We start from the raw sequence: 230,686 nt of genomic DNA on the forward strand, positions 1-230,686 counted from the left end.
AATTTTGGAGAGCGGCTCTGGTAACAGCTCATTAGCAGCAGAACCAAATTACAACTTGTTTGGTATTAAAGGAAAATATCAAAATACGAGTGTGGCTTTCCGCACTTTAGAGCAGGATGCAATCGGCAGCAGCTTCCAGATCACTGCTGAATTCCGTAAATACCCTTCTTACAAAGAGTCATTGGAAGATTATGCTGAACTGCTTAAAGAAGGTATTTCTGGCAACAAGGATTTCTACAAACCAGTATGGAAATCTGAAACGAAGACATATAAAGATGCTACTGAATACTTGCAAGGTCGTTATGCTACCGACAAGCGCTATGCTGAAAAGCTGAATGCTATTATCGATGCCTATAACTTAACCGAGTATGATCATGCGAAGAGTAAAGAAAAACAACGTCCTGAGCTTACTGATTTGAAGACAGGATTTACTCTAAGTGATACATTACGAACGAAACTGGTCACTACTTTAGGCTTTACCAACGAAATACCTGAAGTGATGTCGACTAAAACCTTCGTAAACTTATTCAGAGGAGACAGCCTGATTGCATTGGCTGCCAGCACAGTTCGTTCAAAAGAAAAAATTGAACAAACAACCTCACAGTCCTCACCTTTATATGTAGCTTTAAGTAAAAGTTTAGTGGCTGTACTGCCGCCAATCCAATAAAAGAACTATTCACAGCATGACTTGACGGTTATGCTGTGTTTTTTTGTCATGAAATCAGCTCATTCAGCAAGAGTTGCAAAATGATTATGAGCGATTTTATGGAAAAGACTATTTACATTTATTATAGGAACAAAGATAATAGAATTATAGAAAGCGCTTTACACGGTTGCTTTTTTAATATGTAACAGCTTTAGGTATATGAATTACCACTAAGACGTTTAATAAAAGGATCATTTCTGTGAAGTTGAGCGGGAGCAGGGCTAGAGACTTTCGACTTAATGGTGTGGAAGCATCAAAATAGTTCTGATGAATTTCCTAAATGATTATCAACTTACTTTGTAGTTAGAAAGAGGGATGAAGATGAGCGAAAAGTATCAAAAATTATTGGAACCACTGACCTTAACCAATGGTGCCAAGATTAATTATCGAATTGCTATGGCGCCGATGGTCGCACAGGGATCAAATCCGGATGGTACTGTTTCTGAGAATGATCTGGATTTCTATAGCGAACGTTCAAATGTAGCGGGGATAATTATTACTGGTGCAGCGACCGTTTCTGAACGAGGCAAGGGGTTTGATAAGCAATTATCGATTTCAGATGATACGTATATAGCAGGGCTAAAAAAACTGGCTGCCGTTTTGAAGAAGGATGGAAATAAAGCGATCATTCAATTGTATCATGGAGGAAGAGAAGCAAAGTCGAGCTATGATAAGTTTGGTGAAGTCGTTGCACCAAGTGCAGTGGAATTTCCATTCTTATCCTATACTCCACGGGCGTTAACTGAAGAGGAAATTCAAGATAGTATTGCAGCGTTTGGCGCAGCAACCAAGCGAGCAATAGAAGCTGGATTTGACGGTGTAGAAATTCATGGAGCGAATCATTACTTATTGCAGCAGTTCTTTTCGGCATATTCTAACCAACGAGATGATTTTTGGGGGAGCGCTTTAGAATGCCGGATGAATTTTCCTTTGGCGGTTGTAAAAGAGGTTAAACGAATGGCAAACGAATTTGCAAAACCTGATTTTATTGTGGGGTATCGTTACTCGCCTGAGGAAATCCATGGAGATACGATAGGATATACAGCTGAGGAATCACTGCAATTGATTGATAAAATTGTTGAGCACAAACTGGATTATATCCATGTTTCTATTTTTACTAAGTACAATGATAAGCCCTCAGGAAATGACAAAACCTTCGCTGAACTAACCAAGGAAGTTGTGGGAGATCGGGCTGCTGTTATCATCGTTTCAAATATTTTCTCAGCTGATGACGCGCTGAAGGCCTTAGAAAACGCAGATATTGCTGCAATAGGTCGTGAATCTTTGCTGGAGCCCAAATTTGCTGAAAAAATTGCTGCTGGCGAGGCGGATAGTATCCTTTCCAGGTTAACAGCTGATCGAGTGGACAGCCTTCAATTTCCTGAAAAATTAAAGGACTGGTTTTTGGAAGAGGGCAGTGCCCTGCCGCCACTTCCTGGAGATGAATACCTTAAAGCATAAACAAAAATGCTCTCGAAGCTGACGAGAGCATTTTTTTAACTGTTTCGACCAAGTAAGAAGATAAAAAGGATCATGTAAAGGATAGCTATTTCCAAAATAGAAAAAAGTAGAATAAAGAATAGTTGAATCATCCGCTTTTCCTTAAACGATTTGATCGCACCAATCAGGATAAGTACTGGTGCTATTGCTAATAGAATAAATGGAAAGATAAAAATGCTGTCTCCAAGTGATTTAAACATCAGGGCCCCCTTTAGGATTGGCTTCAGCGACTGTTGACTGCGTGATCATGTGGTTGAATGGAAGGAAAGATTCGTTTCCATTTCAGGTGGATTGACTAGTGTATCCTTAACTGGGCAAGTTTTTTCAATAAAGGCGATGAAGGCTTCGATTTCAGCATGCGTATTTGCTGCTTCAATGGTGTAATTGGTTATAATTTTTGAGAAACCAATTTTAACGTCGGGTTTTCCTTTTAATCGGTCGGAGTCGATTTCTCCTAAGACTTCTACCTTCATTGATTTCAATTCAATCTCCTGAGCTTGATAGAAAAAACGAGCGACCATCATTTTGCAGGCGCCTAGAGAGCAAAGTAATGCTTCTAAGGGATTCATCGCAATATTTGAGCCACCAGCACTTTCGGGTTCATCAATTAGAAATTCAAAACCTCTTGCAGAGCATTTAAGCTGCAAACCACCTAGGGATTCTACTTCAGCTTTTAATACTTGTTTTGCCATCATATGTCCTCCTAAACTCTTTTCTTTATCATACCGTGTTTATTAGCAGGTTAAAAGATCCTCATGGCAAAATATTAATGAAAAAGAAGTTGAAAACGTGCTGAAAATAATGTATGATAGGTGCAATTGTGGTCCTATTTTAGGAGAAGGAAGGAAACAAATGAAGTCAAATTTAACAATGGAAATAGATGAGGATACGATGGAAAAATCAAAATCAACGGAAGTATCACAGGCAACTGTAAAATACTTCCCATTAATGAGCCAATTAGATAAATCAATTAAAAAGAAAAAGGAATTATTGGATAACAGTTTTGCGCGTTATGCTGTCCGATCCATGTTTGCTTGTTTATTTTTAGCATTAGGAACAGCGATTGCCTTTTATATCGCAATCCGCACACAAGAGGCCATACCTGGTTTAGAAAAAATGAGTTACGCTTTTATGTTTAGTTGGTCATTAGTAATGATTCTATTCATGAATGCTGAACTTGGAACCTCTAATATGCTTTATATGACGGTTGGCGTTTATCGTAAAAAGATTAAACTTGGTTTTGCAGCGAAATTATTATTCACTTGTATCTTATTCAATTTAATCGGCGGTGTGCTTTGCGGATATTTGCTTTCCCTAACTGCACCTTTTGGTCATTTAGAACCTGGCAATTATATGTTTACTGGTATTGCTGGTAAATTGGCTAAGCCAACCGGTCAAATTCTGGTTGAAGGTATGTTTGCCAACATCGTAGTAAATACGGCTGTTTTAGTCAGCATGCGTATGAAGGACGATGCGGGTAAAGTTATGGCGATTATCTTCATCATCTTTATCTTTGCTTTCTTAGGTTATGAGCACGTTATTGCTAATTTCCCTGCTTTCTCATTGGCTTACTTTGCTTCTCACGGAACCATTGAAGGCATGACGACAGCAAGTGTCCTGCACAACCTTTTCTTCACGTTGATTGGCAATTTTGTCGGCGGCGGATTGGTTATGGGATTAGGCTATGCTTGGTTAAATAAAACAGACACTTCATATGTGGATTAAACACTGCTTTGGCAGTGTTTTTTTCTTGTGTTATTCTCCATTTGTGGCAAACGGTAAATATTTTTCAGGCGGCAATAAATTCTTGCGGTTGCTTTGGGATTGTGGTTAACTGGTAAATGGAGCAATTTTCTATTTTAAGCGGGAATAATAGGAGGAAATTATGGCAGTAAAATTAGTTGCTATTGATATGGATGGCACATTATTAAATGAACGAGGCGAGCTTTCGCCAGCTGTAATCGAAAGTGTAAAAAAAGCACGAAAGACAGGTGCGTACATTGTAATTTGTACGGGTCGACCATTATCAGGTGCTTTGGAGCAATTAGCAGATCTGGATTTGTTGTCGGTGGATGATTACGTTATTTCTTACAACGGAAGTCTAGTCTTAAACACAAATACATGGGATGTAGTCTCACAGCATGGGTTAACTCGGGACGATTTCTTGTACTTTGATATGCTGGCACGTAAGATCGGTGTTCACATTCATACAGTGAGCCGTGATTCGATTTACACGTCTAATCGCGATATTAGCCGTTACTCTGTTAATGAAGCCCATATGGTGAATTTGCCATTGAAGTATCGGACACCTGAAGAAATAGCGGATGAGGTATCACCAGTCAAGCTAATGATGATTGATGAACCTGAGATTTTAGAAGCAGCAATTAAGAAGATTCCTAAGCAGTTATTTGAAGAATACACCCTAGTAACCAGCTCACCTTATTATTTGGAAATCTTAAATAAAGAAGCCAGCAAAGGCTCTGCAGTTAAGGAATTGGCTGCTCATTTAGGGATTGAGCAAGCAGAGGTTATGGCAATTGGTGATGCGGAGAATGATTTGTCCATGTTGAAATTTGCCGGGATATCGGTAGCGATGGGAAATGCTACACCAGAGGTCAAAGCTGTTGCTAAATACGAAGTGGCTTCTAACCAAGAAGATGGTGTAAAAGAAGCTTTGGAACGCTGGGTCCTACAATAGAACGGTGAGCAGATTTGTTTCGTCTCCTTTTCCTCCGCGTTATAATTCAAAGAGAAGGAGGAGATAGTTATGAAGTTAGACATTCGCAAACAAGCAGTAGAAGCACTAACTGACAAACTTGGTTCAAATGAAGGCTTTATTTTAGCCTTGAACGACGGTTCTAACCAATTTTCAACCGTGGGCGGGTCTTGTGCTGTGGGCGATAAATTTCAAATCATTCCAACAGAAGGACCAACCGAGCAGTTTCAAGAAGTATTAGAAAATGACCGCTTTAAAGTGTATATCTCTGACGAAGAAAAAGTTTTCTTAGGCAATGAAGTGGTGATTGATTACAATGATCGCTTGAGCACCTTCTCTTTGAAGAATGAGAGTGGCACCTTAGATTCCAATATTTTATTGAAGAAATAGATCGTAGAAGCAATCCTGTGAATGTATCATGGGATTGCTTTTTTTATGCAAAGCTTTAGCCAACTTCTGCCTAGCTGTGCTATGCTTAAAAGAAAAAGGAGTGGATTAAATGGCTAAATTAACTGAACCACTAACTTTCAACCGGGGCTTAACCTTGAAGAATCGAGTTCTGATGGCTCCAATGACCACCAAAATGAGTTTTTTCGACGGCGTAGTGACACAAGACGAGGTTGATTATTATAGTATGCGTGCTGGTGAAATTGGCGCAGTCATTACCGGGGCAGCCAATGTACAGGAGGACGGCAAAGGCTGGGAAGGTGAGCTGGGTGTTTACGACGATAAATTTATTCCCGGGTTATCTAATCTGGCAGCGGGTATCAAACGCAATGGCACCAAGGCGATTCTGCAAATCTTTCATGGTGGCCGTATGACCAGCAGTCAGATTTTACGGGGGGTTCAGCCAGTTTCTGCTAGTGCGGTAGCAGCAGAGCGACCAGCGGCTGAAACTCCGCGTGAGATGGAAAGCGAAGAGGTTGCAGCTTTAATTAACAATTTTACAGCAGCCGCTAAACGGGCGATTTCAGCTGGCTTTGATGGAGTGGAATTGCACGGGGCAAATACCTATTTAATTCAACAGTTCTTTTCTCCTCATTCGAATCGACGAGAAGATGAATGGGGTGGGAGCTTGGACAAGCGGTATCATTTCATTGAGGAACTAGTAAAAGCTGTAACTACAGCAGTAGATGAGTCGGGTGCCGATAACTTTATTGTCGGATATCGTTTTTCACCAGAAGAATATGAAACACCAGGAATTCGATTTGAGGATACGTTGTATTTAGTTGATCATTTAGCAGACCTGTCATTGGATTATTTACATGTTTCTTTAAATCAAGCAGATAAAGTTTCAGCCAGTCAAGACTATCAGGAAAAATCAATGATGGCATATATTAAGGATAAGATCGCAGGTCGTGTACCACTTATTGGGGTCGGGGATGTTCGTACTGGTCAGGATGCAGAAGAAATTTTGTCTATGGCGGACGGAGTAGCTATAGGAAAAGCATTGTTGATGGATCCAAATTGGCTGCCTAAAGTAGTGAATGGTCAGGAAAAATTGATTCGTCACGAGCTTTCCCACTTTGATTGTGAGGAGCTGCGGATTAGTAATGGTGTCTGGGCATTTTTAGAGCAGATGATGCCAGAGCGTCTCTATTAAAAAGATCTAAACATTTTTTCATAAAAAGTGTTGACTCTTTTAATAAATAGGCGTATTATTTTAAAAAAATACAGGTTAAACAAAAGAGTAGTAACATGATTTTCTCTTTTCAGAGAGCTGATGGTGCTGTGAATCAGTAAGGAAAATGATGCGAATGGACTTTTGAACCGAGATTTTGAAGTAAGTAGGAATCTCCGGGAACTCCCGTTACAGAGAAAGGCTGTTGTTAGACAGCTGACAGAGATGCTTTTTAAGCATATATTGAGGTGGCACCGTGGATTAACCGCCCTCAAATTGGATAGTTGTCCGATTTGAGGGCTTTTTTTATTAATAAAAATCAGAAACAAGAGAAGTAGTTTGGAAAACGAGAAGGTACAGAAAGCTTCCAGTGATGAGAATGAAGCACTTTTCACCAAATGAATGGACTTGTTGGAGCATCCTTGAACACGGAGTAGGGGATGACGGGAACTCCCGTTATAGAGAAAGATTGTTGTTAGACAATCGAGAGAGACATGCTTTTTTAAGCATATGTTGAGGTGGTACCGTGCAAAATGCGCCCTCAAGCTAGACCATTGTGTCTAGCTTGAGGGCTTTTTTCTTTGAAAGGGATGAAAAAATGAAGATTGTAAAAAAATTGAGTGCTGATTGTTTAACCCCCGTTTCCTTATATTTCCGTTTAGGTGGGGAGTCTAAGTGTTTGTTAGAAAGTATTCCTAGGGATTCAGAAAGTAACCGTTATTCGCTCTTAGCTTTCAATCCGGTACATCATATCCAGTTTCAATCTGGGGAGTTTCAAATTGATAAAAAACATTATGCCTGCAGCGATCCTCTAAAAGAACTGGAAAAATATGTTTTGAAGGAAGAAACAATTGAAGGGCTGCCTTTTGAAGGCGGAGCGATTGGCTATGTTGGGTATGACATCGCTGCTCTCTATGAGGATTTAGGCGAGGTTCCCGAAGACGTTTTGGAGCTGCCGGATATGCAATTTTACTTGTTTGAAACGTTCGTGATTTATGATCACCAAAAGCAGACGCTGAATATCGTAGCCAGTGATTTGTACAGCAAATGTGGTGAAGCAGCCTTGCAGCAGCGAATTACTGAAATTGAGAAAGAGATTTTTACGCTCCAGAGAACGGAGAATGATCCCTTAGAGCCTATTCAGTTAAGCTTTACCAGTAACTTTACTCAATCAGAGTACGAAGCCGTGGTGGAAAAAGCTAAGCAGCATATTCGTGAAGGTGACTTATTTCAAGTTGTTCCGTCGCAACGTTTATCAGCTGATTTTCCAGTAGATCCTTTTCATTATTATCGTCAGTTGCGGGTAACAAATCCTTCAGCTTATCTTTACTACTTGCCATTTCCAGATGTGACAGTAATAGGAAGTTCGCCGGAAAGTTTGGTAAGAGTAAAGGGGGATATCGTCACCACCAATCCAATTGCTGGAACGCGGCGACGGGGATTAAATGAAACGGAAGACGATCATTTAGCGGAAGAATTAATTAATGATGAAAAAGAGATTGCTGAACATCAGATGCTGATTGATCTAGGACGTAATGATATCGGTAAGATAGCCGAAATTGGGAGTGTTCATGTTCCATTGTTTATGACGATCGAGCGCTATCGCTTTGTCATGCATATTGTATCCCTAGTCGAAGGAAAATTAAGACCGGATAAAACAACGATGGATGCGTTGAAGTCTACTTTGCCAGCTGGAACAGTTAGCGGTGCGCCGAAGATTCGAGCGATGACTCGGATCTACGAGTGGGAGCCAGTTAAACGCTCTATCTACGCAGGAGCGGTGGGTTACCTATCCTGCGATAATCAAGCCGATTTTGCCATCGCGATTCGTACGATGGTTGTCAAAGATAAAAAAGCTCATGTACAAGCTGGTGGTGGCGTTGTCTATGATTCCGATCCTACCAGTGAATACCTGGAGACGTTGCAAAAAGCCAAAGCCTTATTGGAGGTAGGAAAATGATTTTATTAATCGACAATTATGATTCGTTCACCTATAACCTGGTTCATCAATTTAACCATGATGAATTGGTTGTTGCTAGAAATGATGCACCTGATCTATTCGAGCTGGCTGAAGAAGCTGACGGTATTGTACTTTCACCAGGTCCAGGCAGGCCCGAGGAAGCAGGGTTGATGGAAGAAGTGATTCGCCGATTTTATCGGGACAAACCGATTCTAGGCATTTGTTTAGGGCATCAGGCAATTGGCGAAGTCTTCGGTGGGAAGGTAGTGGCAGCTCCGCAGATTATGCATGGCAAACGCTCAACCATTTTCTTTAAATCAAAAGGCTGCTTTAGAGAAATTCAAACACCGCTGGAAGTGATGCGGTACCATTCATTAATGGTTGCCAAAGAAAAATTTCCAGATGCACTAGAAATCGTTGCGGAATGTGACGATTGCATCATGGCACTACAGCATAAAAAATATCCCGTTTACGGGCTGCAATTTCATCCGGAATCGATCGGTACTGAGAAAGGTCAACAGCTGATTGATCAATTTGTAAAGGAAGTAGGAGAAAGACATGCAAACACTATTTGAAAAAGTTTATCAAGGGCAACATTTAACAACGGACGAAATGATTATTATTTCTACTAATATTTTTGAAGGACAATTAAGTGATATTCAAATCAGTGCGTTATTGGTTGCCTTGAAGCTAAAAGGAGTCACCTCTGAGGAATTGACAGGTTTAGCTACCATCATGCAAGGCGAGGCTGAAAAAATGTTAACTCCGCCTAAGGGTGTCATGGACAACTGCGGTACAGGAGGAGACCACTGCAATAGTTTCAATATCAGTACAACCGCAGCTTTTGTTTTGGCCGGTGGGGGTATTCCCATGGCTAAACATGGCAATCGCAGTATTTCCAGTCGTTCAGGCAGTGCAGATGTGTTAGAGACTTTAGGCATCAATTTAACGGTTTCGCCAGAAAAAATCGATTATTTATTACGAGAAGTAGGTATCGCCTTCTTGTTCTCTCCAGCTATGCATCCAGCAATGAAATATGTAATGGGTATCCGGCGGGACTTAGCTACACCAACCATTTTCAATTTAATTGGACCAATTATTAATCCATACCATTTAGATAATCAATTGATGGGTACTTTTGCTGGGGATTCATTGGTGGAAACGGCGGAAACATTAGGAAAAATGGGGCGGAAGAAAGCGATTGTCGTTCATGGCGCTCATGGGATGGATGAAGCAAATCTAGCCGGAACAACTAACTGTGCGATTTATCAGGAGGGAAAAGTCTCTAGCTTCTCGTTTACACCAGAAGAGTATGGTTTTAAGCAGGCACCAATAGAAGCAATCGTTGGTGGTGAAGCGCAACAAAATCGGGACATTTTATTATCGGTCTTACGTAATGAAGCTTCGGTTTATTACGACACAATTTTACTAAATGCTGGTTTAGGCTTTTTGGCCAGCGGCAAGGTAACAACGCTGGAAGCTGGGATAGTTGAAGCAAAGCATTCTTTATCTTCTGGTGCTGCCATGGATTGTTTACAAAAATTAGCACAAGAACAGAAGGCGGTGGCTTAATGGATTTCTTAGCAACGATTTTAGCAAAAAAAGCTGAAGAGGTCGCTCAATTGCCAGAGTCAGAAGTACAAATAGAGACTAAACGCCCGTCATTTTACCAAACTGTTAAGGACGCACCGGCAACGGTTCATTTAATCGGAGAAATCAAACGAGCTTCTCCTTCTAAAGGAGATATACGAACAGATGTAGATATTTTGGCTCAAGCGAGGGCTTACGAAACTGGTGGTGTTAGTGCCATTTCGGTGTTGACTGATGAAGTATTTTTCAAAGGAACAATCGATGATTTAGAAGCGGTGGCACAGGTCGTTGAGCTGCCAATTTTATGCAAGGATTTCATTATTGACGAACGACAATTGGTTCGAGCAAAAAATGCTGGCGCAAGTATTGTTTTATTGATTGTCGCTGCTTTGACAGAAAAACGATTGGCTGAGCTTTTCCAGGCAGCAAAAACGATCGGATTAGAGGTGCTGGTGGAGACCCATAACCAACAGGAATTGGAGGTGGCCCATCGTATCGGCGCTAAAATCATTGGTGTGAATAATCGGGATTTAACTACCTTTGAAGTAACGATTGCTACAAGTGAAGCATTGGCTCAGCCGTCTAACGACCGAGTGTACATTAGTGAATCAGGCTTTAAAAACGGCGAAGATGTCCAACGGATTGCAAAAGATTACCAAGCTGTTTTAGTAGGTGAGACCTTAATGCGCTCAGATAATATTTCAGAAAAAATCAAGGAATTGCGAGTGAAGCGGACATGACCCAAATAAAAATTTGCGGGTTATCAACACGAAAAGCGGTAGAAACTGCAGTCAACAGCGGTGCCGATTATTTAGGCTTCGTCTTTGCCAAAAGCCCAAGGCAAGTAACACCAGCGCAAGTTAAAGAAATTACCTTAGATCTGCCGACGAACATTAAAAAGGTAGGAGTGTTCGTTTCTCCTAGTCAAACAGAGGTGGAGGCAACTATTCAAGCAGCAGGCTTAGATCTGGTACAAATTCATGGTGAGCAACTATCAGAAGTGCTGAGTGTTCCAATCATTCGGGCAGTCAGCATCCGCAAATCGTACCCATTGTTTGAATCAGGAAGTGAAGACTACTTATTATTAGATGCACCTCCGACAAAATACATGGGGGGAAATGGGGAAGTCTTTGATTGGCAAGCAGTCAATCCAGCCGAGCTGCAACAAGAAAGACTGTTCATTGCCGGAGGCTTAACCCCAGAAAATGTCGCAGCCGCTATACACTATTTTCAGCCATTGGTAGTAGATGTTTCCAGTGGAGTCGAAACGGATGGAGAAAAAGATCATAAGAAGATAACTGCCTTTTGCCAAGCAGTGAAGGAGGAAACCGATGTATCAGCAACCAACGAATAAAGGATTTTACGGTGAATTTGGTGGACAATTCGTTCCAGAAACCTTAATGTATGCCGTCCAAGAATTAACTGAAACCTATGAAAGCTCCAAAACCGATCCCGAGTTTCAAAAGGAATTGGCGTATTATTTAACGCAGTATGTGGGAAGAGAAAATCCTTTGTATTTTGCAGAACGCTTGACCGAGCAATTAGGCGGTGCCAAGATTTATCTCAAACGTGAAGATTTAAACCATACGGGTGCTCACAAAATTAATAATGCCATCGGTCAAGTATTATTAGCCAAACGGATGGGCAAAAATAAAATTGTAGCTGAAACGGGAGCTGGACAACATGGGGTTGCCACAGCGACTGCCGCTGCTTTGTTCGGTATGGAATGCACCATTTTTATGGGCGAGATTGATGTGAAGCGTCAGGAATTAAATGTTTTTCGTATGGAGTTGTTAGGAGCTACTGTTGAAAGTGTTACTTCAGGTAGTAAGACGTTGAAAGATGCTGTAAATGAAGCACTGAGATATTGGGTAGCAAATGTAGAAGATACCCATTATGTTATGGGATCAGTTTTAGGCCCGCACCCTTTTCCAGAAATTGTACGGGATTATCAAAGTGTGATCGGTCAAGAAGCACGCCGTCAAATTTTAATTGCAGAAGAAAGACTGCCGGATGTAGCACTGGCTTGCGTTGGTGGCGGTAGTAATGCAATGGGATTGTTCTATCCTTTTGTTGAAGACGAAACTGTTCGATTGATTGGGGTAGAAGCGGCTGGAAAAGGTGTCCACACGGATGAACATGCCGCACCGATTACCCAGGGAGATATTGGTGTATTGCACGGAGCACGGATGCATTTGCTGCAGGATGATGATGGGCAAGTTATTGAAGCCTATTCCATCTCAGCTGGTTTGGATTATCCTGGTGTTGGGCCTGAGCATTCTTACCTGTCCAGTATTGAGAGAGCGGAATATGTCACTATTGATGACGAAGAAGCTGTGGAAGCTTTTCATCTGCTGTCTCAAGTGGAAGGTATTATTCCCGCTCTAGAAAGTTCTCATGCGATTGCTCATGTGATGAAACTAGCACCGCAAATGGAAAAAGATCAAATTATTGTTCTGTGCCTATCCGGTCGGGGCGACAAAGATGTTCAACAAATTAAGGATCGAATGGAGGCAGAAAAATGAAAACCTTGACCACCTATTTAAGTAAAAAAGCGGAAAAGCAAAAATTATTTGTTCCTTACATTATGGCGGGAGCACAGGGATTAGATGCCTTGCCGGATGAAATTAATATGTTAGCTAAAAATGGTGCTACTGCCATCGAAATTGGCGTTCCTTTTTCTGATCCAGTAGCAGATGGCCCGATCATTCAAGAAGCAGGTCTGCGGGCTTTGGCTAGGAAAGTTACTTTGAAAAAGATTATTCAGCTGCTTCAGCAATTTGATTCGCCAGTCCCTCTGATTTTTATGGGCTACAGCAATTCCTTTTTCCATTATGGATTAAAAAATCTGGCAGAGGATTTAGCCAATACCGATGTAAAAGGATTTATTATTCCCGATTTACCTTATGAGCACCGCGATTTAGTTTTGCCCACCTTTGATGAAGCAGATTTGGCTTTACTTCCGCTAATTTCATTGACTAGTCCGCTGGAACGTATTCGGACGCTGTTAGCTGAAGCGGAAGGATTTGTCTATGCGGTAACGATTAACGGAACAACCGGAACAGGTAAGAATTATCGTGAAAATCTGGATGAGCATCTGGCATTAATTACTAAGGAAAGTAAAATTCCTGTTTTAGCAGGCTTTGGTGTTTCGAAACGGACACATGTTGAGCGTTTCAACGATTGCTGCGATGGTGTAGTTGTAGGCTCAAAGATTGTCCAAACTTTGCAGGATAAAGGAGTAAAAGAAACAGGAAAATTAGTCAATTCTTTAACCAAACCCTTAAAGCAGGCTAGTGCCATCTAGAGAAAAAACTTAGGATATTCGTACCGATGCCCAAAGGTTAGATCAACGATCTAGCTTCTGAGCATCGTTTTTTATTGGAAAGCAAAAATCTTAAAAATGTATCTTCTAAGCAGGATATTTCTATTTCTAAAAAATTCGTGTTACCTTGATTTTATCAAGTGATAAGTGGAGGTCTTTTTTATGTTTTTGGCAATTAATGAAATTCGCCATTCAAAATTACGATATACCTTAGTAATGGGCGTGATGTTTTTGATCGCTTACTTAGTTTTTTTCCTAACTGGTTTGGCCTACGGGCTTGCTCAGGACAATCGTACAGCTGTAGATAAGTGGGATGCAGACAACATTTTATTAAACGAAGAGGCAAACAATAATTTGAACATGTCAATGATTCCATTAAGCACCTTCGATGATGTTAAGTCAGATGAAAAAGCCTATCTGGCTCAAACAGCAGGAGTCATAAAAGGGGACAGCGGAGAAAAGATTGATGTCAGCTTTTTTGGAATTGACAAGAACCAGTTTATTGCTCCCAAGTTGATAGATGGTGAAATGTTTTCGTCCGATGATGAAGCAGTTGCAGACAGCTCATTGCGAGATCAGTACGATATCAAATTAGGCGAAACGGTGAAAATGGCTGGCAACGAGAAAAAATTGAAAATTGTTGGCTTCACCGACAATGCCAAATTTAATGTTGCGCCAGTGTTGTATACGACCATTGGTGCCTATCAGGAAATTCGGTTTGAAACAACAGGTACTGTTGAAAATACGCGAATTAATGCCATCATTACTCGTGGAAATGTTCAAACCATTCCAGATGATTTAGAAGAAACCAGTATCAGCTCTTTTATTAATGAGCTTCCTGGCTATAGCGCACAGGTCTTGACCTTTGGCTTTATGATTGGGTTCTTGATTGTAATTGCAGCAATTGTCATCGGTATTTTTATCTACGTCCTAACGATGCAAAAATCGGAGATCTTTGGTGTCATGAAAGCGCAGGGGATTTCCAGTCGGTACATCTCGTTTTCCGTGATTGCTCAGACCTTTTTACTGGCAACAGTCGGTGTAGCAATAGGATTGTTGGCGACACTAGGTACTAGTCTTGTCCTGCCAGAAGCTGTACCATTTCAGGTCAATATCTTGTTCTTTGGAGGCATCAGCGGGTTGATGATTCTAATCGCAATGGTGGGTGCTTTCTTCTCGGTACGTACTATTGTTAAAATCGACCCACTAAAAGCAATTGGATAGGAGGAATAAAAATGAGTGCAATTGAATTCAAACAAGTAACTAAATCTTTTAAGGATGGCGATTCAACAATTGAAGCCTTGAAGGAAACGAATTTTTCGGTTGAAAAGGGTGAATTTGTGGCAATTATTGGTCCCTCCGGTTCTGGGAAAAGTACCTTTTTAACCCTTGCTGGTGGCTTACAATCCCCTTCCTCTGGTGAAGTTTTAATTAACGACGAACCGTTTAGCGACAAAAAGGAAAAAGAACGGGCAAAATTACGCTTTAAAGAAATTGGCTTCATTTTGCAAGCTTCTAATCTTGTTCCTTTCTTAACCGTGCAGAAACAGTTGAAATTAGTGGACAAAGTCAGTAAAAAGGCCAACACTAAAGTAGCAGAAAACCTTTTTGAACAATTAGGCATAGAAAAGCTGCAAACAAAATATCCTGAAGAACTTTCTGGTGGCGAACGCCAACGTGTGGCGATTGCTCGGGCATTATATCATGATCCAACAATTATTTTGGCCGATGAACCAACTGCCAGCCTGGATTCCGAGAAAGCTTATGAAGTAGTAGAGATACTCGCTAAGGAAACCAAAGATAAAAACAAAGCAACAATTATGGTGACCCACGATACTCGGTTAGTAGATTATTGTGATCGAATTCTAGTCATGAAGGATGGGAAGCTGACCGAACAGTCGAAAGATGAAATAAACGCTGAATAAAGATAAAAATAAAGCCTCGTAATGAACAGAGAAATACTGCTCATTACGAGGTTTTTAATGATGAAAGAAAGTACTGAGTCAGTACCGATTTTGGAAAAAGTTTCTTTAGTGTTGATATCAGTCAACGCTGTAATACAGTCAACTATTCTGAGACCATTGATTTGTCTTTATGACATCGACTTACGATTGTTCATAACAACTATTCACTATAAACCAGTGCTTTATCACAGAAAGCTTCTGAAAGGATGATTATGAATAAATCGACAGATCAAGTGAAAACTATTACTCACGGTCTGATATTTATCGTACATTCGGTGTAATGTGGTTTGTATATCACTTTTTCCTTCTTTTTTATTTTCGGTTAAAAAATTTGTTGTTATTGCCAGAGTTTTTGGTCTATACTTGTGAAAAGACGTAAAGTTTTTGGGAGGTGGAAAAAATGCGTAAATTTCAACGGTGAGTTTGAAACAGCTTAGGTCTTAGAGTTTCTAAGCCGGCGAAAACCAATTTTTCCTCCAACCATTCGACTATAAATGTGATCGTTGTCACATAATCGACGGTTTGCGAGGAGGGCATGCTTATTTAAGTATGTTTATTTTTGTGACTAAAAAAAGAAACGGAGATTATGGGATGAAAAAAAGTACAATAATTTTAGGATTAGCAGCTTTATTATTATTAGCGGGGTGTGGATCACAAACCAAGGAAGCAACAGAAACAGAAAAAAAAGATATTAAAATTGCTTGTAATCAAGTATCAATCAACTCATTGGAAGCAGCCAAGGCAGCGATGGAAGAAAAAGGCTACAAACCTGAATTTGTGACTTTTTCTAACAATATCGAAGCGTTGCAAGCGGTTAATGATGGCAATGTTGATGCTTCATTTGCGCAGCATGAACCATTTATGAAGTCTTTCAACAAACAAAAAGAGGGCAAGCTAGCGATGATGACACCACATGTCTACTATACCGGGATTGGATTGTATTCTACAAAGTATGATGCAATTGACCAATTGCCAGAGGGAGCACAAATTGCGATAATGAACGATGCAATGAATCGCGATAATTCACTGTTGATGATGCAAGATGCTGGATTGATCAAGCTGACTGATGAGAAGGATTCTGGTTTTACCGCATTAGATATTGTAGACAACCCTAAGAAGTTCGAATTTGTAGAAATTGAACAGGCTCAAACAGTTCGTAGTTTAGAAGATTTAGATGCAGCAACATGCTTCTTTACCTTCATGTTCAATTCTGGCGAGGATTACAAAGACTATTTGATCCGGGATCAACATGCAGAAGATTTTCCGATCAGTTTGATTGTTCGCGATGAGGACAAAGACAGCGACTGGGCTAAAGACATCAACGCCTCATTCACTACGAAGGAAAGTAAGAAAGGCATAAATGATCATTTCAAAGGAGTCTTCACTTTTTATGAGTAATTTTAATGAACTCAATAAGCGTTTAAACTATTTGCTGAACTTGGAACGCCAGGCTGTAGGTATTACCTTTTTGCACTCTAAAGAAGATTTTCAGCAGCACCCGGCACCAAAGTACCCCAAGATGATTCCTTATTGCGGTGCTGTCCAAAAAGCAACCATGGGCGAACAAATGAAGTTGGATTTAAGCAACTTTGCTTGTCCAGCTTCAGCAGTGGCCATGGGACTGGTGGATAATGATGAATATAGTGCGAGCGGTGAAAAACACGCCAACATGAAAGTCTACAAGGATATTGAAGTCAGTAAGCAGGTAGCAGATGATATGGTCTATTGTCGTGAAGCTTCCTATGGGATTGCGATTGAACCGATTGAGACTTGGACGAAAGCGCCGGATGTAGTTTTGCTGATCACTGTTCCTTTTAACGCGATGCGAATCCTCCAAGGAAATGCCTATCACTATGGACAGGTCAAACAGATCAAAATGACTGGTATGCAGGCACTGTGTCAGGAGGGAACTTCTTATCCCTTTGAAACAAATGAAATCAATGTTTCTATGATGTGTTCAGGAACCCGTTATGTGGCCCGCTGGAAAGACGAAGAGTTATGCATTGGCATTCCTTACAATAAATTTGAAAAGGTAATTGTCGGACTGGAGCAAACCTTAAATCCAATGGAACTATTGGAGAAAAAACGACAGATTATTAAGAAAACACAAGAAAATGACGAAGCTGAATTCTATGATGTTCGTAAAAGGGATAATTATTTTCGCGGAGCATACCAAGGCGTGAAGCGGGCGGGTCGAGTACATGATCAGAATTGAGAATTTAACCAAAACCTTTGATCAGCAGCCGATTTTAAAAAATGTTTCCTTAACTATCGAAAAAGGCGATGTTTACGCGATTCTAGGAGTGAGTGGTGCTGGGAAATCTACTCTGCTTCGGTGCATTAATGGTTTGGAACGATTTGATCAAGGAAAACTGTTTATTAATCAGCAGGAAAGTGCGAAGCTTTCAGAAAAAGAGTGGCGTATTTTACGAAAGAAAATTGGGATGATTTTCCAGGGGAACTCGTTAATGGAGCAGTTAACAGTCTTTCAAAATGTAGCGTTACCTATGACATGCAGTGGTTATTCAAAGGAAGCTATTGCTGATAAGGTCAATCAGCTGCTGAAGGAAGTTGGTATTTTAGACAAAGCCGACATGAAGCCTAAACAATTATCAGGAGGACAAAAGCAGCGGGCAGCAATTGCCCGGGCCCTAACCTTGGATCCTGAAATTCTGCTGTGTGATGAGGCCACTTCCGCACTGGATCCCAGTATCACTAATGAAATTGTTGATTTGTTGCGGCGTTTGAATCAAAAATACCAATTGACGATTGTAATTGTTACTCATCAGGTGGAGGTAGTTAAACGAATTTGCAATAAAGTGGCTGTTTTAAGCAACGGAGAGATTGCTGATCAAGGCGAAGTAAAACAAATTTTCTTGGATCATTCGCCCATTTTGGCGACGATTGTAGGAGAAAATCACCAGCCAATAACAGTGAAGAGTGGCCATTTTATGCTGAAAATAGTGGCGGATTTGCAAAAGATCGATGTTCTGCAAGCTCTTCATCAGCAAGGTATCCAAAACTATCAAATACTTCATACGCAAACAGAGCGCTTTCGTGATGAAGAAATAGCAGTATTAACACTTATTTTACCGGCAAGTGAACAGAGTAACGTGCAAAAACTAAATGATACCTCCATGATTCAGTATCAGATAGGAGGAGTACATGAGTAATGACGTATTGATGACCCAAGTATTATGGCCGAATTTTATCAGTACCTTGATCATGGTCGGCTGTTCGGCTTTACTGTCAACAGTGTTGGGTTTTTTACTGGCTACTGTTTTGATAGTAACCAATAAACAAGGTTTGAAGCCAAATCCTTCTGTGTATCGGGTATTGGATTTTATAATCAATGTGGTCCGTTCTTTTCCGTTCATCATTTTGATGGTAGCTTTGATGCCGGTAACTCGTTCCTTAGTAGGGACTACGATTGGGACCACTGCCGCGATAGTTCCCTTAACCTTTGCTATGGCTCCTTATGTGGCGCGGCTATTTGAGAACAATATGCTGGAAGTAAATCCGTATACAGTAGATGCAGCGAAATCTTTTGGAGCCAGCAATACTCAAATTATTTTTAAGGTCCTTTTAGTGGAAGCTTTTCCTAGTTTAATTTCTAGTTTAACCTTAGCAATTATCTCCGTATTGGGTTATACCGCTATGGCTGGAACCGTCGGAGCCGGTGGTTTAGGTGCAGTTGCCATAACCTATGGCTATCAGAATTTTGATGATCGAGTGATGTACAGTACGGTTCTTATTTTAGTTGTTTTTGTTCAATTGATTCAGGTAATTGGGAGTCGTTTGTATAAAAAATTGAAGGCTTAGTGTTATCTGGTTATTGGTTTGTACTTTAGCATCAAAGTGCTATAGTAGAAATAGATGAACAAGAGGAGAGTGTTTCATTATGCAAAGAAGAACAGGTTCTTGTACGACTATTTTGGTGGGAAAGGACGCCTCGATTAATGGCTCCACGATTATCGCCCGTAACGACGATGGTCATGAAGCACTTGATCCCCAACGCTTTGTGGTAGTAACTCCTGACAAGCAGCCGAGACGCTATCAATCGATTATCAGTAAAGTGACGATTGATTTGCCAGACAATCCATTACGCTACACCTCGACTCCTAATGCCATTTTAACTGATGGAATTTGGCCCGCTGCCGGTATAAATAGTGAAAATGTTGCGATGTCTGCTACTGAAACAATTACTACAAACCCACGTATTCAAAGCATTGATCCCTATGTAGAAAACGGAATCGGCGAAGAAGATATCGTGACCTTAGTTCTACCTTATATTCGCAGTGCTCGTGAAGGGGTTATGCGCCTGGGGGAATTACTGGAAGAATATGGTACCTATGAGCCAAATGGAATTGCTTTTTCAGATCAACAGGAAGTTTGGTGGCTGGAAACAATCGGTGGACACCATTGGGCTGCGATTCGAATTCCTGATGATGCCTATGTAGTAGCACCTAATCGAATGAATATTGATGAGTACGATTTTAATTCAGAAGATACCTTATACTCCTCTCATTTACCTGACGTGATTGAGGAATACCAATTGAATCCTGATTTTGTGGGAGTTAATCTGCGCCACATTTTCGGCAGTGCGAGCATTAAGGACACCGTTTATAATAATCCGAGAGCCTGGTATGGTCAAAAATACTTTACTCCAGCTATTGAACAGGATCCTATGGACCATGATCTGCCATTTATTTGCCGGGCAAACCGCAAAATTACGGTAGAGGATGTCAAGTTTGTTTTAAGTTCTCACTTTGAGAACACCATATATGATCCTTACGGAAGTGGAACTGAAGCAGAAAAAACGTTGTTCCGCCCAATCGGAATCAACCGTAACCATAGCGTACACATTTTAGAACTACGCAATCATGTGCCTGATCAAATTGCTGGAATCCACTGGTTGGCTTATGGTGCAAATACTTTTAATGCAGTCGTACCGTTTTATGCCAATGTTAATGACACTCCTGCTAGCTTCCGTGATGCCGATGGAACCTTCGATATGACGAAAATGTACTGGTTAAGCTGTACAACGGCTTTGCTTGGAGACAATGACTACGATATGTATGCAGACTTCCGTAATACGTTTGAATTACAAGCCATGAGTGCTTATCATGCGATTCAATTAAAAGCTGAGAATGGGATTTCTGAAATTGAAGGATCGGAAGAACAGCAGGCTTATTTGGAAAAAGTTAATGAAGAGCTGGCAGAAGCTGCCATGGAACGTGCTACCAAACTTTTAGGAGACATGGTAATTTTTGGTTCAAATCATATGAAGCTGCGCTATAACCTAAATGACTAAATTCAATCAAAAAACGGTGAGGAGTAGATCCTCACCGTTTTCTTGCGTTATTAATGATAAATGATCCCATCAGGTGATGCCAGATATTGTGGGATAAACTGCTCGGCAGTTGCAGCAAATTCCTTATTTTGAAATCTTTCTAAAAAATAAGCTAAAACAAGCTGGTAATCCTTGGTATGCTTTTCTATCTCAGGTTGATTATCAAAAGCTAAAACCTTCATGAAAAATAATTTCTCCAAAGAGATCACTTTACAGTGTTCATACTCAATGGCACCCGTTGCCAGAAAAGCATAATCAAACCGGAAGATGCTTCGCAAAAACTCATAAGATGCTACTGATAAAAACCTGTCACCCCACTTATCTTGCTGATTTTCAGGGTGCTTAGCTGCTAATGCCTGATAGTCTTTCTCTGCAACTATAAAATCAATGTCATTTCCGTGTTTACGAATACCATAATATTCCATAGATAAACCGCCAATCAAGAGTGGTTTTTCCCTAAAAGTGACTCCGGCAATCGATAAATCAATTTCTTTAATAAGCTGTTCATTTTCAATTTTTTTAAACATAGTACTTTCTCCTTTATTTTGTAGTTAATAAAAGACAAAGTCCAGCCGGGTAGTTTGATTTAATAGCTTCATACAAATGTTACCCGCAGACTTTGTATGAAGCTATTACAATTACGAGCCTCATGAGATCACTCCTATTTTTAATTAGTCATTATAATCAGCTTATCACAGGCAAATTATTCTATCAAACAAAAAAATATTTATGAAATCGCTTGCTTTTTATAGTATGATTTTATTAGAGTTATTTAAGAAAGATGAAGGAGGCGGACAGGTGAAAGAGTATGAAAGCAAAGAGGCGTTAATTGCTGAGATCGAGAAAACTTCGAGTAAGTATATCGAGGAATTTACAGACATCAATGAAACGGATGCTAATAAGCGGATTGAGGGAGTTGATCGTACTCCTTACGAGAACTTAACTTATCAATTAGGTTGGCTAGCTTTGATTGATCAGTGGGAACAAACCGAATTAGCAGGGAAACCCTTAGAATTGCCAGCACCGGGAATTAAATGGAACAAGATGGGACCGCTGCATGAGCAGTTTTATGAAGTTCATCGAGGCCAATCTTTAGCTGAACTAACGGGATTATTTAATCAAGCAGTGAAGGATTTAATTACGTGGATCAATTCATTATCGGACGAAGAATTGTTCCAGTCCGGTGGTCGTAAATGGGCACAATCCACTGCTTCCAACTGGTCGGTTTGGAAATGGGTGCACATAAATACTGTAGCACCATTCAAATCTTTTCGAACAAAAATAAGAAAATGGAAGAAAGAACTGTAAGGAGGAGAAGCAATGGCGAAGGATAAAAGATTTGTAAAGGTATATAGTCAAGGTACTGCAGACGTAGTAACTATTCTTGTTGACAGAGAAACAGGTGTGAACTATGTCGCTACGAAAATGGGTTATGCTGGTGGGTTAACAGTCCTCTTGGATCAAGAAGGCAAACCGGTAATTACACCTAAAAACGAAATACCTGAGAAGTAATTCTTTATAAAAGCAGCATTTTAAAAATATGTAAAAATCCTTTTGATTAAAAAAACTATCCGAACCTTACTGCTAAAACGTCAAAGTGTTTCATTCAGGTTCGGATAGTTTGATATCCTATTTAGTCTCTTTGTTTAGGCCATACGTCTTTTTTAAAGGGACTATTAGCTGGATTTCCAGCAGCACGATAAACTTGGGATGAGTCGAGATCGTAAACACAAGACCATACCGTATCCTTACCAGTGCTGCGGTCATAATCGCACATAAATCCGTAATCTCCAGCCAATAGTTGCTGGGCTTTTTTTATGTCAACTTCGGCAGCATATTCTTTGAGATATTTACGCATCGTTTCGTATCTTTCTTCTGCTCTCCAAGTATCCTCAGGTAATCGATTGTGTTTAATCATTCCCGGAGTATTAAACATATTAGTAGCAATCAAATAGCTTTCAGCTTCATCCAAGGAATAAATCGCTGTTTGATTAGGACTCAGTTCAACTAAAATCCCCTCAGCATATGCATCTCCGATTACTAAAGTGCCAGAGCCTGCGTGAGGAATTTCGCTGATCAATTTTGCAGCCTCATGGACGGTTCTGCATTTCTCTAAAACCAAACGCAGTAACATCCCCACATTTAACCCAGCCTGAACCTTGTAAGGAGCAACTGAGGTTAAGGCAATAGACAATCCATGCTGGTTAATGCCATCCTCCATTTCTACAAATGCTGTGGTATTACCTAAAAAATTAAAGCCTTCATTAGCGGTAAATGTGTAAGAGGTGTTTAGGCACTGTTCTTCTGTGAAAGTTAAAAAGTCGCTATTTCGTCCTAAGAAACATCCTTGTCGGTTTTTCACAATAAAGCTGGAGCAGTGGGAGCCTGGCATCAGGCAATACATTCCAAACAAAGCAGCCTGCAATGGTTGTACAGAAATTTCCTGACCATCGGCAATGCCTTGAATTTCAGCAAGTATTTCTGGAAAATATTGTTGGTAAACAGGTAAGCAGGTTTTGATAAATTGACTTCGCTGTTCGTCTAACTCAAACGGAATCATGTCTAGCAAGCATAGACTATTTCGTTTTAATTCGGTACCGAAAGTACGACCGATAGAGTAATGATCACCTTGAAAATTCAGTTGTTGCATGTTTGTTGCCTCCTAATTTGTATTAGGATGTCGACGTCCTTATATTCAGTCTAATAGAATAAAAATTTATAAGCAATTGAATAATATGAGAATCGTTTTCAATTTTTTATTGACAAGCTAATAATCATTAGCCATACTAAAGCTAACGATCATTAGCTTAGGAGGTTGATAGGGTGAAAACGGCAGATAAGATTTTAGAAGAAGCCTTAATATTGTTCTCTATTCATGGTTATCAAGGTGTTTCTGTTGAAATGATAGCTAAAGCAGTAGGAATCAAAGCAAGCTCTTTGTACAAGCATTACAGAAATAAGCAAAGTATTTTTGAGGGAATTTTTACTATGATGAAAGACCGTTATCAAGGACAAGAGAAACTATTAAATATTCCTCAGGGAGCTGAAGAGGTACAACATTTTTACCAGCAGCTTCAACCTGATCAACTGGAAAAAATTAGTGAAGACCTGTTTCTCTATTTTATCAAGGATGAAAAAGAGGCGAGATTTCGTCATTTATTGATTATTGAGCAATTCCAAAATCCACATATTGGTGAGATTCTCCACCAGCGCTATTACGAAGAGCCTCTACTTTTTCAAAAAGAGCTGTTTCAGAGCATGATGGATGTTGGTGTTTTCAAAGAAGGCGATGCCAAAATAGCTGCACTGCAATTCTTTTCACCAATTATGATGTTATTAAACTGTTGTGAACAAGGGGGGATATCTGTCGAAGAAGCTCTAGCTGAACTACGCAAGCATGTTCAAAAGTTCCGTCAATTATATAGCAAAGAATAAAGGAGAGACCCATGATTAATTTGTATGTTGGCAGTATTAGTCGCATTTTATCTAGTAGTCTTATTTTAAGTGCACTTGTATTTATTCTCTATACGCTAGGTCAAAAAGAAGTACAATGGAGCCGAACGTTTGCTGTGTTGTTTGTTTTAGGATTATTAATGTCGATTATGTCAGGCACTAGGGATGGCATTGGAACAGTCGGAGGTTTTCCTACGCAAGGGAAATTATTTGTTGTGCTATGTGGTTTGGGGATTTTAAGTTTTGTGGTAGGAATAGCCGCGTTGCTATCCAATTTTTTCGACACTACATTTGTTTTTAAATATGGCTCTTACTTATTGATGGTAGTGATTGTAATGAAAACATTTTTAGTCGAGGGCCATCGTCTTATGCAATATTTTTCGTGAAGAAATACCAAAACAAAAAATCTAAGAGAAACTATCAAAATCATTTTTTATTCGAGATAAGAGAACTTCTTAGGGTAGGTTAATTAATCAATAATCGATTGGATGGTTTATGGTTTGTTGGAAAAATCACTAAACCGGTCACAAAAAAACTCAGAGCTGCTTTTGAAATCTAGAAAAGCAACCCTGAGTTTTTCGTATTCATTTTTATTCTACTTCCTGCCACTGACTATCAAACTTTTTAGTTTCGTTGACAAATTCATAATAAGCAGGCTTGCGATCGTAAAAAACCTGTAGACCAAAAGTTGCATCAGCGATAATATCTGGAAATAATTCAGCATTCAAGCAATAATGATCTCGCTCCAAATGATGCCAGAAAAGATAGGTGCCGCAGGTAGAACAAAAAGCGCGCTCTACCTCTTCACTTGAGTGATAATAAGTGACTGATTCGGAATCAAGTTGCAGCTCCACATTGTCACTTTTCTCAGGATCTACTGCCATAACTGGACCCGCATTCATTTTTCGACACATATCACAATGACAACTGTAGACGAAATTTCCATACCGTTTAATTGTTATCTGATTCTTCTCACACAGACACGTTCCTTGAATATTTTCCATAAGCTACCTCCAACCATTTTCCTTTATTGTAGCATGAAAAGGCTCTTAATTTATTGAAACATTTATACATATATTTCATTATTATTGAATTATGCGATCTGATAGTGTATTGTTGGAAGTTAAGAGGGAGGTGTCAGGGTGTGAATAACAAACGAGGGATGATTATTGAAGCGGCTTTAAAGCTGTTTGGCCAAAGAGGTTTTTCAAAAGTAAGTATCAAACAAATTGCCCAGCAGGCTAATGTATCCCAAGTAACAATATACAATCATTTTGAAAATAAGGAGATATTGGTTGAGGAGATTGTCAATGGTTTGATGGGGAAAGTGATGAAGGCTGCTGATGAGGTTTACTCTTCTGAGCAGTCTTATGAAGGAAAGTTGACAGAGGTTTTTGAGCTATGTAACAGTGAAACAATGAAAGTAATCGAGCATTATTTTAGCTCGGAATCCTTAACTGACTACAAGCTAAGGGAATTGATTTTTCAAGCTGTTAACACACAAAAAGAGGAAATCTACAATAAGTTTATTGATTTAGGGTATGCGCTTAAGGTTATTCCCAGCAAGATTAATAAACAATCCATATTATTTATGCTGCGGGCATTAAATTTCAGCGGCAAGACATTAGACATCGGCGAAGATGCAACGAAGTTGAGTCAGGATTTAGTTTACTTATTTCTTTACGGGATTATCGGTAAAGAAAAAGGGGGAATTCAAGATTTGTCTGGTGAAGAGGTTCTACAATTGCTAACGCAACAAGTAAAGTATGAATTAGAAAAAGGTGCCGAATGAAATATATCCTCTGGACTTTACTAGCTATCGTAGGAATAATCGTTTTTTTTAAGCATCTAATTAATCAATCAAAGCATCCGGCAGGGCTGATTGGCAAACTGATGATGAAAACGTGGAATCGCACATATTTTCCGATGATAAAGTGGGCTGTAAATAGTATCGAAAAAACCTCAGTTCTTCAAATTTTAGATGTGGGCATTGGAAATGGTCTTTCGTCAGAATACTTGTTTCAACAGTTTCCTAACAGTGAATTGCATGGCATTGATATCTCGGAAGAAGCGATTAGACAGGCTCGCAAAAGACTAGATCAAGGACAAGCAAATTTTCAGGTTTCGGGGATTGAGGACACTAATTTTGCCAGTGAACAGTTTGAACTGATTTGTGCCTTCCAAACTCATTTTCATTGGGAAAAGTTGACAGAGTCCTTTGACGAAATTGCACGCATTTTAAAACCGAAGGGTCACTTGTTATTGGCCTGTGAAACAAGTAAGATCAAAATCTATTTACCTGAACTAGTGGAGAAAGAAAGCTTTCAACAGTTTTTAGTAAAATCTAATTTGATGATTGCTGAAACTTCATCGTCTGGTGGTTTTGTCAGGTATGTGATTCACAAAAAATAACTCAAAATGAGTCAAGCACCTGCAACCAACTAAAAAAAGATTGTAGGTGCTCTTAATCTAGGAAAAATCAATATAGTATTTATACTGATTGCCAATATAGAAGCATTCGCTGTATTCTCTAAAATCATTTTCTTTTTGCTTGGTCATCCGAACTCGCTTCAAAATTGGCTGCGATTTATCCACCTTTAAAATGCTTTGAACTTCCCTTGAGGGTACAACAGCTTCAATATATTCCTTTTCCTGATTGATGATTACCCCGAAGTCTTTCAATAGTGCATAAAGAGAGCCATAATAGGCCTCATTCTGAGTAGGGTAATCATGATTGTAAGTAAAATAAGTAACAAAATAGGCAAATGGATCTCCAACTGTTCCTCGTACTCTTCGCAAAACCATAATTTTTTCATTTAGATCGACATTAAGGAATTTAGAAGTTTTTTTGTCAGCTTTTTCAATACTAATCGCTGCTTTTAACGTGACTGCGCTCTTTCCTAGTTCTTTCATCTCATTCGTGAAGCTCCGAACTAAAGTGAAATGTTCATCTTCCTCTTCAATCCAATCAAGAACAAAGGTACCTTTTGCTCGCTTACGATAAACTAGTTTTTCCCTGACCAATTCATCAATACTTTTTCTAATAGTAATTCTGCTTACGTGGTATAAATCACATAATTCAAGCTCGGGAGGGATTTTGTCCCCAGCCTTCCATTCTTCAGATAGTATTTTCATTCGTAAATCTTCAGCTATTTGAGAATAAAGCGGAATGGTATCAATGAATTTCTTTCCAGGTTCCAAGACGTTACCCTCCTAACGTTTTATTGTCATAACAATCCTATCATGATCTAGTTAAATTATCAAATCCAATGGAGTGTTGATTTGAAGGGGTTATTGTATTGTATTAAGAAAAATAGACATAAAACACTAATGACTTCTTAAGAAATACATTCTATACTCATATTGTAATGACAATGAGCTATGGAGGAAAATAATATGGTTGATTATCAATTGAAACCCGAAATAAAGGTATCGAACGGAAAAAAGGGCTTTAAAGGATATCCTGCAATTTCAGAAGAGCTAATGCGAGTCGTCAAAGCAAAAGGATTGGAAAAAACAATAGTAGCAGTAGAGTGTTACCCAGGTGTCAATTATCATGAGTTGACAACAGAATTCTTTCCTCATTTATTTCCGGCAAAAACGATTTTTGTAGATGATTATAGTTTTTCAGTAGAAGAGGTTCAAGCGAAAATTAAGGACTGTATTACTGATGATCGCGTATTCGGTGTTCTTTCTCATTATACGATCGATCAATTTTTCAAAGCAGAAAAAATTGTTGAAGCACAGAAGAAATTAGCAAGTTCTACAGGAGTGACCATTGTTTATGGAACAGGCACAACGATTGTCTGTCAACCGGATATTCTAATTTATGCGGATCTAACTCGTTGGGAAATTCAGAGTCGTTACCGTTACAATCAGTTGCCGAATTGGAAGAGTGCGAACGAAACTGAAGATGCGTTGCGAAAATTCAAGAGAGGATACTTCTTTGAGTGGCGAATGGCTGATCGACAGAAAAAGCAATTATTCGATCAGGTAGACTTCCTGTTAGATACCAATGAACAAAACCAGCCCAAAATGATTGATGGAACCTCTTACCGGCAAGCGATTGAGGAAACTGCTCATCGGCCCTTTCGTCTAGTTCCTTATTTTGATGCAAGTGTTTGGGGTGGTCAGTGGATGAAGGAACGTTTTGGTTTAGATTCGAATGAGGATAATTTTGGTTGGGCTTTTGATGGAGTACCAGAAGAAAATAGTATTTTATTAAACTTTAAAGGAATAAAAATTGAAGTTCCGGCGACTAACGTGGTATTTCGACATCCCAATGAACTATTAGGGGAAAAAGTTCACTGGCGATTTGGAACGGAATTCCCCATTCGTTTTGATTATTTAGATACGATGGGTGGCGGAAATTTAAGTTTGCAAGTTCATCCACTGGTTGAGTATGCGCAAGATAAATTTGGTATTCACTATACACAGGATGAAAGCTATTATATTTTAGAGTCAACGGAGCGATCCACTGTTTATTTAGGAGTGAAAACAGGAATCAAAAAGGCGGAGTTGATTGCTGATCTGAAAGAAGCAGCCAAAGGGAAAAAACGATTTTCAGATGAAAAATATATCAACGTCTTTCCAGTAAAGAAACACGACCATGTTTCAATTCCAGCTGGTACGATTCACTGCGGCGGTCCAGATACAATCGTTTTGGAAATCAGTGCTACACCTTATATTTTTACCTTCAAGCTTTGGGACTGGGGAAGAACTGGCCTAGATGGGGTGCCTCGACCAGTGCATATTGAACATGGTGAGCCAAACATTTTGTTGGAAAGAGATACTGAATTTGCGAACCAAGAGCTTATTGACCGTAATGAAGAGGTTCATGGGAATATTTCAACTCAATCAGGAGTGATTACTGAACAAACTGGTCTGCACGGTTTAGAATTCATTGAAACACACCGACACTGGTTCAACGACTCCGCGGTTTTTACGACTCATGAAAGTGTAAATATGCTGAACTTAGTGGAGGGGAAAACTGCGGTAGTGGAAAGTATAGATCAAACCTTTGAAGCTTTTCCTGTCAGTTATGGTGAAACCTTTATTGTTCCTGAAAGTGTTAAAAATTATCGAATCACCAATATGGGAGACCAAAAGGAAAAAATTGCAGTGATTCAAGCGTTTGTCAGAAATCTATAATAATGGAGGTAAATAAACATTGGACAAATTTTATCCGGGATTTGATATTACAGTTAATGAAAAGAATTTGACTTTCAGCTATGGAGACACCGTATTTGGTCCAGCTGTTGAGCGTCGGAAATTAGAAGATATCCGGCAAAGCCTCCGGGATCCTGAAACAGATGGCCCGATAATTCCTTACGTCGTAGCCATGGATGTTGGTAAAAAGAAAGATCAGACAGACTTAAAGAACCGTTCTCTTCTATATGGGGCCATGATTTATTCAAAGGGGCGGTTTGGGGAAGAACCGGTGCGCAGCCAAGGACACATTCATGCTATTTCTCGATCCTGCAACTCTTCTACAGCAGAAGTATACGAGATATGGCAAGGGCAGGCAATTATCTATATGCAAGAAACGGCTCATGATAATCCGGGCAACTGTTATGCTGTCAAAGCTAAAGCAGGCGAAGTTATCATTGTACCTCCTGGCTGGGCCCATTATACGGTGAATGCAAATCCAGATCGTCTTATGGCTTTTGGTGCGTGGTGTATTCGTGATTATGCTTTTGACTACGAAGAGGTTCGCGCTCACGGGGGGCTGGCTTATTTTCCTATCTTGGACCGAGAAAACCATATCTCGTGGGAGGCTAATTCAAGCTACCAGGCGGCGCCCATCATTGAAAGAGCAGCTAGAGAATATTGTGAATTTGGTTTAGTAGCGGGTATTCCCATTTATACTCAATACGAACAGAATCCCGAATGCTTAAATTTTGTGACGCAACCTGAAATGGCTAAAAAACAATGGGAACAATTTGAACCCTAAAAGGAGAGATAGACGATGGCAAAGAATCAGACAAATACCTATTGGCCTTTTGGTGGAAAAGGATTGGCTTCTTTTGGTGTAAATGATCAGCTTTTAATTGAAGAGCTCCCTGTTCCTAAAGAGAATGAAGTTCTTGCGAGGGTTGATGCGTATACAATTTGTGCTTCTGATGTAAAAATGATTCATATGGGCAATGATTATCCTCTGTTTAAGGATCGGGATTTTACCAGTCAACCCGCTCGTTTAGGTCATGAATTAGCTTTGACAGTAGTGACAGCGGGGAAAAATAGGAGAAAGGAATGGTCGGTGGGGAAACGATTTGGGGTTCAGCCTGATGTCTACCTAAATGGAGATCGGTATTGCATCGGTGTGAATGTAAACGGTGGAATGGCTGAATATATTTTATTAGGGGCAGAAGTGTTTTCTTCTGACATGGGAAGCTGTGCTTTTCCAATAACCGGTGAATTTTCTGCCGCAGCGATTGCTCAAACTGAGCCTGTCGCCTGTGTTGAGGCAGCTTTTATTAATCACACAAGAAGCCATTATTTTGAAAATGACCGTATTTTTCTTTGGATTGATCCCAAAGCGGATAAAGTCTTTATGCTGGATTCTCTATATTCAGTCTCAACTATCCAAGTTTATGATCCAGCAGATCGCTTGCATCAAACTGTGATGTTACCAGAGTTGGTTTCCAGCGAGAAACTTTCAGAGATTCCGGAAGGATCGTTTGATGGAGTAATCGTAGTTGGTAATCCAACTAATAAAGAATTGACAGGGTTAACAGAGTTGCTGAACCCGAAAGGAATTTTTGCTTGGTTACCTGAGTATAAACCTGACCGCTATGCAGAGTTAGATATTGCCAAGGTTCATTACAACAAGCTCAATCTAGCCGCTAGTATGTCTGGCAAGCTTTCTGAGGCATTAAATCCACAAAAGTACCGCTACGATTATTCACCGGGTGGTACCTTGATTATTTCTGGTGGTGGTGGGGCAATGGGGAGAATTCATGTGATGCGAGCATTACAGCATGAGAATCCACCAAGTAAAATTATTGTGACTACCCGTAGCTCAGAACGACATGCTGCCTTGCATAGAACTTTTGACAGGCTGGCTAAAGAAAAAGATATTGAGCTGATTACTTTAGTAGTCGAGAAAGATTCATATAAAGAAAAAATGTGGGCAATCGTCGGAAATTCGGGGGCGTCGGATATCATTGTTTGCGCTCCAGGTGTTTCACCAATTGATAATGTAGTGGAATTTCTTGCTGAAAATGGATTAATTGTCTTATTTGCTGGTACTAGTTATGGTCATTTTGCCAAGCTGCCTTTAGGTATGGTTGCAACACAGGGGGTATCAATTACTGCCAGCAGTGGGTCTAGTGTAGCGGATCAAACTCGAGTCATCGAAAAGATGAGAAAAAAGCAGCTTGATCCTGATGTGAACATTGCAGCGATAGGAGGACTGAGTGCGGGAAAAGATGGAATCCTGGCGGTGAAAAATGGGATGTATTCTGGAAAAGTAATTATTTTCCCTCATCTTTTTCATCTTCCGTTAACTGCATTAGAAGATTTGGATAAAATTAGCCCCAGGTTAGCTGCTAAGGTTCAACATGAAGGCTGGTCTAAATCAGCCGAAGATTTATTAGCTGAGATTTGGCAGAAAGGAGAGAAATAGTTTGAAGAAACGAGTGGTTCATTTCGGGGGAGGAGCTCTTGGTAGAGGATTGGTTGTGCCTCTATTGGTTCAAAGTGGCTGCGAAGTTGTATTAGTAGATGTGGATGAAAAACTTTTATATGAAATAAAGGATCAGCATGGTTATTCGTTGCTGGTAACGGATGAAGAGACAAACCGGCAGCAGCAGTTTATTCCGGTAAAGGACGTAGTTTCCTCTCTGCTGGAACAAAAAAAACTGGCCACATATTTAAAGGAAGCTTCAGTTATTACAACGGCAGTACGTCGCGAGAACTTAATTCACGTAGTAAATACCTTAATCGGTTCCTTGGATGGTCAGCAGGAAAAACTAGTTATTTGTGCGGAAAATATTGAGAATGTGAATCATTATTTTAATGAATTACTTCATCAGGCTGCTAAGACTGAAGCTCAAAGAAAGGTTGCCAATAGCTTAGTCGTTCCCGATACGATTGTTGATCGTATCTGTTCATCGGACTGGCCGAGCAGCTTACAAATTAATACGGAAACTTTCCATGAGTTAGCAGTGGATCAATCCTTGGTACCAGAAACTCACCTTTCTTTGATTCCTGCGGTTGAAAATATTGATGCAGCATTTGCCCGCAAACGGCTGATGGTCAATACGTATGCAGATGCAGCTTCTTTTTTTGCTTTGGCAGCAGGCAAAAGCTATTTGCATGAGGCGGTAACGGATGAAACTATTCAGCAGCACTTGGCTCCCTATTTTGTCGGTTTTCGTAAATTGCTTGAGGAAAAGTATCAATATACGGCGGAAGAATTAGCTGATTGGCACCAGATTTATACTAAAAGGTTATCCAATCCTAAAATTAAACGGGAGCTTAACTCAGTAGCACGCAATCTTTGGGAAAAGATGACCTTAAAGGAACGGTTTATCTGGCCTTTGCTGGAATTACTAGATTTAAAAGTAGATGTTGCCGATAGCGTGAGAGTATTAATTGATTTAATAAAATGTAGTTCAAACGAAAGTGACCAGGTAATTCAGACAAAACTGAAGAAGTTATGGAGTACGGATGCCCGAGGAAGCGTACTTTATAAAATCGCTGAAGATTATTTAGCCGTCCCATCTTCAGAAGAAAACGAATAATCTTTTTTGAAGCCAAAAGGTCAGGAGGAACTTTTATGAGAATTTCTGAAATCCTTCCCCATTCAAACATTATTCTTTCCCAAACAGTTAAAAACAAACAGCAATTATTCGATGTTCTTACCGAAAAAATGGTAGAGATCGGAAAAATCAATGCCGATGACCAACTTGAATTTAAACGAACCTTGGAGGAAAGAGAAAAATTATCTACTACTGGGATAGGTGATGGGATTGCAATTCCCCATTCGCAAAACGATATAACCCAAGAACCTACAGTGCTGTTTTTACGGTCTTCTGAGCCGATTGAGTATGAAACCCTTGATGATCAACCAGTTCATTTAGTTTTTATGATTTCAGTTCCCCGGCAGTCAAATCAGCAGCATTTAAAGATTTTAGCTGAGTTATCCCGCTGGTTAATGGATACAACTTTTCAAAACGAACTAATGAAAGCGGAAACAGTCGATCAAGTGTTGTCAGTTATTCGAAAGAAAGAGAAACAAGGGGAGAGTGCCATGCAGGAAGAACAGAAAAAGGGTTATATTATTGGTGTAACAGCATGTCCTACTGGAATTGCCCATACTTATATGTCAGCAGAAAAATTAGAGAAGGCGGCTGTTGAGTTAGGATATGAAGTAAAGATCGAAACTAATGGATCAGTAGGTGTTGAAAATCAGTTGACGCTTGAGGATATTCAGCAAGCGGATGCAGTGGTCGTGGCTGCCGATACAAAAGTCGATACTGCTAGATTCTCTGGGAAAAAACTTTATAAAACCAGTGTTTCTAAAGGAATCAAAGAGCCAAAAGAAACAATTGAGAAGGCATTACATTCAGAGGTGTTCATCACGGATGCTCCAGCTAACAATGAAGCCAATAAGCAGAAATCAATTGGTTTTTATGGAGCATTAATGAATGGTGTATCTAACATGTTGCCGCTGGTCGTGGCTGGCGGTATACTTATTGCCATTTCTTTCTTCTGGGGAATTAATTCGGCTAGTCCGGACGATGCTTCTTATAATGTTGTTGCCGCATTGTTTAAACAGGTTGGGGATGGAGCGTTTGCTCTTTTTGTTCCAGTAATGGCAGGATATATTGCTTATGCTATCGCAGATCGTCCAGGGTTTGCACCTGGGATTGTAGGTGGATATCTTGCTAACAATGGCGGTAGTGGTTTTCTTGGTGCAATTCTAGCTGGATTTTTAGCTGGTTACACCATTCTATTGTTAAAGAAAGCCTTTAGTGGTTTGCCAAAGTCATTAGATGGTATCAAACCAGTATTACTGTATCCTTTGCTATCAGTATTTATCGTGGGAGTTATTACTGCTGCGGCTGTGAATCCGGTGATGGGGGAACTGAACACGTGGATTGTAACTGTGTTGGATAGTATTGGCACAGCTAACAAGATTGTTCTTGGTTTTGTTATCGGTGCGATGTTGGCAGCTGATTTAGGAGGTCCCATTAATAAAGCGGCTTATTTATTTAGTGTGGGGGCTTTAGCTACCGGAAATTATGAAGTAATGGCAGCAGCTATGTGCAGTGGAATGGTGCCTTCATTAGCTACTGCGCTTGCAGCAACTATTTCTAAGAAGAAATTTACTAAATCGCAGCATGAAGCGGCAAAGGCTAATTATGTATTAGGTCTGTCATTTATTGCTGAAGGTGCAATTCCTTTTGCAGCCAGCGATCCAGTACGTGTGTTGCCCGCTTTAATGATTGGTTCAGGAATAGCCGGGTCACTATCAATGATTTTTAATGTAACTTGTCCCGCTCCTCATGGTGGTATCTTCGTTTTACCCGTTGTTGGTAATCCCATTATGTTTATTGTAAGTTTGTTGATTGGAACTGTGGTTTCAGCTGGTTTGTTGTTGTTTTTGAAAAAAGAGCTAACTGAGGAAGAGTTAAGCATATAGATCGGATAAAGAGTAGGCGATGTCGCTTCCTCTTTATTTATCCCATAGAATCTAACTGCTTCTTAGAATCACAAAATATCTGCCAAACTTCAATTTGCTGCCCGCTAATCACTACTTTCCAGGCAGCTGGAAATTCCCAATAGCGTTCAGGATTGCCAAGGTAGGACCCGCTGGCTTTACCAAGAATAACTGCGAATTGATCATTGGCAAGGTAATCATCAATGGTGATCTGATAATCAGGAAACCATTGAAAATAACCGGGCCAACCAGCTTCCATGGCTTCCTTATTTTCACAACCGCCATAAGTGTCGATAAATTGAAAGTTTTCAGCCATCAGCTCATTTATTCGTGGAATGTTTTGTTGATTAATGGCTTGCACAAAAGCGTCTACAATTTTTTTGTTCATGGCCAGTTCTCCAGTCTTTTTCTTTTAGTATATACACAAATGTTGTGAAGGTAAACGTCTTACGCATGGTTGATTTATCGCTGTTCATACGTGAAAACTTTTTTATCTGCTAATCAAGAACGATTTATTCAAAATCAACAAGGGGGACGATACATTAATATCTCTATCCAAAATCTATCTTTTAAGAAAGCGTTGACATGTTTCGGGATATCGCTTACAATACGAGTGAGAAAACTGAAATCAGAGCAACGGTGGTAGTTGCTGTTTTGAGTATGTTACTGGTTACGCAGGCAGAACTCAAATTACCCAAGGATAAATACACTATCCTTAGGTAATTTGGGTTTTTTTGTTTGAAAGGAGGGAAAGCATGATTATCAGTCAAATTTTGAACAATAATGTAGCCATTGTAAAAAAAGGGAGCAATGACCAAACACGCGGAAATGAGGTCATTGTCTATTCAAAGGGGATTGCTTTTAGGCGCAAGGTCGGGGATATAATCGAGGAAAAGGAAATTCAAAAAACCTATGTTTTGGATTCCCATGATAAATTGGAACATTTCAGTTATTTACTTTCAAATACCCAGGAGGATTATCTTCAGATTGTGACGAAAACAATTGAATATGGTGAGAAAGTCATTCAAAAGAATATTTCCGATTACCTATATCTTGCATTGTTGGATCATATTGATTTTGCTATTAAACGTTTGAGAAAGAGCCAGATCATCAAGAGTCCACTTGATTGGGAAGTTCGAAAATTTTATCCAGATCACTATAAAATTGGACTTTATGCCGTTGATTTAATTGAAAAGGCCACTGGAATGGAATGTCCAAATGAAGAGGCTGTTTCCGTTGCTTTGCACTTTATCAACCTGCAAAGTCAAGGGGAAGAAGCAGATAGTATGATGAAAATGATGGAAGCAGTGCGGAATATTTTATCCATTATTAAGTATCATTATCGGCTAGATTTTGAAGAAGACAGCATTAATTATATTCGTTTAGTCACCCATTTACAGTACTTCATCGTTCGCATGTTTAAAGGAGAAGCACATTCGTCAAATGAAAGTGAGCTTAATCGGCAAATTCGCAAACTTTATCCTGAAGCGTATAATTGCGTGAATAAAATCCGGATTTATGTCAAGGATAGTTTTGAGAAAGATTTGTCTGAGGATGAAGAAGCCTATTTAATGCTTCATATTCAACGCGTCACTAAACGAGAAGAAGATAATTAATCAAGTAGTGTGAAAATCAGAAAAGAGGAATTCAGATGGAATATAAAGAATTTTGTGAGCAGCTGATTGAATTAGTCGGCGGTAAAGAAAATATTCAAAGTGTAACTAACTGTATGACTCGTTTGCGCTTCAAATTAAAGGATCGCGATGCGGCAAAAACAGAAGAGATTAAGGAATTGACTGATGTCATTGATGTAGTATCCAACGAGGTAGCCTATCAAGTCATTATCGGCACACAAGTTCAAGAGATTCGTCCTGAAATGAATCAGATTTTAGGACTGACTGGAGAAAATAAGCAGTCAGAAACTGGAGAAAAAGAAAAATTCGTTACCATGGCTTTACGAGTTTTATCAGAATCGATGGGACCGATCTTAATCCCGATTATGGCAGCCGGATTGTTAGCCGGTATTTTATCACTAATTTCTTTGACCGGTCTGGTTTCAGCAGAAGATTCAACTTATATGATTTTAGATAGTATTCGTCAAGCGGTATTCTTTTTCTTACCGGTATTAATTGCAATTTCCTTTGCTCGCAATTTGGATGTGAATGAGTATTTAGCGGTAACAATTGCATTGACTTTACTGTCTGAAACAATCAATGGTGTAAAAGGATTGGATTTTCTTGGTTTAAAATTACCAGAGACCACCTACTCTAATTCATTCTTCCCAATCATTTTGAGTATTATCTTTATGAAATACGTCGGCAAAGCATTGGAAAAAGTCATGCCGAAAGCACTGCAATATTTCTTTAATCCGGTACTTATTCTAATTATTACGTTGCCAATTACTTTGATCTTGTTTGGCCCTTTAGGAACCTATATTGGTGAGGGCTTGAACTTTGTCTTTGATTTTGTCGGAAATACGTTTGGCAGTTGGAGTGTTGTCATGTTATATGCTGCGTTACAGCCATTCTTGATTACGATTGGTGCGGGAAACTTTATTATCCCAATCTTCATGAACTCTTATGCGACGTTAGGGTATGACCCAGTCTTTACCGTAGCTTGGATTATCTCTGATATCGCTGTATGTGGAGCGGTTCTGGGGTATTTCTTCCGGTCAAAAGACCAAAAACAAAAACAATTATTTGCGATAACTGCTTTCAGTGCTTTGATGGGTGTTACTGAACCGGCAATTTATGGAGTCTTCGTAAAATATCGTCGGCCTTATCTTGCTGTAATCATTGGTGGTGGACTTGGTGGACTATTTGCTGGGTTGATGAAAGTTATTGGTTATGCACCAGTTAGTCTGTTTGGTCTGGCATCATTTATCGGACAAAATAATTACCAAAATTTTTATATGATGATTGTTGCGGTCATCATCGGGTTTGTCGGAGCAAGTATTGCAGCATTTATTCTGGGCATCCCAAATGAGGAAAAAGTCAAAGAAAAATCAGCTGTCTCTGTTGAAACAAATGAAGAAGCCGTCACTAAATTGTTGGTCAAAGCACCAATAAAAGGAAAAAATGTCGTCTTAAGCAATGTAAATGACAAGGCATTTGCTTCCTCAGCACTAGGTAAAGGTTTAGGAATTGAACCAGAGGAAGATCTGATTTATGCACCAGTGAACGGGGAGGTCGTGAGTTTGTTTCCGACCAAACATGCCATTGGAATCAAAACCGAATATGGTGTAGAAATCTTGATTCATATTGGGATCAATACCGTAGAACTAGAGGGTAAGTATTTTGAATCCTTTGTAAAACAAGGAGATCAGGTCGCTGTTGGAGATCCGATCTTGCGAGCAGATATGGCAGGTATTAGAAGTGAGGGTTACGATCCAGTTGTTATCACCGTAATCACAAATACAGCAGATTATTTGGATGTTTTACCATCAAATGATAGTAGCTTGAGCAGCCAAGAAGATTGTCTGACTGTTGTCGTTTAGTAAACGAACATTGGAGGGGAAAGTAGTGACAAAATTAGCAAAAGATTTTTTATGGGGCGGCAGTATTGCTGCCCATCAATTAGAGGGTGCTTGGCAAGAAGGTGGAAAGGGTCCAGCAATTATGGACTATGCAACTTCGGGTTCAGCTGATACACCACGAGAATATACGAAGGAAATTGAAGAGGGTCGGCGCTATCCTTCTCACGAAGGGATTGATTTCTATCATCGCTACAAAGAGGATATCGCTTTGTTTGGGGAGATGGGTTTTAAGAGCTTGCGTATTTCTATCGACTGGTCACGAATTTATCCCAATGGCGATGATGATAAGCCGAATGCGGCAGGTATTGCATTTTATCAAAGTGTTGTTGACGAATTGCTAAAGCATAACATCGAACCAATCATAACCTTGTATCATTTTGAATTACCAATGAATTTGGTCACTAAATATGACTCATGGAAAAACAGACAGTTAATCGAGTTTTATTTGAACTTTGTAGAAACAATGGTCCAGACATTAAAAGGTAAAGTTAAATACTGGGTAACCTTCAATGAAATGAATCATATTGATCCACAAACAGAAGCTTCTGACATGTTTACTTATATTTTAGCAGGACTGAAATATAGCGAATTAGAAGGTAATAAGAAAGAAGTACTAGCAGTAATTGGCTATAATATGACTCTGGCTGGGGTCAAGGCGACGAGATTGATTCATCAGCTTGATCCAGCAAGCAAAGTCGGCTGCGTCTTCGGAATTACACCAACTTATCCAGTCAATTGTGATCCGGTCAATGTTTTGAATGCTTTTAAAGAAATGGATCGTGATTTCTATCAAATTGATGCGATGTGCAATGGGGAATTCCCAGAGTACAAATTAAGAGAATACCAAGATCTGAAGATCGAAGTTGGTTTGACTAAGGAAGATAAACAGGATTTTGCGGAAGGTCAGCTTGATTTTATCGGTATGAACTATTATATGACAGATGTTGCTCGTTATAAAGGCAGTGAGGAGGAGGAGGGTTCGCTATTTGGCGGCGTACAGAATTCGTTCCTTGAAAAAAGTGTTTGGGGCTGGGGGGTTGATCCTATTGGATTGAGGTATTTATTAAATTATACTTACCGCAGATATGGCTTGCCAATTATTATTTGTGAAAACGGATTAGGTGCTGTGGATAAAGTTGGCCTAGATGGTGTCGTGCATGATGATTACCGAATTGATTTTTTACAAAAGCACTTGAGTGAGTTGAAAAAAGCAGTAGAGGAGGACAAAGTAGATTGTTTTGGTTATTTAATGTGGGGACCGATTGATTTAGTGAGTACAACTACTGGAGAAATGAAGAAACGATACGGCTTTATCTATGTTGATAAACACGATGATGGAACAGGGAATTTGTCTAGAAGTCGTAAAGATTCATTTTATTGGTACAAAAATCTGATTGAAACCAATGGAGAAGACTTGTAAAAATGAAAAAAATGTTCGGAACACTGCTGATTTTCTCGTTGGGTTAATTTTTGTTAGCAGTTTGACCGCAGGATCTGAGTCAGACGCTGCTAAAGGGAGGCCTCAATAAAAATTTCATGAATAGTACTTACTTGAAACACCTCATAAATGAATTTAACGGTCTCGACTACATGAATTGGAAAAGCACTAGTTAGACAGTAATGTGTGCCAGCAACTCTGTTTTGATAACTTACGAAGGCGATTAGAAAACACAGTTATTCATGATACAAGTTGAAGAAGCACGAAAGTTTTTTCTTTCGTGCTTTCCGGTGTGGGTTAGGATTAAGCGTGGTACTTATTCTTTTAGTCCAGATTGATACAAATCGTAAAAATGATTGGTGGGTCCGTGTCCATTGCCTAACGGTAATGAATAGCGAATTGCTGTAGTTACGTAGCTTTTGGCTTTGGCAACAGCTTCATCCAGTTCTATTCCAAGAGCTAATTGTGACGCAATAGCAGAAGAGAAGGTACAGCCAGTGCCGTGAGTATTTTTGGTATCAATCCGTTCGCTAGTGTATTGAGAAAATCCTTGACCAGCATATAAAACATCGGTGGCTTTGCCGACTTTGTGTCCACCTTTAACCAGAGTTGCGGCACCACATAAGTCATAGATTTTTTTTGCAGCAATTTCCATATCTTCTAAAGACTGGATGGAAAGACCGCTGATTTTTTCTGCTTCTGGAATATTTGGTGTTATTAAGTTAGCCAAAGGCAGAACTGCTTCAATCAAAGTATCAATTGAAGTAGGGTCCATTAGAGCACAGCCGTTTTTTGCATACATAACTGGATCTAAGACGACTTTTTCCGGTTGCCACTTTTTTAAACTAGCTGCGACAGCTTGCATTGTTTCTACAGTAGAGAGCATACCGATTTTGACTGCATCAGGTTTGATATCTTCAAAAACGGCATCAACTTGTTCTTGAATAATTTGTGGTGTGATATCCTGATAGGAAATCACCCGAACGGTATTTTCAGCAACCACGGAGGTGACCACTGACATGCCAAATACTCCATGGGCCGAAAAGGTTTTCAAATCGGCTTGAATCCCAGCACCGCCGCTGCAATCTGAGCCGGCGATAGTTAATGCTTTTTTCATCTAAAAACTTCCTCCTTTACGCGTAAAAAGGGCGTCACCTTAAAAAAGGGGACGCCCATCAATTTTATCTTAGACTTGCTTCCCTCCGACGGTGTTAACCAACAGGTTCTAAGGGTCAGGTTTTACCTTCTCAACGCTAAGCGTCCCCCCGCAAAAAAATATTCAGTTAATCGTCACAGCTGCACAATTCTAATACAACTTATCTAATGGTATAACAAAAGGAGCAGTAGAACAAGCTCTTATTTGCCGATTTCTTCAGAAGTAGAAATGATTTTTCCGACGATACCGTAGTCTTTTGCTTCATCAACAGACATCCAGAAGTTGCGATCCGTGTCTTGCTGAACCTTCTCGACCGTTTGTCCAGTTGCTTCCGCGATTAAGCGGTTAATCCGTTCTCTCGTACGGATAATTTCCTTGGCCTCGATTTGAATTTCAGTTGTTTGTCCACTAACGCCACCAGCGGGCTGGTGAATCATGTAACGAGTGTTTGGCAAACTGTAGCGATTTTCTTTTTCAGCTGCTAAGAAAATCGTAATGCCGGCACTTGCTACCCATCCAGTTCCAATCATATTAACGGTTGGTTCAATAAATTTGATGACATCATGAATCGTGTCCCCAGATTCTACATGGCCACCAGGGCTGTTAACGTAAATCGTAATCGGATCATCATTCAATGCTGACAGCAGCAACAATTGTGAAGTAATATCTTTTGCTAATTCTTGCGTAATTTCACCATAGATTAAAACAGTCCGCTGATCAAGTAATTTTTTACGGTACACATCTGGAATTTCATTGGTTTTATTTTCATTATCTTCATTTTCATCTAAGTAGAACATTCAGACACCTGCTTTCATTTAGTTAACCTCAATTATAACACATGTAATAAAAAAGAGTGAAACAGACCTCCTAAATGCAAGAAAAATCAGTCTTTGAGCGTATTTATCGCTTGATAAAATGAATCGTGGTAGAGTGGGTTTATGGAAGGAGGGAAGATCTATGATGAACATTTTGAAGGACTTTCGCTTTTGGGTGTGTACGATTGGTGTAACCTTGTTAGGCTTACTTTCTGGTCTTTTTACAACGAACGCACAAAGTTATTACCAACAATTGGAATTGCCATCATTTGCTCCTCCAGGTTGGTTGTTTGGTCCAGTCTGGACTATTTTATACATTTTGATGGGGATTACATTTTACCTAATTTGGACACATCCCGTAAAAGAAGAGCGCCGTACCATGATTCCATTGTTCGTGGTTCAGTTTATCCTAAACTTTTTATGGTCGCCACTATTTTTCGCAGTACAAAACAATCTGCTTTCTGTAATTGACATTACAGCATTATGGATTTTATTAATTATTCAGCAACTGTTTTATTTGCGTCACCGACCAGTTGCCATGTGGTTAATGGGACCCTATTTCCTTTGGGTAACATTTGCGATGTTTTTAAACTACGGAATTCTTATTTTGAATTAATTTTCACAAAAGCTTAAACCCTGACAATTATTGTCAGGGTTTTTTGATACAATAAAATAGGTGATCACTTATGAAAACAAATCGGATGATTCATTTATTGTTTTATCTTTTGCGTCAGCGCAAAACAACAGCTGTGCATCTAGCTGGAAAATTTGGTGTTTCCTTACGGACAATTTATCGCGATCTGGATCAGCTAAGTCAAGCAGGTGTTCCTTTGTATACGACTACTGGTCGAAACGGTGGAGTTGCTTTGATGGAAGATTTTGTGTTGGATCGAACATTTTTTACTCAGACAGAGCAGAGTGAATTGATTGTGGCCCTCAGTAGTTTGGCTGCAACAGGTTTTGTGGAAATTGACAGCTTACAAGAAAAACTGACCAGCTTGCGAAAAGAAGCAGCCGAGCCTTTACTAGTAAATTTTTCTCGCTGGGGAGTCGATCCTGCTCAGGAAGCAGAGCTCTTCAATCAAATTAAAAAGGCCATATTGGAACATCAGGTTTTAGCAATTAATTACCTTAATAGTCAAGGGGAAGAAGGGTGACGGCGGATCGAACCCCAAAAATTAGTGTTTCAGGAAAATCAATGGTATGTGTTGGGATTTTGCCGCTGCAAGGCTGACGTCAGGCTATTTCGTCTGTCTCGTATTTTGGAGTTGGAGCAATCAAAAGAAACTTTTAAGTCAAATGCTTCTATTGAAAAGCATTTTAATCAGATTCAACGAAGTTTCAGCGAGCGAATTTTAGTAAAACTAACAACATCTCAAGCAGTCAAGCATCGCTTGGTAGACATTTTTGGCAGAGAAGCTGTTCAAACGATCGGATATGCGGTACAGGTAGAGACAAAATTGCCGATTGATGAATGGTTAATTTCATTTTGCCTGTCTTTAGGTTCAGAATTGCAAGAAATCCACCCAGTTGAATTGAAAGAAGCAGTCACAGCCGAACACCAAAAGGCTTATAAGCAATTAAGGAGGAATAAATGAAGATGGAGACATTAATTACTTTTGTAAAGAAGCATTATCCTAAAGATGCCGAAGAAATATTAACGTATTTGCCTAAACAGACCATTGATCCGCAAAAAATTCGGGTGATTATGATTAACGAGGTAGTAGCAAGCAGCCCAATGGAGGACTTTTATAGTCTGGAAGACAAACCAGAATATTTACAGACGACTTTAGCGATCTTTGAGCAGGCCGATGTCTCAATCCAAACTATGGATGATATTTTGGACTTAGGTATTTACATCACTAACACTGTTAAGATGCCTAAAGGCTCTACTGTTATTCCAAATGAAACCATTGATTACTTTTTACCAATTTTAAAAACTGAGCTTGAGTTGTTTCCGAATTTAGAGGTAGTTATGCTAATGGGAGATGTGGCTCGAAAAGCATTCAATAAAATTGCTAAAGCAGCCACTAAGAAAAATGCATTACCTAGTGGTTCAACATATAAGCTGCGCCACAGTGAATGGTATTATCAAAACCTGCGTATTCTAGCGGCCTATATTTTAACTGGCAAGAATTTGAAGATTGAAAAGTCCAAGAGCAGGATGTCAGCAGAAGAGATTAGAAAAATGTTGAGAATCATCAGACTATAAGTAAAAGGATTAATTGACGTGTCAAACGAATCAATTACGCATTGTCTGTCTTAAAAGCAAAATAGTGTTATTTTTCACAATATTTTAAAAATTGTTCCTGTAATCCGTTAATTTAAAAAAACGCAAGAAAATTGACTTGCACTTCACAATTTTTATAAAAAAACAAATTGTTGGTAATTAAAAAACTTTCTATAATGCTCAATCACTTTTTTCTTTTTTACAATAAATTATGCAAAAATATAATAAACGCTTTTAAATCAATCTTTTTTAATGATTTGTTGTTTTGGGGGCGTTATCTAAGAAACAGCTCTTTTTCAATTTTAGGCTTTACCCCTTATGATTAAAGCACAAGGAGAGATACCTTAGACTTTAAAAGGAGGGGCATAAAATGACTATACAAAAAACAGTAGCTGTAATTGCAGCAGTCACGTCATTAACTTTGTTCGGAAATTTGGTTATATTTCAGAGCCCGGTAGCAGAAATTTCGGCCCAAACCAGTACCTCTTCAACTACTGTGAAAGCTGAAAATGACAATAAATCAGAACAATCATCAGAAAAAGAAGCAGGAGAAGAAAAAAGCTCCACGTCAGAAGAAACGAAAGCAACTGAGAAGACTCAAGCAAGCTCTGAAAGTACAGTAGCTTCAGAAATAGCTGAACCAAGTGAGGAACTTGCAATAACTGAAACACCAATCGTTGAAGCACCAACACCAGCTCCATCATCTGTAGAGGCAGCCGCTGTTGAACAATCAGATGTAATGGAGGACACTTCTGAACCAGTATCACAATTACAGCCTAATATGCTGCAAATTGCCGGTTCGTATATTTCTTACAGCAATGCAGGACAAGGCTCAGGCCAAGCAGTAATCGATGCCGATCACAGCACAGCCGCTACTTGGGGTGGTTCGCCTGTACAATCAGGAAACGACGGAATGAATACTCATATTATCGGTCATAACCCAGGTGCATTCAATGCCTTGTTTTCATTAGGTGTTGGTTCAACCATCGAAGTATCTGATGCATCTGGCCAAATCAGTACTTATACAGTCCAAAATATTGTAACAGTCGATGATAGTGCCTACGGGGTAGATGGCAATGACTATTGGGATCAAATTACTGGAACAGGTGGGGGCGAACGACTAACCTTACAAACCTGTATCAATGATTTCCAGAACTTAATCGTCTTTGCTGCATAAAAATAAATGACGCAATGATCAATCCCATGATAGATGGAACGGTCATCGCGTCTTTTTTTAGTTTAATTGCTTTTGAGAGGGAATATATGGATAAGAGTAAATTTGTTTTGCCCTTCTTAAGTAGGAGTAACCAATGTCGCGAATGAAATCCAATGAAGCTCTTTGTTGAATATCCAAAATACTATTTTCAATAGTATCGCGGTCTGAGGCCGAAATGAAATTATTGACGATCAGGCAATTGTTCTTTTGATAATTTTCAATTGGATTGTTGCTAATAACTAAATCATAATCGTTCAGCGACTCGAAATCCTCAGGAGTGGAGAAAAGAACCGTGAATTCAAAAATATTTAACCCCAGTTTTTCTCCGTACTGTGCGTGCAAGAAATTCCGCATCATCTCTGCATGTTTTCTTCCGAGATTGCTGACGATAATCACAGAAACCTGCTTGCGCATTTTTTCTAATTGAATTGGCAGCTGGCTCCATTCTCGCATCAAAAGAGCTACTACATCATGCAAGCGAACATTGATCCAAAGTGTCGGGTTGCGCTTATCAATGTCTTCCAAATAGAGTGTCACCAATGTGGAAAAGACTGGATACATGTGATGAACTCCGTGAGCGAAACGTCGTTGTTTATCGTATAAAATGATTCTTTTAAAGGGATAAAAATTGTATTGAACGTACCAAATCATCATTTGCTGGATAATTTTATTCCGATCCTCTTCCAATAGAGGAAAATCAACGGCTTTAACCATTTTGTCTAAAAAGGTATTAAGTTTTTTATGAATGCGAATAATTTGCTCTTCGTTATCCCAACTGTAAAATTCATGGAAAACTGTCCGGGCAACTTCCTTGTACCAGCTGTCAGTCAATGAGTAGGGCGTACCTTCCACTAAATGGGCTACTATCTCTTCGCTGTATTCAATGACTTTATCAATTGTATCATCAGGTTCACTGTATACCTCATCAGATAAAGCAAAGCCTTGGCTCATACGAATTAAGGTAACCATTAAGAGAAACGAGGCATCCTGAACTTCTTGATCATCTAAAGAGACATCAAAGTCTGTTGACGCCCGCATAACATAGCAAAATGTATCTTGTTGGTTGATCTCAAAAGGCCATTCATTAATACCATATGCCTCAGTATAATATTGTTGATAAAAAACACGCACCCAGCGTTCATCTGGCGCGGTCACACGAAAGGGTCCACGTTCCAAAATTAATCCACGCTTTTCGAGAAAAATCTCCACCGCATTCACCATTCTATAGAATGAAGCTTCACTCATAAATAGTTCATTAATCCAGTATTCTGCATCTTCATCAGGTGCGTATAGCAATTTTTCAATAAATTGAAATTCATCGCACTCTTGAAAGATAGTGCTGTAAACATTGGCCATCTTGTTGGATGCGAGGTTATTTAGACGGATTCCTTGAAATTTTGAATACTCAACATATACATATTCACCCCAAAATTCATTAATGTAATCAATATCACTCAGCAGGGTTTTTGCCGAACAGTCTAAAAAATTTGTTACGTCTTTCGTAGGGCACCAAGTAGAAAAATTATCCAAAAATTCCAGCAAGGTTATCTTACGATAGATTGCGGTGCTTAACAAAGCTTTCATAGGATTTTTCCTTTCTTAACGGTGTTAGTGTTCATTAGTATTTTACCCTTTTTTAATCTTTAATTCATCTAAATCACAAAAAAATTATGAGAAAATTCCAATGATAAAAAAACGTATAGATATAAATAAGTACTAATGCTTTAAAAAGAATAGTTTAAAACTAGACTTATAATCATATGACAATGATTTGTTACTTAATTTTAGCCATAAAATAGTTATGTGACAAGTGATTTGAACAGAAATTATGAATGTAGATCATTTAATTAAATAAATAACCACAAGATAATCAGAAGTTGGCTAATACAATAGAGGTAAAAGATTAGAAAGGATGTTTTAGATGAGGTATTTATCTCTTCGATTACGAATCTCGCGCGGTAGGTTAACAGTAGTGTGTGTTAAAGCAGGCAGAAAAAGCAAAACTTACTGAAGTTACAAACTTCAGTTAAGCTTTGCTCTTAATTGTTCTAAATAGATGAGTGGCTGATACATTTCATCGTAAATTGCTTCTAAATTGTCAGTCGTATCGACAATCAGGCTGGCATTTGCATCTCGTTTATCCGGCGAGGTGTTGTAAAATTTGGTACCGATTGACTCCTGGGTTGAGAAAATATCCAACGCTTCAATAATATAGGGACTGCGGGAGGTAATTAGTACCTTAACCGAATAAACGGTCGTTATGCGAACCAATAATTCTGCTAGTTTTACCTGCCATTGAGGATGAAGATGAGTTTCTGGTTCAACAAAAATCAGACAACTACTATCAGCTGCGATCCCGTTTAACACAATCAACTGCAAGAGCGCAAAAATTTTCGTTCCAGAGGATAACGAATTGAACGGAACGCCTTTTAACGAATTTTTTTGAAAAAAATAGTAGCCGTCTCGTTTGCGTACTAGTTGCCCATTTAATACTTCAGAAAAAATAGCTATAATTTTTTTATCTCGCAGATAGTTTTCTTTAGGCTGGCGTTGCATAATTTGTTTAATCAGCCGTTTTCGATGAGAAGCTTCGTTAGCCTGCTGGAGCTTCTCGGAAGGTGCCTTGCCAAAAAATTGTTCATCCGTTGCAAGTGCTAAATTATCCAACAAATCGGGATCATCCAGACAAATGGCTTCTTTATAGGTATGTGTTAGTTGAAATTGACACTGAAAATTGTCCAGTCGATTGCTTTTATAAGGTAGAATCAGATGATCATCTTCCTCTTGAAGAGAGAGAAGCGCTGATTTGTTTAAAGAAGAATCACTAATGATGTAATTGGAAAATTCTTGACGCAGCAATCGATCAAATAAAGCAGCCACAGTCTTTTCATCCAAATAATCACGGTTTTGTTGCTGAAAAATAGTTTTTATAATAGCCGCAATCTGTTGTCGGTTAGGCCAACGAACTTTTGTCGACATTTTTCGTTGAATATTGCTTAAAAGATCAGTAATTTGCTCAGTTAATTTAGTATCTTCAGCAAAAATCTCTTTGTGATCTACTCCGTGTTGATTGTGCTCAACCTGGTAAAGGACAGTCTGGACCTCCCGCCGAAGTGCGTTTACTGAGGGAAAGGTATCTTTTTCTACCCAACGCTCCAAATTCTCCAATTCTTCCATGATTACTGTGTATTTTAAAGCAAACAAATAGTTTCCTTGATAGAGGTTAATTCCAGTTAAAAGAGCGTACAGTATCTTACTTACCGTACCTTTTCCCGAGTTGTTGACACCGGTTATTACCGTAAGGTCTGTCAGTTCAATCGTGGCCTGTTTTATTTTGGCAATATTTTCAAATTCAAGTAACATCGGCTCACTCCAAACTTTTCTATTATTAATTCAAGTATACACTAAAATGTTCTATAATCGGCAGCTATCTTAGTAAAACTGGTTTTGTAAATTTTTCAATAAAAAGACCATTTATAGTAAGAGTTAACTGCTCTTTGACATCTGGTAATCCTTATATTATTGTTAAGAAAAGAAGACCAAAGTTACGCACAAAAAGAATAACATTTTGCCAAAAGAGAGAGTAAAGTTGTAACCAAGTCGAACGTTTGACTGCAAATTTGGTTGTAAACTTGAATTATTAGCTAAATGTTGAGTCCTGCTGCTTTTAGCAAGTCATTGTTTTTAATTTTTTGCACGAACAAATTAGTCGAATGGGGGAGTCTCCTATGGAAAAACAAGATAACGGTACTGAACAATTTATTCCTGAATTATATTCTGAACTTAGACAAAGTATTATTAAAATGCCTAAGGTGATAAAAAAAGCCTCGGGTATCCAAATCTATGGCAAGCTTATCAAAAGTATCATTTATTCTATGGATGTTGCGGTTATTGCCAACAATGATGCAGATGCTATATTGGCTGTATACCCTTGGACACCCAATACCCGAATCTTGTCAGCCATCTCTACTGTTTCTCAAGTTCCGATTTTAGCTGGTATTGGTGGTGGACTAACTTCAGGCAATCGCTCTTCACGTTTAGGATCATTCGCAGAGGAACATGGAGCTTTTGGCGTAGTTCTGAATGGTCCCTGTGACTTGGATACAATTGGCATTGTAAATGAAACAGTGGATATTCCCATTATTTATACAGTGGTCAACGACAAACGCAACCTGCAGGAGCTGATTGACAACGGAGTTGATATCTTTAATGTGGCTGGTGGAAAAGAAACGACCAATCTTGTTCGCTGGGTTCGTGAACAATTTCCTGAATTTCCTATTATTGCTTCGGGTGGTCAAAACGATGAGCAAATTTTATCCACTATTGAAGCAGGGGCGAATGCAATTACTTATACAACTTATGGCAAAACTGAAAAATATTTCCAAGAAAAAATGGAACAATATCGAAAGTTATAAAGCAGCTGTTTACAAAAAGACGCCTTGAGTCTAGGTGTCTTTTTTGTTTTATTTTTAAGAGTAAATGCTTTTTATCCGAAGTGTTTTAAAAGTCTTTAAAAAGTTTCTTGCTTATTTAGTGGTGTTTCTTGTGTGTTATTTTTCTCATTTTTCGTTTATTTTTCCAGTTTTAAACTTTCTGTTTTTTAGATTACACATTTTTTAGTTATTTTAAATTCGTTGATAAAGTACCTATTAAACTCGTGGTGTGAAAAGTTCTTTAAAAGTTTTTAAATAGTCGCTCGCTTTTTCTGCTTTTTTATCGTTCAATAAATTTTGGATGAATTGTATGGATTGAGAGCTTTGGAAGATCAGTTTTAGCTTCCAAGCGATTTCCAAGAGTCATTGCCCATAGAATAAGTTTCTTAAATGATAGTACTTTTAATAACCGTTTCATAGTTATTTGAAAAATAGCATAGTTAAACTGGGTATCAATTCCAAAGGTAGCAGATTGAAATGAGGGAGTATCCGTTCTTTTACTGTTTCTCGTTAGCGGAAGTATCTCGTTTTGGCATACATTTTCTAATTTTTTTACTAGGTACTTATCCGTAATAGTGATGGCTGTTTTTCATTTAGAAGTTATTTTTCTAAGATGTTTCATCTATTCAAGTATTATTAGACGAAAAACTCTTCTTTCGACTGAGGTATTTACCATACATGAATCAACTTTGGATTATAAATGATAGGTACAAATTAGCGAAAATTTTTTTGACCGGTAAATGATTTCTTGTTATAGTGAAAGTACAGAAAGTGAGGGATCCCGATGCGTAATTTCACCAAATAAAGTAGAAGCTGCATTCAGACTGTACCGTGGATTGACCAAGGGAGCAGTGTGCAGATTTTCGAACAATTGGTGAATGTAGTAAAGAGGGAATCCTTTTAAGACGATCTTTGTAGCAAATGTTTGCTGCGAATTTTCGGTTCTATTTATTGTGGATCAGCTCAACCGCCAGTTGTCGAAAAGAACTGACGGTTTTTTTTGACTTCTGGGAAGAAGTCGCTGCGAGGTGTTATCCATATGAGTAATATAATAATGAATCACGTTACATTCGGTTACGATCAGTTAGGTACTCTTTTATTTGATGATGTACAGCTGATTGTTGATGAGCAATGGAAGCTAGGATTAGTCGGCCGTAATGGACGTGGCAAGACCACTTTATTGAAATTGTTGCAAAATCAATTACCCTACCGAGGTACGATTAATCACACAATGAATTTTGTTTATTTTCCTTTGAGTATCGCTGATCCGAGCCAGCTGACTTATTATGCACTGTTGGAGCAGAGGGATTTTGAAATTTGGCAATTGGAACGAGAGTTGAACTTATTGGCCTGTGATCCAGCAGTATTGTGGCGGCCGTTTCAATCTTTATCTGGTGGGGAGCAAACCAAAGTTCTGCTAGCGATGCTGTTCGCCGAGGAACATTGCTTTCCACTTATTGATGAGCCGACCAATCATTTAGATATTTTAGGGCGTCAACAGGTAGCAAAGTATTTACGGAAAAAGAAGCAGGGCTATATTTTGGTTAGTCATGATCGGCAGTTTTTGGATGAAACGGTTGATCATATTTTAGCAATTGAGAAAAGCCAACTGATACTATATCAGGGGAATTTTTCCATTTATGAAGAACAAAAGGCGCAAAAAGATGCTTTTGAGCAGGCACAAAATATTAAGCTGAAAAAAGAAATTGCTCGTCTGCAGCAAACCGCTAGGGAAAAAGCAGCTTGGTCTGCTTCGCGTGAAACCGATAAACTGAACAAATCTAAAGGGTTCATTGATACAGAATATCGTCGGGTAAGTCCTGGAGCAATCGGCGCGGATGCTGCCCGAATGATGAAAAGGTCCAAGGCAATTTTACAACGTGTAGAAACTCAAATCAGTGAAAAGGAGCAGTTGCTGAAGAATATTGAAACAGTAGACGGTCTTGCGATGAATTGGCAACCTAGTCATCGTCGTCGGTTGATTCAAGTAGAAAATCTACGGCTAGCTTATGATGAGCATCTTCTTTTTGAGAATGTTTGTTTTGAGTTGAATCATGGCGATTGTTTGGCAGTCACTGGCACGAATGGTAGTGGAAAAAGTGCTTTAGTACAAGCTTTATTGGGGACATTTACCGGTGAGTGTTTTGGCAAAGTTTTTATACCTAAGGGCTTGACTATTAGTTACGTGCGACAAAAATACGAAGACAATCAAGGCACTTTAACAGATTTTGCATTACAAGAAGGGCTAGATTATCCAATGTTTTTAAATAATCTCCATAAGTTGGGAATGGAACGTAATGTCTTTGAAAATCGAATTGAGCAGATGAGCATGGGGCAGCGAAAAAAGGTTGAGTTGGCCAAATCGCTTTCTCAGCCATCAGATATTTATCTTTGGGATGAACCTCTGAATTATTTAGATGTCTTTAATCAACAGCAGATTATTCAATTGCTGCAGCGGATTCACCCAACTATACTGGTGATTGAACATGACCAGCATTTTATTGAGGCAGTTAGTACTAAAAGGTTAGAATTGTGACCGGTAAAATTATTATGAAAAAGAAAGTCGTTTCTTCAATGAAGCGGCTTTTTTAGTTTGCAGTTAATCATAGGGATGTAATCAATAGTCACATCTTGTGTTCGGAAAAACGATGTTCCTTCCATTTTATGAGAGATACATTCTGTAAAAGATCAGTGGCGATCGTTGTTTTAAAAGTGTATGTCAGAAAACGTCACATTACATCTTGGCGGATACTAGATTAAATGAGAATTTAATGATAAACTCATTTTAAATTTACAGAATATTTCCAAAATTGTAATCAAGGAGGAACTAGATGAATTTAGTAGCGCGAGAACAAGAAAAATTGATGATTGTGGTTGCTGCCGACGTAGCTCGCCGCAGAAAAAGTCGAGGGTTGAAGTTGAATCACCCGGAATCGATCGCTTTGATTACTTATGAAGTAATGGAGGGGGCTCGTGATGGGAAAAGTGTTGCAGAATTAATGACTTATGGTGCCACGATTTTATCAGTAGAGGACGTCATGGAAGGAATTCCTGAGATGATTCATGATATCCAGGTAGAGGCTACCTTTCCAGATGGGACAAAGTTGGTTACAGTCCATAATCCAATTCGCTAGCTCCTTTTTCTGTATTAAGAGAAACAAGGCTAGGACGTCGAAGTTTCAGATAAACAAATGATTAATTTTAGTAAGTTCAGTTAAAAATCGAGGAGGATGTTCATGAAACCCGGAGAAATTATTGTTGGTACTGAACCGATTCAATGCAATATTGGCCGTGAAACCAAGCAGATTGCCGTAACAAATACTGGGGATCGTCCAGTACAAATTGGTTCCCATTATCATTTTTTTGAAGTGAATAGTGCACTGCGATTTGATCGCGAAGCGGCCTATAGTTTTCGCTTAAACATTCCGGCAGGAGTCGCAGTTCGTTTTGAACCTCAGGATGAGAAGACTGTCGAGTTAGTGGCGCTAGCAGGTAAGCGGGAAGTTTACGGCTTGAATGCAAAGACGAATGGTCCATTGGATAAGGAGGGAATTAAATGAGTTTAGAAATATCGCGTAAACAATATGCAGAATTATATGGACCAACGGTCGGCGATAAAGTGCGTTTAGCAGACACAGATTTATTTATTGAAATTGAAAAGGACTACACTACATACGGTGAAGAAGTAGTCTTTGGCGGTGGCAAGGTCATTCGTGAAGGCATGGGGATGGATCCGTTAATCACTCGTGATGGTGGAGCGCCTGATCTGGTAATTACTAATGCAACGATTGTTGATTACAGTGGCGTTATTAAAGCTGACGTTGCTATTAAGGATGGAAAAATTTCAGCGATTGGCAAAGCTGGTAATTCATTCATCATGGATAATGTTGCTATTCCAATTGGCGCAGCAACCGAAATAATAGCCGGAGAAAATAAAATTTTAACAGCTGGTGGAATAGATACTCATATTCATTTTATTTCTCCTCAGCAAGTTGATTCGGCTTTGCATAGTGGTGTAACTACCATGATTGGTGGTGGAACCGGACCAGCAGAAGGAACCAATGCCACGACGGTTACTCCGGGTGCCTGGAATTTGGAGCGGATGCTGCAGGCAGCCGATGGTTTGCCAGTCAATCTAGGTTTTTTAGGTAAAGGTCAGGCAGCGATTGAAGCACCACTAGCTGAACAAATTGAAGCTGGCGCGATCGGATTGAAGATTCACGAAGACTGGGGGACGACTTTCTCAGCGATTCAACATTCTTTGGAAGTAGCTGACAAATATGATGTCCAAGTAGCAATTCACACGGATACTTTAAACGAAACAGGTTTTGTGGAACGGACGATTGAAGCTTTCGGTAATCGGGTAATTCACACCTATCATACGGAAGGGGCCGGTGGGGGACATGCACCGGACATCATCAAGATTGCCAGTCAGCCAAATGTATTGCCCTCTTCTACCAATCCAACTATGCCTTATACTGTCAACACGGTTGATGAACATCTGGACATGCTGATGGTGTGCCATCATCTGAATCCCGATATTCCTGAAGATTTAGCCTTTGCTGATTCGCGGATACGTAAAGAAACAATTGCTGCTGAAGACGTGCTGCATGATATGGGAATTTTCAGCATGATGAGTTCTGATTCTCAGGCGATGGGTCGGGTCGGTGAAGTGGTGACCCGTACTTGGCAAACCGCCGATAAAATGAAAAAGCAACGAGGACCAATGACAGAAGATGCTGAAGGCAACGATAATTTTAGAGTAAAACGCTATATTGCCAAATATACGATTAATCCAGCAATTACTCATGGGATTGCTGATTATGTCGGCTCAGTAGAAGTCGGAAAAATTGCTGATCTAGTCTTGTGGGATCCGGCCTTTTTTGGAGTAAAACCTAGCAAAATTTTGAAAAACGGGATGATTGCAGTAGCACAAATGGGCGATCCTAATGCCTCAATTCCAACGCCGCAACCTGTTTTTTACCGGGAAATGTTTGGCAGTTTGGGTACGGCTTTAGAGAAAAGCTCTTTTACCTTTGTCTCCCAAGCCGCCCAAGAGAAGAATATTAAAGAAAAATATCAGCTAAAAAAAGAAACCTTACCTGTTAAGGGGATACGAAAGCTGACAAAAAAAGATATGAAATTTAATGGTGAAACGCCTGAAATTACTGTTGATCCACAAACCTATGAAGTGACCGTAAATGGTCAAGTGGTGACTAGCGAAGCAGCCGAAGTCTTGCCGTTAGCACAAAAATATTTCCTATTCTAAGGAGTGATTCTATGATCGTAAAAGAAATCATCGGTAACATCAACAGCTATCCAGCAGCTGAAAGTAAAACCAAAGACTGGATAGCAATAGAAAATGAAGCACTAGCTAAGCGGGTACATCATTTGAATACAGCAAAAAATGGTGAAGTAAGTGTACGTTTGGCACCTGGAAAGCACCTGCATGTGGGTGATATTTTGGCCGAAACGGAGGATACCTTAGTGGTAGTGGATGTCTTACCAGAGGATGTTTTAGTGATCAAACCGAACGCCATCCATGAGATGGGTGTCATTGCCCATGAATTAGGCAATCGGCACTTGCCTGCTCAGTTTATCGACGACACAATGGTGGTGCAATACGATTATCTAATCGAGCACCTGCTGGGACACAAAAGTATGAGCTTTGAGCGCAAACACGTAAAAATGCCACATCCATTCCGACACATCGGACATAGCCATGATCACTAACCTGTTTCTCTTCCAAATGAACGATTCCAATTTTCCGATTGGTTCGTTTAGTCATTCTTATGGCTTTGAAACCTATTTACAGCAGAATCGAATTAAAAATGCGGAAGCCTTTGAGTTATGGCTGAAGCAGTTTCTCAACAACCAAATTTTATCCACTGATGGGTTAGCTATTCGTATTGTTTTTGAAGCTTTGGAGAAGAAAAGTTTGACAGAGGTTTTAGCGGTTAATGTTGAATTGAATGCACTGCTTTTACCCAGTGAAATGCGACAGGCTAACAAAAAGATGGGTCAGCAGTTTTTAAATATTGGTAATAGTCTGATGGATGACTCCTTGCTGAAGCATTACCAGCTGCGATTAAGGGAGCAGCAGCTAGCACCTCATCCAGCAATTGTTTTTGGATTACTAGCTTATTGTTCGAAGGCTGTGGTTACAGAAACTTTGTCTGTGTATCTACTAAATACTACGATTACCTTGGTACAAAATGCTGTACGGGGAGTACCGATTGGCCAAGTAGCTGGACAAAAAATTATTTATGCAGTGTCACAGGAGATTCCTCAACTGACTGAAGCAATCCTTACTATGCCGCTGGATCATTTTGGTGCTACTGCACCGGGAATTGAAATTTCCCAAATGCAGCATGAGTTTTTGTTTGCCCGCAATTTCATGTCTTAGAAAAATTTAGGAGGACTATAATGGACACAATCAAAATAGGAGTTGGTGGACCAGTGGGTGCTGGAAAAACCTTTCTCATTGAACAAATTGTACGCAAGCTGCAAGATAAGGTGGAAATTGCCGTTGTTACCAATGATATTTACACCAAAGAAGATGCGAAATACCTGATCAATACTGGAATTCTTGATCCGGCTCGGATTATCGGGGTAGAAACAGGCGGCTGTCCTCATACCGCGATTCGCGAGGATACATCTATGAATACAGCGGCAATTGAAGAGCTAGAGGAGCATTTCCCAAATTTAGAAATCATTTTTGTGGAGAGTGGTGGCGATAATTTAGCAGCCACCTTCAGTCCAGAGTTGGTAGATTTGTCGATTTACATTATTGACGTAGCCCAAGGGGAGAAAATTCCTCGTAAAGGCGGACAAGGGATGATCAAATCAGATCTTTTTTTGATTAATAAAATTGACTTAGCACCATTTGTGCATGCGGATTTATCAATTATGGCTAGCGATGCCAAGCAATACCGTTTGGAAAAGCCGACTGTCTTTACTAATTTGCAGAATGGTACCGGCTTAAATGAAGTCGTTGACTGGGTGAAAAAGCACGCTTTTATTGGAGTGTAGCTATGAAAACAATGACCGGTACATTGGAACTAGCCGTAAAACAACGTGATAATCGGACAGTACCAGGACATATTTTTTATCAAGGAGCGTTGAAGGTGATGCGTCCACAGTATTTAGATGACAGTGGGCAAGTGACTTATTTTGTTCTGAATCCTGGAGGCGGTTATTTAGATGGCGATCGATATTCCTTAACTATAGACGTGGGACCTGAGGCAAGCCTATATTTAACCACTCAATCGGCTACAAAAGTTTATCAAACGCCTAAGGATCACGTGTATCAGCTTAATCAAATTGCTGTTAAGGCTAAAGGAGAGTTAATCAATCTGCCTGACCCCATCATTCCCTACGAAAAAAGTATCTATCAGCAGGAACAATTGGTTTATTTAGCTAATGATGCCCGTTATTTTGCTTCAGAGATTGTAACACCTGGCTGGGATTCTGCCGAACGGGGTTTTACTTATCGAAAAGTCAATTTGCTAACAAAAATTTATTTGGACAATCATTTGGCAGTAATGGATCGGGTGTTGCTGCAGCCGGACTGCCAAAATTTAGCAGGCGCAGGGATGCTGGAGGGGTTAAAAAAAATAGCTTCCTTACTAGTAGTTCATCCCGAGATTGATCAGGAATATATTACTCAGCTTCATCAGGAGTTAACAATTGTCTATCCTGCTTTACATTTTGGTTTGTCGCTGTTTCCGATTAACGGATACAGTTTGCGTGTTTTGGGAAATGATACACAAGAAATGGAATCGGTTATCCAAGCTTGTTATCAACACTATAATCAAACATTTTGTAAAAAAAAGCTGCCGCAAACTAGGAAGTATTAGGAGGGATTTAATGGTGGAAATGACTGAAGAGACAAAAGTTTCATGGTTGAAAGGAATATGGACCAGTTTTTCCCAAGTAGTACTAATTGAACATCCAGTTAGTGGGGCGATGATTTTCTTAGCAGTAGTAATAGCAGATTTTCAGTTGGCAGCCTTGGCTTTAAGCAGCTGTCTATTCGCTAATCTGACTGCTCATTTATTACAAGTAGAAAACGATCAAATTAAAAAGGGATTGATAGGTTTTAGTCCGGTTTTGGTTGGAATTGCAGCGGGAACTTTTGTTGAGGGATGGGTTGCTTGTCCAATTGCTCTAGTTGGAAGTGTTCTGTGTGTCTTGATGACTTTGGTCATCAATCATTTGTTCAGGCAGCAAGGGCTGCCTGGTTTAACTTTCCCATTTATCTTGATCACCTGGTTATTCCTGCTAATCAGTTTTAATAGTCGCTGGATAACTACTAGTCGAACCGCCCGCTTGCCACAGACACTTTCAAGTACAGGAATGTTGACTCTTCCCGATATCTTTATCAAAGGGGTTGGGGAAATTTTCCTATTGGACAATGTCATCAGCTCTCTTTTGATCCTAGCAGCGATTTTTATTGCGAATGTTCGCTGGGGAGCATTGACAATTGGAGCAATTGGTTTTAGCTTGATGGGTGCGTATATCCTAGGTGGCAATTTGGAGACTGTGTCTTTAGGCTTGTACAGCTATAATTGTATTCTAACCTTTTTAGCCTTGGACTTATTTTTAGAAAAAAAGGATTCCCACTGGATCTTGCTAATGATTTTAACAGGTGGAATACTCACCATTTGTTTTGATTTTGCTCTACCGACATTATTAGGAATCGCTGGGCTGCCAGTCTTGACATTTTCTTTTGTATTGGCCACCTGGTTTGTCTTAACTGTCGAAAAATTGTTGGTAAGGAAGTGAGTGCAGATGCTCCACCGTTTTGATATTCCTCAATCAGTAGCCTGGTTCAAAGCAGGCGTTCGCCGCCGTCCGCGGCTAAGGCCGCTTTTGGTTCTATTAATTATACTTGCGATCATTTCCATCGTGGCAGCTACGGGATTAGGAGCGGTTAATATACCAGCAAATGTTACGTCAGATATCGTACTTAATCATATTACACAAGGATTTTATCCATCTAGTGGTACTTTGCTGCAACAAAATATTGTTTGGAATTTACGGCTTCCTAGAGTTCTGTTGGGTTTTGTTGTTGGAGCAGCTTTAGCAATTGCTGGGGTCGCTATGCAGGCTTTAGTACGTAATCAGTTGGCCGATCCATTTTTACTGGGTGTATCCTCAGGAGCAGAAATGTTTGGGACATTAGGTATGTTGTTTGGAGTTTTTAGCTTTTTAGGGACGTATGCTTTGTCCTTATCGGCTTTTTTAGGCGCAGCATTCTCTTTGTTACTGGTTTATGCACTCAGTCGCGTAAAAAATAAAATTGTGATTACTCAGCTTTTGCTATCGGGTGTGGTTGTAGCAATGATCTTTCAAGGAATTACAAAAGTGATTGTGTTAAGCGCTCCTAATGCATTAGGATTGCACAATGCTGAATTTTGGATGTCGGGTAGTCTAGCTAATACGAAATGGAGTTTTTTAGGTTTGCCAACTATTGTGATGCTAACCTGTGGGATTTTTTTAACCTTAAATTATCGTGTATTAAACCTATTGATAATGGGGGAGGAAACAGCTGCAACTCTAGGAATTTCGGTTCGTACCTTTCAAAAAATCCTGCTAATTGTCACGTCACTTTTAGCAGGAACGACGATTGCTGTTAGTGGAACAATTGGTTTTATTGGGTTAATTTGCCCACATTTTGCAAGGCTTTTAGTAGGTGGTGATCACCGAAAGGTTTTACCAGTAGCTAGTTTAATCGGTGGTATTCTAGTGGTCTGGACAGATGTACTGGCTCGAACCATATTAGCGCCGGAAGAATTACCATTGGGAATTTTAACCTCTATTCTAGGTGGTCCATTTTTCATCTTATTACTGAAGAAAAATCGAAAACATTAGGAGACTGTGATGGAATTACATGTGGAGAATTTATGCTGCAGTTACGAAAATCAATCTGTTTTAAGCAATTTAAATTTAAAAGCTCATCACCAGCAATTCGTCGGCATAATTGGACCAAATGGCAGTGGCAAATCGACATTGTTAAAAGCTGTGTATCGAGCATTAAAGCCGAAAAGCGGTGAAATTCGTTTAGACGAAACACCGTTAAGAGTGATGTCTTATAAAGAAAGTGCTCAAAAGATGGCAGCGGTTGGGCAGGAAAATGAATTACCTTTTGATTTCCGGGTGGAGGAAATTGTTCAAATGGGTCGCTACCCTGCTAAAAGATTCTTTGATAACGATACTGTTGAAGATTATCAGTTAGTAGCGGAAGCTTTGGAGCAGTTGGGAATTACTCATTTAGCACAACGAAATTTTCAGCACTTATCTGGTGGGGAAAAGCAGAGGGTATTGATTGCACGGGCTTTGGCACAGAACACCGATTTGTTGCTATTGGACGAACCGACCAATCATTTGGATATTCATTATCAGCTGGAAATTTTTGAGCTGTTAAGTCGTTTGCCGCTGACAGTTGTTTCGGCGATTCATGATTTGAATATTGCTTCCATGTATTGTGATTATTTGTATGTCATGGAATCTGGGGAGATTTTAACTAGCGGGAATCCAGGGGATGTCCTAACTAAAGAGACGCTGCAACAAGTCTTTCAGGTTCATGCTGAGATTAAAATTCATCCACTATTGCAGCGGCCGACCATTACTTATTTACCTAAAAATGGTCGGTCGCCAGGTCAGATATAAAGAGGGGGCTTTTATGAAGAAATTTATGCTAAGTATTTTGCTGCTATTAACTATTTCTGGGTGCAGTGATTCGAAAGCTAACCAAACAGCTGTTGATGAAAATCAGCTGGTGATCACTAATTATGGCCGCACTATCACGATTAACGAAGTTCCTGAAAAGGTGCTTACCATGGGGCCAAATACCACTGAACTTTTTTGTCAGCTGGGATTAGCTGATAAAATTATCGGCAATACCTTAAACAATCACAGCCGCGGTTCTTTGTCAGAATACAAAGAGGACTATGAAAAAATCCCGGAACTGACACATGGCTCGGCCACGCGAGAAGCTGTTTTATCAAGTGGTGCTGATTTTATTTATGGTATTGACTGGGAGTTTGGCTCAGAAGGCCTTTCATTAGACGAACTGGAAGAAAATGATATCACTGTTTACCAAAATAGTGCTAAAACTATTGATGAGGTCTATCAAGAAATTACAGATATCGGTACTATTTTTGATGTAGAAGATCAAGCTGCTACATTTATCCAGCAGCAAAAAGACCGTTTGCAAGCTGTTGCCAATACAGCGGCAAAGGAGCCCACCAAAGTCCTTGTTTATGATAGTGGAGACAGTGGGATATTCACCGCCAGCGGTAGCAATTATGAATCTCGTCTCATTGAAGCAGCAGGTGGTGTCAATTTGTTTGAAGATCAAACTGAGAAAGATTGGATCACTGTTAGTAGTGAAGAGGTTTTAGAACGACAGCCAGATATTATTCTAGTTCATGACTATGATCAGCCGACTCTCAATGAAAAAATTGCAGCTATCAAGTCTGATCCAGCACTCTCACAGTTAGATGCGGTCAGAAATAATCGTATTGTTTCCATGAGTCTTGAAAATGCTTTGCCAGGACCACGTTTGGCAGAAACTGTTGAAACATTAGCAGCTGGATTTCAAAAGAAATAAGGTCACTAAATGATCGAAGAAGGCATTTAAGCTTCTTCGATCATTTTTTAGCTGTAAGTCAATCTAGGTATTGCTATCCAAAACAGATGCGCTGCGCGCTTAGCGCCTCTGTTTTAGGATAGTCTTGTTTGCGACTATTCGTTGAGTCTGGGGCAAAACGACAGGACTTAGCGCTTTTTCTTTTTACCCTTTTTTTCTTTTAGCTCCCTGATAAGCACGAACTCGTTCTACTTGAGCCTTTCTTTGGCTTATAGATTTCTGAATCCTTATTGGATCCTCTGAAGTCTCCAGCTCATTTAATTAGGAAATGCTGCTTCTTAACGTTTTTTGCATGAGATAATCCTAAAAAACCGAACCAAGCAAGCGACCAGGTTCGTGGCATAAAAACATGAAATGATCATTTTCTTACTCTTGATCAGCTAACAGACCAGTTTGCATCAGCTGCTGGTTTTCTTTTAGCTTACGCAGATTAGCCTCATAGTTCTTAGTATACATTACCGAATAAATAGTATTCAGAATATATTCAAAGGCGGTTTGAGAAGAAAATGTTGCAATTTTAGCAAAATCATATTCCTCCTGCTTGGTTAAAAGCAAATGAGTCGCAAAGGGTACCATTGGCGACTCAGGATTACCCGTCAGCAATAGTATAGGGATCCCTTTTTTATGAAGATATTGCATAATTTTGTTATAAGGGGGCACGATACCGCTATAAGAGAGAAAAAAAGCACAGTCCTGCTGGGTAATTCCCACAGCTGTCCAGTCAGTATCTACATGTTCTTCCACTTGAATCGCAAATTTATTAATTTTGATTAACTTATTTTGGAAGCCGCGGGCTCGTATTTGAGTATCGCCACGGGCAAAGAGAAAGATTCGGTCCGCCTCCATCAGGGTATTCACCGAAGACTTTAAAACTTCGTTGTCTAATTGAACTAAGGAACGTTGAATAGTACCAATGGTTAGATCAGCCATTTTTTTAGCAATTTCAGTTGGTGTATCTAACGGATGGAAGGGAAAGTTGACATTGACCTCTTCTGTTGAGAGCAACTGTGCGTATACCACTTCGGCAATTGCATCCTTAAACTGTCGAAAATCGGAATATCCTAGTTTTTGTGCTAAACGAACAATCGTAGAATGAGAAGAAAAAGTTTTCTCAGCCAAGTCCTGAATAAAAATTTTAGGAATATCCGGCAGGTGCTCCAGTATATATTCAGCAATACGCTTCTCAGCAATACTAAAATCAGTTTGTTGTTTCAAACGTTCGATTATAAGCATTCGATAGTTTCCCTTCTTAGTGTATTTTCAATGAACATGATGTTCATTATTTAACTTTCAATGAGTGAAAGACTGGACATGAGTTGCTAATTAGCTATTTGATATGTAATTAATCAGTAAAATAGTTATAATTTAATCATTGATAGGAAAGAGAGCTGATTGTTCATGTTAACCATCGCATACTTAGGCAACGGGAAAAGTACCAACCGTTATCATTTACCATTTTCCACCAAATTAGGAGATAAAATCAAGGTAAAGACTATTTATTCTCCATCAGGGCGTCAAGCATGGACACCACTTGCTGGCACTCATTATACCACTGATTTAGATGATATTTTGACAGATCAAGAAATTCAGCTGGTGGTGGTCACCACTCCTGTAAAATTTCACTATAGCTATGCAAAAAAAGCACTAATGGCTGGTAAAAATGTTTTACTGGAAAAACCCTTTACGGAAACGTCTGATGAAGCCAAAGAATTATTTGCTTTAGCTAAAGAAAAAGGTTTGTTTTTACAATGCTATCAAAATCGTCGGTTTGATTCTGACTTTTTGACTGTTCAAAAAGTGATCGAAAGCGGCAAGCTGGGAGATTTGTTGGAAGTGGAAATGCATTATGATTATTTTCGTCCCGAAGTCCCAGAAAGTGCGGAACATTTTTCTCAGAATGATAGCTATTTATATGGACATGGTTGTCACACGATTGACCAAGTGCTGAGTTATTTTGGCGAGCCAGACCATATTCACTACGATGTCCGCCAATTATTAGGTCAAGATCGTATGAATGATTACTTTGATCTAGATTTTTACTATGGCAAGTTGAAGGTTTCGGTTAAGTCCAGCTATTTCCGTTTAAAGGAACGTCCAAGCTTTGTAGTTTATGGGAAAAAAGGATCTTTTGTTAAACAAACCAAGGATCGTCAGGAAGAACATTTAAAGCTGTTCTATTTGCCTAATCATGAAGATTTTGGTATTGATCGTCCAGAGCATTACGGGGTATTAACTTATTTAGACGATGAAAAAGTTTATCATGAGGAAAAGGTTGTCTCCGAAGTAGGGGATTACAGTCGGATTTATGAAGGAGTTTACGAAGCAATCATTAATGAGAAAGAAAAAATCGTAAAAGATGAGGAAACCATCCTGCAGATGGAAATTTTGGAAGCAGGCATTACTGAGATGTTGACGAATCAATAGGGGGAAAAGTGATGAAATTAGGAATTGTTGGGGCAGGAATGATCGTAAAGGACTTTTTGACAGTAACACCTGATTTGCCGCAAATTGAGCTTTCAGCGATTTTGTCTTCGGAACGTAGCTTGGAGAAAAATAAGGAACTGCAGACAGCTCATGGGATCAAAGCGATTTTTACTGACTACTCAGACTTTTTAAGGGAAGGTAATTTTGATACAGTATATATAGCTCTTCCCAATCATTTACATTATCAATATGCTTTAGAAGCTTTGATTGCTGGGAAGCATGTAATCTGCGAAAAACCTTTCACAATGCATTTGCAAGAGTTGCAAGACTTACAAGAAAAAGCGAGAGAAAAAGATTTGCTGCTGTTTGAAGCGATTACTAATCAATATTTAGGTAATTTCCGAAGAATTAAGGAACACTTAGACAAGATCGCACCAATTCATTTGATTTCCTGCAACTATTCTCAGTATTCTTCTCGTTATGACGCTTTTAAAAAGGGTGAAGTTCCCTTGGCCTTTGATCCAGCTGCTGGCGGAGGGGCGTTGATGGATATTAATATCTACAATCTGCACATTGTAGTAGGTTTGTTAGGTGAACCCCGAATTGCTAGGTATTTCCCTAATTACCAGCGAGGAGTGGATACTTCAGGAGTGGTAATGATGGATTATGGACAAGCCAAGGCGGTATGCGTTGGATCTAAGGACACTGACGCTGAAAGTTATGTACGTATCCAAGGAGAAGCAGGAGAAATAATCGTCAAGGGTCCGACCAATTCTTTGAAATCTGGTTATGTGAAATTACGCAGTGGGGTGCAACACGTATTGAATAATAATGTTCATACTCACCGGATGTATGAAGAGTTCCACCGTTTCGCTAAAGCGATCGACCAGCATGATATTGTGTTTGCTAATGAGAAGATGCGTCATAGCTTGGAAGTAATGAGTGTATTAGAAAAAACTAGATCGTAAACCATAATGAGCAAACAGATTGATGATTTTCTATCAAACTGTTTGCTTTTTTTGTGACAAGAGTATATAAGAATGGGTTTTCAGGGATATCTCAATGTTGCCAAAACATTCATTGAGTAGTGTGAGTATCCTCAAAGAGTACTTTGCTTGTACAAATGGTTTGAACATTATTAATTTCAGTGGAATTTTTATGAATCTTAAAAAGCAGCAAATAAAAACTTATGCTGATGATAAGATAACCAGAAGTCTGATTGGAATAGAACAAAAGTCATTTGAAAATGATAAATTCGTAGTAATAAGCTGACAGATTTTGCTCTTTTAAACTAAATCTTCTTGTTGAATAGGATGAGCCAAACTTAGAAAGAATGGTTGGTAAAAATTGCTAGCTTTATCATCATTTCGTAGTTGTGTTACTCGATTCAAAGATAAGTTGCTGACTAGATGACAGTCCATCACTGCTACGATTATTATATAGACACAAATTTTTGTATAGTATAGTTCAAAATAAAAATGAGACCGACTTGGTATAAGCCGACCCCACATTTCTATTCATTATATACACTAACGACGTTGTACCAGCGACGTTCATGTTGAGCGTAACGATTGAGCGAAAAGCCAGATAGAGCGAAGCCTAACATAGAGATAATCAATCCAAAGATAATCAACCAGCTGGCAATTTTGGGGATTAAATACTTCGATTTCATACGCTTACCACCTTTCTTTGAAAGACTGATTGACGAATCTTGCGTGTCATCCAACGGTGACTGTTAATGAAGACAGCACTGCATTTATAGGTTGCCCATAGGAAGAACATTCCTAGACCAAACAATAACATACCAACACCGAGTTGAGTTACGCCAATAAAGAAAACATTCATAATTGCCAGTGGACTAGTCAATGTAGCAATTAATCCGCCTAACAAAAGTCCGCCACCTAAACAAGCAAAGGTGAATGGAATACACCAAATAACAATATAAAAACTAACCACGACACAAAAGGCGGCTAAAGCCAAGCTGCCCCAAATTGGGAAACCTAGAATCAGTAATAGTATAATAAGTGGACTAAAACGTCTAGGAACCTTGATTTCCTGTGGAATACCTGCTGCTTCGTAGGCCAAAGCTTGTGGATCGCCCATTTTTGCTACGGCTTCTTCTTCTGTATAACCGTCTTCGATTAAATCCATAATCATTTCATCGTAATACTCAATCAATCGTTGCACTTCACTGGGGCGTACTTCATACGCTAAATAATTACTCAATTCTTTAATAAACTCAACTCGCTGCATTTTCGACACTTCCTTTAATGTATTGTTGGATGGCTTCTACCTGTTTCCAATCGTTTAAAAACTGTTGGATGCTTTCTTGGCCTTCATCGGTCAGCTGGTAATATTTTCGCAAACGGCCATTATGAATTTTTGAGTAGGTAGACACTCGTTTACTGGTTTCTAAACGCTTCAAAATTGGATAGAGGGTGGATTCAGTAATCTCAATTTGGTGATTGATCTGTTTAACGATTTCATAGCCGTAAGAATCTTGATGGGCTAGTGCAGCTAGAACACAATATTCAATCAGCCCTTTTTTCAATTGGCTATTCATACGCATCACCTTTCTATACCTTATACTATACATGACATAGTATAGAACGACTATAGGACTAAAGCCCTATTATTAGAGAATGCTGAAAATGCAATTGGATCGAAGAATTTATTATTCATAGTAGATGCTTAATGATTTATTTTTGCGCTGAAGAAAAAGAGATGATTGAAAATTTATCTAAACAAAAAAGCTGCAACCAAAAGTCACAGCTTGATAATCTATTAAATTTCTGTCACATGAACTTGATTGCCATGCTGCTTAATAATAGCAATTAAGTCCTCAGTTTTTACCCAAACGGTTGCCGTATTATCATTCGGATGAATACCAATCAAACCAGGATCTTTCAAAAAATCTTCATCAATAAAGAACTGCACGATACATTCAGTGTCATTTAGTATACCAAAGGGTGATACGGCTCCAGGAATTAATCCCATAACAGTCATCAAGTCAGTTTCTGAAGCAAAAGATAGTCGACGGGTTTCATGCTTCGCTTTAAATTCTTTGAGATCAACTCGCTTATCTCCTTGAACGCTAATTAAATAATAATTTCTTTTTTTATCGTCACGGACAAAAAGATTTTTAGCATCTGCTTCTGGGTAGGGAAGATCTACCTCACTCAGTTCTTCCATGTTGTATACAGCTTTGTGCTCAGTAATCTCGTACCAAAAATTTCCTTCATTTAAAAACTTAAAAATTTCTTCCTTATTCATACTCAATTCCCCCTTACAACCATTATTAACTGTAAATTATATCACAAGGATTAGCGTAAATGAAAGATGTTTAGTCCGAGATTTTTTAAGTCCCCAGTCAGTTTACAAAAAGAACTATTCACTCAAAAGTGAGTGAATAGTCAGTCAACAGGCTAATTTTCTTTCACAAGCTATTTTTGCCTCTCTGGACTCTTCCAAGTTCCAGAACCAAAACCTAGAATGGATTTAATTGCTGGGATAAAGGTAGTAAGAATTGTCAGAGCATTCATCATCCAATAGAAAAGCATATACAAAGGGGCAAAAAATAAGTATTTCAACTTCCTGCCGTGATCGTCGGCAATTAATGAAGCCAGCAGCTGAAAGACACCGGAAATCATTTCGAAGCAGACGAAGACAAAAGCCATGGTAAACATATGGTAAATTCGCTCAGTATTGCCTTCAAATAAAAAGTGGAAAAAGAGTAGAATGAAGAGAATGGTTGAAATCCAAAAAAAGAAAGACCAAATAATACTAAGGGATTGATCAACGAACATCACGGTTCGGCCGATATTTTTTAAGGGGTGAAAGCAGACTTTTTTGAAATTGGTTAACCAAACTTCAGTCCCGCCCTTGGCCCAGCGTTTTCGTTGACGATACAACATCCGAATATTTTCGGGAACCTCCATGAAAAACATGATCTCTGGAGAAAACAGAGATAACCAGCCGTCCATTTGGTGATCCCAAGCGATACTAATGTCTTCAGTTGCTCGGTCTTGCCTGAATAACCCAACATCAATTAAAGCATCTTTTCGGTACATCGTATTCGCTCCACTATAAGCATAGATACCACCTAGCACACCAATTTGAGTTCGTTTAATAATCCCAACGATACTAGAGAATTCAACAGTTTGAGATTTAGCAATTAGACGAGAACGGTTTTGAACATCCATATTCGCAGTCACTGCAGCAATATTAGTGGAATCTGGTCTTAAGAAATAATTGACATAAAGATTTAAGGCATCAGGTTCAGGAACAGTATCAGCATCATTACTCAAAATAAGTTTTCCTTTTGCAAAACCGAGTCCAATATTAAAAGCATGAGCTTTGCCCCTATTCTTTTCAATCCGGATCACGCGCAGGGTGGGGTATTTTTTCTGAAGCTTCTCCAAAATTTCTGGTGTTTGGTCAGTTGAACCGTCATCGGTTACTAAAACCTCATAATTCTGGTAGTTTAGGTTTGTCATCAGATAATGGATGGTTTTCTCAATAACAATCTCTTCATTATGAGCCGGAACCATGATTGTTACAAAAGGTTCAATCTCTGTTGGTATGTCATCCCATTCCTTTTGGCGATACTTGAAAAGAAATCCGTAACAGAAAACACCAATAAACCAGTTAAAGCCACCGAGAATCGGATAGGTAATCAGCACAAGAAAAAGAATAGTCAATAAAGCATCTAGCACAGGTCTGCCTGTTTGAACAAGCGTGATCATAAATCAACATCGCCTTTCTTGTATAAATCACGAACATAATGAGCATCCAAATTCTGCTCTTCTTTTACCAAGTAGTAACAAGTGCTTTCTCGTTCTTCTTTAGGACCAAAACGTTTTTCAAAATCATCACTTAATAGCTGGTTACGCTTTTTAACTCGTTCAACGTCATACATTTCTTTTCTTTGAAGCAGGTGACTGAAGCGATAGTTGTTCCAAATTGTTAAGATAACGGATAATACAAGGATCACAAAGAAAGCAATTGTTAGAAAAATCAATAAGAACTTAAGTGTTTGAAGCTCCTCCACGTAAGTAAACAGATTGAATCTGCGAGCTAAATTACCGAAAAGAAGTGGAGATAATACCCAAATAAACGGAAGAATAACTAAGATCCAACCAATAATGGCAACTATGAATTGAACTATTTTTAAACCTAAGTGTCCTTTTTCGTAATAGGAGTCTGTAACTAATAATTTAGTGACCTCATCCCTGCTTATATATTTTTTCATTATTCATAATCCCTTTCGTAAATGTTAAAGTATGCACATTATAAGATATTTTTCTAGTAAATGCTTTTAAGACGGCTTGGATTTTGTCAACATAACAAGAACATAAACGCAAGAGAGTAACAAGAAATAAAGAGTAATAGGTATTTATACTTCAGTATCGAGAACAAGTGTTCTTCTTATGGTATAATTAGGAAAAACAGGAGGATTGGAATGGAAAGACCAACGCTGTCATCACAACTATCAACAGAACAATTTCGTCAGTATTATTATTTAAAAGAGGAATTAATCAGTTTTTGTCAGCAAGAACAGTTGCAAGCCACTGGCAGTAAGCAAGAACTAAATGATCGAATTGCTCATTATTTAACGACTGGTCAAAAGCAAACAATTCATCGAAAACGTAAAAAGAGTCTGCGTACCAACGTAATTACTTTAGAAGAACCAATAGAAGAAGACTTTGTTTGTTCGGAGATTCATAGAGCTTTTTTTAAAGAGCATCTGGGTCAGCAATTTTCCTTTAATGTTGCTTTTCAAAAATGGTTAAAAGAAAGTGCTGGTAAAACTTATCAAGAGGCTTTAATTGCTTATCAAGAGATTTTATTACTAAAGAAGAAACAGCCAACAATTATTGGTCAGCAATTTGAGTACAATACGTATATTCGAGCCTTTTTTACAGATAATCCGGGAAGTAAACTACCGGAAGCTATCGCTTGTTGGAAGTGCAAGAAGTCGCTGCCGGGATCGAATAGCTACCAACCACAAGATTTGGAGGCTTTAAAAGAGAGGAGAGAATAGGGTGGCTATTTGGAATCCATGGCGGGGGTGTCATCGAGTAAGTGATGGTTGCCGTTTTTGTTTTATTCATGAAGGAGACAAAAAACGTAAACAAAATACTAGTATCATTGAGCAAACGACTCAGTTTTCAGCACCGATTAAGAAAACAAAACAAGGTATTTACAAAATGAAGGGTCCTCAACAGGTATTTGTTTGTTTTTCCAGCGACTTTTTTTGTAGAAGCAGCGGATGCTTGGCGTCCAGAATGCTGGAAAATGATTAAGGAACGCTCCGATCTGAATTTTTTCTTTTTGACTAAGCGAATTCACCGCTTTGAAGAAGTGATACCGCCCGATTGGGGTGACGGTTATGAAAATGTCAGTATCGGCGTTTCAGTGGAGAATCAACAAATGGTCGATCAGCGCCTCGCCTATTTTCAAAGCTTGCCAATTAAACACAAAAGCATCGCGTGTCAACCGTTGTTAGGTCCTGTAAAGTTGGCAGAATATTTGACGGGTATTGAGCTAGTTGTGGCAGGTGGTGAATACCACAAAAAGGCTAGACCATTGGATTATCAATGGATTTTGGACGTACGAGAAGAATGCATAGCTAGTCAAATCGCTTTTGAATTTCGCCAATGCGGGACGCATTTTGTTAAGGATGGCCAAAACTATCAGCTCAATTATCGTCAGCTATTTAGTCAGGCCAAAAAAGCAGCAATCAATTGGTATCCTGAAAATAAAGAATTATAAATATCGCAAAGGAAATAATTAGTAAAAATAAAAAAACTAGAATCCGCTATTGAATTAACAAAGATAGACGGATTCTAGTTTTTTAGACTTTAATAATTTCTTTCAAGCCATTACTTCGCAATTGGTCTTCCAGGGCTGTTTCTAGCCCTTGATCGGTCACCAGCGCATCCATCTGGTTGATCGGCAAGAAAGTGTACAGCGCTCGATGTCCTATTTTGGTGTGATCAGTCACAACAATGCGGATTTTAGCAGCTTTAATCATATTAGTTTTAGCAGGAACCAGCAGTTCATTGAAGTGGGTAAGGCCTTTTTCAATGTTCAATGCAGGTGTGGCTACGAACACTTTATCAACATCCAATTTTTCTAAAGTTTCATTTGTAATTTGCCCATTTAACATAAAACTGTCATGAAATAAGGTTCCACCAGTAACGATTGTTGTAATTCGACGGTTTTGACGCAGCACAGAGGCAATATTTACATCATTTGTAACAACAGTTAGTGCTTGATAGTGAGTACTTTCATTTAGTGCTTTAGCAATTTGCAGCGTAGTAGTTCCTGAATCTAAAATAATACACTCGCAATCATTAACCATTGTAGCAGCATAGGCGCCGATGCGCATTTTCTCATTAATACACTCGGTTGCCCGATCCTCAAAATCTGGTTCATCTCGCTTAATACTTACAGGCACTACACCACCATGAATACGAGATACCAGCCCTTGTTCCTCTAACTCATCTAAGTCGCGTCGAATAGTTGTCTCATGAACGGCAAACATTTTTGCCAACTCATTGACTGAGATAAACTGATTTTCTTCGATCTTATCGAGTATTTTGGCTCTGCGTTCTTCTGTTAGCATATTCGTAACCTCACTTTCGCTCGTTTTCGCTCTTTTTCTATTGTAACCTAAAACGGGCAAGTATGCCTAAACGACCTACAGACTTTAAATTTATTTAAGTTAATTATACCTAAAAAAGAAGTAAGCCACAACTAATGTTGCAGGTTGTTCTTGTCAGGTAGCAGATTTTTTGACAGCTGACAATTAGGTTTCTTTGATCTAGTCAGTTGTTGGAATAAAACCATTAAGATATTAAGAGGTTAGGCCATCGCTATATGCCACTAAGACAACGCTTATTGAATCCTCGAGAACAATAATATTTTCTTTTAGCTGGGTTAAAACGATGGTAGCTAGTCGTAGAGCGTTGGGAGGAAGTTTGCTCTATGGTAATTCATTAATCGAATGTAGTGGAAAAAAGTCTAATGTTTCTAACTATTCGAGTATTTTTACTGGAGAGATGAAGCAGATAATATCCATATTTTACTAAGCTCGTGAGAAGTACGAGTTTTCTCGATTCAAGTCGAAACGAGCGTTCATTCAGCATAAAGTTATATCTCCATGCAAAACATTTCTTTTCGGAGTGACTAAGTAGTTCAATCATAAAAAATACACCTTATCAGAATTACTTTCTATTTTCTGTTGAATTCATCATAAAAAAAGTCGTAAAATCAAGGATTTTACGACTTGGGGTTGATTGGCTGGTTATGAAAGATGGTTTGCATGGCCCGTCGTAAAGGGAAATAAACTAGACTGACTATTATAATAGTAGAAAAAATATTAATCACGGTGGCAGGCATAGTTGCTAGAGCTGCAAAGAAAGCGGGTTTAATTTGTGCACCAGCAATCATGCTCATGATGGTCGCTTTGATGACTGACATGATGAATTTAGCAATACCTGCCATGATTCCTATAATAACTATTTGCCAAACCTTTTTTGGATTTTTCTTAAACAATAGAAAACCAGCATAGGCTGCCGCGCCTACTACAAAGCTTTCAATCAGAAAGTAGGGGGCTTCATTGGCATAACCGTTGAATAAATCAAAAATGAAAAAACCTAATCCGCCTGCTAGAGAACCTTGCCAATAGCCGGTTAATAATACCGCCAACAAGACTACGGCATTTCCGAAGTGAATGAAAGCACCTGTAGGCAAGGGGATTTTGATCATTGTTCCGGCAATCGTTAGAGCAGTAAATAAGGCAATTAAAACCAAGGTTTGTACTTTTTTGTCACTGTTCATAGTTTTTAAACTCCAATCGTTTTTCTGCATGAGTGTATGCGCCGTGCCAGACATGTCCGACAAAAGGGTTAATGGCAAAACCGGATCGAATAGCTGCTTCCACAAAACGAATCGCTAAGTCAATAGCCTCAACTACCGGGTAATTCTTAGCTAAGGCTGCCGTAATTGCTGCAGCAAAAGTACATCCGGCACCATGATTATAATCGGTGTCAATCAGTGGGTGAGGATAGAAGGTAAAATTAACTCCATCGTAATGCAGATCGTAAGCTTGGTCCAAGCTTAGACGTGTACCACCCTTAATGACTACATGTTTTACACCCAAAGAATGGATAATTTCTGCAGCTTTTTTCATTTCATTTTTGCTGGTCAGTTCGCCTAATTGGGAAAGAATGCCTGCTTCCCGCAAATTTGGTGTAGTAATGAAAGCCTGAGGCAATAATAAGTGCCGGATAGCCTTTACAGATTCCGCATGAATGAAATCATCAGTACCTTTACCACCAATTACCGGATCTATCACAATCTTTTTCTGATAGTGTTGCAGACTGCAACTAACTAGTTCAATAATGTCTTTTGTTGGCAGCAGACCAGTTTTGATGGCATCAATCGGGCCAGCGAAGGCGGAGTCAATTTGCTGTTGAATCAGGGCTGGTTCTAAAAAGCTCACGTTATGCTTGCCAGTTTTAGGCGCCATCGTTACAATCGAAGTGACCGTTGCTAGACCAAAAATGCCGAATTCTTGAAAAGTTTTTAAATCGGCTTCTAATCCGCCCCCGCCGGTTGCATCTGAGCCAGCAATAGTTAATACTTTTTCCATAAAATGACTCCTTTCAACTTTCTTTCAAGGATAGAGGAAAACACCGAGAAAAGAAACATCCAATTGGCTTTGTTTTTCCTCAGCCAATTTTATTGAATAAAGTAACTAAAAAAGCAGCCATAAAAAATGACTGCTTATACTATTTATTTGGTTTCTTTTAGCCATTCATCGCGAATGGATTCGGTCAAATGAATGATCCGTTTGCCGACCTCGGCGTACTGGCTTGTAGAAAGGTTTGCTAACGAGACTCGGACAGCCCATTCACCACTGCCAAAAGCATTGGCTTTTAAAAGCATCAATTGTTCTTTCTCGGCCAAAATTGTCAATATTTTGGTGACTGTCCAAGATTTCTTCAAATAGTTAGTAAAAGCTTGCCCATACCGTTTACGTACCCAGTCTTCAAAATTAATTTCACAATAGTAAGCAGTATCTAACGAAGCTAAAGGTTCCTCTAGTCCCAGAGTACGAAACAATAATTTTTCTCGCTCATGACAGATAGACATGACTTCATCTTTGTATGCTTGTCCTTCGTCCATCAAAGAATAAAGACTAAATAGAGTCATCATAACCTGTTGCGGGGAAGAAAGGCCGGCTGCATGGTTCAGAGCTACATCACGACTGTCAGCAACAATTCGATCAATGAAAGAAATTGAGCTTGGATCGCTGGAAACAGAAGCATAACGTGCGGCTAATTTTGCTTGATATTCACTGGGTAGCTCAGAGATCAATTGATCAAAAAGTGATTCTTTTGCAACTGCGATTGTTCCTACTCGCCATCCAGTAGCGCCAAAATATTTGGAGTAGGAATAAATACACGCTGTATTATATGGCAATTCAGCAAATAAGGAAGCAAAAGCTGGCACAAAGGTACCATAAACATCATCGGTTAAAATCATTAGATCTTTGTGATCTGTTGCAACAATTTCCTTGATTAATTCAATTGTAGGCTGACAAATCGCATTTGCTGTTGGGTTGCTTGGATTTACTACGAACACAGCCTTAATACTGTTGTCTCGCAACTTATTAATTTCGTTGTCAGGAAACTGATAACTGGTTTTGCCATTTAAGACAGTTTGCTGCGCTTGGATTTTTATCACATCAAAATTATACTGTGGCAATTCGGGAATTTCTAAATAGGGTGCAAAGGTTGGCAGCATTAGAGCGATTTTATCACCTTGATGCAACAAAAAATTATTCATTAGGGTATCAAACATATAGCAGATACCCGCGGTGCCGCCCTCGACTGCAAAAATATCGAAAGGAATCGCAGAATCTGCAAACAGCTCTTGATTTAGATAAGCTTTAATTGGTCCTTCACAGGCTGTCAAGCAGCGCACGGGATTAGGATAGTTATCACCAATAATGTGATCCAAAATTTCCGTCAGCCATTCTTCTTTGGGTAAGCCTAAATAGTTATTATCGGAATACCAGACTTTTTTCAAAAAATCGCTTCCCTTACCAGGGTGCTGACGCAAAAACTCGATAAAACGCTGGCAGCGTCCGTCTTTAGCAACAATCATACCGGCGGTTAACTCACCATTATCATGAAGTGTTTCCAATGTAGCAAATTGACCTAACAGGAAGAAGGCTTCACGGGGTGTAGGAGCGGTCCAGTTGGGATTACCACGACCAGCATTTAAAAGGTTCTTTCCATTATTGTTCTCATGGATTTTTTTCTCCAAAAATAGACTTAATTCAAAGGGACTTAATTCTTCTAGGTTTTTCTCGGTAGCGATGGGCATAAGTTCTCCTCACTTTACGATTTATACCTCTATCATATACCCTTAGTTTTGAAAAATACCGTTAAACCACTAAGAGCTTCCGAAGAATCTAGGTGAAGAAACTCTCATATTCTTTTTGATTTTCTTTGTTTATTTTTACCTATTCTTTAAGGATAGGTGGGTAAGAGGGTAAGCGCGTCCTTGTCCGTCTATTGGACTTTCTCCAGTTATCGTGAAACCTTGCTTAAGATAAAAATGTAACCCAGATTCGTTTTGTGAGTTAACATCTACTGAGTAAACACCATCTTTTTGAATTAATTGTTTTATAATTTGGCTCCCTAAGCCTTTTTGCCGATGCTGAGGAGCTAGAAACAACATTTCTAAACTATAGTCTGATGTTCCACTAAAACCAATTAGTTGATCGTAGTCATACCAAAGCTTTAGAGTGACCTGAGGAAAATAATCCGGAAGTTCTTTTTTGATTTCCAATAAATCTTGTTCGCTTAAAAAAGCGTGGGAAGCTCGAACAGAATTTTCCCATAGTTCAACTAAAACTGGGTAATCTTTTCTTTCAGCTAAGCGATAATACATATATATCATCCTTTCCATCTCTCATTTTCTCACAAAGCCTGCTATCAAACCAGCCGGAAACATCCTAAAGAAAAACCAAGCTGAAGTTCTAGAAAAATTCACTTTTTTATCGTAATCTGAAATGGCTGAAGAAAGTCTGAGAATAAATCGGGCGCAGGACCCATGAGTAAAAATAAGAAAAGAGCGATAATAGTTCTTGTAGGAGGGATCGTCATGGATCAGATCATTGCTTTAGTATTTATTGTTTTATTAGTATATTTTGTTGTAAAAGTTGGCTCGTTTTTATGGCGTATTGCAGGAGTCTTATTTTTACTATTTCTTTTGTACACTTACAAAGATCAAATGATTAGTAGCATTCAATCCTTTTGGGTATCCCCTAACCTAGGTGGATTATGGCAGCAGGCAACGGATTTTGTGGGAAGCTTATGGCAAAAGGTTGTTGGATTTATTTCTATCTAGACAGCAAGCTAAAAAAATTAGCTATAGTTAAAGTTGAATATTTTATGTAGCCAGGCAGGAAATCTGCTTGGCTATTTGCATGCTTTTAACTTTTTATCGTAACCTTTTTAGATTTTTATATAAAGCCTGTTGCTGAAATAAGTAATTGATGAGAACTAAATAAAGAAGAATGGTATCGATAATAAAACAAATTGCGTTTTCTTATAACTGTTTTTCATGCTATAAAATAATACAGATGAAAAACAGGTGGTTTATTCGCCAAAAAAATAAAAGACTTGAATTTTTTCTCGTTTTAAGGGATTATAGGTATAGTTATAAACCGATATCAGGAATTCGATTATTTTCCGAGGTATATCGAGATTCCGTTTTTCAGATATATTGATACAGATATTTATATTGTTATATTCTGTTACTTTATCTTAGGGGGCAACTATGTTAGAGATGATAAATGTTTCGAAGAGCTATGGGGAAATTAAGGCACTTAGAGAGACAACCTTTTCAGTTCAACCAGGTGAAATTGTCGGAATTGTCGGAAAAAGTGGTTCTGGTAAGACAACTCTGCTGCGTCTGTTGAATTTGATGGAACAACCAAGCTCTGGAAAAGTTTTGATTGATGGAGTGGATGTTCAAACTCTATCAAAAAAAAATATTCGTCAACGGCAGCAGCAAATGGGCATGATTTTCCAGAACTACAATTTATTGGAAAACTTGAAAGTATACGACAATGTGGCTCTCCCGCTAAAGTTGCTCAAGAAACAACAACCAGAGAAAATTCAAAGTCTATTAGAATTTGTAGGTATGGAACATAAAGCTAAATCTTACCCTAGCCAACTTTCGGGAGGTGAGAAGCAGCGAGTGTCGATTGCTCGAGCATTAAGCAGAGATCCTAAATTTCTGCTTTGTGATGAAGCAACTAGTTCACTCGATGAGGAAAATACTGAAGCTGTGGTTCGATTGTTGCACAAAACGCATCAGGAACTAAAGCCAATCATTTTTTTTGTTAGTCATGAATTGGAAACGGTAAAAAGTTTGTGTGAACGAATTCTAGTAATGGAAAATGGTCAGTTAGTCGGAGAGTTCAAAAACAATCCCCGTAAATTTTCAGATGAAAAACTTTCCTACTTAGAAAAAGTGGAAAGGAGTTTAAGTTTATGATCTTCTCAGAAACTTTAATAGAATATTGGCCTTCATTATTGATGGGATTGAAAGAAACCGGTATTATGATGGTCATTTCTATGTTTTTTTGTTTGGTAATTGGTTTGCCATTAGGGTTAGGATTGTTTTTGGCTAATCCCAAGGTAAAAGGTAATCACTTAGGTTTGTATTGGTTGTTGAACTTTCTCGTGACAGTAGTACGATCGTTTCCGTATTTATTATTTGTGATTGCTTTGATTCCAGTGACCCGATCACTATTGGGGAAGGCTTTTGGTCCAATACCTTCATCAGTCCCATTAAGTATTGTTGCGGTAGCCATTTTTGCCCGATTGGTGGAACAAGTTCTTTTAGACGTGCCGGAGGAAATTTACTTTTTATCTAATTCATTAGGAACCTCTCGATTACAGTATATTTGGAATTTTTTACTGGTAGAAGCACGAAGTGGATTGGTTTTAGCTTACACCACTACCACAGTCAGCATGGTTTCTTATTCAACAGTAATGGGCGTAGTTGGTGGCGGCGGGATTGGCGATTTCGCAGTTCGAGTGGGCTACCAGCGCTATGAATATGGAATTATGTACATTGCTATTATCATTATGATTGCGTTAGTCTTTATTTTACAAATGATAGGGAATTTGATTGCCCAAAAAATCGATAAACGAAAATAGGAGGAGAAAGAATGAAAAAAATTTATTTTGCTGGGTTAGCCTTGGCTGCGACAGTGGTTTTTGCTGCATGTGGAGGAAAAGATACTGCGACTACTAAGGATACTAAAGAAATTACCGTGGCGGTTCAATTGGAATCTTCAAAAGATATTTTAGAAATTGCCAAAAAGGAAGCTGAAAAAAAGGGCTACACTATTAATATTATGGAAGTTAGTGACAATGTAGCTTACAATGATGCCGTGCAACATGAAGAGGCTGATGCAAACTTTGCGCAACACGAACCATTTATGAAAATGTTTAATCAAGAGAAAAAAGCTGATTTGGTAGCAGTTCAACCAATTTATTATTTTGCCGGAGGTTTTTATTCTAAAGAATACAACGCTGCAAACGAACTTCCCGACAATGGGAAAGTTGGCATTCCTAGTGATCCGACCAATGAAGGCAGGGCTTTAGCAATTCTGAATGCCAAAGGTGTGATTCAATTAAAAGAGGGAGTAGGTTTTGACGGCACAATTGATGATGTTGTAGAAAACCCTAAAAACCTAAAATTTGAAAGAGTTGACTTGTTAAATTTGGCAAAAGCCTATGATGAGAGTGACATTGCAATGGTATTCTGTTATCCAGCATATTTAAAACCCATTAAACTGACTACAGACGACGCTATTTTGTTAGAGGCTGAAGACGCAAGTAAACACTATGCTTTGCAAGTAGTGACTCGTGATGGAGAAAAAGATAGTGAGAAAATTAAAGTTTTAAAAGAAGCGATGACCACCAAAGAAGTAGCTGATTATATTAAAAACAGTTCAGATGGGGCGAATATTCCAGCCTTCTAATTTAAAGCTTGAAAAACCCCTGAGTATTGTTTCAGGGGTTTTATTTTTAGACTTCACGAACATCTTTTTTTAGAAGCAACTGACAACGTTGGTAACTATCAACAATATTTTTTGGCACATCCACATGAGGGATGAAGTTGGCACCTTTAGGACCATAACCCTCTGAAGTATCCTGCAGACGACGAACCTCACCAATTACTAAGGAAAGAAAATATTCGTTACTCCACCAATTATCCATTGCTAAGTTAGCAAAATGCGGGCCTTGATGATAGCCGATTAAAACTGGCTGTTCTAAAGGAACCGGCTGAATAGACGGTTGAGGCAAATGCCATTCTTTAGCTAGGGTAACATGACTGCGCAATTGCAAAAGTGGATCTTGAACTAACCAGAAACTTTTAGGTCTTTGGTTTTCTGTAAAGAGATCACGAGAGAAACGGGCATTTTCCCCTGTATTGGAAGATTTCATATCAAGATAGAAAGTTAGTTTATGGTTAGGATAATAACTGTCAAACAAGGCAGCTGTTATCTCGGCCTCTGATTTTTTTTGCCAATCAGCTAGGGTCATTTTTGGACCACGTTTCTTGATACTATCAATAAGACGCTGCGTTCCATGACCAATACCACCAGCAAAAATTATTTGTTTAATACTGCTCTGCTGCTGACAAAAATCAGCGGCTGCTTCTGTCAACTCAGGAATGCTGTTACCGGCTATCAGCAAGGTATCCGATTCGAAGCTCTCGTTTTTGGGGAAATCAGTCAGATAATCAACTAGCAGAGTTAGATCCTTTAACATAATAGAAAAATCCTCCTTGACGTTTCGAGTAAAACCGTTAGTATGTATTGTAACATTTTTATAGGCAGTAATAGTGAAATGAAGCAACTTTCAACAAAAATTTGGCTGATTTTCTGGGAAAGAAAATCACTAATTTAATGGATGTTCATGATGCAGTAGAGTTGGAAAAAGGACAAATTCCTGCAGCAAAAAATAGTTTTGTTTCCTATACTTGAAGCATATAATGACTATAAGGAAGAGCAGATCTATTTGATTGGCACTCTTGACAACAGTAACTTGCGTTAGTTGCCTGTTTGGTAGTATGAATATCTGGATTGACAAAAAAGTCTAATTAGTAGGAGGTTGATTTGATGCAGGATAAACAAGCCGAAAAAGAAATCAGAAAAATTATTGATGAATGTGATCATCTGATCCAAGTCGAAAAATTTGATGAGCTGGTTAATTATTACACTGAGGACGCAACATTGGTGGTCAAGCCAGGGCTAGAAGCCCATGGACGAGAACAAATTAAGTCAGCATTTATCAAGATTGCTGCATATTTTGATAATTCTATGAAACCCGTGGAAGGAAAGATGGTGTATCTTTCGGGCGGAAATGTCGTTTTAGTCTTGTCACAAACCTTTTTAGAGGCTAGTGAAGCGGCAGTTAAAAATTCTGAATTCGGGATGGAACGAAGAGCTACTTACATCTTTCAAAAAGTTGGAGACCACTGGCTGTGTGCAATCGACAATTCCTACGGCACCTCTCTCTTAGAAACTTAAACCTCTTTAGAAGAAGACCAAAAAGCGAAGAACTTGCCTGGTAAAGACAAGCTCTTCGCTTCTATTTGTTTTTACTACAAAATGTACTTCATGAAAAAGAATACACAGCCTAAGAAGAAAATACCCGATACAATTAACCAGCTTTTATGTTTAATCATAATAAATTTACCATAACAAAATGCTCCGACTGCTCCAGTGATCAGACTTAAAATATCCATCACTTCATGATCGGTTATGATGCGAGCAATCAGCAGAATGCTCATTAAAATCAGACTAAAGGCTGCAGCTGTGCCCATTGCGAATTCATTGCTGCTCATTTTTTGCTGTCGTTTTTCCATCTTTTTCGCTCCTCACCAAGCCCTGTGTTTAACTATTATACGTGATTCCGCTTACAAAGTCACTGGTTTTTGTGGCTTAAAAAAAACGTTAGATTAACTAAAAATTAAGCTGGTTTTAGTCAATTCACTCAAAAAATTCTACTTCTGAGTGAATCGACTAAGACCAAGCTCAACTAATGTATAACTGTCACACAAGTGATTTGGGTGGCGAGAGAATTAACAGGATAAAAGCCAGTATTAACCAAAAGCCGGAGACTAGAATGGTTTGATTCTGCAAATGTGGAACCAGTAAGCTAGTTACTGCAGCTCCAAAAACAAAGCTAAGAATAATCGTCCCAATGTCCGCGGCTTTTTGAAAAGACTTTTTATTCTTCGAAAAGAAGCCATCCGCTAGATCAGCTGCTAAAGTGCGCAAATTACCGGTCATCATTAAAGAAGTGAAAGGAGCACCTTTAAGTTTACGAAATTCTTGTAATTGGGCAGCAGCTGCAAGTGACAGCAAAGCACTAGCCCAATAATCAGCGATTCGATTTGAAAATAATGCAACAATTATGATACAAAAAATTTCCCAAGCCAACACGATCAGTTGTCTTCTAGGTTTACGCTCTTCTGGGTAATGTTGCTGCAGGAATCGAACAATAATGGTTCCCACCATAAATGCCCCGATTGCGATTAAATAGCGGCTAATGCCCATACTAGTTCTTAAAAAAAGATGAATACCCAATAGAATTAAGTTTCCTGTCTGCAACCCAGCAAAGACTTCACCATGAACTAAATAGGTATAAGCATCCAAGCCACCAGCAGACATCGCCAATAGAATCCCAATAATCAATGTCTCATGTACAGGTATTTTTGTTTCCATAATTTCCACTTCCATTCGTGTTCATTATGCTTTCATGAGACAAAGAAGGCAACGATTTTGTCTGGCTACTCTTTATAGAGTTTAGCCTTGCTATTTGGGAAGGTTGGAAAGTTGTTCATGGGAATATCCCAGTCCTGTTCAGGAATTGAAAAAGTATATTTATTAACTAGTTGATCGGAGAATACACGCATTGTGTGTAAGGTGATCCATTCTCCAGCGCAGCGATGCATCTCAACAAATTGTCCTCCACCTTGAGCGATCATTTCATATTCTTCCTCATAAGAAATGTGCTTTTCGTTGCCTAAATAACGGTTTAAACGAAAAACATCGGGCGTTTCAATTGTTCGTTCGTCATGATTCGTACAATAAATATCTAAAACTACCCAGCTATCTTTTGGAATCAAATATCCATCAACCTCAACATCCTTGATAGCAAAAGCTGGGAGCATCGGGAAGAAAGGATAGTAACGGCGCATCTCTTGAATGAAGGAATCCTGCAGTTCAGAAAAATCTGCTTTCAACCGTTGGTAAATATCGGGTCGGCTGTATAAGGCATGGCCCATTAACGTAATCCAAACAGTTAAGGCTACAGTTGGGCGAATAATGTTAAGCAATTCCACTGCTGCGGTATCAATGGGTAAAAGCTCCCCATTACTATCAGTTGTCTGAGCAAAAGCATACAAAGCAACATCTTCTTTACCAGGAACGGGATTAATTCGAGCATTTTCAATCAGGCTCTGAGCCCACTTTTCGGATTTTTTACGGTTTTCAACACCTTTAAGATGAGCAGTCGGACTGGTGATAGCTGAGCTGATCATAGAAATTTGATAGTTAGTTAATTCCTCAATTTCTTTTTCGCTGTAGTTGGCTAAGTTGATGCCGGACCATTCACAAATCGAACGAAATAATACATCTTTTGCTATATCAAATAATGTAAATTCACCATGCTGCTGATCCAACTTTTCCGTTAAGCGATGATCTAAAATGCGATGATATTCTTCCATCCGCTTAGGATTCATTAACTCCATGAAAATGCTTTTGCGATGGGTATGGTCCTGTCCATCAAGTGTTTGGACACCTTCTTCACCAAATAAAGTTTTTAAAACCAGTTTAGGCATCGCACCTTCACGTTTAAAGTTGTGGGGATTATAGAAAATTTTTGCAGCATTTTCTCCGTAGATAGCGATGATTTCCTTATTTAACAGATGGGCCTTTACAACCGGAGCGTCGGCCTCATTACGCAATTCGCTTAACAGCAAATATCCCTCGTCTAGCCGTTCAGTCACATCGGTCACTTTAATTTTAATTTCTGGTACTTGTTTCATTTTTGCTCACCTTTCTTTTTTGTTCTCTTATTTAAGAGTAGCTTTTTTCGTCGCAAATCACAAAAAATATACCTTGAAGGAGCTAAGAAAGGGAAGCTAAACTTTTTGTGCCTCGATGAAAAAGAGTAGCACAATTCAGCTCAGTAATTGTTTAGAGGTTTTCCATGGATTCTTTTTTTTTTAGGTTGCCGGTTAAAAGGTAGATCATACGAGAATTACTATTTGGATTATTTTAAGTTAGGTTGTCAGTTGATGACATGGGTAAACAGCCTGGTTACTCGATTATCTGTTAATATTATTAGCCTTTTACGTTTAAACAAAGACTATTGGCAGCTGGTCTTTGGTTTGCTCAGATGCTATTATGGCTCATTTCATTTATCCGCGATTCTGCAAGTTTAGCCATATTCATTTTGATTTTCCCTGTTTATCCCGGGTATAACAAAAATAAATGAGAATAAATCCATCGCTAGGAACATGAATATTTTCGTCAAGACAACTAAGAAAATTTTTTTTCATTTGAGAATTCAGTCAGTTCTCGCGATTTTGTAAGGATTGGTCATTCAATTATGAGATAGGTTATTGTATACTTATCATGAAAACAACTGACACGAATTACTGTAATCACATACAGGCAGAAACGCTTAGGCTGCTAAAGGAGAGAATCAATTGTCTATATTCTATTTTGTTCGACATGGAGAAACGGAAATTAACCGTCAAAGGCGCTTTAACGGAGCAACTGTGGATTCGCCTCTAACAAGAGAAGGCATAGAAGCGACCAATCGTCTGGCAGAAAACTTAAAGGATGTTCCGTTTGATTTAGTGGTATCTTCTACCCAAGTTAGAGCCCAGACTACAGCTGAAATTCTATTAGATCATCACAGCCACCTGGATCTCAATGCACTGACCACGGACAGCCGCTTAATTGAGCTGAATTTAGGTGAGTGGGAAGGGGTAGAAATTGATAGTGTATCTGACCATCCCGAGATTGCTCACTATATGCAGCGCCCGGATCTTTTTGATGCTGAATCAATTGGGGCAGAAACCTATGATAGTTTATTGGCACGCACAAATGAAGTTTTAGAAGAATTAAAGCAGCAATATCCTAATGGGACGATTTTAATTGTTAGTCACGGGATTGTTCTGCGAACTCTGCTGAAGACTTTGCAAGGTATTCCTTTAGCAAAGACCAGAGAAGGTGCACCTTTTGCCAATGCGAGTGTAACAATTGCTCATACTGAATGTAATCAGCTAGTATTTGATCAATGGGGCCAAACATTCTAATAAGAAAAGGAGAGATCATTTGAATATTGCTTTAATTGCCCACGACCGCAAGAAGGATTTGATGGTAAAACTAGTAACTGCTTATGAGATTATTCTAAAAGATCATCAATTGTATGCTACAGGAACAACTGGAACTAGAATTATGTCAGCTACTGATTTACAGGTTCATCGTTTCAAATCAGGACCACTAGGCGGTGACCAGCAAATTGGTGCGTTAATATCTGAAGATAAAATGGACATGGTAATTTTTTTGCGCGATCCTTTGGCTGCCCAGCCTCATGAACCAGATGTGAATGCCTTGATCCGTTTGAGTGATGTGTACGAAATTCCTTTGGCAACAAATATTGGTACGGCGGAAATCTTAATTCGGGGCCTGCAGGAGGGCTTAGCAGATTTTCGTGAGATTGTTCATGAAGGTGACAATCGACCATTATCTTTGTAAACTAAAAACAGCTAAGTCCGTTTTTTTAATCGGACTTAGCTGTTTTTTTATTTGAAACTTTCGGCCCGTTCCTTCGGGAGATAAGCCAATTCAATCATCGTTTCCTGTTGTTCTAGAGGTATGTTTGAATCAGTTAAGAAATACTCATAGCTGCGTTGAGCAAAAATACCATTCAATTCTTTGATAGCTAGCAGTAACTCCTGATAAGGCGCAGTCAAAACCTCATAGTCCCCAATAAAGACCGTACGCACTGCATAGTAAGCAGTTTGCTGATAGGCTTGAAACCTTGCTGTCGAAGGCAATAGACGTTCCACTGGGAAGCCGATTTCTACATACTGCAACTCATCTTTCGCCTGGCCATTTTCGTCAAGGTTCAAGTAGGAAATATAGGGAGTTCCCATTAACTGGGCTTCATTTTTTTGAATGTAGGCGGATAGCTCCGCGAACGCAGTGCCGATATATCTTGGCAAATGCTCGTAGGAAATATGGGTCGACATTGATACGACCCATTGCTCAGGCTTTAGGATCTGTTCAATCTGCATACGATGGCTCCATTCTATGGTGTTGTAATTTTATTGTAACAATCTTTGAAATCGAATACAAATTCTTTTATAGCTCCGGCCATGAAAAACGGATGATTTGTCCATTGCGGTTCAGGTAATTAAAAAAGATCGGAAAAAGATCAACATCTTGTTTACACAAATATTTTTTTTCTTGCAAACTGCGCCAATTCTTAGCAGAAACTTGTTTAATCAAACGCCGATAAACCTGGTCAGGCTGAGGTTTTCTTTGATAAACAGCGCGACTAATCAACTGGCCTTTAACATAGAGGTAGCAATAATATTTTTTGTTCTCTGATAATATACCTACAAAAACTGAATTATTTGTGGCCTGCAGCAGTTGCCGGTTACGGCGTAAAAAGCGCTCAATCAACAAATAATTACTCCACCATCTTTGGGCGGCTTCAAAATCTTTACGGGCACTGGCTGCTTCCACCCGTTCTTCAATCCGAGTCAAAACATTGGTGGATCTTCCTAGCAGCGTTTGTTTAATCTCTTCCAGACGCAAGAGAAATTCCTTTTCAGGTGGAATATTTTGATAATCTGCAACGACTCCTTTGGCATAACGCAAAGGTCCTTCCAAGTGATAGACACTGTTCATTGTATTCTTGAATTCCAGCATTTTACTTTTCCGATAGAAAGGACCAATAACAAAACCTTGGTCAGACCAATCATCCAAAACTTTAAAAAAAGGAGACTCATTAAGAAATTGGAAATAACCATACTCCTCATAATGATTCATTAACCGATTAAAGGGCGGACGCAATCGATGAATGGTCTCGCACTCCAAAATTAAGGCGTCAAATTCAGTGTTTACTAATTGAAAGTCAAAATGATCAATCAAGCGGATCATTTGCTTTGTTTTATTGGCATGTGCTTTACTGTTTACGAAGTAGGAACTGACGCGTCGGTTCAAATTTTTGGCTTTTCCTACGTAGATTACTTGGTTTTTCACGTTTTTCATGTAGTAAATTCCTGGTGTTTCAGGAAGCTGTTTCACTTTTTCTTTAAGTGTTAACATAGTGACCTCCTAACTGATTCTATTGTAATCGTTTGGAGGCGAAAATTCGACAGAGAAGACTCAAAAAGAAATGAGTTCATTAACTTTATTTTTTGTTAATTTAATGCAAGAAACATGTGCTTACCAAAAGAATTAATTTGTGCAAGCGTCAGCAAACATCAATTTTGATCCAAAAAGTTGAAAAAAATCTAAGCTTTTGGTAACTGGATTTTCTCAAATGTGCTATAATCGAAAGTGAAGTAATAATTTTATTGAATGGAGAGGTGTTAATGGAGAAGAAAGTACTCACACGCAGAGAACTACGCCAACAAAAGCGTCGTTTTACTAATAATTATCAATATCTAAAGAAGGGATCGGCTGTTGTCGGAACCGCATTAGTAACCTGTTCTGTAGCGGCACCGCTATTTGGTGTGAACAAAGTAGAAGCTGTAGAGAACGACAATACTGTCTCTGCATCAAATGTTGATAAAGCCGCATTCATCAGCGAAGTCGCTAAGGTTGTGGAACCTTTAGCAGAAAAAAATGACTTATATGCCTCAGTAATGATGGCTCAAGCAATAATAGAAAGTAACTGGGGACAAAACAGTTTTGCTAAAGCTCCTTATTACAATTTATTCGGATTTGAAGGCCAATATAAAGGTCAATCAGCGATGCTAGACAAAGAAGATTTCACAGACGGAGCTTCTGTAACTTCGAAAAAAGAACTGAAAGCATATGGTTCCTTTAAGGAAGCCGCTCAAGACTATGTAGAAATCATGAAAACTACTGAAAAAGACGGTCAGGATTTGTACTTTGCAAGTAGCTGGAAAACAAATGCTGGCGATTATCAAGCGGCGGTAAAAGCTTTAGAAGGTCGTTTTAACCAACAACCTGGCTATTCAGATGCTTTGATATCAACGATTGAAGAAAATGATTTAACTAAATATGATACTGCAGCAGTGCCTCAGCCAGTCGTTGCAACGCCAGCACCTGTTGCATCAACTCCTGCAGCAGAACCTGCAACTCAATATGTGGTTCAATCTGGCGATACGGTAGCTTCTATTACATCCAATTTTGGAATTACTACGCAAGATTTTTCTGCATGGAATAACTTACAGGATAATGTGATTTATTCTGGTCAAACTGTTATCGTGGGCCAAGGAGCTGTGACAACTGAGCCAGCACCTGCTGTGGACTACACTGCCAATGTCACTCCAACACCAGTTGTTGAAAATGTGGCCGTAGCGGAGACGCCTGCAGTAACGGAAACACCTGCTTTACCAGAAAATCAAGTAGTTCCAGAGACTCCTGTCCAGGTGGATACTACACCAGCTGTGGATAATGTTGTGACACCGGAGGAAGCTCCTGCTCCAGATTCTACAAATCAAGTTGAGACACCTGTTGTAGATAATACTGAAACGACGAATGGTGCAGAACAAGCAACACCAGATGCAAATCAGTCAAATAACACAACCAATGATCAACAGCAACCAGCACCTGAACAGCCTGCTGTCGACCAAACACAGCCAAACCAGGTAAATTCGACTGGCGAAGCGATTGTTCAAGAAGCTGAAAAGTATGTGGGAACTCCTTATGAATGGGGAGGCAGAACCCCAGACGGTTTTGACTGTTCTGGCTTCACGCAATATGTTTATAAGCAAGTAACCGGACAAGACATTGGTGCATGGACAGTACCACAAGAATCATCAGGTACTCAAATTGCAGTTGATCAAGCACAACAAGGTGATTTGTTATTTTGGGGTGACCAGGGTGCCACCTACCACGTAGCTATTTCAACCGGTGGTGATGGTTACATCCACGCTTCTCAACCAGGGGAAGATGTAAAACATGGTTCTACTCAATATTTCACACCCGATTTTGGAGTACGTGTAGACTACTAATTTTTTAAAAGATACAAGCAAGCGATGTATACAAAGTATGCACTGCTTGCTTGTTTTTTATTGTGTAGAAATGCAAAAAAAGAGCTAAATTCAAACTAAAAAATTTATTGTGTGAAAGATAGTTACTATTCATTCTTTTGAGTAATTAATACTTTTTAAAACTACTAAGAGCTTATTTAGAGATGGTCTTAGCAGCCTTGCTTTTTTGCTTGTTGACAAATAAGTTTCCACAAGTTATATTTATCTTGCGAATAGTGCCGACGGTTCTTTTTTAAGTCCAAAGGATTTTTTTGTAGAGAAATTGAAATAAAAAAATCTTAGAAGTAGACATTCATTGAAAAAGATTTTGCTAGTGAGTAAACCTATCAAGTACGTATACCATAAATTTAGTTGCAACTTCCTTGACAACTATTATCTAAGTTGTCAGAGTTTAGCTGAAATAAGGAGAATTTTAGGAAAATTTTTTAAAGCATCTTATATTCTAGAAAGTACATTACTAGCTTTATATCTATTGAAAATAGAATGTTAAAATCCATCACGGTTATTCTAATTCTTGTGGTAATAAGCGTAATCTTTAGTACGCTAAATATATTTTAAGGGATGGTTAAATGAAAACAGCAGTTTTTTACGGAGTAAAGGACCTACAAATTGAGGAGTGTACGAAACCCAAAGCATCCTCCAATAAGATTTTGATTCGGATTGATGCGTGTGCTATTTGTACATGGGAGCAGCGAGTATACACTGGTGTAAAAAAGGTTGAGTATCCATTTATTGGCGGCCATGAAATTGCAGCCGAGATTGTTGATTTAGGCAGTGAGATTGATACGAAGAATTGGAAGATTGGTGATAAGGTTGTTTTTGGTACGAATTTAGCCTGTGGCAATTGTGAATTTTGCAAAAGCGGTGAAGAGCAAAACTGTTTAGATTTTGATCACAGTAAGCATTTGGAAGGACTCCCTCACAAAGGAATGGGTGGTTTGTCGGAGTATATGCTGGTAGAGCCAAAGCATTTGTTCCATTATTACAATGTGTCCGCAGAAGAAGCAGCGTTAACAGAACCGTTATCTTGTGTAGTTCACAGCTGCGAGACTGCTGATATTCAATATGGAGATTTAGTAGTCGTAATTGGCTGTGGCATTATGGGGCAATTGCACATCGCTTTATCAGTAAAAAGTGGTGCTACTGTTGTAGCCTGTGATCTGAATGAGGAACGTTTGATTTTAGCTAAGGAAAACGGTGCACGTTATACAGTAAATTCGGGTACACAAAATTTAGCCAAGGAGGTAGCTAAAATTTCTCATGGTTTAGGCGCTAATGTTGTTTTTGATACAACACCAATTGCTGATTTGGTTCAGGATTCAGTCGGAGTTGTAGCCAATACTGGACGAGTGATTCTTTATTCTTCCTTCTATCCGGATGAACCAATTGGCTTCAGTCCAGATCAACTGCATAAAGGCGGTTACAGTATTCGTGGAACTGCTAACTCCAATAGTCGAGATTTTATTCGAGCAGCTAAAATGATTAGTGAACGAACAATTGATGTACGACCATTTATTAGTGAAATTGTTACCTTTGATGAAGTAGGGAAGGGCTTTGAGTCAGCAATAAAGGGGGATAAATATCGGGTAGTGGTGAAGTTTTAACTAACTGGATAGTCTGGCTTTTTCCTTAAACTTATGTCGACTTTAAAAAATAAGATATAATCAGATTGACAATAAATCAAGCAAGGCTGTCTGCTTAGAGAATTCTTTAATGGGAGATTTTCTTGTAGGAACAGACAAATAAGGAGGTTTCTTAATGGAAGAATTCATTCCAAAATATAAAAAAATTAGTGACGATATTCAAAATTTGGCCAAGGTTCTGAACGGACAAGGCAAACCATTGCCTAGTGAAAGAAAATTGTCAGATACCTTTAAGGTTAGCCGGACTACTATTAAGAGGGCGCTGGAATCTTTGGAAAAACAAGGAATTGTGACTTATATCGAAGGAAAAGGGTTCATCATTCCAGATCGCGATGTAAAAATCAATTCAAGTATGCATATTTCTGGTTTCTATGAAGATATTGTTTCCAAAAAGAAGAAGATAAGTTCAAAGGTATTAAAGAAAAACATATTGGAAGCCGATAATCAACTTAGTGAAAAGCTTGGGATTAAGGAAAACGACTACGTATTTTATCTTTTACGACTGCGGAGCGTTGACGGCATGGTCTATTCCTTAACTGAAAGTTTTATTCCTTTAGCTCGCTGTCCGGAAATTGTGACTTCTGATTTAACGGACAAATCTTTATGGAAAACCCTAAATGAATTTGGAATTTATCCCGAAATCATCAGTCAAAAAATTAATGCCCGAATGGCGAACTATACAGAAATTCAACATCTGAATATCTCCAATCCGGCGGTGGTTATGGTGGTCAATAATGTGGCCTATTTTGAGGACAAACCGATTGAAATTTCTTATGTATATACGGACGTTTTTTCAACCAATTTAGAATATCGCTTTAACCGGGAATAGAACAGCCTCTCTACTTCTTCGCAGAAAAAGTATCAAGTAACAAGCTAGCTGCGATCCAGATAGTGGAAGAGGCGTTGTAGTGAGAATTAGAATCTTTTTTCTCTAAAAGAATTCTTCAAATACCAAGGAGGAGTACTATGTTAGTAACCTTAAAAGAACTTTTAGCTGATGCAAAAAAGAATAAATACGCCGTAGGAGCATTTAATGTTCCAAATTTGGAAGCCATCAGAGCAGTAATTGAAGCAGCTGAAGAATTGAACTCACCAGTTATTCTACAACATGCTGAAGTCCATGAAGGCTTAGTATCAATAGAAGAAATTGGTCCGTTAATGTTGGATTATGCCCATAAAGCAAAAGTTCCAGTTGCTGTTCATCTAGATCATGGAGCAACTTTTGAAATGTGTGTTAAAGCTATACAAATTGGTTTTACCTCAGTTATGTACGATGCTTCCAGCAAAGAATACGAGGTTAATCGGGATGAAACCAAAGAAATTGTAAAAATTGCTCATGCAGTAGGTGTTTCAGTAGAAGCTGAATTGGGACACATATTCACTTCGGCTGTCGGTGGCGGGGAAGGACGCGGATCAGATTCTAGTGAAGACTATGAAGATTTGGATGATGTGTATACCGATCCTGATTTGGCGAAACATTTTGTAGAGGAAACGGATGTAGATTGTTTAGCGATCGGTTTTGGAACTGTTCATGGGGTATACTTGAAAGAGCCAAAATTGGATCTGGATAGGATTACACTGATCAAAGATAAAGTTGATGTACCTTTCGTAATGCACGGCGGGTCTGGTGTTTCAGAAGAAAATTATAAAATCGCTATCAATAACGGTATTTGTAAAATTAACTACTACACTTACATGAATAAAGCTGCGGGCAACGCGGTAAAGGATTTTCTTGAGAGTAGGGATGCTGAAGCTCCTATTTTCTTTGACGAGATTTCGCTAGCTGCCACAGAGGCAATGAAAAAAAATGCTAAAGACGCCATGGCAATTTTTATGAATCCATAAAAAGGGGATAAATTCATGAGTAAAGTGGTAGCTTCAATCATGTGTGCCGATCAATTGAATTTAGCTAAAGAGTTGAGGTCGTTAAATGAAGCTGGAATTGACTGGCTTCATTGTGATGTTATGGATGGTCAATTTGTGAATAATCTTGCAATGGGGCCTTATGTTCTGGAACCAATTATACAGACCCAACAATTTACGACCGATATTCACTTAGCATGTGTTACTCCAGAAAAATATGTGTCAATGTTTGTGCAAACAAAACCGGATTATATTACTTTTCATATTGAAACGGTGAAGGATCCTAGTAAAATCATTGATCAAATACATGCATCAAATTGTGGAGTAGGAATTGCAGTAAGTCCTGAGACGCCAATTGAATCAATTTTTCCTTTTCTTGATGACCTGGAGTTGGTCTTGATAATGACTGTTAATCCTGGCTTTGCTGGTCAGCCTTTTCAACATCATGTGTTGGATAAAATAGCTAGGTTAAACCAAGAACTTTCTAGTAAAACTACTAGGCCACTAATTGAGGTTGATGGGAACATATATGCTGAAACGGCAAAAGCGATTAGCCAATTTGGGGTAGATCTATATGTAGTGGGAACCTCAGCATTATTTAATAAAAAAACTGGCTCTTACAGGGACAAAGTTCAAGCAATGGAACAATCAATAAATTAGACTGGAGGATTGAGTGTAATTAGACTTGATCCTTTTTTGTCGCAATAAAAGACTAATTATTATTTACAAAATCTTTATATTCCAGTATAATGACCATATTGAATAAAGTGGTCATTACGGTTTTTGAGAAAGCAGGGGTTTTATGCCAAGAGAATTAACACCAGAAGAAAAAGAACTACAAAAGCACCAGTTGTTGCTTGAGGGAAAAGAATTAATCTTTCGATATGGAATAAAAAAAATAAGTGTAGATGATATTGCCAAGGCTGCCGGAATCGCTAAAGGATCATTTTATCACTCGTTCCGTTCAAAGGACGATTTCTTGTACGAGCTGCTTTATCAAATTCATGAGGAAGCTTTCAACCAGGTAAAAATCGGAGTAACCCATTTAAAAGATGCTCCTTCTTCAGAAAAACGATTGCAAATCAAGCAGTTGATTCTAAAGATTTTTCATGACCCGCAAATTGCTTTTTTCATCGAAGCTCATGACGATATTCAAAGTTTTTTAGAACGCCATGACAGAACAACACTAAAAAAAATGGAGGAAATGGAACAGAAGAACTATCGTGAACTATTCAAGCAACTGGGTTTAGAGAATAAACAGCCAGAAATATTACAGAATTATGTGCACATAATTTATTTTGGTGTCAGCCATAAAAAAATTATGATTGAGGATTATCTAGATGCCACAGTTGAGGTTATGTTGGACGGTTTATTAAATTACTTGGAGGTGTGAAAATGAGTATTTTTCAAATCAAAAGTCTCTCTAAAAATTATGGAGAAGGTGAGTCGACAGTTCAGGCACTCAAAAATATTTCAATTGATTTACCTAAGAATAAGTTTATCGTAGTTTTAGGGGAGAGCGGTTCGGGAAAATCGACCTTTTTGAACATGATTGGCTGTATGGATAAGCCCACAACCGGAGAAATTATTTTTGAAGGAACTGATATTACGAAGTTAAACAAAGTTCAAATGACTGATTTTCGTAAAGAAAAGATTGGTTTTGTTTTTCAAAGCTATAATCTTCTGCCGGATCTAAGTGCATTGGAAAATGTTGAATTCTCCACTGAGATTGTTAATCATTCAAGTGAGGAGGCTGAAAAGGCAGTAGCTTCAGTAGGATTAAAAGGACGAATGCATCATTTTCCTGGACAATTATCAGGAGGCGAGCAACAGCGGATTTCCATTGCACGGGCGATCGCTAAAGCTCCTGAAATTCTTTTATGTGATGAGCCAACAGGTGCTCTAGATTTTGAGACGGGTATTCGGATTTTGGAAGTATTAAAGCAGGTCAAGGAGGCTCACAACAGTACGGTCATTTTTATTACCCACAGTAAAGAAATTGCTAAAATTGCTGATGTTGTTTTACGCATGCGCAGCGGAGAAATCATTGAATATATTGAGAATGAAACACCGTTAGCACCGAGTGAGGTGGAATGGTAATGAGAACCTCAATGAAATATATGTTCCGTAAAATGAAAAATCACTTCGGTCAGCAGTTAGGGATGGGGCTGCTGATACTAATTGCTTCACTTTTTTTCTCCACTCTTTTCTCTTTCAAGGACACCTATGAACAGACGACCAAAAATTACTTCGCCAGCTATCACTACGCAGATGTCACGTTACAAGGTAAATTTAAAGACAGTGATATTGCTGCGCTGAAAAATGATCTGAATGCAAGCAATGTTGAAGGTCGTTGGGTTCACGATGTAAAGAAGGATGACCTGACAACTCGTCTAATTTCCCAAACCCGAACTACCAATCAGTTAAAACTAGAAAAAGGCCGCCTTGCCAAAGCAAAAGATGAATGCGCAGTGATTAGTCAATACGCTAGAATGAATAAGACGCAGCTGGGAGATACTCTCATTGCCGGTGATCAAATTTTGAAAGTTGTTGGAATTGTCTCATCGCCTGAATATGTCTACTATGTTCAAAACGCTCGAACAATGATTGCTGACAAGGAAAACTTTGCTATAGCATTTGTTTCTGAAGATTTTTCGCCAGTGTACAATCAAATATTGCTGCGAAATGATCAGCGAATTAGTGAAAAACAGGTAAAAAAAATTGTAGCTTATGAAGCATTTACACGACAGACGGACCAGATCAACTATCAAATGTTTGAGGGAGATTTGGATCAGTTTATTTCCTTTGCGTACATTTTCCCAACTATTTTCTGGCTGCTTTCTTTTGGTATCATTTTTATTCTGCTGCGACGAACTATTTTAAAAGAGCATAAGCAAATTGGTGTTATGAAAGCGTTGGGACGAAACAATTGGGGTATTATCAAAATTTATACTTTCCAGTTTGTTTTAATGGGACTACTTAGTTCAATAGCAGGCTGCTTATTAAGCTTGCCAGTGTCTAAATGGTTGTTGACGATTTTTGCTAGCATGATTGAGGTACCTGATCTGACAGTTGCCTTCAATCCTTTGTATTGGCTAATCACCATCGGAGTTTCAACTATTGGTTGTTGGATATTTAGTATTCTCTCCATGCTCGATATTTTGCGAGAATACCCGTATACATCTATGAGCCCGCGGGTTCCAAAAATCTCAGCCAAACGGCGAAACACAAAAGTGTGGAAATATGTTTCCTTTAATACTCGCTATGCTTTTAAGACAAGCTTACGTAATAAGGGACGCTTTTTTCTGATGATCTTAGGAATAGCGGCTTCGGCAGCATTACTGGTGTTTTCATTCGGCTTTAATGATTCGCTAAAAGAGGTAACAAATCAATATTTTCGTACCTTTGCAAGTTATGACTTAATTATTGAAAGTCAACCTCAGCAGTTAACAGATGACTTGGTGGAGGACACCTTGATTCAAAAAGAGGACAAAGCTTTGCAAATGGTTACCAAAGTAAATGGTGAGGAGTATTCCTTGATTATTCTAGATGGGCAGGTTGATACGCTTGAATTAGCAGATGAAATGCTGCGTGAGGGAATAATTATTCCAGAATACTATGCTGAGAAATGGCAGGTAACGGTAGGAGACACCATAAAAATTGATGACCGATCTGTTAAGGTATCGTGTATCTTACCACTAGGTATGGGATTAAGTATCTTTACTTCCTATGATTATGCTGAGTCAATATTTGATGATCTGCCAAGAGTTTACAATACGTTATACGTACAATCAGACCACCCTGAAAAGCTAGAACAGCATTTGAAAAACCAAAATATGGTATTCACCACAGCTAATAACGATCGCGAAATGTTCCGTTCTCTACTAGACAATATGGGAATTCTAATTATTTTTCTGATTATATGTTCAGTCATTTTAGGGATTACGGTCATTATGTGCATGAACTTGATGAACCTAACAGTACGAGAATTTGAATATATGTTTATGAATATTATGGGATACTCCAAACGACGTATTTTGTCGGCAATTGGAAAAGAGACCCTTTTACAGTTGATTTTAGCTATTCCTCTTGGATTTTTTCTGGGCTATCAGTTGTTGCAGGCCATCAAGGGGGAATTTTCACAAAACACCTTTGCATTGTATCCGATTGTTTCCTTAAAAAGCTACCTGATTTCAGCGACCATTGTTTTTCTAATGGGTAGTACTCGTATCTTGTTGTCTAATCGCTACATTGAGAAGCTGGATATTGTAGAAGGTTTAAAGGTACAAGAAGACTAAATTAGTAAAAGGGGATTCTTTATTTTTGCTTGGTGACAATTTTCATTAGGATAAGCGAATGTTGACAATTATTTATTTGATCATCAGCACGAGAGATTTTTCTTTTTTAATACTATGGGGTGTGTTAACCAAAGTTTTAAATTTGGACAACCCTGATGAAATTGTCTCCAAACCGATTACTTATAAAGAATTGGCAGATGCAATTGTTACAGTCGATACGACTGGATGGGCTGAGTTGTATACTGAAATTGAAAAGCGTATTTGGGATGGCTTTGAATCAATTGCCAAAAGCTGTGAGAACAAGCAGGGAGGGAATGATTTAGTTATGACATATGGGTATACTATTGCCTTTTTCCTTTCCTTAATCGTTTCATCACGACCGATTCGTTTTGATTTGAAAAATGGCAGTATTACCACCGTTTCTTATGACGATGGAAAATTTACTATCCATTCGGTCAATGATGTACATTATATAGAAAATGGCAAAAAAGAGTTAAAAACTAGCTAACGGATAAATACAAAACAGCGAGTACAGTTTAATGTGCTCACTGTTTTTTTATAATTATGTTGACCAAAAATCAAATCAGAAATTCATTAAAAAAAGTTTAAGAAAGTATTTTCCCTCGTTTTTCTACTTCTTCATAATACCACAAAATGAGCTATAATTCAAGATTGTCTTCCCTACCAAACTATGGTATTTAGTCTGTGGAAGGGTAGGGGAAGCAGATGGAGAATTATGAGTTGTCGTTATTTAATCAACAAACTAAGCTTCAGATAGTCCAACAGGTGAATCAGCTATTACAGTTAAACAATCAATCATTTTCGTTAACGACTGTAGATGTTGAAGAAGTATTGGATAATCGTGACCAGGCATTAAAAGATTATCAATTAATCGATTTTAGTTTATCCAACACACTTCATTTTATGGAACAGGCTGCTCAAGAGCGTCGTATGGTAAAAAATGAATATTTGACTATGGTGGAGGTGCTGCAGGAAAGTTTTTATTATTTGCATAGTCTGCAGCCAGCAGAAGATGAAACCCTCTGGGAAAAAATCCAAGAAATCTATGAAAAGTTTGATGGCAACTTAGAATACGTTCAAGGATATATTGAGGATTTTCCAACGCTAAAGGAGGATGACTGAATTGTTTGAGTTAAGCTATTCCAACGATGAGGAATTTCGTCGATTTTTGATTCACAAGGTCCAACAGCGGTTAAGCGGAACAAGAGTGATGCCTGTAGATGAGATCCAAGAAATCCGTGCATCTATTCTATTTGTCATGGATCATGCTGAAAAAGGAAATTCTGTTGTAGAACGCTTTAACAATGGAAAAGAGCTTCTGACAGCAAAGCTGCAGTATACATTTGTCTTGTATCAGCAGCTTGCGAGTGATTATAAAAATTTTGAAATTGAATCAATCAAGGATACTTTGGACGAAATAGGAGGATTTTTCAAATCTTACAATTTAGACTATAGCGCAACTGTTTCGGGGGCAGGACTAATTGATTACCAACTAGCGAACCCAGTTAACGACCTTCAGTATCAAGGCATTGATTTTATTCAGCAGTACTTGACTCGTTTATCATCAGAAAATAAGTTTATAGATTTCATTCCTCCCAGTCAGGTTCGCGAAATCCTGCAGGTCTATACGCAAAGGTTAGGGTTTGATTATCGAAAGGATATTAATAATTTGTATCAATTGATTTTTGATCAATGGATCGCTAAAAAAATAGCAAGATCTTCAACACTTTCCCTTTTGTTAACAGAACCAGAGGCCCAATTTGTTTATAGCATTATTCAGCAAAGGAGCATTCCAGCTGAATTAACGCAATTTTTAGTAGAGCATCCATATCACCAGAAAACCTTTCAGCGCTTTGTTCAACGTGTTCTTTCATTGGATGAACCGGCGTCAATAAAAAATGTTTTGCTGCTGGAGGAGTCTTTGCAATATGAGCTGACATTAATTTCTGCAATGCCAGCAAATGACTTTACTCGAATGCTAGAAACCGTTGAAACGTTAAAAAACCAACAGGATCAGGTACATTTTCTATTGGAGAAAATCACTTCACCTTATGACTTGTTGGATTTTTTAGAACAGGAGTTAGTTTCTCGCGAATGTTGCCTTCAATTATTGAAAGAAGTTTCATTCGAATTAGGTTTGGGATTGTTGCTGCTTGTGAATCAGTATCAGTAGGGGATGCTTAAATCTTGGGATGATGTGCTTTTACTGGAGGGGGATGAGGAGTTAACGATTGAAGGTGTAAAATCATTTGTTCAGCGATTGGAACCACAACAAAGAGTAGAGGTAACTAAAGCTCTACAGCAATTTACAATTGGTGAAAGAGATTTTTCGTAGTATTTTTCAGATTTGAGTATTCGGTTAACATAATAATTTTACTTGAATGCAAGTGGTGTGCGCCACCTTAATTTTTTAATGATTAAGGTAAATCGGAGAATATGTTAAGGATCAAAGCTATCTCAAAGGGTCTGCGGGTGGTAGTTCAAATAGATTGTAATATACAGCATTTTTAGTTTACCATAATAATATTATGGAATTTATCTTAGTATTGCTGTATTGCTAAGATTTTCCGAATTAATCTAAAAAGGGAAAAGTACGAAAAACTAGGAATATAAGGCACAGCTTCGATTCTTTGTTTCAGTCGCTGATAAAATGTCTTTATTTAGAAAAGACAGCTAACTAAATAATCACTGAGCGTTGGATATTTTCGTTCGTTCGCTGCAATAAAGAAGATCCTCTCAGAAAAATGGACAAATCTGGAAATTATCCTTATACTGCACACATGAACAAATTAAATTTACTAAAAATGATTAAAATAAGTGGGACGTCTTTTTTCTTACTGTTGTTCTTAACTTTTGGAGATAGGATGGCATTTGGGGCCGAAGATACATTTGAGCTTTTAAATGATTCGCCCTTCTCACAAGCTAATTTTCCAGTGAATGCTTACGAGAAAAAAATGAAGCGAATGAATTCGGACGATGTCTGGCTAAACAGTCAGTTCTCTGAAACTTTGGACAATCGCTTTTATCAAAAGAGTTTGCAAAATAACAGCATAGTAAATACTCGTCCAGTTTTTCGTCTGGTTAATCAAGATAAGAAACAGACAGTGTATCATATGCTGGCTGATTTTACCTATACAAGGGATATTGAGAAGGTTGAATTTGTCGTTTGGGGTGATCAGAAAAATTTTACTGATCGTCAAAAATATACCGCTGCATTGGACTCAACCTATCAAGTGTGGAAAGCCGATGTTCCCATAAAGAATCACAAATTTGCTGGCTGCTATCAAGTTCTAGTCTTAGCAACTAATAAAAATGGCCGCTGTGACAAGATCGAGTTTGGGGAATTCGAGGTTAAACAACCAACTATTTCAGCAAAACTTGATCCTGCAAGAGTGGACAAAGGACAATTTGACTTATTGATGGAGATAAACAGTGCGGCTGATGTAGAAACAATAGACGTCCCTGTATGGTCCAAAGAGGATAAAAGTGATCTAAAAGTTTATCGGGGGCAGCAAAAATCTTCCACAACTTATAACATACGGATGGATTATGAAGATTTTGATTTTCAAAACGGAATTTATTCTTCTGAAGCTTTTTTCACTAGTCAGAATGGGTTATCTGCTCAAAGTGAGATGAATCAGGTGGAGATTAATTTGATTTTACCAAAGCGTGTACGTGTGCTGCAAGATACGACAATTTATCAAGATCGAGCATTAAATGAGGGAGGCAATAGTCTAGAACGTAACTCGATGCTAAAGGTTGAAGGGATCGTCTATAATGAAGAGCAAAAGATCTTCAAGACTCCAAATGGCTATATTTCTGCAGATAATTTGGAGGTTAGTGAAAAAAGTGAAGATGTTCGTTTTGTCAGCCACAGGGGAAATAGCCGAGTAGCTCCCGAAAATTCTTTACCCGCGTTTCAGCAGGCCACTACATGGGGCGTTGAGACAGATGTTAGGCTGACTAAAGATCGGCAGTGGGTTATCATGCATGATGATAGTGTGGACCGAATGACCAATGGCAGTGGACTGATTAGTGAGCTAACTTTAGCGGATATTAATCAGCTGAGAATTGATAACGGCAGAAATGTCGAAAGCTATGATCAAGGCCAACTAATCGTTCCCACATTAGAAGACTATCTGGCTACAATACAGTATTACCAGAGAGTTCCTTTGATTGATTTGAAGCCAACTGATTTAACAGCCGAAGACTATGATAGTCTAGCTTACCTAATTGATACTTATGGTTTCGGGGAAAATGGCATGGTGATTTCTTTTGATTACCGTCATTTGCAGGAAATAAAGCAGCGGTTGCCAAATATCCATGTACAGTTATTAAGTGACGAACTAAATGAACAATTGATTGCTGATGTTTATCATTTAGGAAACAATGCTGGATTAGATATTAGATACGATAGTATTATTTCTCAGGTTGATTTAGTAACACAGGCCCAATCTCTCGGTTTAAAAATAAACGCCTGGACAATTCCCAAAAAAGAATGGAAGCAAGCTGAAAAAATCGGTGTGGATTTTATTACTGCCAAAACTGGACCAAAAAACTCTGGATAGTGAACGATCGTTTTGAGAATCGGAACTCAAAACGGTTTTTTTTTGCGCAAAGATTTAGCTATTTCGAAATGATTTATCGTTAATTAACGTATCTTATAGTGAGAATGAAAAAGAAAATGTATATTCTCAAGGTAATTTATAAATCGTAATTACGAAAGGAGATACATGGGAAAAAGAATACAACCTTTATCTGATAATGAAAAAAAGAGATTCATGAGACGTTATTCGGAAATAAGGAACTCTATTAAAAATAGAGGAATTCGCAGATTCATACTGGTGATAGCGAGTACAATTATTTACTTAACGTTACGAGATCGGCTAATATTTTTGGAAACTTCTCTTAAGTTTATTGTCTTGTTATTCTTGGTTGGCACTTTAAAGTCTTTTGGGCACATGATGTTATTAGACAGAATATACGCTTGGTTTAAAAAATATAGTATTTAAAAACTATTAGGATCGATTGCTGGCTAGATAGTGAGGTCCAAAAAAATTAAAATTTTTTCGAATTACAAGCTGACAATTTTGTTAAAGGTCCTATATTTTTTTATAGTGAATGAAAGTCTGATAAAAAAAGAAGTTCTACTTTAGCACAAGGTCAAACCGCTAAAAAATTATCGAGCTGGAAGAACTGGTTGGATAATCTGAGCGGAGGAACTGGTAGTGTCATCTGATTTACAAAAAAAGCCTAGTCATAAAATACGCCATGAATTAGTCTAGAAGACCTGATTTAAACAGCGTATTTTATTACTAGGTTCTTCATTTAAAGTATTTCCTCAAAAAGTAATTGTAACAAAAACGAAATATATATCCACCATTACACGTGATTCTGGATAAACGTTAATGACAACTATCTTTTCATTATTGCTTTAATATAAGGGATCAATTAAATCTATTTTAGTAGTCAAATGATTATTTTATAAGTCGCATTATTTATAACGGTTATAATCTATACGCTAAACTTATTAAAAAAGTAAAAAGATTAGTTGGTAATAGTTTACATAAGTAACTAGCATTTTTAAACTTAAGGTAAAGTGGGAAATTTATATTATAATGGGGAGCGTGGACAAAAAGATATATTATATCTTTTATATTCTCATTGTATAGTTAGAGAGGATAAAATCATACGTATTGAATATGATTTATAAAAAAATGATATATTAGTTACACAAAAAAGAAATAAATTGTTGAAAGTGTTGTGAATTTAATCCAAAGAAAATTTATTATGCTTTAAGAAAAGCTACTCAGAATTGACTAGAAGAGATGAAAGAACTTAGCTGCTTACTAGTATTGGAGCTATTCCTCCGTTCGAAGTCATCAGAAAAAAAGACACCCAATTGTCTTTTATATTTAGTCTGGAGATCTATCATCTGACTATTACAACTATTTTTACAGGTCTAAAAAAATCTCAGATCAAAGAACGATAAGAATTTTAAGGAGTCAACACATGAGGAAGCACCGTACAATCGTTATACTGATACTACTTTTAGCACTTATTATTACAGGATACATTATGAACAATGCTTATTTGTTTAGCGCTGCATTATTGTCATTTTATATATTTGGTTTTGGTACGTGGTCATATGTGAATTTCAAAAAACAACTATCTAAAAGGTCTCAAATTGGTTTATATCTCATCATTGGAGCCTCTATTTTTTTGGGTCTATTTTTTCTACACTGGTATAGCTTAAATGATACAAATATCAAAATATATGATGACATTAATTCATACTTAAAAGTATTGGAACGCTATGAATCCTATCGTATCAACGTTCAGGATTATCTCCATTTTGTAAGGGATACTTTGGCGAATGATTATACGCACATTGACACATTATTATTGGCATCCGTTGCTTGGGTTGTCCCTTACAGCTACAGCGTCCATTGTACGGCCGTTTATATTCTATACTATATTCCGGCTACAATGGCTTTATTAATGATAGCATTAAAAATATACAATGGGATACAGAAATCGAAACCGTTAAGCAGTCTGCAGGTGAGCATTAGTTTCTTATTAATTCTTTTAAGCGCTAATATGTTTTATCCACTGCTCAATGGCTTCGATGATGTATGGGGATTAATGTTTGTAGGCCTGTTAATTTGTCAAACCTTTGATATAGACTACACTAAGTATTCATTTAAACAAGTAGTGTCGTTGAGCATACTTAGCTTTTTAGTTATTTTAGTACGACGCTGGTACGCCTATTTTATTATAGGGTTCTATTTATCATTTTTCTTAGATTTGCTCATTATCCAATGGAAGCAGTGGAAATTCGACAGGAAGCAGTGGGGTGTATTAATTGCTACAGAGGGGACGATAGCCGCTTTAAGTATTGTGGCCTTGTCATTCTTGAATTCGAATATAATTCCAAAATTTCTTTCGAACTACTCCGATCAGTATGAAGCCTATGCATCCAGCGAAATATCAACAAGACTCATGTATTTGGTGAACAATTTTGGCTATTTGCTTATTGGAATGGCTTTTTTAGGTGCTTACGTTGCACTAAAAAGACCCGCTACATTTTCTATTACAAATCGCTTAATAACTACGGTTGTTATTGCCATGGGGATTTTTGCGACAGTACAAGAAATGGATTTTCATCATCAATATCTGATCGTGTGGTTCTTAGTTGTTTTTGCTGCCTTTATATATATGTATACGATCAACAATTTATACTTGCATCATAAACGATTTACGCTGCTCGTAGCATCTATAATCTTATTTAACGCAGTATTTCCTATTTCTACAAAGACAAACAGTGTTCAAGCATACACCAATCCATTAACCACAGGATTGGAGGCTAAACCTGAAGCTGTAACTTCTGAAACAAAGAGTTTATACCAACTTGATTCATATTTGAAAACAACAATGAATGATCAAAATGAGTTTGCTTATGCTGTTGGAGACATGAAACAGCTATCTTCTGAATCATTTAAAAGATTGTATTTACCTGAAACTGTCGATAATTTTCCTAACATGCTAGAAACAGCAAATGCGGATAAACGAGATGGGTTTCCGAGTTATTTTTTTCAGGCGGAATATGTAGTTTTATCTGATCCATTGGCCTCTTGGTATCCTGAAAAGCAAATTGAAATGCTTGGATTAATTGAATTGATTAAAGAGACAACAATTGGAAAGGAATTTTATCAGCCGATCCAAAAAATAGAATCAAATAAATACACCTACACAGTTTATCATCGTATCAAAGAACCAACAAAGGATCTTGTTGATTCCTTATATGGGGCATTTCAAGAAAAATATCCTGATGATAAATTCTTTCAACCAAATTATGCCTTAGCATTAAGTACTATTGCTAGTGAATCAAAATCATATGATTTATGGCAAAATTATTTTGATATACATGGAAGGGATCGCATTGCTGTCACTGTACCAACAAAAGGGTTTAAAACGTATTCTTTTATGGTCGAAACATATGAGGCGAATATGTCCGTCACAATCAACCTTGACGGTGAACAAATAGAACAACAAATAGTAACGATAGGAAAGCATGACTTCGAAATACCCGTCGATAATAGTCGAATTTTGACGGTTGAGATATCAAATCCAAACAATGTTGCCGTCCACTTTACGCCAACTGTTTTAGAATGAGAGGGAAACTATGCAAAAGCGAATCAAACTATTGATGATAGTGGCGATTGTGTCTCAAGTGATCTATTTGAGTTATCGTCTATTTTTCACCTTAGCAGTTCAGTATAATCTTATCTCTCTATTAATTAGCTTACTATTGTTTGTTGCTGAATTAACCTCCAATATGCAAGGAGTTTCAGATTTTTTTGGTCAGCTGTTTTATAAAGATCCAATGAATATAGAAGAATTGCCAGCTGAATTTTTTCCAGAGGTAGATGTATTTATTATCACTCATGATGAAGATATTGAATTATTACAAAAGACAATTAATGGTTGTAAAACAATGGACTATCCAGATCAATCAAAAGTGCATATCTATTTGTGTGATGATGGTTTACGTCCAGCTGTAAAAAATATTTGTGAAAAATGGGATATTGGCTATATTGGTCTCGATCCACAAAAAAACAAACATAAAAAAGCAGGAAACATAAATCATGCACTGCAACAGACTTCGTCGCCATTAGTTGCATTTTTAGATTGTGATATGATTCCTAAGTCCAATTATTTAAAAGGTATCGTGCCACATTTCTATCAGTTAGGTGAAACGGATTATGATACTTATGAAGAATATCAGCAGGGATTAATTGATCAAGACTATAATTATCCCTCGGCATATGTTCAATCCGCGCAAGATTTCTATACCTTTGATTTATTTCAATACAATCTCTATGCTCAAGAAGAGCTGCCAAAGGAACAAACATATTTCTTCCAAACAGTAAATCCTTCTCGTAATGAAAGTAATGCGCCTATTTTCTGTGGTTCGAATGCGATTGTCTCTCGAAAGGCGTTAGAAAATGTGGATGGAATGGCTACTGACAGCATTACGGAAGACTTATCAACGAGTTTGGTCTTATTAAAGGCTGGATACAAAACCAAAGCAATACCTGAGAGTTATGCGTATGGGATGAATCCTACAGCAATTGAGGGCTTAAAAATACAACGGGAACGGTGGGCACGCGGATTTATCAAGAGCATTAGAAGTCATAACTTTTTTACCTCCAGTGTTGCTCTTCGAACTAAACTAGCCTATCTACACTCATATAATTACTGGTTTTTCCCTATAAGACGTTTGGTCTTCATGTTCATTCCAGCATTTACGGTTATCTTTCAGCTTAAAATCGTTATAGCCAATCCATTAGTGTTTCTAATTATATGGGGGACATCTTATATGATTTATAATTTGGCCTTGAAGCAGAGTTCTAGTAAAAAAGTCTCTGCAACCTATGCTAATATTACCGACCATATATTGACACCATTGATCATAAAAGGGTTATTGGAAGAATTGATAGGTATTTCTCAAACAGATTTTCTTATCACACCTAAAACATATGAAAAGCAATTCTCAAAGTATTACGGGATCGTATTATTCTACTTGATCAACTTAGGCTTGAATGTTTTTGCAATATGGTTATTGTTCAGTAAGTACTGGACTGTCATGAACATTTTTTCAATAGGAATACTTGCCTATTGGTCACTTAAGAACATCATTTACGATATTTTTGCGATGAGTTTTATGCGACAACGAGACAATATCTCAAAAGAATTCACGATGTGGAAACTGTCATTAAACCTTAAGATTGGAAATAGTTCAATCCAAACCATTAAAGTAAACGAACAATTTATTTACTTAGACAAGCTGCCAAATGAAATCAAACCAGATGAGACATTTACTTTTGAAGTTGGAACAGATAAATACACTAATGTTCAGTTGCTTGGAAGAACCAATTTAAAAAAGAAAAATGGTGTTTATGAATTAACTATCTTAAATAAATCGGATGAAGACTATTATCGGTATTTAAATATTTTACATGACCAGGATACCACCTACATCAACAGTGAAAAAAACGCTCGTTTTTGGGTGCGTGTTTTCCTTTTAAATTTGACGAACTTACTCACACTAAGAAAGGAAGATAAAAGCAGTGAAGACTCTTTATCTGATAATTCCGTGTTACAACGAAGAAGCGATGATACCAATTCTTCTGCACCAATTAATTGATTATCTAAATAAGTTAATTTCGCAACAGTTAATCACACAAGATAGTCGAATTGTTTTAGTAGATGATGGAAGTACTGATCGCACTTGGAAATTGATTGATGAATCTATAGATAGGTTGCCGGTTATCGGATTGAAATTTAGTCGTAATTTTGGGCATCAATATGCTTTGTTAGCAGGTTTGATGGAGACAAGAGGTCAAGCAGATATTTATGTATCGATAGACGCTGATCTGCAAGACGATATTCACGCAATCGAAGAAATGATTATCGAATTTAATAAGGGCTACGAGATAGTTGCCGGTGTACGAAGAGAACGAAAAAATGATACTTGGTTTAAGCGAAATACTGCATTGTTCTTTTACAAATTTTCAAGTTTTTTAGGAATTGATATGATACCTAACCATGCTGATTTCCGACTATTGAGTCAACGAGCAGTGGATACACTGGCTGATTATACAGAAACAAATCTTTTTTTAAGAGGAACGATTCCATTGATGGGCTATCCAACTTCTAAGGTGTATTATGACAGGAAAGTTCGGTTAAAAGGTTCCACAAAATATAGTCTTAAAAAGATGGTAGCGTTAGCGTTCAACGGCATTACCAGCTTATCGATCGCTCCGATGAAATGGATACGTAATTTAGGTTTTCTTTGTACAGCATTCGGAATCTTATACATGGTCTACGTTTTAATTTTGAAATTGCTAGGGAATACAGTTCAAGGATGGGCATCGCTTATGATAACGCAATGGATATTGTCCGGTTTTATCATGACGGCGGTTGGTTTACACGGTGAATATACAGGGAAAATTTATTTGGAAACAAAAAAAAGGCCACGATATATCATTGAAGAAAGACGAGAATGAGCGATTGATAAACTCTTGATTGCTGCTTAGATTTGCTGTCAGCGAAGTGAGGGGTTACTTTATCAATGGCCCTGCAACTAAGATAAACAGCTATTAAAGCTACTCCTGCATAAGTTGCGTGTACTTTAAAACTTGATTTGCGTTCTATCTTTTTCTCGCGTGTCAAAAATTTCTAGAAAGAACAGCAGCGAATGGACGACTTAAAATAGAAAAATCCTGTAGGCTATGATTTATAAACTACAGCTAATAAACCAACCATAAAAATTCTAGTTTTTATGATTGGTTTATTTTTTACAATTGATTTAATGCATCTGTTGTCGTATCGCTCTCAATATGTGTATACAATGTTGTAGTCGTAGTTGAACTGTGCCCTAACTGCTGGGCAGTAAGTACCAGGTTATTGGTTTGCTGATAGAGTCTGGTAGCCAAAGTATGACGCAATTTATGAGGAGTTACGCGGATTTTGAATTGTGCTGAGTATTTTTCGACCATTTTCTCTATTGCCGATCCTGTAATTCGCTTGGCTTTTCCTTTACTAATTGAGAGGAAGAAAGCTAGCTCATATTTGTCTGGATGATACCGTTCTTCGCGAATAGCAAGATAGGAAGCTAAATATTCCATAGCAAAGGCTGCAATTCGTACTGAATCAGTTTTATTTCCCTTACGAACAACCGTCACACGATTTTGTTCAAAGTTGATATCGTCAAGATCTATATTCACTACCTCTGATAAACGAAGACCAGAAGCAAGCATCAAAGCGTTAATGGATAAGTCGCGTTCGCAATCACGACGATAAAATTTCATTGCTTGCGGGGAAAGATTTTTAGGATAAATATCGCGAATGTACTCCAGATAATTTTCCGTTTCATCACCTAAGAAGAGCTTATCTTCAATCATATCTGCTCGTGATTGCAGTGTTCGACGATCGGATACATTAGCAATTTCTCGCATAATATCATGAGTCAAATAGGGCTTGTTTTGACTATTGTTGGAACTCTCAGCTAAATATTTGAATAGTACCTTTAATGCGGTGATATTCCGTTGAATAGTTACTTTTGATAGGGTATCGCTAGATTGCTTTTTTGAGCCGTCTTGGTTTATTTGACGAGTATTTTGTTTTTTACGTCTTAGTAGATAGGACTTGTATTGAGTAGCCGTTCGCAGCTGCAGATTGTCTAAAGAAGCAGGAGAGATGGCGCTCATTTCAATTTCTGGTACATGTTTTTGTTGGATCAGCCACTGAAAGAACTGCTGATAATTTTTTAAGTATTCAAGAATTGTATTAGGCGAGTATTCATCCGCGCTTTTTATTTCGACAAATTCCTGAATGAATGAGGGCATGCGATCAAGAAGTTGATCAATTTTTTCATTGGCTTTTTCTTTGGACATAAAATCACCTTCCTGTATAGACCAAATTTGTGATAATGAGAAGAGAGGCTCTTACTATAATAATAGTCGGTATATACCAATTTGTCAAACATTTTTATTTTATTTTTTTTAAATGCCTTAATGGTGATAATAGTAGGGGATAAGAAGTATTAGTATTGTTATTTTATTTTTCTGAAAAAACACATCTTTTCAGAATGATGGGGAATTTGTTTACATAATATATTTATGAATCACTATTTGAAATCGCCAGAAAGTCTAAACCCGAAAAATGCTTTAAAATAGCTAAAAAATGATTTCAACAATGCTTTATCTCAAATTTTTTCTTCGGTTAGTTTTCAGCTTAGCAACGACCCAAGTAAATTGATTGTTGCTAATAATGAGCATGTTTTTACAAAAAAATTTGAGGTAGAAAATTAGTGAAGCAAAGTGGCAACTAAACCTTTTAGAAAAATGACTGTTTTGACCCAATTAGACCTATATATGACTATAATTGTCTATTCAATAAAATCTATTATACCCATCTTTCCGAAAAACGTACATTTTTTAGAAAGATGAAAAGGAATCTTTAAATAAAAGCCAGTTATTCAGGCCTTCTTATCTTGTTTGATGATCTAAAAAAATCGTTGATTAGGTATTAACTAATTCTTTTTAGAAGATTTACCGATTGTAGCTGTAATTTACTGAGAGATAGAATTCTTTCATTAAATTATTCGATTTACGGGAACGTATATTCTCAATGAGAATAAAAAAGAATCAGCACGCAGATTTATGCTGATTCTATTACAGTATTATTAGTTTCCAAATCAAACAATGATTGTGTTGCATCATAAACAGTTCGGGCAATCTTTGCTTTATTCATTGTATACAAATGAATGCCCGATACACCTTGTGTTACCAGATCAACAATTTGATCAATTGCATAAGCCATTCCCGCATCTCGCAAAGCCACAGGATTGTCAGCATATTTATCTAAAATTGCTAGAAATTTTTTAGGCAGTTGAACATCTGCTGTTCGAAGGATTCGTTCGGCTTGCCGTTTATTGATAATTGGCATAATACCTGCTAGTATAGGGACTTCAATTCCTGCTAACCAGCAATTTTCCTGAAATTGATAAAAATTCTGATTGTCGAAAAACATTTGAGTAATCAGTTGATCTGCGCCTGCCTCGACTTTTTGCTTTAAATGATGGATGTCCTCTACCGTGTTGGCTGATTCTGGATGACCTTGCGGATAACAAGCAGCTGAAATTGAAAAGCTTGGATTCCACTTCTTAATGTAGTCTATCAAATCGCTGGCATGAGGAAAATCAGTGCTTCGTGGAATACTAGGATAAAGATCGCCGCGTAAAGCCAGGATATGTTGAAGATTTTTTTGCTGCAGGGAGGTCAAAATTGTATCAACCTCCCCTTTATTCAAATAGGCAGCTGTTAAATGAACAATGCTGTTTACTTGATGCTGTTGTTGAATATGCTCAGCAATTTTTACTGTACTATCTTCCAATGAAGCTTGCCGATTGCTGCAGGTAACACTAATAAAATTGGGTGCTAAACCTTCCATCTGCTCCAAAGAAGCAAACAAGCTGTCATCGGTGGCTTTCGAAGTTGAAGGAAATACTTCAAAGGATAAACTAGTTTTAGATGGTTTCATTGACCAACCTCTCCCTTATTTCTTTGGCTGCACGCGTTAAATTAGCCAAGCTTTCAAATGTTTCCTTTTCGCCCCTTGTTTTCAATCCGCAATCAGGATTAATCCATAATTTTTCAGTCGGGATTTTTTCTAATAAAGTTTCTATAGTTGTTTCTAATTCCTTCACAGCTGGAATCCTTGGTGAATGAATATCATAAACTCCTGGTCCTACAGCTGTTTGGAAATTCTGAGCTTTTAAATCATCTAATAAGGCTAAATTAGAACGAGAAGCTTCAAATGAAATTACGTCGGCATCCATATGGTCAATTGCCGGCAATATATCAGCAAACTCGCTGTAGCACATATGGGTATGAATTTGGGTTTGAGGAGCTACTTTGCTATGAACTAACCGAAAAGCTGGAATAGCCCAATCTAAATATTCTCCATACCAGTCGCTTTTTCGTAATGGCAGCTTTTCCCTCAAGGCAGCTTCATCAATTTGGATAATCTTGATACCGTTAGCTTCCAAATCTAAAACTTCTTCTTGAATAGCTAAAGCAATTTGTAATGTTGACTCTTTAATTGAAATATCCTCTCTCGGAAATGACCAATTTAAAATAGTTACTGGTCCTGTTAACATACCCTTCACTGGCTTATCAGTTAAGCTTTGGGCATAAGTGGACCACTTCACAGTAATTGATTGTTTCCGAGAAACATCACTCCAAATAATTGGCGGCTTTACACACCGTGTCCCATAAGACTGTACCCAGGCCTTTTTAGAAAACAAGAAGCCATCCAGATTTTCACCAAAGTACTCTACCATATCATTTCTTTCAAATTCACCGTGGACGAATACATCCAAATCAATTTCTTCTTGAAAAGCTACGCAATCAGCAATTTTTTCTTTCAAAAAAGCTGTATAATCCTCGTAATTGATTTGCTGCTTTTTAAATCGTGCTCGTGTCGACTTAACCTCCCGGGTTTGGGGAAATGAACCAATGGTGGTGGTCGGTAATAGTGGTAAATCTAAGGTCTGTTTTTGAAGCCTGTTTCTCGTTCTGAATTCAGGCTGTCGTTGAAAATCTTTTTCGGTTAAGGCAGCTAGCTGCTTACTCAACGCTTTTTTTTCAACAATTCTGTTCTCTCGGAATAATCTTTGGTTAAAGCCCCAACCTTCTGTTTCTTGATCCAAGTTTTCAGCTACTTCCTTCAACTCAGTCAATTTTTCCTTAGCAAAAGAAAAGTGCTTAGTAATTTCGGCTGGAAATGACTCTTGTTCGACGGAATAAGGAACATGAAGTAAGGAACAAGAGGTTGAGAGAACAAATTGCTTAGGTGGTAGTTTATCCAACAAAATCAACGACTTTTGGTAGTCATTGCGCCAAATATTTTTTCCATTAATCACTCCAGCAAACAATAATTTATCTTCAGGAAAATCAGAAGCAGTCACTAGCTCTAGGCTGTGTTTGCCCTCTACAAAATCTAAACCAATACCATCAATGTTCAGTTCTAAGAGATCTTCGTAAATGTCTCGAACATCACCAAAATAAGTTTGCAGCAAAAGCTTGATGTTTCGTGGTGAATTGGTCAAATTTTGATAAATTTTCAGAAATAAAGAACGATCCTCTTCTGATAAATCTTTCACTAGATAGGGTTCATCCAGCTGCAGCCACTGCGTTCCCTGCTGACTCAGACGATGGATAATTTCCTGATAGGCAGCAACTAATTGAGGTAAGTGTTCCTGATAAGTTGTATCCTTGAAAGCAGCCAACTTAATTAAAGTGAAGGGTCCTAAAATAACTGGTTTTGTTTCAACTCCATTTGTTTTTGCTTCCAAATATTCCTCAAATATCTTTGTGCCGACTACCTTCACCTGCGTATCTGTTTCAAATTCAGGGACTAAATAATGATAGTTGGTATTAAACCATTTCTTCATGGGCAAGGCAGTTACATCCCCCGCATCTCCTTGGTATCCCCTTGCTAATGCAAAATAAGTATCTAAGGTGGATAGTTTTAAGTCAGCATAACGTTTCGGAATAATATTTAACAAGACAGCTGTATCCAGAGTTGTATCATAGAAAGAAAAATCATTGCTGGGAATCAAATCAATTCCAGCGTTCCTCATCAGTTGCCAATGAGCTTTTCTTAAACGTCTTCCCTCTTGTATCAGTTCTTCGGCAGTACTTTCTTGGTGTAAATAGCTTTCAGTAATTCTTTTTAATTCTCGATCTGCCCCAATTCTAGGAAATCCTACAACCGTAGTTTTCATTGAATCGCCTCCTCAGTAGTTATGAGAAGAACTGTAACACGGCTAAGTTTTACTGACTAACTGTAAATTTTTATAACCTGTTACAAAATTATTCTATAACTAAAAATGAGAAAAAAATGAGGAAGATGATTGACATATGAGAAAAAGTTGCTTATAGTATAAAACAATAAACAACGCGTCGAAAAGAAGAGTACAAATAGAAAACCATTTTGAAAGAGAGCTTCGGTTGGTGAAAAGAAGTAATGGGGATCGTTTGGAAGATGGTCTTTGAGCATTCAGCAGTGAGTGAAACCACAAGCAGCTGACGGAGGTGCCCGTTATCGCAACGCAGTATCAGTGAACAACTCGTACTGGCTAAGGTCCCATCTGCAAAGATGCGACAAATGAAGGTGGTAACGCGAATTCTTTCGCCCTTTTTCTTGTAATGAGAAGAAGGGCGTTTTTTGTGTTTATTTATGAAAGGAGACTACGTATATGCGAATTCAACAATTGGAGTATCTGGAAAAAATTGTCGAAATTGGTTCTATCAATGAAGCAGCAAAATGTTTGTTCTTATCACAGCCGACACTATCTAATGCTATCAAGGAGTTGGAAAACGAAATGGGTATTTGTCTGCTGCACCGGAGCAAGTTGGGAGTGTCCTTAACTGAAGAAGGTCGAGAGTTTCTGACCTATGCCAAACAAGTTACCGATCAGGTAGACTTACTGCAGAAGCGTTACAAACATTTCGATAGACGAGAGTCTCGCTTGTCGATCTCTTCCCAGCACTACGCGTTCTCAGTACACGCATTTGTAGAATTTATTCAAGCTTATGAAGACGATTGTTATCAATTTACTTTAAGAGAAACCGAGACTCAAAATATTCTGGAAGATGTAGCCAGCTTCCGAAGTGAAATTGGTATTCTGTTTTTGAATGATTTTAATCGTAAGGTTCTGGAGAAATTATTTGAAGAAAAGAATCTCGTGTTCTCTTCCCTCTTTGTTTCTGAACCGCATATTTTTATCAGCAAAGACAATCCTTTAGCAGATAAAAATTCTGTTTCATTGGAAGAACTAGAGAATTTACCTTATTTGTCCTTTGAACAAGGCAACAGCAACTCGTTCTACTTTTCCGAGGAAATTCTCAGCACTAGATCTTACAAAAAGCATATTAAAGTCAGCGATCGAGCGACAATTTTTAACCTGATGGTCGGTTTGAATGGATACACCTTCAGTACTGGAATTATCAGTCGTGAATTGAACGATGACAGTATCGTGGCAATACCACTAACTATTCCTGATCGGATGGAAATTGGCTGGATTAAAAGCAAGCGGAGTCATTTGTCTGTACTAGGCCAGCATTATCTAAATACATTGAAGAAACATATTCGCGATTATGGCTTTGCGACTATTGAGGAGGAAACCCATGTCTAACAAAAATAATTGGCAAGCTGCAACACAACTAGCTCAAATCGGTAATCATGCCAATGATCAAACAGGAGCAGTCAATACCCCGATTTATCTTTCGACTACCTATGCACATCCCAAATTGGGACAAAGCACTGGTTTCGATTACACTCGTACGGCTAATCCGACTCGTCAAGTGCTTGAAAATGCTTTAGCTGAATTAGAAAACGGAACGCATGGCTTTGCAACTAGTTCAGGAATGAGTGCAATCCAATTAGTTTTCGAGTTATTTCCCGTTGGCAGCTGTTTCTTGGTTTCCCGAGATCTTTATGGAGGCAGTTATCGTTACTTTAATGCACTTGCAAACAAAGGCAGCTATCAATTTGAATATTTTGATACGATTGAGGATTACAAAGCTAAGATTCGTTCAGAATTTGCTGGAGTATTTATCGAGACACCAACTAACCCTTTAATGAATGAAGTAGATATTTCTTATGTTGTAAAACTTGCTAAGGATCAGAACTGTTTGGTAATTGTTGATAACACCTTTTTGACCCCTATTATTCAAAAACCGCTAAATTTAGGAGCCGATATTGTAATTCATTCAGCAACTAAGTTTTTAGGTGGACATAATGATTTACTGGCTGGAGCAGTAGTCACAAATTCAGCTGAAATCGGAGAAAGGTTGGCGTATATTTTGAATACGACCGGTGCAGTTTTGGCACCATTTGATTGTTGGCTATTAATTCGAGGATTAAAAACATTAAAACTGCGTGTCAATCAACAAGAGAAAAATGCACAAGTAATCTCAGGTTTCTTACAAGAACACACAGCAATCCAGCAAATATTTTATCCTGGAAAAGGCAGCATGATTAGCTTCAAATTAAAAACCGCGGAGCAAATTTCTACTTTTCTGTCAGCATTGAAATTATTTACCTTTGCAGAAAGTCTTGGCAGTGTGGAGAGTTTGGTAACTTATCCAACAACTCAAACCCATGCGGAAATCCCACAGGAATTACGAGAGTCATACGGATTAACCGATAATTTATTACGGTTGTCGATTGGGATTGAGGACTCTGATGATTTAATTGAAGATTTGAAGCAAGCTTTGGAACGAATTAAATAAATAAACCGCCCGTAGCGAATACTCATTATTCACTACGGGCGGTTAAAAATATAATTGCTGGATTATTTGGTGCTGTATTTTTTCAATAAATAAATGTTTGTAAAACCTGCCGCAATGCCGGCCGCAACCATGATAGGCCCCACCACACTGTCAGCAAAAGCATCAACATTGAAACCAGTTAAAACGGCGGCCATAGAAGTGACAACAGAAATTTTTGCTTGTTTGCAACGTACTCGATTAGAAGCTTGAATTAATTTGTCCTCTGTATGGCTGTATTCCAAATGGCCTTCCATATTTTCCACTTCTCTTCCCTCCTTATCATTTCCCTTAAACCAAGGTGTTCTATCTATAAGAAGTGTAGCATGTTCCTCTAGCCCCTCACCTCAGTCTAAAGCCGCAAATTTCTATGAGACTATTTGCCAACTTAGAATTTGATGAGTAAGGGAACCGCCTACCGACAATAATGATTTTACCATAAGTTTTCAGTCTATGAAAAGTGTATTTCTGAAAGAAATCTTTTCATTTTCAAAAAAACAGAGGCCCCGTCATTAGTCAGAAAATACTGCAGCTGATTTCAAAGAAATGTTAGAATCGTTAATATTGTTTACATAATAAAATTACGAACGACAATCAGCCCATTCAGCAAAAAAACTTCCTACTGAATGGACTGTGGCTGATATTGTTATTCAATTTTAAAGGCTAACACATAAGATCTTTCAAGCCTTCATAAATTGCCAAGTATTTTTGATAGCCTGCTTGATAAACATCGGCTAATTCAGGATTTGGATAATGTGTTCGACCATAGGTTACGGTTTTAGCTACGGCTTCCTCAAAATCAGTGTAAACACCTGTCCCTACTCCTGCCAACAGGGCCGCACCTAAAGTCGTTGTAGTATCTGTATTAACCACACGAATTTCTTTGCCTGTTACATCACTTTTGATTTGTGTCCATACTTCACTGTTGGCAGCTCCCCCCATTGCTCGAAGCAATGAAACCTCTGCACCAGCCTGCTGAGCAGTTTCCAGATTATGTTTAAGGGAATAAGCTACGCCTTCCATTCCTGATCGGATCAAATGACCTTTTGTTTTACTAAAATCAAGTCCATAATAAACGCCCTTGGCTTTAGGATTCCAAATCGGGGAACGTTCTCCCGCCATATAGGGCAGGAAGATCAATCCATCTGAACCAGGAGAGACTTTTTCAGCTAAAGAGCTTAATTCAATAAAACTGTTGGTATTATTTTTGGCTGCTGTTAGTTTTTCTGCATCGCTTAACTGTTTTTCCAGCCAATTCAGCACACCGCCTCCACCAACGGTACCACCTTGAAGCAGCCACTTATTTGGTACTACATGATTACTAAGGATTAATCGTTTGTCCGCTTGGTAGGTGTCTAAACAAATGCCCATCCCTCCAGCTTGGCCACCTTGCTCTTGCGTTTCGCCAGCTTGAATTGCTCCAGTACCTAAAGCGCCGCAAGCAGAATCTAATCCGCCAGCCACAACTGGTATGCCCGCAGTTAGTCCAGTTTGAAGAGCAGCTTCATCTGTTACTTTGCCCACAACCTCATGGCAGGCGAAAATATCTGGCAATATTTCCAGCGGAATGCCTAATTCCTGACAGATTGTTTGGTCATAGGTACCTTTTCGCATATCAAATGATTGATACCCGTAGCCTTGGGAAACATCCTGAGAGAAACAGCCGGTCAGCTGATAAACAATGTAGCTGTTGGACTGCAAAATTTTATCGATTTTTTGATACATCTCTGGTTGATGCTTTTTGTACCATAGAATTTTTGGCAATGTGTAGGCCGGTTGAAGCGGATTTCCGCAAAGCTGAAACAACCGTTCTTCGCCAATTTGTTCCTCCAGCTCCTGACAACTATCCACCGCTCGGGTATCCATCCAGATCGGCGTATTGGCTAGAACTTGTCCGTCAGCTGACATAGGAATTGCTGACCAGCTTTGTCCTGCTACTCCAATTCCAACAATCTCACTCGGATCAATTTTTGACTGTTCAATTAGTTTCTTGGTTGCTTTACAAACCGCCTGCCACCAGTCAGCTGGATTCTGTTCGGCCCAGCCCTCCTGAGGATAAAAAACGGGGTAACTTTCACTTGCTTGGGCAATGGCTTCTCCAGCAGGATTAAACAAGGCTGCTTTACAGGAAGACGTGCCGATATCAATACCTAATAAATACATACGATCTCCATCCTTCTTTTAATATGCTGCACTCTTTATAAGCTTAGCATGTTCCTTTACTAAGGGAAACAGCAAGTCTGTCATTATAGATAGACTTACTGTTAAGGTTTTTATATATCAGCTGGCAGTTTTTCCAGCATTTCCAGATTTTCCTCTGACAGTAGATCTTCTTTAAAGTAGCTGGACTCTGTACAGCATTAGGTACATAACCGGTTAAATCTAAAGCAAATCCAGTCAAGAGAGCGCCAATTGCGGAAGAAAACTTAATCATCAAGGTTTGAATCGAGAAGGTCACAGATTCGTTACGGGTACCAAATTTGTATTCCCCGTAGTCCACAACATCGGCTAAGATAACCGTTGCTGTTCCCAATTGCAAACCAGAACCTAATTTAACTAAAATTCCAGCTGCAGCAGTTAAGAACACATTTTCTGGTGCAGCATAACCGGTGATTAGTAATAAAACAAATCCAACGATCGGTGATAGACAAGCCAACAGATAAACCTTTGCCCGTGAAATCTTGCCAACCAGCTTAGGAAATAGGAACAAGCCGCCGATTTCGGCAAAACCAGCAAACATAGTAAAGACAGAGAACATCATTTTACTACCGGTTACATAAATGAAGTAATACGTCGACACCCCATTAACAAATTGGATCGCCAAATTGAAGGTTAAAATAATACCAATGGCAACTACTAGCTGGTCATTTTGAAAAATGATCTTCATTAAGTGCTTAACAGATACTTTTTCAGCAGTTTTACTAACCGCTTTATCAGCGGATTTCACATTTAGCACTGTGATGCCAATGGTCACAATAAAGACAATGGCAATTACCCAAGCAAAACGGGTAAATCCGCTTTGCATATCTCCAGAGCCCAGGAAGTCAATAATCTGCAAGCCGAAACCAGCGACAATTAATGAGCCGCCAATCGAAGCAAAAATACGAGGGATGACGGATAACTTTTCACGTTCCCTTTTGTCACTAGTCAAGTTGGGAAGCATCGACCAATAAGGAATATCCATTACTGTATAGGTCATTCCCCATAAAATGTACATCACCGCAGCGAAGACATAAAGAGCCGTTCCTGATAAGCCCCAGTTGGTAAACAAACAAACGAATACAATAGCATTTAGCAACGTACCGATGACCAGCCAAGGCCGGAATTTCCCAAACTTGGTCCGAGTATTATCAACGATGACTCCCATAGCCAAATCATTGATCGCATCCCAGAAATTAGCCAGAAAAAATAAACTTCCGACAAATGAAGCGGATATTTTTAATACGTCAGTAAAATACAACATCGCGAAAACGAAAATCAGAGCAACAATCATATCTTTTCCTAATGCACCTAAACCGTAGGAATACTTTTCTTTTGCGGATACTTTTATGGTATTTTCTCCTTTTCTCTTGCTTAAGCTTTTTCGATGATCCAAAGTCTTGAATCATAGTCGTGGGTCGGCGGCAGTGGCGTTTGATCAATTAAAAATCCGCTGGAAGCATCGGAAGAAACTAATCCTGCGTGTATTAACTCAGCCCCATTATGGACGTTTCCATCAATTACATAATCCCAATCATCCTTTAGTCCCTGAAGCTTCATACGATGGAAGGAGCGATTGACTTCATTTAACATTTTGTAGTATCCAGCAATTGCAATGGTCTGATCCTCACTTACCACCATCCAGCTAGTTTCGGTCCTGTTTTTCTTGAAGGGTGACTGAATCCGGTAAAAGGTCCCATTATGGAAAACTGACTGGTACTTTTTGAAAAAGGCCACTTGCCCTTTAACTTCAGCGATCTCGGCTTCACTTAACTTGCTTAAATCCAATTCATATCCAAAAGTGCCAAAGTAAGCAACATTTGCCCGGGTATTTAAAGGTACTAAACGATTGGTCTGATGATTAGGAATCACTGATACATGAGACCCCATCGAGGACAATGGATATAAAAAGCTGGTTCCATATTGGATCTTCAGCTGTTCCACAGCATCCGTGTCATCACTGGTCCAAGCCTGAGGCGCATAATACAGCATTCCCGCATCAAAGCATCCCCCGCCGGAGGAACAAGATTCAAACAAAATATTAGGATATTTCGTTGTTAAACGTTCATACAAATCGTAAACACCTAATACATAGCGATGAAAAGCTTCTCCTTGGCGATCAGCAGGAAGATTGACAGCATAAACCTCAGACAACACCCGATTCATATCCCATTTGATGTACTCCAGCTTGGATTCATCAATTACCAAACACATTTGCTGAAAGATATTGTCAACGACATCGGGATTGGCATAGTTCAACACGTATTGATGCCGGCCGTGACTAGCCTTACGATTCGGAGTATGAAGCATCCAGTCAGAATGATTGCGATAAAGATCGCTATCCAAATTAACCATCTCCGGCTCAAACCACAGGCCGAATTTCAAACCTAAGGCGCGAATCTTATCAGCCAAAGTCCCAATCCCATCAGGTAACCGATCGTGATTGACATACCAATCACCCAACCCAGCCTTTTCATGAGTCCGCCGACCAAACCAGCCATCATCTAAGACAAAAAGCTCAACACCCATCTGCTTGGCTTTTTTAGCAATTGTCAGTAATTTTTCCTCAGTGAAGTCAAAATAAGTCGCTTCCCAATTATTAATTAAAACGGGACGTTCCTGATCCCGCCAGTTCCCGCGAACTAAGCGCTTTCTAAAAAGACTGTGGAAGGTCTGACTCATGCCGTTCAATCCTTGATCAGAATAAACCAGCACCGCTTCAGGAGAAACAAAGCTTTCCTCGGGAGCCAGCTTCCATTCAAAATTGAAAGGGTTAATGCCTAATTGTAGTCTCGTCACATCAAAGGTATCCACTTCTACCTGCACCAGGAAATTTCCTGAATAAACCAGTGTCGCCCCAATTAATTCTCCGGAAAATTCAGTGGTCTCCGGTCGTGCCAAGGCTACAAAAGGATTTTGCTGTGGACTCGATATCCCACGGGTAGATTCAATCGATTGAATTCCCTGCTGCAAGGTACGCTTTTTTACGTGACGTTCTCGCCCCCAGGCACCTGAAAGCTGAAGCCATTCATAATCACTGTCGGGCAAATCCAAATTCAAACTCATGAGATGGGTTAAGAAAAGATTCTCTGTCCCGTGATTTAGAACGTTTACATTTTGAGTAATCACTGACAGCTCTGAGAAAATAGTATAAACAACTTCAACAACTGCGCCTGTGAGTTCATCTTTTAACTGTACCTTTAAAGTTGTTGCTTCCAACGAATCTTCAGTATAGGTTGCAGGTAAACCTGGCAACGGCTCTTTACCAGCTCTTATTTCATAAGAATCATAAACCAGCTCGCTGATGGCTGAGCCATTGGACTGACGTAAGCGAATCGCTGGGTGACGATAATCGGACGTTCCGTATTCAGGCAGCTCCTGTTTTAAACTATCCAATGAATACAATAAATCATCCTTCGTTCGGCAAGTGGCTTGCTGCCGATAGTGTCGTTCAATCAAATGAGCATAATCTTTTTCTTGAGGTACTTTTTTACCATAGTATAATTGCAGTAGCTTACCATCCTCAGCTATACAAAACACATAACTGATTTGTTTGTTAGACAAATGGAACTGTTTGCAAATCGCTAGATATTCAATTGATGCTTTTGCTTGCTTTGTCATATTGGTGACACCTCCGTTTAACTTAGCTCCATTATAAAAAGCGCTTACCTTAAAAGTAAGCGCTCTTTGATACGGAAAGTTGTCAATTTCTGACTTTATGAAATTTCGCGGTTTGAGCCGATTCGTTCCTTGCGGTAAGCGAAGGGTGACAACCCCATACCTTTGTTGAAAGCCTTGGAGAAAGCTTGTGTCGTAGGGAACCCTACCATCTCAGCAATTTTAGAAATTGGTAGATTAGTCGTTGCAATAATATCTCGGCTAGTTGAAATCCGCATTTCATTAATATAAGATTTTATGGAAATTCCAATGTCCTTTTTGAATAAACGGGACAAATAGCTGGCGTCAATCATCAGCTGTTCGGCTATTTCCTTAACCGTAATGTTCCGCCAGAAATGTTCCCCAATGATCTCTAACGCCTCTAAAACATAGCCGTTCATTTTGGTACTGTGACTGTCCTTCAAGGTATGGACCATTGATTTAGACAGCAGCTCCATAAAGCTGTAAGCAATTTTTTGCAAAATCAGTTCATTCAATTGGGTATCCTGTTCATAGGCCAAGCATTGCAAGATTAAGGCATGAAAGTCGGCTGAGTTTGTTACCTCAAAAGATAAATGAGCCGGAGTAATGCCTAAGTTGGCTAAATAGGATTCGATTAACTCGCCGCCGATTGCTAACCAAACGTACTCCCAGGGCTGTTCCTCACTGGCTTGATAAAAGGTCGACTCCCCAGGGTAAATGACAAAGCCCTGTCCTTTGGAAAGATGATATTTGGTTTTCTTAATAGAATAGTAGCCGCTGCCTTCCAAAATAATGTGAATCAGGAAAACATCCCTCACGGCTGGTCCAAAGCTGTGCTCAGGAAATGTTTTTGAATGTCCGCAAAAGGAAAAATAGAAATCCTTAAAATCCGATCGCTGCCGTTTGACTAAGAAAATGGCTTCTTCCATTGTGCTCTCCTTTATCCGCTGAGGTGAGATATCAGCTTTTGATAACTTTCTCGTCCTTTTTTACTTTTTGGCTAAAGGTCCAGGCCAATTAACTGGTTTTTCATTGGCTTTTTTCGTGTTTCTTCTATTATATAAGACAATTAATGGTTCTTTTGTTAAGTTCATTTTACTAAGGATGCTTTGTTGATACAACTATTTTTGAGGGATTAATCAGCTAGTTTGTGGAAGCCTGTTGATCACTTAATTTTTTAAATTGTTCATAGGCTTTCTGATAGTCACTCGCCTGGTCAGAGTTTGGTTGATAAACCACTTTCACACGATTAGCTGCCTGCCAGGTTGTGAAAAGCTGAGAATCATTTTTACCAGCCACTGCACACAGCATCGCACCATAAGCCGGACCTTCATCAAAGCTCAGCACCTCCATTTTCGTTTGAAAAACATCCGCAAACAGCTGCAGCCAGAAAGGATTCTTGACTACTCCTCCAGTAATTCGAAAAACTTCTATAGCAGCTGCTGATTGAATCCCCATATTTTCATAAACATTGCGCAATGAAAAGGCGATGCCCTCCATGACCCCGCGGATAATATCACTGCGTGTATGGTGTGCACGTAAGCCCAGCAATGCCCCGCTTAAGCTCGGATCAAAATATGGACTGCGCTCGCCAAATAGATAGGGCAGAAAAGTCACCCCTTGACTGCCGATGGGACTATCTGCTGCTGATTGGGTAAAGGCAGTAAAGGATTCTTCAGGTGCCAAAAGCTTTTTGAGCCAGTCGAGAGAATATCCTGCCGCAAGCGTTACTCCCATTTTATAATTTTGATCTGCCATCACTGAAGTGAAATAATGGTATTTTCCCAAATCCTGCTGGGTCTTTTCCTTTTCATAAGTTAAAACTACCCCAGAGGTTCCCACTGAAATAAGGCCTTGAGCTTGTGGGTCTGTCAGATTGCCAAAAGCGCCGCAAGCGTTATCCGCCCCACCCATTACTAGTTCGACTGATCCTTTAAAACCGAAATGCTGTTTTAAATCAGACTTCATTTCACCAATTATTTTAGTAGAAGGCCGAATCTTAGGACACTGTTCTAAAGAAATGTTCAATTGTTTTAATAGCTCTTCGTCCCAACACTGTTTTTCGACATCTAACATAATGGTCCCTGCAGCATCGGAAGGATCTGTAAAGACCTGCCCGGTTAAATAATAGACCAGATAATCCTTCGGCAGCATGAATTTCCAGGTTTGGGTCCAGATTTCTGGCTGATGCTTTTGCACCCACATAATTTTAGGCAAAGTAAAGCCTTCTAAGGGAATATTTTTTTCAACTGATAATAGATGTTCCCCCAAGGTTTCTCGCAGCTGTTGTACTTCTGCTGAGGTACGGCCATCGTTCCATAAAATTGCTGGTCGTAAAACTTTACCCGTCTGGTCAATTAGAACCAGCGAATGCATTTGACCCGAGAAGCCTAGAATTAAGGAAGCCTCAACAATTTCAGGGAATTGAGTAATCAAATCGGTCATTGCTTGATCAAAAGCTCGTTGCCAGTCGACAGGATTTTCCTCACTGTAGCCGGCTTTTGGAGAAGATATAGCAAAGGTGCTGCTGGTACTGCCTAATAACTCCCCGGTGTCATTTCCTAAAATAATTTTTAATGAGCTCGTGCCTAAATCAACACCTAAAAAGTATGTCATGGGTTTCCCCCTCCTATTCAATTTCATAAATTGTATACGCCTGATAATCTGTCACTAAATAATCGGCAGTCGTGTGAACATAATTGGGTTTGTGCTGCATTTCAAAAGTAATGCCGCTATATTTCTCGACCAGCCCGCCATTTTCTAGTTTTACTTTGTCAGAAAGCTTGTTCAAGGTATAGATAATGCAAGCCTCCTGGTCGAAATAAATAGTTAACTTGTTTTGTCGTTGACGATCAGTTAAACGAATTTTAGGCTCTTTGTCATCATTATTGGTGAAACAATATGCCAAATCAATTCCGTCCGCACAAATTTTTGACAGAGGAGTTTCTAAGTTCAAAGCTTTTTGAACGGCCTTTTCTTCAGAAAAGTTAAACGGAGCATATTCTGAAGACAGCATTGCCGAATATTTTTCTGTTGGTATAAACTGCTCATCAATCAGCTGAAGTGTTGCCGATGCTGTTTGCAGACGATGAAAGGCAACAGTCGTCTCTTCTCCTAAGTTGAAATAACTGTGATTGGTAAGATTACAGATAGTTGGCTTATCTGCACAACCTTGCATTCTAATTGTAAAACGATTGTTCTCTAGCTGATAAATCAGCTCCAGCTTCATTGGTTCATAAAGAGATTGAGTATCTTCAAAAGTTAGACGATAGGTAGTATCCGACAGCTTTTCAACCTTCCATTCCACTTGGTGCAGGCCCTCGCTCCCACCATGCAGGTGGACCTGTCCTTCGTTCGTATCCAATACTCTTTTAGCTCCTTGATAATTTTGATAAAAGGGTGGATACGTTCTTCCAGCATTCCGACCAATTGTCGCACCAAAGAAATAAGGGTTCCTTTTATAATCCTCCTGATTTTTATAGGCTAGGAGATAATTTTGTTGGGTCTTTTTGTTAATCATTTTGGTCAGGATTCCACCATAGTTCAAAAATTCGATACGAACAAACTCATTTTCTAATTGGTAAGTTTTCATCAGTTGTTCCTTTCAAAAAGAGACTAGGAACATTAGAGCTCCTAGTCTGTCTATAATTATTTAGTCACCCGTTGGATATTGGGATTGGTAAAGATGTCACTGGCATCGTCACTGGGTGAAGAAAATTCAGAGATGATGGCTCCCTCATTACCAGCTTGGAACCAATGCTTGATATCAGGCTCGATTGTATATTGCTCCCCAGCTTTTAACTCCACTTCGTGCATCACAGTGTAATAAGCTTCCTGATCTGTTGGGATTTTACTATGAATAGTATCAGTTGCTTCCCCTTCTACATATAAATACACGTTACCTTTGCGGCAGCGAAAGGTTTCTCGTTTGCCTGCTTCACCATTGCGGGGAGGATGGCGATGCTCCGGACAAGTTTGGCCTGGTAGCAGCACCATCTCCTTAGCACAATACCGATCATTGTTTTCATAGACAATTAAGTTCAAACCCTCTGATTCCAAGCGCTTTAACCCAAAGTCAGCATAGTCAATTGAGGCCAATTCTTTTTCCGTAAAAACAATCCCCGAGTCTAAAAAACGTTGCTTTACTTCTTCTTGATACGTCATGTCTCGCTCCTCTTTTCCTTAAGAAATGGTCAAATCATCCCAAGAAACTTCCTCTTCTTCTTTTTCCTCCATAATGACTTCTGCATTTGGATCAACCCGTTTTTTTAATACAAGAATTGTTACAGCAGTAGCCAGTGAACCAATTCCTAAAGCGGCTAAGAAAGCCCAAGGACGGGTCATTGTCGGAATAGCAAACATGCCAGAAGCAGGAATGTGGCTATCTGCTCCCCAAAGCATACTTAACCCACCACCGATTGCACCGCCAACTCCGGTAGCGATAACATTGCGGACCAAATCATTTAACACGATCGGGAAACAACCTTCAGTAATCTGACAAATCCCCATTGGAAAGGCCGTCTTCAGGGTTTCGATTTCCTGACGATTGAAGATGTTCTTGTTAATTATTTTGCCGATAAAGTAAGCAATCGTTAAACCAAATGGCGTAACCATCGAAGCTAAAATTAAAACCGTAATCGGCTCATAAATTCCTTCTGAGAATAAAGCGAAGACAAAGGCAAAGACCACTTTATTAAGGGCGCCGCCATAATCAATCGAAGCTAAAATCCCAATAATTGCACCATAAACAAATAACGAAGAAGTATTCAAATTACCTAAGTAACCGGTGATCAAATCTGTAAACCAAGTAATCGGTGTGCCGACAACATAATACAGCACCATACCCGCAACAAAGGTGCTAAGGAATGGCAATACCAACGTTGGCAAAAGACCTTCCATCCATTTTGGCACTTTAATGACCATCATCATGATCACTACGATGTACCCTGAAACATAGCCGCTGACTACACCACCCAAAAAGCCCGTTCCAATTCCATGAGCCACAAAGCCTACCACCAAACCAGGAGCAATGCCCGGCTTGTCAGCAATCGAATAAGCAATTGCTGTAGAGACAATCATTGGCAGAAAACCTAAGCCGTATCCTCCCATTGTGGTCATCGTATCCGCAAAACTAAAGCCTTCTCTAAAATTCTCAATACTGACGCCGCCCATCATATTTCCGATCGCCAGTAAGAAACCTGAAGCAACAATAATTGGCAAGAAAAATGAAATTGCTGTCATCAAATGTTTTTTTAAACCAATCGCTTTGATCTTTTCCATGATCTTCCTCCTCGTAATTTACGCTTCATTGTCGGGATTCCCAGTTTACTCAGATAGCTGAGAACCCCGACAAGAAGAATCAGACTTTGACTTCCTCTAATTTTTCCACTAATTTATTGGGGGATTTTACGACTAAACCTGTAGGGACTTCCACCACTTTTTTATTTTTAAATCGTTCACGACCGTTTACTTTGATGTCGGCAGCGATAATTACGACATCTGCCTCATCAATATCCTTTTGCGTTAATGCATCCTGCGTGCCTGCCAAGCCTTGTGTTTCGATATGAATTTCATGCCCGCGACTGGTACTAGCTTGAATCAGCTTTTCTCTGGCAATGTACGTATGGGCAATCCCCGCTGTACATGCGGCTATTCCGACAATTTTCATAACTGCGCCTCCTCTCTTTAGTAGAATTTGACTTTATCGTTTGATTTAAACAACTTGATTTTTTCTAAAGCAACTTTCTTCGTTTCGGCCATGCAGCTAGGGAATAATACATTTGGTTCTCTAGCTTCCAAGTTGCCATTGTTTAAGACCTCACGCAATTCATTAGCAAAAACAATTTTGATGTCACTAGAAATATTTATTTTGTTTACCCCCATTGTTACAGCCTTGCTGATTTCTTCATCCGGATTACTAGAGCCACCATGCAATACTAAAGGAATATCGGTTAAGGCTTCAATTTCTTCTAAAATATCCAAACGTAATTTCGGATCAACGTCTTTTGGATAAATACCGTGAGCTGTTCCGATTGCAACGGCCAAGCTGTCTACACCTGTTTGGTCAATAAAATTCTGTGCAACCTTAGGATCAGTGTAAACAATTTCACTAACGCCGCCTTCAACAGTATTTCCCGTATCGCCGATCGTGCCTAATTCAGCTTCCACGGATACATTAGCTGCATGAGCTGCTTCTACCACTTTTTTCGAAATCGTTACATTGTCTTCAAAAGACAAATGAGAAGCATCAATCATGACTGAGGTGAAACCTATGCTGATGGCATGCATGACTTGTTCAAAGCTGGCACCATGATCCAAGTGGATACATACTGGAATTTTTGTGTGATTGGCTAAATAAATGGCTTGAGCCACAAAGCTGTCTGTTAAGAAGCTCAACTCATCAGGGTGAATGGCAATCATAACTGGTGATTGAGCTTCCTCACAAGCCTCCATTACCGCATTTAAAAGTTGTCCTGACCCAGCATTAAAAGCCGGCACTGCGAATCCTTGTTCCTTTGCGACACTCAAAATTTCTTTACCTGATACTAACATGTGATCTTCTCCTTTATCATTTCCAAATTTTATTGAAATTCCGTAATTAATTGATACAACGCATCAACAGATTCCACATTTTTAGCTGCTTCGATAAATGTGTCATTTGCTAATAAAATCGCGACTTGCTGCAAGAGCAGAACGTGGGTTGTGTTTGCATCTGAATCCTTGACAGCAAACATGATAATCAGTTTGACCCCCTTACCATCCAATGTTTCCCATTCTATCTCTTGATCTAAAACCGCAATTGCGACGGTTGTCTCTTTTACAGCGCTGGATTTCCCATGAGGGATTGCCACGCCTTGACCGATACCGGTCTCGCCTTCTTCTTCCCGCAGATAAACGTCTTTAATATACTCTTCAGCGGAGGTAACGTAGCCTTTTTCTTGTAATAGCCGGCCAAGCTGCTCGATAATTTCTGCTTTGCTTTTCGCTTTCGTGCCAACAACCATTAGTTCCTGGTGAATCACTTTGCTTAATTCAATCTTTTCCATCGTATTCTCTCCTTCATTTTTATGTTGCAGTGAGTTCTTTTAGTGTGTAGTTAATGTTTTGAATATCTTTGTCGGTTAACAAAGGGCTTATATTCAGCACGGGAATGTCCCCAATGGTCAAGGGAATCCGAATAGTTGAAAATATCAGATCAACATTCTCATGAATAAAGCTTTGATTCTTTTTCATCTGCCGCTGGCTCATCGTAGCGACGATGTTCAGGTTGGGAAAATTTTGCTGTACGCGAACCTTTAACAGCTCAGAGGTTCCCACACCTGTAGAGCAAACCAGCAAAACATTTTTATTTTTGTGCCGATCAATTTTGTATTTTTCAAAATATAGCGTCATATATCCGATTTCAGAATCATTCATTTTTGTTTCAAACATCAATTCCTGATTGATTTCTCCAGCAATCCTTTTTACCTTAAGGAAGGTACTGCGATATTCCAGCATTAGTTCGCCTATTAAATTGTTTTCAACCTTGATCCCTAAGCGTAAGCGGCTTAACATTGGCAAAACGTGCTGGTACAGATCCTCGTATAAGGAACGACTGGCTGGCAGTAAAGAGACATCTGAAATGGAAAAGTAATCAACGATAAATTTTTTAGTAATCTCTTCAGCCAGCTTCTTATCAACATTGCTGCTTTCGCGTTTTTGACTGTTGATGGAATAAATATTCTGAAAAACAAAATAGCTTTCTAGCGGATTCATCTGAATTGTCAAATAACTTTCAATATTGCAAATAATTTGCTGGGCCACCTGAGTAATTTGCGGATTGGCGGCCATCAGCTGCTGCTCCTCTTTCTCCAAAGGCTCCTGGCTCCCTAAGTACTGAACCTCGCCCTCACGGTAGCGTTTGATGATCATATAAATATGGGTATAAATCGTAATATCATAAGGATAATTAATGTACTCTCCCAGTATCTCTTCAATCTGACTAATCTGCTGATCAATGAAATGCTTTTCAATCGCATTAATTTCGATACCGATTTCATTTAGGCTGTTTAGCTTGTTCATTTCCAAAAAGATATTGTTAATCGCTTTACGTAAATCAATTTCTTCACCAATCAGCCATAAATACTCTCGATCAGCCTTCAACTGGATGGTGTATTTCTTTAAAATGTCAGCTGCCTTTTTGAGTCTTCGTTCAATCGAGCTTTCACTTAGAAACTGAGTATCTAATACCGTACGTTTTACTTTTCGGGGATGTTTAAACAGTAAAGCTAGAACCAATTCGTTTAAGCTGTTTTCTTCAGTGAATTCAATCATGGAATAAAGGTCCTGATTGCGAAAGGCCGTATTCAGCTTATAGCCTTTTCCCGGCTCAGAGATAATCAGCAGCTCATTATTTTCTTCAAAGGACAGCTCATTGATTTTTTTGATCATGCGATAGATCGTTTTGGTCGAGACATATAAGGTTTTCGAGAGATATTTTGCTGAGACATAGTCTTCGAAATTCAAAATGTTAATTAGCATGTTTTCATTTGAACTAAAAATCATTTCCCTCACCTCTTGAGTCATATTGTATAGCTTCTGTATCCGTTTTCTTCGTCAACCTCTGTCTAGATATGTGGACAAGGCTTTTTTTCTCCGTAATAAAACAAGAGAACATAGCATTTCTCCTTTCCTTAAGCATAGCTATCAGCTTAAACAATTTCGGGGATTCCTTCAACGGAAAAAAATCTTTAGATTCAGGTTCAAATACCACAAAAAAAGGGTTTAACTTTAATTCCGTGAAGATAAAAAGTTATTTTCCCTTATTTTTGTTTAATTTTATATTTATTGTATAGTGATTCATTCGTCATTATGCGATTATTAAGCTACGATATTGGGGAAGATTGGGTGATAGATGTGAGGCGTAAATTAGAAGATTGGTTCGATTCAATGCCAGCTTATTTAGTTTGGCGTGGAATCATTGTGTTTTGTCTAACCTTTTGGACCATCGTTGGTTTGCTCCTCTATTTTATTTTTAAAGGCAGCAGGTAAAAAAATAAGTCGATAAAAAGAGCCGGTCTCCTTTTATCGACTTATCGTCATTTCTGCAACGAAGCTTGAAAATCTTGGACCTGTTGATAGTACGAAAAGTTGTATTGCTGCCTGAAGCTCTGGGTAGGCTCAGTTTCTGGAATAAATACGGCTTGAAAACCGCCCTGATTAGCAGCGATGATCCCTGATTCAGAATCTTCGATTACAACTGCTTCCTCAGGTCTAACAGCTAAACTGTCTGCTGCTTTAAGAAAAAGCTCCGGATGAGGCTTTGCTTCCTTTACCTGTGAACCAAAGGTAAAGGTATCAAAATGCTGGATTAAACCAGCCTGCTCCAGTAAAGGTACTGCAATGGATTCTTTCGCTGAAGTCGCCACCGCTGTTTTCAGCCGGCGATTTTTAATAAAAGCTAAAAAATCAAAGATACCGCTCTTTACCTCTACTGGATGAGTTTGGTAATACTTGGCAAACTCAATTTCCCGCTGTTGAATAATTTGGCGGGCAATGCTGGGATGTTGGAAAGTCTCTTCAAGAAACACTTCAATATCCTTTAAACTCCGACCTAGAATTTGCTGATACAGCTCCTCAGTAAAATTCAAACCAACAGATTCAAAAGCCTCGGTAAAAGCTTGCTTCGAAACCTTCTCTGTATCTATTAAGACACCATCCATATCAAAAATCACTGCCTGCATTTATTTACCTCCAGTTAGGAAGGTAGTGCAATATTCAGTTGTGAATACTGCCTGTGGTTCTAACTGATTAATTCCCTTTTTCTCTTCCAGCAAACCACTGGCATCAAAGGTATCAGCCAGACCATTCCAAGGCTCAATACAAATAAAAGGTGCCTCGACCGGATAAGTTGACCAAATACCTAAGTGAGGCAAGGTTTGATATTCCATAATAATCTGCTTTTGGCTTTTCGCTGATTTTAGAGCAACCTGCGTCTTTTCCGGGGTTTCAAAAATCAATACTCCTTTTTTAAACAAGTCACGACTTAACGTGAAGTTGGATTCTTCCCTTTGAGTAGTTTGATCCGTTTGCAGCAAGACCTCTGAGGTAACTGGAATAAATGTTCGCGGCGTTGCTGGTGATAGTTCCAAGGTGTAGTCTTCAAAAGTCGCATCCCCGTCCAGCGGAACATTAAATCCTGGATGCGCACCTACAGAGAACAACATTTCAGTTTCTTCTGACAAATTCGTAACAAAGTAACGTGTTATCAAGCTATCCGCCTGTAAGCTGTATTCCACCTCCAATAAAAATCGGAAAGGATATTTTTCTAAGGTTTCTTTGGTGTCCTGTAATGCTAAACGGATTTTATCGGTCTCCTGCGTCACCACCGAAAATTCCATATCCCGCGCAAAGCCGTGCTGGGACATTGCATAAGTTTTCCCCTGATACTGGTATTGATCATTTTTCAGCTTTCCAACAATCGGGAACAGGATTGGCGCATGGCGACTCCAGTATTCTGGGTTAGCCTGCCATAAAAATTCAGTGCTGTCTGTTTTGGACTGAATGCTGCTTAATTCGGCTCCTTTAGTCAAAATTTGAACCTGTAATTTGTCGTTTTCAATCATTAATTTACTCATTTTCCGACCTGCTTTCTATTTGTTCAAAAAAGAAGGTGGCTCAAAATGCTTAACACATTTTGGGTCACCTTCATGATTTTATGAGAATCGTTGGCCTTTTGACGGGCCTTGGATTTTATCCTGCCAAGATGACGCTGTTTCTTTTAAGACAGCATTCAATTCTTCAATATTTTTGCGTCCAACCGTGCGCAACCATTCACGGGCAGCTTCTTCACCTTTAGTAATGAAAGGTTCAACACCATTTGCCCAAGTTGCTCTTCCGCAAAGTACGCCGTTAAAGATAGAGCCGGCATCTTTTGCAAAATGCAAGGTTTCCTGAAATAATTGGGCGCTGACACCCGCACTCAAGAAGATGAACGGAAGCTCGGTTGCTGCACTTTGCTCAGCAAATAATTTAGCCGCTTCTTCTTTTGTGTAAACCACTTCTTCACCGTAGCCTTCAACAAAGTTCATGTTAATCGGTACTTCAACCTTCAGCACATCAACATTGTAACGAGGATCAGAAAATTCTTTCATCATATCGTTCACTTTGTGAGGTTTTACTTTGGCATACTCTTTTGAGGCAGCATCACTAATATTGGCATCGTAAGAAACCAATTCTAAGAAGAAAGGCAAACCCTCCGCTACACATTCAGAGCCGATTCTTTCCATGTAAGCTTTCTTTTGATCATTAATTGCATCTGCTTCGTCAATGTCATAGTATAGCAAGAACTTACAAGCATCGGCTCCAGCCTCTTTCAAACGCTTCACTGACCAAACGTTCAATGAATCTGGTAAACGACCTGGAGTTGAAGCATCATAACCAGTTTTTTCATAGGCTAATAATAAGCCAGCGTTAGCTGCCCGAGCATCAGCTGCCGGCAAACCATATTCAGGATCTAAAAGAATCGAAGTTGCATAGGGAGTTAGCTCTTCAGAAACAATTTTTTTGAAATCTTCAATGTCTTGATCGGTTGCCTCTTCCTTATATTTCGCGATCATTTTTTTCAACGCTCCCCGCTGATCAATCGCTAATGCTCCAATTACTCCATCTTGATTACTCGTGTTTTTTAACGCTTCAAATTGACTCTCAGTGATTGTTTTCATTGATTAAATCTCCTTATTCATACTGTAGTAATAATTTTCTTAGAAAAATTAATTTGATTTTCATCACGTATACCATCCAACTAAACTGTTCTGTTTAAGATTCCTAGTTATTGTTTTTTTGAGCTGAAATAAACTGCAAAAAGTTGGACTGGTCTCCTAATTAATAGCGTATAGTAGCTTAATTGCTGTTGAGTTTGCTTCAACCATTTTGTCGAATGGGACAGCTACGTCTTCTAATTGATACAAGCCGGTGATTAATGGTTTGACATCCACTTGCCCAGTCGACATATAGCGTAAGCCGGTTTCCCATTCGTAGCCTGGGAATGGTGCGGAGTAGGACATCCAAGAACCGGTTACTTCCAGCTCACCACGCAGGATTTTTTCAAAGGTTTCAGGATCAAGAACAACATCTTTAGTGCTTGTTCCTACATAAACCACTTTTCCACGTTTGCTGACAAATTCAATCGCTTGTTTTTGTGTAATAGAGCTGCCGGCAGTTTCAATTACCGCTTCAGGTGAACTATTTTCTTTATAATAGTCCTCCAAGGTTTGAACCATTGGATTGACCACCTCATCGGCCCCAATTTCTTTAGCAACTTCTAGTTTCTTATCATTTAAGTCAACGACTGTAATTTTGCCAACACCGATCGCTCGTAGGGAAAGCACAGTTAATAAGCCGATCGTTCCCGCACCTAAAACTAAAACATCTGCTCCAGCTGAAATGTTAATCCGTTCGATACCATGGATCGCAACCGTTAAGGGCTCAACCAAAGCCGCTTCCTTTAAAGAAAGGCTGTCAGGTACTTTTACGCAATTCTTTGCTGGTACAGCCACATATTCAGCCATTGCACCTTGTTCGCGAGAACCAATAAAACTGTAATTGGTACACATTGCTGGTTCACCCTTTTGGCAATTTTCACAAGTCCCGCAAGGAACCAGCGGCGCTACTGCTACGCGATCACCAACTTTTATGTGGGTAACTTTCTCGCCAATTTCTTCAACTACACCAGAAAACTCATGACCTAATACTTGAGGAAAGGCATGAACGCCTCCCTCAAAATATCTTGGCAAGTCTGATCCGCAAATTCCGCAATAAGCTACTTTGATCAGGACCTTTTCTGGAGCAGCAGTTGGTTTATCAATTTCTTGTAATTCTAGTTTATGCTTATTAGTTACTACTAATGCTTTCACCAGCTTCATCTCCTTCAAACTCTTCCACTTCTACATATAAGGTATTCTTTTTGTATTTGATAAATGTGTAAACAAAAGCGGCAACATATAAAACTAGAATAATGAAGAAGCCTGCTCCCATTTTGAAAGTCAATCCATTTGCCAGTAAATAAGTGATTGGACTGCCGGCTTGATCAAGAGAAGAAACACGTTCGCCTGCTCCAACTAACCCAACATTTTGTCCCAGCAATGTTTGCAAATTAATCATTTGGTTAGAAATCCAAATGGTCATGAACATAATGAACGAACCAGAAATCAACGTACGGAACAAATTACCTTTGTGTACCCCAACGGCCATTGCAATAAAGAATCCGATTGTTGCCAAGTCACCAAATGGTAATACCTGGTTGCCTGGTACGATAACTGCAATCAAAATAGTTAAAGGAACAAAGATTAAACTAGCTGCGATAACTTGTGCATCGCCTAAAAGTAATGCTGGGTCTAAACCAATCCGCAATTCACTACCTTTGAAATGTTTGTCTAAAAGATTACGAGCAGCTTCTGAAATTGGAATTAAACCTTCCATGATCAACTTAACGACCATTGGCATCAAGACCATAACAGCAGCCATTTGAATTGCTAGCTGCATAGAATCGCCAAAGTTGTAACCTGCTAATAGACCGATCACTAATCCTAGAAATGCCCCGACAATTGTTGGCTGTCCTAAGACACCTAAGCGAGACTCGATTTTTTCTGAAGTAATGTTGATCTTATTAAGTCCTGGAATTTTTTCAATCAAATCATCAATTGGCACTGAGAAAATGCCCATATAAGCAGAAGAACCGTGTGGAATTGAAATTCCTTCTAAACCAAAGTACTCATCGGTTACTGCACCAAACATATCTCCCAGTTTATAAGCAATAATCGCATGAATGACAACACCCAAAATACCTAGATAGAAGCTGCCAGTCGCCGTTTGTACGATCGCTCCAGTGAAAGCCATATGCCAAATGTTCCAAATATCTACATTGACTACACGAGTCATTTTTAGTAATAACATCAAAACGTTCACACCAATAGCGACTGGAATAGCAATAAGTCCTAAATCTGAAGCCCAAGCCATCGGTGACGTTCCTGGCCAACCTAAATCAACTACGTTTAATCCAAGATTGAAGTTCTCCGCCATTGATTCAGCGGCAGCACCCAAGTTTTCTGTCAGCAGGCTGATGACTAAGTTAATACCAACAAAACCAATTCCGATCGTAATCCCTGCTCTTAACGATTTACCAATTCCTTGCCCTAGAAGTAGACCTAAAATTAAGATAACGATTGGCAGCATTACGCTTGCACCTAGATCAACAATATATTGAATAACTCCCATGATATTTTCCTCCAATAATTATTTTTTTAGTACATCCAAAATCTTTTGTTCAGTTGCTTCCATGTTGACCCCTGAGATAAAAGCAACGCCATGAACAACTGGAACACCATAATCCTTTTTTACTTTTGCAGTTGTTACAATTAAATCAATGCCATCTTTTTTTGAATCCAATTCATTCACTCGACACTGTGAAACCTCTGCTGAAATGCCTTCCCGTTTAGCCAGTTCGCGAATCTTATTCGCCGCTACTGTTGAAGTTGCTACTGCTCCGCCACATGCTACAATTACTTTTTTCATCTGTTTATCTTTCCCTTCTTTTATAAGAACGCATTCACAGCTGCTAAAATTTGTTCCTCATCGGTTGAGTCAACCAATTGATTGACGAAGCCTTCTTTTTGAATCGCTTCGATTAAATTTTGCAAAACAGTTAAATGCTTTTTGCCATCTTTCACTGCCAACATCACAACAACATTTACTTCAATCGTATCTTCATCATCGCCGCCCATTTCATTAAAGACGATCGGCTCAGTTAAAGTTACGAAGAGCAGCTGATCGGAATTAACTAATGATCCATCCGTATGAGGAATAGCCACACCATGTTTGACTGGTAAACCAGTTGGAAATTCTGCCTCCCGATCCTTCAATGCCTGTGAGAACCCTTCTCGTACAATATCTTTTGCCATTAAATCAGCGGTTAAGCGGTCAAATAATTCCTCTTTATCCTTTACCGTATACTGGCAATACAAGAAATCCTTTGTAATCATGTTTTTCCTCCTTAAGATGTTTCTGACAGTTTGCATTTGATTTGCATAATCATGATAACAACCTGCCAAGTGTTTGTTTTGTTGGCTTCTGTTGTAATCGTTATCATCATAATAGCATATTATTTTGCTTTTGCAATACTTTTGTTTGCATTTTGTTCAAAAAGATCTTTTTTTAAGTCAAAAAGCCAATAAAAACAGTCGGCATCCTACTTCGTATTGCTTTCTTTTTGCAAAAGTGCTACTATTGACAAAAAAGAGAAGGAGTTGCAAACAATGATACATTTAATTTGCCCTAATCCTGCTATCGATCGTACACTGTTAATTGACGGCTTTATTGAAGGAAAACCTAATCGCCCCTATAAGGTAAAGGAATTTGCTGGAGGTAAAAGCTTCAATGTAGCTTATGCACTGGGATTCGAACCATCACACGTTGATTTTTGTGTTCACACCATCGCAGGTGGACGAAATGGGGATTTATTAGAAGAATTGGCAAATGCAAACAATACCTCTCTACAACTAACAGAAGTCGATAAAAACACTCGGGTATGCAACATTGTAATGGATACGAAAAACAATCAGACCTATCCTATTTATGAGAACAGCTTTGATTTGAATCCAGAGCTGCTCTCTGCTTTTACCAACAAACTAAAACATGCTATTGCTCCTGGTGATTATGTTGTCTTCAGCGGCTCATTAATGAAAGGGATGCCCGGTGACTACATCGCTAGCTTCATTAAAGAATTTCAAGAGAAAGATGTAAAAGTTTTTGTGGACACTAGTGGTGAAGCCTTGGTTCAGGCCTACAAAGCACAACCTTATGCTATAAAAATTAATGATGAAGAAATTTTGGATCTATTCCCGAATTTAAAATTAGATACAGTGGATGCTTACGCTGATTTATTGAAATCAGATGCTGCAGCAGAGACTCCTATCTTTATCATCACTTTAGGTGCTAAAGGGATTATCGCTAAAATTAATGATCAAATCATTCATGTACAGGCGCAAGAGGTCGCTGCCAAAAATCCAATTGCCTGTGGTGATTTCTTTCTAGGCGGATTAGTCAAAAATATACGTTTGCAAAATGATGCCGTAACTACGCTAAAGAAAGCTATCAGCTATTCAACGGCCAATGTCCTAAGCTGGTATCCAGAATTAAAGCAAACAGATATCGATGCAATTTATGATTCGCTGGAAGTAACTAATTATTAATCGAAGGCGCACAAAAAGAAGCAACTAGTCGAATCAATTTGACTAGTTGCTTCTTTATTCGGCGGAAATTAGTTCAATCCCATGTTCATTTAAGGCATCATAATCCTTGTTATTGTCTCCTAAAGAATCGGTGATAACAATATCAATTTCTTCGAGTGAGGCCGTGCGGTTAAAAGCCATATTGCCAAATTTGCTTTGATCTCCCAAAATAATTACACTTTGACTCTGTTCAACCATTTGCTTAGAGACTTGGACTTCTCCCATATGATGACTAGTAACTCCCGCTTTGCTTTCGATGCCGCTGCAGCCAAAAAAGCCAATATTCACGAAAATCTCACACATATTGTTTAACGCAAATTGTCCAAATAGCGAGGACTCGTTGCTTCTCAGTAAACCTCCAGGAATAATAATGTCAATCTCGTCATTTTTCAACAGCGTATTAATGATCGGAATGGTATTGGTTACGACCGTAATATTCTTCATTTTGCAAATTTCTTTTGCTAAAGCCAAAGTAGTCGTACCATAGTCCAAATAAACACTATCACCCTCTTCAATATAGCTAGCGGCTAGTTTGGCAATTTTTTCTTTGGCATGCCAACGTTCGATTTTTCGTTTTTCATAATCCGTTTCCCCCGTTTGATTATCTAGAATTGCTCCCCCATGAACCTTTTTGATCATCCCTTCTTTTTCCAGGGTGTTTAAATCACGGCGAATCGTTTCTCTAGTTACTTTTAAATTTTGACTTAGTTCATTGATTCTTACAGAGTGCTTAGTATCCAAAGAATCCAGAATATACTCTTTTCGTTCAGTCGAATTCATTATTTCACTCCTTACTATGATAAAAAAAGAGGCAGTAATGCTGCCCATTGCCAGTTATAAATTGAGGAATCAAATTCTGTTAATCTTTTCACTAATAAAGTGATTAAAACCGGTACTAGCAAATCCACTGTAGTTCAGTAATTTGTCAGTACCGTCTTTCCATGTTTAATCTTTTAAAACATCAAGAATCTTTTCTTCAGTGGCTGCAATATTCACACCTGAAATGAAGGCTACACCGTGAACAACAGGAACACCATAGTCTTTCTTCACTTTCGCGGTTGTTACGATCAGATCAACATTGTCTTTTTTTGATTCTAACTCGTTTACGCGACATTGCGAAACTTCTACCGGAATCCCTTCTCTTTTAGCTAACTCTCTAATCTTGTTAGCGGCAACCGTCGACGTTGCTACGGCTCCACCACATGCTACAATAACTTTTTTCATCATTACGACCCTCTTTCTCTTTAATCCAGCCTTCAAATATTTTGTAATCGTTACCATTATAATAGCACATATTTTTGCTTTTGCAACATTACATTTTGCTGTTTGCAACAAAAGGCAAAATTAAAGCGAAAAAGACTCGCGTTATAACGTAAAAAGGCAAAAAAAGCAGCTACAACACAAAGTATCACAGCCACTTTAAATCTTATAATCAGTGTGAATCAAATAAACCTCATATCATCCTATTCTTCTTCTGAGCCATCAATCAATTCCACTCCCTGTTGTGTTAATTGCTGTTGCTCTTCTTTGTTTCTTGACTGGTCGGTAATAACAATATCAACCTGATCAAATGTAGCGGTTCTATTGAAGGCCACCGCGCCAAATTTACTGTGATCAGCTAGAATAACGGTCGTTTGGCTGTGCTGGATCATTTCCTTGGAAACCAAATTTTCTCCAGTATGGTGAGAAGTAATTCCTCGTTCCATATCAATTCCGCTGCATCCAAAAAAACCAATTGAAACATATATTTCCTTAATATTGTTAGAGGCAAAAGGCCCGTACAAGGAAGATTCATTGTTTCGAACAATTCCTCCAGGCATAATTAAATGAATCGTTTTATTCTTTAGCAATAAATTGACGATAGGAATCGTGTTTGTCACAACCGTCAGATTTTTCATTTTGACAATCTCTTTGGCTAAAGCCAAGGTTGTTGTTCCATAATCCAAATAAACAGTATCCCCTTCTTCAATATAAGAGGCAGCCTTTTTGGCAATGATCGCTTTTTCGTCATGAAATTCATTTTTCCGTTTTTCATAATCCGTTTCCTGATTAGAAATTTCTAAGACAGCACCACCATGAACCTTCTTAATAATCCCTTTTTTTTCAAGGAAGTAAAGATCTTTACGAATGGTTTCACGAGTGACTTTTAACTGTCGACTAAGCTCTAAGATTTTAACTGTATGATTTTCCTCTAATTCTTTAATAATAAAATCTCTGCGGGCTGCTGAATTCATTGGCTTCTCCTTTGCAAATCGAATTTTCTCTTCTTCATCTTAACACAAATAATTTGGCATTTTAAGCTGTTGAAACGCCTTTTGCAAAAATTATTAAAAACAAATAGCAAATATTCTTCGCAAGTAATTAATCACCTATTGCTTCTCTTATTCTCGCAACAGTTTTTTTCATGCCATGAAGTTTCAAATAGCTCAAATTCTCAACAAAACAGTCATAAAAAAGTTACCCACTAATTAAAAATCAGCGGGTAACTCCTCTTATTTAGATTGCTTCGATCGTTTTATTAATATGCTACCGGAAAGAATTAGTAAACATACACCAAACACTATAAACAGTGTCCCACTTAGGTCATTTGTCTTAGGCAATAGTGAACGCTTGGAATTCGTAACTGGTAAATCTTTTCTGTTTATTTGACTTCCAGGAGGAATGTTCTTTCCTCCTATGCCACCTACACCACTTTTTTCTGTCTCAGATGATTCAGAAGTAGACGAATCTTTGCCCGATGAATTACTCGTAGTACTACTGTTGGAATCATCAGTAGTACTTGGAGCAGGCCCTGGCGGCTTACTCGGTTCTGGTGGATCTAATGGATCTGGCGGTTTTGGTGGTGGAACATTTACAGTATAGACACCTAAGTGCAGATTAATTTGTTCATAACAATTGTCTGCCATATCCTTCAATAGAGGAAAATCTTCACTTAATACAGTGTTCCAACCAGTAATTCCCGACAGCTGATTATCTTTATCAACTTTCGAGCTGGTAGCTTTGTCACCTGTATCAAACGTGGTAATTTTCTTATTCTTCAAAACAGAAGCCTTCTGGTCAAAGGAGACAATATATTCACCAGTTGCTAAATACTCAAACGCATAATTGCCAGCAGCATCCGTTTTTATTCCCTTCAATGACTCATCTCTCAAGTTTTTTAGCACCAAAACATAATTAGACCCATCTTTTCGGTACAAGGAAACAGGTACGTTTTTCAGTTTGGGTTCAGCACTTTGCAACTGCCCATCCCTATTTTCATCTAACCAAACTTTTCCACTAATTCTTCGGCCCTTAACTGAATGTTCAACAATATTTGATGAAATAGGTACTTTGTAATCCGAAAGTGAGTTGCCAAAAGCTTGATGACGATAAGAGTTGCCATAGCTGTTTTGCTTGTTTTTCAGGTCAAGATGAATCGCTGTTAATTCTTTCGGTTGAAGCTTTTGTTGATATTCGTATAAGACAGTCTGTACATTGGATAAATCTTGACTGCTTCCAGTATATAGATACCAGCCATTTTGCGTTGTATCGATCAAATTAGGGTTTTTTTCAGTAACCAAACTATCATTCAGATAAATAGCGATAGATTTACCGGGATCAATGTCAGTTTGAATGCCAGTGAGTTCATTCTGTCCTTCGAAATTATTGCCTGAATAGCTGCCATCCTTTGGCAATGGAATAATACCTCGCACTTTTTCTTCTTCACGCATTGTTGAATAAGGAACAATACTTAGAGTATACGCTTGATTAACTTCCTCTACAGGAGGGGTAATCGTTTGATAAATTCCTAATCGGCCGATATTCATGACATTGATAGTGGCAGTTGCCGTTCGTAATTCATCTTGACTAGTATCCTTTTCAGTACTAATGATTGATTGAACAGTTAACTCAGCAACATTATTTGTATAGTTAATATTGATATCATCAAAATTCGTTTCAAATTCAATATTTTTCAACAGAGCAGTTTCTTCTGGTGTCGAAACTGCTTTTATGGTCCAGATTAAAGTTTGAGATTTATCAGGATTAGTTATCACAGTAGGCTCTAAGCCTGCTTGATCATATTTTCCAGAGCCGTATTGATAAGACAATCCCGGCGGCAATGTTACAGTCCAGAAAATTTCATCTTCTTCATTGTAATTCTTACTGGCAATCAATCCGTTGTCATGAATCGTCCATTTGGCATTTTCTGTACTGTGATAGGTACTCCTTTCTGCCTCGATCGCATTACTGACCTTAACTGGTACAATTCCTAACGTGTCAAATTTAGTGTGCCCTTGCGCTGGTTCTTGTAAAGAAACCAACTTATTGTCCTCATCATATTTAGTTTCCTTATGGATAGCATAGCCATTTGAAATACTATACCTACTTGGCTCATTGTAGCTGGCTGACGGATTATCAGGATTAAACAGTGGTCGATTTTCATCGCGAAAGACATCCATTTCAGCTACATAAATATTGGGTGTATCTTTTGTCGTGCTAGATCCCAGCTTCTCAGTAATGATGGTCAGCTGAACGCCCTTTTTGTTGTTGCTGGCATTATACTTCCATGTGCGAGCAATTGGTAACCGACAGTCTATTAAAACAGCCCCCACCTTATCATAGGTCTGGTTACTGGCAATTGTAGCACCATCGTACCAATCATAATCCGTTACATTTGCTGTTTTTAGATTTCCCAGTGAGTTAGGGTTTGTCTTTTTACTAATACCATACCAGTAACCTTTTCCTGTATGCGGATAGCCGATACTGCCAAAAACGGGGACAGACTGCAGCAAGAGCTCATTTGAGTTAAAATCTTCATTGGTCATTCGGAAAGCATCTGTATTCCATTTTTGTAAATATTGATAGCCGCCTTCCACAGTAGTATCACCAAATGTTCCACCACTAGAAAGAGCAACCTTAGCACCACTTACTGTCTGACCGTCACCATAAGGATCAATATCGTTAGCTATTGTGTATTTACCAAACGGGAGCCCAGTATCTGGATTTTTAAAATTGGCTGACAGCGTTCCTTTGAGTCCAGGAACTTCATTACGAATAGCAAATTCGGTAAAACTCTCCTTAGTCTCCCCTTCGTCGTCGATGAACGAAAGGGTGGCATTGTAATAAAGCGTATTATCCAATTTTTCAGGATTTAAGCTCCCCTGATAGGTATAATCATTAGAAAGAAGCAAATCTAGATTCTGGTTTGTAAAAACCTTTTCGTTCGGACCATAAACAGTCCTGCCGGTATAACCATCCGCTCTTCGAACTGGATAAGATGCGCCGATTTGATAATTTTTTACATCAATTGTGACCTCGTTTTTTAGATCGTATTGATCAATTTCATATTTGCCGCTATCCCATATACTATTTAGTTCATCATAGGATGCTTTATCAGACCTTTTTGAACCTGCCCAATAACTCCTTGAATCATTAAACTCTCTCAGTTTATACTCAACATTGGCTGTATTGCTCCAAGTGTTAGGGTTACTGCTGATTAAATTTGATCCTGTATTAACAATATAATTATGATGATCGATAATAAAAGGAGACTGGTCAATACTGTTAAAATCTAAATCATGAACTGGCTTAACATGATTATCCCAAACAACCCGTCCCTTCAAGTTTAACTCCATTTGTAAATCATCTCTTGGGAAAGCAGCACCCTTAATATCCGTTTTTCCTGGTAGTGGTACGGCCATCAGCTCTACCCCAAGCGGAATCGTTCGATGGTTTTTATTGAACGTATCTGCGGTAACTAACGTCTGAGATGCAAATTTTACAGTCCCATGTGAAATTTTAGGAGCAATACTGACTTTACTGCTAACCGTTCGAGGAATTACTTGCGTGAAATCTGCCTTAATGTCTTCACTAGTCACATCAACACCGTCAATACTTATCACTTGAACATGAAATTCTGGTTGCAATACTGTCCCATTATCTGCCCCCAAGACATTTACTACTACTGGAAATGTAACTGCATTACCAGTTGCACCAACAACGTATTCATCTTCGAAGGTCACAGTATTATGAGTGTAGTCATTAATGGAATTGTCAGCAAATACGGCATTTGTTCGACCTGCAACAATTCCGTTATGCAGAGTACCAGTGACTTTGATTCGAATATTATTTAATGTTCCACCACTTGAATCATTCAGCGTCATTTTTATCGGATAAGTAATCGTATCAAACGAACGAACAATCTGATTATTTGGGGAGGCATCATTACCTGGATTACTATTTACATCGAAATTTTCTGTGCCATCAACAATTTCAGCTTCATTCAAGTCTGCGTGAAGGGTAAGTGAACTGCTTAGAGGAAGAAAGGAGGTACTTGGTTCCAAGCCTTGAACGTTTGCCTTTTTTTTAACTGAGTCCGAACTATCATTGATTTTAGAATCTGATTGCTGCAGTTGATCCTGCTGGATAATTAATCGTTGATTAGTAGCTGAGTGTTCAACATAAAGGTCATTTTCATCACTTAAGTAATCTCCTTTTAGTTGAATTTCAACTGTAGTATCCTTTGTCATAGGATTAAAATCTAAATTTATTTGCCGATTCTGGTACGTACAGTTGCCTATGGTTTCCTTCGTTTCTTGATCGATTACTGGTAGGTTTTCAGAATCGATTAAATAATTATCAGAAATGTCCAACGTAATTTGTTGTTCATCCTGCGATTCAGGAACCGATAGTGATAGTTCAGCTGTCAGCTGTTGATCTTGGTGTTCAATTAGCTTAAACGATATTAATTCTATTGGAGTATCTGTTGCTTCAGCTAACGAACGTGTTGCAAAAAAAACAGGAGCTATAACAGATACCAGTAGAAGAAAAACAGTTAACCCGTTGACTCGTTTATTTATCATTAGTTTATCCCTCCTTTTGTAATAAAAATTGAATATATTGTTATGAACGAATGAATCCAAATTATTAAACGCCTTGTTTAATTATATAAGAAATGTACGATTCAATCAATAACGGATAAAGGTTAGAAAGTAACTGCAATAAACTGTAAGTATTTATAAGTGTTATATTTAAATAACAAATGATGATGAAAGATGTTTAGAACTAATTAATGCTTCATGTATGAGCAAATAGTATGAATGATCTACCTTAATAGCATCGATTCGCATTCTTATTTTTATGTAAATAAATAATTAAAAAAATATTCACTTTTTTTTATTATCTTCGTATTACTTTGTGGTTTGCAGTAACTCTTTGCTTTGTTTACACTAAGAGGAATTTTTCGTAACGCTAAATTAGTCAAAAACGCCAAAAGGACAAATCGAAAGCTCGACTTGTCCTTTTGGCGCTATTCAACAGAATAGTTAATTTGAAATAGAACATTCTAATTCAAAACTATTTTTTTAAGGGACGGATAATATCTAATGAAAAGATATCTATCGTAAAATTATCCAAGATTCTCAGCTTGATGATGATTCGTAGAGCATCAATAGCTTAACCGCTCGGGTTGGACAATAATATATACGCCTCGTGTGCTGATCCGTGCTAGCAGTGCTACTACAGTTTGCATCAAAAATCACTCGGTTTTCTTTAACCTATCTGATCCTGTTTCATTTAGTCAACCTGTAGAAGAACCGATTTTTGATGGTTTCTGCTTTGAAAGCTTTGCTAGTATCTGGAACTTCCACCCGTAATAATAGATTTAAACTTTTGACAGCAGCCTCATGTTTCTTGTGTTGCAAAAATCAATGCCTCATAAGGAGCTAAAGAATTTTGCATAGTTTGTCGATCCGAATAATTCTTGATGATAAACGTTCCTTCTAATTTTTGCAACTCTTCAGGAACAATCTGCTCTTGATCGGAAAAGTTTGCTAAAACATACCAGACCGTATCTCTATAAGTTCGTTTATAGATAAATTTTGTTGGATCGTCCTCATACAAAAGCTCGAATTCACCTTCTGTTAAAAGCTCCTCCGTATGACGAAGCTCAATCAGCTTTTGATAATAATTGAAGACTGATTTCTTACTGAGTTGATCAGCAGCCACATTAATAGTCGAATAATTTGGATTCAATTTGAACCAGGGGGTTACTTCACTAAATCCAGCATTTTGACTATCATCCCATTGCATTGGCGTACGAGCATTGTCACGGGTAATTTTATGAACCGCCGCCAGAAATTCTTTTTCTGAAATAGTCTGCTGCTGTTTTACATAAAACTCATAATTGCCTCGCAACTCTACATCCTCATATTCATCAATTGCAAACTTTGGATTGGTCATACCAATTTCTTCCCCTTGATAAACAAATGGCGTTCCCTGGAGTCCATGCAAAACTGTTGCAAAAGCTGTTGCACATTCGAAACGATATTCCTCATCATTCCCCCACCGGGAAATGATTCGGGCACGGTCATGATTCTCAAAATACAAGGCATTCCATCCCCGACCTCGTAATTCTTTTTGCCATGAAGCTAAAATCTTTTTCAAAGCAGGTAAATCCATCGGTTTTAATGCCCAACGACCATTGACATCCCCCTTTACCCGATCCACATGCATGTGTTCAAAGGTAAAGATCATATCTAACTCTTCTCGTTGTGGATCTACTAGTAAGTATCCATCCGTTGATTTAGCTGCTGGTGATTCACCAACACTCATCATAGAAAAGGGCTTTAAAACCTCTTGGTTCATTTCATGAATAAACTCATGCATTCGCGGCCCATTTTGCTGATTCTCGGTAGTGAATGGTCTGGGATTATCTGGGAAATCTAAATCTTTAGAAATAGAGGTAACTACATCCATCCGCCAGCCGTCAACACCTTTAGATTTCCAAAAACGCATCATATCATAAATATAGGAACGCACATTCGGATTCTCCCAGTTTAGATCTGGCTGCTCTTTAGCATAATAATGCAAATAGTATTGTTGACGAGAGTCATCCCAGGTCCAAGCAGAACCGCCAAAACTGGAGCCCCAGTTATTTGGCTCAGACCCATCCGACTTGGCATCCTTCCATATATAAAAATCGCTAAAGTAATTTTCCTTGGATTTGCGACTTTCTTGGAACCAGATACATTGATCTGAAGTATGATTTGCCACAAAATCCATCACTATTTTCAATTTTTTTTGATGTGCTTCCTCGATCAGTTGATACATTTCTGCATTGTTGCCAAACATTGGATCAATCGTACGATAATCCGCAATATCGTATCCGTTGTCGATTTGTGGTGATAAATAAATGGGGCTGATCCACAGCGCGTCAACTCCGAGCTCTTTTAGGTAAGGAAGCTTTTCACGGATTCCATTAATGTCGCCAACGCCATCACCATTTGTATCATTGAAACTTTTCGGATAAATCTGATAAAAAACTGCTTTTTTCCACCAGTCGTTCATTTACTCATCCTCTACTTTCTTTAAAATCCATTGTTGACTATAAAAATCTTTATGCACTACATCAATTGCTAAACCAAAAGCCATTAATTCATCCCCGTAACGTTTTTCACCGCTTGGTAGCTGGTACAACGTTTCTGAATTTAAACCAGTCAACTTCAATCGTTTTGACGGTGAATTAGGTTTAGCATGAATTTGGACGTAAGATACCACTACCTGCTGATCATCGATAAACAGCCAGGCTTTAGCATTATCCTTTACTGGTACCGCCAAACGATAGAATTTTCCTAACTGTACAGTTGAGCGAATCAATTTAAACTGGTCTATTTGTGCTTGAATTTCCTGTTTTTCTTCAGTTGATAATTTGGACAAGTCCATTTCATAACCGAAGTTTCCTTGCATGGCAACCACACCGCGGGTATTCAAAGGAGTTACCCGCCCAATTTGATGATTTGGTACTTGAGAAACGTGTGCGCCCATGGAAATTGCTGGATAAATTAGACTGGTTCCTTCTTGAATTGTTAAGCGTTCAATCGCATCCGTATCATCGCTAGTCCAGGTTTGTGGCATATAATACATCATTCCTGGATCGAAGCGACCACCACCTCCAGCACAGTTTTCAAACAGAATCTCTGGAAATTGTTCTGTTACTGTTTCTAAAACACGATACAATCCTAGTATATATCGATGATAAAATTCTTTTTGCTGACTATTAGTAAGAATGTTAGAACCTGCTTCAGTCATGCTGCGGTTCATGTCCCATTTTACATAATCAATATCGTAACGCTGGAATAATTCTGATAATACTTCGATTAAGTAATCCTGCACTTTAACATTGGCAAAGTCTAATACAAATTGTCCACGAGAGTAAGATTTCAACCGGCCGGGCACCTCAATACACCAATCAGGATGCTTCCGATAGAGGTCGCTATCCTCCGAGATCATTTCAGGTTCCACCCAAATACCAAAATCCAAACCAATTTGTTCAATTTGGTTAATAAAATGCTCCAATCCCTGTGGGAATTTTTGCTTATCCACGAACCAGTCCCCTAATGAACTGCTAGTATCATCGCGATGACCAAACCATCCATCATCTAGAACAAATAGTTCTACTCCTAGTTCTTTAGAAGAACTTGCTAGCTCCAATAGTGATTCTTCCTGTAAATCGAAATAGCAGGCTTCCCAACTATTCACTAAAATCGGACGTTCATTTTTAGCAAACTTGGGCGGCATCAGATAATTTTGATAAGCCTGGTGATATTTATGAGTTAATTCCTGTAGTCCATGTTGACTATATACCAAAACAGCTTCTGGTGAAATAAAGGTTTTTCCTGGCTGCAGCTGCCAATCAAATAGCGTACTATTTATCCCTATCTGCATTCGGACAGCGTCCTGCATCTCCACATCAACGGTTGCTTCGAAGTTTCCACTGTAAACTAAATTCATGCTGTAAACTGATCCGGTAGTTTCAGTAGTTTCCTTATCCATTAAAGCAATAAATGGATTGTGCTCGTGACTGCTGCTGCCGCGTGTACTTTCCACTCGGTAATTTAGTTGGCTTAAGGGTGTCCGCTGAATATGCGTTTCTCGTGCCCAAGAACCACTCAAGTGCAATAAATCTAAATCATTGGTCGGCAGTTCGACACATGCACTGTTCAGCTGGTTAATTTCTAATTTGTCTGAACTGTTGTTTCTTAGTTCAATATGACGAGTGATGAGATCCGCCTCTTCATAGAGAGTGTAAAATAAAAACATACTGACCTGTTGGTAATCATCCTGCAGCGTGATTTTCAACGTTTCACAATCAGCACTCTCACGCAAACTAGGCAATCCCTCTAAACTCGGTTTCCCTTCACTAATTTCATGAGCAATATAACGAAAATCACTGATTTGTGTACCGTTTTGAAAAGATAATTGATAAGCTGGTTTACGCAAATCACTATTTCCAAAAGCCGGATATTCTTGTGGTAGGCGTTCTAACTTGTATTCTTTAATATGATCCGTATCCGCTATGTAGCTTGCGCGCTTAATCTCTTTCAATACATAATCGGGGAGACGCTTGGCTAAGCGACTCCCCCAATATAGATGAAAAAGATGATTGTGTTCGTTTTTTTGCATGAAATAACTTGTTTGTTTTCCTTGAAGATGGAAAATACCGGTTGCTTCATCAAACGTAATCATTTTTTCGTCCTCCTATGCGACTCCTAGTGCTGATAATACAATTCCTAAAACGATAATTCCTAACATTAGAGTAGTAATGCTTACCTTTTTCTTTAATAAATAGTAGCAAAACAAAGTTAACAGTAAAGGAACAATGCCCACAAAGATTTGATCCAGCATTTCTTGAAGCTTCATCACTGTTTCGCCCTGCATATCAAAGGAAAGCTTAGTTTGGAAGACAACCATCGAACTAGTCATAGCACCTACCATCATTAACCCAACCATGCTGGCACCTTTAGTCAAGATACCGATCAAACCTTCAGAATAGAGTTTTTCAATATATTTCGATCCAAGAGAATAGCCTAAGAAAGCGCCGTAATATCTAGTTAGCCATTGCGGAATATTAAACATTGCCAAGAAAACTATCGGAGCCAATACATTCCCGCTAGTTGCCAGACCAACTGCTAAACCAGCTGAAATAACGCGCCAAACTCCCCAAAAGATTGAATCACCGATACCTGCCATTGGTCCCATTAAACTTGTTTTGACAGCATTAATGGAAGCTACATCAAAGCCTTCTTTTTCAGAATTCTCTTTTTCCATAGAAGCTGCGATCCCCATGATGAAGGAAGCCATTGGAACGGTTGTATTAAAGTAAGACATATGGCGAACCAAAGCTTCTTTACGTTGTTCTTCATCTTTATAAAAAGCATTGATAAACGGCATCATAGAGTAACAAAATCCGTTGGCTCCTTGTTTAGCTGGATTTACTGAAACATACAAGGTTTGCGAGCGCCAAAACATTTGACGGACTATTTTTTTCTCTTCTTTGGTTAATTCGTTTCCTAGTTTACTCATGCGAAAAAGTCCTCCTCTTCTTGATCAACTCCATCGGTTGCTTGCACAACAACTGGTTTTGCTTTTTCTAATTTATTTAATTGGTAATCTCGTTGAGCAATCAAGATCGCAATCACGAAGGCGATTCCTGCTACTGCAACTAGTGGAAGCTTAAGATACGCAACGAATATGAAACCTAAGAAAAAGAAAACGGCGATCTTGTTTTCCCATAGCATTCTTAACAACATAGCCATACCAACAGCAGGAAGTAAGTTGCCCGCAATAGATAAGCCATTCATAATAACTTCTGGAATCATGTCCAAAGCTGCTTGCACAGCATTAGCACCAAACAACATTGCAAAGAATGGAATAAGTGAATAGGCAAAATACCAAACGGCCCAAACTCCGTAATGTAAATAAGTAAATTGTTTCTGCTTTCCTTCTGCTGCTAATCGATCAAACACAGGTGCCATTGAACCACTGAATAAAATATAAATAGCTAGTTTAATTTGTTGACCTAAAATACCAATTGGCAAAGCCAGCGCAATTGCCGCATCTACTCCACCACCTAATTTGATGGCAAATCCAGTTGCTAAAGCTGTTGCTAAACCAGGTTCTGCTGCTGAGGCACCACCAATGTTGATGACGCCCATAAAAATTGTTTCTAACGCTGCACCGATCATTAAGCCTGTTTGCAAATCACCCATCAATAAGCCCAAGAATGGTCCGACAACGATCGGTCGAAACAGTAGTGAAAATCCAATTAATTCATGTCCTCCGACACAAAGGAAGACAACTAATCCTACTAAAAATGCATCCCACATGGTGTAACACCCCTCATCTTATAATTTTTGATCCTTAATTATCGTACTAGCTAATACTTTGTCTTCTGTCGGTACCGCTTGAAAAGCAGTCTCTGGATAAACTTCAACTAATTCTTTTAGTGCCGCAATTTCAGAATCAGTCAGCATAACATACTTAGTGATTTCTTTTTTTGGTTCGTTGATCATTTTGCCAGCATTGCCAATATTCACATATTCAATTGTTGGAATTTCTTTAGCAATTTTCAACGCATCCTCGACAGTTTTTACTAGGACCATCAAATTCATAGCACTCGCTTTTGGATTTTTTAACAAAGCGATGGCACCGTCGATATCTTTCATAATTGATTTAATATTACTGGGTACTGCCATCTGCAGTGCCATTTTTTGAGTATCATTATTGGCCACTTCGTCGTTAGCGATAACTAAACCTTGCAGTTTTAATTCTTTAGACCATACCATGGCAATCTGTCCGTGAACCAATCGTTCGTCTACTCGTAATGCTTTAATCATAGTTATTATCTCCTTTATTTATGCGAAGAAATCTTCTTCATTCACAGTCTTTTCTATAATTGGTGTTACTAGCTGCATAGCATTTTTACTTGTTTCTAAATAGTGCCCCAAATTCTCTACACTCAGATTCTCTTTATTTAAAACAACCTCTAAAATCACTGGCAAATTGAAACCAGCAATGATTTGAACTTGTTTCCCCTCACTTGCCAATAAAACTTTCTGATTCACGCTGCCGCCGAACAAATCCGTGAAAACTACTGCTAATTCGTCAGCTTCTAATGAAGCGAAGAATGTTTCTAATTGTTCATCAATAGGTGGCTCTTCTTCCACATAGGCTGATAAAAACGCGATTTCCTCATTAGGAATGAATAATTCTAACGTGCTTTGTAAGCCTTTGGCGAAATTCCCATGAGTTGCGATTGCAAACTTTGTCATCTCGTTCCCTCCTTCTCATTTATAATATAAGCAAGTAGCGTGCCAACTATTCCAAACGTGCTTTACCAAGGTCTCTTAAGCACAAAAAAATAGTGCTTAAAAAACTAAGCACTATTTTTAAGCTTAAAAACGCATTTTAAGCAGTTCGTACATTAATGACAGCTCATAGTCATCAACAAAGATATTGTATTTCCGTTCAATCGCATGAAATATATTTTTTGAGACCGAATAAAATTCTTTCCGTTCCGCATCCAGTGTTTCTTCGTCAATAGCAGCTTCCTCGTTTCGACGTGAGCTGACCATCATCCGCTCAATCATCAAGGCAATATGCATATAAAGATTCAATTTATCGCGACCTGTCAAAGTTAATTCATAATACTGTTCATATTTTTCAACAATTTCCTGAACTTCTTTAATCACAATCTCAGGATTGAGAAATTGTAACCGGGCACCGATCCCCTCAATCGTGAAAAATTGCAGAAACTGTTCTAACAGCTTGTTGCAAGCAGTCTCCAATTCCCCATTTTGTATAAGCAGTCGTTTTACTAAGTCGGCACCTTCTGGCTCCATCACATCATAAATATTAATGATCGAAATTTCTTTGAAGGAATCAATATCAGTAGTGGTCAGAATCATTTGTGTATTGGCAAAATAATCTAGCTCATGAGAATTCAGAGTTTGTTTTAAATCCTTGTAATCCATCGTGATAATTTCTGTTTCTTCGGCTAAACAGTCCATCATAATTCGCTTGATTTCTTCTGAAAGACCTGCCCCAGACATACAGGAAACAATAATATTGCGATTTTGTGACAGCCCTTCATAGTACTGCACATTAGTTAGTTCACTATAATGTTCTGCTTTTTTGGCGATTTCTTTAAAAGGTACCTGCTGTTGAACCTGCAAACCAATGTCTAAAGCCATCGAAGTAGTTAAATTATTAATTACCATCAAATCAGCATCTGATTGCTTTTTGATTTCTTTGTACATTTGGCTCAGGGAGCCCATATCAAATAAAACGATCACCTCCTGATCCCGCCGATTTTGCTTTTGCAGGAAAATCTCCACTTCGATAATAATTTCCTTAATCGATGCATCAATTGGCATATCAAAAGCTTCAAATAAGTAGGTTTGACACAAGCTGTTCACTACCCGCTGAATACTAGAGGCCATATTTCCGTGCGATAACAGCAAACAGAAAAATGGTACCTTCTCAATTGTATGATATTCCTCACCTATTAGAATAAACAAAAGCAAACATTGCAGCAGCTCAGTTCGTTCAGTTTCAATTGTAAAAATTGGCTGAAGTTTACCTACAAACTCCCCAATTAAATAGTAGGAACGCGGATAAGTAGATTTGATTTTTTCAATCATGCTGCGATTTTCTAAAGTTGCTGAAGATTCTAAAAACAATGACAAAATCAGCGCAGCTTCTTCTAAATCTTCGGATGACAATTGATTAAAAATTCCATACGCAGTCTGGAATTCGATAATCTGCTTCTGAAGTTGCTGGACAAAACTATCAATAATCAATGAGTTCACTGCCTGACTTTGCAGCTGTCTTCGAACCTTTTTCAATTCCTTCCGAATTGAAAAGCGACATTCATTCATATCAGTGATCTTCTCTGGAGCAAAAATTTCTTCTATTAAATAGCTGAAGCTCTGCTCAAATAATTCTTCTGTAATTTGTGATGAGACAGTCTCCTTTGAGATAAAAATGATACCTTCTGTTGCATTCCCTATTTGAATCACTGATTCAGCTTGCTGCTCCATGAAAACTCGAGCACAAAGTAGTCTTACCCGATTTTTCAAGTCACCCAGATTGCCCTTGTACTGCTGATTAATTAACTGAAAGACTTCAGTTAAACTCAAGTTAAAATCTTTTTCCAAATTTTGAGCTTCTCTTACAAAATTATCAAACGTAATTTCTAACCGTTCATGAATTGGCCGTTCATGAAAAGCCGGCAATTTGATCGTCATGGGAACACGCCGTTGAAAAGTTCGCAGCAGCGATTTGTCCAATGATTCAGTAGTAGCAAAAATGAAACGTAAATCCACTTCAATTGGCTGCTCTTTTTCTCCTAAAGGATAGTACTGCCCTAAATCGAGCAACGTAAACAATTTCTCTTGATTTTCACTGTTTAACCGATGAACTTCATCTAAAAAGAGAAAGCCTCCATCCGCCTGCTTAACCAACCCTTCTGTGTCCTGATCTGCTCCGGTAAAGGCTCCCTTGCGATAGCCAAACAAAACGGAAGACAGCAATTCTGGATTATTCGCATAGTCCGCACAATTCAACGTGACAAAGTTAGCTGACGGAGTGATTACTTTTTCTTCAAGCGCAAATCGGTGAATCAAAGAAGCCAGATAGCTTTTTCCTACGCCTGATTCACCAGTGATCAGAATCGGAAAACCTTTAGGCGGATAGGTAACTGCTGCCTTGCATTCATCAATTTCTGCCTTCAAACTGCCCTTAGCACCGATAAATTTTGAAAATGCATCCTTCTTCTCGGCAATTGGTGTCCAGTAAACAGGACGGGTACCATTTTTCTCAACTAAGCCTTCATTTAATAATTGCGAAAGATAAGTAGTGACAACATTACGGCTAAGGTGTGTACTCTCAGCAACATCATTGGTGGTAATTTGTTCCTTCAATTCAGACAACTCTTTTAGATGGTCCAATACTACATAGCGTGATCGTTTCATTACAATCACCTCCTCTTAATCTGTAGGGTAATCCATGCCCCAATCACGGCGAATCTGATCGGTGAGGGTTAATAAATCTAACGTAAATTTAGGTGGTACTTCCTCGAGTTCAGTGTAGCCAGCTTCTATACAATCCTTCACAGCTATCCACTCATAGGTATAACCTGTCATTCCCTTAGGCAACTGCTGGTAATAAATTATTTCTCGCTCCTCATTAAAAACCTCTAATTGATTAAATTCTGAGGGATGATCGATTTTAATATAGCCTTTTTCTCCACTGATTAAAGCACCATTCAAGGTTTTTGCCTGAATGGTTGCATTTAGAACGCCACTGCTGTCATTGCAATAATTAAAGCATAATGTATGTTGTAAATCGACACCTGTTTCCCCTATGTTTACTATTGTTGTGTAATCGTTATAGTCGGTACCGAAAGTTTCAAAAAGTAAATTTAACCCATAAATTCCTGTGTCCATCAGAGCACCACCACCAAGCTGCAGATCAATTAATCGTTGATTTGTTCTACTGTTTCCACCAATATTGGTAATCAATGATTTGAATGAACCAATCAGTTGATTCCTTTGGATTTTTTGTAGTTCCTTAAATACTGGATTAAATCGCGTCCAGAAAGCTTCACCCAAAAAAAGATTTTTTTCTTTAGCCAATGAGAACAGCTCAGCAGCTTCACAATGATTTAACGCTAAGGGCTTTTCACATAAGACATGCTTGTTCTGTTGAAGAGCTTCTCTTGTATATTGATAATGATAAATATGTGGTGTAGCAATATAAACCAAGTCAATTTCTGGAAAATTCAAAAAATCCTCTAATTGATTAGTGAAAAAGGGTACTTGATGCGTCACTGCAAATTCCTCAGCTTTCTCAAGAGTTCTCCCATAAGCAGCAATTAAATCAATTCCCTCAATTTTTTTTATTTCCCGCGCCATAATATCAGCGATGGCCCCGATTCCAATAAATCCAACTTTCATAAAACGATCTCCCCGCTAGTGTATAAGTAAACTTATCATAAAATAGTTAGTAAACGAATACAATAGATTTTACTAATAAAGTGAGAAACAACTGAGTGATTAGTAAACAGGTATCCTACATTAAATGACTAAACGTTCGTGGTTCTATTCAAGTAGCTAGCTCAAACTTATTCTGAATTTACAAAAAATCCCATGGAAATCTCGATAGTTAGATCTCAAACTTCAGCACCTTAATTGTTTGTTTGGTTTCTGCAAGAACTTCTTCAATAATTTTCTTAACAGATTTAATCTCATGTATTGAACCAGAAACTTGTCCCGCCATTACCGAACCATTTTCAATATCTCCAGCTGCTGCTTTTCGTGCTGAACCCAATGTCAGCTTTTCCAACTCTTCAAAGGGAATGTTTTCTTTCTCCCGTTGTCGGTATTGCTCAATCATTTTATTCTTAATACTGCGAACGGGTGCGACGCTGTTTCTACCTGTCACTACGGTATCCAGTTCCCCGGCAGCTGCTACAAATTCTTTTACATTTAGGGGAATTGGGCATTCCTCAGACAATAAAAAGGCTGTGCCCATTTGAATCCCTTCAGCACCTAAAGCAAGCGCGGCCGCCATCCCTCTTCCATTAGCAATTCCACCCGCAGCAATTACAGGAATTTTTACGGCTGTTGCCACCTGTGGAACCAAGACCATGGTTGAGAGCTCGCCAATGTGCCCGCCAGCTTCCGAGCCTTCAGCAACAACTGCATCCACTCCCAGAACTTCCATTTTTTTTGCTAATTTTGCACTAGGAACTACTGGAATTACCTTGATGCCAGCTGATTTTAATTCAGGCATATATTTTTTAGGAGTTCCTGCTCCAGTTGTCACAATTTTTACTCTTTCTGCCACAATTACCTCTATCAGCTCTGGAATATTTGGTGCCATCAGCATCAAATTTACCGCAAAAGGTTGATCGGTCAATGCTTTACAAGCAATAATTTCTTCCTGCAGTTCAGCCGCAGTCATCCCCTCAGAGGCAATAATTCCTAGCCCGCCAGCATTAGAAACCGCCGCAGCTAAAGGATACTTGGATATTTGAGCCATCGCTCCTTGAAAAATGGGGTACTTAATACCTAATAATTGAGTAATTGCTGTCATTTAAACGCTCCTTTTTACGGATTCTATCTTTTCTATTTATTATACACGATTATCCTTTTCCCTAATCCTTTAGTATAATAAATCTATTGGCTGAAAAGGAGTATTTTATGAAAAAATCATTGATTCATTGGTTAGGTTTATTAGGTATTGTCAGTTTGATCTCTTATACTGCCGCAGTGATCTTTAGCCCATTAGCTTATCCTGGCTATCGCTGGATGGAGCAGGCGGTAAGTGATTTGAGCGCGTCCAACTCGCCGTCTCTTTTGCTATGGAATCAGTTGTCCTCTCTTTATGAGATTTGCGGAATGATTTCTATCATGATGGTTTGTGTCTTTATTCAAGGAAAGCTTACGACCGGACTACGAATTGGTATTTATTTATTTGCAGCCATGAATTGGGTATCTGCGATTGGTTACGGCATGTTTCCTCTTTCCGATAAATGGGAGGTCAGTTCTTTTCAAAATACCATGCATGGTGTTGTTACGGCACTGGTTGTGCTGCTATCAGTTTTATCATTAGTAATCATCATCGTTTCTGGCTATCACAACAAAACCTATCCTTCATTAGCACTTTGGGCTGCTTTGTCTTTTCTGTTAATGCTGGCAGGAGCCATTGGCGTTGGAATCGTTCCGAAAGAATTTTTTGGTATAGCTGAACGTTTTAGTGTTTTTGCGGCAACTGGCTTCAATGCTGTTTTGGGCATTTACTTATTCAGAGGGTTCAATTTTAAAAAATAGTTGGCTGATGTATAACTAATGGAAATGTCAACATTCTGACGAAAAAAAGAGGAAGGCTAGCTGCCTCCTCTCATTCCTTAGTCCATTTCATCGACAACCGTCGTTAACTTTCCAGCTTCGATATTTTTATAACCTAATTTAAATACTAAAATAGTAATGATATACAAAATAAAAGGCACGATGAAGGCTGCCAGCAGGATTCCCGTTTGAGCCTCAGGCGATTGATCTTGATTCGATACATAACCAAAATGATTTAAAATAAAGCCTGGCGCTGCACCTCCCAAAGCCATAGCTACTTTCATAACAAAAGAGTTTAAAGAGGCGATCAATCCCGCACTTTGTACATGCATAGTTTCGTATACCCGATCAACATTATCAGCCGAAATACTGTATTGAATGGTGTTGATTAGTCCGAGTCCAAATTGAATGAACAAATAAAATACAATGAAAAGAATAACCTGCTGCCGGAAGAATAAAATGGCCACCATCATGCAGCTGGCAATAAAAAGGCCCAAAATATAAACATTTTCCTTGCCTATTCTTTTGGAGACGCTGGGAACAATCATTCCAGCGAACAGGGCCCCAAAAAAGCCGACTAAACTAGCCATACTAAATATCCGTTCATCCCCTAAAATGTAGGTAATGTAATACAAAATTGTACCATTGAAAATATTCGTCGCCGCTGTAACAAAAAGCATTGATACGAAAAGGACAGAAACACTTCGGATTTTAAAAATGGCTACGATGTCCTTAAACGAATAATGCACCGCTGCTTTTTCCGGCTCCTCTGCTTCTAAATTCCTTTCTTTTAAACAAGCAGCACCAACAATTGTAAAGAACAAAACAGTTAGTACTGTACCGATGATCAGCAATAAATACCCATCAGTCTTATCAGTGAATGAAGCAATAGCTAACGGTGCCAGTACATTCAGAATGGTTGGCCCCACTGTATAAGATACACCTTTAATAGAAGACAAAACATTTCGTTCATTCTCATCCTTGGTTAAAATAGGAATCATACTGTTCAAAGGAATATCCATCAAATCGAAGGTCACTCCCAGTAAAAGGTAAGAAATACCAATTGCCAATACCTGATGCTGAACAAGCAGTAAGGGAGCAAACCAGACAAACAGATAGTTGATGCAGCAAATAATGGTTCCTAAAACTAAAATTACTCGATATTTTCCAAAACGGGTCTGTGGAAACTTATCAATGAAGTAGCCGAGGATAGGATCGCTGATCCCATCAAACATACGTGACACAAGAAACAGCATGGCTACAACGGCTGGATTGATCCCAATCACATCAGTGTAAAAGATTAATAAATAGGTGTTCAGTAAGGTCATAATCGGAATGTTTCCTAGATTGGTCAAGGCAAAACCGATTTTTTCCTTTAGGCGCATCTTCTTTCTCATGATTTCTCCTCCAAACTAGAGTAGCTAGTTAAACAGGCTGCAGTGTCATATTTAAATGAAGAGGTTCGTCTTTAATTAGTTGAAACACCTGCTGATTAAAGTGCACCTCTCCGCCCTCTTTATCCGTCCAAATGATGACTTCATCTCCAGTTTTGTTTAGGGTTACTAAACCATCCTTGATCGGAAACTGGCAGCTTAATGAGTCAAAATTATTCAGCTTGGGTTCAACGACAAAACTCTCATAGCCAGGAGCAGTTGGTACCAGGCCAACAAAATAACGGCCTAACAGATAAATCGGGCTGGCTCCCCAAGCATGACATAGGCTCTTACCAAAGGGATCGCCGTACATTTCATACCTATCTGCACCTGTTTCCTCAGGCTTATACTCCTCCCAAAAAGTCATTGCATCATGGGCCAACATCCCACCCCAATAATCCAAAATGATTTCATAAACACGCTCTGTTTCACCCAGCTTGCACAGGGCATCTTGTTCAAAGAATTTGAAATACGGAGTGGTAATCTGAGTAATTTCATCATTCAATAAAACATTTTCTAAAATTGAATGCTGCTGCTTAGGATTTACTAAATCAAACAGCACAGCAAAAATATTGGCATGGCGGGTTACATGACGTTTGCCGGATTCATAAGAATCAATAAAGGCTCCCTTTTCTTCATCCCAGAAATGATCCAACAGGTTTTTGTAAAGCTGATCATATGCGTCTTGGTATGCTATAGTTTCTTTTTGTAAAATTGATCCGCAAACGACCATCGAATGGTATGCCTTCAGTAACAGGACCTGCTCAGCAGCCAAAGTTCCCTCTTTATCCATTTCAGACCAGTCAATAAAAATCCAATCCTTTTCTCGTCCATAGATAAACCCTAGTTCATTGGTTTGATTTTGTAAATAAGTCATCATGGCAACCATTTTAGGATAGATTTGCTGTAAAAAATCGACATCGTTGGTCATCATATAGTGATTCTCAACGCCAATTAACCATAAAATTGAATAATCAACAATCGTGTTCATATGCTGTTTAATTTCATTTTGACCTCTCAGAGCCAACATGGTTCGTTTATTGATATCCTCATCAAAGAATAGATACTGATTAATGAAATAGGATTGATAAGCATCCCCCGACCAAATCCAGCGGTCACGTTTAATTCCATCAATAAAGAATAAGCCACTGCACAAGGTGAAGGTCTCAACCGAAACATCCCATATTTGATTTAACAGCGGATTATCAGAACGAAATGCTGCTTTATTTTCTAGTGGAATGAATTCATGTACAGCGGATACTTCCACATCTTCTGCTTTTATCCTAAGAATGAAGATATAGCGAAAGGCTCGTTTTCTGATGGAGGTTGCTGCAGTCGCTGAAATTTCTTTGTAATAACACATTTCTTCATCCAGCGCTTCCGTTTCAGACTCACCGAAGCAAACAGTTACCGGTTTTCCTTCCCTTAACTCTTTGATAAGCAGTTTGCCAAAGATCGCGCGACCAAAATCGAATAGAACCCCTTCCTGTATTTCTTTTTTATTTAGATATGCTACTGGTTCAGGTGCATGGTAAACCTGATTAGGATCCTGATCGACTTTGGTATAAAGTGTACTCCAACCGGCTGGGTGTTCTTCAATAAAGTTGCTGCAGACCCAGCCAATATCACTTTTGATAATTTCACCAGTAAGGTAGACCGCCGGCAGCCCCTCCGTATTCCCTACAAAAACGCGAATTTTATTATGACCAGCAGGACAAGTTAAGGTTTGGCCAAAGGGGAATTTTTGATCATTTATCTCTACGTAACCAACTCCTTTGGCATCAACTTTAAATTCAGTTGGTTCTGCTAAATCATAATAGCGCTTAAATTTCACATTGCGATGACAATCATCCATATACCAATAAGCTGGCCAGTCATACGCCCGTTCTTCACGGGAAAAATTTTGTAATAGGCTTTGCCGAATCTCAAAGTCGCCTGAGTACCATAGCCATCGGGAACTATTTTCGTTTATCATTGCTCTCTCTCCTCTACTTTACTGAATGAACACTGTCTAACGGCAGTTCTTTCTCAGAAGTTGTATATCGTTTTTGCAGCGACATCATCCAAACGCCGGCAATTGCTGCTAGTAAAACAATTCCAGCAAAACCATACATAGAAACCTGGATAGTTCCAGGAGCTACTAAAAACGGGGTGATAAAAGCGAACAAACCGCAACAGATTCGTGAAAATCCATTAATGAATCCTTGCAATCCTGCTCGTACTTCTGGCGGAAAAGATTCCTGAGTCCAAACCTTATAAATCGCTTCACCAGCCATCGGGTTTCCAAAATTATAGAAACCAATCGTTACAGCCAGGGCAATAAAGCCAGCACCGCCACCTAAAACAGCCATACCAATCATTGCTGCAAACTGAACAAAAACACCAACAAAGAAGGCCTTATTGCGATATTTCCCACCCGATACAGAAGCAAATAAGATGGTTGTGATGAGCGATACAACATTCAAAATGATTCCTAAACCTGTTGCCTGAGTTTGAGTAGCTCCTGCATTTGTTAAAGCATATGTTTGGAATTGCCCCCAGGTATTAGCTAGCAGGTTCCAACAAACATAAAAAATCAGAATTGCCGCGAAATAGCCTAAATACTTATTCTTCTGTGATCCAAATAAAACAGACTTAACGGAAACTGCTGTTGTATCAGCAACCACTTTACTATTGGCTCTGCGACGTAGGCCTTCTTCATGAAATCGCTTGAATTTTTTTGAAGTAATTCGCCACAACCAAGCAACAACTGAGAAAACAAACAGGATTAAAAAGACAATCCGAGCCCCCATCACGCCTTCAATTCCTGATAATAGAAATGAACAAATATAAGAAATAAAAATACCTATTTGCCAAAAAACTTGGGTGGAAGAAACCAGCTGTGCAGAAGTGGTCTCATCTGGAGCATCATGAGAAACAACCGTCAAGCTGATAGGCAAATCAGCCCCAGAAGCAATTCCCATAACAACTACTCCTAAAAGCAGTGGATAAAAGCCGGTGGACATTACGCAAATGCCGGCCCCAATAGCATAAAATAGATTTCCCCAGTTAAAGGAGCGAAATAAGCAGAAAAGGTGCGTTATTTTCCCTGCCATTAACGATCCAAAAGCAATAGCGAATGTTAAGGTTCCTGAGAGGATCCCTACTTGAGCTGTAGTAAGTGAAAGGCCTTGCTGCCAGACAGGAATAGTTGCGGAAAGACCCACGATGCATCCTGAACCTAACATCGATCCAATACCAGCTGCTGTAGCCAAAGGGGTATATTCCTTAGCTGTATTCTTTTTCAATTGATGTGTCATAATTTCTTTTCCTCCTAATTGATGCCCTTATTCTAACCGCTTTCAACCACTCGTTGCAATTTCATAAATCCAGAAATTTAGTATCAAATCTACAGATTATTTGTTAAACTATTTTTAGCGAATTGATGAGAGGAAAAAAATGATGCACGAATTAAGAGAGCTTTTGCAGAAAGAACTTCCGGTAGAAACACTGCAACGACAAAGTGGAAAAAACATTAATGAAATGAATTTGAATTACGAGGAATCGATTGTGCCGAAAATTCCCGTGGTAAATTTTTTTGAGGAAGGAAATATATTTATTAATAAACATCCTCGCTTTTCCCATACTCCTGCTCACACCCACAGTTTTGTAGAATTTAACTATGTGTACACAGGCAGGTGTATTCAATGGATTAATGGAGACCGCGTAGCGTTATCGCAGGGACAGTTAATTTTGATGGATCGTAATATTATTCAGCAAATTGATTATGTTGGAGAAGAGGATTTAATTCTAAATATTCTGGTTCAAGATAGCTCGATACCTACGGAGCTATTGAATAATCTGGCACAATCAGAAGATATAGTGACGCAATTTATTGTCCAAGCCTCCCAAAAGCAAGCTTCTCATAATAATTTTATGGTGTTTGATTTGACTGAACAAAAAATTGCCCAACAGCTTATTGAACTAATGGCTCTGAAATTCTTTCAACCACAACGAAATAAGGTTCGCTCCTTGAATCTGTTGTTAAGCGCTCTGCTAGTTGAACTTTCCAACACGACAACCCTATATACGAACAATACTTATAGTGAAAAAAAAGAGATATTTCAGCTGTTGAAGTACATTAATGATCACTATTGTGAAGTCTCTTTAAAACAGTTAGGAAATCATTTTGGTTACAATAAAAACTATATCAGCAATATGATCAAGGCCAAAACCGGCAGCACCTTTCAAGAATTAATTGATCAGAAGCGGCTTTCTGAAGCCAAAATCATGCTGCAAAATACCAATTACAGTATTTCTGAAATTGCTGAAGCAATCGGCTATAAGAGTACTCCTTCTATTTTCAAATTATTCCAACAAAAAACCGGCCGAACGCCAAATGATTTTCGCCAAAAGAAAAAGCCGCAGGAATAACTCCTGCGACCAACGTTTTAAAGTGGGTGGAAATGAGGTTTCATTTTTTCAAAGGTGTAATAGTATTTAAAGCCTAAGTTTTTAAGCAGTTTTTTACTTTCCTCAATGTGGGCGCCTAATTGTTCTGGGGTATGGCTATCACTACCGATGGTAATTATTTCACCGCCTAATTCTTTGTATAGCTTCAAAATCTCTACTGATGGAGTAGTATCAGGAATTTGGTAACGAATTGACGAGGTATTGACCTCAATTCCCCTACCGTCTGCAATAATATAGCTGAGAATTTCACTCAATATTGCTTTATTTGCTTCAAAGGTATTCTCATCCTTGTTCAAGTAGCGTCGGATTAGATCCATGTGCGCAAGACAGCTATAATTGTGGTAATTTTTAACAACCGTTAGCATTTCTTCATAATATTCCTGATAACACTGAGCATCGGTCTTCCCAACTTGAAATTCTCCTGTCCAAAATTCCTGATTGTCGATCTGATGAATCGATAACAAAATAAAATCAAATGGATAGGAAGCAAACAGCTTTTCGAACTTAGGAATTGTTTCTCTTTGTATGCCAAACTCTAAACCAAAACGTAGAGTGATCTTCTGCTGATACTTACCTTTTAATTCATTGAACTGTTCGAAATAAGCCGGATAGTCAACATTGAGCATCATCTCGTTTCCGCCAGCAGGAACGGGGTCGTCACAATCCAACTTTACCCCGTAGTCAACATGGTCAGTAAAACATAACTCCTTAATCCCCTGCTTGATTGCATCAATTACAACCTCTTCCATGGGATATTCTGAGTCATCGCTATAATGAGTGTGAACATGGTAATCAAATTTCATGGTATTCCCCCTATTTTACTAACTTTACTAACCTAGCTTTCAAAATCCTTATGATATTCTTGCTCAAGCTTTTCCCAATAGGCAGTGTCTTCTTTAGTAATTTTTCTCAATACACGGCAAGGATTTCCGGCAGCGACTACATCATCAGGAATATCTCTAGTAACAACTGAACCAGAGCCAATAACTACATTCGATCCGATGGCAACTCCTGGATTAATAGTCGTATTTGCTCCCACCCAGACATTGTCTCCTAAGGTTACAGAAGTTCCAAATTCAAGTCCACGAACTCGTACATCTGGATCAATCGGATGGCCGGGTGTATAAATACCTACTCTTGGACCAAACATGACATTCTTTCCAATAGTAACTTTAGCAACGTCCAAAATGACACAGTCAAAATTAGCATAAAAATTCTCACCGATTACTGTATTGCTGCCATAATCGCAACGAAAGGGCGGTTCAATGTATATCTTGTCTCCAGTTTGCTGAAATAACTGCTTCAATAATTCTTGACGATATTCTTGCTGCTCTTCAGTTGTTTGATTAAACAACCGAGTCAATTGCCTGGAGCGTTTACAATCCTTTGCTAATTCTTGATCATCAGCCATATAAAGCTCTTCTGCCAGCATCCGTTCCTTTTGAGTTTTCAATTTTTCTTATTCCTCCCAATTTTTAGTTTCAAAATCAATAAAATACCAATAAGCACCGCAGATAATCCTGCTAAAAAAATAATTGACTCAGCCGTTTGATTATTTACCAAAGCCCCTAAACCATTCCAAAAGAAAGGTGTGGCAAACTGACTCAATGTCATAGATACTGAAATTAAAGCAGTAGCTAAAATCAACTGATGTGGTGGAGATAGTTCATTTACTTTAGTAATAATGTACGGTCCTGTAAACGAGTAAACAAAGTTAAACAATACCGCAGCAATCGCAGAAACGATAAACTGCTGTGAAAAGCTCAAAAGAATAACCAGAGCTCCAGCTGCAAGATAACTAATCGGCAAAAGGCGTTCTCTCCAATAAATAAACAGGCGACCAAACAACAGACCAGCTAACAAACCGCCTAGATTCATTATACTCAAAACTAAACTAGCAGATTGAGCATTGCCGAAATTTTTTTCCATAAACAATTCTGGTAACTTTATTTGTACCGCCCAAATAATCAAAAAAGTAAAAAAACACAATAAGATGTATAGTAACACTGAGTTGCTCAAGCGTTTATTTGAGGTAGCATCAGCTTTCTTTTGAGCAGTCAAACCCGCTGACGGTTCAGGAACTACCTTAGTAAAAACCAATAATATCGGTAGGGCCAATAAATAGACGAGAAATCCCCAATTCCACTTAATACTTATTAAGGAGCCACTCACAAGGAGTAATGCCGAATTCCCCAAAGCAGATATGCCTACTTGATAACCAAGCAAAACAGCTCGATCTTTTCCAGTAAAAAACATACTAATTAAACTGATTGCTAAAGGGGTAAACAAACCGATACCGCCCCCGAGAAACAGGCGGCAAAAAAAGATAAGCACAAAGCTTTTTAAAAAGAAGGGCATAATACCTGCACTAGTGGCAATCACTATCCCTAGTTGAACCGTTCGCTTGACACCAAATTTTTTCGTTATCTGATTGCTAAGCAATGAAAATATACAAGTAGTTAAACTGGGAATAGTTACCAAACTTTCGATCGTACTTTGTGGTAACTGTGGAAACTGCTTCAAAAGTATTGGCAACATCCCTGTTATAGCCGTTGCTGATCCAGTAAGCAATGAAATACTCAACAAAACGGCCTTGAAAGTTACTCGATTTTCATTAAATGTCCCCAATTTATTAGATGAGTTTTTCAGCATTTGATTAAAACTTCTCCCCTCTAATTTCTTGAAATTAAATCAGATTTAAGTGATGCAATCCGTGTATTATTCCGCCATCTTCATTTGATTTTGTTACAAAATCAGCAGCTTTTTTGATTTTATCCGTTCCATTTCCCATCGCTATTCGATAATCAACTGCTTCAAACATTGGTAAATCATTGTTACCATCTCCAAAAGCGTAGGTTGGGACATTTTCTTTCAGAGATAGACTATTCATTAAATTTTTAATCCCTGTTTTTTTGGAATTACCGATGGCTGTCATTGCTACTGAAAAGGGGGTATCACGAATGATAGTTAAATAATTCCCAAAAAGTGTTTGATATAGTTGATCCTTTTCTTCATCCTTAGAAAAGAGATACAACATTAAAATATCTTCTTTACGATAAAAGGTTGGCATAATTTCAGGCAGTGCAGCATTATCTAGTTGATAAAGTCTGACTGCTGCCTCATCAATTGCAGTAATTTTACTTGTTTCCTTTCCATAAAAGGCTAATGGATGATTCAGTCGGTTAGACAGAAGTACTACTTCCTCAATAATTTCCTTTTCAATAGTTGATTGGTAGACGATTTTTTGGTTAAAAACGATTTGACCGTTTAGTCCAATATATGAATGAATATCTCCCCCTGCTGTTAGCTCACGAATTTCCCACGGGGCACGGCCAGTCACTACAACGGGTAAATAGCCATTTTCTGTCAACTTAAATAAAGCTTCTCTATTGGCTGTATTTAAATGAGATCGTTTATCCAATAATGTTCCGTCTAAGTCAAAAAAAACAATTCCTTTGATCATTATTTTCCACTCCTTTTATGTCCTCGATTGCTAAATTCTGATCATCATGTCAGTCTGCTTCCCTTACAAATGCCCGCAAATTTTTAGAGTTATCATTCTTCATAGTGTTTTTCTGTTCAAAGTAAACTGGCGTATCACAAAAAATTCCTTCATTAGATATCAGAAAATGCTCAATTTATAGCGAACGTTGTATTTTTTTGTATATAATGTTTATTATACTATTCACTTTTATTTACAAAAATAATCCATGCACGTTTCAGAAAGGCTTAATCAAATGACAAATCAGCTGGAAAACTCACTAAGATGGTTTGATGAAGGGGATCACATGATTCCATTCGAATATTATCAACCTTTAAAAGAATATCCTAACAACGAAGTTCTTCCCCATTGGCATAGTGGTGCAGAAATTACTATTGTTCATGAAGGAACTGCAAACTACCTTATTGACGGTCAAAAAATTGTTAGCCAAGCTGGAGACATTCTTTTTATTCCGCCCAATAAACTTCATACAGCAACGAATATTAAGCAAACTTCAGAAACATTGGTTTTCCATCTCAATTTTATTGGACTCGAAACACATGATTATTCGGCGATCAACTATTTGAAACCTCTACAAAATGGCAAAGTTCAAAGCATTTACCGTATCAGCAAAGATGTGCCCCATTATCCTATTATTGTTGAACTGGTTCAGACAATTTTCGCAATAATTCATGAGAGAGCTCCCTACTTTGAACTTAAATTGAAAGGCTCCTTATTGTTACTTTTCAATGAGCTGTTCGTAGCTGATTTATTGAAATTCACGATTCCTAAAGACAGCAAAGCGTTGGAAAATCAAAAAATTATGAAGCTTCTGAATTATATTGATGATAATCTCGACAAACCGTTGAAAATACAAGATTTGGCAAAATTCAGTAATTATAGTCCATCTCATTTCATGGCTTTTTTCCGTAAGAATGTCGGAATGACTTGCATTGACTATATTCAATCTCTCCGTATAAAAAAAGCTGAAGAATATTTAAGATATTCCGAGAATACTATTACTGATATTGCTTTAAAAGTCGGTTTCAATAGTCCATCTAGCTTCAATCGATTATTTAAAGCAAAACGTGGGCTCAGCCCTCGTGAGTATCGTCGAACATGGCTAGCTGATGAAGCCTGAAAAGTTTCCTATCCTATGATAATTGAACTATGTTTTCGATTATAGCCTTTTATTCACCAGGAAGCTTGATAAATCCTATTAAAAACTTGTCTAATCCTATGAAGATCAAAAAAAGGCAGCTCGCTTTTAAACGGCTGCCTCTTCTAATGCTGGTTAAATTTTCAATTATTAACGTCTGATGAATATTCTTTACAATACCTTTTGTTTAAAAAGCCCTATATATTGTTTAATAGAATCTTCAATTGCTTTATCGAATTAAAGATTTTCTGAGAACGAACATACTATCTTAAAGCTTTAGTAAAAAGATGAAGATAACAGCACTAATGGTTTGGATTACTCCTACAGATACACCATAAATTAGGAAACGTGGACCTTCTTTTAAAAATTTTTTGAAATCAAGACGCAAACCAATAGCAGCTAATGCGGTTGTCTCAAACCAAGTACTAACAAAATGTGCGCCCGTATCTAAAATATGTGGTAACGGTACGAAGCTATTTAGGATACATGCAATTAGGAATCCTATAACATACCAAGGAACAGGTAATTTCTTACCCTTGGTCACGGGGGAATCACTAACAACAGTATTTTGCTTTACCTTCTGTTCAAAGATAAACACTACTACTACTAGCAACATGATCCGCATAATTTTAAAGAGCATTGCATATTTTACAGTTGCTGTGTCAATTAGACTGGCACCTGCAACTACCTGCCCTACTGATTGAAGGGTTCCTCCTAATAAAGCACTTTTGCCTAATAAATCGTCTCCAAAAAGTGCGATTCCTAAGAATGGTAATGTCAGCATCATTATAGTACCTAAAAGGTTGACTAATGTAATAACCTGACCTTTTTCTTCGTCCTTTGCACCGATTGCTGGAGCAATTGCTCCGATGGCTGAAGAACCACAAACGGCATTACCTCCTGCCATCATTAACCCCATTTTTTCACTAAAACCAAGTTTCTTGCCGATTAGGTAGGCTCCAATGATTGTAATTGTCATCATCAACAGAACATAGATGATTCCTTTTAATCCGATTTCACTGATAGTTTGGAAGGTAACGGTAAAACCTAGCAGTACCACTGAATACTCTAACAGGCGACTTTCTGAGAACTTAGTTCCAACTGCCAAAACTGGCTGACGAAAAATAGTATTTCCTAATAGAATACCTAACAGAATTGCGATAGTTGCACCGCCGATTTCCGGAAAAAATAGGGCTAAAGCTTTACTTACCGCTGCCACCGCGAAGGACAACAGCAGTCCTGGTAAAATTGAATAGTTTTTTGTGTTCATTAAATCATCCCTTTCCAAAATAGATTATACCTGTTTCTAACTATTTTTAGGAATGATTGTTATAATAGTTACTATAAGATATGTAAATGGAAGTGATTACTTTGTTTAAGTTGTTAGAAACATTCCGCGTCGTCTACGAAACGAGAAATTTTTCGAAGGCAGGAGAAATTTTATTTATCTCTCAACCCTCAGTATCTAGTCAAATCAAACAACTAGAAGCAGAATTAAAAACAACCTTGTTTTTACGCAATGGCCGAAAAGAGATTGTTGCCACACTACAAGCGGATTTGCTTTATCAGGGGACTTTGGATTTATTAGAAAATTGGAATGACTTATTAACTGAATTGTCTAGTGAACGAGATCAAACAACAATTTGCCGGATCGGTGCTTCTCATACTTTTGCAGTTTATGTACTGCCTAATCTAATGAAGGAATTGATACCAGAATTTCCTGATATTGCCTTTTCAATTCGTCTCTTGAACTCTATGGAAGTATTAGAAGCGATTAGTAAACATGAGTTAGAGTTAGGTTTTATTGAAAAACCCTTATCCACCGGAAATGCTGAGCGTTTTACGCTAATGGAGGATCAGCTAGTTCTGGCAGGCAAACAGGGAGATACTCCTTGGTTGGTACGTGAAGCTTCCTCAGGGGTTTACTACTATACTAAGCGCTATTTAGAAGAAAATAATTTGACCCCGCCACTTTTAGAGGTTCACAATAATGAGGTCATTCGTGAATTACTGAAATCTGGTATAGGCCGATCAATTATTTCCAAACGCGCAGTTGAAGGTATTCCTTATCAGGAGTTACCCGAAGGTTATCGGAGAAATTTCTATTTATTACAGCGGGAAAATCTAGAGTCTGAAGCGATGACTCGTTGTATTGCTTTTATTCTGAATTGGAGCAGCAAGTATAATTAATAAAGGAAGGTGTAAAAAATGGCCGCAATTTTAAAAGATCACGATTATAGTTTTCGTCAACTGGCGGATGCCCCTTTTCATGAAATACAATTTGAACGTGTCGATTTTTCAAACGCGAATTTGGAGAAAGCTGACTTTGCGAATTGCTTGTTCATTGACTGTGATTTTTCTTATGCACTGCTGAAAAATACTTCTTTTGAAAGTGCAGATTTGCGGGGCTGCAATTTAGAAGGTGCCGATATTTCTGGTGCAAATATGTATTTTTCTATGCTGGAAGGTGCGAACCTAAAAAATGTTATTTACGATGAGCAGACTCAATATTTCAAAATGTACTGTGCTGAGGACGGTCCGATTATTGGATATAAGAAATGTTTCGATTATCGGATTGTTCAGCTGTTGATTCCTGCTGACGCCCGAAGAACCTCGGCTACTAACAACACTTGTCGTTGCGATAAAGCCAAGGTGTTAAGTATTAAGGATATGTATACTAATAAAGATTACGATGAGGCTATAGCTTATGCAGATGGAAATTTTGTCTACCGCACAGGCGAATGGGTTGAAGCAAAAAACTTCAATCCCGATCGTTGGGTGGATTCCACTGGTGGCATTAATTTCTTTCTCACCCGTGAAGAAGCAGAAGGCTATTTGTAAAGCGCATAAAAAACGAGTAAACTAAAAGCGAGCACAAAAACACAAGGCGGTTGGTAGTCCGCCGCATGAGAATGTCAGTAGCCTTCCCTCCCGGGTCGTCCATTGCTCGAACATCCAAAAAGGGAGGTGTCATCTTGAAGTTAACTATCTACTTTGATGGCAGTTTTTGGTGCGGATTAATCGAGACTGATGAAAACTGTTATCAGGCAATTCGTCACGTATTCGGTCCTGAGCCAAAAGACAACGAGGTTTTTGATTTTGTTTGTCAGCAATTGCCAAAGCTGCTAAATCAGCCAGCTGTTTCAACCACTAAGTCTTCAAAACAAACGAAGAAGCTTAGTCCAAAACGAATGCAGCGTCTGATTAATCGAGAAAAACGGCAACCAGTTCTTTCTACCAAAGCACAGCTTGCTATGCAAGAAATGCGAGAAGAACTGAAATCAGCTCGTCGTTCGAAAACTAAAGCGCAAAAGGAACAATTAGCGCAGGAACGGTTTCAGCAGCGGCAAGAAAAGAAACGTCAGAAAAAACGAGGTCATTAACCCAAAAAACGCGCAGGTTCCTAGAGCTTGCGCGTTTATCTTTCTTCAAAATGTAAAACCGTCCGATCGTTTAGAGACTGTAAATCACGACAGTTTTTCCCGTGAATTTTTTCAAAGGCAGCTACTTGCTCCTCCGAAACAGTCATGGTCTGCTGGAGAACATACCATTCCACATTTTCAGTCAATGGTGGTGTAGTTAATGAGCCAAGATAGTGATAGTAGCTTTTATCACTAGGTAATAAAGCATCTACTGCACATTCTCCCTCCGCTTTTTCTTGAGCAAACTGGTGCAGAACCTGCTCAAAGGCTGGATTGTGATTTCCTAGAGTATAAAGTACAGCTACTACCGCTGTTTGCCCATTGGAAGCTCGATAAAGAAAATGCCCTTCTAAAGGAAAGTGCTGATGATTAATCGTATGTTCGCTTTCCGCATGAAAATGCATTTGAACTAATGAAAATCGCCGGCCATTCAAACGAGCTTTCCCCTGACACAGCAACTGTAAGTTTTGTCCATTATTTAAAAATGACCGCTGCTTTGAATTGAAAAACAATTTTAAGCTGGAAGCTTCCTTTGCGGTAACCGTTTTTACTTGCATGGAATCAATATTTATTGGTGATTGCAGCGTCCCAGCCTCTGGGAGCCAATCATTTTGTTCATGATAATCTATCAAAAATCGTGCTGGCAAATCGATCACCCCAAAAAAATATTTTTACAAGCATATCATTTTTTTGAGGAAAAGAACATCAAATTGCCTAAATCTTTTTAAGCCAAGTGACTAAATCTAGGTAAACTTGCTCTTTTTGCCGTTCATTCAGTACTTCATGTCTGGCATTTTCATACAAATGAACCTCTATTCGTTCCAAACCAGCTGCTTGATAGGACTTTGCTGCCTTCAAAACACCTTTCCCATAATCACCAATAGGATCCTCTTTGCCAGATAAAAAAAGCAATGGTATATTCGCAGGTAGTTGCCTGATCCTTTCCTGGTCTTGGGATCCGATAATTAATGAAAATAATTCCTGATACCCACTTAGCGTAAACAAAAAACCACATAGTTGGTCCGCCAAGTACTTATCTACTTCATCTGGCAAACTAACCAACCAATCTTTTTCCGTGCGATGCGGTGAAATTCGTCGATTATTTCCACTGAAAGCCACACGATCAATCAACTGACTATGGTGAGTTTCTCCTTGGAATTTTGCCAAATTTTTAGCTAACGCTCGGCCTGCTTTTGTTAACCACTTGGGTTGCTGTCCTGTTCCAACAATAATTGCACCATCTAATTCATTTGCATACTCATACAAATAATTGCGCAGCACAAAGGAACCCATACTATGCCCTAAACAAAAATAAGGTAAATTAGCAAATCGTTTTTTTGCATATTGAGTCACTTGATGAAGATCCGTCACTAGACCATTTTCAATCGATTTGTCATGAAAATGACCATAAAGGTCATGGTTTATTGATCCTCCATGACCTAAATGATCATGACCAACCACGACAATTTGATACTGGTTTAAATATTCAGCAAATGTTTCATAGCGTAAAATGTGTTCAGCCATCCCATGACTTAGTTGCAACACTGCTTTAGGATTTTCACAACCCCATAAATACCCCTGTAGCTGCGCTTGCTGGTCGATCGATGGCAATTGGAATGATTCTCGCATCCTTCTTCCGCCTTTCTGAAAATACAAACTGAAATTCTATTACTATGTGAACAATACTTAGTGGAACCACTTTAACATTGCTGACATTAGGAACTGTAAGAAATATCCGTGTTAATGCTTGCCGAGTTTGCAGAGTCCTTCTAAACTCCATCCTTGGTAGGAGGTAAATTTTGTTAAAAATGGTACACTATAGTTAAAGGAGAGATGAAATATGTCTTGCTTAGGCAATATAATATGGTTTATTTTTGGAGGTTTGATTGGTGGCATCACATGGTGTCTAGCCGGCATGCTTTGGTGCATTACCATTATTGGGATTCCAATCGGACTACAATGTTTTAAATTTGCTAGTTTAAGTTTTGCCCCTTTTGGTAAAGACGTTGTTTACCATACTACTGGAATAAACTTTATTGTTAATATTATTTGGTTGATTGTTTCAGGTATTCCTTTGGCAGTAGGCCATTTAATCAGTGCATTTTTCTTATGCATTACAATCATTGGAATTCCCTTTGCAGCTCAATCATTAAAATTAGCTCGTCTAGCGCTAATGCCTTTTGGAGCTGAAATTGTGTATAGCAGATAACCAGATACGATCTTTTATCTGGTTTTTTTCGGCCCCAAAAAGAGATAGAGTTGTTCCCACGCTGCTAAAATCAAAGGCAGGGTTACTTGTGCACTCACTAATTCTTTGCCTAACTGTTTGCGTTAGTATACAGTCTACTATTATTGACCCCAAGAATAATTATAAGCAGCAATAAACGAGTCTTTTTTTCTACCTCCCTCTTAATTTTAGCTTGACTATACATTTTCCACAAGCCTATCCGTTTAATGAACTAGTTATGCTCATTCATGAAGGTATAAAGGAATTACTTAAATAGAGTCCGATTCTTCTGGAGCGTCTGATAATTGTCGATGAATTAGAGGAGTTGTTTATCAAAGAAACTTATATTAAAAAATTGAAAACAGTTTGTATAAAACTGTTTGAACTTAAAAATACCCATCCTGCGTGCCTAAAAAAGCAAGAATAGGTATTTCTTAGAATAAATTATTTTGCATTTTAAGGTAAAATAGCTAATTTACTTTGCAGTCACAGGTTCTTCTAAAAAGAATGTTTTATAGTTCCCTTCCTTCTGCTTCAAAACCATCATGATTTTTTCCATCAAAAGCATAAACCTTCTTTAAAAGTTTCCAAAGTGTTTCTAGTTCTTCATCAGAAAAATCACTAAATAGTTCCTGTAAAAAAAACCACCCCTGTTCACCGCTTTGCTGGAAAACGGTTCTTCCCGTTTCTGTGATAACTAGATTGACCGATCGACCATCTGTCGCATTTTTTTCCGCCTGTAAGTAACCTTTACTCTTTAAATTATTGATAATTTGAGCCGTACTTTGTTTCGTGGCTCCTAATTTTGAAGCAATTGCATTTAAACTAGCTTCTCCCTCTGGTAGATGAGCGATCGCGATAAAAGTCATCATCTGTCTTGAGGTCAGCTTTTCAATTGCCTCGTCTCCTGCTGTTTGGATTTTGTTAGTTACCGAAAAAAGAGTGGCGTAGGTTTGGGAAATCAGAAACAGGCGCTGCTTGTCATCCATAACTTTTCTCCTTTTATAATCAGTATACTGACCATCATAACATACGAATCTCTTTATTTTCAGTTGTTAGCTAACCTTTTTAGAAATCAAATAGTCATGGAGAAAATAGATACCTAAACACAAAAGGAACAATAATCCCGATACAGATAACTGATTAAAATCTGGCGGATAAACATCACTAAACGAGTTAAACCCTGCATGAAGCAATATACAAAGTAAGGTACTTTGATATTTATTCCAAATAAGCGTAAGCAAAAGTGCTAAGCTGAAAACCCACAAAGCGAAAACGAGGAAATTCATTTTATCCTGACCCGATCCTGTTACTAACCACAAAGGAAGATGCCAACACAACCAAATAGCAGCTACGAAGCAAGTAGAGATAAAGCGTGAATATTTTTTCTGCATCTCTGGAAGCAAATATCCACGCCAGCCAACCTCTTCTAATCCTCCACCAAAAAAGATCATGATAGGTAACTGTTGCAAAGCTACATAGACTGGGGCCACTTGCTTGCTAGTACCCAGAAGCACTGGGAAAAAGCAAAATGCCCAGGCTAAGAAACCCACTAATAAATAAGCTGAGATCGGCTGCTTGATATTAGCAATACCATGCTTGAACTGATGATATTCTTCTTTTGAAGCGTATTTTCTCTGAACGATCCAGGCGCTAAACATCGGACTGGCAGCTCCTAAGCTATATAGAGAAAGTCCGATTGGTGAAAATAATTCAATACCAGCAGTTTTTATCAAAAAAAACTACTAAAAGCCAGCAACTCCACGAAATAGCAAACGTTAAAATAAGATATCTTAGCATGTTGTTCAATTTCATCTGCCTCCTTGATGGTCAACTATCTCTACGACTTCTTTTACAGCTTTCATAAATACTGCTGGCTCCTCCATGTTTGGACTATGGGCTGAATTCTCAAAAGTATAAAATCCCTTTTTAGGAGCGTCTACCCTTTCGTAAAATTCTTTGGCCAGCTCATAAGAAACTTGATAATCATACTTCCCATGTAAAAAATAAACAGGCACATCGACTTTAGGAACAGTTTTCACTAGATTATCCTCCGAATAATCAGGTGTATCCAGTTGTTGGTTAGAAATGGCCATTCCCTGAATTGCTTGCCATTTCTCCTTAGAGGTATACCCTTTAAAGAACAACAAGTTCTTCAGCAATTTCATCGTAGCCGGACCGTCATGTCGAATTCCCACTCCGTATTCTTCCAATAACATATTATACGCTGGTGCCTCTGGGTCAAAAGTAGCTAGTTTTTTCAGGGCTTTTTGATCATTCTTTTCTTTGGCTTGATCACGCAAATATTGATAAGCTCGTTTTTGTCCTTCCTTTTGATGGATCACTTGACCAACTCCCAGATAAGCTACATAGTTTTCCGGATACTTTTGAGCAGTTTTGAGACCAATATAAGAACCAAATGAATGTCCCATCAAAAATATTTGCTGTTTATCAAAGCGTTTTTGTAAATATTTCGTTACTTCTACTGTGTCTTGAATTAAGTTACTGGTAGTTAATGTTTCTTTTTTCAGACCCTTGGGATTCGACATACCAGTTCCCCTCTGATCCCAGTAACAAACGACGAATTCTTTCTCCAATCGGTCTTGAGTTTCCCATGCATGCGACATAGCAAACTCGGGCGTTCCAGGTCCACCATGTAAAAATAATAGGACGGGCTTGGTTTTGTCTTCGCCTCGAATGAACATCCCCTGCTGTACACCACCAATTGACATAGATTTTTTCTCATTAATACTGCTAGATATAGGTTGGCCTTCCGTATCAGTTAATTGAGGTGTTTTTCCAGGACTGTTCACAAGTAGAATTAGCAATGCGCTAATCATTAAAATCACAATTACTCCTAAAATAATAGCAAAAAATCTTTTCACTCTCATCATTTCTCCTCCACTTCATATAGTCATTATAATTACTAATTTACCATAGACTTAAAATAAGCAATCAGACTTTAGATGTAGAAAAAGCACAATGCAAGAAAATTTCTCATGCATTGCGCCTTTTAATTATATAAACGATCTTTTAATCATTTATTTCCATTCCGTATTTGCTACAAACTTGACTTTTGTATTTTCTGAAGAGTAGGCATAATACGCTTAGTCTGCTAGGAATGATTATGGATTGATTTTTCACTAGCAGCTTGCTGGACAGTAATTTGTACCAACGTATCAGACCTTATTGCATTGTAGGTGACTCCAGCGGGCATAAGAAAACATAATTGCGTAAAAAACGGTCTTGCATCTTTTCAAATTACATTAAAGAGCCCCATTAATAAAATGATTGAAGGGTTTCATTAATCGAAAAATTTTCACCGCTTCACCAACAAAATCCTGAGATGACAGCAGGACTTCATCTGTCAGATTGTAAGATAAGTGCCAACTTTTATGCTTTAACCATTCCGCTAACTCACTATCCTTATATTCCTCAAAGCCACGTGGAATTCTTTTTAATTTCGTGCCTAATACTTCGAAGGTCCTTGCAAATTCTGGCTGGTTAATGATGCTCAAAAATTCTTCTGGTTTGCGAATAATTCGAGTTCGAATGGCATTCGTTACCTCTGACATGCCATCCGCATAAAAACCTCCGCCAAGAAACGAACGATCTCCTGGCATTAGAAAAAGGTAATAACCTACCGGAATAAAATCTTTGCCATTGGGAGCAATGTTGGCTCGAAAAGCCGGCATGTATGGTGTTTTATCTTTAGCGAATCGAATATCTCGATTCAATCGATACGTTAGATTCTTTGGTTCATGTAATGAGATTGTTGCGTCCATCTTCATTAATTCAGCGTTTAGCTCATGGACTAGCTGTTCAAACATTTGCAAAGCAGCTAGGCGTTCCGGTTTATGAGCATGAAACCATTCCCGATCATTGTTTTGCTGCAGCTCGCTTAAATAGTAAAATATTTTTTTCATAACTTCCCCCATTTTTTCTATTATCTCCTAAAAATTCATCCATTTTACTGAAGTGTACCGAAGTTTTTAAGTTTTTCAATAAATGTCAGCTTTTTTAAGGTAAGCGGCCTATCTAGCCTTAGTTTTTAAAGAAATCCAACTTCCTTAATCCACCTCTGCTTGTGAAAGACGATGCAGAAATTGGTTAAAGATCTCTTGTTCATTTCCTAATTGTCCAAAGAATCGGCAATCAATTTCCTCAACAATTTTCATGGCTTCCATCATCAGTTGGGTACCCTCATCAGTTAGCTGAACAGATTTTGCTCGTGCATCCTCAACAGAGAGAGCTCGTATTACTAATTTCTTCTTCTCAAGATTCTTAATAATTGTTGATATAGTCATCACATCAATATCCGAGGTGTCAGCAATATTGACTTGAGTAATCTCCTGATCAAACTGAGCTAAATAACCTAAAGAAGCAATTACCACAAACTGAGGATGCGTTAAATCAATCTGCGACAGAGCAGCCTTGATTTGTCGATGCCAAATATTATAAACTCGGATGAAAGAAAAGCCGACTGAATGATCTGACCCACCTTGATATTTTGATGGAAATAGACTCATCTGGCTGCCTTAATCAACGCAAAGACCGATGCTGGCACATCAGAAAAAATACCGAGCAAGAATTGACTGTCTTTCACATTCTCCTTATGGTAAACTGCTTTGAACTCTACTGAATGCCGAATACAGGTTTTTTCTCCTAGTCTTTCCAGTTCGTGATGGAATGAAATAGTTCCAGCATGTGGAATAGTTGTTTCATCAGTAAAATATTCATTTGTTTTGACTGAAGTTAATGTAAAAGCCATTGGTGGTTGTCCATCTAACGTCATTTCACCCGTCGTTCCGGTTTCGAATGCTCCTTCTAAAGAAATCTTTTGCAAATCATCTTCCCATTTATACCAGTTGTTTACTTCAGCATAGTATGGCCAAATTTGTTCCGGTGTTAATTCTGTCTCAACTTCAAAGCTAAATTTCATCGTCATTCTCCTTTTTAATAAGCATACTTATAATATATACACTTATTAAAATGAAGTCAATCAATACTTAAGAGGTTTATCGAAGAAATGCCTTGAAATAGGATCTAAACTTCTATTTCTCTGAACAAACAAAAGACCTGTGACTTCTTAGGTCACAGGTTCCGACAAACAAATAAGTGGTGTGGCTGAAGCAGATCCTTTGGAAGTAAGCCAAATTAATCATAAAATAAGGACAAGTCATTTTCGAAGTATCATTCCTATTTTTTAGTGCTTGTGCTTCTGTCGCACTCTTATATAAATGGCAGTTGATAGAAGTTTTTTTAACTTCTAATACACTCTTGAAATATGCAATGTTAAGTATAGCAACTCATCTTGATTCACTGAAGCATCCATTTCTTCTTGGACATACTCTTTGATCTTTACGGCTGCCCGATATTCTTTAGGAAAGCGTTGCTTCACTGAAGCTAATAAAAAATCATCTTTTTCTGGAAGTTCTTCTTTTTTTATCATCCGGGCAATGAAAAACTGCAAATGAGTAACAAATCTTAGATAGAGCATGGAATCCTTGTCAATTTGCTTTTCAGGAAATAAATAGCTTAACATGGTCAATATATCCTTTAGAGCTCTCACGGAAAGCATAGTTTCTTCCATATTCGTTTGCTCACTTTGAGCATTTACAATATGAAAAGCAATGTTTCCAGCTTCTTCTTCTGGCAACTGAACATTCATCTTTTTGTTAATTAGTTCAATAGCGTAGCAGCCCACTGCAAATTCCTTTGGATAATACTTTTGAATTTCAATCAGCAAACGATTTTGAAAAACAATACCCTTTTGACTGCGTTCAATCGCATACTTCAAGTGATCAACCAGCGTAAAAAATAAACTTTTATTCAGTTTAAAGTCAAACCTGCTGTTAGCATAATCAATAATTCGTTTCACGCAAATAATTAGATCATCCGAAGCATCCTCAAACAATTTGATGTAATCCTTTTTTAGAGCGTCAGAAAGTGAATCTAATTTAAATACTTTTTGGATTTTATCAGCTGGAACAAGATCGCCTTTCTTGAGTTGAAATCCGATCCCTTTTCCCATTAATATCACCTCTTTGCCTTGTTTATCTAAGCAAAGAATTAAACTATTGTTTAACGTTTTAGCTACTCTCATTAGATTCACCGCCCCCTCTAAGCTAAGCCATTTCGAGCAATTAATTCTTGGTACCAAAAGAAACTTTCTTTTCTCATTCGTTTTAATTCTTTAAGGTCCCCATCCGTTCGGTCAACATAAATAAATCCGTAACGTTTATTAAAACCTTGATGAGTACTGACAACATCAATCGCTGACCAAGGCATATAACCAAAGACATCGACACCATCTGTTAAAGCTTCCTGAATAGCCAAAATATGTTTGGCTAAATAATCAATTCTATCCTGATCATTGATTCGCCCGTCTTCATCCACTATATCTGGAGCTCCGTATCCATTTTCGGTAATTAAAATAGGTAAATCATACCTGTCATATAGTTTTCTTAGGGTTAGTCTCAATCCAGTAGGGTCAACTACCCAGCCATAGGGCGTTTTATCAACATAAGGATTCTCTGCTGCTCGGTAGACGCCTTCTTCCCCCAACATAATTTGTTGATCCCCTGCTCTAGCGGAGACGTCTGATCCATCATTCTTACTAGCAGCGATCGTGGCAGTTGAATAGTAATTAATCGCAATAAAATCGGGTTTTCCGGAACATAATATTTCCTGATCCTCTGCTTCAATTTTAGGATATAATCCGCGATCATTCAAATAGTTTTCAAACAAATAATTGTATTTCCCACGAACTGCTGCATCCAAGAAGGACCAGCCTCTTAATGTTTCCCAATTATGGGCTGCAATTGCATCTTCCGGACTTGAAGTAGCCTGATACATAGCAGTCAAATTGATAGCTGGACCGATTTTTCCTTTAAGATTCAACTGATGGTACAAGTGAATCACTTTAGCTTGAGCCAATAAAACATGGTGGTTAATTTGAAAGAGTTCTTTTTTTGAAGGCAGCTGTCCACTAAGTGGTAGACCGATTGCACCAGGATGCAGGATCATGGTGTTTTGTTCGTTAATCGTTAACCAATAGTTTACCTTATGACCGTATTCATGAAATAGTATTTTTATATAATCGACGAAATGTTCAATGGTCTCCCGATTTAACCAACCACCTTGTTCCTCTAAAAAATAAGGTAAATCGAAATGGTACATGGTTACGATGGGTTCAATTCCCTGATTCAAACATTCATCAATAACTTGATGATAAAAAGAAATCCCCTTCTGATTCACTTTGTTGTTTTCAATATCCATGATCCGAGTCCAAGCGATGGAAAAGCGAAAAGCCTTCAAACCCAATTCTTTGAACAGTTGAATGTCCTCTTTATAGTGATGATAAAAATCCGAGGCTACTTCAAAGTTGGCTACCCCTTCTGTATGCTGATACTTGTCAATAATTGATGGCTGCTTTCCATCTTCTTGATAAGCTCCTTCTGCTTGGTAAGCACTAATGGAGGCTCCCCATAAAAAATTCTCTGGAAATGCTGAAAGCTGTTTGTACTGCACGAAAATCCTCTCCTTAACTAATTTGCATCAATGGTTCGTGTTCCTTTAAGTTTCCAGTTGTTTCACTTATTACTTCATAATTTTCACTGTTGGTCACCACAACGATCACTGTATCATCGTAGCCCGCATTTCTAATGGAATCAAAATCGGTGTCAATTAGCAACTGTCCTGCTGAAACCTGATCCCCTGCTTTTACGAAAACTTCAAAGGGCTTACCTTTGAGATTCACTGTGTCGATCCCAACATGGATTAATAGTTCAATTCCATCTTTTGAACGCAAACCAATAGCATGCTTAGATTCTAAAATAGTGATAACTTCTCCATCAACTGGTGAATAAATGCTATTTTCTTCCGGATGAATGGCGACACCTTTTCCTAGTAAACCTTTAGAGAAAACGGCATCGTTAACTTCAGAAATAGGATAAATACTTCCTTTTACTGGACTTTCAATGATGATTGATGATTCCGCTGAAGCCTGTTCTAATTCATCGGAAGTGTCATCAAATCCGATTAGATAAGCAATAATAAAGGTTGCAACAAAAGCAATCACACATGTAATAATTGCATGAACAATATTCATCGGATTCTCACCAATGAAAGCAGGCAATGCTGCTAAGCCTGGTGAAACGAAAGCATATCTTACCAAACCGCTCAAGCCAGCATATAAACCAGCGATCGCACCACCAATCATTGAAGCCACCAATGGTTTTTTCAGCTTCAAGGTTACTCCATAAAGTGAGGGCTCAGTAATTCCCATTAAAGCAGTAATTCCGGTAGAAACAGCTAGCTGCTTTAACTCTTTGTTTTTCGTTTTCGCAGCCACTGCAAACGTAGCCCCAGACTGGGCAATGTTGGAGGCCAACATCCCTGGTCCATTGATCATTTCTGAACCATTGCTGCTTAGCTGCATAGTAGCAATTGGTGTCATGGCCCAAGCTGTTCCAGTTACAACAAGGAAAGGTTGTAAACCACCCATTAAAAATGGAATTAACCATGCTGCCTTACCGTTAATCCACTCAGCTCCAACTGCTACAAGATCATTTAGTAGCGTTCCGAATGGTCCAATAACTACTAACGCCAACGGTCCCATGATCAGAAAAACCAGCATTGGTTTAGTAAAGAACTTGATAAATGAGGGTGAAATCCGATCGGCAAAGGGTTCCACATAGGACATAATCCAAACCGTGAAAATAATTGGTAACACCGACCCAGCATAATCAGCAGCCAATACCGGAATTCCTAAGAAAGAAACCGCATCACCAGTAGAAAAAAGCTGCGAAATATTAGGATGAAGCAAGATACCGGCAACTGTAATCGCCAAAATTGGACTGACATCAAACTTTATTGCAGCCCCATAAGCTAAGAGTACCGGCATAAAGTAAAAGGCTGCATCAGCGATCGTATTCAAAATGATGTAAGTTTGACTGCTATCTGATAGTACACCAGTCAAAGTCAAGACTGCTAAAATAGCTTTTACCATCCCAGCACCAGTGATTGCTGGAATCATTGGAGTGAAAGTAGTCGAAATAACACTAATCAGTCTTGAAATAATACTTTCCTGACTATCAGAAGGTTTTTTCTGCTTAATAGAGTTACCAACCGCTTTTTGAATTTCTTTAAAAGCAGTTTGGACTTCATTGCCAATGACAACTTGGTACTGACCACCACTATCAACAACACTAATCACACCCGAAGTTTTTTCTAAAGCTTTAGTATCAGCTTTTTTCTTATCTTTGAGCTCAAAACGTAATCTAGTTGCACAGTGGGTTAAACTGACCACGTTTTCTTTTCCTCCAACATGCTGCAATACATTTTTTCCTACTTCTCTGTAATCCATCTTTCTCTCTCCTTTAAACAGTAAAAAAGACCAAGTCAAACCACGCCTCAACCAAAAAATTGAAGTGTTAGTTTGTCTTGGTCTTGCCTGCGTAATCAGTAACATGCCAATAACGTTATTTTGCTGTAATCGAATAATAGCATATAATGATAGCGCAATCAATAAGAAATTTAAATTTATTTGTTTTTCGTTTTATCATTTATTCTTAACATAACAGTTAAATCACATCAGCGAATGTATATCTACGCATACTTGCTGCTAAAATGAGTACGTCTAGTACCAACCATACCAGTAAAACCATTCCTACATAGCTGGCGGGAAATTCCCAAAATTGTGAGAGCATTGAAAACGCAGATAACGGATCACACAGCTTCAACCACTCTGCTTTTGGAAACAATTGGTGAATTTGATAAGTGAAGGATGGAATAAAAAGCATCCCTACCATGTAGACAGTAATGGTAATACTTGTTTTTTTAGTAAAAACCAATAAGCAATAACCAATTGCAATCATTCCAAGATATAAAGGCATTGATAGAATAATTTGTACGAGCATTCTCAAAATGAAGACTAAATTAATTCCACCAAAACCATACAACAGAACGCCCAATGCTGTACTCGCTGCTAAACAAACGATAGTGTACACTAAGCAGCAAAGAAACCCAGTAATGCACTTTGCCAAAAAAACAATCCTTCGATTAGCAAAGTAGGACAAAGTGTTTCGAATAGTTCCAGTTGAGTAATCTGCTCCTAAGACAGCCGTTGCAAAAGCAAGAATAAAGAAAGGAAATAGACCATCGTCTCGCATTTGCTGGATAAAATCAGCACCATTTACTGGCAAAGATCGAGCCGTACTTGCTGCTGATTGTACGCCGATTCCACCAGTAGCGCCACCAGAGTTAAACATATTTAAGCCAGTAATAATAATAATCACTACACCAGCCAGCAATACATTTCGAACCGCATTTCCTTTGCCTAATCTAAAGAACTCTGCTTTTATCAAATTTACCATTGCTTTTCTCTCCTTATGCTGCATTAATTACACTGACAAAATAGTCTTCTAAGTTTATTTTTACTTCGTTTGATGAATAGACCTTAATTCCATTGGAACTAAGTGTTTCGATAACGATTGAAGGATCATCAAAAAAGCTGAATAAATGAATCTCCTCTTTAGAAACAACTTCGAAATTCGTATTGTCCAAAGCTGAGCGGATGATCCCTCCCGCCGTTTGTGCATCGTCAACCTTAACAGAAATAAATCCGCGGATATCCTCTGCTAATTCCTCCTGAGTAAATTCCTTGAGCATTTTGCCTTGGTGAATAATGCCGTATCTGGTGGCAATATGTGCCAGTTCAGACAAGATATGACTAGAAATCAGAATAGTTGTTTGGTACTCTTCATTCAATCGCTTAATCAGGTTTCTAAATTCGATCATTCCAGTTGGGTCCAAGCCGTTTATCGGTTCATCCAAAATTAAAAATTCTGGGTTTTCCATAATTGCTAAGGCCAATCCCAACCTTTGCTTCATTCCTAATGAAAACTGATGGAATTTCTTCCTGCCGGTATCACTAAGATTCACCAGCTGCAATACTCGTTCAATTTCATTTTCATCAACCAGGCCTCTTTGAATCCAGTAGTACTCCAAATTTTCCCGCGCAGTCATTTTAGGAAAAAAAGCTGGAGTTTCAATCATGGAGCCAATTCTTGTTCTAGCCTGCTGCAGGTCATCCGCTTTACTGCTACCAAAAAGTTCAATTTCTCCACATGAAGGTAATATCAGGGAGGTGATTAACCGCAGCAATGTGGTCTTCCCGGCCCCATTTTCACCAATAAATCCGTAAATCTCGCCTTTTCTTATCGTCATATTTATTTCACTTACTGCCATTCTTCCTGTATAGGATTTTGACAGCTGGGTAGTTCTTAAAATCGTCTTCTCCATAATTTCTCCTTTTTCGTTTAAAATTCGTGAATCTTGTAATAAGGAATGATGCTCCGAAATCGATTCTAATAACAACTCTTCCTTATTGTTACTATATACAATGAACCTTTAAGGAACCTAAAATTACTATCTTTCATTGTGCCAAAAGGCGAAGAGTAAATTGAAAATAGAATGGATCGAAAAAACAATGCGCAGATCTCCTTTTTTTAAAAGCCATTAGATACACGAAAAGCAGTCTAAATCGACTGCTTTTCTCCACTTGATTAACGAAGCAATGTGCCGATATCTTTTTTCGCTGCATTTTTAGCTGGCAGCCAACTGAAGATAATCCCTACAACAACTGACAAACCTGCTGCTAACAGTACCGTAAATAGATCAGGTTTGACTGACAATGGAGTAATCATACTGACTAAAACTCCAAAAAACATGCTAAACAGATCGCCGATGGTACCTCCAGCAATGTCAACGTTACTCCTTCCAATAGAAATTGTTTCACGATATTTCCTTTCGTTGCTCCCATGGCACGACGAACGCCAATTTCTTTGGTTCGTTCTGAAACCGATATATAAATCATATTCATCCCTACTAACCTAAGCTTGATTGAACCTTGAATTTCCATAAAAAAAGACTGTAGATCAAATGCTACCGCCTTTTTCTACAGTCTTATCAGTTATTCTCTTTTCAATATCAGATGAAGAACAAACTCAGTTTCTTCATTTACTTTGCTAGTGACAGAAATCTTTCCATTTAGCTGTTCAACAATATTCTGCGCAATCGACAAGCCTAAGCCATAACTACCCTCATATTTTTGCCGAACCTCATTCGTACGATAAAAACGCTCAAAGACTTTCGGTAAATCCTCTTCAGCAATTCCGGCGCCGGTATTTTTAAAACGAATGATGCATTTTCTTCCAGACTCTTCCATCTTCACTTCAAAGGTTCCGCCGTCATTGGTATACTTACACGCATTATCAATAAAGATTTCAAACAATTGAATCAGTGATACTTCGTCTGTTTTCGCAGTAATATTGAATAGCTCCTGCTTAACTGTCACTTGTTTTGAATCAAATTTTTCTTGATAATTATTGAGTGCCTCCTCCAATAATCTATCCACTCGAACCTTCGTGAAATTTAGTGGTTCGAACATATTGTCCGTTTTAGCTATCGTCAACAATTTATTTATCAAGCCGGTCATACGTTTCGTTCCCCGGGAAATATTGTCCAGCCATTTGATCTGATCTTCGATAGTATCTTCTTTACTGGAATACAGCACACCAACATTAGTGGAAATAATACTCAGAGGCGTTTTCAGTTCATGGGAAGCATTTGCGATAAACTGTTTCTGAGTATGCCAAGCTTCTTCCAACGGCTTCATCGCTCGATTGGTAAAATAAATGATTACTAAGTAGAAAAAGATCAGCAAACCAATTCCGACAATCAGCAAAGTCATCGCTAGATTTTTTAAACTTTTTTTCGAGTCAGTGACATCAAGGAAACGAATCAAATAGGTTTCATCTTCTTTCCCAATATTTTTGTCCTCTTCATCGTAATTTAAGGTGGCAATTGCTGGAGCTACCACATATTGCCAATCACGATTACCGAATCGGGTCACACCACCTTCTTGATTTTTCCAAGCAATTTTCGCAGCCTTGTTATAATCTTTTTTAGAAAGCTTAATTGCAGAATCAATCATGATCGGCTTTCCAGCCTTGTCTACCAGCATGTTAAAATATACCCCTCCGCCAGGAACAATTCGATCAATTTGGAGAGCTTCTTCTTCGCTGTCATCAAAATGAACCTTACCGCCAGTAATTTTTAGTTCCTCTGCTTGATTTAGCTTCTCAAAGTTGTCCGATTGAACTCTTAAATAGGTGGTTAGAAAGATAGCTAAAAACGCCACAATCAAGATAACTGTCACAAAACCGGTAGTCATCGCAATTAATCGGCGTCTAAATTTTTTAATCACTTTGTCGATCCTCCGAAAATTTCAACATATAACCTAAATTACGAATCACCTTAATTTGCGTACAGCTGTCTGCCTGCTTCATCTTTCTTCTTAAAAGTGAAATGTGCATTTCTACATGGTTAGATTCAGCATCGGAATCATAGCCCCAGACCTTTTCAATAATTCTATCTTTAGAAGAAAGCTGCGGATAATTGTTCATCAGAAATTCCAAAATATTTGCTTCCTTCCTAGTCAGACTGATTTCCTGTGTTTCCGTTATCAGATTCAGAGTATAGGGATTTAATTCAAAATCTCCCAAAGCAAGGACACCACCTTCTTTGTATTCACTCTTCTTCCGACGCCATAGTGCTTTCAAACGTGCCAAAAGCTCTTGATAATGAAATGGTTTGCTCAAATAATCATCTGCTCCCAACTCTAGCCCTTCAACCTTATCTTCCAGCTCCCCTTTAGCCGTAAGCATCAGAATCGGGATGTCGACCCCTTCTTCCCGAGCCTCCTTTAAAATCGTTAATCCATCTTTTTTCGGCAGCATAATATCTAAAATAGCCAGATCATATATTCCAGAAACTAAACAGTCTAACCCATACTCTCCTTCCTCGGCTATATCCACAGAATAACCGTTTTTCCGCAGAATTTGAGCGATTGCTTCAGCTAACATAATTTCATCTTCAACTAAAAGAAGTTTCATTAATTATTCTCCCTTATAAATATAGCTAGTGTTCTTACCTTATTATAACGTATCAAACTAAAATGAACCTTGAATCAAAGCAACTTTTAACTACTAAAAAACGCTCGATAACTGTTTTTTTTATTTATTACTCTTTTCTTTTATCAATTAAAGCTTCGCTAAAGGTTCGGCTCTTAGAATCAGAGTATAAATTATAGAAATGAGGTCATTGTCATGAATAAAAAGAAATCCGATTATTCTTCAAAAGGACGCTCTGGTAAAAGCTGGGGCAGCTTCCTACGAACGATTCCCTTTACAATACGTGTAGTTATTCTAACTGTTTTGATTGGTTTATCACTAGTCTCCTATAATATCGGGAGAGCCGTTTCTGGAGCAAAAGCAGAGGCTGACCTGCATGCTTCAAATGAAAAACATCCGGTGACTTCTGAGGATGTAAAGGTGCGTAGGAATAATGGAAAATGGGAATTTTCATCTGATGATGGCGTTTCTTGGACTCGCACACCACCAGAAGATATTTATGAGGATAAAGACGGTCGACTGCGCTACAAGAATTCTCTATCCAAAACTATCACTAAGGATCCCGAGGACGATGTCTTCAAATTCCCTTTCGATGATAAAAACGGCAAAGGAATCGTGATGAAGCAAGAAGATGGCAAATGGAAATTCTCTTCCGATGGCGGAAAAACTTGGACTGAAGAGGTACCTGAAGGCGTGGAGGTCGATAAAGACGGAACACTAACGTGGAAAAGCGAAGACGGAAATAAATTATCTGAATTTAACTCTGAAGAAAACAGCTGGAAATACTCTGAGGACGGCGGGAAAACATGGTCTGATCCATTAAAAGATGTCGAAGATTGGTTGAAAAATGGCTTCACGGTTCCAGTAGAAGGCGGAGTCTCCATGAAATTCCAAGACGGCAAAATTTTTTACTCCACTGATGGTGGGAAAACTTGGTCAGAAGAAGTACCTGAAGGTTTTTCAGATAAAGTAAAATCAGTTATCACAAAGCAAACTGAAGATGACAAAACACTGTATTCAACCGATGGCGGCAAGACTTGGTCAGAAGAAAAACCAGAAGGCTTTGAAATTCCTAACATCGACGACATTCTAGATTCTATCCCGGATGAATTACTGCCGAAAGAAGGAAAAGACGATTTTAGTAAAGGCCAAGTAACTTCGGTCTAACAAAAAAACAAATACCATTTACTATTTGATGACTGGTTAATCTTCCCCCATTCAACAGACTACGAACCATTATCTGATACGAATGCTTATATAAAATAGCTTTCGATTCCAGGACAAGAAACAGTTAGTCTTGGAATCGAAAGTTTTTTAACGCAAGTATTTATTTAGAGCCATAAGATATCTATTAGCAGATTCATTCGCACCACTCATTTGCAGCACCACATTTTTCCCTTTTATACTATCAGCTATTTTACGGCAAGCAATCAGTGTTGATCCGCCTGCTCCTTCAGCGACATTATGGGTATAGGTGAACGCATAAGCAATTCCTTCCATCAGCTCTTCTTCACTTAACAAAATAAAGTCCGTTAAGTGATCCTTATAAATATCAAAGGTCAAATCAAATCCAGCACCAGTTGCAAAACCGCCTGCAAAGGTTTTATTTTCAGCCTGTGTAATTTCGCCTTTTTTCCACGACAAGTAAGCAGCTTTTGAAGCTTCAGCCTGAACAGCATAGATTTCGACTGAGGGTTTTAGTGCTTTGAAAACAGTCACTGCAGCAGCTAATTCACTACCACCGCCAATTGGAAGAATGATGACATCGATATCCGGAAGCTGTCTAAGTATTTCGGTAAATTCAGTTCCTACACCGTGAATTAAATGCGGTTCATTCGCCGCATGAATAAAGCGATACTGATTTTCCTTTTGCAGCTTTTGTCCATAGGCAGCAGCTTCCTCAAAATGTTCACCTGCTTCCACCAAAGTTGCTCCAGCATCCTTAATTAACTGATTCTTCTCAGGAGAATTACGTTTCGGTACCACGATAATTGCCTCTAGACCAAAAAGTTGTGCAGATTTAGCAACCGAAATACCATGATTTCCCGTACTGAAGGTAATAACTCCCGGTACTTCCTCTTTTTTCAGCTGATGCATAATATTGATGCCACCTCGTATTTTAAAGCTGCCACCCATGTTTTGATTTTCATGTTTAACATAAACGCTGGCCCCAAACAGCTCACTCAAATTTTGATAATGCAGCAGCTGTGAGGGCTGCATATACTGGTAAACAACCTTTTCTGCCTGTTGAATCCCGTCAATTGATACTTGTGTATTATCGTCCATTTATTCTTCCTCCTACCACTTTTTATAAATCCGAACCCCTTTTTATTTGAATGCTTACACAATGTTTATCTAAAAAGTACCGATTCTATGCTGCTATCGATTACCCACTTTTTTACTTCGGAAACACATTAGAAAAAGCGGAAGTATACATTATACTTAAGTTCTTGCTATCAAGCAAAATATATTTATTTTAGTTTTCTTCTTAGCCATTTACAATAGTTTATTGAAGGATTCAGTTGAACTATCGGGTGTTAAGATCTATTTCTTATAAGAAGGCTTGTCATCAACTGAGAATCTTTTTCAACATCGACTATTTCAGAATCAATATTTAATAACTCAAAATCAAGAATGCTGTTTAATCGCAACTAATTTTTTATCCAGCTATAGTGGTTGAGATTAGAAAGTTTAATTTCGTAACCTATTTAGCCCTCGGACAGTCCTATTATTTACGTTTGTTAATCTAAAAAGGTAAACTCCTTAAAAATTATGTTTTTTTTAAAAAAACATTTACTTTACTAAGTATAATTCATAGAATTGTTTATATAGACAGGAGTGATAGCATGGATAGTATTGATTTAGAAATTATCGCTGAACTAAAGAAGAATGGGCGTTTATCTGCTTCACAGATTAGCAAAAATATTAACCTATCTGTCCCAACCGTTTCTGAGAGAATGAAGAGACTTGAAGCAACCAATATAATTGAAGGCTACACGATTAAGGTCAATCGCAAAAAGAACAACGAGAATCTTTTAGCCTTTATTTTAGTAAATTTAGATGGCAGCAAGATTTCTGAGGGTTTCAAGAAATTAGTATCTGCTAACAATGCTATTCTAGAATGTCATCATATCGCAGGAGCTTATGATTACCTTTTGAAAATTGCATTAGAAGATACAACTGCGTTAGATAATTTTTTATCTAACGTATTAAATAAGTCGAACGGAGTACGAAATTCAAACACAATCATTGTATTAAGCACCTTGAAGGAAGAGATGAACACATGACAAACATAACTAGCTTATTTAAAGGCTTACGTTTTGGAATGGTTTTACAATTGGCTGTTGGGCCGGTTTCTATAATGGTTTTTAATACGTCTACGTCTAAAGGTTTGGGTAACGGTTTGTTAGTTAGTTGGGCTGCAGTATTAGTAGACACTGTCTTTATCTTTTTATCCTTTTGCGGTATTTCTTCAGTGATAGATAAGCCTAACATACGCTTTTTTATAAAAATCATCAGTGGACTTGTTTTGATTTTATTTGGTTTGAATTCACTAACAACACTCCTAAAATTTTCGCTTTTTCCAGATTTATCTATATTATCAAGTATTACAAGTACTAATCCATTTTTAAAAGGAATTCTTTTGACCATTTCAAACCCTTTAACGATTATTTTCTGGAGTAGTCTTCTAACAAAGCAAGTAATCGAAAACCAATATAATAAGAAAGAATTATTCCTGTTTGCGACTGGGTGTATCTTGGCAACAATCCTTTTCTTATCATTTATTGCAATTTTAGGAAACTTAGCTACCCAATTTTTATCAGAGTTAATCATCACTTACTTGAATGCTTTAGTTGGTTTAATACTTTTATTTTTTGGAATTAAGTTGCTTTTTAACTGATACGATCAATACAATATTCCTAAGATCATAGAGTAAGTTATCTGTCAGAGGTCTTACAATTGTTTTGTAGCTTAACATTCTTTATTCCATTCAAAAAGTTTAACTAAAAAACATTTAAGGTACAGGTATCTCAATCTTTGTTCCTTTCACTGGCATTTCTGATTTACCATCAATTGAAAAATACAGCGGCAGCCCTTCAGCCAATACAGGATACGGCACATCATTAGGGTTTTGCCGTTGATGGTGAATGTGTAAATGTGGTTCAGAGGTCGATCCGCTGTTTCCAATACGACCTAGTTTTTGTCCAACCGTTACTTCAGCTCCCACTTCTACCAAAACTGAACCTTTTTTCAAGTGGTTCAGAAGAATATACGTACCAGTTTCCTTTACCTTTATATAAACATGGTTTCCTTCGATAGTGATAAACTCTTCCGTTCCCGCTGGAATATCCTGCTCCTTATCCTTCGCAACAACAACTGTTCCTTCAACTGGTGAGAGTACTGTTTGATCGTAAATTCCATAGTCTGAAAGTTCAGATGTTTCAACTTCATAAGGTTCCATTACTAAATCATAGGCCCACATCGCATGTGGGATATTTTCTGCCATTTTATTTCCACCCCAACCGACAATCGTGTTTTTTTCAAAAGGAAATGCGACTGTCAAAGCTGGCTTTGTTCTGTTCACATTTGTAGGATAGGGAATAGTAATCTTATTCATTGTCACTAAAATGGGACTGATTGTCAGAACACTTAATAGCAGAGAAATACACATTGCTAGATTTCTACTTTTCTTTCTAAAGATCAATAAAAGCAAAATTATCAGAAACAAAAACAGACCAATTATTGGTTGAACTAGTTTTATAAATGCCCAGCTGTAAGCACTAATAAGATTTCCAAAAAATAAAGACCCTACTAATACTGCGAGTAAAACAATCCAAATAAAATTTCTACTTCAAATTCTTCTTATCATGGTAAGGCTCCTATCATTTCCGTCAACATTTGGTCAAATACAATAATCTACAAAAAATGAACCACTTGTATAAAGCTTACCACACTCACGAACGACAAAAACCATGCTTTAGGCTGACTACTTTTAAAAAAAATAATTAGGAAGTTTTGAACTGCTGCTACAAAAAAAATTAAGGACTAATAAATTTCTCAATCCAAGACAGTCTTTATATACCATCTTCTGTCTGCTGAGTTGTCTTTCACGAAATTACATGAACTAGTTCAAAAAAATTCGATATTAAAGCTGCCAAAGGATCATCCGCTGAAACTAATAGTAAGGCACTACATTTAAATAATGTGATTTGGAAAAATGCTGTCCTTTAATTGTTGAAAAGACTTAAAAAAGAACATGTTAGTAGTTTATCACCCCAATATGGATGATCCATTTGAAGAGACCTATTTTATCAAAACAAGCGCAACTCTTTATCCAAAAGACGTCATAAAATTCTTTTCTAAAGTGAATATATTCTTAGTCTGCAATTTTGTCTATATCTCTTATTTATTCAGATTCTTTCTTCACACTTATAGGAACAAAACTTATAATCCATATATATGAAAATCCATGCATTAGTATAAAATATTATTTTTCATTTTTTTAAATTTCCCCTTGACATCAACGAACTTGTTTTATATTATTTTTATGAAAACATATTACACCACAAAAATCTAAAAAATGAATATATCAGAAATACTACTAAAAATAGAAATTTTCATTTTACAGCGAAACTAACTTTAAACAAAATGAAAACGCATAAAAGAGGGAGCAGCCATTATGACAACTACCGAACTTCACACCAGACAGGTCTTCAGCATGAGAAACAGAAAAAATTGCGAGCTAAAATTCACCGAATTCTATCAACAATCTGGAGATGTAGGCCATCTTGTTCAAGCGGCCGTAGCAGCGATGGTTCGTAACGCTTTTTATGTTGGTGATTTCTCTTATGTAGCAAAGGACTTGATTCGCAAGGTATTTTTGAACGGTGAAGTTCCAGCTTCAGCGCGTCATTTGTGTATCTATTTTGAAGATTATTTCAGTACTGCCGAGTGGAATACCGTCCTTGGCCACCTATACAAAAATCAGGCAGAATATAAACAACTGACTGAGGTGACTCGCTTGCGTCTTGAACGCCTGCGGCCAGCTCTTACCTCTGGCGTACAATCCGGCGAACGAAAACTGAATTTAAAAGCCGCCTTCTTAGATGAAAATGGCAAGATGCATACTTGGGGTCTCAGCAATGTCGTATCTAACCTATCTTCAAAGGATCATATGGAGCTTCTAAATATCTTAGGCGAATTGACTATTTTTCACAAAAAAGGGCTGCGCCAATTTACCAAAGTTGTTTGGGTGGATTTTGCTATTGACGAACGCTATCGTAACTTTGATATTCGAAATGAAAACGATCCATTATATGAATCTAAGAAATCATGTGATGAACAGGCGGAAGAAATACCAGTTAAGGAATACTCAAAAAAAACAGCCAGAACAAATAACGTCACCGGAGAAAACTCGAACGCGACTCAGTCGACTTCATCTGTCCAGCCCCCTGTTGATCAACTAGATCATAGGACCCCGTTGAAGAAGAAAAAGATTGGTAAGACCCCAACGGATCGAATGCCCAGTTGGAAGAACTTAACTGCTTATGGTAAAAAGCCGAAAGAGGAGCGAAACCTCGAGATAGAAAAAGCCCTAAGAAAAAAAACCGGCAAGAAAAAGAATCGCAAACGAAAATAATTCTGTCAGTATAGATCTATGAAGATTTCCTATGATCAGTTTTTTCGCAATAGCTATAATGGTTTATGTTTTTTCAAGTAGAGGATTGTGATCAGTTCGTATCAAAAGCTTTTCCAATCATTTCCATTGTCTATGGAAAATAGACTGACAGATTAGTAGAACATCAGCTATAGGTATTTTCAAGTGATTATTCTGTTGTTTACTGGAAAGAAGGCACATGAAAATAAGCCTATTTTTCTAAAGGCCTAAAATTATATTGGCGAAATTATTTTGAAATGGCTGAGATGAAATCCTTTGCTGTTTTCTTAGAGGTATTTTGAAAAGGTTGATAATCTTATCTGTTTAATTCTGTCTTTTTGGATTCATAAGAAAGGTCAGCTGCTGGATACTTTGACTAACAATTGATGAATTAATAATCAAATAAGTGTTTGAAGCTCCAGCGTTCGGAAATTTCAAACGTTTATTTAGGTGGCAATAATCTGAATTTAGAGTCCTTGAAGAGCTTAAGATAAACCAATTCATTTTCCAATCATGCTTCAACTATCAACTTATTATGTCAAAAAAAACCAATGAACGGACAGCGATCGCCCTTATCATTGGTTCATTCATAAAAAACTCTATTTCCTCATTATTCAGACAGTGCACAAATTCTTTTGATAGTATTCCTTTTCTCATCATACACAAAATCATTTGCTAGTAACACACCATTGGATTGGGCATTCTCTTTATCCGGCTGAACGATGATTGCTTCAGCTTTTTCTTCGTTGGCCATTATTAAATCTACTAGTAGTCTAACGATTTCTTTGCCATACCCTTTGCCAAGAAATTCTTCCTCTCCTATCAAGTAATCAATACTAAATACCTTTCCAGGCTCCTTCACATGGTACCAGTCTTCGAGATCCTTTGCAGCAAACACATCATAATACTGGCAAAAACCAATAGCCTTTTCTTGCGACATCACAATAAAATGATTTAGCCAATGATACTCCTCGTGACGCTGACTAATTTCAGTCAACCAATCCTCTGCATCAAGATACCATTTGATAATATAATCTTTTTCCAACCAATTCTCCATTAGCTCACTATCACTATCTTCAAACGTTCTAAGTCTAACCTCTTTAACCATTGAAAAATTCCTTTCTTTTTTAGAATGGTGAATCTGTTTATTTAATTTCGAAAATGCTGCCGGCTTTCTTTAGCTTCAATTTTTCATAGTACTTATCTACTCCGCTTAACACATAGATTTCTGTTTTAGGAAATTCAGCTTTTACCTTGGTCATCAATAAATTGCCGTACCCTTGTCCTCGATATTTTTGATCCACTAATAAATCATACACATAGACTCCATTTCCATAATCATTATGACACCGGATATAGCCGCAAAGTGACTCGTCTTGTATTAGAACATAAGAGATTGATTGGTCAAGTGCTTCTTTATATCGTGTAAATCGATCATCATCCGAGCACAGCCCTCCTTACTAAGTAGTGAAAAAAGAGCCTGTTCATGTGCTAGCTGGTATCTTTCTATTGCTAAGTCTTTTCTAATCATTCTAAGTACCACCTCTTGTGAAATTTATTGAACTTCAGTACCTTAGGAATAAAAGAATGCACTCTACTTCAGCTCATTCTTAGCTGTTCAAAGTCAGACGCGAGGCAGTCAACCCCATTTTCTGATAAAATTTAATAGCTTGAAGATTATTAGCTAATACCTCCAGCTCAAGATAGGCTAAACTTTTCGAAGTCTGCCACCGTTTTGCCGCAGAAACCAGCTGCTTACCTATACCCTTTCCCCGATATTTTTCCAGAACAAACAAATCGACAATCTGTCCAAAGGTATGCGCTGCAACCGAAGGATAATTTGGTGTTTCTGCTATAGCTAAATGAATAAAGCCGCCAATACTATTTTCATATTCAGCCAGGAAAAGTGTGTGGGCAGGCTGCTCCATAATCCACTTAAGATACTCTCCGGTTTCAATAGCAGCTATGCAATATTTCGGCTGCAGCGAAGCATTGTAGCAATAAAATTTTGTATATAAGTCGCATAAAAGCGAAATATCTTTAGTCGTTGCAGCTCGTATATGCATAAGCAAACTCCTTCTTTTATGTAATTTTCTTCGATTCTAAGGCACAACCATAGAATCGAAGATCACTGCTTAAATCCTCTTAAATATTAAAGTTCTCTCGAATTTGCTGAATAATTTCCTAAAAAAGAAAATAGAATTCCTAAGAATAAGCAAGGGATAGCACTTATTAATACACTAAACCAAAGCGGTTCACTACTGACCAACAAGTTGGTCAAAAATCCACCAATAATTCCCAATAGAAAGAAAAGTGACACTGAATAAAAAATCGACCATCTCATCCGCAGCTGAACTACAGTAACGATCCAAAGCAGTGACAACCAAATCAAACTAATCGGCAAAGCCGTTGACAGAAAGAATGACTGATTTATATAGTTTGATACAAGCAACACTCGATCTAATAATCCTGAAAAGGCTATTATTAAAAAACTACCTCCACCGACTAAGACTATTGGCGACCATAGATTTCTTTTTCCAAACAGGTACACTAATGCATCGATACTTATTAATGAAAGCAGTACAATCAAAGACCACGTAAGATTCTGATTTAATGCAAAATTGATAATCAGGCAAAGCAGCATGCTCACTCCTGTAATACTATAAAAAATTGTTCCCCACATTTTTTTATTCATCGTTTTCTCAATTCCCTTCACAACATTTTGGTCTTCTTTTAATAAGATATCCAAAGAGAGCTGATACAAATCGCTCAAAGCAATCACCGTTTCTAAATCTGGATAGTTCTTATCCCGCTCCCAATTAGATATTGCTTGACGGGAAACATACAGCTGCTCAGCAACCTCCCCTTGTGTTAGGTTCAGCTCCTTGCGTCGCTCCTTAAGTTTTTTCCCAATGGTCATTTTATGTTCCTCCTTGTTTCCACCCTAGCAAAATGTTGTGAAGATGCCTATCAAGTATCTCTTGCATCCTTGATATAAAGGGATTTATTGTTTATTCATTCAATCATATCAAATTTTCTCCTTCAGTGCTTAATCTTCTTACAGGAAACATTTGGCTAGTAAATTGAGTCAGAGTTTCTTTGACAATCAATCAGTCAGAGGAATCTATACTGGAACTTTCAATCCTCAGTCTATTCGATGAACCTTGAATGAACCTTGTTTGTTTAGCGAAAGAAGTGACATTCTTTGGGTATGAATGTCATTGACAAATGAAAATCTAAATCATATAATACATTCATACCGTATGAATGTTTAATGAAGGAGAAAACTATGGCCAGAAACAAACATCCTGAAGTCACTGTTGATCGAATATTGGAAGTATCTAAACGACTCTTTCTTGAAAAAGGATACGACAATACCACCATTCAAGATATTGTCAATGAACTAGATGGCTTAACAAAAGGAGCAGTTTATTATCATTTTAAGTCAAAAGCAGAAATAATGAATGCCCTTGAAGACAAAATATTTTTCGACAATGATCCGTTTGAAGCAATAAAAAAACATACAGAATTAACTGCGCTTGAAAAGATTCGATTAGTTATTAAGCAAAATAAATCTGATGAAGACCAAATGGAATTAATGAAACAATCGATTCCCCTTCTGGAAAATCCACATGTACTAGCAAAAAGCTTAGACACTAACCGCCGGATTCTATTTCCCCGTTGGCTGGAGCTGATTGAAGAAGGGCAAAAAGATGGGTCGATTCAGGTAGAAAACGCTCAACCACTTGCAGAGTTTTTGGTTTTACTTGATTTTTGGTTCATACCTTCTCTTTTTCCGGGAGGAAATGAGGAATTTTACCAACGATATCTTTTCATTACTGAACTATTGGATAAAATGGGATTACCCATTAGAGACGAAGAAATGGAAGTTTATGTCATGAACTCCCCACTCTTTTCTGATCAAGAGTAAATAAAATTGTCTTTTACAGGGCAATTTTTATTTTAGCTATATACATTCATTCGGTATGAATGTAAAACTTGTTGACCTATTTCATTGGTCTATAAAATTCTAAGGAGGAATTTATCGTGTCGAATTCAACCCCTGCTATTATCGTGTCATCGCTAAAGAAAAGCTATCGGGACAAGACTGTGCTAGAAGATGTCACCTTCTCTGTCCCCAGCGGAACAATCTATGCTCTACTTGGTTCAAATGGCGCAGGAAAAACTACAGTGGTCAAAATTTTGTCTACTCTTTTGAAACCAGATAATGGAAACGCTATTATTAATGGATTTGATGTAATAGATCAAGCAGATGAGGTTCGAGAGTGTATCAGCTTAACTGGCCAATTCGTTGCGGTAGATGAGGTTTTAAGCGGTCGAGAAAATTTGAACCTGATCGGTCAACTAAAAAGACTACCTAATGTCAAGCGCAAAACAGATGAGTGGCTTTCACTTTTCAACTTGACTGATGCTGCTGATCGTAAAGTGTCCACCTATTCAGGAGGAATGCGACGAAGATTGGATATCGCGATGAGTCTGTTAGGCAATCCTGACGTACTCTTTCTTGACGAACCGACAACCGGACTTGATCCGCAAAATCGGATCGCTATGTGGGAATTGGTAAAACAACTTTCGTTGAAAGGAACTACAGTGTTTTTAACGACGCAATATTTAGAAGAAGCTGAATATCTTGCGGACAACGTTGCGATTCTTCATAAGGGACGGATTCTGGTTGAAGGCACTCCGCAATATCTTAAACAGATTATGCCTGCTCGAGGTGCTAAGCTAAACTTCGATAATGAAAAACAAGCAGCCAAAGCGGTTGAAATTTTGAATGAAAATAATATTGAAGTTACCAACCTGGAACAAAGCCTACCTTCATTAGAAGATGTGTTTTTGACCTTAATTGATGAGAAAATGGAGGATAATTAGAATGAATAAATCAAAGAGGAGTACCCTGTTCGATTCGTGGATTATGTTTAAACGTTGCTTATTTATTTCCTTGAGAAATCCTGAAGCTATTTTGGTAGCCATCATTGTACCTTTTATCTTAATGTTGCTGTTTGGGACAATCTTCGGCAGCATATCCGATATTGAAAATTTTAACTACATTGATTTCATTGTTCCCGGAATTATTCTGCAGAGCATCGGTCAGGCATCGCAATATGCAGCTATGAATGTTGCTTCAGATATGAAAACCGGAATCATCGATCGTTTTCGTACAATGTCGATTTCAAAATCAGCGGTGCTGATCGGTCATACTGCAGCTGGAGTGATTAGAAATACCATTTCGACGGTTATCATTTTTGTTACTGCTTTGCTTTTAGGCTTTAGACCAAAAGGCAGCTTTGGAGATTGGTGTATCGTTATTGGACTTCTTATTATTGTTAATACTACTGTCTCCCTGCTCGGTGTGCTTTGCGGCCTGCTCTCGAAAACAGTTGAAGGAGCCAGCAGTTTAATGCTTCCCCTCTTTATTTTGCCATTCATAAGTTCGGGATTTGCCCCTGTAGAAACATTGAACAGCAGTATTCGCTGGTTTGCCAAAACGCAGCCGATGACGCCGATTATCAACAGCATTCGGTCGTTAACGTTGGACTTGCCATTGGATAACAACTTAACGATAGCCTTGGCCTGGTGTATCGGCATTATTCTTGTGGCTTATTTCAGTTCTTTACATGTTTACAACCGCAAAATTTCTTAGGGGGTTGCTCCAAAAAAAGATCGAATGACCAGATGTTACTTGACCATGTGTGATTCTAAACATTTGCAAACACACCATTATTCATAGACTGTGTTAACGGCAAACAAAAATGTAGGCAAACGGCAAGTTAAACTTGTTGGTTTTCCTACATTTTTGTTTGCCATTTTTATCCTGTTTAAAACGAAGACTCAGATATATCTTGTATGGATTCCTACATCTTAGGCCTTATTGAATAGTAAAAAATTGAATGCTATCATTATTTTGTATGAAATATATTAGATCTAAAGTAGACATTGCCTCCTCGTTTTTTTCTAAAGCACCCTTTTTGAGGGGAATTGGTTTTATAAATAAGAAAAGTTTTGATTTCTACATGATGACTACCATCATTTACCTTACGTAACTATTCAATAAAATTAGGTAAGAATAGGATCATGCGAATAATGGATGTAACGAATCATCTAGTTGTTCAAAGTATGGAAAACAGCTTAGCTACTCGGATTAACTAAAGAAGGAGAAACATATGAAAAAAAGAAAGATAAATAATATAATCAGCTTCAACTCACCAATTATTTTAGGGCTTGCACTCTCATCTTTTATCGTATTGATTCTAAATGTAGTAACTAACGGAGAAATCAATAAATTATTTGCCATCTACTATACATCCTGGGCAGATCCAATGATGTATGTACGATTATTCACGCACACACTTGCACATCAGGATCTGAGTCATTACTCAGCAAATTTTCTGTTGTTATTAGCCGTGGGACCCTTAGTAGAAGAGAAGTATGGCAGTAAAAATGTGTTAATCATGATACTGACGGCATCCGCAATCATCGGCTTAATTAATATTATTTTCTTTCCACATACAATGCTTTTAGGTGCTAGCGGTATCGTTTTTATGTTTATCCTTCTAGCTTCCTTTGCTAACGTGAGTGATGGAAGGATTCCACTTACTGTTATTTTAGTAGGAATGCTTTATATCGGAAATGAAGTCATAAGCAGTATGATAACTAGTGATAATATTTCGAGAATGGCACATATAATTGGTGGTTTATTGGGCGCATTATTTGGCGTTCTGTTTCATATGGATAGGCTCCAAAATAAGAAAGAGAAGTCTGGTTATTAATTTTCTTGATCTATACTCTCTTGGAATTTAGGTTAGCTGCATTTCGTTCTTCTCCCCCTTCGTTGTTCAAACTTCTGCGCTTAATAAACAAGTGTTTAATGAAGAGGAGCATTTAAGGTTCTGGCAGTAAAAGCAACCTGAAAAAGAGTCTTTACCACTACTATCGATTACATTTTAGATCTTTAGCCTGTAGGAATGACGGTCTAAGTTCGTTATACTGTCATAGAGAAATCAAAACAATTTAAGGAGATTCATACAATGGACCTATGGCGGCTCACCTTGAAAATAATTATGTGGCTTCTTATTGTCTATTTCAGCTGCAATTTCATCATGCAAACAATCAGTTACTCTTTTTACAAAAATGCTGAAAAACTGAAAAAAGTTGATCTAGATCCAATAAAACTGAACTTCAATGAACAGTTATCAGGATACGGTTGCAATCTTGGTGCTAAGTCTGACAAACTAATCTTTTACTTTGGTGGTTCAAACGATATTGCTTATAATTCAATCGCAAAATACGGGGATAACTTTGATTGCCCGATTGTTTCCGTTGATTATTACGGAACGCAAAATAGCGAGGGCAAAATGAAACTTGACACGATGCAGAAGTCAGCTACGGATGCCTATGATTGGCTAGTTGAACATTATCCTAATAAGAAAGTAGTCGTTATAGGGCACAGTTATGGATCAGGTATGGCAGCCTACCTTGCTAGTCAAAAAAAGTGTGCAGCTCTTGTATTGATGGCTGCATACAGGGATGTATCTGATCTATACAATAAAATTATTCCTATTTTTTTGGGACCTGCAAAAGTATTTATTTCAAATAACATGAAAGTCGATCAGTACGCGAAAAATGTTGTTTGCCCGACATATATTATTGGATCAACCTCTGACAAAACCCTTTCTGCGAATTTACAAAAAAACGTTGCTGTTCATTTAAAACAATCAGAGCTGAGAATTTTCGATAATGTTCACCATAAAAATTATTTTACTCAAGAAGTTGTTCACTATATTCAAACTAAAGTAATTGACTAAAACCAGCGGATTATTCTGCAGCAAAAAGTGGTTTATTCCGTTGTATTCTCAGCAACTTTTTGCTAAACATCTATACGACTATCAACTACTAGTGAATCCCCCACTGGAACATCAATCTTTTTAAACAAAAAACAAGCTCTATTCAAAAGCCTCATTTCTGAAATAAGGTCTTTGAATTGAGCTTGTTTATATTGACCTTAAACAGCGAATTTTAGTGTAAAATCCTAAAGCTACTCCAAAAAAAATACAGGTTCATTCAAGGTTTAACAAGTATATTAAACACATAAAATAAGGAGAAGAGGTTTTACTATGTTCAAAAGATATTTAAGTTACAAACATACTCGCCTGAAAAAGTGAGAATAAAAAGAAGCTTTTTAAATATGAACCGATAGCAACTTTTGGAAAACTTCTGAGGAGTACAATCGATGGAAAAAATCCTGAGCTGGACGAGACACGACTACACTGATCCAGTCTATGAGGTTTTTCAATAATATTAAGCGAGGAGTAGTGTTATGGGAAAAAATTTTTCCTGACATATCCGAAATTTCCGGATATTTCGGTTACTTATTGATGTGGTGCCCTGTAACATTGTAAGACGAAGGTATTATCCTAAAGATAGCATTTGGAGATTTCAAGTAAGTAAGCCCCGATAAATTTCAGATGGAAAAATCGTTTCTCACACTTTTTTATTCATTGTTTTCTCAACTCCCTTCACAACTGCTATCCATTTAACCAAATAGAAACGTAAACAATAAAGAGAGACTTCGCAAGTGTCATACAAAGTCTCTCTTTATTTTGATGTAAGGGGTTGTTTAATTCTTTATTCAATTGCTTGGCTCACTTCTTACCATCTATACTTTGATTTTTTGCTCTTTTTCGCCTAACTCTGACTCATAAGGAATAGAAGGTTGTGCTCCATAGCGTTGAACAGTCAACGATGCTGCTTTATTGGCATACTTAATTGCTTCTTCAATATTTTCAAAATCCATCGATAGTTTTGTGGTGAATGCTCCGATAAACGTGTCGCCTGCAGCAGTTGTATCAACTACACTTACCTTGCTGGCCGGGACAAAACCTTGTTTTCCATCCAAAACAGAATAGAACGCCCCTTTGCTGCCCAATGTTACTATCAAAACCTTCACATCCAAAGAATGAATGATTTTAGCTGCTTTAATTAGGTCTTCTTTAGTATCGATTGTGCACCCTATTATTGTTTCTAGTTCGATTTCGTTCGGTATTAAAATATCCGTCATTCTAATAATAGAATCAGGCATCTCCCTTAGTGCGGGTGCTGGGTTAAGAATCGTTAAAGCCGCTGATTTCTTAGCTATCTCAAAACTCTGTTCAATACTTGAAAGATTAGTTTCTAATTGAGCAATAACATAGTCACTCGTAGAAATTAATTCACTATTATCCAATATATGCTCGCTTGAAATTTGCTGGTTTGCTCCACCATAAATCACAATACTATTTTCACCATTATCATCGACGGTTACATAAGCGCTCCCCGTTTTAATATTAGCTAAATGATCAATAGCTGAAGTATTAATTCCATCTTGTTCAAGTAACTCAACTAACGCTTTTCCCCCATTATCATTTCCAACGGCGCCGATGAAGTTTACTTGCCCACCATTTCTAGCCGCAGCAATAGCTTGATTGGCTCCCTTCCCTCCACCATTAGTGAATACTTCCTTTGAGTGAATTGTCTCACCTGGTTTTGGAAATTGCTCTGTTCGAATCGTTGTATCTAAATTGATGCTTCCTACTACTGTAATCTTATTCATCTCTGCACTTCTCTCCAATTGACTTCGCTTGCGTTTTAATTTTTCATAAACAGTTTATGAAAAAAATTTTATCGTATCCATCGTTAATTTTCTGAACCTGTCTAAATCAAGATTAAAGGCAACATTGACATTTTTCTCTTTTTTAAAAACATCATCATAATCAACAACGGTGCTGCCAAGTGCCAAGGTGTCACTTGTTTCAACTTGTACATTCATTGGGTAAACAGTAAACATATCTGGATCAATTACATAAGCAACAGCACAAGGATCATGCATATGAATACCTTCAACATGATTTTCATCTGCCCAATAGGGACGTGTTGTAGTTAAGTTGAAAAAATCCAAAAGGTCAGCCATGGTAGTTGCTACTTGGTTTCCAATACCGCGAATTTCTTTTATGTCCTCTTCAAATAATTGAGCCTTCAAGGTTACATCTAATCCAAACATTGCTACAGGCACACCTGATTGAACAACGATATCTGCTGCCTCGGGATCAACGTAAGTATTAAATTCAGCATGAGGTGTCATATTCCCACCAAAGCAGGCTCCTCCCATAAAGGAGATCAGCTCGATTTTTTCTTTTAGCTCAGGATGAGACAATAAGAAAATTGCAATATTCGTTAATGGTCCTGTTGCTATCAACGTGATCTTTTCTTCAGACTCTTTCAAAATTTTGGCAATTAAATCATTTGCAGAGATATCTAGATCTTGTATACTAGACTCCGGCAATTCAGCACCATCTATCCCGGACTCGCCATGAACATCATCCGCGATGATCAAATCCCGACGTAATGGTTTTTTAGCTCCGCTAGCAACTAGAATGTGTTCACTCTTTGCCAAAGTTAATAGTCTTTTGGCGTTAACGTACGTTTTTTCTGGAAGTTGATTTCCAGCGGATGTTGTTACTGCTAATAATTCAATTTTTTCTGAAGCGATGGCCATCAGTAATGCTAACGCATCGTCGTGACCTGGATCGCAATCTAAAATTACCTTTTTTACCATTATTTACTCTCCAATACTGTTCTATTTGTTTTGTTGAATTTTTTCACCACGTGAGTAAATCATTTTTCTCGTTACAATAAAGATCACAAGTGCTATTAATACGATGAAACCACCAATCAAGAAAATATTGGCATATGTTGAAGCAGCACCTTCGGCAGAACCAACAACACTGCTCCCAGATAGAACACCTGACGACATCATGCCACCAAATAGAGCAACACCTACAGAACCAGTGATAGCTTGTACTAAATCATTTACACCCAGTACACGACCAGATTCTTCTGGTGTAACAGTTAGTGTTGCCGTGTCTACTATCGGTGAATAGAAGAATGATGTACCAAAGTAATAAATACAAGGCGCTAATGCTAATGCCCATACTTTTCCATGAGGAATAGCAAATGCAATGGCTAATAAACCCAGACCCATGAAAGATAAAGCCATGATAATTGCCGCTGAACGTCCGATCTTTTTAACAACAGGACCACAAACAAATCCTAAAACAGCAGCCAGTAAGATAGAACCGACTAACAGTAATGACACCTCCGCAGAATCAATACCAAAAACGTTCAAACCGATCGCATTTACTCCTGCATTCAAAGTGTAACTAAAGAAGTACCCAATGAATATAACTGACATTGTTGCAATTAATGCCGGATTTTTCAAAAAATCAGGTGTTATAAATGGATTTTTAGCTTTATTAATATACACAAAAAACAACACCAATGTTACGACTGAAGAAATTGCCCAGAAAGTATTCATATCTGTGAAAAACATCGTTATTGCTCCAGCAAATGCACCAATTAAAATAAATCCAAGCCAGTCAATATTTGCCCCTTCAGCCCGTTCATCAGGTAAGTTTTTAGCTAACGAAGGAATAAATAAGATTGAAATGATTGGAACTGCGAATAACCAGCGCCAGTCAATTTTTGTGATATAACCAGCTGCAACAACCCCTAAGGCAGCTGAAAAACGAAAAACAGCTACAAAAATACCGTAATAGATAACGCGGTTTTCTTTAGCAATATATTTTGATACTAGCACCAAGAAAACTGATCCTGCGACTTGTCCTCCGGCAGATTGTAAGACGCGAGCAATAACTACCGCCCAAATACTGCTTGGTCCAAATCCAAAACCAATGATAGAACCTATAACAAAAATAATTACTCCCAACAAGGTCATTTTTTTCAATGAAACAAAGTCACCTAGCGCGCCATAGACTACACAGACAATTCCTAAGACAATCCCTGGAATTGAGGTAATAAGTGGTGCTAAGTTTGTCGCTCCTAATTGTTGTCCAATATTGACAAAGATCATACCAAAGGCTTGTTGTTCCAGAATACCAAAAGTGAATATTAACAAAATTAAGGGTATCGCTTTTTTTGCCATACGATTCATTGTTTCAAATTCTTGGCTTCCTTCTTCAGGTATCGGAACACCAACTATTTTTTCTCGCTCATTTGTTGCTGCCATTCTTTATCCCCACTTTCGTGATTTATCTATATAAAAGGTGATCTCACCTATATATACGTATTTCCTGTTTTCTTGTTTTTAAAGTGCTGATGAAAATCCTGTAGAGTAAAAACTGGCTTTTCTAATCCTAGTGCCTGCCCCACCTGCGTAATTGGCGGTGGACTTACTGAACTAGCCTGCAAAATTTCTCGACTTGAGAAAATCACATCTTTGGTTGCTCTTTTCACTATTCTTCCTTTTGCCATCACGAGTATTTGATCAAAGTTTTTTACAACAAACTTCATGTCATGGGTGATTGTTATACATAGTTGATGGTTTTCTTTCAGCGCGGTAATGATCCTTGCCAATCGTTTATTTCCTTCAAGATCCTGACCGCAAGTTGGCTCATCCAAAATAATCATTTCTGGGTTCATCATCAAAATCGAACCAATTGTACAAAACTTTTTTTCTGTCGCATTCAAATCAAAGGGATGAATCAATAGCTTGTCAGCTAATCCGACTAAATCAGCTACCTTTTTTAATCGTTCGTTGATTTCTTTTTGAGGTACTCCTTGCTGTTTTGGACCGAATTCAAACTCTTTTTTTACACTTTCTAAAAAAAGCTGATTGTCTGGATTCTGAAAAACGTACCCAATTTTTCGAGACCAAAAAGCTGTTGTATGGTTCTTAATACTCTCTCCGTTGATTAAAACATCTCCAGTGGTTGGCCGTAACAACCCATTCAAATGTTTAACGAACGTGGTCTTTCCAGCACCATTTTGACCAATGATCGCAATCGGCTCAGTCCCTTCAAATACAGTATTAATTTCGCTTAAGGCATTATCACCTGAAGGATACTGATGGGTAAGATTGATAATTTCAATTTTCATTTGCTAACACATCCTCTAGTTTTTTTATCGCTTGCTCTTCAGTTAAGATAACTGAACTAGAGTCGTAATCTTTAGTTAGTTCATAATAATCTGGGGCAGCAATGCCATATTCAGCTATATTTGGATTGCTGAAAACAGCTGCTGGAGAATCATTCAAAATTAAGTTACCGTTGTGTAGCACGAGTACTCTATCTGCTAGTTCTGCAACCTTTTCCATGTCATGATCTACCATTATAATCGTCATACCGTTTTGATTAAGCCTTTTAACCGTTTTCATTATTTGCTGACTACCGGCTGGATCTAATTGAGTTGTACATTCATCTAAAACTAAGACTTTTGGTTCTAGAATTATTGCCGAAGCGAGTGCAACTCTTTGAACTTGTCCCCCCGAAAGCTCTAACGGATTCTTATCTAACAAATCCTTTATTTGCACAATATCTGCCACTTTATTGATCTTTTCGATCATTATTTCTTTCGGCACTCCCCTATTTCCTAGTCCAAAAGCTAATTCCTCACTGACAGTATCAGCAGTATATGACAACTGATTAAAGGGATTTTGAAAAACTAAGCCCACTGTTTGTGATAATTCCCCCACACTGCATTCAATTGTTTTTTTTCCATCAATTTGAATCACTCCATCTGTATGCCCAACAAAATAGTTCGGAATTAATCCTGCTAATGCATTGCACAGTGTTGATTTTCCAGCTCCATTAGCACCTACTATTGCAACAATCTCACCTTTCTGAACTTCGAAAGTTATATCTTTAAGAGCTACCTCTGATGCTTCATTGTAGCGGTAAGAAAAGCTAGTGGATTCAATAATAGTATCAGTAACCATCTCGTCACCCCCTCATTTCAAAAAATCGTTTTAAAATACAAAAGACGATAAATGATCCTGAAAATATCTTTAAAAGCGGATCAGCATTGCTATGCTTAATTTCAATAAAACTCGTAGGCTTCACTCCATTAATACTGAACCCTCTTGTTTCCAGAGTCATTCCTCTTTCTTGCGCATCGGTTAATGATGAAAGTACGACAGGTCCAATAAGTGGAAAGAAAGCCTTCGCTCGTTGAACGAAATTACCTGTTACTTCAACACCTCGAGATTCTTGCGCTTCCTGAATTATTTTCACTTTTCTTTGCATTTGTGGGACAACGTTCAGACTCGCCAAAATCAAGTAGCCAATTTTCATATTGAGACCGGATTGTGTAAGAGCAGCCACAGTTTCTGAATTTTTTGTTGTCTGCATAAATATATAGAAAGTACATAGAAAAACTAACAATGTGGAGGAAATTTTTAATGCATACAACGTCCCTTCCAAACCAACTTGAGCAAATCCTAAATCAGCAATGATTATGGAATTTTTTGGACTATACAACCCTTGAATAAAAAGGAGCATGAATGTAACAGGTACTCCGAACCCAAGGAGGACTAAACTAATTTTTTTCCCCATACCTATAAAACCACCAAAAATTGAAGTCACTATTAAAATTCCATAACCCAGAAAAGGACTAGGATAAATCATACAACCCACTCCGAGACAAAGTACAAGGATTAACTTCGTTACGGGATTCAGTTCTTTCACAAAACAAATGATTTTATTACTCATTTTCACTGATTATCACCCTCGATTCTTCGCCCTCTCATTTATCAATGAAGCGTTATCCAATGGCGCGTATTGGCTAGAGAATCTTTTCGGTATCTTTTTTACTAACCAATAAACAATCAAAAAGACTAATCCTTTATCTACTAAATTCTCTATTAATGATGTAGAAAAAACAGAAAGAACAATTTCTTTAGTTGCAGCAATTAAGGCTGCCGTTGCAAGAGAACTGGCATTGACCCCAGTAGCACCACCATACACAAAAATCGTAATTAGTGACGAAACAAAAGAATTAGTAAGCGTGCAGGCCAACCATGTACATGTTGCCCCTGCAATATTTTTAAAGAAGCCAGCCATTACTAAATACCCTGTAACCACGCCGCATAAAACACTAACAAGTGCATACGGAAAAAAAATTGGGTTTGTCACAATTGCTAAAAATAAGTTGGTAATCAATCCACAAAGTGCAGCCACCCAAGGTCCGGCTAAGCATGCAACCAATACAGTTCCAATCATATCTAGAAATAGTGGCAGTTTTAATGCCGAACATAAGGTGCCACCTACCAAATTGATTCCAACAGCAATCGGGATCAGTACAAGTGCTTTTGTTGAAAAATTTTTATGGAGAAATGCTTGAAAATATTTTTTCATTCTAGTTCCTCTTCACAAAAAGTGATAAAATCAAACCCAGGAAAACATTTTCGGAAAACGTTTTCCTTGATTAAAATTTATCATCGCTTACAGTTTTTGTCAATACTTTTTTTTGCTGTTGTTAAAAAAATTTATCTTTTTTGACGAAACATGCTTGACCCCTCTAGAATGAGTTGAGTATGATAAGATAGAAAACGAGGGAAAAGGAGAAGTTTATGAATATAAGAGATATCGCAAAATTAGCTGGTGTTTCTGTTTCAACGGTTTCAAAAATTGTAAATAAAAAAGACGCTAGCATCAGCAACGAAACTCGAGAGAGGGTTTTGAAGATTGTTCATGAATACAATTACACTCCCTATTCAGCAACTATTAATTCTGCAACGACCACCGGTTCAATAGGAATATTAATTAACTCTTCCAATTACGTTGATCAAACGCTTAACGGTGTGATTGATTTTGCTCAACAAAAGGGCTACAGTCCTATAGTGTTTAATAGCCTTGATGATCAGAAACAAGAACTGAAAAATATTACTGCTCTATGTACAAAGCAAGTCGACGGAATTATTTGGGATCCAATAGCTGAAAGCAGTTTAAAGAATCTAAAACATATTAAATCTTTAGGTATTCCACTGATATTGATTGGACAATCAGGAGAAGAAACTTCCCTTTCAATCCCTTATGAAGAGCTGTCTTATTTTTTAGCAAAACAATTAATCGAGAAAAACCATAAAAAAATTGCTTGCATTATCGGAGAAGATAAATCGAAAGAGGCCTTTATTTCTGGATATAAGCAAGCCCTTTTTGACCACAATTTAAAATTTGATGAATCAATGATTATCCATAGCTTGGACAATTCAATCAATGACGATATTATTGAAAAACAAATATCTGGATTTATCTCTGGTGATTTTTTTAAGTCTATTGAGCTATACAATCTAACCATGCAAAGCAGTTTGGAATGCCCGAAAGATTACTCATTACTTTCCCTTCGTGATGTTACCGACGAAAAGTACAAACACTATCAAGATAGACTATCTACGGTCCCAATTAATAAAAACACATTTGGTAAATATGTATGTCAATCACTGATTGATATCATTACGAAGGATCAAGAGCCAAAGCTGTATCATCAGGAAATAGTGTTGGAAAATGTGCAATCAATAGGTTTTCCTGCTGAAAATCAATACCCGACAATTCTCGTGGTAGGTAGTGTAAATATGGATACTTATCTTTATTCATCTAACCTTCCTCATAATGGTTCGACAAACTTTTTATCAAATTTAAGTAAACGTCCTGGAGGTAAAGGTCTCAATCAAGCTATTGGAACAGCAAAGCTTGGACACCAAGTTCGTCTAATTGGATGTGTTGGTGCTGATAGCGACTCTAACACTATGTTTCAAGAACTTAATAAAAACGGGATTAACACTGAAGGAGTCTCGCGCTCTGAAGATATAGAAACAGGACAAGCTTATATTTTTGTTGAGTCCAGTGGCGACTCTATGATTTCTATTTTACCTGGGGCTAATACAGAGTTATCTCCTACGACAATCAAAGATAATTATCACTTATTCTCTAATGTGGGATTCTGTCTTGTTCAAACAGAAGTTCCAATTGAAACGGTCGAGGCAACTTGTTTAATTGCGAAAGAAAAGGGTGTAAAAACAATCTTAAAACCAGCTGCGTCAAAAAAAATACCGGATTCACTTCTACGCAAAACGGATTATTTCGTTCCCAATGAGGACGAGTTATCCGCATTATGTCCAGATTTTAATACAATTGAAGAAAAAGCAGAACACTTAATTTCCAAGGGTGTAAATAATGTGATTGTTACTCTAGGCAAACAAGGCGTTTTTCTAAAGAACAAAGAAAAAGAAAAATATTTTCCAGCTGCTGATTTTTCAGCCGTTGATAGTACCGGTGCTAGTGATGCTTTTATTAGTGCTCTATCGGCTTATCTATTAAGAGATTATTGTTTAGAAAAAGCGATTCGAATTGCAACCTACGCAGCAGGTTTCTTGGTATCACGTGATGGCATAACTAATGCGTTAGTAGATCGTACGACATTAGAAAGCTTTATTGCGAAAAACGATCCTAATTTGCTCTTAAAAAATTAGACCATCTAATGGACTCTTTTCGAGAGATTAAGTTCGACCTTTATTTAGATAACCGTTCTCTAATTTTTTTCCTAAAGCTCATAATTTTTGTATTGAAAAAGTGAAAAGAGACCTTCAATTAGGGTCTCTTTTTATTGCTCCCGAAATCGTCTCTTTTGGTAATAATCCAAAAGTGAAATATCTTTATACGAAGCAGCAATGTCTGATGATATGTATATTCGTATGACAATAAAAGTAAAAACACTTTTATATTGTACGTTCAATTAATTCCGGATTATTGTTAAATCGTTAATCACATTTACTATAACAAACTACCTTATTTCATTATCACATCAAATATCTGTCTTTTGAAGAATATAGATAATTTTTTTGGTTTATTCTATCCCTCATAAGGAACAATCAAGCCATTTCTAATTAGAAAACAAGCTCAACTCAAAACTTTCGATTCTGAAACGAAGCTTTTGAGTTGAGCTTGTTTATATTAAAATTCTTAGTACAAAAAACTAAGTCTGTTTACAAAATTACAGGTTCATTCAAGGTTGAGTAATTATATTAAATACATAAGATATAGAAATGAGGTTTTGCTATGTATAATAAATATCCGAGTTACAAACTTTCTAAAAATAGCAAACTCGCTTGAAAAAGCGAGCATGGGAAGAAGCTTTTCAAATGCGAAGCAACAATAATCATTAGAAATCTTCTGAGTAGTAAAAAAAAGGAGCTAAATCAATTGAAAAAACCTAAGCTGGATGAGATGTGACTTCATTTTTCCAGTCTAAGAGTCTTTTCAATGAAATTGAGTGAGGAGCATGGTTATGGAAAAAAGCAAAAAGGCAATTACCTTATTTTTAGTTATTACGTTTGCTACTAGTTCTATTTTTTATGGTCTAATCATCCTAGGGGAAAAAATATTTCCAGACTTATCCGAAATTTCCGGATACTTCGGATACTTATTGATGTGGTGCCCTGGAATAGCAGCGATCATTGTAAGACGAAGGTATTATTCTAAAGATAAAATATTGGGATTTCAAGTAAGTAAGCCCAGATATATCTTGACTGGAATACTTTTACCTGTGTTATATTGGGGACTATCTTATGGCATTTTTTTGCTATTCTCCAAATCCTACAAATTAAGTGACGAAGTTATTACTTACTTAGTAAAATCACCGATGACCTTTTTCGTCTATTTGTTGATTTTCTTAATCACAGCAATGGGTGAAGAAATTGGATGGCGAGGTTTTCTCGTGCCAAAGTTGAATGACTTATTTGGAATGAGGAAGACCGCTCTTATAAGCGGCTTGATTTGGGCTTTATGGCACTATCCGATTCTTTTTTCAGGCTATGTTTCCCAAATCCCCCTTTGGTATCAACTGATTACTTACACACTATTAGTATTCGCACTATCTTTTATTATGGCTTTTCTCCGACTACGTTCAAACAGTGTTTGACCTGCAATATTACTACACACCAGTCACAACTTTTTATGTCAATTAATTCTTGATCCATCAATAATTGGAAAAACGAGACCCTTTTTAGTTGGAGAAACAGGAATAATTTCTATCCTGTTCCTTATACTTTTGGCAGTTGTCATAACTAAAAAGTATGTTGCTGTAAAAACCTAAATTTTTGATTCAGTAAATCGGCACCTCTTGTTTCGATAAGAGGTGCATTTTTTGTGCGTAAAAGCTCACAGTCAAATTCATTATGCTGTGAGCTTACTACTAACTATTCTCTTGGTTTATCAAACACCGTTCGCCTTCATCGCTGACAGGACTTGCTCTACTCGTCCCTCTTCCAAACTTGAATCAATATTCAGCTCTGTCATAATCTTGCCATCTTTCATAAATAATACACGTTCTGCTTTGGCGGCGACTTTGGCATCATGGGTAACCAGTAAAATAGCCGTGCCTTCTTGATTAATAGTTGTTAGCAAAGTCATGATTTCTTCCGCTGCTTTTGAATTTAAGGCCCCTGTTGGTTCGTCAGCAAATAAAATAGCTGGTTGACTCATCAATGCCCGGCAAATCCCCGCTCGTTGCAATTGACCACCAGAGACTTTAGTCGTTTCTCGCTCTGCCAGTTCGCTGATTCCAGTTTTTTGCATTAAGGATTTGGCTCTGGACAGATTATCGGCTTTGTTCTTTTGAGTGTTTTGCAAAACCGGTAAGAGAATATTGTCTAATAGATTCAGATTCTTCAGCATCGTAGGCTGCTGAAAAATAAAACCAAATTTTTCTCTACGTAAATCTGCCAAACGACGCTCCTTCATGCCTGTCAGTCGGATGCCCTCACATTCGATTAAACCTTGATCAATAGTATCCGTTCCGCTTAGTGCAAAAAGCAAGGTTGTTTTCCCACAACCAGAGGGACCCATAATGGCGACAAAATCCCCCTGCTTAATTTCTATATCCACTTTATCGAGAATGGTCACCTTAGGGTCATCGCCAAATGATTTTTCAATTTTTATGCCAGTCAGTATATTTTCCATCGATTACTCCTTTATATATTCAGGTATAGTGATTTTACCAATGTCTCTCGTGCCAATTAATGTAGCAATAAAGATAGATGTTGCCATAATTAACGGTGCGAGAAAATAGGCAAAGAATGGATTGATTTCAAAGTGAATCGAGGAAAGACCAAAGGAAGAAATCAAAGCCACGCTAACATATTCTCCCAGTGTATTCGCTATTAGTGTTCCGGTTAGCACCCCTAAAATCAAAATTACGCCAGAACGTGCAAAATACTGCTTGCGAATACTCGTATTCTCAAAGCCGATTGATTTTAAGATAGCTGTTGAAAAGCGATCTTTTGCAATCAGTAATTTCATGAACAGAATCGTCACTAAAAAGATCAGGAAGACCGTAATCAGGATGGCAATCAAAGAAGCCGTTTGAATTCCTGCGATGGTTCCGCCTAATGTTTGTTGAATATGTTCATCAATGTCAGCAACAGTTGCATAATCGTATCGTTGTTTAAATTCTTCTGTCTGTCTATCAATCATTCCTGCTTTTTTAAAGGTTACCGGGATGGAGCTTCCAATCACATGCGCATTCTCTTGGGGCGGCTCAAAGGTTGCTTTGGTGGTTTTCCCACCATTTGTCACATCTGAATAAATGCCACTGACAGTTAAGGTCCTTTTTTTTCCAGCTACTAAAAGCTCCAGCAAAAGGCTTGCTTTTCTCAGAACTACTGACAAGCTCTAAACGTTGGTATACCGGCATTCTGGTTCTTCTGTGAATGCTGCGAAATTCTAGTAATTTTTGTCAATTGTAGTTAGTTTTGATTTAGTTTCAAACTTTTTTAATTAGAAAAATATGGATGTTTTGGATAGTTTTTAGTAAGAAAATTGCGAGCTGGAACGAATACTAATGATTTTATTAAAGTCCCTAAAAATTTCAAACTAAATCTGTAAAGTTTAAGATTTCATTATCATTATATTTGTCATAAAAATTACCTCTTGAATTTCCTTGAAATAATTCTTCGCCAATAAATTCGTAACTTGCTTCATTCAAATCATAATTTGTTAAAAAATATTTGCTCCCAAATTTACCAATAGAAAGAAAAATAACTTTTTTAGCACCCGCACTTAGTAACAAGTGTTTAGCTGCCTCAGCAGAATAGCCGTTGGTTATATAATCATCAATAATACAAATAACTTTTCCTTTAATCCTATCTACTAAAGAATCATTAATCTTCAATGTTTCAAAATCTCTATTGCATTTTTGCTGCAATCTCGATAAACCACTACTATGTTTTGACTTCATAGCAGTATGCCTGATTAGTATCTCTGGTCCAGTTCTTGGGCCACCACTTACAATAACTCTGACTGCCTCTTTCAAAAAAGAAATAGACGTTTCTGTATTACTAGGATTAGATGAAGGGAACGTTCCCCAGTAATCTACATCTTGATAGTAACTATTTGTAGTTACTTCATTTATTAAATGAAATAGCAGTATAAGTAGAATTCTTTGATCTCTTGAAAATTCATTTCCCTTTAGATTAGCTTCAAAAATTTCTTTTATTCTAGCTTCTTCTTCTGGTCGATAGAATGTATTTGCATTATTCAAACTCATAACACTGTACTGGTCATTTATATGCATCTCAAAATAATTTCCTTGATGGACGTCAAAAGCTTTAAAACAATCTACAACATTTTGAAAATCAATAACAGGTAGTCCGTATTTTTTAACTTTTTCAGAAATATTTGATCTCTGATTAATCATTTTTTCTGGATTAAATAATGGCAATTTGCAGTTGAATGCAAAAATGGCATCCTCATCTACAAGTCCTATTACCGCAACTACTATTCCTTTATTTTTCAACTCAATAATTGCTTTTTTAGTTTGTGGGTTTCTGTCCACAAATGCTATTTTATTTTCAAAATTTTCAGGTATCTGATTTTTCATTGTTCTAACTGAAGCACTTCTTGCCAGAATAGCAATTTCTATCTCCTGGTCTGCAAAAAAATCTACAATCCATAAATTATCTTGGATCAGTTGATTATCTGAATTAAACAAAAATAATTTCGACATAATTACAACTTTATTCATAATCGGCATTTAACATCTCTCCTCCAAATTCATAAATTTTATTATTAATTTTTTCATCATTTTGGTCTACAAATAATATTTTTTTAGCTGCCTCACTCGCATTTCTAATTGTATTCATTGTTCCACTTTTTAAATTAGTTTCCGTAACTAAAACTACATCACTCACATTTGCCACGTATTGGTTTCTTTCCAAAAAACTCGATTTATAAGTATTCTCTTTAGGACCAATAGCAGTTAATAGTAACCCATCTTCTACTATCTTATCCGAAAGTTTCTTATTACTTTTAGGATAAATTTTATTGAAATTTGTTGGTAATATAGCAATTGTTTTACCATTATTTTTTAATGCTGTCTCATGAGCAATTGTGTCAGTTCCTTCTGCTAAACCGCTCACAATAACAAAACCGGCTTCAACAAATTTTTGAGTCAATTTCTGTGTTATCTCAATTGTTTTTTTTGACGGATGGCGTGTTCCAATTATTGCCATGCGTTTTTTGTCCTTTGTTAACAACGATGTATCACCTTTACAATAAATAAAAAGAGGCATTATTTTTTCTGGGACTATTTCAGTTATTTCATTCCTATCATATTTAAAAAAAATTTTATTTTTACTATTTTTCACCAAAAAAGACTCATTAGAAAACAAATTTTTTTTAAAATCTTCATAGGCTATGAAATCATTTGATATCTTTTTTTCCTTTTCAGAAAAAAGATCTTCTAAATTGATTTCTAAATCGATATCTTTCTTAAAAATCACCTGTATAGGATCTAGTCCAGAAAGAAATATATGTTGTAATAAAATATCATTAAATCCAAACTGCTTTAAAAAAAACAATTCACTCCGTATATTTTCTTGCATAATGTTCTCTCCTTAATGATATGCATCTGTTTATTGAAGACATATATTCAGTTTCAACTATATCCAGACTATTCAGTTTAATATTGAACTATTAAATATAAAAAGTCAACAAATTCACGAAGCGACAAAAACAAATAAAAATTTAATTTGTACAAAAATAGTCTGAAACCAAACCGACTCTCTCGCTCCAAAAAAAGGCTTTCATTTTAGCCGTAATTAAATAGAGTTTCAGTTAGAGTAATTAATAACTATCAGAAAATATATAATTCAATTACTTTTCAAAATATCTAAGATATCAAATACCATTATAAGTATCTAAAGGAGCTGAATCAAAACACTTGTCCAAAAAAATCAGAAGTCCCTCTCGTAACTCTAAAAAAAACAAAAATAACTCAAGGAGGAAAAGAAACAATGACAACTAAATATAAAAAGCACAAACTAGCCAGCTATCTCGCATTGATAGTAATCATGGCTAGTTTTTTTGTTACTCCTATCACTGTCCTTGCTGCTACCGTCAACTACACAAGAATTGCTGATTACGTTTCTACTTGGTATTTAGCGAACCCTGCTGGTCTTCATTGGACAGATGATGGTGTTCACATGATTAAAGCAGAGGGTGAGCCTGCCTTTTGTATCGAACATGGTACCATTTTAAATGGCGGTTCTGGTTTTGATCCATCTGAACTCACTATTGCTGAAAAAGACCGTTTGTCTCTGATTGCCTATTATGGCTATAAAACGAATCCTACAAGTGAAAACTATGGAATCACTCAAAACATGATTTGGGAGTCATTTGGCGATCAGCTACTGTCTACCACCCTTCCCAACTATCAAAATCGGAAAAATGAAATTCTAGCAAAAGTGAATGCGCACAATACAAAACCTTCATTCAATAATCAGACGATCACGTTAAATGTTGGCGATACAATCACACTTAATGATACAAACGGTGTTTTAAGTAAGTATGGCAATCTAGCTAGCAATTCCGCTAATCTACAACTAAATAAATCCGGAAACCAATTGAAGTTAACCGCAACCAGTTCATCGAAAGAAACAGGAAAATTACAGTACAATATCGCAAATGCGAATGATGTTGGTACAAGTTTTGTTTTCAACAAACCCAATGAACAAAAAGTAGCTACTTTCAAATTATCTAATGCCGGCTCCTTTCAGCTAAATATCAAAGTCAATTTAAACGGTAATGTCAAATTGAAAAAAGTAGATGAGGATACCGGACAGCCTGTCCCCAATACAAAAATGAAATTTGAGTTTAACGGACAATCCAAAGAAATTGTCACTGATACGAATGGTTTAGCTCAAATAAATGACTTAAAAGCTGGTACCAAAATAAAAATCACCGAAGTAACTGCCAACAATGGCTTTGTAAATAAAGGCGAATCTAAAGAAATTACGATTGAACCCAATAAAACAATTGAAGTGGTGTTTGCAAATAAAGCCCAACAAGGATTGCTTCACCTAAAGAAAACAGGGCAAAAAGCTTCTAGTGTTACAACCAAAGATTCAAAATATGGAAAGCTACATGAAATCACTTTCGATTATGTTCCTCTGGCGGATGTAACTTTCACCATCAAAGCTCGTGAAGATATTAAAGTAGGCAACTATGTTCATGCAAAAAAAGGAAGTGTAGTTGCCACTGTTCAAACAGATAACAATGGTGAACTAATGAATATGCCAAAACTTTATCTCGGAAAATATGAAGCCATTGAAACAGCTGCGCCTGCTGGCTATTTGATGAATACCACTCCGCTTCCTTTTGAATTCACCTATGAAGGACAAAACGTTGAACTTGTATCTCAATCTATTGAAGCAAAAAACGATTTTCAACAACTAAAGATCACTCTCCATAAAAACGAAGAGCAGATTCAGGAGTGGAAAGAAAATAAACCAATTATAGAAGAGATCAAAGCCAACGACAAAATATTCGGTCTGTTTACTAATCAAGCATTTACAATGACAGATAAAACAGTGCTGCCTGCTGATTCTCTACTAGGTTTTGGCACAGTAAAAGATGGTGGACTTACGTTCCCTAGGCAACAATTAATGGAAGGAAAATATTACTTTCAAGAATTAGATGCTGGTGAAATTCATGATATTGATACTAGCCGTCATGAATTTGAGTTTACAGCAGCTGACCACGAATCCGAAAAAGTAATCGATATTTATGCTGCTAAAGAAAACTTGGAGGATGAATCTGTACCACTTCTAAATAAGCTTCACTTCAACCAATTCTCACTAAAAAAAGTAAATGAAGAAGCCACTTTAAAAGAAAAAAATGGCTATGATTTTGCTTTTACAGGGAATGGAAAAGGCACTATTTTCACTTTAGAAAATGAGGAAAAAGAAGTGATTCAAACAGTCACTGTAGATGAACAATCTCTTGCTACCTTTACCAATATCCCTGTGGGAACATTCTATTTGAAAGAAAAACAATCAGCTTCTGAACAGTATGTTCTATCTCCTGAGACCTATCAAATCGTCTCTACTCTAAAAGGAATTCAAGTCTATGACAGTAAAGGAACTTTACTTAGTGAAATCCTTAATGAAGAGAAGAAAGAAGAAAATCCAAACAAGCCATTAACGAATGAAACTACCCCAGTTGAGGAACCACAAACCAATCAAGAGCCACTTCTACTGCTGGAGATTAAAAATCATTTAGTCAAAGGGATTGCTGAACTAACCAAAACGGATGTTTCCAATGGAAAAGAGCTACCAGATACAGGCGTTCGTATTCTTGATAAAGATAAAAAAATCATCATTGAAGGAAAGACGGATCATCAAGGTCGTTTTAGTTTTGAAAACTTACCACGAGGAGTTTACTATTTCCAAGAATATAAAGCCCCTACTGGCTATCAAATAGACGAAACGCCGATTAAGTTTGAAATTCAAGAAGATGGTGAGGTTGTCAAATGTAACATGACAAATGAAATGATTCCAAGTAAAAAAGAAACTTCTGTAACAGGAAGCTTACCACAAACTGGTGAAGTTGTTTCTTTTGCAGGAATTATTTTAGGGAGCTTATTGTTAGCTGGAGTTGCTGGCTATTACCTTTACAACAAAAAGAAAAAGCATCACAACGATAATTAGAAAAAACGGAGGCAGTTCTATGTCTCTTTTTTATTATAAAAAAGAAAGAAGGAAAAAAGATGTCCAATCGTGTCACAAGCATTGTCTTAAAGGACAATCAATTAGGAAATAAAATCAAAGCAACCGTTAAAGAAGAACGAGAAATTTATGTAGAGGGAAAAAGAATCCCTTGTCGCATTTTTACAGCCTCCTCTGCTCTTCATCCTGACTTTGAAATCATCGTTCCAAATTTACGAAACTCCCTACGTTTTGAAGGTCGTAAAGAAGTCGAGCTGCGTGAAGTTACACTTGTTCCTAGTGCCAAACGAAATAATATTGGAACAGTTAGTCGATCACTTGAATTACAAATTTTCGCTAAACAACTGCTGACATTGAACTAGAAAAGGAGAAAAATGATGAGTTTAAAATTTGAAGATAACATTGTGAAAGATTTTGATACACGTAGAACATTTGGAAAATTATTCTATTTGAATAGCCAAAAAATTTATGAAACAGATACAGAAGGTAACCGAACAGATTTTGTTCGTGAACAACGCATTACTGTCTATTCCGAAGCTAAAAATGACCAAATTGATATTACTGTTCCAGAAACTGTTGATACTACAGCGTTCTCTTATGATGATGAAGTAGAGCTTACAGGAGAAGTCACTGCACTTGCTTGGCTTTCTTCTTATACTGGTTATAACGATTCGATTCAGTCAGAGCAAGCCTTCAAAATCCGAGCAGAATCCCTAAAAAAAGTAGAATCAGTTAATGTAAAGCAAGCTAAAGGGGACCAAAATCTGAAAAACTAATTGAATGGAGGCAACTATGAACACATTCTTTCATTATCGTGGACGTAGAATTCGTCCTCTACATCTATCTGTTTATCGTACCTACCTTCTACTAGCTTGGTTTCCTTTTCTATTATTTGCTGGTTACTACAGCTACCTTTTTATCTATCCGCTAATACAGATGATGCAACAAAGACAAATAATTGATTGGATTGCCCTCTTAGTTCCCATTGGAGGGCTTTTTTTAATACTCTTCTTGCCGTTGTTAGTTTTGGTCATGATTCGCAGAGTTTCTTTTTTAAAGGGTGGTTTCTTCTATCGAGTTTACCAACGACAAATGTTAGCTCGTCTCTTGAAAAGCAATGGATTGTATGAGAAGAAGGAACGGAAATCAAAAGAACAGGCTACTGAAAAAATGGTTTTTCCAAAAGTTTATTACCGTAATACCAAGGAAATTCTTTATTTAACGGTTCCCACAGATGGCATGAAATGGCATGATCGCTTTCAAAAAATTGCAAAAACTTTTGAAGAAATGTACATTGCTGACTTCATTGAGGAACAAAAGGAAATGGGCTTCACCACCTATTTATTAATGATTGATGTGATCAGTAAGCGGATTAGAATTGAAGATTGTATCGTAACAAATGGACAAGTCAAACTCATGGATGGCGTTATATGGGACTATGCCGAAGTGCCTCACATGTTAGTAACTGGAGGCACAGGGGGTGGCAAGTCCTACTTTCTGCTCACCTTAATTCATGCGCTCATTCAGATTGGAACGGTTGATGTATGTGATCCAAAAGAAGCAGATTTAAAAGATTTAGAAAGTCTACATTTATTCAAAAATCACGTATTTTACGGAACAAAATGGATTACGAAATGTTTAAAGAATGCTGTAGAAGAAATGAATCGACGTTATGTTTATATGAAGGCTCTCCCTAACTATACAACAGGGAAAAACTTTGCATACTATGGTATTCCTCCCTACTTTATTATTGTTGATGAGTGGGCAGCCTTTTTTGGCACCTTAACCTATAAAGAACAGGACGAAATTCTGCGATATGTAAAGGAACTTGTTCTAAAAGCACGACAAGCAGGTGTTTTTCTCATTTTAGCAACCCAACGTCCTGATGCAGATAACTTTGGTGGCGGTGTACGTGATAATCTTTTATTTCGAGTTAGCTTGGGAAAGCTATCAGAACAGGGCTATTACATGACTTTTGGATCGGATCAAAAAGGAAAAGCGTTCATCAATAAACGAATTAAAGGCAGAGGCTACTGCGATAGTGGCTCAGGAGTTCCTCGTGAATTCTATGCCCCTCTTGTTCCTAGAAAATATGACTTTCTAGCAGCTCTTCAACAAATTGGTTCTATGCAAACGTTAAATATAAAAGAGCTTTTACAAGAAATGACTACTGAGGAAATTAATGAAGCACATTCAGCATTTGGACTTTCACGGAAAAAGCTAGAGTGAGATCCCCCCACTATATCAATGAAAAAAGGGAAAGGAAAAGTTTTATCTTTCGTTGCCCTTTTTTCGTTGCCTCAGCGGATGGAAGAAGCTGATACTAACCGCTTCGTTTTATGAACAAGGTTTCCTTGTGAAAGCCGCACACTTTGGTGTGTGGCGGTAGAACGAAAAGGAATAGGCAGGTTTCCTGACTATGACTGTGCGTGGTTAGGGCGAGCAACGCTCGCTCTAACCTGTTACCCCCCGCTTAATAACATGGGGGTAACTTTTTACAAGAAAGACAAAATAGTTATCAAAATCCCTTATTAATAAAGCTTTTCTTTAAGAATAAAGCTGTAAACAATTTTCATTTATTTTGTGAACATAAGGCAGGTGACCCATGAATAATCAAGAAATAAAAATTTTACGAAAGCGACTTCAATTAACACAACAGCAATTTGCTGAAAAGCTTGATTGGAGTAAATCATACCTTTCCATGATTGAAACTGGTAAACGAACGATCACAAAAAAATCCATAGAAAAAATACGCAAAACATTCCATTTGGACGGTGGCTTTCTACCCATGGAAGCAAAAATTGATTTTCTTCGTGTTCGATTCAAAATCCACTCCCCTTCTCAAGTAATTGAGAAAATATTACAAATGAATCCAGATGTATTCATTTACAAAAACTATGGCTTTAATCATTATACAGAAAGCTATTGTTTTAGTGACATCTTTGTTTTCTCAAATCCAGAAAACCTAGATATGGGAGTGATGATTGAACTGCGTGGACAAGGCTGTCGAGAATATGAATTGGTACTAGAAGAACAAGAAGAAACTTGGACGACATTCTTTTGGCGGCTTTATCAATCGAATATTTTTGGTGAAGGTCTAATAATTGACACCAAAATTACACGAATTGATTTGGCTCTGGATGAACATCTCTCTCTTCTTTATCCCAATTATGATTTATTTGAATTGAAAGAAAAAGTTGAACAAGGATTAGTCGATACCACTTTTCGCAATTTTGATTTTACAGGAGGAATTGTTGTGAAGAATGGACAACAGCTCAACAAAGGACTCTCTCTTTATTTTGGTTCCAGACAATCGCCGTTTTATTTAAACTTTTACCAAAAAGATTACGAATTGGCAAAAAAAGAAGAAATATCTGTTGAAATGGCTCGTCAGAAATATGGCATTAAAAATCGTTATGAAATCCGTTTGGCTGACGAAAAAGCTTATCTCTTTGTTGAATATTTACTTTCTACAGGAGAAACAATTGAATGGATCGTCAAAGAATTAATTGATACTGCCATCAAAGTATATGATTGCGACTCAAATGGACTGCGCACTCATTACAGTCAAAATTGGCGCATGGTCATTGAAAGCATGCAAGAATTACGGTTGACCATGAAGGGTGAAAAACCAAATTATGATAAAGCGTTACGCTGGCTCTCAAACTATCTTGCTCCTACGCTAAAGAAAATTTGGATTATGGATCAAACGTTTGGCAAAAATGAGTTAATGTCTAGAATTCAGCAAGCAGAGCTAAAAGAAAAAGATCAAGAAGAGCTGTCAAAACTTACAACAACAATAAAAGAATTATTGCTACAAGAAGAAACTCAAGCAGCTACTCCCTCTTCTGTAACTGTTACACAAGATGAAGTCGAACAGCTATTAGCACAATTTTTATTTAATTGAGAGGTGAAAAAAATGATTGAATTATATATCGAAAATCTTCATACCCATAAAGGGCGATGGTTTGAACTACCTATTGATTGGGAAGAGGTCAAAGAAAAAATCGAATTGGACGATGGGCAGGAACATTTAATAACAGACTACATGGCACCATTTACCCTTTCTCACTATGAAAATTTTAGTGAAATGAATGAAGTAGCAGAACAACTGGATGAGCATAGTGGACACCCAGCCATTCACTATTTAGGTGAACTTGTAGAGTACGGATTTTTCAGCGATATTTTAGATGCATTTGAACAAATTGATGAAATTCAAGTCTACTCTGACTGTTATTCTTATAAAGACTATGCAGAACAATTAGTGGATGATCTTGGCTATTTATCTGGTGTTCCTGATTTAATCAAGTGGAATGTTGACTATGGGGGAATTGGTGAAGATTTACGCCAAGATGGACGCCTCTATCAAGCAAACGACAATACTATTATTGAGGTATTGTCATGAATCAGAAATATCTCAAAGAAGAACTCAAAAAATATGGCTTTTTCTATTTAGAAGGACAAATTCCCGAAAGACAAGCTCGGCAATTTCTCACTGTAAAAAAACTAACTCAACGAGAAAATCTGGTTTTTATTCCTAAAAAAGAAGTCTGTTTTGAACGAATTCTTTCTAAACACACCAGTCTTTATATTGAAGGACTAGAACGTTATAGCGATTCCGGTGTTTATCTTGGTTATTCGTATGATTTTTACAAAGCTACCTATCTATTCAATTCTCAGTCTAGTCGTTTAAAAATTTATGGTACGCAACTTTCTGCAAAGGAACTCCTTTATTTGGTAAAGGGGTTCCCTTTTTTAATAATCACAAAGGAGTAATTCAATGAAATTTATCAAAGAGAAAAAGAATCATCCCCCAGCTTTACCAAAAGAAGAAAAAGCCGCTAGTATCCGAACGACTCGTACCTTCTTTCTAATCCTAACGCTTTTGTTAATCAGCAGTGGTCCCTTTGCCTTTGTTAAATCTACCCAAATGCAAAGTCTTATTCGCAAAGAACAAACCACATTAACTGAAACGATTCACAAAGAATTAGCAAAAAAGACAAATACAGCTGTTACATCAGAATTGTATAAACAGTTTCTACAGCCTTTCATTACAGCTTACATTAATATTCCTACCGAGCAGCAAGCATTTGAAAAACGTTTTAATTCACTCCAAGAGACCTATTTCATGATTACCCTAGATGAAGAAAAGAATACGGGGACTGAACGAAAACTACTCTCTTCTGATTTTTATAATCTAATCAGTGAAAATGGACAATTGGTGGCTCAATACCGTATTGCTTATGAAATCAATGCTCCAGTTACAAAAGAACGTGATGTAAAGAAAAAAGAAGGTAATAAAGAAGTAGTCACCAAAGAAAAATATATTGACTACGAAAAAATTGAAAATCGTGTGTTGTTAAATATCCCTTTTATACAATTAAAAAATCAATCGTTTAAAGTGACTGCCTATCCTTATTTTACTCTTGAGCCTTCACTAACTTCAAAAAATGGGCAACTAAAAATGCCTGATATTTCTCAGTACCAACAAGTGGATACCAAAGAAGAAAAAATGGTTGTCAGTTTCATCCAGTCATTCCTTGATAAATATGTATCTGCTTCATTGGAAGATATGGCATTTATGATGAAAGAACCAGAAATTCTAACAGGTAATTATCAGATAAGTAATAGCCAAATTAAACCCTTCTTCAAAGACAAACAACTCTTTGCTTTTGTTACATTTGATGTTATTGATGGTGAAACAAAAATAGGTCACAAGGAAACCATGACTTTATTGTTGAAGCAACGAGAAAACACTTATTTTATTGAAACCATTCATCATTATTTAGGAGGAATTTAAATGAAACAAAAGAAAATAGTATGCTCTCCTCAGCAAAGACAACTACTAACTGTCAAACTCACAACACTATTCAGTAGCCTTTTATTCTTTTTCGCTCTATCTCCTGTCGCTTATGCTGATGCAAACGCTAAGGAAGCCAGTAACTATATCTTGAATGACTGGATTGCACCAATTTTTGGTGTAGTTGTTGTTTATTTAGTCATCAAAGAATTTCTAAATTCAAAATGGATTCAAGGTTTTGCAATCCTCTTTTTTGGCGGTATCATTTACGCTGTTATCAAAGACCCTACAGGCGTTCTTAATTCACTTTCTAATCTAAAAAGCTACTTTGGGTTATAGTCATGAATATAGAAAAACAGATATTAGACTATAGAGAGCCCTTCAATGCACCCTATATGATCAGAGAAATTGCCAAAAATGTCCACTTACCTTTTGTTGTTTATGCACAGGATTTCACTGTTGCAACAGTCAGTTTTGCGATTGTGTTTAGTGCTCTCTTGATACTTTTTGGAATGAATCAATTAGTCGTCATAGTTTCTCTAGCTATTCCTTATGGATTAGTACAACTATTTAACCGAGTTGAGCCGGATGGAAAGAGAGCGGATATTTTTTTGAAAGATTATTTTCTCTATCTTCTGACCTTTGTATTTGGGCATAAATCACTGTATCATGAGCAACTTCACTCATTTAAACAAGAAAAAGTAATTTATGATCGCTGTACCGTTGAACAGCTTTCCATAAAAAAAGAAGGAGAAGCAAAAATGAATACATTAGATGTTGACCAATTGAAACAAGAAATAAAAGATAGTGTTGTTCCAGAACTAATCCATGAATTTGAATCCTTAAAGGCAAGAGAAGAAGGTTTCTATGAATTGTTTGAAACAGATGATGAAGTATTGCTAATGAAGAAAATACTCTTTCGGCAATTTGCAGACGGAGTTATCCCGATGTCAGAAATTCCTAAATTAAAGGAACAATATCATTCATTAATCAAGCAATCCATTCGTAAACGAATCACTAGATTATTATAGAAAGGTGGAAAAAAATGAAGTTTAAACAGCCATTTCATAAGGTTTATCATAATTTATTGCTTACTACAGAAAATGAAGTTTGGGCATATTTTACTTGTCCTAGCGACTATGTTATTGGTCAAAATAAAGAAATTCAAGAAAAGCATAAACAAAAATGGAATCAATTTTTACAAAGCTTACGCCGTTTTGAGGACTTTGAACTATTTCTAAATCCGCATTCTTACAATCTTAGTGAGCGGCTAGCAGCTTTCTCCGAAAATTTTGATGAACAAGCAAAATCAATGGGCGATAGTTTAGTTGATCGAACACTTTCCGAATTAGAAAATCAACTTCGAGTTCTCACAACGGAAAAATTTTATATTGGGGTTAAACTTTCTAGTTTATCTTCTGCAACAACTGTAAAAGGAAAAGCGATGGAAGTCGTTGACTATTACGCAGGAAAGTTATTATCCTTGAACCACTATCACCTAACTGTTGATGAAGATTTTTTAAAACGATACCGTTCAATAGAATCAGAAATTTTTCAACTTGTTGGAACGGTTAATGGGCGTAGACTTACTGAACAAGAAGTGCTACAAGCCTGCCGTTATCCCTATGTACGTGGAATGAAGACTTCCTTTGATCTTGATTTTGTTGAAAATAGCAGCTATTCATTAACAGATACTATTCTTGATCCTACAGAAGAACAAGGCTTATTAAAGTTAAGAAGCTCAGAAGGAACTAGCTACATTGCTCTGCTTCCTATTCATAAATTCGCCCCCAACTTGGCATTCAATCATATAGCAGAAGTGGTGCAAAGTCTCCCCTTTCCAGTAGAATTCCGACTCAAAGGGCATTTTGAACCCTTAAAAGGTGGTAGAGGATTAAAAGGAAAGTCTTCTCGTGCTGCCAAGCGATTAAAAAATAGTGCAAAAGAAACGGTTTCTATGGGCGATTCCGAAATGAAATCCAGTCGCTTTAATCGTTATGCTTTGACCGACTTAAACAATAAAATAGACTTAAGAGTCCCTGTCATTAAATGGCTGGGACTTTTTGGTGTCTTTGGACAAACACCAGAGGAATGTCGTAGTCGGATTCGTACCGTCATTTCTTTATGCCAATCTCGAAATGTTGAAATAGTCAAAGGCTTAGCCGATCAAGTATTTCTCTTCCATCAATTTTTAGCTGGTAACAAACTAGGTTCTGAAAAAAATTGGCTTCACTACACCACAGTTGAAGGAATTAGTGAAATGTTATTGAGTGTTGAAAATCGGATTGGTGATAACGTAGGAATTCCTATTGGTATGGTCTCGGAATTGAAAAACACTCGAAACTTAACACCAAAAGAAGTGGCAAAAACGAGTCGAAAACCCATTTTCTTTAATCCATCTATTGGGAACCAAAATGATATCGCTGATAAAAAAGCCAATAGCCCGCACATTGCCATCACTGGACCCACTGGAAACGGAAAATCCTACTTGGCAAAGTTTATTTTCTTCCTTTCAGTTTTAATGAATGGAAAAGGATTGTACGTTGATCCTAAATCTGAGTTCTTCGATTGGATTATGGAGGTTATCAATCATCCACTTTATCAAGAAAAGTATCCCGACACTTGTGCTTTCATTCAACAGCACTTCCACCAAGTGAGACTTGATCCAAATAAAACCAGTAACAAAGGCGTTCTTGATCCCTTCTGTTTTATTCCTAATCGAGTAGCTGCAAAAGACATGGCGCAAGACTTATTTGAAGAGCTTTATGATTTTACTAGTGCTAGAGAGAAAAAATCAAGATTGGCAATGCTAGAAGGAATCGAAACTGTATTAAAAAGAAGAGATCAAGGTGAACGAATAGGCTTACTTCATGTAGTTGACTTCATGCTGGAAAGTCCACATGAGGAGGTACGAGATACAGCCAGCTTAATCAAGAAATCAGTACAAGGTTCTATTTTAGAATTAGCTTTTAGTTATGGCGAAAATGAAGGACTAAATCTTACGAATAAGGTGACTATCTTAGAAGTTTTGGGGTTAGAAATGCCTCGTGCAGAAACACTTAGCAATGATTACAGTGCTACCCAAAGAAAATCGGTCATGTTGATGATGTCTATTGGAAAATTCTGTGAACTTTTCGGCTTACGTGACCGAGAGGAAAGCACTGTTGTTCTATTTGATGAAAGTTGGATTTTTAATTCTTCTAAAAACGGTCGTGCGATTATCAAATCCATGCGCAGAGTTGGTCGAAGTTTTAACAATACCCTGATTATTGTCACTCAATCTGTTAAAGATACAGCCGAAGAAGATGATACAGGAAACTTTGGACGAATTTTTGCATACGATGACAAAGATGAACGAGAAGATATTCTTCGTCATTTAGGATTAGAAATCACTAATGAGAATATTGAGTGGTTAAAAAATCTACCAAAATATCATTGCCTTTATTTAGATTTACGAGGACGTGTTGGCAAAATGCTTGTCTACTGTCCTTATGAAGAAATCCATCAAATGCTGCAAACGGTCAAAAAAAATACAAGTGCAGATGTGGAAACGACCTTTAGCACTTAGAAAGGAGCTGCTATGTTACTAAAAGATTTATTTGATATTGACAGTTTCCAATCCTTTTTTGAAAAAGGCGGCTGGTTTAGCATCAATGAAAATTTACAAAGTGTGCTAAATGCGTTGCTCAATATTGCCTTTGGCTTAATCAAATACCTTGTTCTGGCATTAGATTATGTGATAGACAAACTCTTTAGTTTAAATTTATTAGAAGGAGTATTACCGGATTTATTCTCTACTACTGGTGCTATTTACAATAAGTTATTCAGTGTTGTAGGAATTCTCCTTTTTACGTTCGTGATTGTTATTTCAGTGAAAGATTTTTTTGAAAAAGGAATCAGCAAAGCATTAATTCGATTTGGTGTTTTTACTTTAATCTATGTTGGAAGTATGACCTTCTTTTCGGATGGTGCTAACAAAATCCAAGAAGTGAATATACTATCTCAAAATGTTCAAGGACAATTAGTTGATTTAACAAGTGGTAGTTTGACAAAAGGCAATGGCAATATTTCAGAGAACTTACTCGGATCAAACCAACAATTAGATGGAACAAGCAATATCCGAAATCTTATTTTTGATGAATTTGTTATTAAACCTTATGCTTTACTCAATTTTGGGAAAACTGACTTATCAAAAGAGCAATTTGAATCCTATCTTGTTAAAAGTGGCGAAACATTTAATCAAAAAAAGACAGACGAAATTGCAGATAAAATAAAAAAAGACTCCGAAAAAAATTCTTATCTCACCTCTGATCGTATGACCGAAAAAGTAGCTGTTTTACTAAATACATTTATTATGCTGATTGTGATTGGAACAGCGGTACTAATCATTGGGGTTGCAAATATTTTAATCCAGCTATTAATTTACGGAATTCTGTTTCTCTTCCCCTCACTACTATTTTTAGCTTTGATTCCAAACATGCACCATCTGTTAAAAAATGGATTCATGTTACTAGGAACACTGTTTGCTTCAAAAATAGGGATTGGATTCGGTTTTGGTCTCTTGTTCTCTATTCTAAATTTGCTAGATTCCTTTTTTGTTGTAACAAACATTGTCACAATGATTGTTGGACTGTTCGTAAAAGTTTTATTAGGTCTATTCATTTGGAAGAATAAAGGACAAATCGTTCGCTCACTTATCAAAGGAAAAGCAGAGTTAAAAGACTTTTCTTTCAATCCAAAACAAGCTCTTCAAGAAAGGCAGCAGCAACGAGCACAAAAAGAAGATCAGCAAAATCGCTATGCTGAACAAGCCTATAAAACACAAGCCGCAGAAAATGATTACCTTCGTTCTGGAGTAGAATTGGATCACGCTTATCGTCAAAACGAACTACAGGATAATTTATTAGTGCAAGCTGGTGAAGAAGAAACTTCTCTTGATAAAACGGCAACAGCTTTTGATGAACATCCAATGACATCCAAAGAAGAAACGCTCCCTATAAATACTGTTGGTGTAAAAGATTCAGCAGAATTGCCAAACTATCCTGTTAAAAACGTATCAGACTTTGAAACAAGTACAGAACCTTTTATAACGGAAACTGTATTACCAATGGAAGAAGTTGATGATACATTAATTGCACCAAGTCCTTTAGCGGAAGAAATTGAAACTTCTGTGGAACAAGTTGTTGAGAATAAAGAGATAACAGAAACTATAGAACATGTTTCTCTAGAAGAAACCCCTTCATCACCTTCTCCATCTCCAGTAACACAACATGAAGCAAAGCAACTTGAAAAAGAAATTAGTCATTTAAGACAGGAAGCCTATAGCACTCCAGAATTAGAAGAGGAACAGCCCTATGAAACCACGTAAGTTATCTCTTTTATTACTGGCAGGTTTCTTTTTTATATTTTTCATGCTCATTGCTGGAAGTGACTCTTCAACTACCAACTCTGGCTCGGAAGAAGGACAAAACCTTCCAGAAGCAGTGCTTCGTTGGAAAGATAAAGTCACAAAAGAAGCTGCTAAAAATGAGATTTCCGAAGCGGTTCCTTATTTATTAGGAATCATTATG

Annotated in this window: 222 protein-coding genes, 1 riboswitch and 2 other annotated features (2 of these 225 only partly in view); of the genes, 115 read left to right on the forward strand and 107 right to left on the reverse strand. The window is 37.9% G+C overall.

The window, feature by feature from the left end:
- Together IGI46_RS18985 and IGI46_RS18990 are read left to right on the forward strand one after the other, a co-directional pair.
- A protein-coding gene (locus IGI46_RS18985) for a glucosaminidase domain-containing protein (protein WP_429965173.1) crosses the window boundary here: on the forward strand, positions 1-667 show its final stretch. Its footprint begins 1,277 nt before the window's first position; the window shows 667 of its 1,944 coding nt (coding positions 1,278-1,944); the start codon falls outside the window, past its left edge; the stop codon is at positions 665-667.
- Positions 668-1,027: 360 nt separating this feature from the next.
- Entirely contained in the window at positions 1,028-2,167 is a 1,140-nt protein-coding gene (locus IGI46_RS18990; RefSeq protein WP_429965172.1) for an NADH-dependent flavin oxidoreductase, read from the forward strand.
- A gap of 35 nt (positions 2,168-2,202) precedes the next feature.
- Here the strand turns inward: IGI46_RS18990 and IGI46_RS18995 are convergent, their stop codons facing one another.
- Together IGI46_RS18995 and IGI46_RS19000 are read right to left on the reverse strand one after the other, a co-directional pair.
- Positions 2,203-2,406 (reverse strand): hypothetical protein, encoded by a 204-nt coding sequence (locus IGI46_RS18995; protein ID WP_429965171.1) that lies wholly within the window; start codon positions 2,404-2,406, stop codon positions 2,203-2,205.
- Positions 2,407-2,451: 45 nt separating this feature from the next.
- On the reverse strand, positions 2,452-2,898 hold the full coding sequence (locus IGI46_RS19000) for an OsmC family protein (RefSeq protein ID WP_429965170.1): 447 nt from the start codon (positions 2,896-2,898) through the stop codon (positions 2,452-2,454).
- A gap of 160 nt (positions 2,899-3,058) precedes the next feature.
- On the opposite strand from IGI46_RS19000, the gene IGI46_RS19005 reads away from it, so the two are divergent.
- From IGI46_RS19005 to IGI46_RS19090, 18 genes are all read left to right on the forward strand, one after another.
- Positions 3,059-3,931, forward strand: a complete 873-nt coding sequence (locus tag IGI46_RS19005) for a formate/nitrite transporter family protein (protein ID WP_429965169.1) — start codon at positions 3,059-3,061, stop codon at positions 3,929-3,931.
- 160 nt (positions 3,932-4,091) lie between these two features.
- Positions 4,092-4,904 carry a sugar-phosphatase gene (yidA, locus tag IGI46_RS19010; protein WP_429965168.1) on the forward strand — a complete coding sequence of 271 codons (813 nt, stop codon included), beginning with the start codon at positions 4,092-4,094 and terminating at the stop codon, positions 4,902-4,904.
- Positions 4,905-4,973: 69 nt separating this feature from the next.
- The gene (locus IGI46_RS19015) at positions 4,974-5,312 is read left to right on the forward strand and encodes an iron-sulfur cluster biosynthesis family protein (RefSeq protein ID WP_207704502.1); all 339 of its coding nucleotides are present in this window, start codon (positions 4,974-4,976) and stop codon (positions 5,310-5,312) included.
- A gap of 109 nt (positions 5,313-5,421) precedes the next feature.
- Positions 5,422-6,525, forward strand: a complete 1,104-nt coding sequence (locus IGI46_RS19020; RefSeq protein ID WP_429965167.1) for an NADH-dependent flavin oxidoreductase — start codon at positions 5,422-5,424, stop codon at positions 6,523-6,525.
- 68 nt (positions 6,526-6,593) lie between these two features.
- Positions 6,594-6,819 (forward strand) — a binding site (T-box leader).
- Positions 6,820-7,141: 322 nt separating this feature from the next.
- Entirely contained in the window at positions 7,142-8,503 is a 1,362-nt protein-coding gene (trpE, locus tag IGI46_RS19025) for an anthranilate synthase component I (protein ID WP_429965166.1), read from the forward strand.
- Positions 8,500-9,078 carry an anthranilate synthase component II gene (locus IGI46_RS19030; protein ID WP_429965165.1) on the forward strand — a complete coding sequence of 193 codons (579 nt, stop codon included), beginning with the start codon at positions 8,500-8,502 and terminating at the stop codon, positions 9,076-9,078. Before trpE ends, IGI46_RS19030 begins: the two co-directional genes overlap by 4 nt.
- Positions 9,062-10,075 carry an anthranilate phosphoribosyltransferase gene (gene trpD, locus IGI46_RS19035; RefSeq protein ID WP_429965164.1) on the forward strand — a complete coding sequence of 338 codons (1,014 nt, stop codon included), beginning with the start codon at positions 9,062-9,064 and terminating at the stop codon, positions 10,073-10,075. Before IGI46_RS19030 ends, trpD begins: the two co-directional genes overlap by 17 nt.
- Positions 10,075-10,833 (forward strand): indole-3-glycerol phosphate synthase TrpC, encoded by a 759-nt coding sequence (gene trpC / locus IGI46_RS19040; protein ID WP_429965163.1) that lies wholly within the window; start codon positions 10,075-10,077, stop codon positions 10,831-10,833. The genes trpD and trpC overlap by 1 nt, the downstream gene beginning before the upstream one ends.
- Entirely contained in the window at positions 10,830-11,447 is a 618-nt protein-coding gene (locus tag IGI46_RS19045; protein WP_429965162.1) for a phosphoribosylanthranilate isomerase, read from the forward strand. Before trpC ends, IGI46_RS19045 begins: the two co-directional genes overlap by 4 nt.
- Positions 11,425-12,618: a tryptophan synthase subunit beta gene (gene trpB / locus IGI46_RS19050; RefSeq protein ID WP_429965161.1), complete on the forward strand. Its 1,194-nt coding sequence runs from the start codon at positions 11,425-11,427 to the stop codon at positions 12,616-12,618. Before IGI46_RS19045 ends, trpB begins: the two co-directional genes overlap by 23 nt.
- The gene (gene trpA, locus IGI46_RS19055; RefSeq protein WP_429965160.1) at positions 12,615-13,400 is read left to right on the forward strand and encodes a tryptophan synthase subunit alpha; all 786 of its coding nucleotides are present in this window, start codon (positions 12,615-12,617) and stop codon (positions 13,398-13,400) included. The genes trpB and trpA overlap by 4 nt, the downstream gene beginning before the upstream one ends.
- 180 nt (positions 13,401-13,580) lie before the next feature.
- Entirely contained in the window at positions 13,581-14,642 is a 1,062-nt protein-coding gene (locus tag IGI46_RS19060) for an ABC transporter permease (RefSeq protein WP_429965159.1), read from the forward strand.
- A gap of 11 nt (positions 14,643-14,653) precedes the next feature.
- Positions 14,654-15,343, forward strand: coding sequence for an ABC transporter ATP-binding protein (locus IGI46_RS19065; protein WP_207704512.1), 690 nt, complete (start codon positions 14,654-14,656; stop codon positions 15,341-15,343).
- A gap of 630 nt (positions 15,344-15,973) precedes the next feature.
- A complete protein-coding gene (locus IGI46_RS19070; protein WP_429965158.1) occupies positions 15,974-16,780 on the forward strand; it encodes a MetQ/NlpA family ABC transporter substrate-binding protein in 807 nt (268 codons plus the stop codon).
- The gene (locus tag IGI46_RS19075; RefSeq protein WP_429974061.1) at positions 16,773-17,597 is read left to right on the forward strand and encodes a DUF169 domain-containing protein; all 825 of its coding nucleotides are present in this window, start codon (positions 16,773-16,775) and stop codon (positions 17,595-17,597) included. Before IGI46_RS19070 ends, IGI46_RS19075 begins: the two co-directional genes overlap by 8 nt.
- Positions 17,584-18,555: a methionine ABC transporter ATP-binding protein gene (locus IGI46_RS19080; RefSeq protein ID WP_429974062.1), complete on the forward strand. Its 972-nt coding sequence runs from the start codon at positions 17,584-17,586 to the stop codon at positions 18,553-18,555. Before IGI46_RS19075 ends, IGI46_RS19080 begins: the two co-directional genes overlap by 14 nt.
- Positions 18,548-19,204 carry a methionine ABC transporter permease gene (locus IGI46_RS19085; RefSeq protein ID WP_429974063.1) on the forward strand — a complete coding sequence of 219 codons (657 nt, stop codon included), beginning with the start codon at positions 18,548-18,550 and terminating at the stop codon, positions 19,202-19,204. Before IGI46_RS19080 ends, IGI46_RS19085 begins: the two co-directional genes overlap by 8 nt.
- Before the next feature lie 79 nt (positions 19,205-19,283).
- Positions 19,284-20,696 carry a C69 family dipeptidase gene (locus IGI46_RS19090; protein ID WP_429974064.1) on the forward strand — a complete coding sequence of 471 codons (1,413 nt, stop codon included), beginning with the start codon at positions 19,284-19,286 and terminating at the stop codon, positions 20,694-20,696.
- Positions 20,697-20,746: 50 nt separating this feature from the next.
- Here IGI46_RS19090 and IGI46_RS19095 read toward each other — a convergent pair whose 3' ends face one another.
- Positions 20,747-21,262 (reverse strand): hypothetical protein, encoded by a 516-nt coding sequence (locus IGI46_RS19095; RefSeq protein WP_429974065.1) that lies wholly within the window; start codon positions 21,260-21,262, stop codon positions 20,747-20,749.
- Positions 21,263-21,533: 271 nt separating this feature from the next.
- Here IGI46_RS19095 and IGI46_RS19100 point away from each other — a divergent pair, with 271 nt between their 5' ends.
- Positions 21,534-22,043 carry a ClbS/DfsB family four-helix bundle protein gene (locus IGI46_RS19100; RefSeq protein ID WP_429974226.1) on the forward strand — a complete coding sequence of 170 codons (510 nt, stop codon included), beginning with the start codon at positions 21,534-21,536 and terminating at the stop codon, positions 22,041-22,043.
- 12 nt (positions 22,044-22,055) lie between these two features.
- Entirely contained in the window at positions 22,056-22,247 is a 192-nt protein-coding gene (locus IGI46_RS19105) for a DUF6440 family protein (RefSeq protein ID WP_207704520.1), read from the forward strand.
- Positions 22,248-22,368: 121 nt separating this feature from the next.
- On the opposite strand, the gene IGI46_RS19110 is transcribed toward IGI46_RS19105, so the two are convergent.
- Entirely contained in the window at positions 22,369-23,385 is a 1,017-nt protein-coding gene (locus tag IGI46_RS19110; RefSeq protein ID WP_429974066.1) for a C45 family autoproteolytic acyltransferase/hydolase, read from the reverse strand.
- 173 nt (positions 23,386-23,558) lie between these two features.
- Here IGI46_RS19110 and IGI46_RS19115 point away from each other — a divergent pair, with 173 nt between their 5' ends.
- Positions 23,559-24,170 carry a TetR/AcrR family transcriptional regulator gene (locus IGI46_RS19115; RefSeq protein WP_429974067.1) on the forward strand — a complete coding sequence of 204 codons (612 nt, stop codon included), beginning with the start codon at positions 23,559-23,561 and terminating at the stop codon, positions 24,168-24,170.
- An 11-nt stretch (positions 24,171-24,181) separates the two neighbouring features.
- Positions 24,182-24,574, forward strand: a complete 393-nt coding sequence (locus tag IGI46_RS19120) for a hypothetical protein (RefSeq protein ID WP_429965149.1) — start codon at positions 24,182-24,184, stop codon at positions 24,572-24,574.
- A 204-nt stretch (positions 24,575-24,778) separates the two neighbouring features.
- Here the strand turns inward: IGI46_RS19120 and IGI46_RS19125 are convergent, their stop codons facing one another.
- Complete coding sequence (locus IGI46_RS19125; protein ID WP_207704524.1) at positions 24,779-25,192, reverse strand: GFA family protein; 414 nt, start codon at positions 25,190-25,192, stop codon at positions 24,779-24,781.
- A gap of 140 nt (positions 25,193-25,332) precedes the next feature.
- On the opposite strand from IGI46_RS19125, the gene IGI46_RS19130 reads away from it, so the two are divergent.
- The gene (locus IGI46_RS19130; RefSeq protein WP_429974068.1) at positions 25,333-25,980 is read left to right on the forward strand and encodes a TetR/AcrR family transcriptional regulator; all 648 of its coding nucleotides are present in this window, start codon (positions 25,333-25,335) and stop codon (positions 25,978-25,980) included.
- The gene (locus tag IGI46_RS19135) at positions 25,977-26,600 is read left to right on the forward strand and encodes a class I SAM-dependent methyltransferase (protein ID WP_429965147.1); all 624 of its coding nucleotides are present in this window, start codon (positions 25,977-25,979) and stop codon (positions 26,598-26,600) included. Before IGI46_RS19130 ends, IGI46_RS19135 begins: the two co-directional genes overlap by 4 nt.
- 57 nt (positions 26,601-26,657) lie before the next feature.
- On the opposite strand, the gene IGI46_RS19140 is transcribed toward IGI46_RS19135, so the two are convergent.
- Positions 26,658-27,389 (reverse strand): GntR family transcriptional regulator, encoded by a 732-nt coding sequence (locus IGI46_RS19140; protein WP_429965146.1) that lies wholly within the window; start codon positions 27,387-27,389, stop codon positions 26,658-26,660.
- Positions 27,390-27,584: 195 nt separating this feature from the next.
- Here IGI46_RS19140 and IGI46_RS19145 point away from each other — a divergent pair, with 195 nt between their 5' ends.
- Genes IGI46_RS19145 through IGI46_RS19165 form a run of 5 tightly spaced genes read left to right on the forward strand, consistent with a single transcriptional unit; the run spans position 27,585 to position 34,839 of the window.
- Positions 27,585-29,339, forward strand: a complete 1,755-nt coding sequence (locus IGI46_RS19145; protein WP_429974069.1) for a class I mannose-6-phosphate isomerase — start codon at positions 27,585-27,587, stop codon at positions 29,337-29,339.
- A 19-nt stretch (positions 29,340-29,358) separates the two neighbouring features.
- On the forward strand, positions 29,359-30,141 hold the full coding sequence (locus IGI46_RS19150) for a glucose-6-phosphate isomerase family protein (RefSeq protein ID WP_429965144.1): 783 nt from the start codon (positions 29,359-29,361) through the stop codon (positions 30,139-30,141).
- Positions 30,142-30,156: 15 nt separating this feature from the next.
- Positions 30,157-31,815: an alcohol dehydrogenase catalytic domain-containing protein gene (locus IGI46_RS19155; RefSeq protein WP_429974070.1), complete on the forward strand. Its 1,659-nt coding sequence runs from the start codon at positions 30,157-30,159 to the stop codon at positions 31,813-31,815.
- Position 31,816: 1 nt separating this feature from the next.
- A complete protein-coding gene (locus IGI46_RS19160; protein ID WP_429965142.1) occupies positions 31,817-32,935 on the forward strand; it encodes a hypothetical protein in 1,119 nt (372 codons plus the stop codon).
- Between the two features lie 35 nt (positions 32,936-32,970).
- Positions 32,971-34,839 (forward strand): PTS fructose transporter subunit IIABC, encoded by a 1,869-nt coding sequence (locus tag IGI46_RS19165; RefSeq protein WP_429965141.1) that lies wholly within the window; start codon positions 32,971-32,973, stop codon positions 34,837-34,839.
- 37 nt (positions 34,840-34,876) lie between these two features.
- Here the strand turns inward: IGI46_RS19165 and IGI46_RS19170 are convergent, their stop codons facing one another.
- Positions 34,877-35,245 (reverse strand): nuclear transport factor 2 family protein, encoded by a 369-nt coding sequence (locus IGI46_RS19170; protein ID WP_429965140.1) that lies wholly within the window; start codon positions 35,243-35,245, stop codon positions 34,877-34,879.
- 367 nt (positions 35,246-35,612) lie between these two features.
- Here IGI46_RS19170 and IGI46_RS19175 point away from each other — a divergent pair, with 367 nt between their 5' ends.
- The 3 genes from IGI46_RS19175 to IGI46_RS19185 are packed head-to-tail and all read left to right on the forward strand — an operon-like array spanning position 35,613 to position 39,812.
- The gene (locus IGI46_RS19175; RefSeq protein WP_429965139.1) at positions 35,613-36,473 is read left to right on the forward strand and encodes a PRD domain-containing protein; all 861 of its coding nucleotides are present in this window, start codon (positions 35,613-35,615) and stop codon (positions 36,471-36,473) included.
- 35 nt (positions 36,474-36,508) lie between these two features.
- Entirely contained in the window at positions 36,509-38,353 is a 1,845-nt protein-coding gene (locus IGI46_RS19180) for a beta-glucoside-specific PTS transporter subunit IIABC (RefSeq protein ID WP_429974071.1), read from the forward strand.
- 25 nt (positions 38,354-38,378) lie between these two features.
- Complete coding sequence (locus tag IGI46_RS19185) at positions 38,379-39,812, forward strand: family 1 glycosylhydrolase (protein ID WP_429965137.1); 1,434 nt, start codon at positions 38,379-38,381, stop codon at positions 39,810-39,812.
- Positions 39,813-40,146: 334 nt separating this feature from the next.
- Here the strand turns inward: IGI46_RS19185 and thiD (IGI46_RS19190) are convergent, their stop codons facing one another.
- Together thiD (IGI46_RS19190) and IGI46_RS19195 are read right to left on the reverse strand one after the other, a co-directional pair.
- Positions 40,147-40,947 carry a bifunctional hydroxymethylpyrimidine kinase/phosphomethylpyrimidine kinase gene (gene thiD / locus IGI46_RS19190; RefSeq protein ID WP_429965136.1) on the reverse strand — a complete coding sequence of 267 codons (801 nt, stop codon included), beginning with the start codon at positions 40,945-40,947 and terminating at the stop codon, positions 40,147-40,149.
- A 62-nt stretch (positions 40,948-41,009) separates the two neighbouring features.
- Positions 41,010-41,107, reverse strand: a riboswitch (TPP riboswitch).
- A gap of 79 nt (positions 41,108-41,186) precedes the next feature.
- Positions 41,187-41,783 (reverse strand): ATP-dependent Clp protease proteolytic subunit, encoded by a 597-nt coding sequence (locus IGI46_RS19195; protein WP_429965135.1) that lies wholly within the window; start codon positions 41,781-41,783, stop codon positions 41,187-41,189.
- Positions 41,784-41,946: 163 nt separating this feature from the next.
- Here IGI46_RS19195 and IGI46_RS19200 point away from each other — a divergent pair, with 163 nt between their 5' ends.
- The 5 genes from IGI46_RS19200 (at position 41,947) to IGI46_RS19220 (ending at position 45,208) form a co-directional block, all read left to right on the forward strand.
- Positions 41,947-42,417 (forward strand): TspO/MBR family protein, encoded by a 471-nt coding sequence (locus IGI46_RS19200; RefSeq protein WP_429966069.1) that lies wholly within the window; start codon positions 41,947-41,949, stop codon positions 42,415-42,417.
- 70 nt (positions 42,418-42,487) lie between these two features.
- Positions 42,488-42,958, forward strand: a complete 471-nt coding sequence (locus IGI46_RS19205; RefSeq protein WP_429965134.1) for a helix-turn-helix transcriptional regulator — start codon at positions 42,488-42,490, stop codon at positions 42,956-42,958.
- Between the two features lie 6 nt (positions 42,959-42,964).
- The gene (locus IGI46_RS19210) at positions 42,965-43,399 is read left to right on the forward strand and encodes a WYL domain-containing protein (RefSeq protein ID WP_429966068.1); all 435 of its coding nucleotides are present in this window, start codon (positions 42,965-42,967) and stop codon (positions 43,397-43,399) included.
- Entirely contained in the window at positions 43,396-44,013 is a 618-nt protein-coding gene (locus IGI46_RS19215) for a uracil-DNA glycosylase family protein (RefSeq protein WP_429965133.1), read from the forward strand. Before IGI46_RS19210 ends, IGI46_RS19215 begins: the two co-directional genes overlap by 4 nt.
- Before the next feature lie 388 nt (positions 44,014-44,401).
- Positions 44,402-45,208, forward strand: a complete 807-nt coding sequence (locus tag IGI46_RS19220) for a sortase domain-containing protein (RefSeq protein ID WP_429965132.1) — start codon at positions 44,402-44,404, stop codon at positions 45,206-45,208.
- 57 nt (positions 45,209-45,265) lie between these two features.
- Here the strand turns inward: IGI46_RS19220 and IGI46_RS19225 are convergent, their stop codons facing one another.
- Both IGI46_RS19225 and IGI46_RS19230 read right to left on the reverse strand, forming a co-directional pair.
- A complete protein-coding gene (locus IGI46_RS19225; protein WP_429965131.1) occupies positions 45,266-46,831 on the reverse strand; it encodes a helix-turn-helix domain-containing protein in 1,566 nt (521 codons plus the stop codon).
- Between the two features lie 438 nt (positions 46,832-47,269).
- Complete coding sequence (locus IGI46_RS19230) at positions 47,270-48,610, reverse strand: AAA family ATPase (protein ID WP_429965130.1); 1,341 nt, start codon at positions 48,608-48,610, stop codon at positions 47,270-47,272.
- A 365-nt stretch (positions 48,611-48,975) separates the two neighbouring features.
- Here IGI46_RS19230 and IGI46_RS19235 point away from each other — a divergent pair, with 365 nt between their 5' ends.
- The 13 genes from IGI46_RS19235 to IGI46_RS19295 all read left to right on the forward strand — a co-directional run bounded on the left by IGI46_RS19235 (position 48,976) and on the right by IGI46_RS19295 (position 61,297).
- Entirely contained in the window at positions 48,976-49,662 is a 687-nt protein-coding gene (locus IGI46_RS19235) for a hydrolase (RefSeq protein WP_207704536.1), read from the forward strand.
- A 1,057-nt stretch (positions 49,663-50,719) separates the two neighbouring features.
- A complete protein-coding gene (gene abc-f, locus IGI46_RS19240; RefSeq protein ID WP_429965129.1) occupies positions 50,720-52,216 on the forward strand; it encodes a ribosomal protection-like ABC-F family protein in 1,497 nt (498 codons plus the stop codon).
- Positions 52,217-52,511: 295 nt separating this feature from the next.
- A complete protein-coding gene (locus tag IGI46_RS19245; protein ID WP_207704538.1) occupies positions 52,512-52,814 on the forward strand; it encodes an urease subunit gamma in 303 nt (100 codons plus the stop codon).
- A gap of 102 nt (positions 52,815-52,916) precedes the next feature.
- Positions 52,917-53,240, forward strand: coding sequence for an urease subunit beta (locus IGI46_RS19250; protein WP_429965128.1), 324 nt, complete (start codon positions 52,917-52,919; stop codon positions 53,238-53,240).
- Entirely contained in the window at positions 53,237-54,949 is a 1,713-nt protein-coding gene (gene ureC / locus IGI46_RS19255; RefSeq protein WP_429965127.1) for an urease subunit alpha, read from the forward strand. The genes IGI46_RS19250 and ureC overlap by 4 nt, the downstream gene beginning before the upstream one ends.
- 11 nt (positions 54,950-54,960) lie before the next feature.
- Entirely contained in the window at positions 54,961-55,413 is a 453-nt protein-coding gene (locus IGI46_RS19260; RefSeq protein WP_429965126.1) for an urease accessory protein UreE, read from the forward strand.
- 16 nt (positions 55,414-55,429) lie between these two features.
- A complete protein-coding gene (locus IGI46_RS19265) occupies positions 55,430-56,086 on the forward strand; it encodes an urease accessory protein UreF (RefSeq protein WP_429974072.1) in 657 nt (218 codons plus the stop codon).
- 20 nt (positions 56,087-56,106) lie between these two features.
- Positions 56,107-56,712: an urease accessory protein UreG gene (gene ureG / locus IGI46_RS19270; RefSeq protein WP_429965124.1), complete on the forward strand. Its 606-nt coding sequence runs from the start codon at positions 56,107-56,109 to the stop codon at positions 56,710-56,712.
- 2 nt (positions 56,713-56,714) lie between these two features.
- On the forward strand, positions 56,715-57,539 hold the full coding sequence (locus IGI46_RS19275; protein ID WP_429965123.1) for an urease accessory protein UreD: 825 nt from the start codon (positions 56,715-56,717) through the stop codon (positions 57,537-57,539).
- 10 nt (positions 57,540-57,549) lie between these two features.
- Complete coding sequence (locus tag IGI46_RS19280; RefSeq protein WP_429965122.1) at positions 57,550-58,467, forward strand: urea transporter; 918 nt, start codon at positions 57,550-57,552, stop codon at positions 58,465-58,467.
- A gap of 6 nt (positions 58,468-58,473) precedes the next feature.
- Positions 58,474-59,556, forward strand: a complete 1,083-nt coding sequence (locus IGI46_RS19285) for a FecCD family ABC transporter permease (RefSeq protein ID WP_429965121.1) — start codon at positions 58,474-58,476, stop codon at positions 59,554-59,556.
- Between the two features lie 9 nt (positions 59,557-59,565).
- Entirely contained in the window at positions 59,566-60,354 is a 789-nt protein-coding gene (locus IGI46_RS19290; RefSeq protein ID WP_429974073.1) for an ABC transporter ATP-binding protein, read from the forward strand.
- A gap of 13 nt (positions 60,355-60,367) precedes the next feature.
- Complete coding sequence (locus IGI46_RS19295; RefSeq protein ID WP_429965120.1) at positions 60,368-61,297, forward strand: ABC transporter substrate-binding protein; 930 nt, start codon at positions 60,368-60,370, stop codon at positions 61,295-61,297.
- A 405-nt stretch (positions 61,298-61,702) separates the two neighbouring features.
- Here IGI46_RS19295 and IGI46_RS19300 read toward each other — a convergent pair whose 3' ends face one another.
- Entirely contained in the window at positions 61,703-62,569 is an 867-nt protein-coding gene (locus IGI46_RS19300) for a MurR/RpiR family transcriptional regulator (RefSeq protein ID WP_429974074.1), read from the reverse strand.
- Between the two features lie 165 nt (positions 62,570-62,734).
- On the opposite strand from IGI46_RS19300, the gene IGI46_RS19305 reads away from it, so the two are divergent.
- Positions 62,735-63,760: a Gfo/Idh/MocA family oxidoreductase gene (locus IGI46_RS19305; RefSeq protein ID WP_429965118.1), complete on the forward strand. Its 1,026-nt coding sequence runs from the start codon at positions 62,735-62,737 to the stop codon at positions 63,758-63,760.
- An 11-nt stretch (positions 63,761-63,771) separates the two neighbouring features.
- Positions 63,772-64,728, forward strand: coding sequence for a Gfo/Idh/MocA family protein (locus tag IGI46_RS19310; protein WP_429965117.1), 957 nt, complete (start codon positions 63,772-63,774; stop codon positions 64,726-64,728).
- Positions 64,729-65,273: 545 nt separating this feature from the next.
- On the opposite strand, the gene IGI46_RS19315 is transcribed toward IGI46_RS19310, so the two are convergent.
- From IGI46_RS19315 to IGI46_RS19340, 6 genes are all read right to left on the reverse strand, one after another.
- On the reverse strand, positions 65,274-65,432 hold the full coding sequence (locus IGI46_RS19315; RefSeq protein ID WP_207704761.1) for a hypothetical protein: 159 nt from the start codon (positions 65,430-65,432) through the stop codon (positions 65,274-65,276).
- Positions 65,429-66,013: a DUF1700 domain-containing protein gene (locus IGI46_RS19320; protein ID WP_429965116.1), complete on the reverse strand. Its 585-nt coding sequence runs from the start codon at positions 66,011-66,013 to the stop codon at positions 65,429-65,431. The genes IGI46_RS19315 and IGI46_RS19320 overlap by 4 nt, the downstream gene beginning before the upstream one ends.
- Positions 66,000-66,323 (reverse strand): PadR family transcriptional regulator, encoded by a 324-nt coding sequence (locus IGI46_RS19325; RefSeq protein ID WP_207704759.1) that lies wholly within the window; start codon positions 66,321-66,323, stop codon positions 66,000-66,002. The genes IGI46_RS19320 and IGI46_RS19325 overlap by 14 nt, the downstream gene beginning before the upstream one ends.
- A 221-nt stretch (positions 66,324-66,544) precedes the next feature.
- On the reverse strand, positions 66,545-67,033 hold the full coding sequence (locus IGI46_RS19330; RefSeq protein ID WP_429965115.1) for a prolyl-tRNA synthetase associated domain-containing protein: 489 nt from the start codon (positions 67,031-67,033) through the stop codon (positions 66,545-66,547).
- Between the two features lie 170 nt (positions 67,034-67,203).
- Positions 67,204-68,505, reverse strand: coding sequence for a glycosyltransferase family 2 protein (locus IGI46_RS19335; protein ID WP_429965114.1), 1,302 nt, complete (start codon positions 68,503-68,505; stop codon positions 67,204-67,206).
- Positions 68,502-69,011 carry a cell division protein gene (locus IGI46_RS19340; protein ID WP_429965113.1) on the reverse strand — a complete coding sequence of 170 codons (510 nt, stop codon included), beginning with the start codon at positions 69,009-69,011 and terminating at the stop codon, positions 68,502-68,504. The genes IGI46_RS19335 and IGI46_RS19340 overlap by 4 nt, the downstream gene beginning before the upstream one ends.
- 210 nt (positions 69,012-69,221) lie before the next feature.
- On the opposite strand from IGI46_RS19340, the gene IGI46_RS19345 reads away from it, so the two are divergent.
- From IGI46_RS19345 to IGI46_RS19355, 3 genes are read left to right on the forward strand one after another with little or no spacing between them, the layout of a single operon-like run.
- Positions 69,222-69,803 (forward strand): DUF6434 domain-containing protein, encoded by a 582-nt coding sequence (locus tag IGI46_RS19345; RefSeq protein ID WP_429965112.1) that lies wholly within the window; start codon positions 69,222-69,224, stop codon positions 69,801-69,803.
- 1 nt (position 69,804) lies between these two features.
- Positions 69,805-70,065 carry a DUF5131 family protein gene (locus IGI46_RS19350; RefSeq protein WP_429965111.1) on the forward strand — a complete coding sequence of 87 codons (261 nt, stop codon included), beginning with the start codon at positions 69,805-69,807 and terminating at the stop codon, positions 70,063-70,065.
- Positions 70,058-70,534: a DUF5131 family protein gene (locus IGI46_RS19355; protein ID WP_429965110.1), complete on the forward strand. Its 477-nt coding sequence runs from the start codon at positions 70,058-70,060 to the stop codon at positions 70,532-70,534. Before IGI46_RS19350 ends, IGI46_RS19355 begins: the two co-directional genes overlap by 8 nt.
- 82 nt (positions 70,535-70,616) lie before the next feature.
- Here IGI46_RS19355 and IGI46_RS19360 read toward each other — a convergent pair whose 3' ends face one another.
- The 5 genes from IGI46_RS19360 to IGI46_RS19380 all read right to left on the reverse strand — a co-directional run bounded on the left by IGI46_RS19360 (position 70,617) and on the right by IGI46_RS19380 (position 75,733).
- A complete protein-coding gene (locus IGI46_RS19360) occupies positions 70,617-71,390 on the reverse strand; it encodes a DeoR/GlpR family DNA-binding transcription regulator (protein ID WP_429965109.1) in 774 nt (257 codons plus the stop codon).
- A gap of 656 nt (positions 71,391-72,046) precedes the next feature.
- The gene (locus IGI46_RS19365) at positions 72,047-72,607 is read right to left on the reverse strand and encodes an ECF transporter S component (RefSeq protein WP_429965108.1); all 561 of its coding nucleotides are present in this window, start codon (positions 72,605-72,607) and stop codon (positions 72,047-72,049) included.
- A complete protein-coding gene (gene thiD / locus IGI46_RS19370; RefSeq protein WP_429965107.1) occupies positions 72,597-73,421 on the reverse strand; it encodes a bifunctional hydroxymethylpyrimidine kinase/phosphomethylpyrimidine kinase in 825 nt (274 codons plus the stop codon). The genes IGI46_RS19365 and thiD (IGI46_RS19370) overlap by 11 nt, the downstream gene beginning before the upstream one ends.
- A 143-nt stretch (positions 73,422-73,564) precedes the next feature.
- Positions 73,565-75,163 carry an aspartate 4-decarboxylase gene (gene aspD, locus IGI46_RS19375; protein ID WP_429965106.1) on the reverse strand — a complete coding sequence of 533 codons (1,599 nt, stop codon included), beginning with the start codon at positions 75,161-75,163 and terminating at the stop codon, positions 73,565-73,567.
- A 135-nt stretch (positions 75,164-75,298) separates the two neighbouring features.
- Positions 75,299-75,733 (reverse strand): GNAT family N-acetyltransferase, encoded by a 435-nt coding sequence (locus tag IGI46_RS19380; RefSeq protein WP_429965105.1) that lies wholly within the window; start codon positions 75,731-75,733, stop codon positions 75,299-75,301.
- A gap of 213 nt (positions 75,734-75,946) precedes the next feature.
- On the opposite strand from IGI46_RS19380, the gene IGI46_RS19385 reads away from it, so the two are divergent.
- The 4 genes from IGI46_RS19385 (at position 75,947) to IGI46_RS19400 (ending at position 78,845) form a co-directional block, all read left to right on the forward strand.
- Positions 75,947-76,192 (forward strand): hypothetical protein, encoded by a 246-nt coding sequence (locus tag IGI46_RS19385; RefSeq protein ID WP_429965104.1) that lies wholly within the window; start codon positions 75,947-75,949, stop codon positions 76,190-76,192.
- Positions 76,193-76,624: 432 nt separating this feature from the next.
- On the forward strand, positions 76,625-77,347 hold the full coding sequence (locus tag IGI46_RS19390) for an ATP-binding cassette domain-containing protein (protein ID WP_429965103.1): 723 nt from the start codon (positions 76,625-76,627) through the stop codon (positions 77,345-77,347).
- Entirely contained in the window at positions 77,344-78,015 is a 672-nt protein-coding gene (locus tag IGI46_RS19395; RefSeq protein ID WP_207704746.1) for a methionine ABC transporter permease, read from the forward strand. Before IGI46_RS19390 ends, IGI46_RS19395 begins: the two co-directional genes overlap by 4 nt.
- Before the next feature lie 11 nt (positions 78,016-78,026).
- A complete protein-coding gene (locus IGI46_RS19400) occupies positions 78,027-78,845 on the forward strand; it encodes a MetQ/NlpA family ABC transporter substrate-binding protein (RefSeq protein ID WP_429965102.1) in 819 nt (272 codons plus the stop codon).
- Between the two features lie 46 nt (positions 78,846-78,891).
- Here the strand turns inward: IGI46_RS19400 and IGI46_RS19405 are convergent, their stop codons facing one another.
- On the reverse strand, positions 78,892-79,638 hold the full coding sequence (locus IGI46_RS19405; RefSeq protein ID WP_429965101.1) for an ElyC/SanA/YdcF family protein: 747 nt from the start codon (positions 79,636-79,638) through the stop codon (positions 78,892-78,894).
- Between the two features lie 350 nt (positions 79,639-79,988).
- Between IGI46_RS19405 and IGI46_RS19410 the strand changes: the two genes are divergently transcribed.
- Positions 79,989-80,399 (forward strand): YybH family protein, encoded by a 411-nt coding sequence (locus IGI46_RS19410; protein ID WP_429965100.1) that lies wholly within the window; start codon positions 79,989-79,991, stop codon positions 80,397-80,399.
- 74 nt (positions 80,400-80,473) lie between these two features.
- Here the strand turns inward: IGI46_RS19410 and IGI46_RS19415 are convergent, their stop codons facing one another.
- The 3 genes from IGI46_RS19415 to IGI46_RS19425 form a co-directional block, all read right to left on the reverse strand.
- Positions 80,474-80,737 (reverse strand): DUF6442 family protein, encoded by a 264-nt coding sequence (locus tag IGI46_RS19415; protein WP_207704742.1) that lies wholly within the window; start codon positions 80,735-80,737, stop codon positions 80,474-80,476.
- Positions 80,738-80,924: 187 nt separating this feature from the next.
- On the reverse strand, positions 80,925-81,602 hold the full coding sequence (locus IGI46_RS19420; RefSeq protein ID WP_429966067.1) for a YoaK family protein: 678 nt from the start codon (positions 81,600-81,602) through the stop codon (positions 80,925-80,927).
- 62 nt (positions 81,603-81,664) lie between these two features.
- The gene (locus IGI46_RS19425; protein ID WP_429974076.1) at positions 81,665-82,924 is read right to left on the reverse strand and encodes a cytochrome P450; all 1,260 of its coding nucleotides are present in this window, start codon (positions 82,922-82,924) and stop codon (positions 81,665-81,667) included.
- A 666-nt stretch (positions 82,925-83,590) separates the two neighbouring features.
- Between IGI46_RS19425 and IGI46_RS19430 the strand changes: the two genes are divergently transcribed.
- Positions 83,591-84,205 carry a histidine phosphatase family protein gene (locus IGI46_RS19430; RefSeq protein WP_429965098.1) on the forward strand — a complete coding sequence of 205 codons (615 nt, stop codon included), beginning with the start codon at positions 83,591-83,593 and terminating at the stop codon, positions 84,203-84,205.
- A 19-nt stretch (positions 84,206-84,224) separates the two neighbouring features.
- Positions 84,225-84,647, forward strand: a complete 423-nt coding sequence (gene mgsA / locus IGI46_RS19435; protein ID WP_207704738.1) for a methylglyoxal synthase — start codon at positions 84,225-84,227, stop codon at positions 84,645-84,647.
- A 47-nt stretch (positions 84,648-84,694) separates the two neighbouring features.
- Here mgsA and IGI46_RS19440 read toward each other — a convergent pair whose 3' ends face one another.
- Both IGI46_RS19440 and IGI46_RS19445 read right to left on the reverse strand, forming a co-directional pair.
- Positions 84,695-85,189 (reverse strand): GyrI-like domain-containing protein, encoded by a 495-nt coding sequence (locus tag IGI46_RS19440; protein ID WP_429965097.1) that lies wholly within the window; start codon positions 85,187-85,189, stop codon positions 84,695-84,697.
- 67 nt (positions 85,190-85,256) lie between these two features.
- Positions 85,257-86,228: a GIY-YIG nuclease family protein gene (locus tag IGI46_RS19445; RefSeq protein WP_429974077.1), complete on the reverse strand. Its 972-nt coding sequence runs from the start codon at positions 86,226-86,228 to the stop codon at positions 85,257-85,259.
- Positions 86,229-86,497: 269 nt separating this feature from the next.
- Between IGI46_RS19445 and IGI46_RS19450 the strand changes: the two genes are divergently transcribed.
- From IGI46_RS19450 to IGI46_RS19525, 16 genes are all read left to right on the forward strand, one after another.
- Positions 86,498-88,108, forward strand: a complete 1,611-nt coding sequence (locus tag IGI46_RS19450) for an NlpC/P60 family protein (protein WP_429974078.1) — start codon at positions 86,498-86,500, stop codon at positions 88,106-88,108.
- A gap of 608 nt (positions 88,109-88,716) precedes the next feature.
- Complete coding sequence (locus tag IGI46_RS19455) at positions 88,717-89,751, forward strand: zinc-dependent alcohol dehydrogenase (protein WP_429965094.1); 1,035 nt, start codon at positions 88,717-88,719, stop codon at positions 89,749-89,751.
- Between the two features lie 154 nt (positions 89,752-89,905).
- Positions 89,906-90,619 (forward strand): GntR family transcriptional regulator, encoded by a 714-nt coding sequence (locus IGI46_RS19460; protein ID WP_207703240.1) that lies wholly within the window; start codon positions 89,906-89,908, stop codon positions 90,617-90,619.
- A 137-nt stretch (positions 90,620-90,756) separates the two neighbouring features.
- Positions 90,757-91,635, forward strand: coding sequence for a class II fructose-bisphosphate aldolase (locus tag IGI46_RS19465; RefSeq protein WP_429974079.1), 879 nt, complete (start codon positions 90,757-90,759; stop codon positions 91,633-91,635).
- A gap of 15 nt (positions 91,636-91,650) precedes the next feature.
- Positions 91,651-92,313, forward strand: coding sequence for a ribulose-phosphate 3-epimerase (locus IGI46_RS19470; RefSeq protein WP_429974080.1), 663 nt, complete (start codon positions 91,651-91,653; stop codon positions 92,311-92,313).
- 142 nt (positions 92,314-92,455) lie between these two features.
- Complete coding sequence (locus IGI46_RS19475; RefSeq protein WP_429974081.1) at positions 92,456-93,046, forward strand: TetR/AcrR family transcriptional regulator; 591 nt, start codon at positions 92,456-92,458, stop codon at positions 93,044-93,046.
- 2 nt (positions 93,047-93,048) lie between these two features.
- The gene (locus tag IGI46_RS19480; protein ID WP_429965090.1) at positions 93,049-93,753 is read left to right on the forward strand and encodes an ABC transporter ATP-binding protein; all 705 of its coding nucleotides are present in this window, start codon (positions 93,049-93,051) and stop codon (positions 93,751-93,753) included.
- Positions 93,753-95,951 carry an ABC transporter permease gene (locus IGI46_RS19485; protein ID WP_429974082.1) on the forward strand — a complete coding sequence of 733 codons (2,199 nt, stop codon included), beginning with the start codon at positions 93,753-93,755 and terminating at the stop codon, positions 95,949-95,951. The genes IGI46_RS19480 and IGI46_RS19485 overlap by 1 nt, the downstream gene beginning before the upstream one ends.
- Before the next feature lie 58 nt (positions 95,952-96,009).
- Entirely contained in the window at positions 96,010-96,459 is a 450-nt protein-coding gene (locus IGI46_RS19490) for a histidine phosphatase family protein (protein WP_429974083.1), read from the forward strand.
- Between the two features lie 218 nt (positions 96,460-96,677).
- Positions 96,678-97,094: a DUF6323 family protein gene (locus tag IGI46_RS19495; protein WP_429974085.1), complete on the forward strand. Its 417-nt coding sequence runs from the start codon at positions 96,678-96,680 to the stop codon at positions 97,092-97,094.
- A complete protein-coding gene (locus IGI46_RS19500; protein WP_429974086.1) occupies positions 97,087-98,145 on the forward strand; it encodes a DUF6179 domain-containing protein in 1,059 nt (352 codons plus the stop codon). Before IGI46_RS19495 ends, IGI46_RS19500 begins: the two co-directional genes overlap by 8 nt.
- 3 nt (positions 98,146-98,148) lie before the next feature.
- Positions 98,149-98,307, forward strand: coding sequence for a hypothetical protein (locus IGI46_RS19505; protein WP_429974087.1), 159 nt, complete (start codon positions 98,149-98,151; stop codon positions 98,305-98,307).
- 529 nt (positions 98,308-98,836) lie between these two features.
- The gene (locus IGI46_RS19510; protein WP_429965085.1) at positions 98,837-100,540 is read left to right on the forward strand and encodes a glycerophosphodiester phosphodiesterase family protein; all 1,704 of its coding nucleotides are present in this window, start codon (positions 98,837-98,839) and stop codon (positions 100,538-100,540) included.
- A 1,444-nt stretch (positions 100,541-101,984) separates the two neighbouring features.
- Positions 101,985-104,147 (forward strand): hypothetical protein, encoded by a 2,163-nt coding sequence (locus tag IGI46_RS19515; RefSeq protein WP_429974088.1) that lies wholly within the window; start codon positions 101,985-101,987, stop codon positions 104,145-104,147.
- A 10-nt stretch (positions 104,148-104,157) separates the two neighbouring features.
- On the forward strand, positions 104,158-106,182 hold the full coding sequence (locus IGI46_RS19520; RefSeq protein WP_429974089.1) for a glycosyltransferase family 2 protein: 2,025 nt from the start codon (positions 104,158-104,160) through the stop codon (positions 106,180-106,182).
- Positions 106,151-107,044 carry a glycosyltransferase family 2 protein gene (locus IGI46_RS19525; protein ID WP_242704454.1) on the forward strand — a complete coding sequence of 298 codons (894 nt, stop codon included), beginning with the start codon at positions 106,151-106,153 and terminating at the stop codon, positions 107,042-107,044. The genes IGI46_RS19520 and IGI46_RS19525 overlap by 32 nt, the downstream gene beginning before the upstream one ends.
- A 291-nt stretch (positions 107,045-107,335) precedes the next feature.
- Here IGI46_RS19525 and xerS read toward each other — a convergent pair whose 3' ends face one another.
- The 3 genes from xerS to metE all read right to left on the reverse strand — a co-directional run bounded on the left by xerS (position 107,336) and on the right by metE (position 112,329).
- Positions 107,336-108,433: a tyrosine recombinase XerS gene (gene xerS / locus IGI46_RS19530; RefSeq protein ID WP_207703227.1), complete on the reverse strand. Its 1,098-nt coding sequence runs from the start codon at positions 108,431-108,433 to the stop codon at positions 107,336-107,338.
- 766 nt (positions 108,434-109,199) lie between these two features.
- Positions 109,200-110,081 (reverse strand): methylenetetrahydrofolate reductase [NAD(P)H], encoded by an 882-nt coding sequence (gene metF / locus IGI46_RS19535; RefSeq protein ID WP_429974090.1) that lies wholly within the window; start codon positions 110,079-110,081, stop codon positions 109,200-109,202.
- Positions 110,068-112,329, reverse strand: a complete 2,262-nt coding sequence (gene metE, locus IGI46_RS19540; protein ID WP_429974091.1) for a 5-methyltetrahydropteroyltriglutamate--homocysteine S-methyltransferase — start codon at positions 112,327-112,329, stop codon at positions 110,068-110,070. Before metE ends, metF begins: the two co-directional genes overlap by 14 nt.
- A 169-nt stretch (positions 112,330-112,498) precedes the next feature.
- Positions 112,499-112,747: a binding site (T-box leader), on the forward strand.
- A gap of 56 nt (positions 112,748-112,803) precedes the next feature.
- On the opposite strand from metE, the gene IGI46_RS19545 reads away from it, so the two are divergent.
- Together IGI46_RS19545 and IGI46_RS19550 are read left to right on the forward strand one after the other, a co-directional pair.
- Complete coding sequence (locus IGI46_RS19545; protein ID WP_207703224.1) at positions 112,804-113,742, forward strand: LysR family transcriptional regulator; 939 nt, start codon at positions 112,804-112,806, stop codon at positions 113,740-113,742.
- Positions 113,735-114,841 (forward strand): PLP-dependent transferase, encoded by a 1,107-nt coding sequence (locus IGI46_RS19550; protein WP_429965079.1) that lies wholly within the window; start codon positions 113,735-113,737, stop codon positions 114,839-114,841. Before IGI46_RS19545 ends, IGI46_RS19550 begins: the two co-directional genes overlap by 8 nt.
- Positions 114,842-114,903: 62 nt before the next feature.
- Here IGI46_RS19550 and IGI46_RS19555 read toward each other — a convergent pair whose 3' ends face one another.
- The 13 genes from IGI46_RS19555 to IGI46_RS19615 form a co-directional block, all read right to left on the reverse strand.
- Positions 114,904-115,143, reverse strand: coding sequence for a hypothetical protein (locus IGI46_RS19555; RefSeq protein WP_429965078.1), 240 nt, complete (start codon positions 115,141-115,143; stop codon positions 114,904-114,906).
- Positions 115,144-115,540: 397 nt separating this feature from the next.
- On the reverse strand, positions 115,541-117,040 hold the full coding sequence (gene xylB, locus IGI46_RS19560) for a xylulokinase (RefSeq protein ID WP_429974092.1): 1,500 nt from the start codon (positions 117,038-117,040) through the stop codon (positions 115,541-115,543).
- A 43-nt stretch (positions 117,041-117,083) separates the two neighbouring features.
- Positions 117,084-118,472: a melibiose:sodium transporter MelB gene (gene melB, locus IGI46_RS19565; protein WP_429974093.1), complete on the reverse strand. Its 1,389-nt coding sequence runs from the start codon at positions 118,470-118,472 to the stop codon at positions 117,084-117,086.
- Positions 118,451-120,697: an alpha-galactosidase gene (locus IGI46_RS19570; RefSeq protein ID WP_429974094.1), complete on the reverse strand. Its 2,247-nt coding sequence runs from the start codon at positions 120,695-120,697 to the stop codon at positions 118,451-118,453. Before IGI46_RS19570 ends, melB begins: the two co-directional genes overlap by 22 nt.
- 95 nt (positions 120,698-120,792) lie before the next feature.
- The gene (locus IGI46_RS19575) at positions 120,793-121,644 is read right to left on the reverse strand and encodes an AraC family transcriptional regulator (protein ID WP_429974095.1); all 852 of its coding nucleotides are present in this window, start codon (positions 121,642-121,644) and stop codon (positions 120,793-120,795) included.
- Between the two features lie 214 nt (positions 121,645-121,858).
- Positions 121,859-123,331, reverse strand: coding sequence for a xylulokinase (gene xylB / locus IGI46_RS19580; protein ID WP_429974096.1), 1,473 nt, complete (start codon positions 123,329-123,331; stop codon positions 121,859-121,861).
- A gap of 13 nt (positions 123,332-123,344) precedes the next feature.
- Complete coding sequence (locus IGI46_RS19585; protein WP_429974097.1) at positions 123,345-124,307, reverse strand: hypothetical protein; 963 nt, start codon at positions 124,305-124,307, stop codon at positions 123,345-123,347.
- Between the two features lie 56 nt (positions 124,308-124,363).
- Positions 124,364-124,879: a D-lyxose/D-mannose family sugar isomerase gene (locus tag IGI46_RS19590; protein WP_429965071.1), complete on the reverse strand. Its 516-nt coding sequence runs from the start codon at positions 124,877-124,879 to the stop codon at positions 124,364-124,366.
- A gap of 18 nt (positions 124,880-124,897) precedes the next feature.
- Positions 124,898-125,995, reverse strand: coding sequence for a PTS fructose transporter subunit IIC (locus IGI46_RS19595; RefSeq protein ID WP_429965070.1), 1,098 nt, complete (start codon positions 125,993-125,995; stop codon positions 124,898-124,900).
- Positions 125,996-126,074: 79 nt separating this feature from the next.
- Positions 126,075-126,383, reverse strand: a complete 309-nt coding sequence (locus IGI46_RS19600; RefSeq protein WP_207703213.1) for a PTS fructose transporter subunit IIB — start codon at positions 126,381-126,383, stop codon at positions 126,075-126,077.
- A 17-nt stretch (positions 126,384-126,400) separates the two neighbouring features.
- Positions 126,401-127,267, reverse strand: a complete 867-nt coding sequence (locus IGI46_RS19605) for a ketose-bisphosphate aldolase (protein WP_207703212.1) — start codon at positions 127,265-127,267, stop codon at positions 126,401-126,403.
- A gap of 29 nt (positions 127,268-127,296) precedes the next feature.
- Positions 127,297-127,761 (reverse strand): PTS sugar transporter subunit IIA, encoded by a 465-nt coding sequence (locus IGI46_RS19610; RefSeq protein WP_429965069.1) that lies wholly within the window; start codon positions 127,759-127,761, stop codon positions 127,297-127,299.
- Positions 127,762-127,780: 19 nt separating this feature from the next.
- On the reverse strand, positions 127,781-129,259 hold the full coding sequence (locus tag IGI46_RS19615; RefSeq protein WP_429974098.1) for a BglG family transcription antiterminator: 1,479 nt from the start codon (positions 129,257-129,259) through the stop codon (positions 127,781-127,783).
- Between the two features lie 306 nt (positions 129,260-129,565).
- Here IGI46_RS19615 and IGI46_RS19620 point away from each other — a divergent pair, with 306 nt between their 5' ends.
- The gene (locus tag IGI46_RS19620; protein WP_429974099.1) at positions 129,566-129,745 is read left to right on the forward strand and encodes a hypothetical protein; all 180 of its coding nucleotides are present in this window, start codon (positions 129,566-129,568) and stop codon (positions 129,743-129,745) included.
- 47 nt (positions 129,746-129,792) lie between these two features.
- Here IGI46_RS19620 and IGI46_RS19625 read toward each other — a convergent pair whose 3' ends face one another.
- From IGI46_RS19625 to IGI46_RS19655, 7 genes are all read right to left on the reverse strand, one after another.
- Positions 129,793-130,437, reverse strand: coding sequence for an HAD family hydrolase (locus IGI46_RS19625; RefSeq protein WP_429965067.1), 645 nt, complete (start codon positions 130,435-130,437; stop codon positions 129,793-129,795).
- Positions 130,438-131,331 carry an aldose 1-epimerase family protein gene (locus IGI46_RS19630; RefSeq protein WP_429965066.1) on the reverse strand — a complete coding sequence of 298 codons (894 nt, stop codon included), beginning with the start codon at positions 131,329-131,331 and terminating at the stop codon, positions 130,438-130,440.
- 78 nt (positions 131,332-131,409) lie between these two features.
- Complete coding sequence (lacD, locus tag IGI46_RS19635; protein WP_429965065.1) at positions 131,410-132,417, reverse strand: tagatose-bisphosphate aldolase; 1,008 nt, start codon at positions 132,415-132,417, stop codon at positions 131,410-131,412.
- Between the two features lie 156 nt (positions 132,418-132,573).
- Entirely contained in the window at positions 132,574-133,617 is a 1,044-nt protein-coding gene (locus tag IGI46_RS19640; RefSeq protein ID WP_429965064.1) for a galactitol-1-phosphate 5-dehydrogenase, read from the reverse strand.
- Entirely contained in the window at positions 133,586-134,968 is a 1,383-nt protein-coding gene (locus tag IGI46_RS19645; protein WP_207703205.1) for a PTS galactitol transporter subunit IIC, read from the reverse strand. Before IGI46_RS19645 ends, IGI46_RS19640 begins: the two co-directional genes overlap by 32 nt.
- 18 nt (positions 134,969-134,986) lie before the next feature.
- Positions 134,987-135,265 carry a PTS galactitol transporter subunit IIB gene (gatB, locus tag IGI46_RS19650; RefSeq protein ID WP_429965063.1) on the reverse strand — a complete coding sequence of 93 codons (279 nt, stop codon included), beginning with the start codon at positions 135,263-135,265 and terminating at the stop codon, positions 134,987-134,989.
- Between the two features lie 20 nt (positions 135,266-135,285).
- Entirely contained in the window at positions 135,286-135,732 is a 447-nt protein-coding gene (locus IGI46_RS19655; RefSeq protein WP_429965062.1) for a PTS sugar transporter subunit IIA, read from the reverse strand.
- A 273-nt stretch (positions 135,733-136,005) separates the two neighbouring features.
- Here IGI46_RS19655 and IGI46_RS19660 point away from each other — a divergent pair, with 273 nt between their 5' ends.
- A complete protein-coding gene (locus tag IGI46_RS19660; RefSeq protein WP_429965061.1) occupies positions 136,006-136,941 on the forward strand; it encodes a 1-phosphofructokinase family hexose kinase in 936 nt (311 codons plus the stop codon).
- A gap of 54 nt (positions 136,942-136,995) precedes the next feature.
- Here the strand turns inward: IGI46_RS19660 and IGI46_RS19665 are convergent, their stop codons facing one another.
- The 13 genes from IGI46_RS19665 to IGI46_RS19725 form a co-directional block, all read right to left on the reverse strand.
- Positions 136,996-137,760, reverse strand: coding sequence for a DeoR/GlpR family DNA-binding transcription regulator (locus IGI46_RS19665; RefSeq protein ID WP_429965060.1), 765 nt, complete (start codon positions 137,758-137,760; stop codon positions 136,996-136,998).
- A 165-nt stretch (positions 137,761-137,925) separates the two neighbouring features.
- Positions 137,926-138,207, reverse strand: a complete 282-nt coding sequence (gene gatB, locus IGI46_RS19670; RefSeq protein WP_207703200.1) for a PTS galactitol transporter subunit IIB — start codon at positions 138,205-138,207, stop codon at positions 137,926-137,928.
- A 236-nt stretch (positions 138,208-138,443) separates the two neighbouring features.
- Positions 138,444-139,214, reverse strand: a complete 771-nt coding sequence (locus IGI46_RS19675; protein WP_207703199.1) for a DeoR/GlpR family DNA-binding transcription regulator — start codon at positions 139,212-139,214, stop codon at positions 138,444-138,446.
- A gap of 258 nt (positions 139,215-139,472) precedes the next feature.
- Complete coding sequence (locus IGI46_RS19680) at positions 139,473-143,822, reverse strand: SdrD B-like domain-containing protein (RefSeq protein ID WP_429974100.1); 4,350 nt, start codon at positions 143,820-143,822, stop codon at positions 139,473-139,475.
- A gap of 820 nt (positions 143,823-144,642) precedes the next feature.
- Positions 144,643-146,307, reverse strand: a complete 1,665-nt coding sequence (locus IGI46_RS19685; protein WP_429965057.1) for a glycoside hydrolase family 13 protein — start codon at positions 146,305-146,307, stop codon at positions 144,643-144,645.
- Positions 146,308-148,485 (reverse strand): alpha-galactosidase, encoded by a 2,178-nt coding sequence (locus IGI46_RS19690; protein ID WP_429974101.1) that lies wholly within the window; start codon positions 148,483-148,485, stop codon positions 146,308-146,310. It abuts the gene before it with no gap.
- Between the two features lie 12 nt (positions 148,486-148,497).
- On the reverse strand, positions 148,498-149,322 hold the full coding sequence (locus IGI46_RS19695; protein ID WP_429965055.1) for a PTS system mannose/fructose/sorbose family transporter subunit IID: 825 nt from the start codon (positions 149,320-149,322) through the stop codon (positions 148,498-148,500).
- A complete protein-coding gene (locus IGI46_RS19700; protein ID WP_429965054.1) occupies positions 149,319-150,125 on the reverse strand; it encodes a PTS mannose/fructose/sorbose/N-acetylgalactosamine transporter subunit IIC in 807 nt (268 codons plus the stop codon). The genes IGI46_RS19695 and IGI46_RS19700 overlap by 4 nt, the downstream gene beginning before the upstream one ends.
- Before the next feature lie 18 nt (positions 150,126-150,143).
- Positions 150,144-150,635 carry a PTS sugar transporter subunit IIB gene (locus IGI46_RS19705; RefSeq protein ID WP_429965053.1) on the reverse strand — a complete coding sequence of 164 codons (492 nt, stop codon included), beginning with the start codon at positions 150,633-150,635 and terminating at the stop codon, positions 150,144-150,146.
- 18 nt (positions 150,636-150,653) lie between these two features.
- On the reverse strand, positions 150,654-151,070 hold the full coding sequence (locus tag IGI46_RS19710) for a PTS sugar transporter subunit IIA (RefSeq protein WP_429965052.1): 417 nt from the start codon (positions 151,068-151,070) through the stop codon (positions 150,654-150,656).
- A 123-nt stretch (positions 151,071-151,193) separates the two neighbouring features.
- Positions 151,194-153,773 carry a sigma 54-interacting transcriptional regulator gene (locus tag IGI46_RS19715; protein ID WP_429974102.1) on the reverse strand — a complete coding sequence of 860 codons (2,580 nt, stop codon included), beginning with the start codon at positions 153,771-153,773 and terminating at the stop codon, positions 151,194-151,196.
- A gap of 15 nt (positions 153,774-153,788) precedes the next feature.
- The gene (locus IGI46_RS19720; protein WP_429974103.1) at positions 153,789-154,757 is read right to left on the reverse strand and encodes a Gfo/Idh/MocA family protein; all 969 of its coding nucleotides are present in this window, start codon (positions 154,755-154,757) and stop codon (positions 153,789-153,791) included.
- A 208-nt stretch (positions 154,758-154,965) separates the two neighbouring features.
- Positions 154,966-155,898 carry a DUF561 domain-containing protein gene (locus tag IGI46_RS19725; RefSeq protein WP_429974104.1) on the reverse strand — a complete coding sequence of 311 codons (933 nt, stop codon included), beginning with the start codon at positions 155,896-155,898 and terminating at the stop codon, positions 154,966-154,968.
- Positions 155,899-156,005: 107 nt separating this feature from the next.
- Between IGI46_RS19725 and IGI46_RS19730 the strand changes: the two genes are divergently transcribed.
- Positions 156,006-156,635, forward strand: a complete 630-nt coding sequence (locus IGI46_RS19730; protein WP_429965048.1) for a DUF998 domain-containing protein — start codon at positions 156,006-156,008, stop codon at positions 156,633-156,635.
- Between the two features lie 77 nt (positions 156,636-156,712).
- Here IGI46_RS19730 and IGI46_RS19735 read toward each other — a convergent pair whose 3' ends face one another.
- From IGI46_RS19735 to IGI46_RS19745, 3 genes are read right to left on the reverse strand one after another with little or no spacing between them, the layout of a single operon-like run.
- On the reverse strand, positions 156,713-158,050 hold the full coding sequence (locus tag IGI46_RS19735) for an MFS transporter (protein WP_429965047.1): 1,338 nt from the start codon (positions 158,048-158,050) through the stop codon (positions 156,713-156,715).
- Between the two features lie 28 nt (positions 158,051-158,078).
- Complete coding sequence (locus IGI46_RS19740) at positions 158,079-160,061, reverse strand: alpha-rhamnosidase (protein WP_429965046.1); 1,983 nt, start codon at positions 160,059-160,061, stop codon at positions 158,079-158,081.
- A gap of 13 nt (positions 160,062-160,074) precedes the next feature.
- The gene (locus IGI46_RS19745) at positions 160,075-161,385 is read right to left on the reverse strand and encodes an MFS transporter (protein ID WP_429974105.1); all 1,311 of its coding nucleotides are present in this window, start codon (positions 161,383-161,385) and stop codon (positions 160,075-160,077) included.
- Positions 161,386-161,524: 139 nt separating this feature from the next.
- Here IGI46_RS19745 and IGI46_RS19750 point away from each other — a divergent pair, with 139 nt between their 5' ends.
- On the forward strand, positions 161,525-162,499 hold the full coding sequence (locus IGI46_RS19750; protein WP_429965044.1) for an AraC family transcriptional regulator: 975 nt from the start codon (positions 161,525-161,527) through the stop codon (positions 162,497-162,499).
- A gap of 17 nt (positions 162,500-162,516) precedes the next feature.
- Here the strand turns inward: IGI46_RS19750 and IGI46_RS19755 are convergent, their stop codons facing one another.
- The 4 genes from IGI46_RS19755 to IGI46_RS19770 are packed head-to-tail and all read right to left on the reverse strand — an operon-like array spanning position 162,517 to position 166,001.
- On the reverse strand, positions 162,517-163,341 hold the full coding sequence (locus tag IGI46_RS19755; protein WP_429965043.1) for a histidinol-phosphatase HisJ family protein: 825 nt from the start codon (positions 163,339-163,341) through the stop codon (positions 162,517-162,519).
- A 32-nt stretch (positions 163,342-163,373) separates the two neighbouring features.
- Entirely contained in the window at positions 163,374-163,991 is a 618-nt protein-coding gene (locus tag IGI46_RS19760) for a sugar O-acetyltransferase (protein ID WP_429965042.1), read from the reverse strand.
- Entirely contained in the window at positions 163,988-165,190 is a 1,203-nt protein-coding gene (locus IGI46_RS19765) for an MFS transporter (protein WP_429965041.1), read from the reverse strand. The genes IGI46_RS19760 and IGI46_RS19765 overlap by 4 nt, the downstream gene beginning before the upstream one ends.
- A gap of 34 nt (positions 165,191-165,224) precedes the next feature.
- Positions 165,225-166,001 (reverse strand): Cof-type HAD-IIB family hydrolase, encoded by a 777-nt coding sequence (locus IGI46_RS19770; RefSeq protein WP_429974106.1) that lies wholly within the window; start codon positions 165,999-166,001, stop codon positions 165,225-165,227.
- A 274-nt stretch (positions 166,002-166,275) separates the two neighbouring features.
- On the opposite strand from IGI46_RS19770, the gene IGI46_RS19775 reads away from it, so the two are divergent.
- On the forward strand, positions 166,276-167,160 hold the full coding sequence (locus IGI46_RS19775) for an AraC family transcriptional regulator (RefSeq protein WP_429965040.1): 885 nt from the start codon (positions 166,276-166,278) through the stop codon (positions 167,158-167,160).
- Positions 167,161-167,446: 286 nt separating this feature from the next.
- Here IGI46_RS19775 and IGI46_RS19780 read toward each other — a convergent pair whose 3' ends face one another.
- Positions 167,447-168,448 (reverse strand): YeiH family protein, encoded by a 1,002-nt coding sequence (locus IGI46_RS19780; RefSeq protein WP_429965039.1) that lies wholly within the window; start codon positions 168,446-168,448, stop codon positions 167,447-167,449.
- Positions 168,449-168,549: 101 nt separating this feature from the next.
- Here IGI46_RS19780 and IGI46_RS19785 point away from each other — a divergent pair, with 101 nt between their 5' ends.
- The 3 genes from IGI46_RS19785 to IGI46_RS19795 all read left to right on the forward strand — a co-directional run bounded on the left by IGI46_RS19785 (position 168,550) and on the right by IGI46_RS19795 (position 170,561).
- Positions 168,550-169,368: a LysR substrate-binding domain-containing protein gene (locus tag IGI46_RS19785; protein WP_429965038.1), complete on the forward strand. Its 819-nt coding sequence runs from the start codon at positions 168,550-168,552 to the stop codon at positions 169,366-169,368.
- A gap of 18 nt (positions 169,369-169,386) precedes the next feature.
- Positions 169,387-170,019, forward strand: a complete 633-nt coding sequence (locus IGI46_RS19790; protein WP_429974107.1) for a pentapeptide repeat-containing protein — start codon at positions 169,387-169,389, stop codon at positions 170,017-170,019.
- Between the two features lie 134 nt (positions 170,020-170,153).
- Positions 170,154-170,561 carry a YjdF family protein gene (locus IGI46_RS19795; protein ID WP_429965036.1) on the forward strand — a complete coding sequence of 136 codons (408 nt, stop codon included), beginning with the start codon at positions 170,154-170,156 and terminating at the stop codon, positions 170,559-170,561.
- Between the two features lie 35 nt (positions 170,562-170,596).
- Here the strand turns inward: IGI46_RS19795 and IGI46_RS19800 are convergent, their stop codons facing one another.
- Both IGI46_RS19800 and IGI46_RS19805 read right to left on the reverse strand, forming a co-directional pair.
- Positions 170,597-171,247, reverse strand: coding sequence for a carbonic anhydrase family protein (locus IGI46_RS19800; protein WP_429969607.1), 651 nt, complete (start codon positions 171,245-171,247; stop codon positions 170,597-170,599).
- Positions 171,248-171,314: 67 nt separating this feature from the next.
- A complete protein-coding gene (locus IGI46_RS19805; RefSeq protein WP_429965034.1) occupies positions 171,315-172,229 on the reverse strand; it encodes an alpha/beta fold hydrolase in 915 nt (304 codons plus the stop codon).
- A 211-nt stretch (positions 172,230-172,440) separates the two neighbouring features.
- Between IGI46_RS19805 and IGI46_RS19810 the strand changes: the two genes are divergently transcribed.
- Positions 172,441-172,809, forward strand: coding sequence for a YccF domain-containing protein (locus IGI46_RS19810; RefSeq protein WP_429965033.1), 369 nt, complete (start codon positions 172,441-172,443; stop codon positions 172,807-172,809).
- Positions 172,810-173,339: 530 nt separating this feature from the next.
- Here IGI46_RS19810 and IGI46_RS19815 read toward each other — a convergent pair.
- The 15 genes from IGI46_RS19815 to IGI46_RS19885 all read right to left on the reverse strand — a co-directional run bounded on the left by IGI46_RS19815 (position 173,340) and on the right by IGI46_RS19885 (position 186,788).
- Positions 173,340-173,816, reverse strand: a complete 477-nt coding sequence (locus IGI46_RS19815) for a MarR family winged helix-turn-helix transcriptional regulator (protein WP_429965032.1) — start codon at positions 173,814-173,816, stop codon at positions 173,340-173,342.
- 66 nt (positions 173,817-173,882) lie between these two features.
- Positions 173,883-174,488, reverse strand: coding sequence for a CPBP family intramembrane glutamic endopeptidase (locus IGI46_RS19820; protein ID WP_429965031.1), 606 nt, complete (start codon positions 174,486-174,488; stop codon positions 173,883-173,885).
- 150 nt (positions 174,489-174,638) lie between these two features.
- Positions 174,639-175,718, reverse strand: a complete 1,080-nt coding sequence (locus IGI46_RS19825) for an alpha/beta fold hydrolase (RefSeq protein WP_429965030.1) — start codon at positions 175,716-175,718, stop codon at positions 174,639-174,641.
- A 375-nt stretch (positions 175,719-176,093) separates the two neighbouring features.
- On the reverse strand, positions 176,094-176,753 hold the full coding sequence (locus tag IGI46_RS19830; RefSeq protein WP_429965029.1) for a DUF2461 domain-containing protein: 660 nt from the start codon (positions 176,751-176,753) through the stop codon (positions 176,094-176,096).
- Between the two features lie 144 nt (positions 176,754-176,897).
- Positions 176,898-177,356, reverse strand: coding sequence for a MarR family winged helix-turn-helix transcriptional regulator (locus IGI46_RS19835; protein ID WP_429965028.1), 459 nt, complete (start codon positions 177,354-177,356; stop codon positions 176,898-176,900).
- Positions 177,353-177,769 (reverse strand): hypothetical protein, encoded by a 417-nt coding sequence (locus IGI46_RS19840; protein ID WP_429974108.1) that lies wholly within the window; start codon positions 177,767-177,769, stop codon positions 177,353-177,355. Before IGI46_RS19840 ends, IGI46_RS19835 begins: the two co-directional genes overlap by 4 nt.
- 327 nt (positions 177,770-178,096) lie before the next feature.
- On the reverse strand, positions 178,097-178,933 hold the full coding sequence (locus IGI46_RS19845; RefSeq protein WP_429965026.1) for a PRD domain-containing protein: 837 nt from the start codon (positions 178,931-178,933) through the stop codon (positions 178,097-178,099).
- A 17-nt stretch (positions 178,934-178,950) separates the two neighbouring features.
- Positions 178,951-180,360, reverse strand: a complete 1,410-nt coding sequence (locus IGI46_RS19850; protein WP_429965025.1) for a glycoside hydrolase family 1 protein — start codon at positions 180,358-180,360, stop codon at positions 178,951-178,953.
- A gap of 13 nt (positions 180,361-180,373) precedes the next feature.
- The gene (locus tag IGI46_RS19855) at positions 180,374-182,197 is read right to left on the reverse strand and encodes a beta-glucoside-specific PTS transporter subunit IIABC (RefSeq protein ID WP_429974109.1); all 1,824 of its coding nucleotides are present in this window, start codon (positions 182,195-182,197) and stop codon (positions 180,374-180,376) included.
- A 217-nt stretch (positions 182,198-182,414) separates the two neighbouring features.
- Positions 182,415-183,206 (reverse strand): ABC transporter permease subunit, encoded by a 792-nt coding sequence (locus tag IGI46_RS19860; RefSeq protein WP_429974110.1) that lies wholly within the window; start codon positions 183,204-183,206, stop codon positions 182,415-182,417.
- Positions 183,207-183,219: 13 nt separating this feature from the next.
- The gene (locus IGI46_RS19865) at positions 183,220-184,134 is read right to left on the reverse strand and encodes an ATP-binding cassette domain-containing protein (RefSeq protein WP_429974111.1); all 915 of its coding nucleotides are present in this window, start codon (positions 184,132-184,134) and stop codon (positions 183,220-183,222) included.
- A gap of 263 nt (positions 184,135-184,397) precedes the next feature.
- On the reverse strand, positions 184,398-184,562 hold the full coding sequence (locus IGI46_RS19870; RefSeq protein ID WP_429974112.1) for a hypothetical protein: 165 nt from the start codon (positions 184,560-184,562) through the stop codon (positions 184,398-184,400).
- Positions 184,544-184,753: an ABC transporter permease gene (locus tag IGI46_RS19875; RefSeq protein ID WP_429974113.1), complete on the reverse strand. Its 210-nt coding sequence runs from the start codon at positions 184,751-184,753 to the stop codon at positions 184,544-184,546. The genes IGI46_RS19870 and IGI46_RS19875 overlap by 19 nt, the downstream gene beginning before the upstream one ends.
- A gap of 51 nt (positions 184,754-184,804) precedes the next feature.
- Positions 184,805-186,100: a sensor histidine kinase gene (locus IGI46_RS19880; protein ID WP_429974114.1), complete on the reverse strand. Its 1,296-nt coding sequence runs from the start codon at positions 186,098-186,100 to the stop codon at positions 184,805-184,807.
- Entirely contained in the window at positions 186,093-186,788 is a 696-nt protein-coding gene (locus IGI46_RS19885) for a response regulator transcription factor (protein WP_429974115.1), read from the reverse strand. Before IGI46_RS19885 ends, IGI46_RS19880 begins: the two co-directional genes overlap by 8 nt.
- 213 nt (positions 186,789-187,001) lie before the next feature.
- On the opposite strand from IGI46_RS19885, the gene IGI46_RS19890 reads away from it, so the two are divergent.
- The gene (locus IGI46_RS19890; RefSeq protein ID WP_429974116.1) at positions 187,002-187,973 is read left to right on the forward strand and encodes a sialidase family protein; all 972 of its coding nucleotides are present in this window, start codon (positions 187,002-187,004) and stop codon (positions 187,971-187,973) included.
- Positions 187,974-188,120: 147 nt separating this feature from the next.
- Here the strand turns inward: IGI46_RS19890 and IGI46_RS19895 are convergent, their stop codons facing one another.
- Entirely contained in the window at positions 188,121-189,092 is a 972-nt protein-coding gene (locus IGI46_RS19895) for a threonine ammonia-lyase (protein ID WP_429974117.1), read from the reverse strand.
- A gap of 560 nt (positions 189,093-189,652) precedes the next feature.
- Here IGI46_RS19895 and IGI46_RS19900 point away from each other — a divergent pair.
- On the forward strand, positions 189,653-190,093 hold the full coding sequence (locus IGI46_RS19900) for an Lrp/AsnC family transcriptional regulator (RefSeq protein ID WP_429974118.1): 441 nt from the start codon (positions 189,653-189,655) through the stop codon (positions 190,091-190,093).
- Entirely contained in the window at positions 190,090-190,707 is a 618-nt protein-coding gene (locus IGI46_RS19905; RefSeq protein ID WP_429974119.1) for a LysE family translocator, read from the forward strand. Before IGI46_RS19900 ends, IGI46_RS19905 begins: the two co-directional genes overlap by 4 nt.
- Positions 190,708-190,821: 114 nt before the next feature.
- On the opposite strand, the gene IGI46_RS19910 is transcribed toward IGI46_RS19905, so the two are convergent.
- Positions 190,822-191,424: a M23 family metallopeptidase gene (locus IGI46_RS19910; protein ID WP_429974227.1), complete on the reverse strand. Its 603-nt coding sequence runs from the start codon at positions 191,422-191,424 to the stop codon at positions 190,822-190,824.
- A 1,062-nt stretch (positions 191,425-192,486) separates the two neighbouring features.
- Here IGI46_RS19910 and IGI46_RS19915 point away from each other — a divergent pair.
- Positions 192,487-193,446, forward strand: a complete 960-nt coding sequence (locus IGI46_RS19915) for a hypothetical protein (protein WP_429974120.1) — start codon at positions 192,487-192,489, stop codon at positions 193,444-193,446.
- Between the two features lie 628 nt (positions 193,447-194,074).
- On the opposite strand, the gene IGI46_RS19920 is transcribed toward IGI46_RS19915, so the two are convergent.
- From IGI46_RS19920 to IGI46_RS19935, 4 genes are all read right to left on the reverse strand, one after another.
- Positions 194,075-194,572, reverse strand: coding sequence for a GNAT family N-acetyltransferase (locus IGI46_RS19920; protein ID WP_429974121.1), 498 nt, complete (start codon positions 194,570-194,572; stop codon positions 194,075-194,077).
- A gap of 37 nt (positions 194,573-194,609) precedes the next feature.
- A complete protein-coding gene (locus tag IGI46_RS19925; RefSeq protein ID WP_429974228.1) occupies positions 194,610-194,915 on the reverse strand; it encodes a GNAT family N-acetyltransferase in 306 nt (101 codons plus the stop codon).
- 159 nt (positions 194,916-195,074) lie between these two features.
- A complete protein-coding gene (locus IGI46_RS19930; protein WP_429974122.1) occupies positions 195,075-195,530 on the reverse strand; it encodes an N-acetyltransferase family protein in 456 nt (151 codons plus the stop codon).
- 86 nt (positions 195,531-195,616) lie between these two features.
- On the reverse strand, positions 195,617-196,384 hold the full coding sequence (locus tag IGI46_RS19935; protein WP_429974123.1) for a helix-turn-helix domain-containing protein: 768 nt from the start codon (positions 196,382-196,384) through the stop codon (positions 195,617-195,619).
- A gap of 369 nt (positions 196,385-196,753) precedes the next feature.
- Here IGI46_RS19935 and IGI46_RS19940 point away from each other — a divergent pair, with 369 nt between their 5' ends.
- The 5 genes from IGI46_RS19940 to IGI46_RS19960 all read left to right on the forward strand — a co-directional run bounded on the left by IGI46_RS19940 (position 196,754) and on the right by IGI46_RS19960 (position 201,290).
- Positions 196,754-197,395 carry a TetR/AcrR family transcriptional regulator gene (locus tag IGI46_RS19940; protein WP_429974124.1) on the forward strand — a complete coding sequence of 214 codons (642 nt, stop codon included), beginning with the start codon at positions 196,754-196,756 and terminating at the stop codon, positions 197,393-197,395.
- 116 nt (positions 197,396-197,511) lie between these two features.
- A complete protein-coding gene (locus IGI46_RS19945; RefSeq protein ID WP_429974125.1) occupies positions 197,512-198,357 on the forward strand; it encodes an ABC transporter ATP-binding protein in 846 nt (281 codons plus the stop codon).
- Between the two features lies 1 nt (position 198,358).
- A complete protein-coding gene (locus IGI46_RS19950; protein ID WP_429974126.1) occupies positions 198,359-199,129 on the forward strand; it encodes an ABC transporter permease in 771 nt (256 codons plus the stop codon).
- 520 nt (positions 199,130-199,649) lie between these two features.
- Positions 199,650-200,255 (forward strand): rhomboid family intramembrane serine protease, encoded by a 606-nt coding sequence (locus IGI46_RS19955; protein WP_429974127.1) that lies wholly within the window; start codon positions 199,650-199,652, stop codon positions 200,253-200,255.
- Positions 200,256-200,585: 330 nt separating this feature from the next.
- Positions 200,586-201,290, forward strand: coding sequence for an alpha/beta fold hydrolase (locus IGI46_RS19960; protein WP_429974128.1), 705 nt, complete (start codon positions 200,586-200,588; stop codon positions 201,288-201,290).
- Positions 201,291-202,141: 851 nt separating this feature from the next.
- On the opposite strand, the gene rbsK is transcribed toward IGI46_RS19960, so the two are convergent.
- From rbsK to IGI46_RS19995, 7 genes are read right to left on the reverse strand one after another with little or no spacing between them, the layout of a single operon-like run.
- Positions 202,142-203,074 (reverse strand): ribokinase, encoded by a 933-nt coding sequence (gene rbsK / locus IGI46_RS19965; protein WP_429974129.1) that lies wholly within the window; start codon positions 203,072-203,074, stop codon positions 202,142-202,144.
- Positions 203,075-203,128: 54 nt separating this feature from the next.
- Positions 203,129-204,076: a nucleoside hydrolase gene (locus IGI46_RS19970; RefSeq protein WP_429974130.1), complete on the reverse strand. Its 948-nt coding sequence runs from the start codon at positions 204,074-204,076 to the stop codon at positions 203,129-203,131.
- 21 nt (positions 204,077-204,097) lie between these two features.
- Positions 204,098-205,546: an MFS transporter gene (locus tag IGI46_RS19975; protein ID WP_429974131.1), complete on the reverse strand. Its 1,449-nt coding sequence runs from the start codon at positions 205,544-205,546 to the stop codon at positions 204,098-204,100.
- A 47-nt stretch (positions 205,547-205,593) separates the two neighbouring features.
- Entirely contained in the window at positions 205,594-206,415 is an 822-nt protein-coding gene (locus IGI46_RS19980) for an energy-coupling factor ABC transporter ATP-binding protein (RefSeq protein WP_429974132.1), read from the reverse strand.
- On the reverse strand, positions 206,405-207,253 hold the full coding sequence (locus tag IGI46_RS19985; RefSeq protein WP_429974133.1) for an energy-coupling factor ABC transporter ATP-binding protein: 849 nt from the start codon (positions 207,251-207,253) through the stop codon (positions 206,405-206,407). Before IGI46_RS19985 ends, IGI46_RS19980 begins: the two co-directional genes overlap by 11 nt.
- 4 nt (positions 207,254-207,257) lie before the next feature.
- Complete coding sequence (locus IGI46_RS19990; protein WP_429966093.1) at positions 207,258-208,025, reverse strand: energy-coupling factor transporter transmembrane component T; 768 nt, start codon at positions 208,023-208,025, stop codon at positions 207,258-207,260.
- Between the two features lie 12 nt (positions 208,026-208,037).
- Positions 208,038-208,670: an ECF transporter S component gene (locus IGI46_RS19995; protein WP_429974134.1), complete on the reverse strand. Its 633-nt coding sequence runs from the start codon at positions 208,668-208,670 to the stop codon at positions 208,038-208,040.
- A gap of 215 nt (positions 208,671-208,885) precedes the next feature.
- On the opposite strand from IGI46_RS19995, the gene IGI46_RS20000 reads away from it, so the two are divergent.
- Entirely contained in the window at positions 208,886-210,784 is a 1,899-nt protein-coding gene (locus IGI46_RS20000) for a PfkB family carbohydrate kinase (protein ID WP_429974135.1), read from the forward strand.
- 815 nt (positions 210,785-211,599) lie between these two features.
- Entirely contained in the window at positions 211,600-212,232 is a 633-nt protein-coding gene (locus tag IGI46_RS20005; RefSeq protein ID WP_429974136.1) for a CPBP family intramembrane glutamic endopeptidase, read from the forward strand.
- Positions 212,233-212,525: 293 nt separating this feature from the next.
- On the opposite strand, the gene IGI46_RS20010 is transcribed toward IGI46_RS20005, so the two are convergent.
- From IGI46_RS20010 to IGI46_RS20025, 4 genes are all read right to left on the reverse strand, one after another.
- Positions 212,526-213,272: an ABC transporter ATP-binding protein gene (locus IGI46_RS20010; RefSeq protein WP_429974137.1), complete on the reverse strand. Its 747-nt coding sequence runs from the start codon at positions 213,270-213,272 to the stop codon at positions 212,526-212,528.
- A 3-nt stretch (positions 213,273-213,275) separates the two neighbouring features.
- The gene (locus IGI46_RS20015) at positions 213,276-213,950 is read right to left on the reverse strand and encodes an FtsX-like permease family protein (protein ID WP_429974138.1); all 675 of its coding nucleotides are present in this window, start codon (positions 213,948-213,950) and stop codon (positions 213,276-213,278) included.
- Positions 213,951-214,179: 229 nt separating this feature from the next.
- Positions 214,180-215,343: a phosphoribosyltransferase gene (locus IGI46_RS20020; RefSeq protein ID WP_077150400.1), complete on the reverse strand. Its 1,164-nt coding sequence runs from the start codon at positions 215,341-215,343 to the stop codon at positions 214,180-214,182.
- Positions 215,327-216,193 carry a DNA processing protein DprA gene (locus tag IGI46_RS20025; protein WP_002367012.1) on the reverse strand — a complete coding sequence of 289 codons (867 nt, stop codon included), beginning with the start codon at positions 216,191-216,193 and terminating at the stop codon, positions 215,327-215,329. Before IGI46_RS20025 ends, IGI46_RS20020 begins: the two co-directional genes overlap by 17 nt.
- A 411-nt stretch (positions 216,194-216,604) precedes the next feature.
- Here IGI46_RS20025 and IGI46_RS20030 point away from each other — a divergent pair, with 411 nt between their 5' ends.
- The 13 genes from IGI46_RS20030 to IGI46_RS20090 all read left to right on the forward strand — a co-directional run.
- Positions 216,605-219,298: a SpaA isopeptide-forming pilin-related protein gene (locus tag IGI46_RS20030; RefSeq protein WP_077150399.1), complete on the forward strand. Its 2,694-nt coding sequence runs from the start codon at positions 216,605-216,607 to the stop codon at positions 219,296-219,298.
- Positions 219,299-219,357: 59 nt separating this feature from the next.
- Entirely contained in the window at positions 219,358-219,678 is a 321-nt protein-coding gene (locus IGI46_RS20035) for a hypothetical protein (protein ID WP_002367014.1), read from the forward strand.
- A gap of 15 nt (positions 219,679-219,693) precedes the next feature.
- Complete coding sequence (locus IGI46_RS20040; protein ID WP_010783787.1) at positions 219,694-220,092, forward strand: DUF961 family protein; 399 nt, start codon at positions 219,694-219,696, stop codon at positions 220,090-220,092.
- A gap of 16 nt (positions 220,093-220,108) precedes the next feature.
- Positions 220,109-221,545 carry an FtsK/SpoIIIE domain-containing protein gene (locus IGI46_RS20045; RefSeq protein WP_010785413.1) on the forward strand — a complete coding sequence of 479 codons (1,437 nt, stop codon included), beginning with the start codon at positions 220,109-220,111 and terminating at the stop codon, positions 221,543-221,545.
- Between the two features lie 376 nt (positions 221,546-221,921).
- Complete coding sequence (locus IGI46_RS20050) at positions 221,922-223,223, forward strand: XRE family transcriptional regulator (RefSeq protein WP_002367017.1); 1,302 nt, start codon at positions 221,922-221,924, stop codon at positions 223,221-223,223.
- 12 nt (positions 223,224-223,235) lie between these two features.
- A complete protein-coding gene (locus IGI46_RS20055) occupies positions 223,236-223,721 on the forward strand; it encodes an antirestriction protein ArdA (RefSeq protein ID WP_010785414.1) in 486 nt (161 codons plus the stop codon).
- Complete coding sequence (locus IGI46_RS20060; RefSeq protein ID WP_010785415.1) at positions 223,718-224,092, forward strand: hypothetical protein; 375 nt, start codon at positions 223,718-223,720, stop codon at positions 224,090-224,092. The genes IGI46_RS20055 and IGI46_RS20060 overlap by 4 nt, the downstream gene beginning before the upstream one ends.
- Before the next feature lie 4 nt (positions 224,093-224,096).
- Positions 224,097-225,116 (forward strand): conjugal transfer protein, encoded by a 1,020-nt coding sequence (locus tag IGI46_RS20065; RefSeq protein WP_003744477.1) that lies wholly within the window; start codon positions 224,097-224,099, stop codon positions 225,114-225,116.
- A complete protein-coding gene (locus IGI46_RS20070) occupies positions 225,117-225,455 on the forward strand; it encodes a TcpD family membrane protein (RefSeq protein ID WP_003744475.1) in 339 nt (112 codons plus the stop codon).
- A gap of 2 nt (positions 225,456-225,457) precedes the next feature.
- The gene (locus tag IGI46_RS20075; protein WP_010785416.1) at positions 225,458-226,147 is read left to right on the forward strand and encodes a TcpE family conjugal transfer membrane protein; all 690 of its coding nucleotides are present in this window, start codon (positions 225,458-225,460) and stop codon (positions 226,145-226,147) included.
- A gap of 14 nt (positions 226,148-226,161) precedes the next feature.
- Entirely contained in the window at positions 226,162-228,684 is a 2,523-nt protein-coding gene (locus IGI46_RS20080) for an ATP-binding protein (RefSeq protein WP_010785417.1), read from the forward strand.
- Positions 228,685-228,696: 12 nt separating this feature from the next.
- Positions 228,697-230,484: a CD3337/EF1877 family mobilome membrane protein gene (locus IGI46_RS20085; protein WP_003744468.1), complete on the forward strand. Its 1,788-nt coding sequence runs from the start codon at positions 228,697-228,699 to the stop codon at positions 230,482-230,484.
- Positions 230,471-230,686, forward strand: the 5' portion of a protein-coding gene (locus IGI46_RS20090) for a lysozyme family protein (RefSeq protein ID WP_010785418.1). It continues 810 nt past the right edge of the window; the window shows 216 of its 1,026 coding nt (coding positions 1-216); the start codon lies at positions 230,471-230,473; its stop codon lies off the right edge, out of view. The genes IGI46_RS20085 and IGI46_RS20090 overlap by 14 nt, the downstream gene beginning before the upstream one ends.

The sequence above is a fragment of the Enterococcus sp. AZ163 genome (assembly GCF_050498925.1).
Classification (GTDB): Bacteria; Bacillota; Bacilli; order Lactobacillales; family Enterococcaceae; genus Enterococcus_A; species Enterococcus_A ferrettii.

Bases quoted from the DNA above. Each gene is read 5' to 3' on its own strand.
- IGI46_RS18990 (WP_429965172.1), top strand. From the start codon at position 1,028: ATGAGCGAAAAGTATCAAAAATTATTGGAACCACTGACCTTAACCAAT.
- IGI46_RS18995 (WP_429965171.1), bottom strand. From the start codon at position 2,406: ATGTTTAAATCACTTGGAGACAGCATTTTTATCTTTCCATTTATTCTA.
- IGI46_RS19000 (WP_429965170.1), bottom strand. From the start codon at position 2,898: ATGGCAAAACAAGTATTAAAAGCTGAAGTAGAATCCCTAGGTGGTTTG.
- IGI46_RS19005 (WP_429965169.1), top strand. From the start codon at position 3,059: ATGAAGTCAAATTTAACAATGGAAATAGATGAGGATACGATGGAAAAA.
- yidA (WP_429965168.1), top strand. From the start codon at position 4,092: ATGGCAGTAAAATTAGTTGCTATTGATATGGATGGCACATTATTAAAT.
- IGI46_RS19015 (WP_207704502.1), top strand. From the start codon at position 4,974: ATGAAGTTAGACATTCGCAAACAAGCAGTAGAAGCACTAACTGACAAA.
- IGI46_RS19020 (WP_429965167.1), top strand. From the start codon at position 5,422: ATGGCTAAATTAACTGAACCACTAACTTTCAACCGGGGCTTAACCTTG.
- trpE (WP_429965166.1), top strand. From the start codon at position 7,142: ATGAAGATTGTAAAAAAATTGAGTGCTGATTGTTTAACCCCCGTTTCC.
- IGI46_RS19030 (WP_429965165.1), top strand. From the start codon at position 8,500: ATGATTTTATTAATCGACAATTATGATTCGTTCACCTATAACCTGGTT.
- trpD (WP_429965164.1), top strand. From the start codon at position 9,062: ATGCAAACACTATTTGAAAAAGTTTATCAAGGGCAACATTTAACAACG.
- trpC (WP_429965163.1), top strand. From the start codon at position 10,075: ATGGATTTCTTAGCAACGATTTTAGCAAAAAAAGCTGAAGAGGTCGCT.
- IGI46_RS19045 (WP_429965162.1), top strand. From the start codon at position 10,830: ATGACCCAAATAAAAATTTGCGGGTTATCAACACGAAAAGCGGTAGAA.
- trpB (WP_429965161.1), top strand. From the start codon at position 11,425: ATGTATCAGCAACCAACGAATAAAGGATTTTACGGTGAATTTGGTGGA.
- trpA (WP_429965160.1), top strand. From the start codon at position 12,615: ATGAAAACCTTGACCACCTATTTAAGTAAAAAAGCGGAAAAGCAAAAA.
- IGI46_RS19060 (WP_429965159.1), top strand. From the start codon at position 13,581: ATGTTTTTGGCAATTAATGAAATTCGCCATTCAAAATTACGATATACC.
- IGI46_RS19065 (WP_207704512.1), top strand. From the start codon at position 14,654: ATGAGTGCAATTGAATTCAAACAAGTAACTAAATCTTTTAAGGATGGC.
- IGI46_RS19070 (WP_429965158.1), top strand. From the start codon at position 15,974: ATGAAAAAAAGTACAATAATTTTAGGATTAGCAGCTTTATTATTATTA.
- IGI46_RS19075 (WP_429974061.1), top strand. From the start codon at position 16,773: ATGAGTAATTTTAATGAACTCAATAAGCGTTTAAACTATTTGCTGAAC.
- IGI46_RS19080 (WP_429974062.1), top strand. From the start codon at position 17,584: ATGATCAGAATTGAGAATTTAACCAAAACCTTTGATCAGCAGCCGATT.
- IGI46_RS19085 (WP_429974063.1), top strand. From the start codon at position 18,548: ATGAGTAATGACGTATTGATGACCCAAGTATTATGGCCGAATTTTATC.
- IGI46_RS19090 (WP_429974064.1), top strand. From the start codon at position 19,284: ATGCAAAGAAGAACAGGTTCTTGTACGACTATTTTGGTGGGAAAGGAC.
- IGI46_RS19095 (WP_429974065.1), bottom strand. From the start codon at position 21,262: ATGTTTAAAAAAATTGAAAATGAACAGCTTATTAAAGAAATTGATTTA.
- IGI46_RS19105 (WP_207704520.1), top strand. From the start codon at position 22,056: ATGGCGAAGGATAAAAGATTTGTAAAGGTATATAGTCAAGGTACTGCA.
- IGI46_RS19110 (WP_429974066.1), bottom strand. From the start codon at position 23,385: ATGCAACAACTGAATTTTCAAGGTGATCATTACTCTATCGGTCGTACT.
- IGI46_RS19120 (WP_429965149.1), top strand. From the start codon at position 24,182: ATGATTAATTTGTATGTTGGCAGTATTAGTCGCATTTTATCTAGTAGT.
- IGI46_RS19125 (WP_207704524.1), bottom strand. From the start codon at position 25,192: ATGGAAAATATTCAAGGAACGTGTCTGTGTGAGAAGAATCAGATAACA.
- IGI46_RS19135 (WP_429965147.1), top strand. From the start codon at position 25,977: ATGAAATATATCCTCTGGACTTTACTAGCTATCGTAGGAATAATCGTT.
- IGI46_RS19145 (WP_429974069.1), top strand. From the start codon at position 27,585: ATGGTTGATTATCAATTGAAACCCGAAATAAAGGTATCGAACGGAAAA.
- IGI46_RS19155 (WP_429974070.1), top strand. From the start codon at position 30,157: ATGGCAAAGAATCAGACAAATACCTATTGGCCTTTTGGTGGAAAAGGA.
- IGI46_RS19165 (WP_429965141.1), top strand. From the start codon at position 32,971: ATGAGAATTTCTGAAATCCTTCCCCATTCAAACATTATTCTTTCCCAA.
- IGI46_RS19170 (WP_429965140.1), bottom strand. From the start codon at position 35,245: ATGAACAAAAAAATTGTAGACGCTTTTGTGCAAGCCATTAATCAACAA.
- IGI46_RS19175 (WP_429965139.1), top strand. From the start codon at position 35,613: ATGATTATCAGTCAAATTTTGAACAATAATGTAGCCATTGTAAAAAAA.
- IGI46_RS19180 (WP_429974071.1), top strand. From the start codon at position 36,509: ATGGAATATAAAGAATTTTGTGAGCAGCTGATTGAATTAGTCGGCGGT.
- thiD (WP_429965136.1), bottom strand. From the start codon at position 40,947: ATGAAAAAAGCATTAACTATCGCCGGCTCAGATTGCAGCGGCGGTGCT.
- IGI46_RS19195 (WP_429965135.1), bottom strand. From the start codon at position 41,783: ATGTTCTACTTAGATGAAAATGAAGATAATGAAAATAAAACCAATGAA.
- IGI46_RS19200 (WP_429966069.1), top strand. From the start codon at position 41,947: ATGAACATTTTGAAGGACTTTCGCTTTTGGGTGTGTACGATTGGTGTA.
- IGI46_RS19205 (WP_429965134.1), top strand. From the start codon at position 42,488: ATGAAAACAAATCGGATGATTCATTTATTGTTTTATCTTTTGCGTCAG.
- IGI46_RS19215 (WP_429965133.1), top strand. From the start codon at position 43,396: ATGAAGATGGAGACATTAATTACTTTTGTAAAGAAGCATTATCCTAAA.
- IGI46_RS19220 (WP_429965132.1), top strand. From the start codon at position 44,402: ATGACTATACAAAAAACAGTAGCTGTAATTGCAGCAGTCACGTCATTA.
- IGI46_RS19225 (WP_429965131.1), bottom strand. From the start codon at position 46,831: ATGAAAGCTTTGTTAAGCACCGCAATCTATCGTAAGATAACCTTGCTG.
- IGI46_RS19230 (WP_429965130.1), bottom strand. From the start codon at position 48,610: ATGTTACTTGAATTTGAAAATATTGCCAAAATAAAACAGGCCACGATT.
- IGI46_RS19235 (WP_207704536.1), top strand. From the start codon at position 48,976: ATGGAAAAACAAGATAACGGTACTGAACAATTTATTCCTGAATTATAT.
- abc-f (WP_429965129.1), top strand. From the start codon at position 50,720: ATGAGTAATATAATAATGAATCACGTTACATTCGGTTACGATCAGTTA.
- IGI46_RS19245 (WP_207704538.1), top strand. From the start codon at position 52,512: ATGAATTTAGTAGCGCGAGAACAAGAAAAATTGATGATTGTGGTTGCT.
- IGI46_RS19250 (WP_429965128.1), top strand. From the start codon at position 52,917: ATGAAACCCGGAGAAATTATTGTTGGTACTGAACCGATTCAATGCAAT.
- ureC (WP_429965127.1), top strand. From the start codon at position 53,237: ATGAGTTTAGAAATATCGCGTAAACAATATGCAGAATTATATGGACCA.
- IGI46_RS19260 (WP_429965126.1), top strand. From the start codon at position 54,961: ATGATCGTAAAAGAAATCATCGGTAACATCAACAGCTATCCAGCAGCT.
- IGI46_RS19265 (WP_429974072.1), top strand. From the start codon at position 55,430: ATGAACGATTCCAATTTTCCGATTGGTTCGTTTAGTCATTCTTATGGC.
- ureG (WP_429965124.1), top strand. From the start codon at position 56,107: ATGGACACAATCAAAATAGGAGTTGGTGGACCAGTGGGTGCTGGAAAA.
- IGI46_RS19275 (WP_429965123.1), top strand. From the start codon at position 56,715: ATGAAAACAATGACCGGTACATTGGAACTAGCCGTAAAACAACGTGAT.
- IGI46_RS19280 (WP_429965122.1), top strand. From the start codon at position 57,550: ATGGTGGAAATGACTGAAGAGACAAAAGTTTCATGGTTGAAAGGAATA.
- IGI46_RS19285 (WP_429965121.1), top strand. From the start codon at position 58,474: ATGCTCCACCGTTTTGATATTCCTCAATCAGTAGCCTGGTTCAAAGCA.
- IGI46_RS19290 (WP_429974073.1), top strand. From the start codon at position 59,566: ATGGAATTACATGTGGAGAATTTATGCTGCAGTTACGAAAATCAATCT.
- IGI46_RS19295 (WP_429965120.1), top strand. From the start codon at position 60,368: ATGAAGAAATTTATGCTAAGTATTTTGCTGCTATTAACTATTTCTGGG.
- IGI46_RS19300 (WP_429974074.1), bottom strand. From the start codon at position 62,569: ATGCTTATAATCGAACGTTTGAAACAACAAACTGATTTTAGTATTGCT.
- IGI46_RS19305 (WP_429965118.1), top strand. From the start codon at position 62,735: ATGTTAACCATCGCATACTTAGGCAACGGGAAAAGTACCAACCGTTAT.
- IGI46_RS19310 (WP_429965117.1), top strand. From the start codon at position 63,772: ATGAAATTAGGAATTGTTGGGGCAGGAATGATCGTAAAGGACTTTTTG.
- IGI46_RS19315 (WP_207704761.1), bottom strand. From the start codon at position 65,432: ATGAAATCGAAGTATTTAATCCCCAAAATTGCCAGCTGGTTGATTATC.
- IGI46_RS19320 (WP_429965116.1), bottom strand. From the start codon at position 66,013: ATGCAGCGAGTTGAGTTTATTAAAGAATTGAGTAATTATTTAGCGTAT.
- IGI46_RS19325 (WP_207704759.1), bottom strand. From the start codon at position 66,323: ATGAATAGCCAATTGAAAAAAGGGCTGATTGAATATTGTGTTCTAGCT.
- IGI46_RS19330 (WP_429965115.1), bottom strand. From the start codon at position 67,033: ATGAATAAGGAAGAAATTTTTAAGTTTTTAAATGAAGGAAATTTTTGG.
- IGI46_RS19335 (WP_429965114.1), bottom strand. From the start codon at position 68,505: ATGATCACGCTTGTTCAAACAGGCAGACCTGTGCTAGATGCTTTATTG.
- IGI46_RS19340 (WP_429965113.1), bottom strand. From the start codon at position 69,011: ATGAAAAAATATATAAGCAGGGATGAGGTCACTAAATTATTAGTTACA.
- IGI46_RS19345 (WP_429965112.1), top strand. From the start codon at position 69,222: ATGGAAAGACCAACGCTGTCATCACAACTATCAACAGAACAATTTCGT.
- IGI46_RS19355 (WP_429965110.1), top strand. From the start codon at position 70,058: ATGATTAAGGAACGCTCCGATCTGAATTTTTTCTTTTTGACTAAGCGA.
- IGI46_RS19360 (WP_429965109.1), bottom strand. From the start codon at position 71,390: ATGCTAACAGAAGAACGCAGAGCCAAAATACTCGATAAGATCGAAGAA.
- IGI46_RS19365 (WP_429965108.1), bottom strand. From the start codon at position 72,607: ATGAACAGTGACAAAAAAGTACAAACCTTGGTTTTAATTGCCTTATTT.
- thiD (WP_429965107.1), bottom strand. From the start codon at position 73,421: ATGGAAAAAGTATTAACTATTGCTGGCTCAGATGCAACCGGCGGGGGC.
- aspD (WP_429965106.1), bottom strand. From the start codon at position 75,163: ATGCCCATCGCTACCGAGAAAAACCTAGAAGAATTAAGTCCCTTTGAA.
- IGI46_RS19380 (WP_429965105.1), bottom strand. From the start codon at position 75,733: ATGTATTATCGCTTAGCTGAAAGAAAAGATTACCCAGTTTTAGTTGAA.
- IGI46_RS19385 (WP_429965104.1), top strand. From the start codon at position 75,947: ATGGATCAGATCATTGCTTTAGTATTTATTGTTTTATTAGTATATTTT.
- IGI46_RS19390 (WP_429965103.1), top strand. From the start codon at position 76,625: ATGTTAGAGATGATAAATGTTTCGAAGAGCTATGGGGAAATTAAGGCA.
- IGI46_RS19395 (WP_207704746.1), top strand. From the start codon at position 77,344: ATGATCTTCTCAGAAACTTTAATAGAATATTGGCCTTCATTATTGATG.
- IGI46_RS19400 (WP_429965102.1), top strand. From the start codon at position 78,027: ATGAAAAAAATTTATTTTGCTGGGTTAGCCTTGGCTGCGACAGTGGTT.
- IGI46_RS19405 (WP_429965101.1), bottom strand. From the start codon at position 79,638: ATGTTAAAGGATCTAACTCTGCTAGTTGATTATCTGACTGATTTCCCC.
- IGI46_RS19410 (WP_429965100.1), top strand. From the start codon at position 79,989: ATGCAGGATAAACAAGCCGAAAAAGAAATCAGAAAAATTATTGATGAA.
- IGI46_RS19415 (WP_207704742.1), bottom strand. From the start codon at position 80,737: ATGGAAAAACGACAGCAAAAAATGAGCAGCAATGAATTCGCAATGGGC.
- IGI46_RS19425 (WP_429974076.1), bottom strand. From the start codon at position 82,924: ATGAAACAAGTACCAGAAATTAAAATTAAAGTGACCGATGTGACTGAA.
- IGI46_RS19440 (WP_429965097.1), bottom strand. From the start codon at position 85,189: ATGCAGATTGAACAGATCCTAAAGCCTGAGCAATGGGTCGTATCAATG.
- IGI46_RS19445 (WP_429974077.1), bottom strand. From the start codon at position 86,228: ATGTTAACACTTAAAGAAAAAGTGAAACAGCTTCCTGAAACACCAGGA.
- IGI46_RS19450 (WP_429974078.1), top strand. From the start codon at position 86,498: ATGGAGAAGAAAGTACTCACACGCAGAGAACTACGCCAACAAAAGCGT.
- IGI46_RS19455 (WP_429965094.1), top strand. From the start codon at position 88,717: ATGAAAACAGCAGTTTTTTACGGAGTAAAGGACCTACAAATTGAGGAG.
- IGI46_RS19460 (WP_207703240.1), top strand. From the start codon at position 89,906: ATGGAAGAATTCATTCCAAAATATAAAAAAATTAGTGACGATATTCAA.
- IGI46_RS19465 (WP_429974079.1), top strand. From the start codon at position 90,757: ATGTTAGTAACCTTAAAAGAACTTTTAGCTGATGCAAAAAAGAATAAA.
- IGI46_RS19470 (WP_429974080.1), top strand. From the start codon at position 91,651: ATGAGTAAAGTGGTAGCTTCAATCATGTGTGCCGATCAATTGAATTTA.
- IGI46_RS19475 (WP_429974081.1), top strand. From the start codon at position 92,456: ATGCCAAGAGAATTAACACCAGAAGAAAAAGAACTACAAAAGCACCAG.
- IGI46_RS19480 (WP_429965090.1), top strand. From the start codon at position 93,049: ATGAGTATTTTTCAAATCAAAAGTCTCTCTAAAAATTATGGAGAAGGT.
- IGI46_RS19485 (WP_429974082.1), top strand. From the start codon at position 93,753: ATGAGAACCTCAATGAAATATATGTTCCGTAAAATGAAAAATCACTTC.
- IGI46_RS19490 (WP_429974083.1), top strand. From the start codon at position 96,010: ATGTTGACAATTATTTATTTGATCATCAGCACGAGAGATTTTTCTTTT.
- IGI46_RS19495 (WP_429974085.1), top strand. From the start codon at position 96,678: ATGGAGAATTATGAGTTGTCGTTATTTAATCAACAAACTAAGCTTCAG.
- IGI46_RS19500 (WP_429974086.1), top strand. From the start codon at position 97,087: ATGACTGAATTGTTTGAGTTAAGCTATTCCAACGATGAGGAATTTCGT.
- IGI46_RS19505 (WP_429974087.1), top strand. From the start codon at position 98,149: ATGCTTAAATCTTGGGATGATGTGCTTTTACTGGAGGGGGATGAGGAG.
- IGI46_RS19510 (WP_429965085.1), top strand. From the start codon at position 98,837: ATGGCATTTGGGGCCGAAGATACATTTGAGCTTTTAAATGATTCGCCC.
- IGI46_RS19515 (WP_429974088.1), top strand. From the start codon at position 101,985: ATGAGGAAGCACCGTACAATCGTTATACTGATACTACTTTTAGCACTT.
- IGI46_RS19520 (WP_429974089.1), top strand. From the start codon at position 104,158: ATGCAAAAGCGAATCAAACTATTGATGATAGTGGCGATTGTGTCTCAA.
- IGI46_RS19525 (WP_242704454.1), top strand. From the start codon at position 106,151: ATGATACCAATTCTTCTGCACCAATTAATTGATTATCTAAATAAGTTA.
- xerS (WP_207703227.1), bottom strand. From the start codon at position 108,433: ATGTCCAAAGAAAAAGCCAATGAAAAAATTGATCAACTTCTTGATCGC.
- metF (WP_429974090.1), bottom strand. From the start codon at position 110,081: ATGAAACCATCTAAAACTAGTTTATCCTTTGAAGTATTTCCTTCAACT.
- metE (WP_429974091.1), bottom strand. From the start codon at position 112,329: ATGAAAACTACGGTTGTAGGATTTCCTAGAATTGGGGCAGATCGAGAA.
- IGI46_RS19545 (WP_207703224.1), top strand. From the start codon at position 112,804: ATGCGAATTCAACAATTGGAGTATCTGGAAAAAATTGTCGAAATTGGT.
- IGI46_RS19550 (WP_429965079.1), top strand. From the start codon at position 113,735: ATGTCTAACAAAAATAATTGGCAAGCTGCAACACAACTAGCTCAAATC.
- xylB (WP_429974092.1), bottom strand. From the start codon at position 117,040: ATGTATTTATTAGGTATTGATATCGGCACGTCTTCCTGTAAAGCAGCC.
- IGI46_RS19570 (WP_429974094.1), bottom strand. From the start codon at position 120,697: ATGACAAAGCAAGCAAAAGCATCAATTGAATATCTAGCGATTTGCAAA.
- IGI46_RS19575 (WP_429974095.1), bottom strand. From the start codon at position 121,644: ATGGAAGAAGCCATTTTCTTAGTCAAACGGCAGCGATCGGATTTTAAG.
- xylB (WP_429974096.1), bottom strand. From the start codon at position 123,331: ATGACATACTTTTTAGGTGTTGATTTAGGCACGAGCTCATTAAAAATT.
- IGI46_RS19585 (WP_429974097.1), bottom strand. From the start codon at position 124,307: ATGAAAACTTACCAATTAGAAAATGAGTTTGTTCGTATCGAATTTTTG.
- IGI46_RS19590 (WP_429965071.1), bottom strand. From the start codon at position 124,879: ATGACGTATCAAGAAGAAGTAAAGCAACGTTTTTTAGACTCGGGGATT.
- IGI46_RS19595 (WP_429965070.1), bottom strand. From the start codon at position 125,995: ATGGAAAAGATCAAAGCGATTGGTTTAAAAAAACATTTGATGACAGCA.
- IGI46_RS19600 (WP_207703213.1), bottom strand. From the start codon at position 126,383: ATGAAAATTGTCGGAATAGCCGCATGTACAGCGGGGATTGCCCATACG.
- IGI46_RS19605 (WP_207703212.1), bottom strand. From the start codon at position 127,267: ATGTTAGTATCAGGTAAAGAAATTTTGAGTGTCGCAAAGGAACAAGGA.
- IGI46_RS19610 (WP_429965069.1), bottom strand. From the start codon at position 127,761: ATGGAAAAGATTGAATTAAGCAAAGTGATTCACCAGGAACTAATGGTT.
- IGI46_RS19615 (WP_429974098.1), bottom strand. From the start codon at position 129,259: ATGATTTTTAGTTCAAATGAAAACATGCTAATTAACATTTTGAATTTC.
- IGI46_RS19620 (WP_429974099.1), top strand. From the start codon at position 129,566: ATGCGATTATTAAGCTACGATATTGGGGAAGATTGGGTGATAGATGTG.
- IGI46_RS19625 (WP_429965067.1), bottom strand. From the start codon at position 130,437: ATGCAGGCAGTGATTTTTGATATGGATGGTGTCTTAATAGATACAGAG.
- IGI46_RS19630 (WP_429965066.1), bottom strand. From the start codon at position 131,331: ATGAGTAAATTAATGATTGAAAACGACAAATTACAGGTTCAAATTTTG.
- lacD (WP_429965065.1), bottom strand. From the start codon at position 132,417: ATGAAAACAATCACTGAGAGTCAATTTGAAGCGTTAAAAAACACGAGT.
- IGI46_RS19640 (WP_429965064.1), bottom strand. From the start codon at position 133,617: ATGAAGCTGGTGAAAGCATTAGTAGTAACTAATAAGCATAAACTAGAA.
- IGI46_RS19645 (WP_207703205.1), bottom strand. From the start codon at position 134,968: ATGGGAGTTATTCAATATATTGTTGATCTAGGTGCAAGCGTAATGCTG.
- gatB (WP_429965063.1), bottom strand. From the start codon at position 135,265: ATGAAAAAAGTAATTGTAGCATGTGGCGGAGCAGTAGCAACTTCAACA.
- IGI46_RS19655 (WP_429965062.1), bottom strand. From the start codon at position 135,732: ATGATTACAAAGGATTTCTTGTATTGCCAGTATACGGTAAAGGATAAA.
- IGI46_RS19660 (WP_429965061.1), top strand. From the start codon at position 136,006: ATGATACATTTAATTTGCCCTAATCCTGCTATCGATCGTACACTGTTA.
- IGI46_RS19665 (WP_429965060.1), bottom strand. From the start codon at position 137,760: ATGAATTCGACTGAACGAAAAGAGTATATTCTGGATTCTTTGGATACT.
- gatB (WP_207703200.1), bottom strand. From the start codon at position 138,207: ATGATGAAAAAAGTTATTGTAGCATGTGGTGGAGCCGTAGCAACGTCG.
- IGI46_RS19675 (WP_207703199.1), bottom strand. From the start codon at position 139,214: ATGAATTCAGCAGCCCGCAGAGATTTTATTATTAAAGAATTAGAGGAA.
- IGI46_RS19680 (WP_429974100.1), bottom strand. From the start codon at position 143,822: ATGATAAATAAACGAGTCAACGGGTTAACTGTTTTTCTTCTACTGGTA.
- IGI46_RS19685 (WP_429965057.1), bottom strand. From the start codon at position 146,307: ATGAACGACTGGTGGAAAAAAGCAGTTTTTTATCAGATTTATCCGAAA.
- IGI46_RS19690 (WP_429974101.1), bottom strand. From the start codon at position 148,485: ATGATTACGTTTGATGAAGCAACCGGTATTTTCCATCTTCAAGGAAAA.
- IGI46_RS19695 (WP_429965055.1), bottom strand. From the start codon at position 149,322: ATGAGTAAACTAGGAAACGAATTAACCAAAGAAGAGAAAAAAATAGTC.
- IGI46_RS19700 (WP_429965054.1), bottom strand. From the start codon at position 150,125: ATGTGGGATGCATTTTTAGTAGGATTAGTTGTCTTCCTTTGTGTCGGA.
- IGI46_RS19705 (WP_429965053.1), bottom strand. From the start codon at position 150,635: ATGATTAAAGCATTACGAGTAGACGAACGATTGGTTCACGGACAGATT.
- IGI46_RS19710 (WP_429965052.1), bottom strand. From the start codon at position 151,070: ATGACAAAGTTTGCAATCGCAACTCATGGGAATTTCGCCAAAGGCTTA.
- IGI46_RS19715 (WP_429974102.1), bottom strand. From the start codon at position 153,773: ATGAAACGATCACGCTATGTAGTATTGGACCATCTAAAAGAGTTGTCT.
- IGI46_RS19720 (WP_429974103.1), bottom strand. From the start codon at position 154,757: ATGAAAGTTGGATTTATTGGAATCGGGGCCATCGCTGATATTATGGCG.
- IGI46_RS19725 (WP_429974104.1), bottom strand. From the start codon at position 155,898: ATGACAGCAATTACTCAATTATTAGGTATTAAGTACCCCATTTTTCAA.
- IGI46_RS19730 (WP_429965048.1), top strand. From the start codon at position 156,006: ATGAAAAAATCATTGATTCATTGGTTAGGTTTATTAGGTATTGTCAGT.
- IGI46_RS19735 (WP_429965047.1), bottom strand. From the start codon at position 158,050: ATGAGAAAGAAGATGCGCCTAAAGGAAAAAATCGGTTTTGCCTTGACC.
- IGI46_RS19740 (WP_429965046.1), bottom strand. From the start codon at position 160,061: ATGATAAACGAAAATAGTTCCCGATGGCTATGGTACTCAGGCGACTTT.
- IGI46_RS19745 (WP_429974105.1), bottom strand. From the start codon at position 161,385: ATGACACATCAATTGAAAAAGAATACAGCTAAGGAATATACCCCTTTG.
- IGI46_RS19750 (WP_429965044.1), top strand. From the start codon at position 161,525: ATGATGCACGAATTAAGAGAGCTTTTGCAGAAAGAACTTCCGGTAGAA.
- IGI46_RS19755 (WP_429965043.1), bottom strand. From the start codon at position 163,341: ATGAAATTTGATTACCATGTTCACACTCATTATAGCGATGACTCAGAA.
- IGI46_RS19765 (WP_429965041.1), bottom strand. From the start codon at position 165,190: ATGCTGAAAAACTCATCTAATAAATTGGGGACATTTAATGAAAATCGA.
- IGI46_RS19770 (WP_429974106.1), bottom strand. From the start codon at position 166,001: ATGATCAAAGGAATTGTTTTTTTTGACTTAGACGGAACATTATTGGAT.
- IGI46_RS19775 (WP_429965040.1), top strand. From the start codon at position 166,276: ATGACAAATCAGCTGGAAAACTCACTAAGATGGTTTGATGAAGGGGAT.
- IGI46_RS19780 (WP_429965039.1), bottom strand. From the start codon at position 168,448: ATGAACACAAAAAACTATTCAATTTTACCAGGACTGCTGTTGTCCTTC.
- IGI46_RS19790 (WP_429974107.1), top strand. From the start codon at position 169,387: ATGGCCGCAATTTTAAAAGATCACGATTATAGTTTTCGTCAACTGGCG.
- IGI46_RS19805 (WP_429965034.1), bottom strand. From the start codon at position 172,229: ATGCGAGAATCATTCCAATTGCCATCGATCGACCAGCAAGCGCAGCTA.
- IGI46_RS19810 (WP_429965033.1), top strand. From the start codon at position 172,441: ATGTCTTGCTTAGGCAATATAATATGGTTTATTTTTGGAGGTTTGATT.
- IGI46_RS19815 (WP_429965032.1), bottom strand. From the start codon at position 173,816: ATGGATGACAAGCAGCGCCTGTTTCTGATTTCCCAAACCTACGCCACT.
- IGI46_RS19820 (WP_429965031.1), bottom strand. From the start codon at position 174,488: ATGTTTAGCGCCTGGATCGTTCAGAGAAAATACGCTTCAAAAGAAGAA.
- IGI46_RS19825 (WP_429965030.1), bottom strand. From the start codon at position 175,718: ATGAGAGTGAAAAGATTTTTTGCTATTATTTTAGGAGTAATTGTGATT.
- IGI46_RS19830 (WP_429965029.1), bottom strand. From the start codon at position 176,753: ATGAAAAAAATATTTTACTATTTAAGCGAGCTGCAGCAAAACAATGAT.
- IGI46_RS19835 (WP_429965028.1), bottom strand. From the start codon at position 177,356: ATGAGTCTATTTCCATCAAAATATCAAGGTGGGTCAGATCATTCAGTC.
- IGI46_RS19840 (WP_429974108.1), bottom strand. From the start codon at position 177,769: ATGAAATTTAGCTTTGAAGTTGAGACAGAATTAACACCGGAACAAATT.
- IGI46_RS19845 (WP_429965026.1), bottom strand. From the start codon at position 178,933: ATGAGAGTAGCTAAAACGTTAAACAATAGTTTAATTCTTTGCTTAGAT.
- IGI46_RS19855 (WP_429974109.1), bottom strand. From the start codon at position 182,197: ATGGATTACAGAGAAGTAGGAAAAAATGTATTGCAGCATGTTGGAGGA.
- IGI46_RS19860 (WP_429974110.1), bottom strand. From the start codon at position 183,206: ATGGTAAATTTGATAAAAGCAGAGTTCTTTAGATTAGGCAAAGGAAAT.
- IGI46_RS19865 (WP_429974111.1), bottom strand. From the start codon at position 184,134: ATGGAGAAGACGATTTTAAGAACTACCCAGCTGTCAAAATCCTATACA.
- IGI46_RS19870 (WP_429974112.1), bottom strand. From the start codon at position 184,562: ATGTTTTTTGGAGTTTTAGTCAGTATGATTACTCCATTGTCAGTCAAA.
- IGI46_RS19875 (WP_429974113.1), bottom strand. From the start codon at position 184,753: ATGGAAATTCAAGGTTCAATCAAGCTTAGGTTAGTAGGGATGAATATG.
- IGI46_RS19885 (WP_429974115.1), bottom strand. From the start codon at position 186,788: ATGAAACTTCTTTTAGTTGAAGATGAAATTATGTTAGCTGAAGCAATC.
- IGI46_RS19890 (WP_429974116.1), top strand. From the start codon at position 187,002: ATGAATAAAAAGAAATCCGATTATTCTTCAAAAGGACGCTCTGGTAAA.
- IGI46_RS19895 (WP_429974117.1), bottom strand. From the start codon at position 189,092: ATGGACGATAATACACAAGTATCAATTGACGGGATTCAACAGGCAGAA.
- IGI46_RS19900 (WP_429974118.1), top strand. From the start codon at position 189,653: ATGGATAGTATTGATTTAGAAATTATCGCTGAACTAAAGAAGAATGGG.
- IGI46_RS19905 (WP_429974119.1), top strand. From the start codon at position 190,090: ATGACAAACATAACTAGCTTATTTAAAGGCTTACGTTTTGGAATGGTT.
- IGI46_RS19910 (WP_429974227.1), bottom strand. From the start codon at position 191,424: ATGAATAAGATTACTATTCCCTATCCTACAAATGTGAACAGAACAAAG.
- IGI46_RS19915 (WP_429974120.1), top strand. From the start codon at position 192,487: ATGACAACTACCGAACTTCACACCAGACAGGTCTTCAGCATGAGAAAC.
- IGI46_RS19920 (WP_429974121.1), bottom strand. From the start codon at position 194,572: ATGGTTAAAGAGGTTAGACTTAGAACGTTTGAAGATAGTGATAGTGAG.
- IGI46_RS19930 (WP_429974122.1), bottom strand. From the start codon at position 195,530: ATGCATATACGAGCTGCAACGACTAAAGATATTTCGCTTTTATGCGAC.
- IGI46_RS19935 (WP_429974123.1), bottom strand. From the start codon at position 196,384: ATGACCATTGGGAAAAAACTTAAGGAGCGACGCAAGGAGCTGAACCTA.
- IGI46_RS19940 (WP_429974124.1), top strand. From the start codon at position 196,754: ATGGCCAGAAACAAACATCCTGAAGTCACTGTTGATCGAATATTGGAA.
- IGI46_RS19950 (WP_429974126.1), top strand. From the start codon at position 198,359: ATGAATAAATCAAAGAGGAGTACCCTGTTCGATTCGTGGATTATGTTT.
- IGI46_RS19955 (WP_429974127.1), top strand. From the start codon at position 199,650: ATGAAAAAAAGAAAGATAAATAATATAATCAGCTTCAACTCACCAATT.
- IGI46_RS19960 (WP_429974128.1), top strand. From the start codon at position 200,586: ATGCAAACAATCAGTTACTCTTTTTACAAAAATGCTGAAAAACTGAAA.
- rbsK (WP_429974129.1), bottom strand. From the start codon at position 203,074: ATGAATAAGATTACAGTAGTAGGAAGCATCAATTTAGATACAACGATT.
- IGI46_RS19970 (WP_429974130.1), bottom strand. From the start codon at position 204,076: ATGGTAAAAAAGGTAATTTTAGATTGCGATCCAGGTCACGACGATGCG.
- IGI46_RS19975 (WP_429974131.1), bottom strand. From the start codon at position 205,546: ATGGCAGCAACAAATGAGCGAGAAAAAATAGTTGGTGTTCCGATACCT.
- IGI46_RS19980 (WP_429974132.1), bottom strand. From the start codon at position 206,415: ATGAAAATTGAAATTATCAATCTTACCCATCAGTATCCTTCAGGTGAT.
- IGI46_RS19985 (WP_429974133.1), bottom strand. From the start codon at position 207,253: ATGGTTACTGATACTATTATTGAATCCACTAGCTTTTCTTACCGCTAC.
- IGI46_RS19990 (WP_429966093.1), bottom strand. From the start codon at position 208,025: ATGAGTAATAAAATCATTTGTTTTGTGAAAGAACTGAATCCCGTAACG.
- IGI46_RS19995 (WP_429974134.1), bottom strand. From the start codon at position 208,670: ATGAAAAAATATTTTCAAGCATTTCTCCATAAAAATTTTTCAACAAAA.
- IGI46_RS20000 (WP_429974135.1), top strand. From the start codon at position 208,886: ATGAATATAAGAGATATCGCAAAATTAGCTGGTGTTTCTGTTTCAACG.
- IGI46_RS20005 (WP_429974136.1), top strand. From the start codon at position 211,600: ATGGAAAAAAGCAAAAAGGCAATTACCTTATTTTTAGTTATTACGTTT.
- IGI46_RS20010 (WP_429974137.1), bottom strand. From the start codon at position 213,272: ATGGAAAATATACTGACTGGCATAAAAATTGAAAAATCATTTGGCGAT.
- IGI46_RS20020 (WP_077150400.1), bottom strand. From the start codon at position 215,343: ATGCCGATTATGAATAAAGTTGTAATTATGTCGAAATTATTTTTGTTT.
- IGI46_RS20025 (WP_002367012.1), bottom strand. From the start codon at position 216,193: ATGCAAGAAAATATACGGAGTGAATTGTTTTTTTTAAAGCAGTTTGGA.
- IGI46_RS20030 (WP_077150399.1), top strand. From the start codon at position 216,605: ATGACAACTAAATATAAAAAGCACAAACTAGCCAGCTATCTCGCATTG.
- IGI46_RS20035 (WP_002367014.1), top strand. From the start codon at position 219,358: ATGTCCAATCGTGTCACAAGCATTGTCTTAAAGGACAATCAATTAGGA.
- IGI46_RS20040 (WP_010783787.1), top strand. From the start codon at position 219,694: ATGAGTTTAAAATTTGAAGATAACATTGTGAAAGATTTTGATACACGT.
- IGI46_RS20045 (WP_010785413.1), top strand. From the start codon at position 220,109: ATGAACACATTCTTTCATTATCGTGGACGTAGAATTCGTCCTCTACAT.
- IGI46_RS20050 (WP_002367017.1), top strand. From the start codon at position 221,922: ATGAATAATCAAGAAATAAAAATTTTACGAAAGCGACTTCAATTAACA.
- IGI46_RS20055 (WP_010785414.1), top strand. From the start codon at position 223,236: ATGATTGAATTATATATCGAAAATCTTCATACCCATAAAGGGCGATGG.
- IGI46_RS20060 (WP_010785415.1), top strand. From the start codon at position 223,718: ATGAATCAGAAATATCTCAAAGAAGAACTCAAAAAATATGGCTTTTTC.
- IGI46_RS20065 (WP_003744477.1), top strand. From the start codon at position 224,097: ATGAAATTTATCAAAGAGAAAAAGAATCATCCCCCAGCTTTACCAAAA.
- IGI46_RS20070 (WP_003744475.1), top strand. From the start codon at position 225,117: ATGAAACAAAAGAAAATAGTATGCTCTCCTCAGCAAAGACAACTACTA.
- IGI46_RS20075 (WP_010785416.1), top strand. From the start codon at position 225,458: ATGAATATAGAAAAACAGATATTAGACTATAGAGAGCCCTTCAATGCA.
- IGI46_RS20080 (WP_010785417.1), top strand. From the start codon at position 226,162: ATGAAGTTTAAACAGCCATTTCATAAGGTTTATCATAATTTATTGCTT.
- IGI46_RS20085 (WP_003744468.1), top strand. From the start codon at position 228,697: ATGTTACTAAAAGATTTATTTGATATTGACAGTTTCCAATCCTTTTTT.